At 68.5% G+C, this 203,542-nt stretch carries 163 protein-coding genes, 1 tRNA gene, 6 pseudogenes and 1 riboswitch (1 of these 171 cut by a window edge); of the genes and pseudogenes, 119 read left to right on the top strand and 51 right to left on the bottom strand.

What is annotated here, in order from left to right; genetic code table 11:
* Positions 1 to 308: 308 nt before the first annotated feature.
* Positions 309 to 381, top strand: a tRNA-Thr gene (locus ACFXJL_RS17620).
* An 85-nt stretch (positions 382 to 466) separates the two neighbouring features.
* Here ACFXJL_RS17620 and ACFXJL_RS17615 read toward each other — a convergent pair.
* Entirely contained in the window at positions 467 to 3,121 is a 2,655-nt protein-coding gene (locus ACFXJL_RS17615; RefSeq protein ID WP_358878886.1) for a SpoIIE family protein phosphatase, read from the bottom strand.
* A 269-nt stretch (positions 3,122 to 3,390) separates the two neighbouring features.
* Between ACFXJL_RS17615 and ACFXJL_RS17610 the strand changes: the two genes are divergently transcribed.
* The 10 genes from ACFXJL_RS17610 to ACFXJL_RS17565 all read left to right on the top strand — a co-directional run bounded on the left by ACFXJL_RS17610 (position 3,391) and on the right by ACFXJL_RS17565 (position 18,714).
* Entirely contained in the window at positions 3,391 to 8,883 is a 5,493-nt protein-coding gene (locus ACFXJL_RS17610) for a HAMP domain-containing protein (RefSeq protein ID WP_384693261.1), read from the top strand.
* A gap of 284 nt (positions 8,884 to 9,167) precedes the next feature.
* A complete protein-coding gene (locus tag ACFXJL_RS17605) occupies positions 9,168 to 9,848 on the top strand; it encodes a response regulator (RefSeq protein WP_358878888.1) in 681 nt (226 codons plus the stop codon).
* A gap of 153 nt (positions 9,849 to 10,001) precedes the next feature.
* Positions 10,002 to 12,803 (top strand): DNA translocase FtsK, encoded by a 2,802-nt coding sequence (locus ACFXJL_RS17600; protein ID WP_358878889.1) that lies wholly within the window; start codon positions 10,002 to 10,004, stop codon positions 12,801 to 12,803.
* A 204-nt stretch (positions 12,804 to 13,007) separates the two neighbouring features.
* Entirely contained in the window at positions 13,008 to 13,835 is an 828-nt protein-coding gene (locus ACFXJL_RS17595) for a helix-turn-helix domain-containing protein (RefSeq protein WP_329023904.1), read from the top strand.
* 130 nt (positions 13,836 to 13,965) lie between these two features.
* Positions 13,966 to 15,525 carry a 30S ribosomal protein S12 methylthiotransferase RimO gene (rimO, locus tag ACFXJL_RS17590; protein ID WP_384693257.1) on the top strand — a complete coding sequence of 520 codons (1,560 nt, stop codon included), beginning with the start codon at positions 13,966 to 13,968 and terminating at the stop codon, positions 15,523 to 15,525.
* Positions 15,522 to 16,187, top strand: coding sequence for a CDP-diacylglycerol--glycerol-3-phosphate 3-phosphatidyltransferase (gene pgsA / locus ACFXJL_RS17585; protein ID WP_358878891.1), 666 nt, complete (start codon positions 15,522 to 15,524; stop codon positions 16,185 to 16,187). The genes rimO and pgsA overlap by 4 nt, the downstream gene beginning before the upstream one ends.
* Positions 16,184 to 16,693: a nicotinamide-nucleotide amidohydrolase family protein gene (locus ACFXJL_RS17580; protein WP_358878892.1), complete on the top strand. Its 510-nt coding sequence runs from the start codon at positions 16,184 to 16,186 to the stop codon at positions 16,691 to 16,693. Before pgsA ends, ACFXJL_RS17580 begins: the two co-directional genes overlap by 4 nt.
* 109 nt (positions 16,694 to 16,802) lie before the next feature.
* Positions 16,803 to 17,186 (top strand): helix-turn-helix transcriptional regulator, encoded by a 384-nt coding sequence (locus tag ACFXJL_RS17575; protein WP_329023912.1) that lies wholly within the window; start codon positions 16,803 to 16,805, stop codon positions 17,184 to 17,186.
* 314 nt (positions 17,187 to 17,500) lie between these two features.
* Positions 17,501 to 17,971: a Dps family protein gene (locus ACFXJL_RS17570; protein ID WP_384693252.1), complete on the top strand. Its 471-nt coding sequence runs from the start codon at positions 17,501 to 17,503 to the stop codon at positions 17,969 to 17,971.
* A 452-nt stretch (positions 17,972 to 18,423) separates the two neighbouring features.
* Positions 18,424 to 18,714, top strand: coding sequence for a hypothetical protein (locus tag ACFXJL_RS17565; protein ID WP_329023916.1), 291 nt, complete (start codon positions 18,424 to 18,426; stop codon positions 18,712 to 18,714).
* Positions 18,715 to 18,846: 132 nt separating this feature from the next.
* Here ACFXJL_RS17565 and ACFXJL_RS17560 read toward each other — a convergent pair whose 3' ends face one another.
* Together ACFXJL_RS17560 and ACFXJL_RS17555 are read right to left on the bottom strand one after the other, a co-directional pair.
* Positions 18,847 to 19,662, bottom strand: a complete 816-nt coding sequence (locus ACFXJL_RS17560; RefSeq protein WP_358878894.1) for a DNA-formamidopyrimidine glycosylase family protein — start codon at positions 19,660 to 19,662, stop codon at positions 18,847 to 18,849.
* A 76-nt stretch (positions 19,663 to 19,738) separates the two neighbouring features.
* Positions 19,739 to 24,439, bottom strand: a complete 4,701-nt coding sequence (locus ACFXJL_RS17555; RefSeq protein WP_384693247.1) for a DEAD/DEAH box helicase — start codon at positions 24,437 to 24,439, stop codon at positions 19,739 to 19,741.
* 339 nt (positions 24,440 to 24,778) lie between these two features.
* Between ACFXJL_RS17555 and ACFXJL_RS17550 the strand changes: the two genes are divergently transcribed.
* The 3 genes and pseudogenes from ACFXJL_RS17550 (at position 24,779) to ACFXJL_RS17540 (ending at position 27,058) form a co-directional block, all read left to right on the top strand.
* On the top strand, positions 24,779 to 25,657 hold the full coding sequence (locus tag ACFXJL_RS17550; RefSeq protein WP_358878896.1) for an AraC family transcriptional regulator: 879 nt from the start codon (positions 24,779 to 24,781) through the stop codon (positions 25,655 to 25,657).
* 10 nt (positions 25,658 to 25,667) lie between these two features.
* Positions 25,668 to 26,411 (top strand): annotated as a pseudogene (locus ACFXJL_RS17545) (AzlC family ABC transporter permease); the annotation flags it as partial.
* 338 nt (positions 26,412 to 26,749) lie between these two features.
* Complete coding sequence (locus ACFXJL_RS17540) at positions 26,750 to 27,058, top strand: AzlD domain-containing protein (RefSeq protein WP_358878897.1); 309 nt, start codon at positions 26,750 to 26,752, stop codon at positions 27,056 to 27,058.
* Positions 27,059 to 27,091: 33 nt separating this feature from the next.
* On the opposite strand, the gene ACFXJL_RS17535 is transcribed toward ACFXJL_RS17540, so the two are convergent.
* Complete coding sequence (locus ACFXJL_RS17535) at positions 27,092 to 28,027, bottom strand: hypothetical protein (RefSeq protein ID WP_384693243.1); 936 nt, start codon at positions 28,025 to 28,027, stop codon at positions 27,092 to 27,094.
* Between the two features lie 78 nt (positions 28,028 to 28,105).
* Between ACFXJL_RS17535 and ACFXJL_RS17530 the strand changes: the two genes are divergently transcribed.
* The 4 genes from ACFXJL_RS17530 to recX all read left to right on the top strand — a co-directional run bounded on the left by ACFXJL_RS17530 (position 28,106) and on the right by recX (position 31,989).
* Positions 28,106 to 28,300, top strand: coding sequence for a DUF3046 domain-containing protein (locus ACFXJL_RS17530; RefSeq protein ID WP_329023927.1), 195 nt, complete (start codon positions 28,106 to 28,108; stop codon positions 28,298 to 28,300).
* A gap of 501 nt (positions 28,301 to 28,801) precedes the next feature.
* Positions 28,802 to 29,965 (top strand): AI-2E family transporter, encoded by a 1,164-nt coding sequence (locus tag ACFXJL_RS17525; protein ID WP_358879009.1) that lies wholly within the window; start codon positions 28,802 to 28,804, stop codon positions 29,963 to 29,965.
* Between the two features lie 279 nt (positions 29,966 to 30,244).
* Complete coding sequence (gene recA, locus ACFXJL_RS17520) at positions 30,245 to 31,378, top strand: recombinase RecA (RefSeq protein WP_384693240.1); 1,134 nt, start codon at positions 30,245 to 30,247, stop codon at positions 31,376 to 31,378.
* Positions 31,379 to 31,383: 5 nt separating this feature from the next.
* Positions 31,384 to 31,989, top strand: coding sequence for a recombination regulator RecX (recX, locus tag ACFXJL_RS17515; protein WP_384693237.1), 606 nt, complete (start codon positions 31,384 to 31,386; stop codon positions 31,987 to 31,989).
* A 421-nt stretch (positions 31,990 to 32,410) separates the two neighbouring features.
* Here recX and ACFXJL_RS17510 read toward each other — a convergent pair whose 3' ends face one another.
* The 8 genes from ACFXJL_RS17510 to ACFXJL_RS17475 all read right to left on the bottom strand — a co-directional run bounded on the left by ACFXJL_RS17510 (position 32,411) and on the right by ACFXJL_RS17475 (position 39,010).
* Positions 32,411 to 32,812: a rhodanese-like domain-containing protein gene (locus ACFXJL_RS17510; protein ID WP_384644155.1), complete on the bottom strand. Its 402-nt coding sequence runs from the start codon at positions 32,810 to 32,812 to the stop codon at positions 32,411 to 32,413.
* Positions 32,794 to 33,351: a cysteine dioxygenase gene (locus ACFXJL_RS17505; protein WP_384693234.1), complete on the bottom strand. Its 558-nt coding sequence runs from the start codon at positions 33,349 to 33,351 to the stop codon at positions 32,794 to 32,796. The genes ACFXJL_RS17510 and ACFXJL_RS17505 overlap by 19 nt, the downstream gene beginning before the upstream one ends.
* Positions 33,352 to 33,638: 287 nt before the next feature.
* The gene (locus ACFXJL_RS17500; RefSeq protein ID WP_349797842.1) at positions 33,639 to 33,710 is read right to left on the bottom strand and encodes a putative leader peptide; all 72 of its coding nucleotides are present in this window, start codon (positions 33,708 to 33,710) and stop codon (positions 33,639 to 33,641) included.
* A gap of 47 nt (positions 33,711 to 33,757) precedes the next feature.
* On the bottom strand, positions 33,758 to 35,359 hold the full coding sequence (locus ACFXJL_RS17495; protein ID WP_384693231.1) for an FAD-dependent monooxygenase: 1,602 nt from the start codon (positions 35,357 to 35,359) through the stop codon (positions 33,758 to 33,760).
* A 352-nt stretch (positions 35,360 to 35,711) separates the two neighbouring features.
* Positions 35,712 to 36,596, bottom strand: coding sequence for an amino acid ABC transporter permease (locus ACFXJL_RS17490; protein WP_384693228.1), 885 nt, complete (start codon positions 36,594 to 36,596; stop codon positions 35,712 to 35,714).
* Positions 36,593 to 37,267, bottom strand: a complete 675-nt coding sequence (locus ACFXJL_RS17485) for an amino acid ABC transporter permease (RefSeq protein WP_358878905.1) — start codon at positions 37,265 to 37,267, stop codon at positions 36,593 to 36,595. Before ACFXJL_RS17485 ends, ACFXJL_RS17490 begins: the two co-directional genes overlap by 4 nt.
* A 74-nt stretch (positions 37,268 to 37,341) precedes the next feature.
* Positions 37,342 to 38,166, bottom strand: a complete 825-nt coding sequence (locus ACFXJL_RS17480; RefSeq protein ID WP_384693226.1) for a glutamate ABC transporter substrate-binding protein — start codon at positions 38,164 to 38,166, stop codon at positions 37,342 to 37,344.
* A gap of 58 nt (positions 38,167 to 38,224) precedes the next feature.
* Positions 38,225 to 39,010: an amino acid ABC transporter ATP-binding protein gene (locus ACFXJL_RS17475; RefSeq protein ID WP_384644148.1), complete on the bottom strand. Its 786-nt coding sequence runs from the start codon at positions 39,008 to 39,010 to the stop codon at positions 38,225 to 38,227.
* A gap of 295 nt (positions 39,011 to 39,305) precedes the next feature.
* Between ACFXJL_RS17475 and ACFXJL_RS17470 the strand changes: the two genes are divergently transcribed.
* Both ACFXJL_RS17470 and ACFXJL_RS17465 read left to right on the top strand, forming a co-directional pair.
* Positions 39,306 to 40,010: a response regulator transcription factor gene (locus ACFXJL_RS17470; RefSeq protein ID WP_358878907.1), complete on the top strand. Its 705-nt coding sequence runs from the start codon at positions 39,306 to 39,308 to the stop codon at positions 40,008 to 40,010.
* A gap of 14 nt (positions 40,011 to 40,024) precedes the next feature.
* Positions 40,025 to 41,419, top strand: a complete 1,395-nt coding sequence (locus ACFXJL_RS17465; protein WP_384693221.1) for an ATP-binding protein — start codon at positions 40,025 to 40,027, stop codon at positions 41,417 to 41,419.
* 36 nt (positions 41,420 to 41,455) lie between these two features.
* On the opposite strand, the gene ACFXJL_RS17460 is transcribed toward ACFXJL_RS17465, so the two are convergent.
* Entirely contained in the window at positions 41,456 to 42,451 is a 996-nt protein-coding gene (locus tag ACFXJL_RS17460; protein ID WP_358878909.1) for a TAXI family TRAP transporter solute-binding subunit, read from the bottom strand.
* 621 nt (positions 42,452 to 43,072) lie between these two features.
* Here ACFXJL_RS17460 and miaB point away from each other — a divergent pair.
* Together miaB and ACFXJL_RS17450 are read left to right on the top strand one after the other, a co-directional pair.
* A complete protein-coding gene (gene miaB, locus ACFXJL_RS17455) occupies positions 43,073 to 44,593 on the top strand; it encodes a tRNA (N6-isopentenyl adenosine(37)-C2)-methylthiotransferase MiaB (protein ID WP_384693218.1) in 1,521 nt (506 codons plus the stop codon).
* 170 nt (positions 44,594 to 44,763) lie between these two features.
* Positions 44,764 to 45,471, top strand: coding sequence for a class III extradiol dioxygenase subunit B-like domain-containing protein (locus tag ACFXJL_RS17450; protein ID WP_384693215.1), 708 nt, complete (start codon positions 44,764 to 44,766; stop codon positions 45,469 to 45,471).
* A gap of 230 nt (positions 45,472 to 45,701) precedes the next feature.
* On the opposite strand, the gene ACFXJL_RS17445 is transcribed toward ACFXJL_RS17450, so the two are convergent.
* Complete coding sequence (locus ACFXJL_RS17445) at positions 45,702 to 45,953, bottom strand: antitoxin (protein ID WP_358878912.1); 252 nt, start codon at positions 45,951 to 45,953, stop codon at positions 45,702 to 45,704.
* A gap of 22 nt (positions 45,954 to 45,975) precedes the next feature.
* On the bottom strand, positions 45,976 to 46,266 hold the full coding sequence (locus ACFXJL_RS17440; protein WP_384693212.1) for a hypothetical protein: 291 nt from the start codon (positions 46,264 to 46,266) through the stop codon (positions 45,976 to 45,978).
* A gap of 184 nt (positions 46,267 to 46,450) precedes the next feature.
* Between ACFXJL_RS17440 and miaA the strand changes: the two genes are divergently transcribed.
* The 6 genes from miaA (at position 46,451) to hflX (ending at position 54,675) form a co-directional block, all read left to right on the top strand.
* Positions 46,451 to 47,389, top strand: a complete 939-nt coding sequence (miaA, locus tag ACFXJL_RS17435) for a tRNA (adenosine(37)-N6)-dimethylallyltransferase MiaA (protein ID WP_384693210.1) — start codon at positions 46,451 to 46,453, stop codon at positions 47,387 to 47,389.
* A gap of 106 nt (positions 47,390 to 47,495) precedes the next feature.
* On the top strand, positions 47,496 to 47,936 hold the full coding sequence (locus tag ACFXJL_RS17430; RefSeq protein ID WP_358879011.1) for a hypothetical protein: 441 nt from the start codon (positions 47,496 to 47,498) through the stop codon (positions 47,934 to 47,936).
* Positions 47,937 to 48,062: 126 nt separating this feature from the next.
* Positions 48,063 to 48,977 (top strand): diaminopimelate epimerase, encoded by a 915-nt coding sequence (gene dapF, locus ACFXJL_RS17425; RefSeq protein ID WP_384693208.1) that lies wholly within the window; start codon positions 48,063 to 48,065, stop codon positions 48,975 to 48,977.
* Positions 48,978 to 49,120: 143 nt separating this feature from the next.
* Complete coding sequence (locus tag ACFXJL_RS17420; protein WP_384633324.1) at positions 49,121 to 51,298, top strand: RelA/SpoT family protein; 2,178 nt, start codon at positions 49,121 to 49,123, stop codon at positions 51,296 to 51,298.
* A gap of 66 nt (positions 51,299 to 51,364) precedes the next feature.
* Complete coding sequence (locus ACFXJL_RS17415) at positions 51,365 to 52,867, top strand: M1 family metallopeptidase (protein WP_358878917.1); 1,503 nt, start codon at positions 51,365 to 51,367, stop codon at positions 52,865 to 52,867.
* A gap of 302 nt (positions 52,868 to 53,169) precedes the next feature.
* Complete coding sequence (hflX, locus tag ACFXJL_RS17410; RefSeq protein ID WP_384693203.1) at positions 53,170 to 54,675, top strand: GTPase HflX; 1,506 nt, start codon at positions 53,170 to 53,172, stop codon at positions 54,673 to 54,675.
* 83 nt (positions 54,676 to 54,758) lie between these two features.
* On the opposite strand, the gene ACFXJL_RS17405 is transcribed toward hflX, so the two are convergent.
* Positions 54,759 to 55,934, bottom strand: coding sequence for a trypsin-like serine peptidase (locus tag ACFXJL_RS17405; RefSeq protein WP_384633320.1), 1,176 nt, complete (start codon positions 55,932 to 55,934; stop codon positions 54,759 to 54,761).
* A 758-nt stretch (positions 55,935 to 56,692) separates the two neighbouring features.
* On the opposite strand from ACFXJL_RS17405, the gene ACFXJL_RS17400 reads away from it, so the two are divergent.
* The 3 genes from ACFXJL_RS17400 to ACFXJL_RS17390 all read left to right on the top strand — a co-directional run bounded on the left by ACFXJL_RS17400 (position 56,693) and on the right by ACFXJL_RS17390 (position 61,872).
* Positions 56,693 to 58,696 (top strand): IucA/IucC family protein, encoded by a 2,004-nt coding sequence (locus ACFXJL_RS17400; RefSeq protein ID WP_384693200.1) that lies wholly within the window; start codon positions 56,693 to 56,695, stop codon positions 58,694 to 58,696.
* A 200-nt stretch (positions 58,697 to 58,896) separates the two neighbouring features.
* On the top strand, positions 58,897 to 59,625 hold the full coding sequence (locus tag ACFXJL_RS17395) for a GNAT family N-acetyltransferase (protein ID WP_384693197.1): 729 nt from the start codon (positions 58,897 to 58,899) through the stop codon (positions 59,623 to 59,625).
* Between the two features lie 276 nt (positions 59,626 to 59,901).
* Positions 59,902 to 61,872, top strand: a complete 1,971-nt coding sequence (locus ACFXJL_RS17390; RefSeq protein ID WP_358878922.1) for an ATP-dependent DNA helicase — start codon at positions 59,902 to 59,904, stop codon at positions 61,870 to 61,872.
* A 124-nt stretch (positions 61,873 to 61,996) separates the two neighbouring features.
* Here ACFXJL_RS17390 and lexA read toward each other — a convergent pair whose 3' ends face one another.
* The gene (gene lexA, locus ACFXJL_RS17385; RefSeq protein ID WP_358878923.1) at positions 61,997 to 62,791 is read right to left on the bottom strand and encodes a transcriptional repressor LexA; all 795 of its coding nucleotides are present in this window, start codon (positions 62,789 to 62,791) and stop codon (positions 61,997 to 61,999) included.
* Positions 62,792 to 63,482: 691 nt separating this feature from the next.
* On the opposite strand from lexA, the gene nrdR reads away from it, so the two are divergent.
* Together nrdR and ACFXJL_RS17375 are read left to right on the top strand one after the other, a co-directional pair.
* Positions 63,483 to 63,995, top strand: coding sequence for a transcriptional regulator NrdR (gene nrdR, locus ACFXJL_RS17380; RefSeq protein WP_358878924.1), 513 nt, complete (start codon positions 63,483 to 63,485; stop codon positions 63,993 to 63,995).
* A gap of 169 nt (positions 63,996 to 64,164) precedes the next feature.
* Positions 64,165 to 67,056, top strand: coding sequence for a vitamin B12-dependent ribonucleotide reductase (locus ACFXJL_RS17375; RefSeq protein ID WP_384693193.1), 2,892 nt, complete (start codon positions 64,165 to 64,167; stop codon positions 67,054 to 67,056).
* A gap of 305 nt (positions 67,057 to 67,361) precedes the next feature.
* On the opposite strand, the gene ACFXJL_RS17370 is transcribed toward ACFXJL_RS17375, so the two are convergent.
* Complete coding sequence (locus tag ACFXJL_RS17370) at positions 67,362 to 67,886, bottom strand: TerD family protein (RefSeq protein WP_384693191.1); 525 nt, start codon at positions 67,884 to 67,886, stop codon at positions 67,362 to 67,364.
* Positions 67,887 to 68,101: 215 nt separating this feature from the next.
* Here ACFXJL_RS17370 and ACFXJL_RS17365 point away from each other — a divergent pair, with 215 nt between their 5' ends.
* The 6 genes from ACFXJL_RS17365 to ACFXJL_RS17340 all read left to right on the top strand — a co-directional run bounded on the left by ACFXJL_RS17365 (position 68,102) and on the right by ACFXJL_RS17340 (position 74,331).
* Positions 68,102 to 68,707, top strand: a complete 606-nt coding sequence (locus tag ACFXJL_RS17365) for a YdbC family protein (protein ID WP_329023979.1) — start codon at positions 68,102 to 68,104, stop codon at positions 68,705 to 68,707.
* Positions 68,708 to 68,954: 247 nt separating this feature from the next.
* Positions 68,955 to 69,614 (top strand): histidine phosphatase family protein, encoded by a 660-nt coding sequence (locus ACFXJL_RS17360; protein ID WP_384633302.1) that lies wholly within the window; start codon positions 68,955 to 68,957, stop codon positions 69,612 to 69,614.
* Between the two features lie 12 nt (positions 69,615 to 69,626).
* Positions 69,627 to 70,544 (top strand): ADP-ribosylglycohydrolase family protein, encoded by a 918-nt coding sequence (locus tag ACFXJL_RS17355; protein ID WP_384633299.1) that lies wholly within the window; start codon positions 69,627 to 69,629, stop codon positions 70,542 to 70,544.
* Positions 70,545 to 70,795: 251 nt separating this feature from the next.
* Complete coding sequence (locus ACFXJL_RS17350) at positions 70,796 to 72,433, top strand: DUF4173 domain-containing protein (protein ID WP_384693186.1); 1,638 nt, start codon at positions 70,796 to 70,798, stop codon at positions 72,431 to 72,433.
* Positions 72,434 to 72,920: 487 nt separating this feature from the next.
* Positions 72,921 to 73,631 carry a ribonuclease HII gene (locus tag ACFXJL_RS17345; RefSeq protein WP_358878929.1) on the top strand — a complete coding sequence of 237 codons (711 nt, stop codon included), beginning with the start codon at positions 72,921 to 72,923 and terminating at the stop codon, positions 73,629 to 73,631.
* A gap of 82 nt (positions 73,632 to 73,713) precedes the next feature.
* The gene (locus tag ACFXJL_RS17340; RefSeq protein WP_384693183.1) at positions 73,714 to 74,331 is read left to right on the top strand and encodes a hypothetical protein; all 618 of its coding nucleotides are present in this window, start codon (positions 73,714 to 73,716) and stop codon (positions 74,329 to 74,331) included.
* Between the two features lie 290 nt (positions 74,332 to 74,621).
* Here ACFXJL_RS17340 and ACFXJL_RS17335 read toward each other — a convergent pair whose 3' ends face one another.
* Together ACFXJL_RS17335 and ACFXJL_RS17330 are read right to left on the bottom strand one after the other, a co-directional pair.
* Positions 74,622 to 75,251, bottom strand: a complete 630-nt coding sequence (locus tag ACFXJL_RS17335; protein ID WP_329023986.1) for a hypothetical protein — start codon at positions 75,249 to 75,251, stop codon at positions 74,622 to 74,624.
* 230 nt (positions 75,252 to 75,481) lie between these two features.
* Positions 75,482 to 77,707, bottom strand: coding sequence for a RecQ family ATP-dependent DNA helicase (locus ACFXJL_RS17330; RefSeq protein ID WP_384693180.1), 2,226 nt, complete (start codon positions 77,705 to 77,707; stop codon positions 75,482 to 75,484).
* A 111-nt stretch (positions 77,708 to 77,818) separates the two neighbouring features.
* Between ACFXJL_RS17330 and ACFXJL_RS17325 the strand changes: the two genes are divergently transcribed.
* The 6 genes from ACFXJL_RS17325 to ACFXJL_RS17300 all read left to right on the top strand — a co-directional run bounded on the left by ACFXJL_RS17325 (position 77,819) and on the right by ACFXJL_RS17300 (position 87,412).
* Positions 77,819 to 79,354 carry a DUF4192 domain-containing protein gene (locus ACFXJL_RS17325; protein ID WP_384693177.1) on the top strand — a complete coding sequence of 512 codons (1,536 nt, stop codon included), beginning with the start codon at positions 77,819 to 77,821 and terminating at the stop codon, positions 79,352 to 79,354.
* A gap of 193 nt (positions 79,355 to 79,547) precedes the next feature.
* A complete protein-coding gene (locus ACFXJL_RS17320) occupies positions 79,548 to 80,312 on the top strand; it encodes an NUDIX domain-containing protein (protein WP_329023990.1) in 765 nt (254 codons plus the stop codon).
* A 1,071-nt stretch (positions 80,313 to 81,383) separates the two neighbouring features.
* On the top strand, positions 81,384 to 83,360 hold the full coding sequence (locus ACFXJL_RS17315) for an ATP-binding cassette domain-containing protein (protein ID WP_384693173.1): 1,977 nt from the start codon (positions 81,384 to 81,386) through the stop codon (positions 83,358 to 83,360).
* Between the two features lie 159 nt (positions 83,361 to 83,519).
* The gene (locus tag ACFXJL_RS17310; protein WP_358878934.1) at positions 83,520 to 84,407 is read left to right on the top strand and encodes a FadR/GntR family transcriptional regulator; all 888 of its coding nucleotides are present in this window, start codon (positions 83,520 to 83,522) and stop codon (positions 84,405 to 84,407) included.
* 428 nt (positions 84,408 to 84,835) lie between these two features.
* Positions 84,836 to 86,386: an RNA polymerase sigma factor gene (locus ACFXJL_RS17305; protein ID WP_358878935.1), complete on the top strand. Its 1,551-nt coding sequence runs from the start codon at positions 84,836 to 84,838 to the stop codon at positions 86,384 to 86,386.
* A 213-nt stretch (positions 86,387 to 86,599) separates the two neighbouring features.
* Positions 86,600 to 87,412 (top strand): serine protease, encoded by an 813-nt coding sequence (locus ACFXJL_RS17300; protein ID WP_384693168.1) that lies wholly within the window; start codon positions 86,600 to 86,602, stop codon positions 87,410 to 87,412.
* A 250-nt stretch (positions 87,413 to 87,662) separates the two neighbouring features.
* Here the strand turns inward: ACFXJL_RS17300 and ACFXJL_RS17295 are convergent, their stop codons facing one another.
* Positions 87,663 to 87,893, bottom strand: a complete 231-nt coding sequence (locus tag ACFXJL_RS17295; protein WP_329024000.1) for a hypothetical protein — start codon at positions 87,891 to 87,893, stop codon at positions 87,663 to 87,665.
* Positions 87,894 to 88,349: 456 nt separating this feature from the next.
* On the opposite strand from ACFXJL_RS17295, the gene ACFXJL_RS17290 reads away from it, so the two are divergent.
* From ACFXJL_RS17290 to ACFXJL_RS17270, 5 genes are all read left to right on the top strand, one after another.
* On the top strand, positions 88,350 to 90,467 hold the full coding sequence (locus tag ACFXJL_RS17290; protein ID WP_358878937.1) for a DNA topoisomerase IV subunit B: 2,118 nt from the start codon (positions 88,350 to 88,352) through the stop codon (positions 90,465 to 90,467).
* A 227-nt stretch (positions 90,468 to 90,694) separates the two neighbouring features.
* Positions 90,695 to 91,855, top strand: a complete 1,161-nt coding sequence (locus ACFXJL_RS17285; RefSeq protein WP_384693164.1) for a sensor histidine kinase — start codon at positions 90,695 to 90,697, stop codon at positions 91,853 to 91,855.
* Positions 91,852 to 92,649 carry a response regulator gene (locus ACFXJL_RS17280; RefSeq protein WP_384693161.1) on the top strand — a complete coding sequence of 266 codons (798 nt, stop codon included), beginning with the start codon at positions 91,852 to 91,854 and terminating at the stop codon, positions 92,647 to 92,649. The genes ACFXJL_RS17285 and ACFXJL_RS17280 overlap by 4 nt, the downstream gene beginning before the upstream one ends.
* A 249-nt stretch (positions 92,650 to 92,898) precedes the next feature.
* A complete protein-coding gene (locus ACFXJL_RS17275; RefSeq protein ID WP_384693288.1) occupies positions 92,899 to 93,390 on the top strand; it encodes a DUF485 domain-containing protein in 492 nt (163 codons plus the stop codon).
* Entirely contained in the window at positions 93,387 to 94,979 is a 1,593-nt protein-coding gene (locus tag ACFXJL_RS17270; protein WP_384693158.1) for a cation acetate symporter, read from the top strand. Before ACFXJL_RS17275 ends, ACFXJL_RS17270 begins: the two co-directional genes overlap by 4 nt.
* Before the next feature lie 148 nt (positions 94,980 to 95,127).
* On the opposite strand, the gene ACFXJL_RS17265 is transcribed toward ACFXJL_RS17270, so the two are convergent.
* The 3 genes from ACFXJL_RS17265 to ACFXJL_RS17255 all read right to left on the bottom strand — a co-directional run bounded on the left by ACFXJL_RS17265 (position 95,128) and on the right by ACFXJL_RS17255 (position 98,975).
* Positions 95,128 to 95,877, bottom strand: a complete 750-nt coding sequence (locus ACFXJL_RS17265; RefSeq protein WP_358878941.1) for a response regulator — start codon at positions 95,875 to 95,877, stop codon at positions 95,128 to 95,130.
* Positions 95,874 to 97,541 (bottom strand): sensor histidine kinase, encoded by a 1,668-nt coding sequence (locus ACFXJL_RS17260; protein ID WP_358878942.1) that lies wholly within the window; start codon positions 97,539 to 97,541, stop codon positions 95,874 to 95,876. The genes ACFXJL_RS17265 and ACFXJL_RS17260 overlap by 4 nt, the downstream gene beginning before the upstream one ends.
* Before the next feature lie 201 nt (positions 97,542 to 97,742).
* On the bottom strand, positions 97,743 to 98,975 hold the full coding sequence (locus ACFXJL_RS17255) for a citrate synthase (RefSeq protein ID WP_384633263.1): 1,233 nt from the start codon (positions 98,973 to 98,975) through the stop codon (positions 97,743 to 97,745).
* An 80-nt stretch (positions 98,976 to 99,055) separates the two neighbouring features.
* Here ACFXJL_RS17255 and ACFXJL_RS17250 point away from each other — a divergent pair, with 80 nt between their 5' ends.
* Entirely contained in the window at positions 99,056 to 100,237 is a 1,182-nt protein-coding gene (locus tag ACFXJL_RS17250) for a citrate synthase (RefSeq protein WP_384633260.1), read from the top strand.
* A gap of 10 nt (positions 100,238 to 100,247) precedes the next feature.
* Complete coding sequence (locus tag ACFXJL_RS17245) at positions 100,248 to 101,483, top strand: CobW family GTP-binding protein (protein ID WP_384693153.1); 1,236 nt, start codon at positions 100,248 to 100,250, stop codon at positions 101,481 to 101,483.
* A 99-nt stretch (positions 101,484 to 101,582) separates the two neighbouring features.
* Here the strand turns inward: ACFXJL_RS17245 and ACFXJL_RS17240 are convergent, their stop codons facing one another.
* Complete coding sequence (locus ACFXJL_RS17240) at positions 101,583 to 104,033, bottom strand: DNA topoisomerase IV subunit A (RefSeq protein WP_358878946.1); 2,451 nt, start codon at positions 104,031 to 104,033, stop codon at positions 101,583 to 101,585.
* 176 nt (positions 104,034 to 104,209) lie between these two features.
* Between ACFXJL_RS17240 and ACFXJL_RS17235 the strand changes: the two genes are divergently transcribed.
* The 3 genes from ACFXJL_RS17235 (at position 104,210) to ACFXJL_RS17225 (ending at position 108,285) form a co-directional block, all read left to right on the top strand.
* Positions 104,210 to 105,562, top strand: a complete 1,353-nt coding sequence (locus tag ACFXJL_RS17235; RefSeq protein ID WP_358879012.1) for a pitrilysin family protein — start codon at positions 104,210 to 104,212, stop codon at positions 105,560 to 105,562.
* Positions 105,563 to 105,588: 26 nt separating this feature from the next.
* Entirely contained in the window at positions 105,589 to 106,956 is a 1,368-nt protein-coding gene (locus tag ACFXJL_RS17230; protein ID WP_358879013.1) for a pitrilysin family protein, read from the top strand.
* Between the two features lie 257 nt (positions 106,957 to 107,213).
* Positions 107,214 to 107,376, top strand: a riboswitch (cyclic di-AMP (ydaO/yuaA leader).
* Between the two features lie 12 nt (positions 107,377 to 107,388).
* On the top strand, positions 107,389 to 108,285 hold the full coding sequence (locus ACFXJL_RS17225) for a M23 family metallopeptidase (protein ID WP_358878947.1): 897 nt from the start codon (positions 107,389 to 107,391) through the stop codon (positions 108,283 to 108,285).
* A 338-nt stretch (positions 108,286 to 108,623) separates the two neighbouring features.
* Here the strand turns inward: ACFXJL_RS17225 and ACFXJL_RS17220 are convergent, their stop codons facing one another.
* Positions 108,624 to 108,905 carry an HPr family phosphocarrier protein gene (locus ACFXJL_RS17220; protein WP_329024023.1) on the bottom strand — a complete coding sequence of 94 codons (282 nt, stop codon included), beginning with the start codon at positions 108,903 to 108,905 and terminating at the stop codon, positions 108,624 to 108,626.
* Positions 108,906 to 109,274: 369 nt separating this feature from the next.
* On the opposite strand from ACFXJL_RS17220, the gene ACFXJL_RS17215 reads away from it, so the two are divergent.
* The 4 genes from ACFXJL_RS17215 (at position 109,275) to ACFXJL_RS17200 (ending at position 114,911) form a co-directional block, all read left to right on the top strand.
* A complete protein-coding gene (locus tag ACFXJL_RS17215) occupies positions 109,275 to 112,226 on the top strand; it encodes a GNAT family N-acetyltransferase (RefSeq protein WP_384693149.1) in 2,952 nt (983 codons plus the stop codon).
* A gap of 46 nt (positions 112,227 to 112,272) precedes the next feature.
* Positions 112,273 to 112,887, top strand: a complete 615-nt coding sequence (locus ACFXJL_RS17210; RefSeq protein ID WP_329024026.1) for a DUF5998 family protein — start codon at positions 112,273 to 112,275, stop codon at positions 112,885 to 112,887.
* Positions 112,887 to 114,089 (top strand): alkaline phosphatase family protein, encoded by a 1,203-nt coding sequence (locus tag ACFXJL_RS17205; RefSeq protein ID WP_384693145.1) that lies wholly within the window; start codon positions 112,887 to 112,889, stop codon positions 114,087 to 114,089. Before ACFXJL_RS17210 ends, ACFXJL_RS17205 begins: the two co-directional genes overlap by 1 nt.
* 84 nt (positions 114,090 to 114,173) lie before the next feature.
* Positions 114,174 to 114,911 (top strand): thymidine kinase, encoded by a 738-nt coding sequence (locus ACFXJL_RS17200; protein ID WP_358878950.1) that lies wholly within the window; start codon positions 114,174 to 114,176, stop codon positions 114,909 to 114,911.
* 151 nt (positions 114,912 to 115,062) lie between these two features.
* Here ACFXJL_RS17200 and ACFXJL_RS17195 read toward each other — a convergent pair whose 3' ends face one another.
* Positions 115,063 to 115,863 (bottom strand): VOC family protein, encoded by an 801-nt coding sequence (locus ACFXJL_RS17195; RefSeq protein ID WP_384693141.1) that lies wholly within the window; start codon positions 115,861 to 115,863, stop codon positions 115,063 to 115,065.
* A gap of 225 nt (positions 115,864 to 116,088) precedes the next feature.
* Here ACFXJL_RS17195 and ACFXJL_RS17190 point away from each other — a divergent pair, with 225 nt between their 5' ends.
* Complete coding sequence (locus ACFXJL_RS17190) at positions 116,089 to 116,916, top strand: sulfurtransferase (protein ID WP_384633244.1); 828 nt, start codon at positions 116,089 to 116,091, stop codon at positions 116,914 to 116,916.
* Between the two features lie 223 nt (positions 116,917 to 117,139).
* Complete coding sequence (locus ACFXJL_RS17185) at positions 117,140 to 117,490, top strand: cupin domain-containing protein (RefSeq protein ID WP_358878953.1); 351 nt, start codon at positions 117,140 to 117,142, stop codon at positions 117,488 to 117,490.
* A gap of 22 nt (positions 117,491 to 117,512) precedes the next feature.
* Here the strand turns inward: ACFXJL_RS17185 and ACFXJL_RS17180 are convergent, their stop codons facing one another.
* On the bottom strand, positions 117,513 to 117,791 hold the full coding sequence (locus tag ACFXJL_RS17180; RefSeq protein WP_384693136.1) for a hypothetical protein: 279 nt from the start codon (positions 117,789 to 117,791) through the stop codon (positions 117,513 to 117,515).
* Between the two features lie 231 nt (positions 117,792 to 118,022).
* Here ACFXJL_RS17180 and ACFXJL_RS17175 point away from each other — a divergent pair, with 231 nt between their 5' ends.
* Both ACFXJL_RS17175 and ACFXJL_RS17170 read left to right on the top strand, forming a co-directional pair.
* Positions 118,023 to 119,060, top strand: a complete 1,038-nt coding sequence (locus ACFXJL_RS17175; RefSeq protein WP_384633241.1) for an ABC transporter substrate-binding protein — start codon at positions 118,023 to 118,025, stop codon at positions 119,058 to 119,060.
* A 413-nt stretch (positions 119,061 to 119,473) separates the two neighbouring features.
* Positions 119,474 to 120,355 carry a siderophore-interacting protein gene (locus tag ACFXJL_RS17170; RefSeq protein WP_384693132.1) on the top strand — a complete coding sequence of 294 codons (882 nt, stop codon included), beginning with the start codon at positions 119,474 to 119,476 and terminating at the stop codon, positions 120,353 to 120,355.
* A 78-nt stretch (positions 120,356 to 120,433) separates the two neighbouring features.
* Here the strand turns inward: ACFXJL_RS17170 and ACFXJL_RS17165 are convergent, their stop codons facing one another.
* The 4 genes from ACFXJL_RS17165 to ACFXJL_RS17150 all read right to left on the bottom strand — a co-directional run bounded on the left by ACFXJL_RS17165 (position 120,434) and on the right by ACFXJL_RS17150 (position 124,776).
* Positions 120,434 to 121,255: an IclR family transcriptional regulator gene (locus ACFXJL_RS17165; RefSeq protein ID WP_358878957.1), complete on the bottom strand. Its 822-nt coding sequence runs from the start codon at positions 121,253 to 121,255 to the stop codon at positions 120,434 to 120,436.
* Between the two features lie 131 nt (positions 121,256 to 121,386).
* Positions 121,387 to 122,808, bottom strand: a complete 1,422-nt coding sequence (locus tag ACFXJL_RS17160) for an MmgE/PrpD family protein (protein WP_384633238.1) — start codon at positions 122,806 to 122,808, stop codon at positions 121,387 to 121,389.
* On the bottom strand, positions 122,801 to 123,574 hold the full coding sequence (locus tag ACFXJL_RS17155; protein WP_384633235.1) for a cyclase family protein: 774 nt from the start codon (positions 123,572 to 123,574) through the stop codon (positions 122,801 to 122,803). Before ACFXJL_RS17155 ends, ACFXJL_RS17160 begins: the two co-directional genes overlap by 8 nt.
* Before the next feature lie 2 nt (positions 123,575 to 123,576).
* Positions 123,577 to 124,776, bottom strand: a complete 1,200-nt coding sequence (locus tag ACFXJL_RS17150; RefSeq protein ID WP_358878960.1) for a CoA transferase — start codon at positions 124,774 to 124,776, stop codon at positions 123,577 to 123,579.
* 164 nt (positions 124,777 to 124,940) lie between these two features.
* On the opposite strand from ACFXJL_RS17150, the gene ACFXJL_RS17145 reads away from it, so the two are divergent.
* The 16 genes from ACFXJL_RS17145 to ACFXJL_RS17070 all read left to right on the top strand — a co-directional run bounded on the left by ACFXJL_RS17145 (position 124,941) and on the right by ACFXJL_RS17070 (position 141,063).
* Positions 124,941 to 126,389, top strand: a complete 1,449-nt coding sequence (locus tag ACFXJL_RS17145; RefSeq protein ID WP_358878961.1) for a dihydroorotase family protein — start codon at positions 124,941 to 124,943, stop codon at positions 126,387 to 126,389.
* A 75-nt stretch (positions 126,390 to 126,464) separates the two neighbouring features.
* The gene (locus tag ACFXJL_RS17140) at positions 126,465 to 127,334 is read left to right on the top strand and encodes an HpcH/HpaI aldolase/citrate lyase family protein (protein WP_384693127.1); all 870 of its coding nucleotides are present in this window, start codon (positions 126,465 to 126,467) and stop codon (positions 127,332 to 127,334) included.
* A gap of 465 nt (positions 127,335 to 127,799) precedes the next feature.
* Positions 127,800 to 128,936, top strand: coding sequence for an FAD-dependent oxidoreductase (locus ACFXJL_RS17135; protein ID WP_384693125.1), 1,137 nt, complete (start codon positions 127,800 to 127,802; stop codon positions 128,934 to 128,936).
* Positions 128,933 to 129,730 (top strand): hypothetical protein, encoded by a 798-nt coding sequence (locus ACFXJL_RS17130; RefSeq protein WP_384693122.1) that lies wholly within the window; start codon positions 128,933 to 128,935, stop codon positions 129,728 to 129,730. Before ACFXJL_RS17135 ends, ACFXJL_RS17130 begins: the two co-directional genes overlap by 4 nt.
* A 14-nt stretch (positions 129,731 to 129,744) precedes the next feature.
* Positions 129,745 to 131,148 carry an aldehyde dehydrogenase family protein gene (locus ACFXJL_RS17125; RefSeq protein ID WP_384633217.1) on the top strand — a complete coding sequence of 468 codons (1,404 nt, stop codon included), beginning with the start codon at positions 129,745 to 129,747 and terminating at the stop codon, positions 131,146 to 131,148.
* Positions 131,149 to 131,187: 39 nt separating this feature from the next.
* Positions 131,188 to 132,195: an NAD(P)H-binding protein gene (locus tag ACFXJL_RS17120; RefSeq protein WP_384693118.1), complete on the top strand. Its 1,008-nt coding sequence runs from the start codon at positions 131,188 to 131,190 to the stop codon at positions 132,193 to 132,195.
* Positions 132,196 to 132,285: 90 nt separating this feature from the next.
* A complete protein-coding gene (locus ACFXJL_RS17115) occupies positions 132,286 to 133,233 on the top strand; it encodes an ABC transporter permease (RefSeq protein WP_358878967.1) in 948 nt (315 codons plus the stop codon).
* A 3-nt stretch (positions 133,234 to 133,236) separates the two neighbouring features.
* The gene (locus ACFXJL_RS17110; protein WP_384693115.1) at positions 133,237 to 134,136 is read left to right on the top strand and encodes an ABC transporter permease; all 900 of its coding nucleotides are present in this window, start codon (positions 133,237 to 133,239) and stop codon (positions 134,134 to 134,136) included.
* Between the two features lie 46 nt (positions 134,137 to 134,182).
* Positions 134,183 to 135,169 carry an ABC transporter ATP-binding protein gene (locus tag ACFXJL_RS17105; RefSeq protein ID WP_358878969.1) on the top strand — a complete coding sequence of 329 codons (987 nt, stop codon included), beginning with the start codon at positions 134,183 to 134,185 and terminating at the stop codon, positions 135,167 to 135,169.
* Positions 135,166 to 136,122 carry an ABC transporter ATP-binding protein gene (locus ACFXJL_RS17100; protein WP_384693112.1) on the top strand — a complete coding sequence of 319 codons (957 nt, stop codon included), beginning with the start codon at positions 135,166 to 135,168 and terminating at the stop codon, positions 136,120 to 136,122. The genes ACFXJL_RS17105 and ACFXJL_RS17100 overlap by 4 nt, the downstream gene beginning before the upstream one ends.
* Positions 136,119 to 137,681, top strand: a complete 1,563-nt coding sequence (locus ACFXJL_RS17095) for an ABC transporter substrate-binding protein (protein ID WP_384693109.1) — start codon at positions 136,119 to 136,121, stop codon at positions 137,679 to 137,681. The genes ACFXJL_RS17100 and ACFXJL_RS17095 overlap by 4 nt, the downstream gene beginning before the upstream one ends.
* 20 nt (positions 137,682 to 137,701) lie before the next feature.
* On the top strand, positions 137,702 to 138,802 hold the full coding sequence (locus ACFXJL_RS17090; protein ID WP_384633203.1) for a class I SAM-dependent methyltransferase: 1,101 nt from the start codon (positions 137,702 to 137,704) through the stop codon (positions 138,800 to 138,802).
* Complete coding sequence (locus ACFXJL_RS17085) at positions 138,799 to 139,146, top strand: hypothetical protein (protein ID WP_358878973.1); 348 nt, start codon at positions 138,799 to 138,801, stop codon at positions 139,144 to 139,146. The genes ACFXJL_RS17090 and ACFXJL_RS17085 overlap by 4 nt, the downstream gene beginning before the upstream one ends.
* Positions 139,143 to 139,676, top strand: coding sequence for a VOC family protein (locus ACFXJL_RS17080; protein WP_384693105.1), 534 nt, complete (start codon positions 139,143 to 139,145; stop codon positions 139,674 to 139,676). The genes ACFXJL_RS17085 and ACFXJL_RS17080 overlap by 4 nt, the downstream gene beginning before the upstream one ends.
* On the top strand, positions 139,669 to 140,559 hold the full coding sequence (locus ACFXJL_RS17075; RefSeq protein ID WP_384693101.1) for a class I SAM-dependent methyltransferase: 891 nt from the start codon (positions 139,669 to 139,671) through the stop codon (positions 140,557 to 140,559). Before ACFXJL_RS17080 ends, ACFXJL_RS17075 begins: the two co-directional genes overlap by 8 nt.
* The gene (locus ACFXJL_RS17070) at positions 140,560 to 141,063 is read left to right on the top strand and encodes a MarR family transcriptional regulator (RefSeq protein ID WP_358878976.1); all 504 of its coding nucleotides are present in this window, start codon (positions 140,560 to 140,562) and stop codon (positions 141,061 to 141,063) included. It abuts the gene before it with no gap.
* A 78-nt stretch (positions 141,064 to 141,141) separates the two neighbouring features.
* Here ACFXJL_RS17070 and ACFXJL_RS17065 read toward each other — a convergent pair whose 3' ends face one another.
* Entirely contained in the window at positions 141,142 to 142,080 is a 939-nt protein-coding gene (locus ACFXJL_RS17065; protein ID WP_384693098.1) for an NAD(P)/FAD-dependent oxidoreductase, read from the bottom strand.
* A gap of 108 nt (positions 142,081 to 142,188) precedes the next feature.
* Between ACFXJL_RS17065 and ACFXJL_RS17060 the strand changes: the two genes are divergently transcribed.
* Positions 142,189 to 142,824: a helix-turn-helix domain-containing protein gene (locus ACFXJL_RS17060; protein WP_384693095.1), complete on the top strand. Its 636-nt coding sequence runs from the start codon at positions 142,189 to 142,191 to the stop codon at positions 142,822 to 142,824.
* Positions 142,825 to 143,007: 183 nt separating this feature from the next.
* Here the strand turns inward: ACFXJL_RS17060 and ACFXJL_RS17055 are convergent, their stop codons facing one another.
* Positions 143,008 to 144,579 carry a cellulose binding domain-containing protein gene (locus ACFXJL_RS17055; protein WP_384693092.1) on the bottom strand — a complete coding sequence of 524 codons (1,572 nt, stop codon included), beginning with the start codon at positions 144,577 to 144,579 and terminating at the stop codon, positions 143,008 to 143,010.
* A gap of 283 nt (positions 144,580 to 144,862) precedes the next feature.
* Here ACFXJL_RS17055 and ACFXJL_RS17050 point away from each other — a divergent pair, with 283 nt between their 5' ends.
* The 3 genes from ACFXJL_RS17050 to ACFXJL_RS17040 all read left to right on the top strand — a co-directional run bounded on the left by ACFXJL_RS17050 (position 144,863) and on the right by ACFXJL_RS17040 (position 146,614).
* On the top strand, positions 144,863 to 145,102 hold the full coding sequence (locus ACFXJL_RS17050; RefSeq protein ID WP_384633186.1) for a hypothetical protein: 240 nt from the start codon (positions 144,863 to 144,865) through the stop codon (positions 145,100 to 145,102).
* Between the two features lie 536 nt (positions 145,103 to 145,638).
* Positions 145,639 to 145,854, top strand: coding sequence for a hypothetical protein (locus ACFXJL_RS17045; protein ID WP_384633178.1), 216 nt, complete (start codon positions 145,639 to 145,641; stop codon positions 145,852 to 145,854).
* Positions 145,847 to 146,614 (top strand): DUF2637 domain-containing protein, encoded by a 768-nt coding sequence (locus ACFXJL_RS17040; protein ID WP_358878982.1) that lies wholly within the window; start codon positions 145,847 to 145,849, stop codon positions 146,612 to 146,614. The genes ACFXJL_RS17045 and ACFXJL_RS17040 overlap by 8 nt, the downstream gene beginning before the upstream one ends.
* A gap of 435 nt (positions 146,615 to 147,049) precedes the next feature.
* Here ACFXJL_RS17040 and ACFXJL_RS17035 read toward each other — a convergent pair whose 3' ends face one another.
* The 3 genes from ACFXJL_RS17035 to ACFXJL_RS17025 all read right to left on the bottom strand — a co-directional run bounded on the left by ACFXJL_RS17035 (position 147,050) and on the right by ACFXJL_RS17025 (position 152,079).
* Complete coding sequence (locus ACFXJL_RS17035) at positions 147,050 to 150,685, bottom strand: hypothetical protein (RefSeq protein WP_384693089.1); 3,636 nt, start codon at positions 150,683 to 150,685, stop codon at positions 147,050 to 147,052.
* 133 nt (positions 150,686 to 150,818) lie between these two features.
* On the bottom strand, positions 150,819 to 151,325 hold the full coding sequence (locus ACFXJL_RS17030) for a DinB family protein (RefSeq protein ID WP_384693086.1): 507 nt from the start codon (positions 151,323 to 151,325) through the stop codon (positions 150,819 to 150,821).
* Positions 151,326 to 151,452: 127 nt separating this feature from the next.
* Complete coding sequence (locus ACFXJL_RS17025) at positions 151,453 to 152,079, bottom strand: chloramphenicol phosphotransferase CPT family protein (RefSeq protein ID WP_384693083.1); 627 nt, start codon at positions 152,077 to 152,079, stop codon at positions 151,453 to 151,455.
* A 334-nt stretch (positions 152,080 to 152,413) separates the two neighbouring features.
* Between ACFXJL_RS17025 and ACFXJL_RS17020 the strand changes: the two genes are divergently transcribed.
* The 8 genes from ACFXJL_RS17020 to ACFXJL_RS16985 all read left to right on the top strand — a co-directional run bounded on the left by ACFXJL_RS17020 (position 152,414) and on the right by ACFXJL_RS16985 (position 164,327).
* The gene (locus ACFXJL_RS17020) at positions 152,414 to 153,301 is read left to right on the top strand and encodes a hypothetical protein (protein WP_358878986.1); all 888 of its coding nucleotides are present in this window, start codon (positions 152,414 to 152,416) and stop codon (positions 153,299 to 153,301) included.
* Positions 153,298 to 155,109 carry a sacsin N-terminal ATP-binding-like domain-containing protein gene (locus ACFXJL_RS17015; RefSeq protein WP_384693080.1) on the top strand — a complete coding sequence of 604 codons (1,812 nt, stop codon included), beginning with the start codon at positions 153,298 to 153,300 and terminating at the stop codon, positions 155,107 to 155,109. The genes ACFXJL_RS17020 and ACFXJL_RS17015 overlap by 4 nt, the downstream gene beginning before the upstream one ends.
* Positions 155,110 to 155,305: 196 nt before the next feature.
* Positions 155,306 to 155,503: a hypothetical protein gene (locus ACFXJL_RS17010; protein WP_358878988.1), complete on the top strand. Its 198-nt coding sequence runs from the start codon at positions 155,306 to 155,308 to the stop codon at positions 155,501 to 155,503.
* Between the two features lie 263 nt (positions 155,504 to 155,766).
* Positions 155,767 to 156,834 (top strand): sugar diacid recognition domain-containing protein, encoded by a 1,068-nt coding sequence (locus ACFXJL_RS17005; protein ID WP_358878989.1) that lies wholly within the window; start codon positions 155,767 to 155,769, stop codon positions 156,832 to 156,834.
* A 183-nt stretch (positions 156,835 to 157,017) separates the two neighbouring features.
* A complete protein-coding gene (locus tag ACFXJL_RS17000; RefSeq protein WP_384693076.1) occupies positions 157,018 to 158,145 on the top strand; it encodes a glycerate kinase in 1,128 nt (375 codons plus the stop codon).
* Between the two features lie 151 nt (positions 158,146 to 158,296).
* Positions 158,297 to 159,724, top strand: a complete 1,428-nt coding sequence (locus ACFXJL_RS16995; protein WP_384693074.1) for a GntP family permease — start codon at positions 158,297 to 158,299, stop codon at positions 159,722 to 159,724.
* Positions 159,725 to 160,488: 764 nt separating this feature from the next.
* Positions 160,489 to 162,555 carry a PhoX family protein gene (locus ACFXJL_RS16990; protein WP_384693071.1) on the top strand — a complete coding sequence of 689 codons (2,067 nt, stop codon included), beginning with the start codon at positions 160,489 to 160,491 and terminating at the stop codon, positions 162,553 to 162,555.
* Between the two features lie 464 nt (positions 162,556 to 163,019).
* Entirely contained in the window at positions 163,020 to 164,327 is a 1,308-nt protein-coding gene (locus ACFXJL_RS16985; protein WP_384693068.1) for a serine hydrolase domain-containing protein, read from the top strand.
* 132 nt (positions 164,328 to 164,459) lie between these two features.
* Here the strand turns inward: ACFXJL_RS16985 and ACFXJL_RS16980 are convergent, their stop codons facing one another.
* Positions 164,460 to 164,900: a VOC family protein gene (locus tag ACFXJL_RS16980; RefSeq protein WP_384693065.1), complete on the bottom strand. Its 441-nt coding sequence runs from the start codon at positions 164,898 to 164,900 to the stop codon at positions 164,460 to 164,462.
* Positions 164,901 to 164,963: 63 nt separating this feature from the next.
* On the opposite strand from ACFXJL_RS16980, the gene ACFXJL_RS16975 reads away from it, so the two are divergent.
* Positions 164,964 to 165,959: a YafY family protein gene (locus tag ACFXJL_RS16975; RefSeq protein ID WP_358878994.1), complete on the top strand. Its 996-nt coding sequence runs from the start codon at positions 164,964 to 164,966 to the stop codon at positions 165,957 to 165,959.
* A 79-nt stretch (positions 165,960 to 166,038) separates the two neighbouring features.
* Here the strand turns inward: ACFXJL_RS16975 and ACFXJL_RS16970 are convergent, their stop codons facing one another.
* Entirely contained in the window at positions 166,039 to 168,840 is a 2,802-nt protein-coding gene (locus ACFXJL_RS16970; protein ID WP_384693062.1) for a BTAD domain-containing putative transcriptional regulator, read from the bottom strand.
* 140 nt (positions 168,841 to 168,980) lie between these two features.
* Between ACFXJL_RS16970 and ACFXJL_RS16965 the strand changes: the two genes are divergently transcribed.
* Positions 168,981 to 169,286, top strand: coding sequence for a beta-Ig-H3/fasciclin (locus tag ACFXJL_RS16965; RefSeq protein ID WP_358878996.1), 306 nt, complete (start codon positions 168,981 to 168,983; stop codon positions 169,284 to 169,286).
* A 322-nt stretch (positions 169,287 to 169,608) separates the two neighbouring features.
* Complete coding sequence (locus ACFXJL_RS16960; RefSeq protein ID WP_384693059.1) at positions 169,609 to 170,718, top strand: M20 family metallopeptidase; 1,110 nt, start codon at positions 169,609 to 169,611, stop codon at positions 170,716 to 170,718.
* A 46-nt stretch (positions 170,719 to 170,764) separates the two neighbouring features.
* Here the strand turns inward: ACFXJL_RS16960 and ACFXJL_RS16955 are convergent, their stop codons facing one another.
* Positions 170,765 to 171,208 carry an ATP-binding protein gene (locus ACFXJL_RS16955; protein ID WP_383539701.1) on the bottom strand — a complete coding sequence of 148 codons (444 nt, stop codon included), beginning with the start codon at positions 171,206 to 171,208 and terminating at the stop codon, positions 170,765 to 170,767.
* Positions 171,209 to 171,578: 370 nt separating this feature from the next.
* Here ACFXJL_RS16955 and ACFXJL_RS16950 point away from each other — a divergent pair, with 370 nt between their 5' ends.
* The gene (locus ACFXJL_RS16950; protein WP_384633152.1) at positions 171,579 to 172,427 is read left to right on the top strand and encodes a Scr1 family TA system antitoxin-like transcriptional regulator; all 849 of its coding nucleotides are present in this window, start codon (positions 171,579 to 171,581) and stop codon (positions 172,425 to 172,427) included.
* Positions 172,424 to 172,669, top strand: a complete 246-nt coding sequence (locus ACFXJL_RS16945) for a DUF397 domain-containing protein (RefSeq protein WP_384633150.1) — start codon at positions 172,424 to 172,426, stop codon at positions 172,667 to 172,669. Before ACFXJL_RS16950 ends, ACFXJL_RS16945 begins: the two co-directional genes overlap by 4 nt.
* 162 nt (positions 172,670 to 172,831) lie before the next feature.
* Here the strand turns inward: ACFXJL_RS16945 and ACFXJL_RS16940 are convergent, their stop codons facing one another.
* The 3 genes from ACFXJL_RS16940 to ACFXJL_RS16930 form a co-directional block, all read right to left on the bottom strand.
* A complete protein-coding gene (locus ACFXJL_RS16940) occupies positions 172,832 to 173,074 on the bottom strand; it encodes a hypothetical protein (protein ID WP_383535866.1) in 243 nt (80 codons plus the stop codon).
* A gap of 316 nt (positions 173,075 to 173,390) precedes the next feature.
* Positions 173,391 to 173,798, bottom strand: a complete 408-nt coding sequence (locus ACFXJL_RS16935; protein ID WP_383535865.1) for a DUF2267 domain-containing protein — start codon at positions 173,796 to 173,798, stop codon at positions 173,391 to 173,393.
* Between the two features lie 253 nt (positions 173,799 to 174,051).
* Positions 174,052 to 175,254 (bottom strand): phospholipase D-like domain-containing protein, encoded by a 1,203-nt coding sequence (locus ACFXJL_RS16930; protein ID WP_358879003.1) that lies wholly within the window; start codon positions 175,252 to 175,254, stop codon positions 174,052 to 174,054.
* Positions 175,255 to 175,473: 219 nt separating this feature from the next.
* On the opposite strand from ACFXJL_RS16930, the gene ACFXJL_RS16925 reads away from it, so the two are divergent.
* The 9 genes and pseudogenes from ACFXJL_RS16925 to ACFXJL_RS16885 all read left to right on the top strand — a co-directional run bounded on the left by ACFXJL_RS16925 (position 175,474) and on the right by ACFXJL_RS16885 (position 181,454).
* Entirely contained in the window at positions 175,474 to 175,644 is a 171-nt protein-coding gene (locus ACFXJL_RS16925) for a hydrophobic protein (RefSeq protein ID WP_329024129.1), read from the top strand.
* A gap of 339 nt (positions 175,645 to 175,983) precedes the next feature.
* Positions 175,984 to 176,331: a PRC-barrel domain-containing protein gene (locus ACFXJL_RS16920; RefSeq protein ID WP_329024130.1), complete on the top strand. Its 348-nt coding sequence runs from the start codon at positions 175,984 to 175,986 to the stop codon at positions 176,329 to 176,331.
* A 267-nt stretch (positions 176,332 to 176,598) separates the two neighbouring features.
* Entirely contained in the window at positions 176,599 to 177,150 is a 552-nt protein-coding gene (locus ACFXJL_RS16915; protein WP_358879004.1) for a DUF6328 family protein, read from the top strand.
* A gap of 546 nt (positions 177,151 to 177,696) precedes the next feature.
* Complete coding sequence (uppS, locus tag ACFXJL_RS16910) at positions 177,697 to 178,410, top strand: polyprenyl diphosphate synthase (protein WP_384693051.1); 714 nt, start codon at positions 177,697 to 177,699, stop codon at positions 178,408 to 178,410.
* A gap of 86 nt (positions 178,411 to 178,496) precedes the next feature.
* A complete protein-coding gene (locus ACFXJL_RS16905) occupies positions 178,497 to 179,906 on the top strand; it encodes an oxygenase MpaB family protein (RefSeq protein ID WP_384693283.1) in 1,410 nt (469 codons plus the stop codon).
* 87 nt (positions 179,907 to 179,993) lie between these two features.
* A pseudogene (locus ACFXJL_RS16900) lies at positions 179,994 to 180,362 on the top strand (proprotein convertase P-domain-containing protein); the annotation flags it as partial.
* Between the two features lie 11 nt (positions 180,363 to 180,373).
* Positions 180,374 to 180,535: pseudogene (locus tag ACFXJL_RS16895) on the top strand (DUF4158 domain-containing protein); the annotation flags it as partial.
* A gap of 34 nt (positions 180,536 to 180,569) precedes the next feature.
* Positions 180,570 to 180,731 (top strand): annotated as a pseudogene (locus ACFXJL_RS16890) (DUF4158 domain-containing protein); the annotation flags it as partial.
* Positions 180,711 to 181,454 (top strand): annotated as a pseudogene (locus tag ACFXJL_RS16885) (Tn3 family transposase). The pseudogenes ACFXJL_RS16890 and ACFXJL_RS16885, both read left to right, overlap by 21 nt.
* Positions 181,455 to 181,481: 27 nt before the next feature.
* Here ACFXJL_RS16885 and ACFXJL_RS16880 read toward each other — a convergent pair.
* Positions 181,482 to 182,192 (bottom strand): cation transporter, encoded by a 711-nt coding sequence (locus ACFXJL_RS16880; protein ID WP_384633139.1) that lies wholly within the window; start codon positions 182,190 to 182,192, stop codon positions 181,482 to 181,484.
* A 1-nt stretch (position 182,193) separates the two neighbouring features.
* A complete protein-coding gene (locus tag ACFXJL_RS16875) occupies positions 182,194 to 182,529 on the bottom strand; it encodes an ArsR/SmtB family transcription factor (RefSeq protein ID WP_384633137.1) in 336 nt (111 codons plus the stop codon).
* Between the two features lie 59 nt (positions 182,530 to 182,588).
* On the opposite strand from ACFXJL_RS16875, the gene ACFXJL_RS16870 reads away from it, so the two are divergent.
* Positions 182,589 to 182,960 (top strand): DUF3703 domain-containing protein, encoded by a 372-nt coding sequence (locus tag ACFXJL_RS16870; RefSeq protein WP_384633348.1) that lies wholly within the window; start codon positions 182,589 to 182,591, stop codon positions 182,958 to 182,960.
* 138 nt (positions 182,961 to 183,098) lie between these two features.
* Complete coding sequence (locus ACFXJL_RS16865; RefSeq protein WP_384693046.1) at positions 183,099 to 183,767, top strand: recombinase family protein; 669 nt, start codon at positions 183,099 to 183,101, stop codon at positions 183,765 to 183,767.
* A gap of 49 nt (positions 183,768 to 183,816) precedes the next feature.
* On the opposite strand, the gene ACFXJL_RS16860 is transcribed toward ACFXJL_RS16865, so the two are convergent.
* Entirely contained in the window at positions 183,817 to 184,782 is a 966-nt protein-coding gene (locus ACFXJL_RS16860; RefSeq protein ID WP_384633131.1) for a cation diffusion facilitator family transporter, read from the bottom strand.
* Between the two features lie 194 nt (positions 184,783 to 184,976).
* On the opposite strand from ACFXJL_RS16860, the gene ACFXJL_RS16855 reads away from it, so the two are divergent.
* Positions 184,977 to 186,479 carry an MFS transporter gene (locus tag ACFXJL_RS16855; RefSeq protein WP_384693043.1) on the top strand — a complete coding sequence of 501 codons (1,503 nt, stop codon included), beginning with the start codon at positions 184,977 to 184,979 and terminating at the stop codon, positions 186,477 to 186,479.
* Between the two features lie 70 nt (positions 186,480 to 186,549).
* Here the strand turns inward: ACFXJL_RS16855 and ACFXJL_RS16850 are convergent, their stop codons facing one another.
* The gene (locus ACFXJL_RS16850) at positions 186,550 to 186,723 is read right to left on the bottom strand and encodes a CsbD family protein (RefSeq protein ID WP_358880384.1); all 174 of its coding nucleotides are present in this window, start codon (positions 186,721 to 186,723) and stop codon (positions 186,550 to 186,552) included.
* A gap of 357 nt (positions 186,724 to 187,080) precedes the next feature.
* On the opposite strand from ACFXJL_RS16850, the gene ACFXJL_RS16845 reads away from it, so the two are divergent.
* The 3 genes from ACFXJL_RS16845 (at position 187,081) to ACFXJL_RS16835 (ending at position 189,330) form a co-directional block, all read left to right on the top strand.
* Entirely contained in the window at positions 187,081 to 187,407 is a 327-nt protein-coding gene (locus ACFXJL_RS16845) for a plasmid stabilization protein (RefSeq protein ID WP_384633125.1), read from the top strand.
* Positions 187,408 to 187,646: 239 nt separating this feature from the next.
* Positions 187,647 to 188,537 (top strand): RNA polymerase sigma factor SigF, encoded by an 891-nt coding sequence (locus ACFXJL_RS16840; protein ID WP_384633122.1) that lies wholly within the window; start codon positions 187,647 to 187,649, stop codon positions 188,535 to 188,537.
* A 241-nt stretch (positions 188,538 to 188,778) separates the two neighbouring features.
* Positions 188,779 to 189,330, top strand: a complete 552-nt coding sequence (locus tag ACFXJL_RS16835) for a YciI family protein (RefSeq protein WP_384633119.1) — start codon at positions 188,779 to 188,781, stop codon at positions 189,328 to 189,330.
* Between the two features lie 168 nt (positions 189,331 to 189,498).
* On the opposite strand, the gene ACFXJL_RS16830 is transcribed toward ACFXJL_RS16835, so the two are convergent.
* The 3 genes from ACFXJL_RS16830 to ACFXJL_RS16820 all read right to left on the bottom strand — a co-directional run bounded on the left by ACFXJL_RS16830 (position 189,499) and on the right by ACFXJL_RS16820 (position 191,602).
* The gene (locus ACFXJL_RS16830) at positions 189,499 to 190,038 is read right to left on the bottom strand and encodes a VOC family protein (protein WP_384693280.1); all 540 of its coding nucleotides are present in this window, start codon (positions 190,036 to 190,038) and stop codon (positions 189,499 to 189,501) included.
* 380 nt (positions 190,039 to 190,418) lie between these two features.
* Positions 190,419 to 190,805, bottom strand: a complete 387-nt coding sequence (locus ACFXJL_RS16825) for a hypothetical protein (RefSeq protein WP_384693277.1) — start codon at positions 190,803 to 190,805, stop codon at positions 190,419 to 190,421.
* A 347-nt stretch (positions 190,806 to 191,152) separates the two neighbouring features.
* Positions 191,153 to 191,602: an SRPBCC family protein gene (locus tag ACFXJL_RS16820; protein WP_329024149.1), complete on the bottom strand. Its 450-nt coding sequence runs from the start codon at positions 191,600 to 191,602 to the stop codon at positions 191,153 to 191,155.
* 346 nt (positions 191,603 to 191,948) lie between these two features.
* Here ACFXJL_RS16820 and ACFXJL_RS16815 point away from each other — a divergent pair, with 346 nt between their 5' ends.
* The 7 genes and pseudogenes from ACFXJL_RS16815 to ACFXJL_RS16785 form a co-directional block, all read left to right on the top strand.
* Positions 191,949 to 192,119 (top strand): hypothetical protein, encoded by a 171-nt coding sequence (locus ACFXJL_RS16815; RefSeq protein WP_384633358.1) that lies wholly within the window; start codon positions 191,949 to 191,951, stop codon positions 192,117 to 192,119.
* A 309-nt stretch (positions 192,120 to 192,428) separates the two neighbouring features.
* The gene (locus tag ACFXJL_RS16810) at positions 192,429 to 193,109 is read left to right on the top strand and encodes a HemK2/MTQ2 family protein methyltransferase (protein ID WP_384693037.1); all 681 of its coding nucleotides are present in this window, start codon (positions 192,429 to 192,431) and stop codon (positions 193,107 to 193,109) included.
* Positions 193,110 to 193,134: 25 nt separating this feature from the next.
* Positions 193,135 to 193,383: a CDGSH iron-sulfur domain-containing protein gene (locus tag ACFXJL_RS16805; RefSeq protein WP_384633110.1), complete on the top strand. Its 249-nt coding sequence runs from the start codon at positions 193,135 to 193,137 to the stop codon at positions 193,381 to 193,383.
* Positions 193,380 to 194,393, top strand: a complete 1,014-nt coding sequence (locus ACFXJL_RS16800) for an iron-containing redox enzyme family protein (RefSeq protein WP_384693032.1) — start codon at positions 193,380 to 193,382, stop codon at positions 194,391 to 194,393. Before ACFXJL_RS16805 ends, ACFXJL_RS16800 begins: the two co-directional genes overlap by 4 nt.
* Positions 194,394 to 194,973: 580 nt before the next feature.
* Complete coding sequence (locus tag ACFXJL_RS16795) at positions 194,974 to 196,191, top strand: MFS transporter (protein WP_384693029.1); 1,218 nt, start codon at positions 194,974 to 194,976, stop codon at positions 196,189 to 196,191.
* Between the two features lie 482 nt (positions 196,192 to 196,673).
* Complete coding sequence (locus ACFXJL_RS16790; RefSeq protein ID WP_384693027.1) at positions 196,674 to 198,530, top strand: transglycosylase domain-containing protein; 1,857 nt, start codon at positions 196,674 to 196,676, stop codon at positions 198,528 to 198,530.
* Between the two features lie 144 nt (positions 198,531 to 198,674).
* A pseudogene (locus ACFXJL_RS16785) lies at positions 198,675 to 198,815 on the top strand (CsbD family protein); the annotation flags it as partial.
* A gap of 335 nt (positions 198,816 to 199,150) precedes the next feature.
* Here the strand turns inward: ACFXJL_RS16785 and ACFXJL_RS16780 are convergent.
* Complete coding sequence (locus ACFXJL_RS16780) at positions 199,151 to 201,058, bottom strand: TerD family protein (RefSeq protein WP_384693023.1); 1,908 nt, start codon at positions 201,056 to 201,058, stop codon at positions 199,151 to 199,153.
* A gap of 577 nt (positions 201,059 to 201,635) precedes the next feature.
* On the opposite strand from ACFXJL_RS16780, the gene pglW reads away from it, so the two are divergent.
* Positions 201,636 to 203,542: the start of a BREX system serine/threonine kinase PglW gene (pglW, locus tag ACFXJL_RS16775; protein ID WP_384693020.1), read on the top strand. Its footprint extends 2,755 nt past the window's final position; the window shows 1,907 of its 4,662 coding nt (coding positions 1–1,907); its start codon is at positions 201,636 to 201,638; the stop codon falls past the right edge of the window.

Genomic DNA, 203,542 nt, shown 5'->3' with positions numbered 1-203,542 from the left:
ACTGCAGGGGGGACCCTGTGGGAGAGTAGGACGCCGCCGAACAATTATTGTGATGAGGGCCCTGTACCGGCTAGGTACAGGGCCCTTTTCGCATTCCCCAAGACATTGCCCAGACACCCCTTCTCCGAAGGAGAACCGTCCGGTCGGGAACCCGGCCGGTTGCCTGGGTGGGACTACGGAATCTGAACCAGGCTCAGGAGCCCCTGCCCAGTGCTGGGTTCATCGTGGGGGAGGGTTTCTCCGGCGTAGATGGTTCTGCGCAGTGCCGGTTTCGGGGTATGATCTATTCCGTTGCCGCAGGGCAACAGGCCCCAATAGCTCAGTCGGTAGAGCGTCTCCATGGTAAGGAGAAGGTCTACGGTTCGATTCCGTATTGGGGCTCAAGCAGAAGGCCCCCGCCGTTGGCGGGGGCCTTCTTTGCGTTCGAGGACCTTCGAGGACTTTCGAGTGTCTGGGCCGTGTCCGGCTAGCGAGCGTGCAGCTCGGGGACACGCATGGCGAGGATGGCCATGTCATCGGAGGCGGGCTCTGCCGCGAATCGTTCGACCGCACGCAGTACGCGTGTCGCGACCGCTCCCGCAGTGAGTCCCGTACAGGCCGTGAGGACTTCCATGAGGCCCTCGTCGCCCAACATGCGCGTGCCTTCCCGGCGTTCGGTGACTCCGTCGGTGACGCACAGGAGGACATCGCCCGGATTGAGGGTCACCATCTGCTCGTACAGTTCGAGGTCCTCCATGACGCCCAGCAGCGGCTGGGGGTCCGCAGCCGGCTCCACCGTGCCGTCCTGGCTCAGTCGCAGAGGGAGGGGATGGCCGGCACACACGACCTTGAGGAGCGCGCTGCCGTCCTCCTGGGGCCACAACTCGCCGTAGAGGAGTGTGAGGAAACGGCTTCGGGCGCCCTCGTCGAGGATCGCGGCGTTCAGGCGCTCCAGGACCGCGGGGCCGCCGAAGCCCTCACGGGCCAGGAGACGCAGGGCGTGCCGGGCCAGGCCCGTGACCGCTGCGGCCTCAGGACCCGTACCGCACACATCGCCGATGGCGAATCCGTACGCACCGTCGCGGATGGGGAAGACGTCGTAGAAGTCGCCGCCGACCTCGTTGCCCTCGCCCGCGGCACGGTAGATGACCTCGACCTCCACTCCGGGGATGTCAGGCATCTCCGGAGGCAGCAGACTGCGCTGGAGCGACTGGCTGATGGCGACCCGCTCTGAGTACAGCCGGGCGTTGTCCAGGGCCAGGGCCGCGCGACGGGACAGGTCTTCGGCCAGTTCGAGGATCTCCTGGCGGAAGTGGTCGTCGGACGGCTTGCCGAGCGTCAGCATCCCGATCACACGGTTGCGGGCGACCAACGGCAGCACGACCGTCTCGCCGCCCACGGCTGCGGCGGTGGCGAGCGTGGTCCCGATGCCCGACGACACGGGCGGAGCCGTCCCCAGCCCCAGCTGGTGTCTGGAGGCCAGTAGGGCGGCCTGCTGGGCCGCCTTGCCGGGTGCGGTCCAGATGCGGGCTCCCGGAGTCGGTACGGGGTCCGGCGGGGCGATGGTGGACAAAAGCGCCTTGAGGCCGTCGATGCGTTCCTCGTCCTCGTGGAGGACGTAGCTGAGGTACGGGTCCGACGCCTGGTCGGCGATCGTATAGACGGCACACCAGGTGGCCAGGGTCGGGACCGTCATCTGCGCCATCAGGGCCAGTGTCTGGTCACGATCGAGTGTTCCAGCCAACAGGTCGGATGCCTCGACGAGGAACGAGAGCGAGCCGCGCCGCAACCGCTCCAGTTCGCCGAGCCGGGCGGACTCGACGGCCAGTGCGATGCGGTCCGCGGCGAACTGGAGGCGCAGTGCCTCCTCGTTGGAGTAGCGGCCCGCGGACTCCGCGGCCACCCCGAGGGAACCGGTGAGTCTGCCCTCTACCTTGAGGGGGACGGTGACGACGGAACGCATCCCGGTCGAGTTGAGCAAGGGCACCGCACCGGGCACGGCGACGAGGTCCTCGTGGACCGCGGGCATCCTGGCCGAGCCGTAGCGTCCCGTACCGGCCTCGACGGTCACCCGGGCGAAACGCTGACGGGCCGACGGGAGTCCGGTGGTGGCGCGCACCTCCAACTCGGTCTCGTCGTCGGTTGCCAGCAACAGGAAGGCCGCGTCTCCGTCGAGCATGTCGCGGGCGCGTTCCACGGTGCGTTGGAGCAGGCCGTCGAGGTCGTCGGGTGCCGGGGAGCCGATGAAGACCTCGAACGGGTCCGTCGCGTTGTTCTCGGTGCCGGAGTCGCTGACGGGAGCGCGCTGCGGCGTCTGGAGGACGGCGCGCTCGTCGTCCCTGACGAGGAGGCAGACGGTGGACGGCTCGCCGTTGGTGTCCCGTACCCGCAGGTGCGAGGCGTAGACGGGGACCACTCGGCCCTCGGTGTCACGGATGCCGTAGCTGCCCTCCCAACGGGACAGCAGCAGGGCTTCTGCCAGGCCGGTACCGATGCTCGGGGTGTGCGGCCAGGCGGCGATGTCACCGAGGGGTTTGCCGATGACCTGCTCAGCGGCGTATCCGAAGATGCGCTCGGCGTCCTCGTTCCATGCCGAGATCACCTTGGCCGCGTCGATCTGGAGGACCGCCACGCGCACCCGCTGGTCGGCGACGGGCAGGAGCGAGGTCGGCAGCACCGGACCGGCGGAGCGGGTGCCCACCGGGCGTTGGGGCAGGTCGAGCTGGAACCACACCTGCTTGTGGGTGGGCGTGTACTCGACGCCCCAGCGGGAGGCGAGCGCGGAGCACAGCAGTAGCCCACGGCCGTTCTCGCTGTCGAGGTTGCCGAGGGCGCGCGTCGCGCTCTGGATGGGAACCTCGCGTTCGGGGTAGCGGTCGGCGACTTCGACCCGCACGCTGTCCTCCGTGCGTAGACACAGCACGTCGGCTGCGGTTCCCGCGTGGATGATGGCGTTGGTGACCAGTTCACTGGTGAGGACCACGGCGTCGTCGACGACTTCCGAGTGCCCCCAACCCTGGAGCGTGTCACGTACGAAAGCGCGGGCGGTCGCGACGGACCGCCCGACAGGATCGAAGCTGGCAGCCGCCCGCGCGGTGATCACAGAACTCCTCATACGCGTCTCGACGCCCGGCTTAGCCATGATCGGCTTGCCCCTCCCGGTGCCCGGTGGTAGTTCGCACGCCCACATCGACCCGGCCGGGCAGACCGGGGCGGTTGGACAGCCGGATGCCAGGTTACTTACCTTCGCTGTCCGAGCGGATGCCGGTCGCTGCTGTTTCCGCCCTGCAAGGGCGGAGACGTTATGCGAAGCTGCCGAACTGTTATGGCCTTGTTCGGCGTGGGTGAAACACTGGGCAGGATTCCGGATATAGCCCGGGTAGTACGGCCAACCCCTGCGGGAGGGACACGGTGGAGTCTGGCACGGCATCGCGTGGTGCGAGCACGCGTGCGAAAGGCGGACGATCCCGGAGTAATGGGACGACCGAGGTAGATACGGCTGCCCTGAACCGGCTGCTGGCCGCCCTGGTGTCCATGCGGGACGGCAATCTCCGTAGGCGTCTGACGGTGTCCGGCGACGATGTGATGGCCGAGATCGCGGCCGTCTACAACGAGGTCGCCGACCGGAATCTCCACCTCACCGGTGAGCTCGCGCGGGTGCGCAGGGTCGTCGGACGTGAGGGAAAGCTGACGGAGCGGCTGGAGACGGGGGCGTGCGAGGGCTCCTGGGCCGCCGCGATCGACGCCTCCAACGCCCTGGTCGACGATCTCGCGCGGCCGGTGTCCGAGGTGGGGCGGGTTCTGTCCGCGGTGGCCGAGGGTGACCTCGATCAGCGGATGGAGGTGCGGTCGCAGGGGGCGGACGGCGTCGAGCGACCGCTGCGCGGGGAGTTCCTCAAGGTCTCCCGTACGGTCAACAGCCTGGTGGACCAGTTGTCGGCGTTCACCGACGAGGTCACCCGGGTGGCCCTTGAGGTGGGAACCGAGGGGAAACTGGGCGGTCAGGCCCAGGTGCGGGGGATGTCCGGTTCGTGGAAGGACCTCACGGACTCGGTCAACACGATGGCGCACCGGCTCACCGCTCAGGTGCGGGACATCGCCCTGGTCACCACGGCGGTCGCCAAGGGCGATCTGTCACAGAAGGTCACCGTCCATGTGGACGGAGAGATGCTGGCGCTGAAGAACACCGTCAACACGATGGTCGACCAGCTCCAGTCCCTCGGCTCCGAGGTCACCCGGGTCGCGCGTGAAGTGGGCACCGAGGGCGAGCTCGGGGGACAGGCCGAGGTGCCCGGTGTCGCGGGTGTCTGGAAGGACCTCACCGACTCCGTCAACACGATGGCGGGCAACCTGACCTCCCAGGTCCGCGGTATCGCCGAGGTCACCACCGCGGTCGCCAACGGTGATCTGTCACAGAAGGTCACCGTCAGTGCGCGGGGAGAGGTGGCCCAGCTCGCCGAGACGATCAACCAGATGACGGAGACCCTGCGCACCTTCGCGGACGAGGTCACCCGAGTGGCCAGCGAGGTGGGCGCGGAAGGACTGCTCGGTGGTCAGGCGCAGGTGCCGGGCGCCGCGGGGACCTGGAAGGACCTCACGGACTCGGTGAACACCGTGTTCCGCAATCTGACGACGCAGGTGCGGGACATTGCCCAGGTGACCACCGCGGTGGCGAACGGTGATCTGTCGCAGAAGGTCACCGTGGATGTGGCCGGTGAGATGTTGGAGTTGAAGAACACCGTCAACACGATGGTGGACCAGCTCCAGTCCTTCGGTTCGGAGGTCACGCGGGTCGCCCGTGAGGTCGGTGTGGAAGGGCGGCTCGGCGGTCAGGCCGAGGTGCCGGGAGCGGCGAACACCTGGAAGGACCTCACCGACTCGGTGAACACGGCCTTCAGGAACCTCACCGGCCAGGTGCGGGACATCGCCCAGGTGACGACCGCCGTCGCCAACGGTGATCTGTCGCAGAAGGTCACGGTCGATGTGGCCGGTGAGATGTTGGAGTTGAAGAACACCGTCAACACGATGGTGGCGCAGCTCTCCTCCTTCGCCGACCAGGTCACACGGGTGGCACGGGATGTGGGCACCGAGGGTCAGCTCGGCGGGCAGGCCCGGGTGGACGGGGTGAGCGGCACGTGGAAGGAGCTGACGGACTCCGTCAACTTCATGGCCGGGAACCTGACCTCGCAGGTGCGTCAGATCGCGCAGGTCACCACGGCGGTGGCCCGGGGTGATCTCTCGCAGAAGATCGATGTCGACGCCCGGGGCGAGATCCTGGAGCTCAAGAACACGATCAACACGATGGTGGACCAGTTGTCCGCCTTCGCCGAGCAGGTGACCCGGGTCGCCCGCGAGGTGGGTACGGACGGTCGGCTCGGTGGCCAGGCACAGGTGCCCGGTGTGGCGGGCGTGTGGCGTGATCTGACGGACTCGGTGAACGGCATGGCGGGCAACCTGACCTCTCAGGTCCGCAACATCGCCCAGGTCGCGACCGCTGTGGCGCGGGGTGATCTCTCGCAGAAGATCGATGTCGACGCCCGGGGCGAGATCCTGGAGCTCAAGAACACGCTGAACACCATGGTGGACCAGCTCTCGAACTTCGCCGAGCAGGTCACCCGGGTGGCCCGCGAGGTCGGCACCGAGGGCATCCTCGGGGGTCAGGCCGAGGTACAGGGCGTCTCCGGCACCTGGAAGGACCTCACCCAGTCCGTCAACTTCATGGCGAACAACCTCACCTCCCAGGTGCGCAACATCGCCGAGGTGACCACGGCGGTCGCCAAGGGCGACCTGTCCAAGAAGATCACCGTGGACGCCAAGGGCGAGATCCTCGAACTGGTCACGACGGTCAACACCATGGTCGATCAGCTGCTGGACCTCGCCGACGAGGTGACCAGGGTCGCGCGTGAGGTCGGTACGGAAGGTGTCCTGGGCGGTCAGGCCCGGGTGCGCGGTGTGACCGGCATCTGGAAGGACCTCAGCGACAACGTCAATCTGATGGCCAGCAACCTGACCAACCAGGTGCGGAACATCGCACGGGTCTCGGCGGCCGTCGCCAACGGCGATCTGACGAAGAAGGTGACGGTCGAGGCCCGGGGCGAGGTCGCGGAGCTGGCCGACACGGTCAACACCATGGTGACGACGCTGTCGTCGTTCGCGGACGAGGTGACCCGCGTGGCCCGCGAGGTGGGCACCGATGGTCGCCTCGGTGGTCAGGCCCATGTGCCCGGGGTGTCGGGTACCTGGAAGGACCTGACCGAGTCCGTGAACTCGATGGCGTCCAATCTGACGGGCCAGGTGCGTCAGATCGCCACGGTCACAACCGCCATCGCCAAGGGCGATCTGACCCGCAAGATCGACATCGATGCGCGGGGCGAGATCCTGGAGTTGAAGACCACCATCAACACGATGGTCGATCAGTTGTCGTCGTTCGCCGGTGAGGTGACCCGTGTCGCCCGTGAGGTCGGCACCGACGGTCAGTTGGGCGGCCAGGCCCGCGTCCGGGACGTGGACGGCACCTGGCGGGACCTGACCGAGTCGGTGAACGAGATGGCCGGGAACCTGACCCGGCAGGTGCGCGCGATCGCCGCCGTGGCCACCGCGGTCACCCGTGGCGACCTCAATCTGAAGATCGACGGTGTGGATGCCGCGGGCGAGATCCAGGTGCTCCAGGACAACATCAACACCATGATCGTGAACCTGCGCGACACCACCCTCGCCAATGAGGAGCAGGACTGGTTGAAGGGCAACCTGGCCCGCATCTCCGGTCTGATGCAGGGTCGGCGCGACCTCGACGACGTCGCCTCGCTGATCATGAGCGAACTGACTCCGGTGGTCTCCGCGCAGCACGGGGCGTTCTTCCTCGCGATGACGACCGGCGGCAATGGGACGGACGTGCCCGGGAGCGGTTCGGGCGGCTCCGAGACGTCGTACGAACTGTGCATGCGCGGGAGCTACGGCTACTCGGCGGGGCTCATGCCCACGTCCTTCAGGCCGGGCGAGACGCTGATCGGTACGGCCGCGGAGGAGAAGCGGACCATCCAGGTCAATGTGCCGCCGGGGTATCTGAAGATCTCCTCCGGACTGGGGGAGGCATCGCCCGCGCATGTGATCGTGCTGCCGGTGCTCTTCGAGGGGAAGGTGCTCGGAGTGATCGAGTTGGCGTCGTTCCAGCCGTTCACCCACATCCAGCGCGACTTCCTCAACCAGATCGCCGAGATGATCGCCACGAGCGTCAACACCATCAGCGTCAACACCAAGACCGAGGTGCTGCTGAAGCAGTCCCAGGAGCTCACCGAGCAGCTGCGGGAGCGCTCGGCCGAGTTGGAGAACCGACAGAAAGCGCTCCAGGAGTCGAACGCCGAACTGGAGGAGAAGGCGGAACTGCTGGCGCAGCAGAACCGGGACATCGAGGTCAAGAACACCGAGATTGAAGAGGCCCGGCAGGTGCTGGAGGAGCGGGCCGAGCAGCTCGCGGTGTCGATGCGGTACAAGAGCGAGTTCCTGGCGAACATGTCGCACGAACTGCGCACCCCGCTCAACTCGCTGCTGATCCTGGCCAAGTTGCTCGCGGACAACGCCGAGGGCAATCTCTCGCCCAAGCAGGTGGAGTTCGCGGAGACCATCCACGGCGCCGGATCGGATCTGCTTCAGCTGATCAACGACATCCTCGACCTGTCGAAGGTCGAGGCGGGGAAGATGGACGTCAGCCCCACCCGTATCGCGCTGGTCCAGCTGGTGGACTACGTGGAGGCCACCTTCCGTCCGCTGACCGCGGAGAAGGGGCTCGACTTCTCCGTACGGGTGTCGCCGGAGCTGCCGGCCACCTTGCACACCGATGAGCAGCGGCTGTTGCAGGTGTTGCGCAATCTGCTGTCGAACGCGGTGAAGTTCACCGATTCCGGTGCCGTCGAGTTGGTGATCCGGCCGGCCGCCGCGGATGTGCCCCAGTCGATCCGTGAGCAGTTGTTGGAGGCGGGGTCGCTACGCGAGGCGGACGCGGATCTGATCGCCTTCTCGGTCACGGACACCGGGATCGGGATCGCCGCGGGCAAGATGCGGGTGATCTTCGAGGCGTTCAAGCAGGCGGACGGGACGACGAGCCGAAAGTACGGGGGCACCGGGTTGGGGCTGTCCATCAGTCGGGAGATCGCCCGGCTGCTGGGTGGCGAGATCCATGCCGCGAGCGAGCCGGGCCGGGGTTCGACGTTCACGCTCTATCTGCCGCTGCACCCGACCGAGTTGCCGCCGCAGGGCTATGGCCAGGACGAGTCGGGTGACGGGTCGGTCGGCGATTCGTCCCACGTCGTGACGCAGATCCAGGACGGGCGGATGGGACAGGGCGACGGGCACAACGCCGGGCCTGCCGCGCTCTTCCGTCGTCGTCGCAAGGCGCTGAACGGTTCGGACGCCCGGGCGGCACTGCCGGCTCGCGCGTCGGAGACCACGACAGCGGGGCCGGACCACATGGAGGACGCCCAGTTCGGCATGGAGTCGCAGGGACTGCCGGAGACGCGGCCGACCTTCCACTTCGACAACGAGAAGGTGCTGATCGTCGACGACGACATCCGGAACGTCTTCGCGCTCACCAGCGTGCTGGAGCAGCACGGTCTGTCAGTGCTCTACGCGGAGAACGGTCGCGAAGGCATCGAAGTCCTGGAGCAGCACGATGATGTGACGGTCGTTCTGATGGACATCATGATGCCGGAGATGGACGGGTACGCGACGACCACGGCGATCCGTCGGATGCCCCAGTTCGCCGGCCTGCCGATCATCGCGCTCACCGCCAAGGCGATGAAGGGCGATCGTGAGAAGGCGATTGAATCGGGTGCGTCGGATTATGTGACGAAGCCGGTCGACCCTGACCACTTGCTCTCGGTGATGGAGCAGTGGATGCACGGGGAGTGAATCAAGCAGGCGGAGAACTTGGGTAATTGCTGATCGATCCTGACCGACTCTGGCCGAAGGTGTGTGAGACGGTGGTGTTCGGGGAACCTTCTGGTCTCCCGGTGCGTTTCCGGTCTGTGCACAGTGACATCCCGGTGACAGGGTGTGGCGACGGGCAGGGTGCGGCTACCATGACCGGCACAAGGACGGGCGGCGCAAGGGAGTCGTCCCCTGGGGTGGCGCCCGGTGCGTCTTGCGGTTCACGGAGCCGATGAGACCCCAAGCCGGGGCGAGGAGGACGGGGCATGGTGCAGAAGGCCAAGATCCTCCTGGTCGATGACCGGCCGGAGAATCTGCTGGCGCTGGAGGCCATTCTCTCCGCGCTCGATCAGACGCTGGTGCGGGCATCGTCAGGGGAGGAAGCGCTCAAAGCGCTACTGACGGACGACTTCGCGGTCATCCTGCTGGATGTTCAGATGCCCAGCATGGACGGCTTCGAGACCGCCGCGCACATCAAGCGGCGGGAGCGGACCAGAGACATTCCGATCATCTTTCTCACGGCGATCAACCACGGCCCGCACCACACCTTCCGGGGATATGCGGCGGGCGCGGTCGACTACATCTCCAAGCCGTTCGACCCCTGGGTGCTTCGGGCCAAGGTCTCGGTCTTCGTCGAGCTGTACATGAAGAACTGCAAACTGCGGGAGCAGGCAGCGCTGCTGCGGCTACAGCTCGAAGGTGGTGCGCAGAGCGGCGCTGGCGTCAGCAAGGAGTCCGTGGGGCTGCTTGCGGAGCTGTCCGCACGGCTCGCGGCGGTGGAGGAGCAAGCGGAAGCGCTCTCCAAACAGTTGGACGACGAATCCGCGGACGCCGGCGCGGTGGCCACCGCCGCCCATCTCGAACGCAAACTGACCGGACTGCGCCGAGCTCTGGACGCTCTGGAGCCGGGCACGGGCGGTCCGTCGCCCCTCCCCTCGCAGAACTGATTCACCTCCCGAACCTCCCGCTGAGCCGCAGGACGGACACTGCCCCGAACGACGGCACAGCTGTGTGATGAGCGCATGCGGTCCGGGCGACACGAACGGGTGAAGCGGTACGCACACGTGTCCACCGCCCCTCACACCGGTAACCTCACCCCCATGGCCTCACGTACGTCCGGCAAGGGTTCCCCCGGCACTACAGGCACCGGCGGGAAGCCGCGCGCCGGCCGTGCGAGCGGTGCCGCCGGCCCCGTGAAGAAGGCGGCCCCGGCCAAGAAGGCGCCGGTGAAGAAGGCCGCTCCGGGCAAGAGGCCCCCGGCCAAGAGGGTGCCCGCCAAGAAGACGGCGGCCAAGAGGCCGGCGCCCAAGCCTGCACCGTCTCCCACCGGGGGCGTACTGCGCCTCCTGCGTGCCCTCGTGCTCGGGCTCGGGCGTGCGGTGGGTGCGGTCTTCCGCGGAATAGGACGCGGCGCGAAGGGCCTCGATCCCGCGCACCGCAAGGACGGTCTCGCCCTGCTGCTGCTCGGCCTCGCGCTGATCGTCGCCGCGGGCACCTGGTCGCATCTGCGCGGCCCGGTGGGCGATCTGGTCGAGATGTTGGTGACCGGTGCCTTCGGCAGGCTCGATCTGTTGGTGCCGATACTGCTCGGTGCCGTGGGAATCCGGCTGATCCTCTATCCGGAGCGGCCCGAGGCGAACGGTCGCATCGTGATCGGTCTGTCCGCCCTGGCGGTCGGGATCCTGGGGCAGGTGCACATCGCCTGCGGCTCCCCGGACCGGGGCGAGGGCACCGAGGCCATGCAGGACGCGGGCGGACTGATCGGTTGGGGAGCGTCGAAGCCGCTCATCTTCATGATGGGCGAAGTGCTGGCCGTACCCCTGTTGCTCCTGCTGACCGTCTTCGGCCTGCTCGTGGTCACCGCGACGCCGGTGAACGCCATTCCGCAGCGGCTTCGTCTCCTCGGCACCAGATTGGGACTCGTCCAGCCCGATCCGGGCCTGGTGGACGACGACGAGCTGAGCGACGACGAGCGGCGGTACGAGGAACAGTGGCGCGAGTCGGTACCTGGTCGCACCCGGCGCGCCGGAGCACGCCGTGGGTCCTCCGATGAGTACGCACCCGAGTACGCACCCGAGTCCGCCGAGGAGGACGCGCTCTCGCAGCGCCGGCGGCCCCGCAGGCAGTCGGCACCGCCCACCGGGGACCGGCCGATGGACGCCGTCGATGTCGCCGCTGCGGCTGCCGCCGCGCTCGACGGCGCCGTCTACAACGGCCTGCCGCCGTCACCGCTGGTCGCCGGCCTCACCCGGGACGTGACCGCGGACCGTCGCCAGGCCGCCTCACCCGTACCGCCCGCCCGTGGCGCCGAGCGGGCCGAGGAACCCGCCTCCGCGACCGGTTCGGGCGTACCGGACCTGACCAAGCCGGCGCCTGAGCGCTCGCAGGCCCTGCCGGCGCGTGCCGAGCAGCTTCAGCTCGCGGGGGACATCACCTATTCGCTGCCCTCCCTCGACCTGCTGGAGCGGGGCGGGCCCGGGAAGACGCGCAGCGCGGCCAACGACGCCGTCGTGGCCTCGCTCACCAACGTCTTCATGGAGTTCAAGGTCGATGCCGCCGTCACGGGGTTCACCCGCGGTCCGACGGTGACCCGGTACGAGGTCGAGCTGGGCCCGGCCGTCAAGGTCGAGCGGATCACCGCGCTGACGAAGAACATCGCGTACGCCGTTGCCAGCCCCGACGTACGGATCATCTCGCCGATCCCCGGCAAGTCCGCCGTCGGCATCGAGATCCCCAACACCGACCGGGAGATGGTCAACCTCGGGGACGTGCTGCGGCTCGCGGACGCCGCGGAGGACGACCACCCGATGCTGGTGGCGCTCGGCAAGGACGTCGAGGGCGGCTATGTGATGGCCAACCTCGCCAAGATGCCGCACATCCTCGTCGCGGGGGCCACCGGCTCAGGCAAGTCGTCCTGCATCAACTGCCTCATCACGTCCGTGATGATAAGGGCGACCCCGGAGGATGTACGCATGGTGCTCGTCGACCCCAAGCGGGTCGAACTCACCGCGTACGAGGGCATTCCCCATCTGATCACTCCGATCATCACCAACCCCAAGCGGGCCGCGGAAGCGCTCCAGTGGGTGGTCCGCGAGATGGACCTGCGCTATGACGATCTCGCAGCCTTCGGTTATCGACACATCGACGATTTCAATCAGGCGATTCGCAAGGGAAAGGTGAAGCTGCCCGAGGGCAGCGAACGCGAGCTCCAGCCCTATCCGTATCTGCTGGTGATCGTCGACGAGCTCGCCGACCTGATGATGGTGGCCCCCCGTGACGTGGAGGACGCCATCGTCCGCATCACCCAGTTGGCGCGCGCTGCGGGCATCCATCTGGTACTGGCGACCCAGCGGCCGTCCGTCGACGTCGTCACCGGGCTGATCAAGGCGAACGTGCCCTCCCGGTTGGCCTTCGCCACCTCGTCGCTGGCCGACAGCCGGGTCATCCTGGACCAGCCGGGCGCGGAGAAGCTGATCGGCAAGGGCGACGGGCTGTTCCTGCCGATGGGAGCGAACAAGCCCACCCGTATGCAGGGCGCTTTCGTCACCGAGGACGAGGTCGCCGTTGTCGTCCAGCACTGCAAGGATCAGATGGCCCCCGTCTTCCGCGACGACGTCGTGGTGGGCTCCAAGCAGAAGAAGGAGATCGACGAGGACATCGGCGACGATCTCGACCTGCTCTGCCAGGCGGTCGAACTAGTGGTGTCGACCCAGTTCGGATCCACCTCGATGCTCCAGCGCAAGCTGCGGGTCGGCTTCGCCAAGGCCGGACGCCTGATGGACCTGATGGAGTCCCGCAACATCGTGGGCCCCAGCGAGGGTTCCAAGGCCCGGGACGTCCTGGTGAAGTCCGATGAAATCGATGGCGTGCTGGCCGTCATCCGGGGGGAGTCTCAGAGTTGAGGGATTTTGATGGGCAACCGTTTCCCCCGGTCGAACGTCAAGTTGAGGGAGAGGCGGTGTAACCGTCACGACAGCCCTCACCGTCGCGGACGTCACCAGCCATTCCGATGGCGTACAAAGTCCGTCCGCCCGGTTGCCCCACCCTTTCGTACCACCCATACACTGAACCTCCAGCAGGTGGTTACACGCTCGAAAGGCACCTCCGTGTCCATCGGCAACTCCCCCGAAGACGACCGGCCTTCCCCAGAGGAAGAGCGGCCTTCGATCGGCCGTGTCCTCCAGCAGGCCCGCATCACGTCAGGTCTGACCGTAGACGAGGTCAGTGCCACCACCCGGGTGCGCATCCCGATCGTGCATGCGATCGAGCAGGACGACTTCGCCCGCAGCGGCGGCGATGTCTACGCCCGCGGTCACATCCGCATGATCGCGCAGGCGGTCGGGCTCGACCCCGACCCGCTCGTCGCACAGTACGACTCCGAGCACGGCGGCAGGCCCGCCCCGACTCCTGCCGCGCCCCTGTTCGAGGCGGAGCGCATCCGGCCCGAACCGCGCCGTCCCAACTGGACCGCCGCCATGGTGGCGGCGATCGTCGCCGTGGTGGGCTTCGTCGGGTTCACCTTCTTCAACGGCGAGGACGACGGAGGCAAGAAGCAGCAGGTCGCCGAGGGGCCGGCAGCGGAGGAGAAGCCGCAGCCCACCAAGGCCACGAACACCAAGCCCGCCGACCCCAAGCCCGACCCGTCGGACGGCGCCATCGCCGCCGTACCGAAGGACAAGGTGACCGTCACCCTGTCCGTACTCGAAGACAAGAGCTGGATCTCCGTCAAGTCCCACAACGGCAAGCTGCTGTTCGACGGCACGCTGAACAAGGGCGATTCCCGGACCTTCCAGGACGATGATCGAATCGATCTCATCCTGGGCAATGCCGGCGCGATCGAGCTGTTCGTGAACGGCAAGAAGGTCGAGGACGAGTTCAAGCCGGGACAGGTCGAGCGACTCTCCTACACCAAGGGCGACCCCGAGGCCGGCTGAGTAAGCGCACCTCAGACGCGGCGCGGACAGCCGGTGCCCCAGGGGCCAGAAGCGCCGGAGCGGCCATCGGGACACCCGCCGACGGGCCTGGCGGCAGGGGCGTGGGTCAGGACAAAGTAGTCTTGAGCCCATGCCCGAACGCCGTACCGTCGCCCTTGTCACTCTTGGCTGCGCCCGTAACGAGGTGGACTCGGAGGAGCTCGCAGGCCGCTTGGCAGCGGATGGCTGGGAGCTCGTCCAGGAAGCCTCCGACGCGGACGTCGCCGTCGTCAACACCTGCGGGTTCGTCGAGGCCGCGAAGAAGGACTCCGTCGACGCGCTCCTCGAAGCGAACGACCTGAAGGACCACGGCAGAACCCAGGCCGTGGTCGCCGTCGGTTGCATGGCCGAGCGGTACGGCAAGGAACTCGCCGAAGCGCTGCCCGAAGCCGACGGCGTGCTCGGGTTCGACGACTACGCCGACATCTCCGACCGGCTCCAGACCATTCTCAACGGTGGAATCCACGCCTCCCACACTCCGCGCGACCGACGCAAACTCCTGCCGCTCAGCCCTGCCGAGCGGCAGCAGGCGTCCACGGCCGCGGAAGTGGCGCTCCCCGGCCACGGGGCACCCACCGACCTCCCCGAGGGCGTGGCACCGGTCTCCGGCCCACGTGCGCCACTGCGCCGCAGGCTGGGCACCAGCCCGGTCGCGTCCGTGAAGCTGGCCTCCGGCTGCGACCGTCGCTGCTCCTTCTGCGCCATCCCCTCGTTCCGGGGCTCCTTCATCTCCCGGCGCCCCAGCGATGTCCTCGGTGAGACCCGCTGGCTGGCGGAGCAGGGGGTGAAGGAGGTCATGCTGGTCTCCGAGAACAACACCTCGTACGGCAAGGACCTGGGCGACATCCGGTTGCTGGAGACGCTGCTGCCCGAGCTGGCGGCCGTGGACGGCATCGAGCGGGTGCGGGTCAGCTACCTCCAGCCCGCCGAGATGCGGCCCGGGCTGATCGACGTGCTCACCTCGACGCCGAAGATCGCCCCTTATTTCGACCTCTCCTTCCAGCACTCCGCTCCCAGCGTGCTCCGCTCGATGCGGCGGTTCGGTGACACCGAGCGCTTCTGGGAGCTGCTGGAGACGATCCGGGGCAAGGCGCCGCAGGCCGGTGTCCGGTCCAACTTCATCGTGGGCTTCCCCGGGGAGAGCGAGTCGGACTTCGCCGAGTTGGAGCGCTTCTTGACGGACGCGCGGCTGGATGCCATCGGCGTCTTCGGCTACTCGGACGAGGACGGCACCGAGGCGGCCTCCTACGAGAACAAACTCGACGACGACGTGATCGCCGAACGGCTGGCACATCTGTCCCGGCTCGCCGAGGAGCTGACCGCGCAGCGTGCGGAGGAGCGTCTCGGGGAGAGCCTGGAGGTGCTGGTCGAATCCATCGGCGGTGCGGACGGCGACGAGCGAGCGGTGGGCCGCGCGGCGCACCAGGCACCCGAGACCGACGGGCAGGTCGTCTTCACCGCGAGTGAGGGCTTGGTGCCCGGCCGTATGGTCAGGGCGAAGGTCGTCGCAACGGAAGGCGTCGATCTGGTGGCCGAATACTGCGGTCTGCCCGGCGAGGACTTCGACGGCGACCTCGTCCCAGTCGGGGCGGTTGCTCGGTCGGCGGAGGGCGGGGACCGCCCGATTCCCGTCGAGGGGGCGGACAGATGACCGGAGTGCCGGCTTCCACGGGGGGCGGCACCGGTAAGCCCGTACCCGGCGGCAAGCTGGGTGCCGCGGCGGTCAATCAGGCCAGTCTGTGGAACATCGCCAACATCCTCACCATGGTGCGGTTGGTCCTGGTGCCGGGCTTTGTCTTTCTGATGCTCCAGGACGGGGGATACGACCCGGTCTGGCGTGCCTGGGCGTGGGCCGCGTTCGCGGTGGCCATGATCACCGACATCTTCGACGGACATCTCGCCCGGACCTACAACCTCGTCACCGACTTCGGGAAGATCGCCGACCCGATCGCCGACAAGGCGATCATGGCCTCCGGGCTTATCTGTCTTTCGGCGCTCGGCGACCTGCCGTGGTGGGTGACCGGGGTTGTTCTCTTCCGTGAGCTGGGCATCACCTTGATGCGGTTCTGGGTGATCCGTCATGGCGTCATTCCGGCCAGCCGCGGCGGCAAACTGAAGACGCTCGCCCAAGGCACTGCGGTCGGCATGTACGTCCTCGCGCTGACGGGCCCGTTGGCCACGCTGCGCTTCTGGGTGATGGCGGTCGCCGTGCTGCTGACGGTGATCACCGGACTTGATTACGTGCGACAGGCGATCGTGATGCGCCGCAGAGGGCTGGCGAAGGCCCGCGGTGCGGTCGGCGGAGGACGATGAAGGCGGCTGCCGAGATCTTGGCCGTGCTTGCTGAGCGTGGTCAGACGGTCGCCGTGGCGGAGTCCCTCACGGGCGGATTGGTCGCGGCGGAACTGACGGCCGTTCCTGGGGCGTCGGCGGCCTTTCGCGGCTCGGTGACCGCCTATGCGACCGCCCTGAAGCACACCGTGCTCGATGTCGACGCGGCCCTCCTGGCGGAGCGCGGTGCGGTGGATCCGCAGGTCGCACGGCAGATGGCCAGCGGAGTGCGCACTCTGCTGGGGGCCTCGTGGGGCATCGCCACCACCGGGGTGGCCGGACCCGAACCGCAGGACGGCAAGCCGGTGGGGACGGTCTACGTGGCCGTCGCAGGCCCGACCGGAACAGGGAATGTGGCCACACTGAGGTTGAACGGGAGCCGGGCGGAAATCCGTAGAGAGAGTGTACGGAGCGTGCTCGGACTCCTCGCCGATGAACTCCGCGGGAATGCGCGGGCACAGGATACGGAACAGAACGGGGGGAATTGATGTTTGCAGCCCTGAGTGAACACGACATCGCTCCCCGCACGGCCGCAGCGCAAGGCGGTACGGTGGGGCGTGAAGGATGCGGCTACGCGGTCCGAGGAGGGAGCCACCGATGATTCTGCTCCGTCGCCTGCTGGGTGACGTGCTGCGTCGGCAGCGCCAGCGCCAGGGCCGTACTCTGCGCGAAGTCTCCTCGTCCGCCCGAGTCTCACTCGGCTATCTCTCCGAGGTGGAGCGGGGGCAGAAGGAGGCTTCCTCCGAGCTGCTCTCCGCGATTTGCGACGCGCTTGATGTACGGATGTCCGAGCTCATGCGCGAAGTGAGCGACGAACTGTCGCTCGCCGAATTGGCTCAGTCGGCAGCAGCCACTGAGCCGGTGCCTGCACCAGTGCGCTCGATGTTGAACTCGGTCTCCGTGACGTCGGTGGCAGGTGTGCCGACCGAGCGGGTGACCATCAAGGCTCCGGCGGAAGCTGTCGATGTCGTCGCTGCCTGATCGGTAGCGAGATCGGTGGGACCAGGTCGGATCAGGTCCGGCCGGGTCCGTTCGCTCTCGGCTACGGGTCCGTGCGAGGGACGGTGGCAGAAGCCGACGACTGGCTGATGCACGGTCCACTGGTGTGATGCGGGACAAGCCCCGGTCGCCGCCCCAAGGGTGGTGGTCCGGGGCTTTTGGTTGTCGATTCGTGGGGTAGGCGCGCGAATGACCGTGTCTGGGTGCATGTGGTCTCCCAGGAGACCCCCTCCGAATGTCTGGTTCGGGGGCCTATGTCATGGTGGGAATGACCGACAACCGAGTGGAGGACATGCATGTCTGTCGTGAAGAGCCCCCTGTCCGAGACTGACCTCAAGGCGGTCGGCGACGCCCTTCGGGGTGCGCTCGTGGATCTGGTGGACCTCGGCCTGGTGGCCAAGCAGGTGCACTGGAACGTGGTGGGCCCGCGGTTCCGCTCCGTCCACCTCCAACTCGACGAGGTCGTGGACACGGCCCGGCTGCACTCCGACACCGTGGCGGAACGCTGCTCGGCGATCGGTGTGACCCCGGACGGCCGTGCGGCCACCGTGGCATCTCAGAGCGCCATCGAAACCGTCCCCGAAGGTTGGATCAAGGACGGCGACGCCGTACGGGTCCTCGTCGATGCACTGGGCGCCGTCATCGTGCGCATGCGGGAACGCATCGATGTGACCGGTGACCCCGACCCGGTGAGCCAGGACATCCTGATCGGCCTCACCGCGGACCTGGAGAAGCATGCCTGGATGTTCCAGGCGGAGACCGCCTGAGCGCAGGGCCAGAGCGATGTGATCGGCCGGCGGAGCTGCCCTGCGGACCGCCGGCCCACGACTCGACCGGCGCGGGTTCACGGCTTGACCGGCGCGGGTCCTGCAGTGTGGGACCCGGAAGCCGGTGTTGGTCCGTGGGACGGGCAACGGTCCGACCGTGGGCCGCGCCTGACCCCCGTGGTCCGGTGTTCGTCGAGCGCCCGTCGGACCAGGGGCGGCCACCACCCACCCAGGCAGCCGGCCCGTTCAGGACGTTGACAGAGCCAACAGCCTGCCCCCCACAGCAGTTGATGGGCGGCGGACCCCCTGATTCAAGCGCCCACACGGGTTGTGGAGAAGGCGTCACGACAGAGCGACACCCCCTCCTCCAGAGGTGTGCGCCGGGCTTGCATCCGGTGCGCCCTCCCTGTGGGTGATCGTGCCGGTCTACGGTGGGCGTGAGGGAGGCAGCCATGGCACGACGTGGGGTGGCCCTCGGCCTCCTGGCCGCGCTGTTGGTCGCCGGAGTGTGGTGGTGGGCGGTGTTGCGGCTGGCGCTGATTCCCGAGCGCACCGGGTTCGTCGAAGGTGCTGTTGCTGCGGGTGGCTGGGGACTCAGCCTGCTGCCGGTTCACGTGACGGCAGCCCGTGCCGGGACCGGTTGGGTGGCTCGTGCCTCGGCCACCAGAGCTTCGGTGAGCAGGGCGAACGCGGCGCGAACAGCCGTCACCAGAGCGTCGCAGCGACGTCGTTCGGCTCGCTGAGGCCGCGAGGCAGCCCGTGGGTGATGCGGCGCGCGTCGTACTCCATACAGCCCCTCCATACAGCCCCTCCGTGGCGCATCTCCATGGCGTATCCCCATGGGCGCGCTTCGATCGCGCGATCCGCGCAGCACATCAGCGCACGGGCCCCTTCTGGCAGCCCGGACACCAGTAGGTCACCCGCTCGGCACCCGATCCCTGGCCCTGTGCGGCCCTGCGGACCGTCGCGCCGCATCGTAGGCACGGCATCCCCCTCCGGCCGTAGACGAACAGTCGGGTCGCCGTGCTACCGCCACCCGGTACTCGGGCAGTCGTCTGCCGGTCGAATGTGTTCCGGTTCGCGGTGAGGAGCCGATGGGCGGTGATCACGAGCCGTTCCGGCACCCCGGCCGGCAGGTCCGCCACGGGTGACCAGGGAGTGACACCGGCGAGGAACGCGAGTTCCGACTTGTAGACATTGCCGATGCCCGCGAGATTGCGTTGGTCGAGGAGCGCCTCACCGAGCGGGCGGGACGGCTCGGTGAGCAGATTGGTCACCGCGATGTCCGGATCCCAATCGGGCCCCAGAAGATCGGGCCCCAGCCGGCCGATCGCCTGCTCCTCGTCGGTGGTGCGGATCAGCTCCAGTACGGGAAGCCGATAGCCCACCGCGGTGTGCGAGGGATTCCCCAGGACGGCTCGGATCTCGTACGAGGGGCCGCCGTGCCAGCGCTCGCCCGCGCGGAAGATCCGCCAGGCCCCGTCCATCCTGAGATGGGAGTGGAGGGTCAGCCCGCCTTCGATCCGGGTGAGGAGGTGTTTGCCCCGCGCGAGGGCCTCCAGAACGGACCTACCGGTGAGATCCGCGGTGGCGAAGCGCGGGACCCGCAGGTCGAAGCGGGTAAGCACCTGCCCCGCGAGAGCCGAGTGCAGCAGCTTCGCGGTACGCCACACGGTGTCGCCTTCGGGCATGGAACCCATGATGCGCGATTCCCGAGACACACGGGCAGCGAGCTCCCCAAGCTGTTGGCAGCCGGGGAACAAGGGGTCAGGGGCGCACCCGGAGCCCCCTGGGCGTGGCGTGGAAGCCTGCGGCCTCCAGTACCGACGCCAGGGGCGAGGTCAGCGCCGGCGAGCCGTTCACCCGCTCGACGGTGACCGTGCCCAGCGTCCCCATGCGTGCGGCCTCCGCCAGGGCGCCCGCGGCGGCGATGAGCGCCGGGTCGTCCGGATCGTGCACCCAGGAGAGCAGGGTCTTGCCGCCACGCTCCATGTACAGGGCCAGCTCCCCACCGACCAGTACCACCAGGGAACCCGCTTTGCGTCCGGGTTTGTGGCCGGCGCCCTCCGGGGATTCGGGCCAGCCCAGCGCAGCTCCGTAGGCGTTGGCGGGATCGGCGGCGGCCAGCACCACGGCCTGCTGTGCGGAACTGGTGTCGGCGCGCTCGCGAGCGGTGGACACGGCCCGGAGGCGGTCCACCGCACCGTCCATGGCGAACTGGGCCGCGCCCAGCCCCTCCACCACATAGCCGCGGCGCGCCTGCCCGTTGTCCTCGAAGGCGGCCAGCACCCGGTAGACGGCCGAGAATCCGCCCTGTACGCCCTCGGCGGCGACGGCCCCGCGCGTCACCACGCCGTGTCGGTCCAACAAGGTGCGTGCCAGGGCGTGGGCGCGGTGGGTGCGATCGGTCTCGATGACGGGCAGGACGGACCAGCGACCGCTCACCGTCGGAGGTCCACCGCGGGACGCGGGGCGGCTGGACGCCGTCACCAGCCCCCCGTATCTGCCTCGGGGCACGGGACGTCTCGCCCGATGGGCCGTGGATCCGGCGGTACGGCCCGAACCGAGCAGTGAGCGCAGCGGGGCGAGGGTGTCGTTGGTGAGCCGCCCGGACCAGGTGAGCTCCCAAATGGCGTCGGCCAGTTGCGGATCGGTGGCGTCCGGGTGGGTGGTCGCCCGCACCTGATCGACGATCTGCCGGAAGAACAGTCCGTATCCGGGGGCGAGGGCGGTCAGCACCGACTCATGGAGGGCGGTGAGCTCCAGGGGGAGGGGTGGTGGCAGCAGCAGGGGGGCGGTGTCGGCGAGGTAGAGCGAGAGCCAGCCGTCCTTGCCGGGCAGCGCTCCGGCGCCCGCCCACAGGACTTCGCCGGTCGTGGTCAGTTCGTCGAGCAGGGTGGGCGCGTACCCCTGGACCCGCGAGGGGAGGATCAGTTTCTCCAGTGCGGAGGCGGGCACGCTCGCCCCCTGGATCTGCTCGATCGCCCGGGCCAGCCCGTCGATGCCGCGAAGATCCCGGGCACCGATGTGCTGCCACGGGGGGAGGAACGCGGCCAGTGAGGCGGGGGGAACCGGTTCCAGCTCCTGGCGCAGGGCGGCCAGCGAACGGCGTCGCAAGCGGCGCAGGACCGTGGCGTCACACCATTCCATGCCGGTGGCCGAGCCGGGGGAGTCCGCCGTGGGATGGTCGCCCATCGGCGGGCGGAATTCGCCGTGGACGATGCGCCCGCCTGCTGCGAGTCTCTGGAGCGCCCCATCGGTGACGGCCGTGCCCAGCCCGAAGCGGGCCGCTGCCTGCACCGAGGTGAAGGGGCCGTTGGTCCGCGCGAAGCGGGCCAACAGATCGCCCAACGGGTCCTTGACGGGCTCGGTGAACGCCTCGGGAACCCCCACCGGCAGTGCGGTGCCCAGTGCGTCCCGCAGCCTGCCTGCATCCTCGATGGCCGCCCAGTGGTCCGCTCCCGCGACCCTGACCCGAATCGCCCGACGCGCGCCGGCCAGGTCGCGGGCCCACTGGGGGTCGCCCCCGCGCAGGGCCAACTCGGCATCGGTGAGGGGCCCGAGGATCCGCAGCAGATCGGCGACGCCCTCCTCGTCCTTGATCCTCCTGTCGTCGGTGAGCCACTGCAGCTCCCGTTCGAGTTCGATGAGGACATCGGCGTCGAGCAGTTCCCTCAGCTCGGCCTGTCCCAGCAGTTCGGACAGCAGGCGGGAGTCCAACGAGAGGGCCGCGGCGCGTCGTTCGGCGAGGGGCGAGTCCCCCTCGTACAGGAACTGGGCGACATAGCCGAACAGCAGGGAGCGGGCGAACGGGGAGGGTTCCGTGGTGGTCACCTCGACCATGCGGACCCGACGCGCTTCGATGTCGCCCATCAGCTCGACGAGGCCGGGGACGTCGAAGACGTCCTGAAGGCATTCGCGGACCGCTTCCAGGACGATGGGGAAGGAGCCGAACTCACTCGCCACCTGGAGCAATTGGGCGGCCCGCTGACGCTGCTGCCACAGGGGGGTGCGCTTGCCCGGGCTTCGTCGCGGCAGGAGCAGCGCCCGGGCGGCGCACTCCCGGAACCGGGATGCGAACAACGCCGATCCGCCGACCTGTTCGGTGACGAGTCGGTCGATCTCCCCCTGGTCGAAGACGGCATCGGCAGCGCCGACCGGGGCCTGTGCGCTGTCGTACGTGGTGTCGGTTGTGTTCCGGCCCTGGTCCTGGTCCTGGTCCAGCAGGTCGAGACCCATCAGATCGCTCATCAGATCCGCGTCGGGCAGCCGCAGTACGATGCCGTCGTCGGCATGCATGACCTGGGCGTCCATGCCGTACCGCTCGGTGAGTCGGGCGCCGAGCGCCAGTGCCCACGGGGCGTGGACCTGGGCGCCGAACGGCGAGTGGATCACCACCCGCCAGTCACCCAGTTCATCGCGGAACCGCTCCACCAGGATGGTCCGGTCATCGGGGACGTGACCGCAGGCGCGTCGCTGCTCGTCCAGGTAGGCGATGACGTTCTGCGCGGCCCAGGCGTCGAGTCCAGCGGCCAGCAGCCGCAGCCGGGCATCCTCCTCGGAGAGCGCACCCACTTCGCGCAGGAAGCCGCCGACGGCGCGCCCCAGCTCCAGGGGGCGGCCCAGTTGGTCGCCCTTCCAGAAGGGCAGTCTTCCGGGCACCCCGGGTGCGGGTGTGACCAGTACGCGATCCCGGGTGATGTCCTCGATCCGCCAGGAGGTGGTGCCGAGCGTGAAGACATCCCCCACCCGTGACTCGTACACCATTTCCTCGTCCAGCTCCCCGACCCTGCCGCCACCCTTCTTGGGGTCGGATCCGACGAGGAAGACACCGAAGAGACCTCGGTCCGGGATGGTGCCGCCTGAGGTCACCGCGAGCCGCTGGGCCCCCGGTCTGCCGGTGACCGTGCCCGCGACGCGGTCCCACACCACGCGCGGTCGCAGCTCGGCGAAGGCGTCCGATGGGTAGCGCCCGGCCAGCATGTCCAGGACGGCCGTGAAGGCGGACTCCGGCAGGGAGGCGAAGGGGGCCGCTCGGCGGGCCAGCGCCAAGAGGTCGTCGACCTGCCAGACGTCGAGCGCGACCATGGCGACCAGCTGCTGCGCCAGGACGTCCAGGGGGTTGGACGGGACGCGCAGTGCCTCGATGGAGCCGCTGCGCATCCGCTCGGTGACAACGGCCGCCTGCACCAGGTCACCGCGGTACTTGGGGAACACCACGCCGGTGGAGACCGCGCCCACCTGGTGCCCGGCCCGCCCCACGCGCTGGAGGCCGGACGCGACCGACGGGGGTGACTCGACCTGGATGACGAGGTCGACCGCGCCCATGTCGATGCCCAGCTCCAGACTGGAGGTCGCCACCACCGCGGGGAGCCGCCCCGCCTTGAGGTCCTCTTCGACCAGGGCGCGCTGTTCCTTGGACACCGAGCCGTGGTGGGCTCGGGCGAGCAGGGGCGGAGCGCCGTGGGCGGCCCCGGACTGGGCCATGATCTCGGCCGGTGGCGCGCCCTCGGGGAGGGCTTCGCCCGTGGCCCGCTCGTAGGCGATCTCGTTGAGGCGGTTGCACAGCCGCTCGGCCAGCCGGCGGGAGTTGGCGAAGACGATGGTGGAGCGGTGGGCCTGGACGAGGTCGGCGATCCGCTCCTCGACATGGGGCCAGATCGACGGCCGGTCCCCGCCGTCGGCGCTTCCACCGGAGCTCCCGGCCGCCGCTGGTGAGCCGCCCAGCTCGCCCAGGTCCTCGACGGGGACCACCACCGACAGGTCGAACTCCTTGCCCGACGGCGGCTGGACGATCTCCACCCGCCGTTGTGGTGAGAGATAGCGGGCGACCTCCTCCACCGGCCGTACCGTCGCGGACAGGCCGATGCGCCGGGCGGGACGCGGCAGCAGTTCGTCCAGCCGCTCCAACGACAGGGCGAGATGGGCGCCCCTCTTGGTGCCCGCGACGGCGTGCACCTCATCCAGGATCACCGTCTCCACCCCGGCCAGGGCATCCCTCGTGGACGAGGTGAGCATCAGGAACAGCGACTCGGGCGTAGTGATCAGGATGTCCGGCGGTCTGGTGGCGAGCGATCGGCGCTCGGCCGGCGGTGTGTCGCCGGACCGGATGGCGACCCGCACTTCGGGCTCCGGCAGGCCCAGCCGCACCGACTCCTGACGGATTCCGATCAGGGGGCTGCGGAGGTTGCGCTCCACATCGACGGCGAGGGCCTTGAGGGGAGAGATGTAGAGGACCCGGCAGCGGGCCTTGGGGTCGGCGGGCGGTGGGGTGGCCGTCAGTCGATCGAGGGCTGCCAGGAAGGCCGCCAGGGTCTTCCCGGAGCCGGTCGGGGCCACGACCAGGACGTCCGAGCCCTCGCCGATCGCCTGCCAGGCACCTTCCTGGGCGGCGGTGGGCGCGCTGAACGCTCCCGCGAACCAACTCCGGGTGGCGGGAGAGAACGAGTCGAGTGCAGTCCTGGCCATGGTCCCCATCGTGCACCGCGCCACTGACAATCGGCACCGCGGTGATCACCCCCCGGTGTCGAGAGGCCGCGGACCGGCCTCCGGGCGGCGCCGTGACGACCATGGGTGCGCGGTCATCCCACGGGGGTGAGTCATGGCTCCTGCCGGGTGTGGGCTCGCGGCTCGGGCGGACGCGCGGGCTCCGGTGCCCGTCCCTGGCGTACCTCTGCGGTACCCACCGGGGTACGCCAGGGCCGCACCTCCTGAGAAGTCGGCGTGAAACCCCTCTGACCTGCGTGGACGCAACCCGACCAACAGAGGGACGACCCAGTCCACCGCCCTACGCAGCACAATGGACACATGGGGAATCGGGCAGCGCAAGAATGGGCGAGGCACTGGCAACACGAGGAGTTGCCGGGCCTTGACCTGCTGCATGCCCGCTATGTCCGGCACACCTTCCCCCGCCATAGCCATGACGGGTTCGCCGTTGCCTCCGTCAGCGGTGGGGTGGAAGACCTGATCATGCCGGACGGGGTGATTCCGGTCCGCCCGGGCATGGTGGTGATGATCAACCCAGAGGTGCCGCACGCGGCGCGCGCAGGTGTACCCGAGGGCTGGACCTACACCACCCTCTACCCCTCCGTGGAACTCGTCTCCACCATCGCGCACGAGGTGACCACCCTGCGGGGCACCCCGGGCTTCGCCGAGTCCAATGTCCAGGACCCGCAGACCGCCGAACTGATCCGGAACGTGCACCTGGCCGCCGAGGTGGGCAATGCGCTGGCCGCCGACAGCCTGCTGCGGATCGTCGTCGCCCGTCTCCTCGGCCGGCACGGGAGCCGACTGCCGACCCGAAGCGCCCGGGATTCCGGTGCGCACACCGCGGCCCGGGCCAGGTCGCTCCTGGAGGAGCGGATGGCGGAACCACCCACCCTCGACCGACTCGCACAAGAGGTCGGCACCAGCCCCTTCGCCCTGTTCCGCGCCTTCAAGACGGCGTACGGAATGCCGCCGCACACCTGGCTCACCGACGCCCGGGTCCGTAACGCACGCCGTCTGCTGGAGGCGGGGAGAACCCCCGCCGAGGCGGCCGTCGAGGTCGGCTTCACCGATCAACCCCATCTGAACCGACACTTCACCCGGATCGTGGGCGTGCCCCCGGGCGCCTACCGGCATGAGCGGCTCGGTCGCGCCGGTGTGCGCAAGAACGTACAAGACGCTGGTGGGAGCCTCGCGTAACGTCCGCCACGTGCCAGAACAGACAGCTCACCCGAAGAGTGACCCGCCCCGGAACGATGCCCGGGCAGCCACAGCCGCAGCGCCGACGTCCAAGCCCGATGCGGCGGTCGTCCGTGATGCCCTCGGTGTGGGCATCGCCGTGGGCCTGTCGGGCTTCGCCTTCGGTGTGACCTCGGCCGGCTCCGGGCTCACCCTCCTACAGACCTGTGCCCTCAGCCTGCTGGTCTTCACCGGAGCGTCACAGTTCGCCCTGGTGGGAGCCATCGCAGCAGGTGGCAACCCGCTCACGGCCGCCGCCGGTGCCTTCTTCCTCGGCGTACGCAACGCCTTCTACGGACTCAGGCTGTCCCAGCTGCTCGCCCTGCCCAAGGCGGTACGCCCCTTCGCCGCGCACTGGGTGATCGACGAGACCGCGGCCGTGGCCCTCGCCCAGCCCGACCGCCGATCGATACGCCTCGGCTTCACCGTGACCGGGCTGACGCTCTACGTGCTCTGGAACCTGACCACGTTCCTCGGGGCGCTCGGGGCGGAGGCCATCGGGGACACCGATGCATGGGGGCTGGACGCGGCCGGGCCCGCCGTCTTCCTCGCCCTGCTCGCACCCATGCTGCGTACGGCGACCGAGCGCGCGGTGGCCGCGCTCGCGGTCCTGCTCGGGCTCGGACTACTGCCCGTGCTCCCCGCCGGGATGCCGGTCCTGGTGGCTGCGCTCGCCGCCCCCGCGGTGCTCTGGCTCAAGGGCCGCAGCCTGGGGCCGCAAGGAGTCGGCCCGGTGCTCAAGGCCCCCGCGGCGGTGCCGGACACCGAAGCGTCGGCCACCGGGGCGACTGCTCCCACCGGTACGGAAGCCAACGCTCCGGAGGTACACGCCAACGGTAGCGACGCGTCCGGTACCCCCGAAGCCGAAGCCGAAGCCGAAGCCGAAGCCGAAGCCGAAGCCGAAGCTGAAGCCACAAGCGAATCCACAGCCACAACCGCAACCGCAACCGGTGCTGACCCCGACCCCGGCCTTGATCCCGGGCCCCAGGGCCAGCCCGAACCGAGGACCGATGCGGACCTCCGCCGTACCGACGACGAGAAGGGTGGGAACCGATGAGCATCTGGATAGCGATCGCCGCCACCGCCATCGGCTGCTACCTGGTGAAGCTGGCCGGTCTGCTCGTGCCAGCCGGGGCGCTGGAACGCCCCCTGGTGCAACGGCTCGCCGCCCTCCTCCCCGTCGCCCTGCTCGCCGCCCTCACCGCTCAGCAGACCTTCGGAGCGGGGGACGCGCTCGTTCTCGATGCCCGGGCCGCAGGTGTCGCCGCAGCAGCCCTGGCGCTGGTGCTGCGGGCGCCGTTCCTCGTCGTCGTCGGGGCGGCCGTGGTCGTCACCGCAGGGGTACGGGCGCTCGGCGGCTGACCCCCGTTGACCGGCGTTGCCGAGGACGGCACGTCAGTCGATGCGCCTCCCATGGGCGTGCAGCGTCCGCAGCGCCTCGATGGTCACCCGGGGCCGGGCCTCCAGAGCCGCCGCTGGTGCCCATGACCGCCAGGTGATCGGCCAGCCGCCGTCATCCTCCTGTGAGCCTTCCAGATGGTCCAGCGAACGGGCCATCTCCTCGTCCGTGAACCAGCGCCGCGCCAGCGAGCCGGGGGTGCGTGCGTAGTCGTGCGGGAAGTGGTGCTCACCGGGGGCGTAGCCGTCAGCCACCGGGTAGTCCTCGATCCGCTCCGGGTCGAGGACGGCCCATTGCCGCTCGCGCACCAGCCGCCCGAGCCGGTCGGCCACCGCCTCGGCCCGTGAACGGTCCGGCACTCCGTCGAGGAACGCGACCGCGGCTTCGATCTCGTACGGATGGGACCGCGTCAGCCCCTCGACCGCCGCCCAACAGAAGTCCGTGGCTCGAAACAGCCAGGCGTGCCAGACCCGGTTGCGGTGCAGCAGACCGACGACCGGGCCCGTCGCCAGAAGTTCCCCCGGAGGATCGTCCACGACCGGGATGAAGGGCGCCGCCGGATAGCCGCGCTGCGCGGGGTGGACCGCCGGGAGCGCCCCTTCGGAGGTCGACACCTCGGTGAAGTAGCGGCACATCCGTTCCACCCGCAGCCCGCCGCACCTGCCGATGGAGTCCAGGACGTACAGGGCGTGTGCCGTGTGCAGGGGCTGGCTGATCGGCCCGCGTAGATCCGGCTCCAGGGCATGGCCGTATCCGCCGTCCTCGTTCAGATGGGCGGTGAGCGCCGCCTCGACGCCGTCGGGGCGGCCACGGAGAAAGTGGTACTCGAAGCGTCGCTGTTCCAGGACCCGCGCGGTGAGCCAGATGAAGCGCTCGGCGCGGGCGCGCGAAGACAGCGGGGTGTGCAAGGGGTCCGGTCCGGTTCCAGCCATGCTTCGACCGTAGGACGGAAAGGGCTTTCGGCATCCGGAACGGGCCGGACCGCACCCCGGGAGCGGGATACTGAAGTCATGCGGTTGACGAACTTCTGGGAGCGGATGGCGGACCACTTCGGCCCGTCGTACGCCGAATCCTTTGCCCAGGACCATGTGATGGCCGAACTGGGCGGCCGTACGGTGCACCAGGCGCTCGACGCCGGCTGGGAGGCCAAGGACGTCTGGCGTGCGGTCTGCTCGGCCGTTCAGGTGCCCTCCGACAAGCGATGACCCCACGGGGCTTTGACCAGCGGTGATTCGATGGGCGGCGGCTCGGAGCGAACGCCGGGACGAAGATCGGAGACCGAACACCGAAACGAACGCCGTGCTCCGTGCGGACCGCTCGGGAGCTCTCCCCAGCGGACGGACCGAAGTTTCGTACCTTGCCCTTGGGCTATTGCCCCTTTGCGGTCCGAGCGTCCGTACCGTGGCCACTGCGGGTCGAACCCATTCCCTCCGGGCGATCCATGGGCAGTACGCCACGTAGGCGACACTTGCCCCGTGGCCTCGACGACCGACAAGAACGATCAGGACAGAACCGAGCAGGGCGTACCCCGGCAGGGCGGCACCTCAGGTGCCACCGCGACGCGTACGGAACCCGGCCCGGCCGTGGGCCCTGGGGACGCGGGCGCACCCGAAGCCCCCTCGGCATCCCGCCCCGCCGCGCACGACGCGCCTCCGCCGAGCCTGCCTCCGCCCGCCCCGCCGACCGAGTCGCCGGGCCCGGCGCGGATGCCCCGCTGGCTGCCCCGCGCCATGGTGCTCGCGCTGACGCTCTACGCCTGCCTTCAGCTCGGCAGTTGGGCCTTCCACCAGCTCATCGGCCTGCTGATGAACATTCTGATCGCCTTCTTCCTGGCCCTGGCCATCGAGCCCGCGGTGGGCAGGATGGCGGCCCGTGGAATGCGTCGGGGGCTCGCGACCTTCCTCGTCTTCTTCGGGGTACTGGCCGCGGGGGTCGGTTTCGTCGTCCTGCTCGGCTCGATGCTCGCCGACCAGATCGTCACGATGGTCGAGGACTTCCCCAAGTACCTCGACTCCGTGATCAGTTGGATCAACCAGACCTTCCACACCGAACTGTCCCGAGTCGAGGTCCAGGACAGCCTGCTGCGCTCGGACTGGCTGCGGAAGTACGTCCAGAACAGCGCGAGCGGGGTGCTCGACGTCTCCGCGACGGTCCTCGGAGGGCTGTTCAAGCTGCTGACGATCTTCCTCTTCTCGTTCTACTTCGCGGCGGACGGGCCACGCCTGCGCCGGGGACTGTGCTCCGTACTGCCTCCGGCCAAGCAGACCGAGGTGCTCCGCGCCTGGGAGATCGCCGTCGACAAGACGGGCGGTTACCTCTACTCGCGCGGTCTGATGGCGCTGGTCTCGGGATTCTCGCACTACGTGCTGTTGGAGATCCTCGGCGTCCCCTACGCGCCCGCGCTGGCGGTCTGGGTCGGGCTGGTCTCGCAGTTCATCCCGACGATCGGCACCTATCTGGCCGGGGCGCTGCCCATGCTGATCGCCTTCACGGTGAACCCCTGGTACGCGGTGTGGGTCCTCGGATTCGTCGTGATCTACCAGCAGTTCGAGAACTACGTCCTCCAGCCCAAGCTGACGGCCCGGACGGTGGATATCCACCCGGCCGTGGCCTTCGGGTCGGTCATCGCCGGTACGGCGCTGCTGGGCGCCGTCGGCGCGCTGATCGCCATCCCGGCAGTGGCCACGCTCCAGGCGTTCCTCGGCGCCTATGTGAGGAGGTACGACGTGACCGACGACCCGCGGGTGCAAGGGCACCACAAGCGGGGAGCCGGTGGGGTCCTCCAGCGGATTCGCGCACGGGTGGTGAGGGCGGCCCCCGATGAGGCCGCGGCCGTGGCTGAGCCCTCGGCGGCTCCGGGTCAGAACTGACCATCCCGCCTGATGCCTGATGCCTGATGCCTGATGCGGGCGTCGGGCATCAGGCGTTTCCGGAGCCCGGCGCGGGGGTGAGGGGGAGGGGCATCGGACGTCCGACGCGCCGGGCGGTGCGCTTGACACTGAAATCGAACATCCTTTCTTATAGGGTTTCCGGCCCCTGATTCACGTGGAGTTATCCACAGGCCGGCGGGACGTCGGGCCCCATTGTCAGTGGCAGGGGTTAGCGTCATTGACGTGAAGCGATCGACACAAGCAAATCGGGTGGAACCCATGGCAGGAACCGACCGCGAGAAGGCTCTTGAAGCCGCGCTCGCACAGATTGAACGACAGTTCGGTAAGGGTGCGGTGATGCGCCTGGGCGAGCGCCCCAATGAACCCATCGAGGTCATCCCCACCGGGTCGACGGCACTCGATGTGGCGCTCGGCGTGGGCGGACTGCCGCGCGGCCGTGTCATCGAGGTGTACGGCCCGGAGTCCTCCGGCAAGACGACCTTGACCCTGCACGCCGTGGCCAATGCACAGAAGGCGGGCGGTGCGGTGGCCTTCGTGGACGCCGAGCACGCTCTTGACCCTGAGTACGCGAAGAAGCTGGGCGTCGACATCGACAACCTCATCCTGTCTCAGCCGGACAACGGCGAGCAGGCTCTGGAGATCGTCGACATGCTCGTGCGCTCGGGCGCACTCGACCTGATCGTGATCGACTCCGTGGCGGCCCTGGTGCCGCGGGCGGAGATCGAGGGCGAGATGGGCGACTCGCACGTCGGCCTCCAGGCCCGTCTGATGAGCCAGGCCCTCCGCAAGATCACCAGTGCGCTGAACCAGTCGAAGACGACAGCGATCTTCATCAACCAGCTGCGCGAGAAGATCGGTGTGATGTTCGGCTCGCCGGAGACCACGACCGGTGGTCGCGCGCTGAAGTTCTACGCTTCGGTCCGGCTCGACATCCGCCGCATCGAGACCCTCAAGGACGGCACGGACGCGGTGGGCAACCGCACCCGCGTCAAGGTCGTCAAGAACAAGGTCGCGCCGCCCTTCAAGCAGGCGGAGTTCGACATCCTTTACGGGCACGGGATCAGCCGTGAGGGCGGGCTGATCGACATGGGCGTGGAGCACGGTTTCGTCCGCAAGGCCGGCGCTTGGTACACGTACGAGGGCGACCAGCTCGGTCAGGGCAAGGAGAACGCCCGGAACTTCCTGAAGGACAATCCCGATCTCGCCGATGAGATCGAGAAGAAGATCAAGGACAAGCTGGGGGTCGGCGTTCGTCCCGCGGCAGCTGAGGCGGCCCAGCCCGGCCCGGATGCAGCAGGGGCGGAGGCCCCGGCCGATGAGGCCGCGAAGTCCGTGCCCGCGCCTGCCACCAAGGCCAAGACGGCCAAGACGGCGGCAGCAGCCAAGAGCTAGCCGCCATGCCTTTCCCATCGAAGAGGCGGACCAAAGGGCAGGGTGGCGGCTCGGACTCGTCGAGGGCCGAGTCGGGGCTGCCACCCCAGGATCCGGCCGAGCGGGCGCGGGCGATCTGTCTGCGCCTGCTCACCGGGACCCCACGCACTCGCAAGCAACTCGCGGACGCATTGGAGAAGCGGGAGATCCCCCCGGAAGTGGCCGATGAGGTGTTGTCCCGGTTCGAGGACGTGGGGCTGATCAATGACGCGGCCTTCGCGGACGCATGGGTGGAGTCCCGGCACCACGGCCGGGGCCTCGCCCGGCGCGCGCTGGCCCGGGAGTTGCGGACCAAAGGAGTGGAGCCCGCACTGATCGACGAGGCCGTGGGCCAACTCGATCCCGAGAGGGAAGAGGAGACCGCACGCGAGCTGGTGGCCCGCCGACTGCGCTCGACCCGAGGACTCGATCGCGACCGGCGGATCCGTCGGCTGGCGGGAATGCTGGCCCGCAAGGGGTACGGGGAGGGGGTGGCGCTTCGCGTGGTGAGACAGGCGCTGGAGGAAGAGGGGGAATCCATGGAAGAAATGGATGTACCCGAGGACCTGGAGGAGTTCCGGGAGGACGGCTGAACGCCGGTGCTCAGCGTGCCGGGGTGGGCAGGGAGATCGCTGTGCATCGATCGAACGGCTCGTGGGGGAGGGCCGGCCCCTGGGAGTTCGCCGCACCGGCCCGGCCCTGGCGGCCTCATCGAAATCGAAGCCATGACCCGACTCGTCGGCCGTCGGTACGTCCGTGGCCACCTCAGCGGCAGATCCGCAGGGTCCTCAAGAATCCCATGGTCCTCAAGAGTCTCAGGGTTCTCAGAGTTCCTAGCGGTCTCAGGCTTCTCAGGCTCTCAGGTTTCTTGGGGGGCAATCCACCCCGACCGACCATGGGGAGAAGATGCACCCACCAAGGGCGGCAAGGGCCCGCCCTAGCATCTCGGTGCGTAGCTTTCGTGGACAGGACCCAGGGCGTGTCCGAACACGCTCCTGGGCTCGACCGCGCTTCCTACCTCTCCACCGGCAATCCCGCTGACCGCCACGCCTGGAATCCGCCGATCAGATCCGTCGCCCGGTGGAGACCCAACTGACGCAGAGACATCGCGGCCAGGGAGGAGGCGTACCCCTCATTGCAGATCACCACGATGCGAAGGTCGTGACTGACCGCTTCCGGCGCCCGGTGGCTGCCCTGGGGATCCAATCGCCACTCCAGTTCATTGCGCTCCACGACCAGTGCACCGGGGATCAGGCCGTCCCGCTCACGCAGGGCGGCGTAGCGGATGTCGACCAGCAGGGCGCCCTCGCCCGCCTCGACGAAGGCGCGCTGCGGCTCCACCCGGTCCAGTTCCGTGCGGATCCGTTCCAGGAGTTCATCGATTCCCACGGGTTCGGTCACTGCCACTCCTGTGATCGCTCCACCTGCTCCAACCGCAGGACGGCGCCGGATCTGCTGAAGCGCCGGATCAGGGGAAGCGGCGGATAGTAGGCGTGCACGGAGATGGCATGGTCCGTGCTCGACACATTGAGGACCTCGTGCACATGGTGCTGTCCAAAGGCGCGGCCCTGCCCCACTCCCAGTTGCCGCTGACGATCCACCCCTTCGCGCAGCTCCAGGGTCTTCCAACCGCTGGCAGGCAGTCGTACGGCCAGTGCGTTCTCCGTCAACTTGCCCGCTGCGGTGGCGAAGGCGCCGATCGACTCGGCGTGGTCGTGCCATCCGGTGCCGGTTCCGGGCGGCCAGCCGATCAGCCATGCCTCGCTGCCGCGCGGTCCGTCCAGCCGCACCCAGGTACGGCCCTCGGGGTCCAGTGGCAGGGAGGCGATCGCCTCGGGGTCCGCAGCGGTCTGCCGGACGAAGTCCAGTAGCTCGGCGGTCGTCGGGGAGGTGCCCCCTTCCCTGGCCCAGCCCGCAGCCGCGGCCTCAGCACCATCCGACACGCCGTCAGACATCCCTGCCGCTGGAGGTGCAGGAGCCTCCAACAGTGCAGTGGTCGGTAGGGGAGCACCGGGCGGATGGGATGGGACCGACGGAGGGAGCGCGGAGGGCGCAGGAGACGAGGAAGCGCCGGAAGCCGTTGCCTCGGAGACGTCCGCTGCCGTGGACGTACGGGGGGTTACCCCTGCCGGAAGGGACGCGGACAGGGGTCGAGCAGACTGGGACACGGAAAACCGTCCTGGATGTTCGCTGGAGGGCGCCCGGTGTCACGGGAACCGGGCGCGCAGAAGAAAAGGCGAAATCAGCAGGACGGTCGACACACGCAGCCCGCGTAACGGAGCAGGTCCATATGGACCCTCCGCCACAGGTGCACATCGGTGTCGGTCACGCTCCGGAGTACACCATGTCGACTCCTGAGGGTCAATTGATGTCCGCGGTGCGGTCGCTGTGTGCCGCCTGCGGCTCCCGCGTGCCTCCACGGGCTGCGTCCGCCGCCGCGTACAGCTCCGCTGGGCGTACCCCTGCGAAGGTGGCGACCAGATGTCCGTCCGGGCGTACCAACAGCACCGTGTGTGCCGAGGCTCCCGGATAGCATTCCGTGACCAGTAGCTCAGCCCGTACGGGCAGCGCGCTCACCGCTGCTGCCAACCGTGGCATCACTCCCGCGCTCTGCCAGTGGCGCCGGTCCCACACCCCGGTTCCGGGGGCGACGAGCACCACCAGGAGCATTCCTCGGCCCAGCCGGTCCCTGAGGCGTGCGCCCGTCCCGTCCGGCGCGGTCACCCGTACGTCGGAGACGGGGGCACCCGCCTCCGTACCCACCGGGACCTGCTGGGGCACATGGCCGGCGCCGAGCGGTGAGTGCCGATACACGGGGGCCGCTCCGAGGGGCCCCTGTCCGAGGTGGCCGTCGGTGAGCAGGACGTCATGACCGCGTGCGGTGCCCGGCAGATAGGCGCGCAGCGCACCTCCGCCGCGCAGTATCGGCAGCACCTGGTCGGCTGCGCGCAGTCGGCCGGCGACCGAGGTCCGACGTTCCGCCTGGTAGCTGTCGAGGAGCAGTTCGCCGGACCCGTGGTGCCAGGCGTGCGCCAGCTTCCAGGCCAGGTTGTCGGCGTCTCGCAGCCCCTCGTCGAGACTTCCGGTGCCCAGTGCGCCCAGCAGATGGGCCGCGTCGCCGGCGAGGAACGCCCGGTCCACCCGCCAGCGCCAGGCCAACCGGTGATGGATCGTGTGCACGCCGGTGTCGATCAGTTCGTACGGCGGGGTCTGGCCGCACCAGCCCGCGAGGGTGTCACGAATCCGGGTCACCAGGGCGTCGGGGGTGACCAGTTCGCTCTGTGACGGCAGGAGCCAATCGAGCCGCCAGACGTCGTCCGGCAGGGGGCGTGCCGTGATCTCATCGCCGCCGGTGCGCCACGGCGGTGAGCGGTGCAGCAACGCCTCGTCGGGCCAGGGCAGTTCGGCGCGCAGTGTGGCGACTGCATGGCGTTCCACCGCCGTGCGCCCGGGGAAGCGGATGCCGAGCAGTTTGCGGACCGTGGAGCGCGCGCCGTCGCAGCCCACCACATGGCTGCCGCGCCACCAGGTCGCCTCCGGTCCCCTGGTGTGGACGATGACGCCAGTGGCGTCCTGTTCGAGCGAGTCCACGCGACTCTCGGTGACGAGCGTGATCTCGTCACGTGCGGCGATGGCGTTCCTCAGACCGCGGGCGAGGGCGTGTTGGGGAATGTGGAGGGGTGCGGGACAGGATTCGTCGCCCAGCGACACATGGCGTACTTCCTGCTTGCGGCGGAGTGAACGCCAGCCGACCCAACGCGTCCCTTCGTCACGGACCGTTGCGCAGTCCAGTCGTTCGATCATGGCAGCGGTGTCGGGGCGCAGCACTGCCGTACGGGCAGGGCGGGGCTCCTCCTTGCCGTTGCTCTCGTCGAGCACGATGGAGGGGACGTTCTGGTGTGCGAGAGCGAGCGAGAGCGCCAGACCGACCGGGCCGGCGCCGACGACGATCACCGGGTCCACGAAGTGGCTCCCGTGGCTCGTAGGGACGGCAGGCCGGAAAGCGTGGTGGGAGCCCGGTGCGTGATCACAGAACGTATGCAACCCATTGGGGGTGCCTGCGTCAAGTGACCCATGAGCGACATGGCGGACACCGCACCACCCGGCGGCGGAAGACTGGTCCCGGGGGGCTCACCCTCCCCGAGGGCATCGGGGTTCGACCGGGTCCGACGGCCGCGCCCGATTCGGTGGTGCCAGGAGCCGGGGGTCCCTGGAACAGGGACATCCAAGAGCGAAGTCCCCGGATCCATCCCGGACAGCCGAAAGGGACGGTGGCACCGCCGTGCCACCGCCCCTGCTCTTGTGCGACGTGCCCTCAGGCTCCGCCGCCCCCGCCGATTCCGGCGTCGACCTTCTCCATGTCGACGACGGCCCCGGTGCTCTTCGGTGCTCGCCGGGCATGGCGCTCCAGCGCCCCGGCGATGCTGGTGAGGATGAAGTTGAGGACGATGTAGATCAGGGAGATCACTACGAGGGTCGCGATGGTGTTGGCGCCGTAGTTCGCCATGATCGGACGTGCTTGGAACAGCAGCTCGCCGAGCCCCAGCAGCACCCCGCCCAACGCGGTGTCCTTGACGATGACGACCAGTTGGCTGACGAGCGCCGGCAGCATCGCGGTGACGGCCTGCGGCAGCAGGACGAACGTCATCGTCTGGCTCTTGGTCATGCCGATCGCCTTGGCCGCGTCGGTCTGACCGCTGGGCAGGGAGAGGATGCCTGCCCGGACGACCTCGGCGATCACCGAGGCGTTGTAGAGGACCAGTCCGGTGACCACGGCGTACAGCGGCCGGATCTCCGATTCGATGTCCGTGAACTGGGCGAGGGCGGAGAACGAGAACAACATCAGCATCAGGACCGGGATGGCCCTGAAGAACTCGACCACGGCGCCGACGGGTACCCGTACCCAGACGTGGTCGGAGAGTCGGCCGATGCCGAGCACCGCGCCGAGCGGGAGCGCGATCACCACCGCGAGGCCGGCTGCCTTCACCGTTTCCCACAGACCGGGGAGCAGGAAGGTGGTCCATACGTTGGAGTCCTCGACGAAGGGACTCCACTTCTCCGCCGCCAGTTGGTTCTTGTCGGCCATGGTGGTCAGCACCCACCATGACACCGCCCCGAGGACGACGAAGAAGCCGATCGTGTAGAGCACGTTGCGACGCTTGGCCCGGGGGCCGGGGGCGTCGTACAGGACTGATGTCATCGTTTCACCGCCACACGCTTGGCCACCCAGCCGAGCAGCAGGCCCGTGGGCAGGGTCAGAACGATGAAGCCGAAGGCGAAGACCGAGAAGACGGCGAAGATCGCGTCGGATTCGTTCTCGATCATCTCCTTCATCAGCAGCGAGGCTTCCGCCACGCCGATCGCCGCAGCCACCGTGGTGTTCTTGGTGAGGGCGATGAGGACGTTGGCCAGTGGCGCGACCACCGAGCGGAACGCCTGGGGGAGCACGATCAGGGTCAGCACCTGGGAGAAGCTGAGCCCCAGTGCCCGGGCAGCTTCCGCCTGGCCGACGGGAACCGTGTTGATGCCGGAGCGCAGCGCTTCACAGACGAAGGTGCCGGTGTAGGCGACGAGGCCGAGCACGGCCAGCCGGAAACCGATGTCCTTGAAGTCCTCCGCGCCCAGAGACACCCCCAACGTCTGGTTGAGGGCGAGGGAGCAGGCGACGATGACCACGGTCAGCGGAGTGTTGCGGACCACGTTGACGTAGCCGGTCCCGAAGGCCCGCATCATCGGTACGGGGCCCACCCGCATGGCGGCCAGCAGGGTTCCCCATATGAGGGAACCGATGGCTGAGTAGACGGTGAGCTGCACCGTCACCCAGAACGCTTCGAGCAGGTCGTACTGCCCGGAATCAAGGAAGTCGAACACGTTGACCCGCGATCTCTCCTGGTTGGATCGTGGCGCGTGCCACCGGCACCGGCCGGTGGCACGTCAGCGCTGGCTCAGCCCTTCTCGGTGATGTCCGGAGCCGGCTCGTACTTGTAGTTCGCGGGGCCGAAGTTGGCCTTGACGAACTTCTCCCACGAACCGTCCGACTTCATCTTCTCCAGGGCCTTGTTGATGTCTCCCTGGAGCTTGGTGTCACCCTTCTTCAGGCCGATGCCGTACCGCTCGTCGCTCAGCCTCAGACCCACCAGCTTGAACTTGCCCTGGTGCTCCTTCTGGGCCGCGAAGCCGGCGAGGATGGAGTCATCCGTGGTCAGCGCGTCAACGGCCTTGTTCTCCAGGCCCGTCAGACACTCGGAGTAGCCGCCCTGCTCCTGGAGGTTCGCCTTGGGAGCCAGCTTGTCCTTGACGTTCTGCGCCGAGGTCGAACCGGTCACCGAGCAGAGCTTCTTGCTGTTGAGGCTGCTCGGTTCGGTGATGGAGGTCTCGTCCGCGCGGACCAACAGGTCCTGGTGGGCCAGGAAGTACGGGCCGGCGAAGGAGACCTTCTCCTTGCGCTTGTCATTGATCGAGTAGCTCGCGGCGATGAACTTGACGTCCCCGTTGGCGATCATGGTCTCGCGCTGGGCGCTCGGCGTCTGCTTCCAGACGATGTCCTTGGCGTCGTAGCCGAGTTCCTTGGCGACGTAGGTGGCGACGTCCACGTCGAAGCCGACGTACTTGCCATCGGGAGTCTTCAGCCCCACACCGGGCTGGTCGAACTTGATGCCGATGCTGATCTTGCCGCCGCCCTTGTCGTCGCTGTCACCGCCGCACGCGCTGAGCGTGAGCGAAAGGACGAGACCCGTGGCAATGGCCGCAGAAGTTTTGCGGAGCTTCATGATGAACATCCCTTTACGTCATGATTTCGTCGGTCGTCGGGGGTGTGGTGCTACGACGTCAGTGGTGCAGGATCTTCGACAGGAAGTCCTTGGCCCGGTCGCTCCGCGGATTGCTGAAGAACGCTTCGGGGGCGGCTTCCTCAACGATCTTGCCGTCGGCCATGAAGACCACACGGTTGGCCGCGGAGCGGGCGAATCCCATCTCGTGGGTGACGACGACCATCGTCATTCCGTCCCGAGCGAGTTGCTGCATCACTTCCAGCACCTCGTTGATCATCTCGGGGTCGAGTGCCGAAGTCGGCTCATCGAACAGGATGACCTTGGGGTCCATCGCCAGCGCTCGCGCGATCGCCACTCGCTGTTGCTGACCGCCCGACAGTTGCGCCGGGTACTTGTCGGCCTGGGAACCCACGCCGACCCGGTCGAGAAGGGCACGCGCCTTCTTCTCGGCCGCCTTCTTCTCCGTACGTCGAACCTTGACCTGACCCAGCGTCACGTTCTCCAACACCGTCTTGTGCGCGAAGAGGTTGAACGACTGGAACACCATGCCCACATCGGCTCGCAGCCGGGCCAGCTCCCTGCCCTCCTGGGGCAGCGGCTTGCCGTCGATGGCGATCGACCCCGAGTCGATGGTCTCCAGGCGATTGATGGTGCGGCACAACGTGGACTTGCCGGACCCCGAAGGGCCGATGACGACCACGACCTCGCCCCTGGTGATCGTCAGATCGATGTCCTGGAGCACATGCAGCGCGCCGAAGTGCTTGTTGACTTGACTCAGCACGACCAGGTCACCCGCTGCCGGGACGGCGTCCTCGGCCCCCTTGGTGACTGATACTCCGCTCACGGCCTTGCTCCGTCCTCCTCGGTTGGGAGGACAGTAGTGAGGTGGTGCGACCAGCGTCATTACATCTGAGCGGAAATTGAGGATAACGATCCGGCTTCAGGTGGACACTATCGGTGAACGCACCGGCGCCCGGCGTACCGGGTGCATAACGGAAATCGACGGTCACGGGGAAGCCCCTTGACTGTCCCCCGGGCATCGGTCTTGATGCCCTGGTACACCCGTCGTCCCATGAGGAACCAGCGACCCACCGGCTCGTGATCGACCGGACCAATGACCGTACGACCGAAGGGCGGCCATGAGGCTGTTGCTCGTCGAGGACGACAACCACGTCGCCGCCGCGCTGTCAGCAGTGCTCGCCCGCCATGGATTCGACGTGGTCCACGCACGCAACGGCGAAGAGGCCCTGCGCGCCGTCCTTCCGGACACCCATCCGGGCAAGCCCACCTTCGATGTGGTCCTCCTCGACCTCGGGCTGCCCGACCAGGACGGCTACCAGGTGTGCGGAAAGCTCCGCAAGCTCACTTCCACACCGGTGATCATGGTCACCGCGCGCTCCGACGTGCGCTCCCGCATCCACGGCCTCAACCTCGGCGCCGACGACTACGTCGTCAAGCCGTACGACACCGGGGAACTGCTCGCACGCATCCACGCCGTCAGCCGCCGTTCCACAGGTGCCGACGAGACCGGGGCCTCCGCCAGCGACGACGCGCTGCGCATCGGCACCGTCACCATCGAGTTGTCCACCCGACGGGTCAGCGTCGAAGGCACGGAAGTGCCCCTGACCCGCAAGGAGTTCGACCTGTTGGCACTGCTCGCCCAGCGCCCTGGCATCGTTTTTCGGCGCGAGCAGATCATCAGTGAGGTCTGGCGGACCAGTTGGGAGGGGACCGGGCGGACCCTGGAGGTGCACGTGGCGTCCCTGCGGTCCAAACTGCGGATGCCCGCCCTGATCGAGACGGTCCGGGGCGTCGGCTACCGACTCGTTCCGCCCGCCGCATGACACCCTGACGTCCCGTGCGCACCCGACTCCTTCCGCTCCTCATCGTCCTGATGGCCGGCGTGCTCCTCGCGCTCGGCTTTCCGCTCGCCGTGAGCCTCGCCGCGGCACAGCAGCAACGGGTGGTGGTCGACCGGATCGACGACACCGTGCGGTTCGCAGCCCTCGCCCAGTTCGTCACCGACTCCTCCGACTCGGACGAGCGGCTCACCACCCTGCGCGACCAGCTCAACCGGTACTACAGCACCTACAACATCGACGTCGGTGTCTTCTTCCGCAGCGGAAAGTCGATGGCGCATGCACCCGAGGGCATGGCCATCCCCCTGGAAGGAGAGGGGCAGCGGGCGTTCCGAGAGGCCCTCTCGGGCCGTCGCAGCCAGGACCCGCCACAAGTCTGGCCCTGGCAGGAGAACGGTCGGCTCCTGGTCGCCTCCCCCGTCGTCCGCGACGGTGACGTGGTCGCCGTCGTCTACACCGATTCACCGACCGGGCAACTGCGGTCCCGCGTGCTCACGGGGTGGCTGCTGATAGCCGCGGGGGAGAGCGCCGCGATGCTCCTCGCCGTCGGCGCGGCCTTTCGTCTCACGGGGTGGGTGCTGCGTCCCGTCCGCGTGTTGGACGCGGCCACTCACGACATCGCCACGGGACAGCTCAACTCCCGGGTGGCGGCGGCCAGCGGGCCGCCCGAACTGCGACGCCTGGCACGCTCCTTCAACGAGATGGCGGACAACGTCGAGGAGGTGTTGGAGCAACAGCGCGCATTCGTCGCCGACGCCTCACACCAACTGCGCAACCCACTCGCCGCACTGCTGTTGAGGATCGAGCTCCTCGCGCTGGAACTCCCGGACGGAAATGCGGAGATCGCCTCGGTCCGCACCGAGGGGAAGCGCCTCACGCAGGTGCTCGATGACCTGCTGGACCTGGCGCTGGCCGAGCACACCTCGGCCGCACTGGAACTCATCGACATCGGCGAACTCGCCGACGAAAGGGTCGAGTCCTGGCGGCCACTGGCCGAAGACAAGGGGGTCCGACTCGTCGGGCACCTGCTCCCGGTCACCGCCTGGGCGGACCCGGTCGCACTCTCCAGTGCCCTCGACGCCGTGATCGACAACGCCCTGAAGTTCACCCCCCGTGGAGAAGAGGTCTCCGTTTCGGTCTCCTCCCGTGGGGAGCTCTCCACGATCACCGTCGTCGATCACGGCCCGGGGCTGACCGATGACGAACTGTCCCGCATCGGCGACCGGTTCTGGCGCAGTGGCCGCCATCAGAACATCAAGGGCTCGGGGCTTGGGCTCTCCATCTCGCGCGCCCTGCTCTCGGCGGGCGGTGCCACGATCGCCTACGCCCACCACCGGCCCCATGGCCTCCAGGTCACGGTGAGTCTGCCGCGTACCCCTCCGACCCCGTCCTAAGGCCCTCGCGGAGGGGCACTCGGGCCGGGGCGCGTGTCATGGTTTGACGGAGCCGTAGTAGCGGGTGGCGCCCTCGTGCAGGGGGAGCGGATCCGTGTAGATCGCCGTGCGAAGGTCCACCAGCTGTGCGGGGTGCACCGTGTTGCCGATGCGGTCCCGGCTCTTGATCACCGTACGGGTGAACCCCTTGACCAGCTCGGGATCGATGCGCGCGGTGGTGACCAGCAGATTGGGTACGGCCATCGTGGAGACCTGGAGTCCGGCCTGCGCCTCCAGATAGGCGTCCGGTGGCATGACGGCCAGCCGGTAGTAGCTGGCGGCATCGCTCACCGAGTGGACCTTGTCCACCAGACGCGCGTCCAGCGGCAGCAACCTGATCGGGTACTCCTCGGACAGGCTCTGCACCGCCCGGGTGGGCAGTCCGCCCGACCAGAAGAAGGCGTCCAGTTTGCCCTGCTTCAGCAACTTGGGGACGACGTCTATCCCCGAGGGCACCGGCGTGATGTCCTCGGACGGATCGAGCCCGGCGGCGGCCAGGAGTCGATCGGCGATCAGCCGCACCCCCGAACCCTCGGGGCCGATCCCCACCCTCTTGCCGCGCAGGTCCTCGATCCTGTTGATCTCGGAGAACTTGGGCACGACCAGTTGTACGTAGTCGTCGTACAGCCGTGCGCAGCCGCGGAGCCGTTCATGGCCCGGCTTGCCGTCGCGGATGTACTTGGCGACGGCATCGGCCGTGGCGACGGTGAAATCGGCCTCACCCGATGCCACCCGGGCCAGGTTCTGCTGGGACCCCTCGCTGAGCCGCAGATCTATGTCCACCTCGGGGAGGTCACGAGCGAGCGCCTCCTTCAAGAGCACCCCGTACCGTTGGTACACGCCGTTCTGGAGGCCGGTACTGAAGGTGATCGAACCCTGCGGACTCGCCTCGCCGATCGGAAGCAGCCACCAGAGCAGCAGTCCGAGCAGCACCAGGACCGCCGTCGTCGCTTGGAACGCACGTCGGCTGATGTGGGACATGGCCTGGAACATGGTTGCGATCCTGTCAGGTCGTCTCCCGCGCTGAACAGGCTCGTGCGGTTCCGCTCCCGGGACGGTCTGCGGTGGGCGAACGAACCGGGCGGCCCCGCTGGTGCGCGGACCCGGGAAGGCGTACGGCATCGTTCGGCGACCCCGTGCGGGGCCGTTCACACCCATCGCCCGCGGCCCCCGGAGACCGGATCATGGGGGCTTCCCGATGTACGGGCCGGCGAGCGCTCCCTACAGAGCGCACCCCGTCCGCTGTGGAGAGCGCGGGCTGCGCGCGGGCGTACATCCTCTACGGAACTGATGGAGCAGGCCCTCTGCGGTCCTGCGTAGGCGTGATGCGCCGATGCGCGCCATGGGCCGACCGCCTGCTGCGTAGCCGAATCGCTTCGGACTGTCCGCACCTCGTTCGCACGGCGGTGAGGCGGGCGCTCCCGTCGCAACTCACCGGGCGCAGCCGCACGCGGACCCGGCCGCGGACCCCGCGCACGCCCGGGCACCGACGGTACGCGATCCGCCCCGGCCGACAGCGTTCCGAGCCGTCCGAACCCTTGCCCGGCCCGGTCAACGGAGTCCGTGACGGGCTCCCCGGCCAGAACTGTCCGAGCCACCGCCTACCCTTGTCACATGACCAGCAGCAACCGGAGCCAGGCCGTGGGCGTTCAGCGCAGTTATGAGATCCGCACCTATGGGTGTCAGATGAACGTTCATGACTCCGAACGGCTGTCCGGACTGCTGGAGGACGCGGGCTACGTCCGTGCTCCCGCAGGGGCCGACGGCGATGCCGACGTCGTCGTCTTCAACACCTGCGCCGTCCGGGAGAACGCGGACAACAAGCTCTACGGCAACCTCGGCCGGCTCGCCCCGATGAAGACCAAGCGTCCCGGCATGCAGATCGCCGTCGGTGGCTGCCTGGCCCAGAAGGACCGGGACACCATCGTCACCAAGGCGCCCTGGGTCGACGTCGTCTTCGGCACGCACAACATCGGCAAGCTGCCGGTCCTCCTCGAACGCGCCCGGGTCCAGGAAGAGGCGCAGGTCGAGATCGCGGAATCCCTGGAGGCGTTCCCCTCCACGCTGCCCACCCGCCGTGAGTCCGCCTATGCCGCGTGGGTCTCGATCTCGGTCGGCTGCAACAACACCTGCACCTTCTGCATCGTGCCCGCACTCCGCGGCAAGGAGAAGGACCGCAGGCCGGGCGACATCCTCGCCGAGATCGAGGCACTCGTCTCGGAGGGCGTCAGCGAGATCACCCTGCTCGGCCAGAACGTCAACGCCTACGGATCCGACATCGGCGACCGCGAGGCGTTCAGCAAGCTCCTGCGTGCCTGCGGGCGGATCGAGGGCTTGGAGCGGGTCCGCTTCACCTCTCCGCACCCGCGCGACTTCACCGACGACGTGATCGCGGCGATGGCCGAGACCCCGAACGTGATGCCGCAGCTCCATATGCCGCTCCAGTCCGGCTCGGACCCGATCCTCAAGGCCATGCGCCGCTCCTACCGGCAGGAGCGTTTCCTCGGGATCATCGAGAAGGTACGCGCGGCCATCCCGCACGCCGCCATCTCCACGGACATCATCGTGGGCTTCCCCGGTGAGACGGAGGAGGACTTCGAGCAGACCATGCACGCGGTCCGTGAGGCGCGCTTCGCGAACGCCTTCACCTTCCAGTACTCCAAGCGCCCCGGCACCCCGGCCGCGACGATGGACGGACAGATCTCCAAGCAGGTCGTCCAGGCACGGTACGAGCGGCTGGTCGCCCTCCAGGAGGAGATCTCCTGGAACGAGAACAAGAAGCAGGTCGGCCGGACACTCGACGTCATGGTCGCCGAAGGAGAAGGCCGCAAGGACGGCGCGACCCACCGACTGTCCGGGCGCGCTCCTGACAACCGGCTGGTCCACTTCACCAAGCCCGACGCCGAGGTGCGCCCGGGCGACGTGGTGACCGTCGACATCACCTACGCCGCGCCGCACCATCTGTTGGCCGAGGGTCCGGTGGTGTCCGTCCGTAGGACGCGCGCCGGGGACGCCTGGCAGAAGCGCCAGGACGCACGGGCGGCGAAGCCCGTCGGGGTGATGCTGGGCCTGCCGCAGATCGGTGCGCCCGCGCCCCTGCCGGCAGTCGCCGCGCCCGGGTGCGGCCTGGGCTGAGAGGCCAAACCGCCCGCAGCCCGAGCGGCGCTGTGGGCTACCGCCGCGCCGGTCGTTTCCGGTACCCGCCCGTCGGTCGTGCTGTGCCGATCGGCTGAACGGTCCGACGACGAAAGCTCCACCAGGACGTCACTCCCCAAGACGGCGACCCCCGCACTAGGCTGGCGATCATGCTTGTCGCCGCCGCCGTCTGTCCCGCCCCACCGCTGCTCATCCCCGATGTCGCCGTGGGCGCCGCCCCGGAACTGGACGCGGCGCGGACCGCCTGCGCCGACGCCATCGGCGTACTCGCCGCTGCCCGCCCGGACCGGCTGGTCGTCGTCGGCCCCGCGGCCGAGGGCGACCGCGGCCCGCACCACGCAGGTGCGGTCGGCTCCCTCAGCGGATTCGGGGTGCGGACCACCGTCAGCCTGGGCACCGGTGAACCGCAGTCCCGCCGGCTTCCGGTGTCCCTCACGGTAGGTGCCTGGTTGCTGGAGCACGCTCGGTGGGCGGCCTGTCCCGTCGAGGGCCTGGGCGTGGACGACGCGTTGGAGACCGCGAGGTGTCTGGCGGCAGGGCGTGAGATCGCCGCCCGGGCGCCGCGGATCGCCCTCCTGGTCATGGGCGACGGCAGCGCGTGTCGTTCCGTCAAGGCCCCCGGCTATCTGGATGAGCGGGCCGCCGGCTTCGACGCCGTCACCGCTCGTGCGCTCGCCACGGCCGACCTCGGGACGTTGGCCGAGTTGGACGCCGTTCTCGCGCGGGAACTCCAGGTGGCCGGGCGAGCCTCCTGGCAGTTGCTCGCAGGGGCTGCGGAGGGCGCCGGACTGGATGGCCGACTGCTGTACGAGGACGCCCCCTACGGGGTCGGCTACTTCGTCGCCGCCTGGTCTTAAGCCCCGAAGCCCCGAAGCCCCGAAGCCCCGAAGCCCCGAAGCCCCGAAGGCGCGAAGGCGCGAAGGCGCGAGGGGTGCCCGGCCGTACGGCTGTCCCGTGCGAAAGATGTGGGGCGGCGGCGTGGAGCCGCGCGGGGTCGCGTGCCGTGCCCTTGGCTCGACGATCGAACGGCCGACGGCCGACGGCCGCGGAGCGGGATGCTCCGCGGCCGTCGGACGGTCGGTCCTGCTCAGGTGGCCGGCGGCGGCGTGGTCGGAGGGGTTCCGCCGTCGTCCTTGTGTGCGATCCGGTCCAGGGCCTCCTTGGCCTTTCCGGTGCCGGACTCGATCTGACCGCTGTACTTGCCCTTGGTCTTGGAATCAACCGCCTTGGCGGCCTTGTCCAGACCCTGCTCGATCTTGCCCCCGTGCTGCTGAGCGAGGTCGGAGACCTTGTCCTTGGCCGGGGCGAGCTTGGCCTTCAGTGTGTCCATGAAGCCCATGGGGCACCTTTCCTCGGGGGACCTACTTGCGGGCGCCCTCGCCGGCCTCGCTGTCCGCGGCCTCCCCGGCGGACTGCTGCCGGGGAATCTCCACGCCCTCGGCGGCCGGAGCCTCGGCTTCCGATGCCTCGTCGGCAACGGAGTCAGCGGCCTCCGGCTTCTCCGCCGATCCGTCCGTAGACGTTTCGGCGCCAGAATCGCTGCCGGCCTCGGGTTCCTTTGTCAGGCTACCCGCGGCCGACTCATCGACACCGTCACCCTCGGTGGGAGCAACATCCTTGGACTTACGAAGGAACCGTGCAAAAACGCCCATATTGACTCCATAGCGTACTCGTGTGAGTGAAGTTCCGCGCCATCCGGAGAGCCCTGTTGCCTCGACCCCGGGGGCACCGGTCGGGAAACCGGCGTCCGTCACCTCGCAACAGGAAACGAAGCCCAGGCCGTGCCGTTACCTCGCTCGTTCGGGGACACCTCCCGGTGTTTGCGAGACTGGGGCCGTGAGAAGCGCAGCTCCCGTACCGAGGGTCATCGCGGTCGTCGGCCCCACCGCAGCCGGAAAGTCCGATCTGGGGGTCTTCCTGGCCCACCATTTCGGCGGTGAAGTCGTCAATGCCGACTCCATGCAGCTCTACCGTGGGATGGACATCGGAACGGCAAAGCTGACGCCGGACGAGCGCGGCGGCATCCCCCACCACCTCCTCGACATCTGGGACGTCACCCAGACGGCGAACGTCGCCGACTACCAGAAGCTGGCCAGGGCGGAGATCGATCGGCTGCTCGCCGCGGGACGCACCCCCGTCCTCGTCGGAGGCTCCGGGCTCTATGTCCGTGGCGCGATCGACACCCTCGACTTCCCGGGCACCGATGCCGCGATCCGAGCCCGGCTGGAGGCGGAACTTGCGCTGGGGGGCCCGGGACCGCTGCACGCTCGGCTCACTGCCCAGGACCCCGCGGCGGGGCGAGCGATCCTTCCCAGCAACGGCCGTCGTATCGTTCGGGCGCTCGAAGTGATCGAAATCACCGGCAAGCCCTTCACCGCCAATCTTCCCCGCCACGAGAGCGTCTACGACACGATCCAGATCGGCGTCGACGTCGCCCGCCCCGAGCTCGACGAGCGCATCGCGAGCCGCGTGGACCGGATGTGGGACGACGGTTTCATGGCGGAGGTGCGCGCACTGGAAGCAGAGGGGTTGCGCGAGGGGCTCACGGCGTCGCGCGCCTTGGGCTACCAGCAGATCCTTTCCGCGCTCGCCGGTGAGTGCAGCGAAGCCGAGGCGCGTGAGCAGACCATCCGTGCCACCAAACGCTTCGCGCGCCGTCAGGATTCATGGTTTCGACGCGATCCCCGGGTGCACTGGCTCAGTGGGGCGGCCGAGCATCGCGGGGAACTTCCGCGGGAGGCCCTGGCGTTGGTCGAACGAGCGGTTACAGCCTGATCACGTGATGGCATCGGGACGCACTGCCCGTCAATGCGGTGCCCCGGGCCGTGCCATCATCGAGCATCGATCGACTGTGGAGTCCGAGTGGGGAGGGCGCGTGGCGATGGAGGCCGGCCCTCACGACACGGACCAGCAACAGCGGGATGCGGCGGACATCGCGCCCCGGCTGAGCCCGGACGGCCCCGATGACGAGGGTCAGCTCGCGGCCGAGGTCGAAGTGGAGCTCCGTCCCGCCCGCCGGCTCAGGATCTGGCAACTCGCTCCCATCGTCGTCCTCGCGGCCGTGGGCTCGCTGATGTTCGCCTTCCCCCTCGCCTTCGGTACGGGTGAGGGCGGCGCGGTTGTCGCCATGCTCGGTCTCCTCATCAGCTGCTGTGCCGCGGGCTGGGGAGTCATGGCCGCTCGCCGGGTCGGACACACCTGGCCCGGGCTGCCTGCCCGCGGTTCCGGGGAGCGCCCCGACTGGCGGGTTCTGGCGCTGTACGTGGGTGTGGGAGCGGTCCTTGTCGCCCTGGCGATCTGGCGAGTGGCCCGCCTCCGCTGATCTGCTTTCCCGCCGCCTCAACGAGATGCCCGACGCCTGGCCACGAGATGGCGCCCGCTCCAGCCGGTCCGGATCGTCTCGTACCCGGAATCCCTCGGTGATCACCGGCACCCGCCACCTCGTACGATGGACGGCGTGAGCACCACACAGCCCGCACCGATCGCCTTTCTCAAGGGGCACGGAACCGAGAACGACTTCGTGATCGTTCCGGACCCGGACAACGCCCTCGACATCCCTGCTGCCCTGGTGGCCAGGCTCTGTGACCGCAGGGCCGGCATCGGCGGCGACGGACTGCTTCACATCGTCCGGTCCGCTGCCCATCCCGAGGCGCGCTCCATGGCCGACGAGGCCGAGTGGTTCATGGACTACCGCAACGCCGACGGTTCGATCGCCGAGATGTGCGGCAACGGCGTACGGGTCTTCGCCCGCTACCTCCAGCGCGCAGGCCATGCCGCCGTCGGCGATCTCGCCGTCGCGACCCGGGGCGGGGTGAAGCAGGTCCACATCGCCAAGGGGACCGACGCGACGAACGGTGAGATCACCGTGCGCATGGGCCGTGCCGTACTGCCCGAGGAGACGGTCACCGTCACCGTGGGGGAGCGGGCCTGGCCCACTCGTAACGTCAACATGGGCAACCCCCACGCCATCGCCTTCGTCGAGGACCTCGACCATGCGGGGGACTTGCACGCCGAGCCCTCCCATGTGCCCGCGGCCGTCTACCCGGACGGGGTGAACATCGAGTTCGTCGTCGATCGGGGCGAGCGCCATGTCGCCATGCGGGTCCACGAACGGGGCTCGGGCGAGACCCGGTCCTGCGGGACGGGCGCCTGTGCGGTGGCGGTGGCTGCCGCCCGCCGCGATGGACTCGATCCGGCGATCACGCGTACCCCCGTCGCGTACATCGTGGATCTGCCCGGCGGGCGATTGGTGATCACGGAGCACCCGGACGGGGAGATCGATATGACGGGCCCGGCCGTGATCGTCGCTGAGGGTCACATCGAACCGCTCCTACTCGCACACTCCGAAACCAGCGCAGGATAGAGCTTCGCTCGAATGGGTGATCCGGTTCACGCTGGGCGAGAGCCGGACTGCTCCACGTGGTGGGCTCGGTAGCATCAAGCACCGGCCCGGAGGGCACTCCTGCTCTAGCCATCGCCGGTCGATTCCCGCCCGGAGGTGCCCCCATGAGTGCAGAGGCCGCCAACCCTGGTGCCCACAGCCGCAGGCGCGGCCGGCCCAGGATCGACCTCCGCAGGTTGGGACGTGCCGCGCTCCTCGGGCCGACCACCCGCGATCGGTTGTCCGACGCGATCGGGCACGTCGCCGACGCTCACCGCGCCCATCACCCGGACGCCGACCTCGCCATCCTCCATCGGGCGTACGTCCTAGCGGAGTCGTCGCACCGAGGTCAGTTCCGCAAGAGCGGCGAGGCTTACATCACCCATCCCCTCGCGGTCACCCTGATCCTCGCCGAACTCGGCGCGGAGACCACCACCTTGACCGCCTCGCTCCTCCACGACACCGTGGAGGACACCGATGTGACGCTCCACCAGGTGAAGTCCGAGTTCGGTGCCGAAGTGGCCTATCTCGTCGACGGGGTCACCAAACTGGAGAAGGTCGACTACGGGGCGGCGGCCGAACCCGAGACCTTCCGCAAGATGCTCGTCGCCACCGGCAACGACGTCCGGGTGATGTCGATCAAGCTGGCCGACCGGCTGCACAACATGCGCACCCTCGGCGTGATGCGTCCCGAGAAGCAGGAACGGATCGCCAAGGTCACCCGCGACTTCCTGATCCCGCTGGCCGAACGCCTCGGGGTGCAGGCGCTCAAGACAGAACTGGAAGACCTCGTCTTCGCGATCCTCCACCCCGAGGAGTACGAGCGGACCCGCCTGCTCATCGCGGAGAACCCCACCGCAGGGGTGGCGCTGGACGCGATGGCCGAGAACTTCCGCGCCGTGCTGCGTGAGGCGGGCATCGCGGCCGAAGTCGTCATCAGACCGCGGCACTTCGTCTCCGTACACCGGGTGAGCCTCAAGCGCGGTGAACTACGCGGAACGGACTTCGGACGGCTGCTCGTTCTCGTCGGCGAGGACGCCGACTGCTATGCGGTCCTCGGGGAGCTGCACACCTGCTTCACTCCGGTGATCTCCGAGTTCAAGGACTTCATTGCCGCGCCCAAGTTCAACCTCTACCAGTCCCTCCACACCGCCGTCGCCGGCACGGACGGCTCGGTCGCCGAAGTCCTCATCCGCACCCACCAGATGCACAGGGTCGCCGAGGCCGGAGTGATCGCCCTCGGCAATCCCTACACGTCCACCGAGTCCCCGGACGGGCCCGACCGAACCCTCGGCGCGCTCGACCAGGACGACGAGGAGCGCAGGGACCCCACCAGGCCCGGATGGCTCTCCCGACTCCTCGAATGGCAGGAGTCCACCCCCGATTCGGACGCCTTCTGGTCATCCTTGCGCGCAGATCTCGCCCAGGACCGCGAGATCACCGTCTTCCGCGCCGACGGCCAGATGCTGGGTCTCCCCGTCGGCGCGAGCTGTGTCGACGCCGCCTATGCGCAGTACGGCGAGCGTGCCCACGCCTGTATCGGGGCACACGTCAACGGCCGCCTGGCGACGCTGAGTACGGTGCTCAGGGACGGTGACACCGTCCATCTGCTGTTCGCCCACGACACCCGTACGGCACCGGTCCCCTCGCCGACCGGGGTGATCCAGGGCGGCCCAGGTGCGCAGGACGCAGCCTCCGGGCCCTCCCCGCAGTGGCTGGACCACGCTCGTACCCCCGCCGCACGGATCGCCATCACCTCCTGGCTCAAAGCCCATCCGGAAGGCGCCGCGCCCCAGGCGGCTCCGCCGCGCAGATCGGTACCGGTCACGCCGGACACCAGCCCCTCCACCGCCGTGAACGCCGTCGTCGACCTCCCCGACACGACCGTGCGCCTCGCCGGCTGTTGTACCCCCGTGCCCCCCGACGCGGTCACCGGATTCGCCGTACGCGGCGGGGTGGTGACCGTTCACCGTGAGCAGTGCGCCGCGGTCACCCGGATGAAGTCATTGGAGCGGCGACCGATCCCGGTGCGCTGGGGCGAGGCGGCTGCCTGCCGGGTGACCCTCGTCGCCGAGTCGTTCGGACGGCCCCACCTCCTCGCCGACCTCACCGAGGCGATCGCCATCGAGGGCGCGGCCATCGTCTCCGCGACCGTCGAACCACCCAGCCAGCAGCGCGTGCGGCACACGTACACCCTGCAACTCCCGGACGCCGCCGGGTTGCCCGCCCTGATGCGGGCCATGCGGGCGGTACCCGGCGTGTACGACGTCGCCCGCCGTCAGCGCCCGGCACCCACCGGCTGACTCCGTTTGAGTGGCACGGAGCGCGCCGCGGCCCCCGGGGACGCCGTGCACTGGTAGCGGTTGTCCATGCTGCCCACTTCCCGACCCACCGGCACCCGGCGCGCACTGCGCGCCGCGCTGCTGGCTGCGGCTGCGGCCTGCCTCGTCGCCGCCGTCCTCCCCCCTCCCTCGCCGGCACCCCTGGGCATCGGCGACCCGCTCTTTCCCCACCTGGGCAATCCGGGTTACGACGTCGTCGAGTACGACATCGCCTTCACCTACCACGGCGGCAATGACACGCCCCTGGACACGATCACCAAGATCGACGCATGGGCCACCGAACGGCTGGAGCGCGTCAACCTCGACTTCACCCACGGCACGGTGGGCGCGGTCGAGGTCAACGGCCTCCCGGCCGAATTCGCCACCGCAGGGGAGGACCTCGTCGTCGAGCCCGCCCTTCCCCTGGAAGCCGGCTCACGGCTGCGGATCACGGTGAAGCACACGAGCGATCCGCGGGGCAAAGCGGGCGCCGGCGGCTGGGTGCGCACCGGCGACGGGCTGGCGATGGCCAACCAGGCGGACGCGGCCCACCGGGTCTTCCCATCCAATGACCACCCCGCGGACAAGGCGCACTTCACCTTTCGGATCACGGCGCCCAGCAAGCTGACCGCCGTGGCCAACGGGGTGCGGCAGTCCAAGCAGGAGCACGGTTCCACCACGACGTGGGCCTATCGCACCCGCCACCCCATGGCCACCGAACTCGCCCAGGTCTCGATCGGCACCTCCGCCGTTCCCACCCGGAAGGGTCCCGGCGGCCTGCCCGTGCGCGATGTGGTGCCCGCCAAGGACCTCGCCACCCTGGAACGCTGGCTCAAGAAGACGCCGGACCAACTGACGTGGATGGAGGGGAAGGTCGGTCGCTACCCCTTCGAGACGTACGGCGTCCTCATCGCCGACGCGGAGACGGGCTACGAACTGGAGACGCAGACCCTGTCGCTCTTCGAGCGCCGCCTCTTCGTCAACGGCCAGTTCCCCGAGTGGTACGTGGACTCGATCATGGTCCATGAACTGGCCCACCAGTGGTTCGGCGACAGCGTCTCCCCCCACACCTGGTCCGACCTGTGGCTGAACGAGGGCCATGCCACCTGGTACGAAGCGCTGTACGCGAAGGAGAAGGCCGGGCACTCCCTGGAGGCCAGGATGCGTGAGGCGTACCGTCGCTCGGACCAGTGGCGCGCCGAAGGTGGACCGCCCGCGGCGCCCAAGCCCCCCGCACCCGGGCAGAAGATCAGCCTCTTCCGTCCGGTGGTCTACGACGGCAGCGCACTGGTGCTGTACGCCCTCCACCAGACGATCGGCAGCGAGGCGTTCGACCGTCTGGAACGTGCCTGGGTCAGCGACCACCGCGACGGAACGGCCACCACGAAGGACTTCACCGATCTCGCCGGAAGGATCGCGCAGCGTGACCTCACGTCGTTCTTCCAGGGCTGGCTGTACGAGGAGCGGACACCGCCGATGCCGGGTCACCCCGACTGGCGGACCAGCATGCCCGCGAAGGCCGCGGGCCCGGTGAAACCTCCGGCCCGGTGAGCAGGGGTTGAGCAGGGCCCCTGCCCCGCGTCCAGATCGCCTGTCGCGGCGGCGGGGCGGGGCGCGCCGCGGTCAGGGAAATCGCGTGACGCCCTGTATCGGGTCGTGCGACCATCGACCCGATACAGGGCGTCGGCTTCCGGCCGTGGCAGGGCACGGGCCGCAGCCCACGACGGGAATCTTCCGGGACCCGTCACACGTTGACCCCTATGCAGGAGTACCGGCGTATCGTCGTCCGGCACCGCTTGGGCCTCGCTACGAGCGCGCAGGCATTCCTTCCACCTCTTCGACGTAAGGATCCAATGACCTCCTCTTCTTCCACTTCCCAGGACGAGCAGAGCTTCGACTCACAGAGCTTGGCCGATGCGCGCACCGACAGCCTTCGGGCCGATGCCCTGATGGAAGAGGACGTCGCCTGGAGCCGTGAGATCGACGGGGAGCGGGACGGCGAACAGCTGGAACGCTCCGAGCGTGCCGCGCTGCGGCGGGTGGCCGGCCTCTCCACCGAGTTGGAGGACGTCACCGAGGTCGAGTACCGACAGCTGCGCCTGGAGCGTGTGGTGCTGGTCGGCGTCTGGACCTCGGGGACCATGCAGGACGCGGAGAACTCCCTCGCGGAGCTCGCGGCCCTGGCCGAGACCGCTGGCGCCGTGGTGCTCGACGGTGTGTTCCAACGCCGGGACAAGCCGGACTCCGCCACCTACATCGGCTCCGGCAAGGCCCAGGAGCTGAGGGACATCGTGCTGGAGACCGGCGCGGACACGGTGGTCTGCGACGGTGAGCTCAGCCCGGGCCAGTTGATCCACCTCGAAGACGTCGTCAAGGTCAAGGTGGTCGACCGCACCGCCCTCATCCTGGACATCTTTGCGCAGCACGCCAAATCCCGTGAGGGCAAGGCCCAGGTCGCCCTGGCGCAGATGCAGTACATGCTGCCCAGGCTCCGCGGCTGGGGCCAGTCGCTCTCGCGGCAGATGGGTGGCGGTGGCGGCGGGGGTATGGCAACCCGTGGACCTGGTGAGACCAAGATCGAGACGGACCGGCGTCGGATTCGCGAGAAGATGGCGAAGATGCGCCGTGAGATCGCGGAGATGAAGACCGGCCGGGAGATCAAGCGGCAGGAGCGTCGGCGCAACAAGGTGCCGTCGGTCGCCATCGCGGGTTACACCAACGCCGGGAAGTCCTCCCTGCTCAACCGTCTGACCGGCGCCGGAGTCCTGGTGGAGAACGCACTGTTCGCCACGTTGGACCCCACCGTGCGTCGGGCGGAGACCCCGAGCGGCCGGGGCTACACGCTGGCCGACACCGTCGGATTCGTACGTCATCTGCCCCACCACCTGGTCGAGGCGTTCCGCTCCACCATGGAGGAGGTCGGCGACGCCGACCTGATCCTCCATGTGGTGGACGGCGCGCACCCGGCTCCGGAGGAGCAGTTGGCTGCGGTGCGTGAGGTGATCCGTGACGTCGGTGCGGTGGATGTGCCGGAGGTCGTGGTGATCAACAAGGCGGATGCCGCCGATCCCGTGGTCCTCCAGCGACTGTTGCGGATCGAGCGACATGCGATCGCGGTGTCGGCGCGCACCGGTGAAGGCATCGATGAGCTCTTGGCCCTCATCGACGCGGAGTTGCCGCGGCCCGAGGTCGAGATCGAGGCCCTCGTCCCCTATACCGAGGGCGGATTGGTCTCTCGGGTGCACGCCGACGGAGAAGTGCTCTCCGAGGAGCACACTCCCGAAGGGACACTGCTCAAGGCCCGAGTCCACGAGGAACTGGCTGCCGCACTGGCCCCGTACGTTCCTGTCACTCACTGACCACACACAACGGTTGAGGGCCCACCCCCTGTGTGGGGGTGGGCCCTCAACCGTTCTGCAGTGCCGAACTCTCGACGGGCTGGCTACTGACCGGCGAACTTCTCGCTCACCGCGTCATAGACGGCCTTGGCCTCAGGTCCGAGCCTCGGGCCGGCGAGCCAGCCTGCCGAGACCGGGCCGATCGATGTGTTGGAGACCAGGGCCGGCTTGCCGTCCTTGCCGTTCGCCACCCAGCCTCCGCCGGACGAGCCACCGGTCATCGTGCATCCGATGCGGTACATCGTGGGCTCGTTCGTCTTCACGGAGAGCCGCCCCGGCTCGTCCGGGCACTGGAACATCTTCTCGCCGTCGAAGGGCGGCGCGGCCGGATAGCCGGTCGCCGTCATCTTCGTGATCTGACCCACCGCAGGGGCATTGAAGTCCACCGGCAGGGCAGAACCGACCGTCTCCTCCAGCGACTTCCCCGTCCCGCCCTTCTCCGGGGTCACATGGATCACCGCGAAGTCGAACGGCGCACCCTGACCACCGGTCTTCGCCCCCTGGCCGATCCACTGGTCGGACGTCTGGGCCCAGTCGCCCCACCACACTCCATGGGGAGCGATCTCTTCCTTGGTGGCGCTCTCCAACTGTGCGGACGGCTTGGCGCCATCGTTGTACGACGGCACGAAGGCGATGTTCCGGTACCAGCCGCCCTTCTTGCCGGCGTGGACACAGTGGCCCGCGGTCCACACCATGTTGGACTTGCCCGGGTTGGCCGGATCCTTCACCACTGTCGCGGAGCACACCATGGAGCCCTCGGGCCCGTCGAAGAACACCTTGCCGGCCTCGGGGGCGCTCGTCCGGTACGGGGCGGCCACCGCAGCGGCGCTCACCCGTGCCGGTGTCGGGTCGGTAACCCCCTCATCACCGGAGATGTCCTCGTCGATCGGCTGCTCCGGGGGCTTCTCGGCGTCCCTCATCCGATCCGGGTCCCAGAGGCCCTCGATGATCGGGTTGACGAAGTCCTGGGCCTCACGCAGCCACTTGTCCTTGTCCCAGTTCTTCCACTCGCCATTGCGCCACTTGTCGAGGTCTATCCCGTGTGCCTTGAGCCGGTCCTTCAGCTCGTCCGGGATCGTGATCTTGCCATCGGTGGGTGCGGCGGCGGGAGCGCTCGGCTTGTCGCCCGCGTTGTCCTCGCCGGGACCACAGGCGGTGGCAGTCAGGGCGAGGACAGCGGCCAAGGAGGCCGCCGCCAGCGTCGGACGAATGGGTCGCATTTCGTGATCCCCCTGGGACTTCGATGTTCCTGTGCGTGTGAACCGTGGAGCTGTGCGTCTCAAACCGCGAAACTGCCGAACCGGGCGAAATCCGTCCCATCGGTAGGCCGATGAAATGCCCGGAACCGCCGCGAACCTTACAAGGCTCCGCCCTTCGCGGCACATGGCCCCACTGAGCCGGTGCCGATGGGGACGGTGAAGGAGACGCCCGCGGTTCCGAGCGCACAAGGATCTTGGCCCCGACCGTGATTACCGACCACCGCCGTCGTTTGTCCCCGAGGGGAGATACGAGGGCGCCGGCCGCCGTTCACCGGGGGCAGGCCCCCGGTGGGGCTACCCACCGCCATCAGACGGGCAGCGGACCCGTCGTGGGATCGTCGGAGGACCAGCGGACGTGGCTACTGACCCAACCCCCGCCCCCGCGGAGGGGTGTCGTCGACACCGCCTGATGCGGACGGGGTTCGAGCGCGCCATCGGCCCGTGCACCGACTGTGCCATCGTCACTCCTGCCCGATCGTGCGGCCTGCTCACGCGCAGCTGGAGGCGGGTGACAGCACGGAGTTCGGCACCGGGCCCGTTCGCGCAGCCGCCAGATCATCGCCTCACCGCCAGGTGCGCTGCGCTCGCCCTCCCTCCCTCAGGGCGGTACTCCTTCCGCTGCCCCGCCACTACGGAGAACGCCCCGACAGCGGTACGGAGTACAACCGCCGGCGTGGACCCGTTCGTCCCTCGACCCGAACCGACTCCGAGGAAGCACCATGACCGCCATCACCCCATCGGACACCTGCCATCCACCCGTTGCCGTCGCAGGTGCACCTGACCCGGCGAGAGGAACACCCGACGAGCGTGGCGCAGAGGAGGCGCCCACCGTCCCGCACCAGCGGCCCCGCGGACGCCGTGGCGACCACGCCACCTCGACGCCTTCAGTCGTCACCGCCAGGGAGGTCAGCGGCTCCGCCCACCCGCCGTCCGCAGTCCCCACGGGCGGCCAGCCATCCGAACCCCACGTCGAAGCGCGATCTGCCGACCCCCTCGACCACCCGGACGCCCGCCATGCCGCAGAGGCAGCCGCCATGGAGAACCTCCTGCGCTGCTGGGTGCGTGAGCACTCCCTCAACCGACCCGACGGACCGAGGCTGCGCATCGCCCTGCCGGCCAGCGGTACGGCACTGCTCGTACCGGTCCGCTACTGGTCGCCCACCGGCTGGCACCGCTTCGACCCTCCGAGCTGGGAGGGCACTCCCGACCACGCGCCCCGAGTCGACGCCGTCACACTGGCCTGTCTGTTGGGCCGCGAAGCACACGAGGACGCCGAGACCGACGGCGCCGAACTGGTGGCCCAGGTCCATGACTCCGTCCGCCACACCACGACCTTCATCGCCGCCCGTCGCCGCCACCCCGAACCGGCCCCCCCAGCAGATCTCTTCCTGACCGCCGAACAATCCCTGCTGCTGGGGCATCCCCTCCATCCGACACCCAAGAGCCGCGAGGGATTCACCGCGAGTGAACTACCCCGCTACTCGCCCGAGGCGTACGGCTCCTTCCCCCTGCACTGGCTCGCCGTCGACCGATCCGTCCTGGCCAGCGAATCCGCATGGACGGAACAGGGCCGAGCCCTGCCCGCCGACCAACTCATCACCCGACTCTGCGGGGACCTCCGCTCCCCCCAGCACACCGTCCCCCTCCCTCTCCATCCCTGGCAGGCGCTCGAACTGCGCCACCGCCCCGTCGTCGCAGCCCTGTTCGACTCCGGACTGCTCCACGACCTGGGACCCCACGGCGGCCCCTGGCACCCGACGTCCTCGCTCCGCACCGTGCACAGACCTGGCTCACCAGCCATGCTCAAACTGTCCCTGGGTGTGCGCATCACCAACTCCCGACGCGAGAACCTCCGCAAGGAACTCCACCGAGGCGTCGAGGTCCATCGGCTGCTGCGCACGGGCCTCGCCGGCCAATGGCAAGCCGCCCACCCCGGCTTTGACATCGTGCGCGACCCTGCCTGGTTGGCAGTCGACACCCGCGATGCCCACGGCCAACAGGAACCCGTGCCCGGGCTTGACGTCGTGCTGCGCCACAACCCCTTCCGCCCCCACGACGACGTGGTCTGTGTCGCCGCGCTGACGGCTCCACGCCCCTGGCCGGGCCGCACGGGCATGCACTCCCGCCTCAGCGATGTCGTCGAACGGCTGACGGCGAAGACGGGCCGCCCGTCGAGCGCCGTCGCCGCCGAGTGGTTCCTGCGCTACCTCGACCACGTGGTGCGCCCGGTGCTCTGGCTGGACGCGGTGGCCGGTGTTGCGCTGGAGGCGCACCAGCAGAACACCTTGGTGATCCTCGACCGCGATGGTTGGCCCATCGGCGGTCGATACCGCGACAACCAGGGCTACTACTTCCGGGAGTCGCGCCGCGAGGAGTTGCATCGGCGACTGCCCGGTATCGGACGGGCCAGCGACACCTTTGTCTCGGACGACGTCGCAGACGAGAGATTCGCCTACTACCTGGCGGTCAACAACATCTTCGGTCTCGTCGGAGCGTTCGGATCACAAGATCTGGTCGACGAACACGTACTGCTCGCAGCCTTCCGGCAGTTCCTCCTCTCCACTCGCACACTCGGTTCCCCCCTGCCGGCTCTGTTGCTGGAGGCACCGGCCCTTCGTGCCAAGGCCAATCTGCTCACGCGGCTCCATGGTCTGGATGAACTCGTCGGACCCGTCGACACCCAGTCCCTGTACGTCACCATCACCAACCCTCTCCATCGCTGAGGCCACCCGACCGTGTTACCGCACCCCGTCCATGTATCGATCGTCGAAGCACACCGGGACCCGATTGCTCCGCGGGATCCAACCGATCTGAAAGCACAGACCGGTCCGCCCACCACGGAGAGACATCGAAGAGGGCCGTCTCCCTCGGCGAGGGCAGCCCGCCGTCAGGCCGTGGGGGCGCCGCTCCCCGTGGGCACCGCATGAGCGGCCCCAGAGCGTGGTTCTCCGACACCGGCGTCATCCGTTCGGGTCCCGGCACCCCGTCAGCCGACACGACGCCTGGTAGCTCCGCCCGGTCACCCTCGATCCCGCACCCATCCGCGCCGCGTGACGTCTCGCCCGGTGCCGCCACCCCGGCACACCCACTGGACGACCCCGCCCACTGGGCCGCCGCCATGACTCCGGCCGGCCGATTCCATCTGGAGCCCGTGTCCATCGAACGGGATCTGCGCCGCATCACCCGCTGGATGAACGACCCCGCAGTGTCCGCGTACTGGGAGCTGGCCGGACCTCCGTCGATCACGCTCGCGCACGTGCGCCGACAACTCGACGGCGATGGACGGAGCGTCCCCTGCCTCGGACTCCTCGACGGCAGGGCAATGAGCTACTTCGAGATCTACCGAGCCGATCTCGACCCCCTCGGTCGGCACTACTCCGCGCGCACCGACGACACCGGTATCCATGTCCTGATCGGCAGCGACTCCGACCGGGGACGCGGTCTGGGCTCCTTACTCATCCGGGCCGTCGCAGATCTCGTGCTCGACCACCGCCCGGGCTGCGGACGGGTCCTTGCAGAACCGGACCTGCGCAACACTCCCTCGCTCGCCGCCTTCCTCGCGGCAGGCTTCCGCTACTCCTCGGAGATCGATCTCCCGGACAAGCGAGCCGCCCTGCTGGTGCGCGATCGGGGATATCGGAACCAGCTGTGAAGCACTCGCTGCCTTTGATGCACCGCTCAGGCCATATCGGTTCCCTGGCAGCCGAGCGTCGTCTTCCCGCCACGATCCTGACGGCGGACTTCCGGGATCTGCCGCTGCCCCGGGCCCGGGTCTCACCCTCCAGCGGTCCGCTCCGACGGACGAGCCGCCCCGAGGCACTTCCTCCCACCGTGACGCCGGTCCCGGAGGGCGGGTGCCCCCCCGGGGCGGTGCAACCTGGCGGGATCGGATCTGAATGTCAGTCCTGAGCCTTAGGGTGGTCGGCCTATGACGAAGCCATCCCTCCCTGAACTACTCCATGCCGCCGTGACCGCCGTCGGCGGTGTGGAGCGGCCCGGCCAGGTCAGCATGGCCGAGGCCGTGGCCCAAGCCGTCGACGACGGTTCTCACCTCCTGGTGCAGGCGGGCACCGGCACCGGTAAGTCGCTGGGCTATCTCGTGCCCGCCGTGGCCCACGGGGAGCGCGTCGTCATCGCGACGGCCACGCTGGCCCTCCAACGCCAGCTCGTCGAGCGCGACCTGCCCCGCACGGTGGACGCCTTGCACCCCCTGCTGCGGCGGCGACCGGAGTTCGCCATGCTCAAGGGCCGTTCCAACTACCTCTGCCTCCATCGGCTCCACGAGGGTGTGCCGCAGGAAGAGGAGGAGGGACTCTTTGACCCCTTCGAGGCGGCGACCCCGACCAGCAAGCTCGGACAGGACCTTCTGCGGCTGAGGGACTGGGCGGACGAGACGGAGACAGGGGACCGCGATGCCCTGACACCTGGAATCTCCGACCGAGCATGGTCCCAGGTCTCTGTTTCGTCCCGGGAGTGCCTGGGGGCGACCAAGTGCGCCTACGGGGCGGAGTGCTTTGCTGAGATGGCGCGGGAGCGGGCCAAACTCGCCGATGTGGTGGTGACGAACCACGCGCTGTTGGCGATCGATGCCATCGAGGGCGCGCCCGTCCTCCCGCCGCACGAGGTCCTGGTGATCGACGAGGCCCACGAGCTGGTTTCCCGGGTCACCGGAGCCGCGACGGGCGAATTGACCCCCGGCCAGGTGAACCGTGCTGTGCGGCGGGCGGCGAAGTTGGTCAATGAGAAGGCCGCGGACTCCCTCCAGACGGCGGCCGAGACCTTTGAGCGACTGATGGAGCTGGCATTGCCGGGGCGCTTGGAGGAGATCCCCGAAGATCTCAGCTATGCCCTTCTTGCGCTGCGGGATGCTGCGCGTACCGTCATTTCCGGGCTTGGCGCCACCCGGGACAAGTCGGTGCAGGACGAGGACGCCGTCCGCAAGCAGGCGCTCGCCTCCGTGGAAAGCATCCACGATGTCGCGGAGCGCATCACACAGGGCTCCGAATACGACGTGGTCTGGTACGAACGCCATGATCGATTCGGAGCGTCGTTGCGGGTGGCCCCGATGAATGTGTCGGGTCTGCTGCGCGAGAAGCTGTTCACTGAGCGCTCGGTGGTCCTGACCTCAGCGACCTTGAAACTCGGCGGTGATTTCAACGGAGTCGGCGCGTCGCTGGGACTCTCTCCCGAAGGGACCGAAGGAGAGGATGTTCCTCCGTGGAAGGGTCTCGACGTCGGTTCGCCGTTCGACTATCCGAAGCAGGGCATTCTTTATGTCGCACGCCATTTGACGGCACCGGGCCGTGAGGGCTCTCGTACGGACATGATGGATGAGCTGGCGGAGCTGGTTGAAGCCGCTGGTGGGCGCACACTGGGGCTGTTCTCGTCCATGCGAGCCGCGCAGGCCGCCGCCGAGGAGCTCCGTGGCAGGCTCGACCATCCGATCCTGCTCCAGGGCGAGGAAACGCTGGGTGAGCTGATCAAGTCCTTCGCGGCGGATTCCCGCACCTGCCTCTTCGGCACCCTGTCCCTCTGGCAGGGCGTGGATGTTCCAGGGCCCAGCTGTCAATTGGTGATCATGGACCGGATTCCCTTTCCCCGTCCTGACGATCCGCTGATGAGTGCTCGACAGAAGGCAGTGGAGGAAGCGGGCGGCAATGGGTTCATGGCCGTCGCGGCCACGCACGCCGCGCTACTGATGGCGCAGGGCGCCGGTCGTCTTGTGCGTGCCACGGGGGACCGGGGTGTCGTGGCGGTGCTGGACCCGAGGCTGGCCAACGCCCGGTACGGGAGCTTCCTCCGGGCTTCCCTCCCGGACTTCTGGTACACCACGGACCGTAACCAGGTGCGACGCTCCCTGGCGGCGATCGATTCGGTGGCGAAAGCGGACGGCGCATAAAGACCAGCGGGACCCATGGCTTCCCATGGGTCCCGCTGGTTCCTGAAGGAGACCTGCCCGTATGCGGCAGGCCCCGAGACCAGGCGCAGTGGGTCCCGGGGCCCGGTCAGGGGCGGCGGATGCCTCACACCCGCCGCAGCACCGCCACGACCTTGCCGAGGATCGTGGCGTCGTCGCCGGGGATCGGCTGGTACGCCGCATTGTGGGGGAGGAGCCACACGTGCCCGTTCTCCCGCTTGAAGCGCTTGACCGTGGCCTCTCCGTCAAGCATGGCCGCCACGATGTCACCGTTTTCGGCGACGGGCTGGCGGCGCACGGTCACCCAGTCGCCGTCACAGATGGCGGCCTCGATCATGGAGTCCCCGACGACCTTCAACACGAAGAGCTCGCCGTCACCGACCAGCTGCCGGGGAAGGGGAAAGACGTCCTCGACCGATTCCTCCGCGAGGATCGGACCGCCGGCCGCAATGCGCCCGACGAGCGGAACGTACGAGGCTGCCGGCTTGCCCGTGGTGTCGGTCGCTTGGGTGCTGGGCTGGTCGGAACCCCTCACCTCATAGGCTCGTGGCCGATGCGGGTCACGACGAAGGAATCCCTTCCGCTCCAGCGCCATCAATTGATGGGCTACGGAAGAAGTGCTCGACAGCCCCACGGCCTGCCCGATTTCACGCATCGACGGCGGGTAGCCGCGTCGTTGCACGGAGTCGCGGATCACCTCGATGACACGCCTTTGTCGATCCGTGAGTCCGGAACTGTCCGCCCTGATCCCTGGAGGTCGGCCGGGCAGCGAACGTGTGGGCCGAGAAGGCTCCGCCCCATCAGGGGTCGTGGCTGCGTCATTCATGGTGTGTACCGGCTCGAATCGATTCTGGGAGCGGTCTTGGGCAGTAATGGTGGCTGCGTCTGCGGTGGTGGTCACGTCGGCCCCTCTCGAATGGTCTCCCTAGCTGGACAACGGTAGTTGCTTTCGAAAGGTTGCGCCAAACACACGTTCGAGTGAAAAATCGTAGATTCGCTTACGTGGACATGGGGTTGGGTGTATGTGCGAACGGTTCACCCCGAAGGGCGGGAAGCCGACTTCCGCCGCCGCCCTATTGTCGGCGAATCGGCTCGGTCGGCCGTGGCTGCGTCGAGTCGGGATTACGGGGTGAATCCCGGTCCGCCGTGAATTGCCTTGGCTCCACGTTAGCCTCCTTGCGTCGCACTCAGGGGCGTCGGGTGACAGTTTGGCATCGGCGGCACCGGATTTCGGGGAGCCGGACCCGAAGTCCTGACGACCAGGCGTGTCCCGTACGCTCGACGTCGGTCCTCGCGCGGGCAAGTTCTCGGCCGGGTGTTTGAAGGGCCGCAGGGTGTTGTCCGTCCCGCAGTGCGCGGCGCACTGTCACCGCTCGAACGCCGACTGCGATCTGACGGAACTCCGCGACACGCGCTGGGCCGAGAAGTACGGCCAAACCCCAGATCTAGTGGTTGGATTGTGTACGCAGCCCAGAAGTTGTGGTCCCTGGTCTTTCAAGACGGCGGCCATCGCCTATGCTTGGGCTTGCTTCGGAGGTCCTCACGGGCCTGTTGAGGCTCGTCAGTCGTGCCATGAAGGAGGGTTGGGAACCATGCACTGCCCCTTCTGCAGGCACCCCGACAGCCGTGTCGTCGACAGCCGTACCACCGACGACGGGACGTCGATCCGGCGCCGCCGGCAGTGCCCGGACTGCGCTCGCCGATTCACCACGGTGGAGACGGCCTCGTTGATGGTGATCAAGCGCAGCGGGGTCACCGAGCCCTTCAGCCGCACCAAGGTCATCTCCGGAGTGCGCAAGGCATGCCAGGGTCGACCGGTCACCGAGGACGCACTCGCCCAGCTCGGCCAACGGGTCGAGGAAGCAGTGCGCGCCACCGGTAGTGCCGAGCTGACCACGCACGACGTGGGGCTGGCCATACTCGGCCCCTTGCAGGAGCTCGACCTCGTGGCCTACCTGCGCTTCGCGTCCGTCTATCGGGCGTTCAACTCACTCGAAGACTTCGAGGCGGCCATCGCGGAACTCCGCGTGAACAGGCCGCCCGCAGATGTGGACGGGCCCGGCGAGACCCTAGAGGTCCCGGTGCCCGCAGCCGCCACCGACTAGGCGACGTCGAGCGACACCGCTCGACCCCGCCGGCCGAAGATCCCGGCCGGAAGCGGGGCGGCAACAAGATCTGTCCCGGGCGCTGTGCTGCGCCCGAGACATCAGACACAGATGCCCACGGGAAGATCTGGGCACTTCAGGGCGTTTTTGCCCGTATATGGGAGGCGGCATGACAGAGACGACGAGCGGTCCGGCACGAGGGTCCCGCACCAAGGGAGCCAAGGCGACCAAGGGCCTTCGTATCGAGCGCATCCACACCACCCCCGGCGTGCACCCGTACGACGAGGTGGCCTGGGAGCGGCGTGACGTCGTCATGACCAACTGGCGCGACGGCTCGGTCAACTTTGAGCAGCGTGGCGTCGAGTTCCCCGACTTCTGGTCGGTGAACGCGGTCAACATCGTCACCAGCAAGTACTTCCGCGGTGCAGTCGGTACCCCGCAGCGTGAAACTAGCCTGAGGCAACTGATCGACCGGATCGTGAAGACGTACCGCAAGGGCGGCGAGGACCACAAGTACTTCGCCTCTCCCGCGGATGCCGAGATCTTCGAGCACGAGCTGGCGTACGCCCTCCTGCACCAGGTCTTCAGCTTCAACTCGCCGGTCTGGTTCAACGTCGGCACGCCGCAGCCCCAGCAGGTCTCGGCCTGTTTCATCCTCTCGGTCGACGACTCCATGGAGTCCATCCTCGACTGGTACAAGGAAGAGGGCATGATCTTCAAGGGCGGTTCGGGCGCCGGCCTGAACCTGTCCCGCATCCGTTCCTCCAAGGAACTGCTCTCCTCCGGCGGCAACGCCTCCGGTCCCGTCTCCTTCATGCGCGGCGCCGACGCCTCCGCAGGAACGATCAAGTCCGGTGGGGCGACCCGCCGCGCCGCCAAGATGGTGATCCTCGACGTCGACCACCCCGACATCGAGGGCTTCATCGAGACCAAGGTCAAGGAAGAGGAGAAGATCCGCGCCCTGCGGGACGCGGGCTTCGACATGGACCTGGGCGGCGACGACATCACGTCCGTCCAGTACCAGAACGCCAATAACTCGGTCCGTGTGAACGACGAGTTCATGAAGGCCGTCGAGTCCGGTGGCAAGTTCGGTCTCCGCGCCCGGATGACCGGTGATGTCATCGAGGAGGTCGACGCCAAGGGCCTCTTCCGCAAGATGGCCGAGGCCGCCTGGGCCTGCGCCGATCCCGGCATCCAGTACGACGACACGATCAACCACTGGCACACCTGCCCCGAGTCCGGTCGTATCAACGGCTCGAACCCGTGCAGTGAGTACATGCACCTGGACAACACGTCCTGCAACCTCGCCTCGCTGAACCTGATGAAGTTCCTCAAGGACGACGGCGAGGGCCACCAGTCCTTCGAGATCGAGCGCTTCGCGCAGGTCGTCGAGCTGGTCATCACCGCGATGGACATCTCGATCTGCTTCGCGGACTTCCCGACCCAGAAGATCGGCGAGAACACCCGCGCCTTCCGTCAGCTGGGCATCGGGTACGCCAACCTCGGCGCGCTCCTGATGGCCACGGGCCACGCCTACGACAGTGACGGTGGCCGCGCCCTCGCCGGTGCCATCACCTCCCTGATGACGAGCACCTCCTACCGGCGCTCCGCGGAGCTCGCTGCCGTGGTGGGCCCGTACGACGGTTACGCCAGGAATGCGGCACCCCACAACCGGGTCATGCGGCAGCACGCCGACGCCAACACCAAGGCGATCCGCGTGGACGATCTGGACTCCCCGATCTGGGCCGCTGCCACCGAGGCATGGCAGGACGTGGTCCGCCTCGGGGAGAGGAACGGCTTCCGCAACGCGCAGGCGTCCGTCATCGCGCCCACCGGCACCATCGGTCTCGCGATGTCGTGTGACACCACCGGTCTGGAGCCCGACCTCGCCCTGGTGAAGTTCAAGAAGCTCGTCGGCGGCGGCTCGATGCAGATCGTCAACGGCACGGTTCCGCAGGCCCTGCGCCGCCTGGGCTACCAGCCCGAGCAGATCGAAGCGATCGTCGCCCACATCGCAGAGAACGGCAACGTGGTCGACGCCCCGGCGCTCAAGACCGAGCACTACGACGTCTTCGACTGCGCCATGGGCGAGCGTTCCATCTCCGCGATGGGTCACGTCCGCATGATGGCCGCGATCCAGCCGTGGATCTCGGGCGCGCTGTCCAAGACGGTGAACATGCCCGAGTCGGCCACCGTCGAAGAGGTCGAGGAGATCTACTTCGAGGCGTGGAAGATGGGCGTCAAGGCGCTCGCGATCTACCGCGACAACTGCAAGGTCGGCCAGCCCCTCTCCGCGAAGACCAAGGAGAAGGAGAAGGCCGAGGTCACCGACATCACCAAGAAGACCGACGACACCATTCGGTCCGCGGTGGAGAAGGTCGTCGAGTACCGTCCGGTCCGCAAGCGTCTGCCCAAGGGCCGTCCCGGCATCACCACCTCCTTCACGGTCGGTGGAGCCGAGGGCTATATGACGGCGAACTCCTACCCGGACGACGGTCTGGGCGAGGTGTTCCTGAAGATGTCCAAGCAGGGCTCGACCCTCGCGGGCATGATGGACGCCTTCTCCATCGCCGTCTCCGTCGGCCTCCAGTACGGGGTTCCGCTCGAAACGTACGTCTCGAAGTTCACCAACATGCGCTTCGAACCGGCGGGAATGACGGACGACCCGGACCTGCGGATGGCGCAGTCGATCGTCGACTACATCTTCCGCCGGCTGGCACTGGACTTCCTCCCCTTCGAGACGAGGTCCGCGCTCGGGATCCACTCGGTCGAGGAGCGCCAGCGCCACCTGGAGACCGGTTCCTATGAGCCCACCGACGAAGAGCTCGACGTCGAGGGCTTGTCCCAGTCGGCACCGCTTCAGCAGGACCTGACGGTGGCGGCCCCGGCGCAGTCCGCCGCTCCTGCACCGCAGCAGGTGCACACCTCCGCCGAACTGGTCGAAATGCAGTTGGGCATCAGCGCGGACGCCCCGCTGTGCTTCTCCTGCGGTACGAAGATGCAGCGCGCGGGTTCCTGCTACATCTGCGAGGGCTGCGGCTCGACCAGCGGTTGCAGCTAGGACGGTTCGCCAGGCCAAGAGCCAGGACAAGAGCTAGGACAAAACGCCCGCCGGGCGTAGTGATCACAGCTCAGAGCGGCCCGGTCGAGAATTCGACCGGGCCGCTCTCTGTGGGTCACTTCGTTGCCGTCGGGTGGCAGGGAGCCGACCGCCGGCCTGGCGCAAGGCCCCGCGCCCGATGAGAAGACGCCCTGTTCAGCCAGCTTGCAGCTTGCGCACGTCGAGGGCCGGGCAGTTGGCCGAGTGCTCGTACGGACTCACCCCATCGGTTTCGGCCACGCCGGGTACGGGTGCCAGATGAAGGCTCAGTTCCGGCCCATCAGGCCGATGAACGCCTCGGGATCGGTGTCGAGGCCACGAACCGTCTCATGGAACAGCCAGGTGCCCGATTCGCCCCGCACGAACTCCGCGACCACTGCCGCCGTGGAGTGGGGCACCTCGGACAGCGTGCTCTTCCACAGCTCCGTCGGGCCCTCCGCGATGCGTACCACCGTGTTGTTCACATCGCTGAACGCGCGCCGACGGTCGCGCTGCTGAATGACCACCCCCACGACGACCCGCCCGTAGGTCGCCGCGAGTCGCTCGAACTCCAGGGTCAGCACCTCGTCGGCGCCGAAGCCCTGTCCCGTCTGGCTGTCCCTGGTCAGGGTGATCGTCCCGTCGGGCGACCGGCTGTCGAAGTGGACCGCGTAGGCCGGGTCGCCGTGCGGTTCGTCCACGGTGTAGGTCGCAGCGACGAGATCGAGGTCGTGGGCGGGTTCACCCAGCGGACTCGGATCCCATCGAAGACTCACCTCGACCTTGCCGACGCCCTTGCTCAGGCTGCTCAACAGATGTCCCTTCCCCGTAACTTCCAGCAGTTCTGGTTCTGTTGACCGTATCCGCTCGGTACCGGTCAGGGCGAGGAAATGTCTGGTCTACGCCCGTTCCGGGGGCGCGGGAGCCGGTGGGGGCGCGGGTTCCTTTTCGGTCGGTGCACCACAAGCACGGAGTACGCCCGGTAGCAGAGGGACCCCGGCCGCCCCCGGGGCCTTACGATGGCGCGGTGCTGGTCAAGTGGATTCGTTGCACCGTGGTGGACCGTCGTGGGTTCGAGCGGGGGCAGCGGAAGTGGGCGGGGCTGCTGGGTGAGCCGGGGTTTCGGGGGCAGAGCGGTGGGTGGAGCAGAGTACGACCCCACACCGCTCATATATTCGCGTTCTGGGAATCCCGAGCGTTCTACGACTCGTTCATGGCGCGTTCCCACGATCGCTTGGCCTCCGGGCAGTCGGGGACGTTCAAGGACATGCAGGTCAAGTTGTTCGACTACCGATTCGATGTGAAGACGGGCTTCGAGCCGCGATTCACCGACGTCGACGTGGTCCGGGTCGCGCACTGCACGGTCCGTGCGGAGCGGGTCGAGCACTATGCGTTGATGCAGGAGAAGGTCTGGAACCCGGCGATGGCCGGCTCGCCCGGGATGGTGCGGGGATTCTTCGGGGAAGCGCCGGGCCACGAGTTCTTGGTGATGTCGATGTGGAAGTCGGCCGCCGAGCACGGCAAGTACCGCCGGGAACGCGTGGAGCGACTGCTCCTGCGGGCTCAGGCGGAAGCCGACATCGAGGCGCTCGCCGGTGATGTCGTCGCGCTCGAACCGTCCTGGACGGTCTGAGTTCTGGCGCGCCGCTCGGGCGGGGGCAGCCCCGTAGTGTCTGCTGACGCCGCAGGGCCTGCTGATGGTCTCGTGTCAGCGGGGCAGGCATGGGCGGCGGCTGCTGATGCGCTGTACCTATTTCTGCTGATTTATCGCCTCTTCCTGTTGATTTATCGCTTCCGATGTGCCGCACCTCACCCGAGATCCGGGCCGGATCGAGCCGCTCGACCGCCCGCTTCGGCCGGGCCCGATCTAGGGTCGATGTATGGCAAGACCGCGACGCATCGTCCTCGTCCGACATGGTGAGTCGGAGGGCAACGCCGACGACACCGTGTACGAGCGCGAGCCTGATCACGCCCTGCGGCTGACGACTGCCGGAGTGGCACAGGCCGAAGAGGCCGGCGTTCGAATCCGTGAATTGTTCGGGGGCGAGCAGGTCAGCGTGTACGTCTCGCCCTACCGGCGCACCCATGAGACCTTCCGGGCGTTCGACCTCGATCCGTCCCTGGTCCGGGTGCGTGAAGAGCCCCGACTGCGCGAGCAGGACTGGGGAAACTGGCAGGACAAGGACGACGTCCAACTGCAGAAGACCTATCGGGACACGTACGGGCACTTCTTCTACCGCTTCGCCCAGGGCGAGTCGGGCGCCGATGTGTACGACCGAGTGGGTGCCTTCCTGGAAAGCCTCCATCGCAGTTTCGAATCCCCTGACCATCCGCCCAATGTGCTGCTGGTGACGCACGGTCTGACCATGCGGCTGTTCTGCATGCGTTGGTTCCATTGGACGGTCGCGGAATTCGAATCCCTCTCCAATCCCCGTAATGGAGAGATGCGGGTGCTTCAGTTGGGGGATGACGGGCGCTACACCCTTGACCTGCCCTTTGACCGCTGGCGCACCCCCGAACCGTATGGGACGGGCGGATAGGGTGACAGGAAGATGATCACTGACTTCTCTCCCGCCCTGCGGCTCGCCCGGGCCCTGGACAGTCTGCGCGGCCTGGCCGTGGGGGATGCCCTGGGTGCCCGGTTCTTCGTGCCGTCGAACCATCCGCTGCTGAAGCGACGCGAAGTGCCGCCCGGTGACTGGCCGTGGACCGACGACACCGAGATGGCCTGTTCGGTCGTGGCCGTACTCGCCGAACACGGCAGGATCGACCAGGACGCCCTCGCCAGCTCGTTCGCCCGCCACCACGACGCCGACCGCGGCTACAGCCCCACGGTCAACCGGATGCTGCGGCTCATCGGGGAGGGCGGCGATTGGCGGGAACTCGCGGTGGGCCTGTTCCAGGGGCAGGGTTCCTGGGGCAACGGTTCAGCCATGCGGACCGCCCCGCTCGGGGCCTGGTACGCCGATGACCCCGAGCAGGCCACGCACCAGGCTGAGATCTCCTCCTACACCACGCACCAGCACCGCGAGGCCGTGGTGGGCGCCATGGCCGTGGCCGGCGCCGCCGCCCTTGCTGCGGCTCCGACGGGTCCACCGTCGGCGGAGGAGCTGTTGGATGGCGTGATCGCGCTGCTGCCGCGCAGTGCTGTGGGGGCGGGGCTGCGCAGGGCCCGCGACATGCTCGACTACGACGACGCGGCGACCGTCGCCGCCGTCCTCGGCAGCGGACGACGGGCCAGCGCCCATGACACGGTTCCCTTCGCGCTCTGGTCGGCGGCACGATCGCTGGGAGACTTCGAGAACGCGTTCTGGACCACGGTCGAGGTCGGTGGGGACATGGACACGACCTGTGCGATCGCGTGTGGAGTGGTCGCCGCCGGCAGTGGTGGACAGCCACCCGAGGCGTGGCTCGGGCGGACCGAGGAACTCCCCGACTGGCTCCTGCGAATCCCTGACCGAGGCGAGTGATCACCGCCCGTACCGGGTTCCTCCTGCTGCGAAGGTGCCCGGAGTGCGGGAAGTGCGCCCGGTACGGGAAGTGTCACGGTCCTGATCCAGGAGGCCCACGGCCGACGCACTGCCTGCTGGCCTGAGCCTAACCTTCCGTCACGTGCGCCTCCGGATCACCGCCACTGATCCTCGTACGGCGTACGCAGACGAGTCCTCCGGGTCGTCGGGCTCCCTGGTCGAGCCGCCCGACCCGAGGGGGAGGGGGATACATGCCTGACGTACGTGCCGCAGGAGACACAGCCGACGAACCAGGGCCATCGCCGAAGAGCGCCAATGCGCCCGCGCCGTCCGATGAGTCGAACGACCCATGGGCAACACCCGGCCCGAAGAAGAACCGGAGCGAATCCACCTCCTGGGCCGTGACCGTACGCTCTCGACCCCCGGCCCCGGCCACGGCCGCCACCTTGTGGTCAGTGCTGGCCACCGGTGTGCTCTGCGCCTTGCTCCTGGGCGAAGGGCTCGGGGTGAATCTGCTGCTCGTGGCCATGACTACCACGCTCGCAGCCTCCTTCGCCGCCCGTCGGGCTGGCCGCAGACCGCGGCCCTGGACATGGGCGTGGGCCCTCGGCGGACTCGCCCTCCTGGCGGTGCCCGCCCTCCGGGACGCCGGGTGGCCCACCTTCCTCGCCGTGGTCGCCGCGCTCGCTGCCGCCTCCCTCGCTCTGCACGGAAGCCGCACCTGGCTCGGGGTCCTCCTCGGCTCGGTGGGACTGTTGAACTCGCTCGTCCTCGGCATCGAGTGGGCGCGGCGCGGGCTCCGTGACCGTCTCAGCGGCTCCCATGGACGCTGGGGGCCTGCGGTGCGCACCCTGGCGGTCGCCGTCGTACTGCTGGTCGTGTTCGGAGCGCTCTTCGCGGGAGCGGACGCGGCCTTCGCGGATCTGCTGGGTGCGCTGGTCCCGGACGTGTCCGTGGCCGACGGTCCCTGGCGGGTCCTCCTGTTCCTCTGCGGTATCGCCGGAGCGCTGGCCGCCGCACACACGGCGGCGGCGCCCCTGCGCTGGGACCGCCTCGCCCTGCGCTCCGGGCGGGCCCGCCCGAGGTGGGAGTGGGCCCTGCCACTGATCGTGCTCGACCTGCTCTTCGCGGTGTTCATCGCCGTGCAACTCGCGGTTCTCTTCGGCGGCTACGACAGAGTCCTGAACGAGACCGGCCTCAGCTACGCCGAGTACGCCCGCCAGGGCTTCTGGCAACTCCTGTGCGCGACCCTGTTGACGCTGCTCGTGATCGCACTCGCCCTGCGCTGGGCACCCAGAGCCGACCCGCGCGATCGCACCCTCGTGCGAGCCGTTCTGGGGGCCCTGTGCCTGCTCACCCTTGTCGTCGTGCTGGCCGCCCTACGACGCATGAACCTGTACGTCGACGCCTACGGGCTCACTCGACTGCGGATCTCGGTCACCGCCATGGAGATCTGGTTGGGGCTGGTGATCGTACTGATCATGGTCGCCGGTCTGGTCGGGGCCGCCTGGCTGCCTCGCGCGGTCGCTGCGAGCGCCGGAGCGGCCGTTCTCACCTTCGGACTGATGTCACCGGACGCCATCGTGGCCGAGCGGAACGTACAGCGCTTCGAACGCACCGGCAAGATCGACGTCACATACTTCCAGCAACTCTCAGCGGACGCCGTGCCCGCTCTCGACCAACTGCCCGAGCCGTGGCGCTCCTGCGCCCTGAAGGGGATCGCCGCGGACCTCAAGGGCGACGAAAGGGCTTGGTACGCGACCAGTTGGGGGCAGGTCCGCGCTCGGGAGATCCTGGCACAACGAGGGATCGAAGCCCATCCGGTCTGTGCCGATGGCAACGGATACCGTGCCGTGCACCGTGATGGCGCGGTGTCGGGCGCTGGCTGAAGTCCTGTTCGGCGCCGCGGAGTGGATTCCGAGAGGGGCCGCCCTGTGCCGCAGCCCCGGTTGTCCGATCACGACCGGGTGCCGCGCGCTTGTATCTCTTTGCGTTCCCAAAGGTCGAGAAGGTTCCCGAAAGCGATAACGATGAGCGCCTCCGAGGATCTGCTCACCACCCAATTCGCCCGCCTGAACAGGGGTGATGGTGCCCATCGGGGGAGCCGGCACCTCCTCCGGTGAACAAATCGATCCAACGAGTCAATGTGCGTGAGTGAACAGTTACCTAGGGCTCCTTTCGATGGAAGGGGTGAGGGCTCTCGACAGTGTGACTCCCGGCGGCGACAGCGGACCCCACACCTCCGTGCAGGCGGTGAATCGGCAGCGGGTTGCACCGAAGGACACGGCCGGGCCGCCCCGATTTCGCTCGTGACGACAGCAAGAGGGGAATCCGGTTGCCGTGGTCCGGGTGGGGCGGCGTAACCTTGCTGGCGCCATGCCGTACGAACCACCCACACACACAGTCGAGCGCTCGATCCGAGCGACCACAGGCGCCAAGGTCATTGCTGGTGTCGACGAGGTCGGACGGGGGGCGTGGGCCGGTCCCGTCACGGTGTGCGCAGCCATCACCGGACTGCGCCAGCCTCCCGCCGGACTCACCGACTCCAAGCTACTGAGCCCCAAGCGACGCAATGAGATCGCGGCCGAACTGGAAACCTGGGTCACCGCTCATGCGCTCGGGCACTCCTCGCCCGAAGAGATCGACCAACTGGGGATGACCGCAGCCCTACGGCTCGCAGCGTGCCGCGCCCTCGATGCACTACCGGTGCGCCCGGACGCGGTCATCCTCGACGGGAAGCACGACTACCTCGGCTCTCCCTGGCAGGTCCGCACGGTCATCAAAGGCGACCGCTCGTGCATCGCGGTGGCGGCGGCGTCCGTCATCGCCAAGGTACGTCGCGACGCGATGATGGCCGAGCTGCCCGGCGAGTTCGCGGACTTCGCCTTCGCCGCCAACGCGGGATACCCCTCGCCCGTGCACAGGGCTGCGCTGGAAGAACTGGGGCCAACGCCCTACCACCGACTTTCCTGGGCCTATCTGGACGCGCTGCCCCGATGGCAGCACCTCAAGAAGGTCCGGGTTCCCGTCGTTCCCGTCACTGCGGCGGAAGGCGAGAGCGAGGGACAGCTCGGCTTCGACTTCTGAACCGGTCCGTCGAGCGGACCGATCGCACTTTCGTGCCCACCCGCCTATGCCATTCGAACCGGCATTTGATAGACATCCACCCATGCCTCTCATCCCCGAGGAGCCTCACATTCACGAGAGCGCCCAGGGTCCCCGCGTCACTCCGGCCACCGGCCGTACCGCGCCGACCCCTCGTCCCGTACCCGGTCCGCGTTCCACGGCGACCCCCCGTCCCAGCGTCCCGGGGGCCACGGCGGTCAAGCCCGCACCGCCACAACGCACGCCGTCCTCCGGCGGCCAGCCCCTCGCTGCCGTTGCCGAGACCAGCCCTCAGCCTCAGATCCAACTGATCCCCGCGCCCGCGGAAGGCGCACTCGACGCCGCCGACGAGACGGTGGACCTACTGCTCGACACAGGGCGCGCTCCCGGTGACGTGCTGGTGCTGACCACGGGGCAACCGCACCCGTGGGCCGCGCACGAGAGGTCCTTCGGTGAAGCGGCCTACTGGGCCCAGCACGATGCCGGTGACGATGTCTTCTACGCGGACGTCACCGCGGTCGAGCGCGCCCGGTCCAGGCCGGTGGTGATCGTGGCCGTCAACGGCGGCGGCGACGATGACGCCGCCCGCACTTTGCCGGCTGCGCTGGCCAAAGCGGGTGCACTGTTGATCGTGTGTGGAGATCCGCAGCGCATCAACAGCGCTTTGGGCGTTGCGGTCTGAGGCTGTGCGCGTGCACTGCCTGGACATGTGTCACGCCGGCGCTCGTGCTTTGGCGCGGAACGTCGGTGGGTACGGTGCGGCTCGCCGTTCTGCTGTGTCAGCAGTCGGCGGCGAGCCGGCGAACGATGCCCTGAGCGCGGCGGAGTGAGTTCGTCGGCCGCCGTGTGGCGTCGACGGCTGGTCGCCCCGAGGCGCAGAAGTCCTGTCGAGCGGGCAGGGTCGTGCGGCGGCTCGTACGGGTCTTGATCAGAGCAGATGTCAGAGGTCCCCGGGCATGGTGCCCGGGGACATCAGCGTGCTGCCGTGCGACGCAGCATCTCGGATGCGCCACTGGCGGTGCGTAGTTTCATCGGCTCGGCCGCTGCCGACACTTCGGCCAGGTCACCGGGGGTCGAGGTGGAGTTGGGGCGTCGCCCGCCCCGCCCCTCTCCCAGTACCTGCCAGCCGCCTCGGGTCAGGGTGATGTAGGCACCGCACCGCAACCCGTGCAGGGTGCACGCATCGCGGAGCCCCCACATCCAGGCACCGTCCTCCTCGGTCCACCGCTCGTCACCCTCACGGCAGTAGAGGAGCACGGCCGTTCGCACCGGGGTGCGGCGGCGTAGGTCGTGCGGAATCACCCGACGGAGATTGGCCAGCAGTGCGTTTCGGAACTCCCAGCCGTCCGCCAAGGCGGTACGACGGGTGAACGATGCACTGGCGGTGAGCCGTTCCTCGGGATCGAGCACAGCGACGACGGCTGTCGTCAACGTCGGCTGGTGGCGGGCATGCAGCCCGCTGACCACCTCTCTGGGGTTACGCAGGAGCGGGATACCGGCTTCCGCCCATTCCCCAGGTTGAAGCATCCTGGCGAGGCGGCTGGCGGAGTTGGCCCTGGCGGTGATTGAGGTGGCTGCGGACGAAGCGAATCCGAAGGTCACAGTCCTCCCTTCGCATACGCGCCCACAGTGCGGGCAGGGTCGGGTGAGGGCGCACCGCGACACAGCCCTGTGAGACCGCGAACGGGCTGTGCGGGGAGCAGTTCAATTCTTCCTGGCCCGTCCGGATGCGGCAACGAGCAATTTGGCATCAGCGGCGGGAATCTGCGGGTATGCCTCTCATATCCCTTCCCACAAAAGCTGCCTGTGACCCCTCCTGTGTCCTCCTGGTGTCACGCTTGAACCGCTAGGACCAGCGGAAACACCCCCGTCGCCCCAGCTTTCAGCAGGAGTCGGGCCGCCACAGCCAAGGTCCAACCAGATTCAGAAATATCATCGACCAGAAGAACGGGGCCGCCCCCGCTGAGGGCCTCCGCCAGACCTGGCGGTACGACGAAGGCGTCGTACAAGGTTCGCACGCGCTGAGCGCTGTTCGTACGCGAGGGTCGGGACTCCATGCCCTCCGGGGTGTAGGCCACCGAGCCCAGCAGCGGCAAGCGACCCACCTCGGCGATGCGCGCACCCAGAGAACCGACCAACTCAGGGCGGCTACGCGAAGCCACGGTCACCACGCCGATCGGACGGGCCGGGGCGTCAGCCGTCCCGGACGCCCAGCCCCCCGGACCCTTCGCCCAGTCGGCGAGCACTGTCACGACAGCCTGGGCCACATCATCCGGGATAGGGCCGTCGGACGCCTGCGGAGCCAGCAGCGGCCGTAGCCGGTTGCCCCAGCCGATGTCGGAGAGCCGGCCCAGCGCCCGCCCGGCGGAAGCCTGCTCGGAGACAGGGATCCGGCCCTTGAGCCCGACGCCCACGGACGCGAGCCCCGTCGGCCACATCTTCCGGGGCTCCACCTCGACACCTGGCCGGCTGAGTTCACCGCGGGCGGTTTCGAGGGCCGCATCCGAGACCTTGTCGCTGAACCGACCGCCCGCACAGTTGTCGCAGCGCCCACAGGGCGTTGCCGCCTCGTCGTCCAACTGCCTTCGGAGGAACTCCATCCGGCACGCAGAGGATCGCGCATACTCCCGCATCGCCTGCTGTTCGACCTCCCGCTGCTTGGCCACCCGGGCGAAGCGGTCGGCGTCGTAGGTCCAAGGCTGGCCGGTGGCCGTCCACCCCCCCTTGACCCGTCGCACCGCCCCATCCACGTCCAGCACCTTCAGCATGGTCTCCAGCCTGGTGCGCCGCAGGTCCACCAGCGGTTCGAGCGCGGGCAGGGAGAGCGGACGATCCGAACGCGCCAACACATCGAGGGTGCGCCGGACCAACTCCTCAGTAGGAAAGGCGACCGAGGCGAAGTACTTCCAGATCGCTTCGTCCTCCTTGCCCGGCAACAGGAGCACCTCGGCGTGCTCCACACCACGGCCTGCGCGCCCCACCTGCTGGTAGTAGGCGATCGGCGAGGAAGGTGAGCCCAGGTGGACGACGAAGCCGAGGTCGGGCTTGTCGAAGCCCATGCCGAGCGCGGAGGTCGCCACGAGGGCCTTGACCCGGTTGGCGAGAAGGTCCTCCTCGGCCTGCTGGCGGTCGGCGTTCTCCGTGCGACCGGTGTACGAGGCGACCACATGCCCGCTGCGGCGAAGGCTGGTGGTGACCTCCTCGGCCGCGGCGACCGTGAGTGTGTAGATGATTCCGGATCCTGGCAGCTCCCCGAGATGGTCGGCGAGCCAGGCCAGCCGGGTGGCCGCATCGGGCAGTTGGAGTACGCCCAGACTGAGACTCTCGCGATCCAACGGGCCCCGGAGCACCAGGGCGTCGGACTCTCCACCTGCGCCACCACCCGTGCCCAGCTGTTCGGCGACGTCAGCCGTGACGCGGGCGTTGGCCGTCGCAGTCGTCGCCAGCACCGGAACGTCAGAGGGCAGTTCGGCCAGCATGGTGCGAAGCCGACGGTAGTCGGGGCGGAAGTCGTGACCCCAGTCGGAGATGCAGTGGGCCTCGTCCACCACGAGCAGCCCGGTGGCGGCGGCGAGTTGGGGCAGCACCTCGTCCCGGAAGTCGGGGTTGTTCAGACGCTCCGGACTGACGAGGAGAACATCGACGCTGCCTGCGGTGATCTCCTGCTGGATCTGGGCCCACTCCTCGCTGTTCGACGAGTTGATCGTCCGGGCGTTGATCCTCGCCTTGGCTGCTGCTTCCACCTGGTTGCGCATGAGGGCGAGCAGTGGGGACACGATGACGGTCGGGCCGCTGCCCCGTCGACGCAGCAACGAGGTCGCCACGAAGTAGACCGCGGACTTGCCCCACCCCGTCCGTTGAACGACCAGCGCCCGACGTTTCTGGGCGACGAGCGCTTCGATCGCACGCCACTGGTCGTCACGCAGCCGAGCTCGGCCCGTGTCGTCCGAGACGAGACGGGCCAGGACGGCGTCGGCCTCCGCCCGCAGACCCGCGAGGTCAGTGATGTCGACCGGGTCGGTGGAACGCCTGTCTTCCGTTTGGTCTGCGTTGGTCATGGCTCCATGCAACAGGACGACACCGACAATGCGCGAACGGTGCCTCCACCCTGTGGATAACGTTATCCACAGGGGTCGCGGGGCTGGAGGCGGCACGGGATCGTCTTGGACATGAACAGCCACCATGAATCCATGGGCACCGATGAACAGCAGGTCACCCTGCGTAGTGCCGCCGAACTTGCCGATGCCCTGCCCTATGTCCTGGGGTACCACCCGAGCGACTCCATCGTCGTCGTGGCACTGCACGGCAGCCGGGGCCGCTTCGGCGCCCGCGTGCAGCTGGGCATTCCGCCCTCACCGTTGGAATGGCCGTCCGTCTCGCAGCAGCTCGCGGAATGCCTGATCGAAGGCAGCGAGCGTCACGGCCGCCGCCCCGACGGCATCGTCGTCTTCCTCTGCCAGGACCCCACCGACAACGAGAGCGCCCGAGCGGCGATGGAGCGACTGCGACCGCTCTCCCACTCGCTGAGGACCGCGTGCGGTGCTCTCGACGTCCCGGTCTACGAGGCGCTGTGCATCTCCGCAGGACGGTTCTGGTCGTACTGCTGCCCCGATGACCGTTGCTGCCCATCGGAGGGAAACGAGCTGGCGATTCCGGGTACGTCCGTCATGGCCGCTGCAGCGGCCTACGCAGGAGTCCGGGTGCGTGGATCGCAACGGGAACTGGAGGCGCGACTACGACCTCCCTCGGTGGGATCCACGACGGACCAGCGCAGGGCGCTGGACAGGGCGGGCACCGCGATGGTGACCCGACTGCTCGAAGGAGGTGCACGGACGGCGATCTCCGACGAGACCCTGGCACTGGCAGGTGTGGTGATGGCGCGGATCGCCGGAACGCGCCCATCGGCGGCTGACTACGAGGCTGACGTCGAGGACGACTCCCTCCTCACGGTGGACGAGGCCGCCATCCTGATCCATGGACTCCAGGACCGGGAAACCCGGGACAAAGCGGCCCGATGGTCCGAAGGCTCCGCCGCCGAGTCTGCCCTGCGGCTCTGGCGGGCCCTGTCACGACGGTGCGTCAGCCCCTACGCGGAGTATGCCGCTCCATCCCTGACCCTCGCGGGCTGGACGACGTGGTCCCTCGGGGACAAACCCGCTGCCAGGGTCGCCTTCGGGCTCGCCCTCAGCAGGGATCCTCAGTACATCCTTGCGCGACTCTTCCAACAGGCGTGCAACCAGGATCTCGACGTGGAGACCGTCCGCCAGTGCCTTCGCATGGGTCACGGCCAGACCACCGCCGCCAGCACAGTGGCTGCACGAACAGCATCGGATGTACGGGGAGATCAGTCGTCAACGGCGCTCCCGCTGGTGCCCGAGGTGAACGCACGGCCGAGGACGACCGCCGAAACCGTTGAGAGCACCGGCACGGGCGAACCCTCCGAGGCACAGATGACCATCGCCATCTCGGCGGAGGAGTCCGCACCGATCATCGCGCAGCACGACTCCACGGATTCCCGCCGGCGCCCGAGGCAGGCTCCGAAGAAGCACCCGGAACCTTTGCGAACGGGGCGCAGTCGGCCGCCTTCGCCCGCGAAGCCGCGCCAGGCCGACCGGGCCCGGCCTGGTAGCACTCGCGTCGACCGGTCACGGCGACACGATCCGGACCGCCGGGAAGCGGAGCGGGAAACGGAGAAGGAAGGGTGAAGATCGTTACCGTGTGCCAGTCGGCCGCGCCCAGACCTGATCGCACCCCATTCGTGTCAAAGGCACCGCAGACTCGGAGGGACGAAGCAGGCTCGCCCAGGAGCCTCTTCGGTCCGGGCGAAGCGGAAGTAAAGAAGAGCTCCCAGGCAGGGAAAACCGTGTTTATCGTCAGGCAGACGACTATGATCACGGCATGCCTCCCTACGACCCGTCGGCCTATCCCCCCTTCGCAGTCACCGTCGACCTGGTCGTGCTCACCGTGCGACGTCATGCGCTCTGTGCACTGGTCGTACGCCGCGGAGAGTCGCCCTTCCAGGGACGCTGGGCCCTTCCCGGCGGCTTCGTGCGGGGAGAGGAGGACCTGGCGGCTGCCGCAGCCCGAGAACTCGCCGAGGAGACCGGGCTCTATGCCCACGATCCCCACTCCCCGGCCTCCGGCAACGGTGCGCACCTGGAGCAACTCGCAACCTACGGTGATCCCATGCGCGACCCCCGTATGAGAGTGGTGAGCGTCGCGCACCTGGTGCTGGCTCCGGATCTGCCCGCACCACGACCGGGTGGCGATGCGAACAGCGCGCGGTGGGCCTTCGTTGAGGATCTGCTCAGTCAGGACAGCGGATCGGGGCGTGAGGGCGAGTCGCCCGCACCACTGGCGTTCGATCATGCGCGCATCCTGGCGGACGGAGTGGAGCGCGCCCGGTCAAAGATCGAGTACTCCTCCCTGGCCACCGCTTTCTGCCCACCGGAGTTTACGGTGGGGGAGTTGCGCAGGGTCTACGAGGCGGTGTGGGGGGTCGCGCTCGACCCCAGGAACTTCCACCGCAAGGTGACCGGCACGCCAGGGTTCCTGGTGCCATCCGGTGGCACCACCACGCGGCAGGGAGGACGTCCCGCACAACTCTTTCGGGCCGGTGGTGCCACCGTGCTCAACCCGCCGATGCTCCGGCCGGAGGTCTGACGGGGGCTCTGAAATAGGGCGGCTGACGGATGTTCAGCTCTGCTGCCCGTGTCGACGGCGGCAAGGTCCAGGGGGCGACGTGGGGGAAGGGTGGACGGACCTCATGGGTCCGGGGCGGGATCCTCGGCGGCAGCTGGACGGTACAGCCGCGGGGGTGAGCCACACATTTATGAATCGTCGCCGAACAACCGTGACGACTGACCTGTAGGGGGAGTTCCCTCGCCGGGAGCCGGGAGCCGGGAGCCGGGAGCCGGGAGCCGGGAGCCGGGAGCCGGGAGCCGGGAGCCGGGAGCCGGGAGCCGGGAGCCGGGAGCCGGGAGCGTTTGGGGCGCGGGTGCGTTTCGGCGGTGGCGCATGGAGCTCCAACTCCGTGATGGAGGGCTCTCGACGCCCAGAGCGCATCTCCTGGAGGCAGGTCCAGGCATTCGGCCCGAAGTGTTGGACCGGTTGCTCCCGGCCGGGGCGTACAGGTCTGTGCGTGCGACCGGGGTGAAGCTGCAGGCGGTGGTGGTTCCTCGGTGCCTCCATGCCGCCCATGGCGCGCCGAGGGGCTGTGCGGTCCACTGCGCCGCCCAGGGCTCACATCGGCACCCAGGGCGCACCGAAGCGCCCGCGGTGCGGTAGAGGGCCTTCTGGGCGCCTTGGCGGGGGTCGGTAGGGAGAGGGGGCGCGTGCTTGGAGGGCTGGACGCGCAAGGGTGTCCGGACTTGTCGTCCTGCTTGAGGGCGAGGGAGGCCGGGGGCAGGCCAGGCGCAAGGGGGGCCGGGGTGGGGGAGGGAGGGGAGGGGAGGGGAGGGGAGGGGAGGGGGCCCCAAGAGCAAGACGGAACCCGCTGCACGCGAATGCTCACCCTGAACGATCATCACCCCTCACCCCTCACCCCTCTCCCTCCCTCACCCTCATCGTTCAGGCCGTGGGGAGCTTTGCCGCGGGCCCTGCGGGTGAAGCGGGTGCTGAAGCGAAATCCCTCAGGAGAGCTCTTGCGTAGAAAGTCGTGAATGTCGCGTTATCTTGCTCCGGTGCCCGTGCCGCCGCTCCGCGGTCTTGCTTCCGCCTTCCGGGAGGGGAGAGATGCTTCAGGCCATCGGACTCACCAGCCGGCCCGGGCGATCGGGCCCACCCGCCGTTCGGGACCTCAGCTTCGAGGCCGGGCCGGGTCAGGTCACGGCCCTGTTCGGGCCCGCCGGCGCGGGCAAGTCCACGGCGCTCCGTCTTATGTTGGAGCTTGAGCCTGGTCGTGGCATCACCTACTTCCGCGGGAATCCCCTCCATCGGATCGCCCATCCGGCCCGGGAGGTGGGGGCGCTCCTGGGGGACGTACCCGGGCATCCGGCCCGCACGGCGCGTGGGCAACTCCGGATGCTCTGTGCCGCGGCGGGGGTTGCGTTGGCCCGTGCCGATGAGTTGCTCCGGGACATCGGCCTCACAGCTCTGGGCGACCAGCGCCTCGACGCCCTGCCGCTGGCCGCTGACCGCAGACTCGGCATCGCCGCTGCTCTGCTCGGCGCTCCCCAGACCCTCCTGTTGGACGAGCCGGGGAGGGGGCTCACCGCGCGGGAACAGGCTTGGCAGTACGGATTGATGCGTGCTCACGCAGACCGAGGCGGAACGGTTCTGTGGACGACCGATGACCCGAAGGAGGCCGCCCGGATCGGGGACCGCGTGGTCACCGTGGACGGGGGAAGGTTGATCGCGGATCAGGAGGTCGTTGACTTCGCGCGAACCAGGCTGCGCCCGCGCGTCGTGGTCTGCACCCCCTATGCCGCACGCCTGGCCTCACTGCTGCACCGTGAGGCACGGGTTGCACGGCGCTCCGTCGAAGTGGTCGTCGACGCAGGCAGCGAACTCTCCGTCTACGGCAGCAACTGCGCCGAGGTGGGGGAGATCGCGTACCGCCATCGTGTCCTCGTACACCGGCTCACGGAGGAGGCGGGCGGCTCGGTCGTCGCTGGTCACGCCGGCGGCGGCACGCAGGAGCGGAGCCAGCGCCAGGACCGGATTGCCATCGCTCCGCTTCCGCCGCAGCTCCAGCAGGTTCCCGACCGCATGCATCCATCCCTCTCGGCCAAGAGGGACGGCGAGCATCCAGAAGGTGAGGCCAAGAGTGAGTGCCGGGTGCCCGCTGTTGCGCTGGCCGCGGCTCCCGGACAAGGCGTCGAACGATCCGGGCACCTGTCGGAGCCCTCGGCCGGACCGAGCCGAGGTTCCGTCTCTGCGGTTGAGCGGATTCCGAGCCCGCCACCGAGTCAGCTGCCAGGTCAAGCGCCGCGTCGTCCCCTCCGCAGCCCGTTGCGCCCCGTCCGCTACGAACTGTTGCGACTGCTCGGCGTTCGAACCGCTGCGTTGGTCTTCGGCGCCGCGCTCCTGGCCTCCCCGGTCCTGTCCCTGTTGCTCGCCCGCTCTCGTGAAGTCCCGGTGCCGGTCGCTATCGCTGCCTGGCCGGACTTCCTCCCCCTGCCTCCAGCGGCCCTCTGCGCCGGTCTGATCGGGGCGCTCTCCTTCGGTGAGGAGTTTCGCTATCCGGTGCTGGCCGCTCGCGGCACAGTCCCTCGCAGGGTTGCCCTGCTGCTCGCCAAGATGCTGGTCACGGGAGCCGCTGCGGTGCTCATCGCGCTGCTGGTTGCGGGCATCGACACACAGGTGCTGGCCGTCGTCTACGGCCGGGAGGCGATCGTCGTCCAAGGGAACCTGTCGGCGCTGCTGATGCATTGGTGCGCCCTGGCCGTTGGATGTGCGTGGGCCGGACTGCTGGCTGCCGGCGTCTTCCGCGTCACCGCGGCGGGTGTGGCCGCAGTCCTGCTCGTACCGGTCGTCATCGCGCCTCTTGTGCGGCAGGCATCCGTCGTTCCGTCAGCGCGTTCGACGGCCGGACTCCCCGACAGGGTGCGCGAGCTGGCCTGGTTCTGGTTGCCGCAACAGGCCGACGACCTCCTGCTGGCAGGGGTGCGCATGCTGGCCCAACCCGTCGGAACAGCCCTGGTGTTGTCGTTGGCTGTCCTGGTCTGCATGTTTGTGTTCGTCGGGCTTCGCCGGAGAACGCATTGCTGATCGCCCGCGATCGAGGTGGGGCAATCTGCCGGTAACTCCCTTGAGTACGCCCGTTTATCTCCGATAAGTCGTCAATTATGGGGGAAGCACCGATCACCCTTTCGTGTGCTTTTCACCAAAGACCTCAAGGGCTGCTGAAGTGGGGCCGACAAAGGATGCGTGAGTACCCTTGCGCACACCATGATGACCGCCGCCCGCCCCGCTGACACCGGCCTCGCAGGTTCGGGCGAACTCGACCGATACCCCTACGGGGAGCAGCCTGCCGCTGAACGCGTGGCTCCGCCCTCCTGGGACGGGCCAGACGCAGAGTTGGGACGCGTTGGCCGCCGTGCTGCCGGTAACCGGGGACGCGGCCTGCACGGCCAACTCGTTCAGCAGCTCGGCCAGATGATCGTCTCTGGGGACCTGGGCGCCGATCGTCCATTGGTTCCCGAGGAGATCGGACAGCGTTTCGAAGTCTCGCGCACCGTCGTGCGGGAGTCGCTCCGCGTTCTTGAGGCCAAGGGCCTGGTCAGCGCTCGCCCCAATGTCGGTACCAGGGTCCGTCCCGTTGCCGACTGGAACCTCCTCGACGCCGACATCATCGAATGGCGCGCTTTCGGCCCCCAGCGCGAGGACCAGCGTCGCGAGCTCTGCGAACTGCGCTGGACCATCGAGCCCCTCGCCGCCCGTCTGGCGGCCGGTCATGGCCGTGAGGACGTTCAGCAGCGCCTGGGTGACATGGTCGAGATCATGGGCCACGCCCTTGCGCAGGGTGATGGGATCACCTTCTCCCGCGCCGATGCCGAGTTCCACTCCCTGCTCATCCAGCTCGCCGGCAACCGCATGCTGGAGCACCTCTCCGGCATCGTCTCGTCCGCCCTGCATGTCTCGGGCGGCCCGGTCACCGGCTGTGACCGACCCAATGAGGCGTCCCTGGGACACCACGCCCGCATCGCCGACGCCCTCGCCGCCGGCGACTCCCAGGCAGCCGAATCCGCGATGCGGCAGCTGCTGACGGTCCACCCGGAAGGGGAGCGCGTCGTGCCCGCACCCCGCGAGCACTGAAGTCCGGCCGCGCGGTCGCGTGCGGAGGCAGGCGTACATCGGCCGGTTCGGGGCAGGTGTACAGCTGCTGGCCCCGCAGCGGCGTGCGGTGGGTCGGGCGTGCGGAGTCGTATCTGCGGAGTGCCACCGGATTCCACGGGGGTCCGGCGGCGCGAATGTACGCTCTGCACCCTCTATGAGTAATTTGCCGCAAATGGGGTGTGACTCGGGCCACGCGAATTGGGCGTAACACTCCTCGGAACAGGGCGATGACCTAAGAGGTGATAGCCGAGGAAGGAATACAGCCGTCGTTCATGACGCTGTGTAGTTCCGCGCAGTTCTGAGGTTCAGCCGCCCGCGCCACCGGCCATCCGCAGCCTGTGGTCGTCGGCTCAAGCCCGATCATGGGCGGGGCCGGAAGCCGTTTCCATCGTTCCGAGAGGTTGTTCGTGTCGGCCAGCACATCCCGTACGCTCCCGCCGGAGATCGCCGAGTCCGAGTCTGTGATGGCGCTCATCGAGCGGGGAAAGGCTGATGGGCAGATCGCCGGCGATGACGTGCGTCGCGCCTTCGAGGCCGACCAGATTCCGCAAACCCAGTGGAAGAATGTTCTGCGCAGCCTCAACCAGATCCTTGAGGAAGAGGGTGTGACGCTGATGGTGAATGCCGCAGAGTCGCCCAGGCGCGCCCGTAAGAGCGTCGCTGCGAAGAGCCCGGCAAAGCGCACCGCCACCAAGACCGTCGCGGCCAAGACGACCACGGCGAAGACCGTCGCGGCCACGTCGGCAGCCGAATCCGTCGACGCCCAGGCCGGCGACGAGGTCCCGGGGACCGCGCCCGCCAAGAAGGCCGCCGCCAAGAAGACGACGGCCAAGAAGGCGACGGTGAAGAAGACCGCCGCCAAGAAGACGACGGCCAAGAAGACCGCCGCCAAGAAGGACTCCGACGAGCCCGGCGACGGCGAAGAGCTGCTCGACGAGGTACAGCCGGGCAAGGGCGACGAGGAAGAGGCCGAAGGCGAGAGCAAGGGCTTCGTCCTGTCCGACGAGGACGAGGACGACGCTCCTGCGCAGCAGGTCGCCGTCGCCGGAGCCACCGCCGACCCGGTCAAGGACTACCTCAAGCAGATCGGCAAGGTTCCCCTCCTCAACGCCGAGCAGGAAGTCGAGCTCGCCAAGCGCATCGAGGCGGGACTGTTCGCCGAGGACAAGTTGGCGAACTCCGACAAGCTGGCGCCCAAGCTCAAGCGCGAGCTGGAGATCATCGCCGAGGACGGTCGCCGCGCCAAGAACCACCTGCTGGAGGCCAACCTCCGACTGGTCGTCTCGCTGGCCAAGCGCTACACCGGCCGCGGCATGCTCTTCCTGGACCTGATCCAGGAGGGCAACCTCGGTCTGATCCGTGCGGTCGAGAAGTTCGACTACACCAAGGGCTACAAGTTCTCCACGTACGCGACATGGTGGATCCGTCAGGCCATCACCCGCGCGATGGCCGACCAGGCCCGCACCATCCGTATCCCGGTGCACATGGTCGAGGTCATCAACAAGCTTGCGCGCGTCCAGCGCCAGATGCTCCAGGACCTGGGCCGTGAGCCCACCCCGGAGGAGTTGGCCAAGGAGCTCGACATGACCCCGGAAAAGGTCATCGAGGTCCAGAAGTACGGTCGTGAGCCGATCTCCCTGCACACCCCCCTGGGTGAGGACGGCGACAGCGAGTTCGGTGACCTCATCGAGGACTCCGAGGCCGTGGTGCCCGCCGACGCGGTGAGCTTCACGCTTCTCCAGGAGCAGCTGCACTCGGTTCTCGACACGCTTTCCGAGCGGGAGGCCGGTGTCGTTTCCATGCGGTTCGGTCTCACGGACGGCCAGCCGAAGACCCTCGACGAGATCGGCAAGGTCTATGGCGTGACGCGTGAGCGCATCCGCCAGATCGAGTCGAAGACCATGTCGAAGCTGCGCCATCCGTCGCGTTCGCAGGTCCTGCGCGACTACCTCGACTAAGGGCTCGTACGTCCTGAGCAACCCTGCTCACCGAAGGGTCCGGCTTCCCCGTGAAGCCGGACCCTTCGTCGTGCCGTGCCGTGCCGTGCCGTTGATCGCGATCAACGGAAGTGGTGGCTCCGGAGCGGCGTGGGTCCGGGCGCCGCAGGTGCGTACACCAGCGTGTTGAATGACTCTGGGTGGACTCCCATTCACGCAAAGTCAGGAGACCCGATGTGTCGTTCCCTCGCACGAGCCCTGATCGGGGCGCTGGCTCTGATCGCCGCGGTGGCAGTGGCCCCGTTGGCGGCGCCCGTACCGGCCCTCGCCGACAGCGTGGTGGTGGGAGGGTTTCCCGTGCGGGCGGCCGACAGCCCCTGGGTGGTGGCGCTGGCCAGTCGTGACCGGTTCGGGGGAACGCGCTCGGGGCAGTTCTGCGGCGGAGTGGTGGTCGCTCCGACCAAGGTGATGACCGCGGCCCACTGTCTGAGTCGGACGGTGCTCGGAGAGGAAGAGATCCCCGACCTCCGTGTGATCGTCGGCCGTACGGAGCTGACCGGTGAGGCCGGACAGGAGATTCCCGTAACGGAGCGTTGGGTCTCACCTGACTACGATCCGTTCACCAGTAGCTCCGATCTTGCCGTGGTGACCCTTGCGGAAGCTCTGCCGTCGACCCATGTGATCGCGGTTGCTGGTGCCGGAGATCCTGCCTATCGGCCCGGGGTGGCCGCGGCCGTCTACGGCTGGGGGGACACTGAGGGTAATGGTAGCTACGCCACGTCCCTACGCGCCGCCCAGGTGACCGTGCTTTCTGATGAGACCTGCGAGCGGGCCTATCCGGGGGGTCTGAGCGGGCGCTACGCCGCCGAGACGATGGTCTGCGCCGGAGACCCCGCGGGCGGCCGTGACGCCTGCCAGGGGGACAGCGGTGGGCCACTGGTGGCAGAGGGACGGCTGATTGGCCTGGTGTCCTGGGGGAGTGGATGCGGCCGGGCGGACAGCCCCGGGGTGTACGCCCGGGTCTCGGCACTGCCGGTGCCCCAGTAGGGGGTGTGGCCCGCGGGTGGTCTCCGGCAGGGGACCGCGAGGTCTGTTGCGCGCCGAACATCCGTACAAGGTCCACTCCGCGGCCTCTACGGCTCCTGGCTTTCGACCGGGAGGTGGACCGACGGATTGTGGCGACAGTACGGGGCCTTTTTGTGACGGTACGAGAGCGGGCGGTTGCTCCTGATGGGATCAGGAGCAACCGCCCGTCAGCCGATCTCAGATCGACCTAGCTCGTCGTGGATGTGAGGTGTCAGTGATCCTCTTCGCCGGCACCGGCGGGAACGGCCGTCAGGCGGTCGCTCTCATCCTGTATTTCCGCGGCGATCTTCTTGAGTTCCGGCTCGAACTTGCGTCCGTGGTGGGCGCAGAAGAGCAGTTCACCGCCGCTGGTCAGGACGACACGCAGATATGCCTGGGCGCCGCACCTGTCGCAGCGGTCAGCGGCCGTCAGCGGGCTCGCGGGGGTCAGAACAGTAGTCACGTCGCCTCTTCTCTAGCTCGACGAGCTGTCGTACCAGGGTCAACATCCAACCAGCCCGAAAACGTTCCCGCTCGGGGCTTTTCCTCGAAACTTCTTCTCAAGGCGGCTGTCTGCTGCCGGGTGGCGGCGAATGAGCCGTATTGCTGTGCGCTACGGGTTTCGCGTTGCTTGTGGGTTGCTTGGTCTTGCTCGTACCGGGGACTGCCCTCCCGGCTGGGTTGCCGGTTGTTCATGAGGACGTGCCCGGAGCCTAAATGGTTCATGCCTCGAAGGGAACGTGATGTTCACGTCACCCCTTCGAGGGATCGAACAAGTATGCGAGGTTGGACTAGCATCGAAAATCTCGTGGGTGGCGTTACACCGGCTCTACCAGGCATCGGTACGCTCTGAGCCGGCAACCGACGCCGGGCCTTACCCCACGAGGCCACATTTGAAATTCAGCGAGGAGCGAACCGCGTGACCGCCGAAACGTCCGTGCCGTCCACAGCATTGCTGACCGCGGAGCGTGACGGCTCCAACTACACAGCGCGGCACCTGCTCGTACTCGAAGGCTTGGAAGCGGTCCGCAAGCGTCCCGGCATGTACATCGGGTCCACCGACAGCCGCGGCCTGATGCACTGCATCTGGGAGATCATCGACAACTCGGTCGACGAGGCCCTCGGGGGCTACTGCGACCACATCGAGGTCATCCTGCATGAGGACGGCTCGGTCGAGGTCCAGGACAACGGGCGGGGCATCCCGGTCGACGTCGAGCCCAAGACGGGTCTCTCGGGTGTCGAGGTCGTCCTGACCAAACTGCACGCCGGAGGGAAGTTCGGTGGTGGCTCCTACGCCGCGTCCGGCGGTCTCCACGGCGTCGGAGCCTCCGTGGTGAACGCGCTGTCGGCCCGGCTCGACGTCGAGGTCGACCGCAACGGCACCATCAACTCGATCAGCTTCCGACGTGGTGTGCCCGGCATCTTCACCGAGCAGGGACCCGATTCCCCCTTCGACCCGGGCAACGGGCTGCGGAAGACCAAGCGGATCCCCAAGACGCGCACCGGTACCCGCGTCCGGTACTGGGCGGACCGCCAGATCTTCCTCAAGGACGCCAAGCTCTCGCTGGAGACGCTGCACCAGCGCGCCCGGCAGACGGCGTTCCTGGTGCCCGGGCTGACGATCGTGGTGCGGGACGAGCGCGATCTCGCCGGCGAGGGCAAGAGTCAGGAGATCTTCCGCTTCGACGGCGGTATCAGCGAGTTCTGTGAGTACCTCGCGCAGGACAAGGCCGTCTGTGATGTGTTGCGGCTCACCGGGCAGGGGATCTTCAAGGAGACCGTTCCCGTACTCGATGACCGGGGACACATGACACCCACCGAGGTCACACGGGAACTCGGTGTCGATATCGCCCTGCGATGGGGCACCGGCTACGACACCAACGTCAAGTCCTTCGTGAACATCATCGCCACCCCCAAGGGCGGCACCCATGTCTCAGGTTTCGAGCGCTCCATCACCAAGACGGTGAACGAGGCGCTCCGATCGGCCAAGATGCTGCGCGTCGCCGAGGACGACATCGTCAAGGACGACGCTCTGGAGGGTCTGACCGCCGTGGTCACCGTCCGTCTGGCCGAGCCGCAGTTCGAGGGGCAGACCAAGGAGGTCCTGGGCACGTCCGCCGCCAACCGGATCGTCGCCACCGTCGTGGCAAAGGAGCTCAAGGCGTTCCTGACCTCCACCAAGCGCGACGCCAAGGCGCAGGCCCGTGCCGTGCTGGAGAAGGCCGTCGCCGCGGCGCGTACCAGGATCGCCGCGCGTCAGCACAAGGAAGCGCAGCGTCGCAAGACCGCGCTGGAGACGTCCTCGCTGCCGGCGAAGCTGGCCGACTGCCGCAGCGACGACGTCGAGCGCAGTGAGCTGTTCATCGTGGAGGGGGACTCCGCGCTCGGCACCGCCAAGCTCGCCCGCAACAGTGAGTTCCAGGCGCTGCTGCCGATCCGCGGAAAGATCCTCAACGTTCAGAAGTCATCCGTTTCGGACATGCTGAAGAACAACGAGTGCGGTGCGATCATCCAGGTCATAGGGGCCGGATCCGGACGCACGTTCGACATCGACGCTGCTCGCTACGGCAAGATCGTCCTGCTTGTCGACGCCGATGTGGACGGCGCGCACATCCGATGTCTCCTGCTCACGCTCTTCCAGCGGTACATGCGGCCCATGGTGCAAGCGGGCCGGGTCTTCGCCGCAGTGCCGCCGCTGCACCGGATCGAGCTCGTCCAGCCCAAGAAGGGCCAGGACAAGTACGTCTACACCTACTCCGACAACGAGCTGCGCCAGACGCTGCTGGAGTACCAGCGCAAGAACATCCGCTACAAGGACTCGATCCAGCGGTACAAGGGCCTCGGCGAGATGGACGCCGATCAACTCGCGGAGACCACGATGGACCCGCGCCATCGGACGCTGCGCCGGATCAACATCGGTGACCTCGACTCCGCCGAGCAGGTCTTCGATCTCCTGATGGGGAATGAGGTCGCACCCCGCAAGGAGTTCATCACCAGTTCCGCGGCGACCCTGGACCGCTCCCGCATCGACGCCTGACCCGCGGCCGGCATCACACGGAACCTTTCCTTCCCTGTGGCCGGAAAGCAGCGCTGGGGACGCTGTACGGCGCCCTGGAGGCACCTGAACACCACCCGTGGGTGGAGCCAAAGGCTCCACCCACGGGCTGTTCTGCGGGTTGCTCCCGCTCCGTAGCATCGGCGATGACCGAGGGTCCGGGAGCGAGTACCCGGCGCCTTCCGAGCCGACAGAGGGGGAGGACACGCGTGCGGAGCGACAAGTGGACCGCCTGGCCCGTACAGGAGTCGCTGACCCATCTCGGCATGCCCCGTGGGCGTACCGGCCTCGACCTGGTACTGATGGCCGCCCTGTCGGCGTGGGCCCTGTTCGGTGCCTATGTGTCCGGGGACTTCTCCGGCGCGGCGGGTGTGATTCCACCACTGGCGCTCCTGTGCTGCGTCGCCGCGCTCTTCGCCTACCACCACACCACCCTCGACAATCGGCTGCTGCCCTCCCTCGCGCTGCTGGCGGGGATCGCCGCCATGGGCTGGGGTGCCTCGGTGGCCGGTGGTCTGGTCCCCTCGACCGTGCTGTGGATCACCACCGCCCTCAGCGCCATGGAGCGGCTGCCGCTGGCTTCCGGCCTCGGCGCCGGGCTGCTCGCCCTGGCCTTCGTCGTGATCGGGTTCGACTACGCGCCGGGTTCCTGGCTCACGGTGGGCGCGGTGCTCCTCGGTGGCTTCTCCCTCCGGCTCGACGCCCAGGCGCGCGGTGCAGGGTTCCGTCTGCTGGCCCAGGAACGAACGGCGCGTGAGGCCGAGGCCAGGTCGGCCGCCCTCGCCGAGAGGGCACGCATCGCCCGTGAGATCCACGACGTCCTCGCACACAGCCTCTCCGCGCAACTCGTCCATCTGGAGGCGGCGCGACTTCAGATCGAACGGGGCCCCGAAGGCCCCTTCCGGGACCAGATCCTCGAACGCGTCGTCTCCGCCCGTGGGATGGCCCGCGAGGGCCTCGCCGAGACCCGCCAGGCACTCTCCGCGCTCCGCGGCGAGATCGCTCCCGTCGAGGACTACCTACGCGAGCTGGCCGGGGCCGATGGGACGGAATCCGAGGTCAGGGGCGAGCGCCAGCAGTTGACCGCCGAGATCTCGCAGACGGTGCGGCGCGTGGCACAGGAGGCGCTGACGAATGCCCGCAAGCACGCGCCGGGCGCCAAGGTGCGGATGCTGTTGGCGTACGAGCCGTCCGGGGTGACCCTGGAGGTCCGCGACGCCGGTACTCAACGGGACAGCGGGGAGCTGGGTTCATCCGGATCCGGGTACGGTCTGTTGGGGATGCGCGAGCGGGCGGAACTGCTCGGCGGCACCCTGGAGGCGGGACCTGAGGGGGACGGCTTCGTGGTGCGACTGAGAGTGCCGGTATGACCGAGGAATCGATCGGGGGGACGCCGATGGGCCCCTGGCCCGGCATGGGGGCCGACCGCGCCGGCGGTGCGACCGCACCGGACGGCTCACTCCGCAGCCGGCCGGACGGCATCGAGCCCACCACATCCGCACCCGCCCGTGTGGTCGTCGCCGACGATCAGACCGTGGTGCGCGAGGGCATCGTGATGCTACTCGGACTGCTGCCCGGGATCGAGGTCGTCGGTACGGCGAAGGACGGTGCCGAGGCGGTCGCCCTGGTCGCCGAACTCGCTCCCGACGTGGTGCTGATGGATCTGCGGATGCCGCGGTGCGACGGGGTGGAGGCCACTCGCCGCATCCGTGAGGCACACCCCGGGACCCAGGTGGTGGTCCTCACGACGTACGCGGACGACGCCTCTCTCTTCCCCGCCTTGCGCGCCGGAGCCCGCGGCTATCTGACCAAGGACGCGGACGGCGACGAAATCGCCCGCGCGGTCCGTGATGTCATCGAAGGGCGGGCCTGGCTAACGCCCGTGGTGCAGCGAAGGCTTCTGGAGCAGTTCACGGCCGGCCAGGCACCGGCCGCTCCCCGGCTCCCCGACGGGCTGACCAGCCGTGAGGGGGAGGTGCTGGCACTGATCGCCGACGGTCTCACCAACGGTGAGATCGCCCGTCGGCTGCACATCTCCAACGCCACGGTGAAGACCCACATCAACAATCTCTTCGCGAAGGCCGACCTCCACGATCGGGCGCAGGCCGTTCGCTATGCCTATCGGGAGGGCCTCGCGCAGCCACCTGGCTCCAGAGTCACCTGATGGTGTGAAGCACTTCTGCACATGAGTCCGGGATCTTCCCGTTCTGTCCATCCTGAGGCACGCGGCCGAAAAGGTTCGCTGACCAAGGGGTGTTGAGCGGTGGAGAAGCAGGCAGGGCAGTGGGCAGCGTCGGTGTGGCCCGAGGGGGCGTGGGACAGCACAGCGACCTCCGGCCGGGGTAATCGCCTGGCCAGGCGCGATTCACGGGCCGATGAGGACCCGGTACCGAGCAACGAAACGAGGCCCGGCATCTGGTTCCGGGGCCAGGGGGAACCATCGTATCCAGGGGGTCTCTTCGGCTGGAACCAGCCAGCCGTCCGGGCTTCCGTACCGCCCGAAGCGGCGCGGCGAGTCGACTTCCCGAGCACCGTGGACATCTACCGGGAGGTGCAGGGCGGGGCCGCCTTCCAACAGATGCGCCGCCGCTACCGCCGGTTCGTCGGACCGGCCGCCGTCGCCTTTCTCCTCTGGTACTTCGGCTACGTGGTGGCCGTCGTCACCGCACCGGGGCTGATGGCCCGGCCGGTGATCGGCGCGCTGAACGTGGCCCTGCTCGCCGGCCTGGCGCAGTTCCTCACCACCTTCCTGCTCACCTGGGCCTACGCCGGTCATGCACGGCGCTACCGGGACCGTGCGGCACTGGAGTTGCGGTGGACGGTGTACGAGCGGGCCGGCGCACACCGGTCGGCAGCCGCCGTGCACGACGCATCGCACCGGACGGGATCGGGGGCCGGCCGATGAGCGGCGATCACCAGGTCCTCGCGCTGTTGTTGTTCGGTGCGTTCATCGCGGCCACCTTGTGCATCACCAGCCGGGTCGGGCGCGGCAAACAGGGGTCACCGGAGGAGTTCTACGTGGGCGGGCGGCAGTTCTCCGCGATGGAGAATGGTTTCGCCATCGCGGGGGACTATCTGTCGGCCGCCTCCTTCCTGGGGATCTCCGGAGCGATCGCACTCTTCGGCTACGACGGGATGCTGTACTCGATCGGCTTTCTCGTCGGCTGGCTCGTGGTGCTGTTCTTCACCGCCGAACTCGTCCGCAACTGCGGCCGTTTCACCCTGGCCGATGTGATCGCGGCCCGGTTGCGGGAGCGCCCGGTGCGCCGCGCAGTGGGTACTTCGTCCCTCGTCGTCTCGCTCCTGTACCTGGTGGCGCAGATGGTGGGTGCGGGGAGTCTGGTGGCGTTGCTCCTCGGCGGTACGAGCGGTCAAACGCGCTGCTGGGCGATGGTCGCGGTCGGTGCGCTGATGGTGATCCACGTGTCATTCGGCGGGATGCGGGCCACCACCTGGATCCAGATCGTGAAGGCCGCCCTGCTGCTGGTGGGGACGCTCGCCCTGACCGCCCTCGTACTCATCCGGTTTCACGGGGACATAAATTCCCTGCTCAACTCGGCCGCGGAGCGCAGCGGCCACGGCCGTGCCTTCCTTGCGCCAGGACTCCAATACGGCGGGAGCTGGACCGCGCGGCTGGACTTCATCAGCCTCGCACTGGCGTTGGTCCTGGGCACGGCGGGTCTGCCGCACATCCTGTCCCGATTCTCCACCGTGCCGACGGCGCGGGCGGCGCGGCGCTCGACCGTGTGGGCCATCGGACTCGTCGGCAGCTTCTATGTGATGACGATCGTGCTCGGGTTCGGTGCCGCCGCGGTGGTCGGCAGCGACCGGGTACGTGCGGCGCACACGGCGGGCAACACGGCCGTTCCCCTGCTGGCGCTCGACCTCGGCGGCGGCGCCGGCTCCACCTCGGGAACCGTGCTGTTCGCGCTGGTGGTCGCGATCGCCTTTGCGACCGTTCTGGCCGTGGTCGCGGGGATCACCCTGGCCTGTTCGGCGTCGATCGCGCACGATCTCCACCGCTCCGTGCAGCGTCCGGGATCCCGGCCGCGCAGCGAGGTCGCCGTCGCACGCGTCGCCGCGGTCGGTGTCGGGGCGGTCGCCATCGCGCTCGGACTGCTCGCCCGCGATCTGAACGTGGCGTTCCTGGTCGGGTTGGCGTTCGCGGTTGCGGCGTCCGCCAATCTCCCGGCCCTCGTCTACTCCCTGTTCTGGCGGGACTTCACCACACGTGGTGCCGTTTGGGCGGTGTACGGGGGCTTGGGGTCGGCGGTCTTGCTCGTGGTGCTCTCCCCGGTGGTGTCGGGGGGTGCGGAGTCGCTCGTGCCCGGGTGGGACTTTCACCTCTTCCCGCTCCAGAACCCCGCACTGGTCTCCGTGCCGTTCGGATTCTTGAGCGGTTGGATCGGTACCCGACTGTCCGTTGAGCCGGGTGATCCGGATGCCTACGCCGAGACGGAGGTGCGGGCCCTGACGGGGGCGGGTTCCGTATGAGGACCTTGCCTCCGGCGTCCCCGGTGGCCCAACAGCCCGTCTCGGCGAGGGTGTATGCGTATGCGTATGCGGGTGCGGGTGCGTTCCGTTCCGGCAGTTCGGCGCAGGGGCTGTTCAGGCGCGCAGGTTGTCCCGGTGCAAGGTTTCTTCAGGTGCTCGGGGCCCAGCGGTAGAGGTGCTCGGGCCGTCCTGTGTCGCCGTACCGCAGGCTCAGCCGGACCCGATTGGTGCGTTCCAGCAGCTTCAGATAGCGCTGGGCGGTCTGCCTGCTCAGTCCCGTGCGGTCGGCGATCTCCTGGGCGGACAAGGGATCCTCGGCTGCCAGGAGGACCTGGCGAACGGTGGCAGCCGTCGTCGGCGAGTGGCCCTTGGGGAGGTCGGGGGTGAGGGAACTGGCCGACAGGGCCCCGAAGATGCGGTCGACTTCGGCTTGTTCTGCCTCCCCGCCGCGGCTCAGGGTTCGTCGTAGGCCCGCGTACGCCTCCAGCTTGGTCCGCAGCCCGGCGAAGTTGAACGGCTTCACCAGGTACTGGAGTGCGCCGTGCCGCATGGCCGCCTGCACGGTGGCCACATCGCGGGCCGCAGTCACCATGATCACATCGGTCTGATGGCCGAGGCGGCGCAGTTCGCGCACGACGGCGAGGCCATTGCCGTCCGGGAGGTAGTGGTCCATGAGGATGAGGTCCACCGATGAATCGTTCATCCTGGCCAGCGCATCCGCGGCGGAATGCGCCTTGGCGGAGACGTGGAAGCCGGGCACCTTGGCGGCGTAGGCGGCATTGATCTCCGCCACCCGTACATCGTCGTCCACGACCAGGACATCAATGGGGCGATGGGGGCCGCCGTCTTCAGGGCCCGTGCATCCGCGCCCCGCTCCCGTCGTGTATCCGTCCCTCATCGTGCCTCCCCGGAGGCGACGGGCTCGGGCTCGACCATCTCGGGCCCGGAGAGTTCGCTCAGGGCCTCCGGGAGGACGACGGTGAACTCCGCTCCGCCGCCCGGCGCTTCGTGCACCTGTGCGCTACCGCCCTGACGCTCCGCTGCCCTGCGCACCAGCGCCAACCCGAGGCCGCGCTTGCCGTGGGCGGGGAGCTTCTTGGTGGTCCAGCCCTCCGTGAAGATCAACTCGCGCTGTGCCTGGGGGACACCGGGACCGGTGTCCGTCACCCTGAGGACCACGGTGCGGCCCTCGACATGCAGTTCCACTTCGATGTGGGCGTCCTCGCAGCCGGCCGCCGCGTCCATGGCGTTGTCCACGAGGTTGCCGACCACCGTGACCAGTCCACGGGGGTCGACCAGCCGGTCAGGCAACAGCGATTCCGGCGATACGCGCAGGGAGACACCGCGCTCGGCGGCCACCGTCGCCTTGCCGACCAGCAGCGAGGCGAGGAGCGGATCGTGGATCTTCTCCGTGACCTGCTCGGCGGTGGCCCGGTGAACGCCCACCACCTCGGTGATGAACTCGACCGCCTCGTGGTGCATCTCCAGTTCCAGCAGGCCGAGCACGGTGTGCATGCGGTTGGCGTGCTCATGGTCCTGGGCCCGGAGGGCGTCGATCAGACCACGGGTCGAGTCCAGCTCTCGTCCGAGCTGTTCCAGTTCGGTGCGATCGCGCAGGGTGGCCACCGCACCTCCGTCATCGGTGGGCATCCGGTTGGCTATGAGGACCCGGTGGCCGCGCACGGTCACCAGATCGACGCCGGTGACCCGTCCGGCCAGGACATCGGTGGTGCGGCCTTCGCCAAGCACCTGGTCGAGGGGGAGCCCCTTGGCGTCGGGGCCGATGCCCAGCAGCCGCTGTGCCTCGTCGTTCATCAGCCGTATCCGGCCATGGGCGTCGAGTGCGACCACCCCTTCGCGTATTCCGTGCAGCATGGCTTCCCGCTCGGCCAGCAGTGCCGAGATATCAGAGAAGGCCAGGTCATGGGTTTGTCGCTGGAGTCTGCGGGAGATCAGGTATGCGGCGAGGGAGCCCGCGGCAAGTGCGCCACCCGCGTAGAGCAGCAGCCCAGGAATGGCGGAGAACAGTCGGTCCCGGACGCTGTCGTACTCGATGCCGACCGAGACCGCGCCGACGATCCGGCCGTTCCCGTCCCGAAGCGGAACCTTTCCTCTGGCCGAGCGGCCGAGGGTGCCGCTGTCGATCTCCATGATCTCCTCGCCGGCCAGGGGCACGCTCGGGTCGGTGGAGACGACCCGGCCGATCTCCTTGAGCGAGGTGTGCGACCAACGGACCCCACCCGTGTCCATGATCACGATGTACTCGGCGTCCGTGGCCTGCCTGATGCGTTCGGCGTCCGCTTGGACCGGCCCCTGTGGCGTGGGGCGGCTGTTCATCAGCTTGTCGGCGATCTCCGGCGACGCGGTGGTCTGCGCGATCGCCAGGGCGCGGCGCATCGCCTGATCGTCCAGTTGGGCACTGAGCGGGGCCAGGAAGAAGCCGGTGGCCAGTACGGTGACCCCGGCGGCGATGGCCAGCTGCATCAGTAGGACTTGGGAGAAGACCCGCTGCGGCCAGCCGAACCGCCGTCGTCTGGCCGGGGCGGTCGGTTCGGGGCTCATGGATAGGAACGGTAAGGGGCAAGCGGCCCTTTCCGAAATCATGCATCTCACAGTCGACGCTCTGCGAGGTCATGAATACAGGGGCGACATGATGCGGATCTTGGCTCTCCGGATGATGCGGATCTTGGCTCTCCGTTTGGCGGTGGCGGAGTGGTCCCCACGGCGGCTCGGCCCGAGGCGGACGCCCGCCGCCAGGACCGCCTAGGGCACGGCTCTGGGCGGTTGCGGTCCGTCGTACTGGCCGCTGGTGCGCCACCGCAGCCCCGGCTCCCCGTACTCCTCCAGTGCATGGGCGATCCAGCCGGCGGTCCGGGCCACGGCGAACACGGTCTCGCCCGCTTCAGGTCGCATCCGGGAGGCCAACGACAGGGCGGCCAGCGCCAGGTCCACATTGCCGCACAGCTGGGTCTGGCGGGCGGTCGCCGCCTCCACCGCACGGGCTGCCCCCAGGGCCGCCCCCGCCGTCGGCATCCGCTCCAGGGCGGCGAAGAGGGCCTCTGCGCGGGGGTCGGGACCCGAGTAGAGACGGTGTCCCAATCCCGGTACCGGTCGGCCCGCCCGCAGATGGTCCGCCACGACCGCCGCCGCGCTGCCCCGCTCCAGCACTTCGGCCAGCATCCGGTGGGCGAGCCCGCTGGCCGCCCCGTGCAGCGGCCCGTCCAGGGTCCCGAGCCCGGCTGACACCACGGCGTACGGATGGGCCCGCGCGGACGCCGCGACCCGTACGGCGAGGGTGGAGGCGGCCAGATCGTGGTCGATGAGCAGCGAGAGCGCCAGATCCAGGGCCCGCAGGGATGCGGTGTCCGGGCGGTTCGCGGTCAGCCGGCTCCAGAGCCGCTCGGCGATCGGGGCATCGGCGTGAGGCGGCTCACCGCACGGCGGCAGGGCGTCGACCAGGGTGGGGATCAGCATCCGGGCGACGCCCAGCACCGCGTCCCGCCCCAGATCGAAGCGCAGGGGGTCGGTGACACCCGCGGCGATGGCCGCGACGCGCAGCCGGTCCGCCGAACCACTGCTCTCGGGCAGCGCCTCGATCGAGCGTCGAGCCGCCGCCAGGGCTTCGGGGGGTGCGGTGAAGCGGACCTCGGTGTGCAGGGTCCCGGTCCACAGCCACTCCGCGATCTGCTCGTAGTGGTGGCGCCCGGCCAGTTCGGCGGCATCCACCCCGCGGAAGTAGTAGCGGTCCCCGTCGATCAGCGTGATGCGGGTACGGATGCGGGGGGTGTCGCCACCCGCGGCCGGTTCCCGTCGGCCCTTGCGGGCGAGCGCCTCGACCTCGCGGGCGTCGAAGGTGCTGCCGCGTCCTTCCGGATCGCGGCGGCTGGTCAGCTGCCCCCGGCTCACATAGGCGTACACCGTCGCGGGTTTCACCCCGAGCCGGTCGGCGGTCTCGCGGGTGGTCAGCCGGGGCGCGTCGGCCGAGTGGTCGGTCATAGGGACACCGTACCCACTCCATAGGCATATTGATTTAATCAATATTGACAATGATTGTGTCAAGCATGGACAGTCGAATCATGTCTGAGGAGGAGACCATGCACACCACCGCCGAAGCGATCTCAGCCCCCGCCGTACCGCGTGGACTCGCGGGCGTCATCGTCACCGACACGGGGATCGGGGACGTCCGCGGCCAGGAGGGCTTCTACCACTACCGCCAGTACGACGCCGTGGAACTGGCCGCCAACCGCAGCTTCGAGGACGTCTGGCACCTGATGGTGCACGGACGGCTGCCCGATGCCGCCGAACAGGCCGACTTCCTCGCCCGCACCGCCGCGTTGCGAGCCCTCCCCGCGGAGATGCGCTCCGTACTGCCCGCCATCTCCCGGGCCACCTCCCCCTCCGGGCCCCTCGCCGGACTGCGCACCGCCCTGTCGATGTTCGGCGCGCTCGCCGGGCTGAGCCCGGTGTACGACCTGGACGCCGAGGGACGCCGTAGTGATGCACTAGCTGCCTGCGCCGTCGTACCCACCCTGCTCACGGCCCTGTACAGGCTGGGTCAGGGGCTCGCCCCCGTCGAACCGCGCACCGATCTGCCGTACGCCGCCAACTACCTCTACATGCTCACCGGCACCGAGCCGGACCCCGGCCGGGCACGGGCGATCGAGCAGTACCTCATCTCCACCATCGACCACGGCTTCAACGCCTCCACCTTCACCGGTCGGGTCATCGCCTCCACCGGTGCGGACGTCGTCGCCTGTCTGACCGGCGCGATCGGTGCGCTCTCCGGGCCGCTGCACGGCGGCGCCCCCAGCCGTGCGCTGGACGCTCTGGACGCCATCGGTACCCCCGACCGCATCCGCCCCTGGGTGCGGGAACGGGTCATCGCGGGTGATCGCATCATGGGCTTCGGTCACCCCGTCTACCGCACTCAAGACCCTCGCTCGCGGATGCTGCGCACCATCGCGGAGGGCTTCGGCGGACCGCTGGTCGACTTCGCCGTACAGATGGAGGCGGAGGTGGAGCAGCTCCTGGCCGAGCTCAAACCGGGACGCGAACTGCACACGAACGTCGAGTTCTACGCGGGCGTCGTGATGGAGCTGTGCGGTCTGCCGCGGTCGATGTTCACCCCGACGTTCTGTGCGGCCCGAGTGATCGGCTGGAGTGCCAATATCCTGGAGCAGGCGGCCGACTCCAAGATCATCCGCCCGGCGGCCCGCTATGCGGGTCCGCCCCCGCCCCAGCCCGTGCCCGTCCTGTGAGAGGCCCCCGGTGAGTTCGCTTCCCGATCCGAGCCGACAGATCCCCGTCATCGTCCTCGCGGGCTTCCTCGGATCGGGGAAGACCACCTTGCTCAACCATCTGCTGCGGGCGAGCCGAGGCACCCGCATCGGAGCGATCGTCAACGACTTCGGGTCGATCGAGATCGACGCGATGACGGTCGCCGGTCAACTCGGCGACTCCACGGTCTCGCTCGGCAACGGCTGTCTGTGCTGCGCCGTGGACGCCAGCGAACTCGATGTCTTCCTCGACAAGCTCACCCGGCCCGCTGCCCGCCTCGATGTGATCGTCATCGAGGCCAGCGGGCTCGCCGAACCCTCCGAACTGGTCCGGATGCTGCTCGCCAGCGAGAACGAACGCATGGTCTACGGCGGGCTCGTGGAAGTGGTCGACGCCGCGGAGTACGAGACCACCCGCCAACGTCACCCCGAGATCGACCGGCACCTCGCCCTCGCCGACCTGGTGGTACTCAACAAGACCGACCGGGTCGACCGGGACGCGCTCGACCGGCTGCGGAAGGACCTCAAGGCCCCGGCGGCCGTGGTCGAATCCCGCTACGGACGGGTCGACCCGGAGCTGTTCTTCGATCGCAGGCCCAGCACGGAACGGGTCGGCCAACTCGCTTTCGACGACCTTCTGGCCGACGACTTTCTGATCGATGACTTCCTGAGCGACGACGTCTGCGATGGCCGGTCCGGCTGTGGCCATGAGCACCACCTCCACACCTCGTACGAGAGCGTCGCCTTCACCTCCAGCGCGCCCCTGCATCCGCGTCGACTGCTGGACTTCCTCGACACCCGGCCCGAGGGGCTCTACCGGATCAAGGGGTTCATCGACTTCGGGGCAGCCGACCCCCGCAACCGCTACGCCGTGCACGCGGTCGGGCGGTTTCTGCGGTTCTATCCCGAACCCTGGCCGCGGGACGCGGAGCGACAGAGCCAATTGGTTCTCATCGGTTCTGCCGTCGACGGTCCGGCGCTGTTGGGGGATCTGGAGTCCACGCGCGTCCACGACCTGGACGCGGCGCCGGACGAGCGCAGCCTGTGGGGCGTGCTGCGCTTCGTACAGACTCCCGCTGAAGACAGCCAAGACGGCGACGACGGTCACCAAGCAGACGACGGTCACCAAGCAGACGACACCGACCACGGATCGGCGGCGAGCGCTACGACCCGGTACGGCGAGACGGCCGAGCCGTACGCCTGGACCGGCCCCACCGAGGAGACTTAGGCGCCTCGCGCCGTCCCTCGGCGGCTCCTACCGGGCGTGCGGTCAGGTCTCGCCGGCCCGCCCCCGAGGCGGGCCGACGAGACCTACGTGGGACGTGCCTCAGCTCGGTGGACCGGCCAGCACCGCCACCGCCACGTCGAACGGGGTCCCCGAGCCATCGCGGCGCGGATCGGGCTCGGGAAGGTCGGTCGGCGTGCCGGTCTTCAGCGCAGCGCGGACCGGAGTCGCCCCAGCCCACGCCAGGAGCAGCACGTCCTCGCCCTTGAGGAACCGCTGGCAGCGCACACCGCCCGTCGCCCGACCCTTGCGCGGGTACTGGTCGAACGGTGTCAGCTTCGCCGTGGTGAACGAGTCGTCCAACGCCCCGGTGGAGCCGGCAGCCGTGAACACCACCGCGTCCACCGCCGGATCGACCGCGGTGAACGAGATCACCCGCGCGTCCGCCGTCAACTTGATGCCGGCCATGCCGCCCGCTGCCCGTCCCTGGGGCCTCACCTGTGCGGCGGGGAAGCGCAGGAGTTGGGCGTCGGAGCTGATGAAGACCAGATCCTCCTCGCCCGTCCGCAACTCGACACCTCCGACGATGCGGTCACCATCCCTGAGGGAGATGACCTCCAGTTCGTCCTTGTTCGTCGGATAGTCCGGGACGACACGCTTGACCACGCCCTGAAGGGTGCCGAGCGCGAGCCCGGGCGACGACTCCTCCAGGGTGGTCAGACAGATCACCGTCTCGTCCGCCTCCAGCGACAGGAACTCCGCCAGCGGAGCACCACCGGAGAGGTTCGGCGCGCTCGCGGTCTGCGGCAGCTGCGGTAGGTCGATCACCGACAGGCGCAGCAGCCGGCCACTGGAGGTGACCGCGCCCACATCGCTGCGGGCGGTCGATAGAACCGCGGAAACGATCACGTCGTGCTTGGCGCGCCTGGTGCCGCCGTCCGGCAAGGGTTCGCCCGTCGCCGTCCGTGCGAGCAGTCCCGTGGACGAGAGGAGCACTCGGCAGGGGTCGTCCGCGACCTCCAGCGCTGCTGCGGCGACCGGCGTGGACGCCGACTCCAGCAGGACCGTCCGTCGATCGGTGCCGAACTTCTTCGCCACGGACGCCAGTTCTCCGGAGACCAGCTTGCGCAGTTCGGCGTCCGAATCCAGGATGCGGGTCAACGCCTCGATCTCCGAGGTCAGCCGGTCCCGCTCGCTCTCCAGCTCGATCCGGTCGAACCGGGTGAGCCGACGCAGCGGGGTGTCCAGGATGTACTGCGTCTGGATCTCGGACAGGGAGAAGTGCGAGATCAGCCGCTCCTTGGCCTGGGCCGAGTTGTCGCTGGAGCGGATCAGCCGGATGACCTCGTCGATGTCGAGCAGGGCCACCAACAGGCCCTCGACCAGGTGCAGCCGGTCGCGACGCTTGGTGCGCCGGAACTCGCTGCGCCTGCGCACCACGGTGAACCGGTGGTCGAGATAGACCTCCAGCAGCTCCTTCAGCCCCAGCGTCAGCGGCTGGCCGTCGACCAGCGCCACGTTGTTGATGCCGAAGGACTCCTCCATCGGCGTCAACTTGTAGAGCTGCTCCAACACGGCCTCTGGGATGAAGCCGTTCTTGATCTCGATGACCAGACGCAGTCCGTGGGCGCGGTCGGTGAGGTCCTTGACGTCCGCGATGCCCTGGAGCTTCTTCGCCCCCACCAGGTCCTTGATCTTGGAGATCACCTTCTCGGGACCGACGGTGAAGGGCAGCTCGGTGATCACCAGGCCCTTGCGGCGCGGTGTGACGTCCTCGACGGTGGCCGTGGCGCGGATCTTGAAGGTGCCCCGACCGGTCGCGTACGCGTCCTTGATGCCGGACAGCCCCACCACCCGGCCGCCCGTGGGCAGGTCCGGGCCGGGGACGAAGCGCATCAACGTGGCCAGGTCGGCACCCGGATAGCGGATGAGATGACGGGCGGCGGCGATCACCTCGCCCAGATTGTGCGGCGGCATGTTCGTCGCCATGCCCACCGCGATCCCGGACGCGCCGTTGACCAGGAGGTTGGGGTACGCGGCGGGGAGCGCGACGGGTTCGCGCTCCTGCCCGTCGTAGTTCGGGGAGAAGTCGACGGTGTCCTCGTCGATGGACTCCGTCATCAACGAGGTGGCGTCGGCCATGCGGCATTCGGTGTACCGCATGGCGGCGGGCGGATCGTCATTGCCCAGCGAGCCGAAGTTCCCGTGGCCGTCGACCAGGGGGACCCGCATCGAGAACGGCTGTGCCATCCGCACCAGGGCGTCATAGATCGACGCGTCCCCGTGCGGATGCAGCTTGCCCATCACCTCGCCCACGACCCGGGCGCACTTCACATAGCCGCGCTCGGGGCGCAGCCCCATCTCGTTCATCTGGTAGACGATCCGACGCTGGACCGGCTTCATACCGTCACGGGCATCGGGCAGGGCACGGGAGTAGATCACCGAATAGGCGTACTCAAGGAAGGAGCCCTGCATCTCGTCGACGACGTCGATGTCGAGGATCTTCTCCTCGAAATCGTCGGGCGGCGGGGTTTTCGTGCTGCGGCGGGCCATCGCGGCTGCTGCTCCTTCACGTACCGGATCGGGAACTGATGCCGACCATTGTGGACCGTCCCACTGACAACGCCGACCGCGACCCGGGAACTTCGCCAGGTGTCAGCCTGCTTGCATACAGTGGCAGTGCTGCGAAGACAACCAACAGCATCGCGATCGAAGGGACGTACATGCCCATGGGTCATACGGCCACAGCGCAGGCCGGTTCCGGCGGCCTGACAGCGACGGAGCACCGATTGGCCAACGGCCTGCGGGTGGTGCTCTCCGAGGACCACCTGACCCCGGTCGCCGCGGTCTGCCTCTGGTACGACGTCGGCTCGCGCCACGAGGTCAAGGGTCGCACGGGCCTCGCCCACCTCTTCGAGCACCTGATGTTCCAGGGGTCGAAGCAGGTCCACGGCAACGGTCACTTCGAACTGGTGCAGGGTGCCGGCGGTTCACTGAACGGCACCACGAGCTTCGAGCGCACCAACTACTTCGAGACCATGCCCACCCATCAGCTTGAGCTCGCGCTCTGGCTGGAGGCCGACCGCATGGGTTCGCTGCTGGCCGCGCTCGACGACGAATCGATGGAGAACCAGCGGGACGTCGTGAAGAACGAGCGCCGCCAGCGCTACGACAACGTCCCCTACGGCACGGCCTTCGAACGGCTGACCGCCCTCGCGTACCCCGAGGGCCACCCGTACCACCACACCCCCATCGGCTCCATGGCCGATCTGGACGCGGCGACCCTGGAGGATGCCCGCGCCTTCTTCCGCACGTACTACGCGCCGAACAACGCGGTCCTGTCGGTCGTCGGGGACATCGACCCCGAGCAGACCCTCGCCTGGATCGAGAAGTACTTCGGTTCCATCGCCTCCCACGACGGCAAGCAGCCTCCGCGCGACGGTTCCCTGCCGGAGAACATCGGCCGGCAGCTGCGCGAGGTCATCGAGGAGGAAGTGCCCGCCCGCGCGCTGATGGCCGCCTACCGGCTGCCCCACGACGGCACCCGTGAGTGCGACGCCGTGGACATCGCGCTCACCATCCTCGGCGGCGGAGAGTCCTCCAGGCTCCACAACCGTCTGGTGCGCCGTGACCAGACGGCGGTGGCCGCAGGCTTCGGGCTGCTGCGCCTGGCCGGAGCCCCGTCCCTGGGCTGGTTGGACGTCAAGACCTCCGGCGGAGTGGAGGTCCCGCAGATCGAGTCCGCCGTCGACGAGGAGCTCGCCCGCTTCGGCGAGGAGGGCCCCACCCCCGAGGAGATGGAGCGCGCTCAGGCCCAGCTGGAGCGCGAATGGTTGGACCGTCTCTCCACCGTCGCCGGCCGTGCCGACGAACTGTGCCGGTACGCGGTGCTCTTCGGCGACCCCCAGTTGGCGCTGACAGCCGTGGACCGCGTCCTGAGCGTCACCGCTGACGAGGTGCAGGCGATCGCCAAGGCCCGACTGCGCCCGGACAACAGGGCGGTGCTGGTGTACGAACCGGTGTCCGCGGAGCAGGACGCCGCGGACGAGCAGAACGACGCAGAAGAGGGGGCGGACCAGTGACCGATGCAGCGCAGGCGCTGACCACCATGGAGTTCCACCCGCAGCCCCAGCCGGGCGAGGCCAGGCCCTGGGCCTTCCCCGCTCCCGACCGGGGAACCCTGCCCAACGGTCTGACCGTGCTTCGCTGCCACCGCCCCGGGCAGCAGGTCGTGGCCGTGGAGATCTCCCTCGTCGCACCGCTGGACGCCGAGCCCGAGGGCCTGGACGGCGTGGCCACCATCATGGCGCGCGCCCTGTCGGAGGGCACCGACAAGCGTTCGGCCGAGGAGTTCGCGGCCGAGTTGGAGCGTTGCGGCGCCACGCTGGACGCCCATGCGGACCACGCCGGGGTCCGGGTTTCCCTGGAAGTGCCCGTGTCCAGGCTGCTAAAGGCGCTGGGGCTGCTCGCGGAGGCCCTGCGCGCGCCCGCGTTCGCGGACAGCGAGATCGAGCGGCTGGTGCGCAACCGCCTGGACGAGATCCCGCACGAGACGGCCAACCCTGGCCGACGGGCGGCCAAGGAGCTGTACAAGCAGCTCTTTCCGGCCACGCTGCGGATCTCGCGTCCTCGGCTCGGCACCGAGGAGACGGTCTCCCGGATCGACTCCGCGGCCGTGCGCGCCTTCTTCGATGCGCACGTGCGACCCGCCACCGCCACCGCGGTGATCGTCGGTGACCTCACCGACGTCGATGTCGACGCCGTGCTCGCCGAAACCCTCGGCGACTGGTCGGGCGACAGCGGCGCGCCCCGTCCCGTCCCCGCGATCACCGGCGACGACCGCGGTCGGGTCGTCATCGTGGACCGGCCCGGTGCCGTGCAGACGCAACTGCTGATCGGCCGGGTCGGCGCGGACCGGCACGACCGGGTGTGGCCGGCGCAGGTCCTCGGTACGTACTGCCTGGGCGGCACGCTCACCTCGCGCCTGGACCGGGTGCTGCGGGAGGAGAAGGGCTACACGTACGGCGTCAGGGCCTTCGGGCAGGTCCTGCGGTCGACGGCCGACGGGACGGGCGCGTCCCTGCTGGGCATCAGCGGCTCGGTGGACACGCCCAACACCGGGCCGGCGCTCGACGATCTGTGGAAGGTGCTGCGCACCCTCGCGGCCGAGGGCCTGACGGACGCCGAGCGCGATGTCGCCGTCCAGAACCTGGTCGGGGTGGCTCCGCTGAAGTACGAGACCGCGGCTTCCGTGGCGAGCACGCTCGCCGACCAGGTGGAGCAGCACCTCGCGGACGACTACCAGGCCCAGTTGTATCTGCGGCTCGCCCAGACGGGCACCGTGGAGGCGACCGCCGCCGTGGTCAACGCCTTCCCCCAGGACCGGCTGGTGACGGTCCTCGTGGGCGATGCCGCGCAGATCGAGGAGCCGGTACGGGCTCTCGGCATCGGAGAAGTGACCGTGGTGGCGGGCTGATTGCCCGCTTCCGGTCGGACGGCCGTCCGTCTGTGCACGTCTGTGCAGGGCCCCGGTAGCCAGCTGGCGCCGGGGCCCTGCCGTGTTCCGGGAGTGCGAGCGACCCGAACAGGAAGGAAACCTGTCCGTTTTACGGGGAAGGCCACCGTCTCGACTGTGGCGTGGGCAACAAAAATGCCGGTCTGTTTGGCGCCTGGCGGTCCGTCCGCTTAGCGTCAGTGCGGCTGTTCGCGGGCAGTACGCCGCATCCGCGGCACGGACAGTCATCGCCGAGTCCCCGTCAGACGCGAGTCTGGGGAGCCGGGGACCCAGGTCCCTTGGGGTGAATCGGGTGCCTTCGCCACCGTGCGGAGGGATTCGTAGGAGACCTTCCTGCTCCGAACCCGTCAGCTAACCCGGTAGGCGAGAAGGAAGGAAAGGACCAGCCTCTACATGGCGCTCGCCCGTTCCACCGGGAGACACCGTGCCCCGGGCCGCAAGACGCGTACGAGTGCGGGATTCGCCTCCGCCGCGGCCCTCGCCACCACCGGAGTCGTCGGGACCCTCGCAGGTCCTGCCCTGGCCACCGACGACGGTTCCTTCGCCGCCGATGCCGGCTCGGTCGCCACCCCCGACAGTGGTACTGACAGCACTGATGGCGTCGACGGCACTACCGCGGGTGCCACCCCGGTGACGATGGACGCGGCCGTGACCGGCTCGACCATCGTTCAGACGGCTCGTACCCAGCACACCCTGACGGCCCAGATGCTGTCCGCGCACTCCTTGTCGGACGAGGTCGCCGACCAGGCCGTCATCCAAAAGCGCGAGGCACTGGCCCGGATGGAGGCGGCTGCGGAGGCCCGGCGCAAGGCCGAGGCCCGCGCCAACGAGATACGCGAGGCCAAGGAGCGCGCGGCCCGTGAGGCCGAGCGCCAGCGCCTGAACGCCTACCGTCTGCCGATCGCCGGATCCCACGTCACCACGGACTACCGCGCGGGTGGCTCGCAGTGGTCCTCCGGCAGCCACTCCGGCATCGACTTCCACGCCTCCACGGGGACCCCGGTGGTGGCGGTGGGCGCGGGCACGGTCGTCGAAGCGGGCTGGGGCGGGGCGTACGGCTACAACGTCGTCCTCAAGATGAACGACGGTTCGTACACGCAGTACGGGCACTTGTCGTCGCTGAGTGTCTCCGTCGGTCGGAGCGTCATGCCGGGCGACCAACTCGGCCGCGCCGGCTCCACCGGCAACTCCACGGGGGCGCATCTGCACTTCGAGGCCCGGACGAGCGCGGACTACGGGTCGGACGTCAACCCGCTCGCGTATCTGCGCGCCCACGGTGTGAAGATCTGAACCGTGCCGCGCTGATGGCCGGCGAGCGGTCGTCAGCGCGGGCGAGGTGCGGCGCCGGCGCCTACCGGCGGAATCCCACAGCGCCCTGGGCCCTCAGCTGTATCTGCTGTATCTGATGTCTCCAAGCATCTCCGAGCACGCCTCCGAGCGTCTCCAAGCATCCACAGCACAGAAAGCCGCGGCATTCCCGATACGGGGATGCCGCGGCTTTGTCGCGTCCGGCCGCTGAGGGCCGTATCGCCGAGGGGTCGGTACCGCTGAGAGTCGTACCGCTCAGTGCGTCGGTCCGGTGGGGTGCCTGAGTTCCCTGAGCGCAGGGGGTTCGGACGAGTGCCGGGTCAGACCGTCTCGGGAAGCTCGTCCAGGCCCTCGGCCACCAGCTTCGCCAGTCGGTCGAGCGCTTCGTCGGCGCCGGGTGCGTCGGAAGCGAGGACGATCTCCTCGCCGCCCTGCGCGCCCAGTCCGAGGACGGCGAGCATGGAGGCGGCATTGACCGGGGTGTCATCGACCTTGGCGATCGTCACGGGGACGCCGGAGGCCGTGGCGGCACGGACGAAGATGGAGGCGGGACGGGCGTGAAGGCCCTCGGCCCAGCCGACGTTGACGCGGCGCTCAGCCATGGTGTTGCCCTTCGAATTCAACGGTTGTCTAGACCAGTCTCTCACGCTGGCCCCTCCGAGAGCCGGCATCCCGACCTGTGGCGCGTGCCCCCAGGTCAGGGGCGCAGGGCGGGATATATCCCGTTCATTCGCACTGCTCAGCGCCTCCTGAATGTTGATCTTCCACAACTGCGGGGGAGTCTTCCTTCGCAGGGCGAATCCACGACCGGGGCACCGATGCGCTCGCCGCCCCCGCCCTCCGGCTCTTCGCAGGTGGGGCATCGCCCGCCCCGGGCCGGATGACTTCCGCTCGCGCACCCCTGGAGGTCCGCCCTCGCGGACTGTGCCGGGTAGCCCTCGCGATCGGTCGGCGCGCCTTAGGCTTTCGGCATGCAGACCACGCCCGAGCACGCGTACCCCGATCACTGGGAAGCGGATGTGGTGCTGCGTGATGGCGCCACAGCGCGCATCAGACCCATCACCACCGAGGACGCGGACCGGCTGGTCAGCTTCTACGAACAGGTCTCGGACGAGTCCAAGTACTACCGCTTCTTCGCGCCCTATCCCCGGCTCTCCGCCAAGGACGTCCACCGGTTCACCCACCACGACTACGTGGACCGGGTGGGGCTCGCCGTCACCGTCGGCGGTGAGTTCATCGCCACCGTCCGCTACGACCGCATCGACTCCCGGGGCCGGCCCGCCAGCGCTCCCGCGGATGAGGCGGAGGTCGCGTTCCTCGTCCAGGACGCCCACCAGGGCCGAGGTGTGGCCTCCGCCCTGCTGGAGCACATCGCGGCGGTGGCCCGGGAGCGGGGGGTAAGCCGTTTCGCGGCGGAGGTGCTTCCCGCCAACACCAAGATGATCAAGGTGTTCCGGGATGCGGGCTACACCCAGAAGCGCAGTTTCGAGGACGGGTCCGTCCATCTGACCCTCGACCTCGAACCCACCGCCGAGTCCCTCGCCGTGCAGCGGGCGCGTGAACAACGGGCTGAGGCACGCTCCGTGCAGCGGCTGCTCGCACCCGGTTCGGTCGTCGTGATCGGCACCGGACGGTCGATCGGCGGGGTGGGCCGGGCGGTCCTGCGCAATCTCATCGGCTCCGGATACACCGGCCGTACCTATGCGGTGAACCGTTCGTTCCCTCCCGACCAGCGCGACGTCGACGGTGTCCCGGCCTTCCGGTCCGTCGCCGAGATCGCCGCCGAGACCGACGAGGGCGTCGACCTGGCCGTCGTCGTGGTGCCCGCCGAACACGTACCGGACGTGGTCGCCGACTGCGGCGAGAACGGGGTGCGCGGGCTGATCGTGGTCTCCGCGGGATATGCCGAGAGCGGGCCGGAGGGGCGGGACCGTCAGCGCGACCTCGTACGACAGGCCCGCTCCTACGGCATGCGGATCATCGGCCCCAACTCCTTCGGCATCATCAGCACCGCAGAAGCCGTCCGTCTCAACGCCTCGCTCGCGCCCCACTCCCCGGCACCGGGTCGCATCGGCCTGTTCACCCAGTCCGGCGCGATCGGCATGGCCCTGTTGTCGGGGCTCCACCGCCGCGGCGCCGGCCTCTCCACCTTCATCTCCTCCGGCAACCGTGCGGACGTGTCCGGGAACGACTTCCTCCAGTACTGGTACGAGGACCCCGAGACCGATGTCGTCCTGCTGTACCTCGAATCGATCGGCAACCCGCGCAAGTTCACCCGGCTCGCCCGGCGCACCGCGGCGGTCAAACCCGTCGTGGTCGTCAAGGGGGCACGCCACAGCGGCAGCGAGCCACCCGGTCACGCCGTCCCCGTCACCCGCATTCCCGACGCGGCCGTCGGAGCGCTACTGCGCCAGGCGGGCGTGCTCCGCGTGGACACCGTCACCGAACTCGTCGACGCCGGCCTTCTCCTGGCCGGCCAACCGCTGCCCGCAGGTCCCAGGATCGCGATCCTGGGCAACTCGGAATCCCTCGGACTGCTGACCTACGACGCCTGCCTGACCGAGGGACTGCGGCCCCTGCCACCGCTCGACCTGACCACCGATGCCACCCCGGCCGACTTCGGCGCTGCGCTCACCCGTGCCCTCGCGGACGACGGCTGCGACGCGGTCGTGGTGACGGCGATCCCCTGGGTGGGGGACGACGGCGATCTTCGGGCCGGCGACGCCGAGGTCCTGGCCGCGGCCCTGAGCGAGGCGGCGGCTTCGGCCCCGGCGAAGCCGGTGACCGTGGTCCATGTGGAACTCGGCGGTCTCTCCTCGGCGCTGGCCGCGCTCCAGCCGCGCGCCACCGGCCGTCGGAGCGGGCCCGGCGGGACTGTCGGGGCTCCGGAAGCCGTCCACCGGCCCGCGAGCGATAACGAGCGCTCCACGCCACCCATCTCGGGCGCGACCGCAGCCACGGCCGCCCCGGGTCGGCAGGTCCCTGCCGCGGGTGCCCTGGCCCCCACGACGCACGAGAGCGTGATCGACGGCTCGGGCCCGACCACCCCCGAGCGCCGCATTCCCACCTATCCGGCCGCCGAGCGTGCCGTCCGGGCCCTGTCCCAAGCCGTTTCCTACGCCCGCTGGCGACGGGACGCGGCCGAGCCGGGAAAGGTCCCGGCGTACGACGACATCGACGAGAGCGGTGCCGCCGCCCAGATCCATGACCTGCTCGGGGATGCGGAGGACGCCCCGGCGGCCACCCTGCCGGCCGCCGAGGCGCACCGCCTGCTCGCGCGCTACGGGATCGAGGTGCGGGGCGCGCTGGCCGCACCCGGACCCGACGAAGCAGTCGCCGCGGCGGAGGAGCTGGGGTATCCGGTGGCGCTGAAGACCACCGCCCCCCATCTGCGACATCGCCCCGATCTCGGTGGTGTGCGTCTCGACCTCGCGAACGAGACCCAGCTGCGGCAGGCGTACGGGGAGCTCACCGCCCTGCTCGGAAAGCCCGTCGAGCTGCAACCCGTCGTCCAGGCGATGGCCCCCCGCGGGGTGGACACGGTCGTTCGTGCGGTCATTGATCCCGCCGTGGGCGCCGTGCTCTCGTTCGGGCTCGCCGGCGCTGCCTCCGAGCTGCTCGGCGACACCTCGCACCGGTTGGTCCCCGTCACCGACCGCGATGCAGCCGAGCTGATCAGGGCAATCCGGACTGCTCCGCTCCTCTTCGGTTGGCGCGGATCCGCTCCGGTGGACACCGCGGCCCTGGAACAGCTGCTGTTGCGCGTATCACGTTTGGTCGACGATCACCCGGAAGTAGTCGGAATCAGTCTTGAACCCGTCGTTGTGGCTCAGCATGGCCTCTCCGTGCTCGGTGCATCCGTGCGACTCGCACCGCCCGCCGCCTTCACTGACCTGGGCCCACGTCGACTCCCGAGCTACTGAGCGGACTGAACGCTTGACCCCCCACTGGCCCCGTAGGATGGACCGCATGGCGAAGACCGGTACGACGACCCAGGGGCTGCGCGCGGCGATCGAGCGCAGCGGCTACTACCCGGCTCTCGTGGCCGAGGCGGTGGAAGCCGCCGTCGGCGGCGAGCAGATCGGTTCGTACCTGGTGCACCAGGAGACCACCTTCGACGCCAACGAAGTACGGCGTCATGTCACCGTCCTCGTCCTGACGAGCCATCGCTTCATCGTGAGCCACACCGATGAGCAGACGGCCGACTCCAGTTCCCCCACGCCCTACGCCACGACCTCGACCGAGTCCGTGAAACTCGATCGGATCTCCTCGGTCGTGGTCAGCCGGGTGGTGGCCAACCCCGAGTCCTACACTCCAGGCACCCTGCCCCGCGAGGTCGTCCTGACCATCGGCTGGGGCGCGGTCGCCCGGCTCGACCTGGAGCCCGCCGCCTGCGGCGACCCCAACTGCGAAGCCGACCACGGCTACACCGGCAACTCCACCGCCGATGATCTGAGCCTGCGCGTCAGTGAAGCGGGCGACGGCCCCGACACCGTCCGACAGACCCTGGTCTTCGCCCAGGCGCTGTCCGAGGCGACCGCGGCCACGGCGTCCGCACCCTCCGGCCGGGCGACCGGTCGCTGATGGTGCAGCACACGCCCCAAGCGCTCTGGCCCGACGATCCGGCGCCGCTCGCCATCGACACGGCACCCGTACCCGCGTACGGCCGTGGATCGCTCGCCGATCTCCTCCCCACTCTCGTCGCAGGTCAAGGCGTCCCCGGGTACTCCCGGCTCATGGGAGAGCTCGTCCCGGCCGACCGTAACTGCGTCTTCTTGATCGACGGTCTCGGTTGGCAGCAGATCAAGGACCACCCGGACGAAGCGCCCTATCTCACCTCGCTACTCGCCAGCTCGCGAGGTGCCACCGGGCAGCCCATCACCGTCGGCTTCCCGGCGACCACGGCGACGTCCCTCGCCTCGATCGGCACCGGTCTCGCGCCCGGCCAGCACGGTCTGCCCGGCTATATGGTCAGGGACCCCGAGAGCGGCCGGCTGATGAACCAGTTGCGCTGGAAGCCGTACACCGATCCACGCAGCTGGCAGCCGTACCCCACCGTCTTCCAGCGCGCGCACGAGGCCGGGGTGCACACCGCGCAGGTCTCGTCCCCCATATTCGAGCACACCCCGCTCACCGAGATCGCCCTCAGCGGCGGCACGTTCCACGGCCGGCTCAGCGGCGAGGAACGCATGGATCTGGCAGCCGAGCAGTTGGGCGCCGCCGATCGCTCGCTGGTCTACACGTACTACAGCGAAGTCGATGGCAAGGGGCATCGCTTCGGCATCGAATCCGATGCCTGGCGCGGCCAACTGATGTACGTCGACCGGCTGGTCCAGCGTCTGGCCGAGCAACTGCCCCCGCGGTCGGCGCTCTACGTCACCGCCGACCACGGCATGATCGACATTCCCTTCGACGAGGAGTCCCGGATCGACTTCGATGAGGACTGGGAGCTGCGCGCAGGTGTCGCCCTCCTGGGCGGCGAGGGACGAGCCCGTCATGTGTACGCGGTTCCCGGAGCCCAGTCCGACGTCCTGGCCGTCTGGCGTGAGGTACTCGGCGACCGCTTCTGGGTCGCGAGTCGTGAAGAGGCCGTGACGGCAGGCTGGTTCGGGCCTTCGGTCGACGAGCGGGTGATCGGGCGCATCGGTGATGTGGTGGCCGCGGCCTGCACCGATGTGGCGATCACCGCATCCGTCAACGAGCCGAACGAGTCGGCGATGGTGGGGATGCACGGTTCGATGACCGCCACCGAACAACTGGTGCCCCTCCTCGAAGTCCGCACCTGACCCCGTACCCGATCCCGTACGTTCCCATCGCACCACCCATGACGCGTCCATCACCCCACAGACCTGAAAGGTCCTCACTCCGCCATGCCCGAGCTGGTGTTCTTCTCCGGAACCATGGACTGCGGAAAGTCCACCCTGGCTCTGCAGATCGAGCACAACCGTTCGGCGCGCGGCCTCCAGGGCGTGATCTTCACCCGGGACGACCGTGCCGGTGAGGGAAAGCTCTCCTCCCGGCTCGGACTGGTCACCGACGCGGTGGAGGCCGCCGAGGGGTTCGACCTCTACGGCCACCTCGTCGACCGACTCTCCCAGGGCGGACGCTGCGACTACGTCATCGCCGACGAGGCACAGTTCTTCGCCCCGGAGCAGATCGACCAACTGGCCCGGGTGGTGGACGACCTGGAGTTGGACGTCTTCGCCTTCGGCATCACGACCGACTTCCGCTCCAAGCTCTTCCCCGGCTCCCAACGCCTGGTGGAACTCGCCGACCGCATCGAGGTCCTCCAGGTGGAAGCCCTGTGTTGGTGCGGAGCCAGGGCCACGCACAACGCCCGTACGGTCGGCGGGCTGATGGTGGTCGAAGGCGCGCTGGTGGTGATCGGAGATGTCAACGCCGACGGGATGGCCGGGGAGGTCGGCTACGAGGTGCTGTGCCGACGCCACCACCGACGTCGGATGACGGCAGCCAGCGCCCGGGCTGCGGCGCTCTCCCCGGACGTCCTGCCCGTGGACACCGCTCCGACGTCCACGCACTCCTTCGTGGCGCCCGCCGAACCGGTCACCGGGGGCGAACAGCGGGACGCCACCGCCGGACACCGCTGATCACTGCTGGGGCGAGCGCTTCGTGCCGCGCACTCCGGGTCGGTTCCGAAGGCGTTTCACACCGTCCCCGGAACCGACCCTTGAGCTTCACCCACCCGCAGCCCCGGCCGCACCGCGTGCCGCGCCCACGGGCCGTCTCCCTAGTGCGGCGTCAGGGCAGCAACCGTACGAGGGTGAACACGGCACCCTCGGGGTCGGACACGGTGGCCGTGCGACCGTGCGGGCCGTCCCAGGGCGGAGTGATCACCTGCCCGCCCAGTTCGATCACCTGGGAGGCACTGCGATCGGTGTCCTCGACCTGGAAGTACGTCATCCAGGCGGTACCGCGCCGCCGCGACAGGGTGCGGCCCACTCCGTGCAGCGCCGCAACCGCTCGACCGTCCAGCAGCAGCGTCACATGATCGTATTCCTCGTCCGATGGGCTCCCCTCTTCCGGTGCGACGGATGTGTCCGCCCGGGTCTCGTAGCCGAAGACCGATTCGTAGAACTTGCTCACCGACGTCGTCGTCGAGGTCAACAACTCGTGCCAGACCGGGGTGCCGTGGGTGCCGTGCAGCGAGATTCCGTGGTGACTCGCCGGTTGCCAGAGACCGAACACCGCACCCGCGGGATCGGTCACGATCGCCATCCGGCCGGCATCGGCCGCGTCCAACGGGCCCACGCCCACGGTGCCACCGCTGCATCTGACCAACTCCGCGCTCGCGTCGGCGTCATCGGTCCACAGATAGGGCGTCCAGGCGATCGGCAGTTGACGGTCCGCGGGTAGCCGTCCGATACCCGCGACCTCCTTGCCGTCGAGGAGCCCGCGCACATAGGGGCCGAGTTGGCCCGGCCCGGGGGCGAACTCCCATCCGAACAGCTCGCCGTAGAACATCTGGATCTCATCAAGGCCATGCACCATCAAGCTCACCCAGCAGGGTGTGCCAGGTGTGCGCCGAGTTGCCTCGGTCATCGTCACTCTCTCCTCGGACCATCGTGGTGGCCGTACGGGGGGACGGGGTGCGCGCCGTCGTGTGGAAAGGGCGTGCGCCCCGAGCGAATGGTTCCATCCCCCGGCGCTCAGTGCGCCCTGGCCGCGCCGCTTTTGGCGGGTTGCCTCCCCAGCATGCCGGATTTGTCATTGCAGATCTGTTTCGGAGGCATTCTGCGGCGTCGGCGGTGAGCGAGGATGGCCGGCATGAATCCCATCATCTCCGCCGCCGATCTCGCTGCTGAACTGGCCGGCGAGCAGCCGCCCGTCCTCCTCGACGTCCGCTACCAGTTGGGAGGCCCCCACGGTCGGGACGCCTACGACGCCGGGCACATTCCCGGTGCCGTCTTCATCGATCTGGACGCGGAACTGGCCTCCCCGCCCGGGGTCGACGGCCGTCATCCCTTGCCCGACGTCGAAGCTTTCGGTGCGGCGATGCGGCGTGCCGGGGTCTCGGCCGGGGCTCCGGTGGTCACCTATGACGCCGCGCAAGGATGGGGTGCGGCGCGGGCGTGGTGGCTGTTGCGGTGGGCAGGCCACCAGTCGGTGCGGGTGCTGGACGGCGGGCTCGCCGCCTGGGAAGGCCCGTTGGAGAGCGAGACGCCCAAGCCGACCGAGGGTGACTTCGCGCCCGAGCCGGGCGCGCTACCACTGTTGACGGCGGATTCGGCCGCGGCACTGGCCCGCTCAGGGGTGCTCCTCGATGCCCGTGCCGCCGAGCGCTATCGAGGCGAAGTGGAGCCGATCGACCCGGTGGCGGGTCATATCCCCGGGGCGGTGTCCGCACCCACGTCCGAGAACGTGGACGAGCAGGGCCGCTTTCTGCCCGCTGCCCGGCTGGCCTCCCGTTTCGAGGCGCTCGGCGCCGAGGCCGGCGCGGAAGTCGGGGTCTACTGCGGCTCCGGGGTTTCCGGCGCACACCAGGCCGTCGCCCTGGAGCTCGCCGGATTCACTCCTGCGCTGTACGCGGGGTCCTGGTCGCACTGGACCCAGGACCCCGCGCGGCCGGTGGCGACCGGGCCGGATCGAGGCTGAGGCGGCAAGCCCGGGCGGATCGGTGGCGCCACCGGCCGGGCGGATCGGTTGCCACCGGCCGCGCGGGTTGGTCGGTTGCCACCGGCCGTGCGGGTCGACGGGGGAGGGGTGCATCTCGGACCTATCACATGGTTATGAGATGGTCAGCCCAGTAATGCAGCAACACTCCCGAGTGCGCCGAAATCCGGCACGACCGTACGCAAGGAAAGGCACCGCCCCGGCCATGGACCAGAGCTTCTCCGTGCACATCCCCGACGCTTCGCTCGACCCCGACCCGCTCGATCCCGGGCAGATCGTCTCCGGCACTCCCGAGGTCAGCGGCAAGCTCCTGTGGGAGTCGACCGACGGCCGGCAGTTGCGTGGTATCTGGCAGATCACCCCCGGTGTGGTCACCGATGTCGAGGAGGAGGAACTCTTCGTCGTCGTCAGCGGCCGTGCCACGATCGACATCGAGGGCGGCCCCACCCTTGAGGTCGGGCCGGGTGACCTGGGGGTGCTGAGCCGGGGCGACCGGACGACCTGGACCGTCCACGAGACGCTCCGCAAGGCGTACGCGATCACCCTGCCCGCCTAGGGACTGAGTGCCCAACGGGGGATCACGGGACAGTCCTGGGGCTGCCCACCTCCTCGCCTGGGGCTGCCCACCCCCTCGCCGTCCCCGTGCTCCTGCCCGCTCCCCGGTACGGCTCACCGTGCCGGGGAGCGGCGCGTTCACCGGTCGTCCAGGCATCGGCGCGGGCCGAGCGACGCAGTGCCGATGCGGTCATCAGCGCCACGGCGGGGTGGGGCGGCGCCGAGCCGAAGCGGCCGGTCGGTGTCCCGCGCGGACGCTCGGGACACATGGGTTCCTCGTCTGTGCCGCGTGCCTTCTCCATGCCCGTACGACAGCGCCACGACGGGTTGCGACAGGTGTCCAAGCGGGTGCAGCCGCCGGTGAAAGGGTCGGGCCCGAGCTGCGGGAACAACACAAGGCGACCGGTCAACGGAGTTGACGGTGTGTCAACAGCCCTGACATTGCTGCCACTTGAGTCGAGAGTTAGGTTAGCCTCGCCAAAATGTTCTTAGTGAAGCACTCCACGGGTTGGACATCGAGAAGCACGGACCACGTGCAGCCACTCTCCCGCACCCCTCACACTCCCAACCGGGGCGACCGGAGCCGCCGCAGGTTCTCGGCGCTCATCGCGGCGACGCTCGCCCTCGCTCTCGCCTTGACCGCCTGCGGCGACGCCGACGGCGACGATCCGACGGATTCCCGCAAGGCCGGGGCGGCCGGGTCCTATCCGGTCTCCATCACCCATGCCAAGGGCAAGACCGTCGTTCCGTCCAAGCCCAAGCGGGTCGTGGCCCTCGGCTATGTCGATGTCGCGTTGGCCCGGGCGCTGGGTGCTCCGATCGTCGGCGCGCTGAAGTTCTCGGGCGGAGCGGACGGGCGGAACTTCCCCGCCGTCACCCCGCCCCTCGACGAAGAGGTCGCCGTCCTCGACGAGACCAAGCCCAATGTGGAGAAGATCGCCGCGCTGCGTCCCGATCTCATCCTGATGACCTCCGGCCAGCCGACGTACCAGGACGCCTACTCCAAGTTGAGTGCGATCGCGCCCACTCTCGGCTACCGCACCAAACTCGCCCAGGACGACCCCACGGAGACCACCCGCCTCATGGGTGAACTCCTCGGTGAGCAGAAGGCGGCAACCGAGTTGATCGCGTCATCGGAGCGCGCGATCGCCGACTTCGTGGCCAAGCACCCAGCGGCCAAGGGGAAGAAGGCGCTGTTCGGGCAGGCCCTGCCCGACAACGCCTATCTGCTGGTCACTCCGGATGCACAGGTGAACCGCTTCTTCGCACGACTCGGTCTCGTGGTGCCGGCCGAGTTCGCGGCCCTCGCGGGTGATGTCGGCCCCACCGGGAGTGCGGCGCTCAGCCTGGAGGAACTCGACCGCCTCGATGCGGCCGACATCGCGTTCCTGCTCTTCAGGGACCCGAAGATCAAGGACCATGCCCTGGTGAGAGCGCTCGACCTCACCAAGAAGGGACGGTTGGCCAGCCTCGACATGGGCACGGCGTACGTGGTGCTCCTGCCGAACCCGGCGAACACGGCGTATCTGCTCGGCAAGATAGAACCGACGGTCGCCAAGCTCGCGGAGTAGCGGCCCGGGTCGTGCGCCGTCGAGCACCTTGCCGGTCCGGGCCGCGGTTCGATCACCGGCGGCAGTCGGGTTGACGGTTGCGGTGTTGGGTTGACGGTTGCGGCGTTGGGTGGGCCCGTGCACCTCACGGGCCCACCCAACACCGTCTGTTGTGCGCGCTTCGGTCGTCGCCCAATGCCAGGTGACCCGTACGAACTCGTTCGATGTGGATGTCGATGCATCGGCACATCTGATGATCGGCCGCGAGGCGCCGTCTGACCTGCGGTATCGCTCGATGGTCCGCCCCCCCGTTCATCGTCTCCCGCACCGCACGGGCAGTGTGATGCCCCGCATGGACGGGGGCCGGGAGTCCCGATGATCAGCGAATGAGGTTAGCCTAGCCTTATTGTTTACTGAACTCTGGGGGTGGACCCGTGGCCGGGACACTGAGGTACTCCGCGTTGCACGTCAGCCGCACTGAACGCATCACCCCGCTCATGCAGCGGGTGACCTTCGGCGGTGAGGATCTGGCCGACTTCAGCCATGTCAGCCCCGATCAGCACTCCAAGCTGTTCTTCTCCCGACAGGAGGGGCGAGCCCCGGTCGTCCCACCGATGCCCGCCGACGGCGACGTGGGCCGCTGGTACCGGGACTACCTGGCCATGCCCGAGGCCGAGCGGCCGTGGATGCGCAGCTACACCATCCGCAGCCATGACCCGGTGCGCCAGGAGATCGACATCGACTTCGTCCTCCATGGCGAAGGCGACCACAGCGGCCCGGCCTCCCGTTGGGCCGCCCAGGCCGAACCCGGTGATGTCGTGGGCATGTACGGGCCCGCGGTCAGCCACTACCGCACCCCCGGAGTGCGGGACTGGACACTGCTCGCCGGTGACGAGACCGCACTACCGGCGATCGGTGCCCTGATCGAGGCATTGGAGCCGGGGGAGCGCGCGATCGCCTACATCGAGGTCGACGGCCCGGCCGAACAGCAGGAGTTCACCACCGTCGGCGAGGCCGAGGTCCACTGGCTCCACCGCGGTGGCACGCCGGCCGGCCACTCGACGATCCTCGCGGATGCGGTACGGGCCGCGGACTTCCCCTTGGGCGAGGTGTTCGCCTGGGTCGCCGGGGAGTCCTTGGCTGTCCGCACGCTACGGCGGCACCTGGTCAACGACCGGGGCATCGACAAGCGGGCCGTGGCCTTCACCGGTTACTGGCGCCTCAAGCTCACCCAGGACGACGCACCGACGACGGACGATCTCGCCGACCAGGCCGAGGCGATGGACGAAGTGCAGGTGGCCAGCGCCCAGGGCTGACCGCCCCCGTCCCTCGCCACTGCTCGCCGACGCTGTCACAGATGCTCGATCGAACCGCTCGCGAGGGAGCGTGAGGGGCTACCGCGGAGCCGTTGGCGTGGTGGCCCCCATCTGGGCGGAGAGCCGTTGGGTCGCTTCCAGCAGCACCTGCGCACAGCGTTTCGCTTCGCTCCGGAACCGCTCACGGGGCCCGCAGATGCTGATCACCCCGACCGGACTGCCGTGGTGGTCGAAGAGGGGGGCCGCAACGGAAGCCGATCCCGACTGGCGTTCGGCGATGGACTGCGCGAAGCCCCGTCGGCGGATCGTGGCGATGTCCTTGCGCAGCGCGGCCTCGTCGGTCACCGTCGATTCGGTGAGTCGGGCGAGTTCCTCGCCCAAGTAGGCGTCGATCTCATCGTCGGAGAGGAATGCCAGGAACGCCTTCGACGAGGCACCCGCGTGCAGCGGGTAGGGGATGCCCAGCCGAACCGACATGATCACCTCTCGGTTGGGGGTCACCTGGTCCACGTACACCCGGCTCCCGGAGGTCAGGATCGAGAGCGTCGCCGTTTCGTCGGTCACGCGTGAGAGGCGTACCAGCTCCGGCGCCGCGAGGGCGCGGACATCGATCCGGTCCAGGTAGGCCAGCCCCAGCCGCATGGTGCTCAGCCCCAGCGAGTAGCGCCGGGTCTCCTCGTCGACCTCGACCAGCCCCCGTACGCGCAGGGCGGCGAGGATGCGGTGCACGGTGGGTTTGGACAGCCCCAACCGCTCGGCGATCTCGGTCACCCCGAGGGTGATGGTGCCGGGTTCGGCGAAGAGCAGCAGGACGTCCGCGGATCGTTCGACGGTGGCGGCGGTCTGGCTGCCGGTCTCCGTCTTCCGGACCCTTGCCGCTCCGGGGGCGTCAGTCGGCATCGGCTTCCTTATCGGTGGGGGATCGTGGTGTGGGACTGATACCACCACGGACGGTCGAGGGGTGCCGCCGACTTCACCGCTTTCACGCCGGCGGTGTTGTGCGCGGCCTGGTGCGGTCGGCGACCACCCGATCATAGGAACAGCGCGCGTACGTCCGGTGCCTGGGCCAGTCGCCCGGTCACCTCAAGGAGCCGTGCCACGCCCGACTCGGGCAGGCTTCGGGCGGCGTTCAGCCGGAACTTGGTCAGCAACTGCTCCCGGCTCAGGGGCTGGCCAGGCCCGCCGAGAGAGGAGTCCACCCGCTGCTCCAGAACCGATCCGCCCTTGGTGCGCACCCGTACCACCGCGGCGAACGCATGGGGGAAAATCTCGCTGGCCCGCTCGTCCACCGTGCAGACGACCTTGGCGGCGAGCGCCAGCCGTTGTGGATCGCTGAGCGTCTCCTCGGTGAAGTCATCGAGGTAGACCCCGAGCCCACCGCCGCCGAGCAGCGCGGTGGCGACGGTGAAGGGGCCGGAGAACTTGGCGTGGTACGCGGTCTGCGGCCGGATCTTCTGCTCCCTGGGTTCGGCCACCGTCCGCAGGGTGGGTGCGGGCATCCCCAGTTCGATCGACGCCACATCGGCCGGGTCGAGACCTTCGCGGCGCAGGGCCAGCGCACAGTCGATCGCCGGGTGGGTGAAGTGGTTGGACGGGTAGGGCTTGTAGACGGTCCGCAGTGTCTCCCAGCGCTGACCGAGTCCGCCGAGCATGGCCTGGGTGTCGCAGGTGCCGTCCAGCCAGGCTTGGAAGAAGCCGAACCGGCCCTCCAGCACGGTCGGCGGTCCGGTGATGCCGGCCCGGGCCAGCGCTGCTGCGGCCACTCCGGCGTGTGCGGCCCAACCGCAGTGGATGCGTTTGACCGTGCCCCCGGTGCGATTGGCCTCCAGCAGACCCGAGCCCATGCTCGCCGCCACTCCCATGGCGTCGGCGACACCGCCCTCGTCGAGGCCGTAGAGCAGTGCGGCAGCCGCCGCCGCGCCCAGGGTGCCGCAGATCGAGGTGGCGTGCTGGCCCTTCTCGAAGAAGACGGAGTTGCGGATGTCCGGGCGGTACGAGGCCATGCCGAGGCGGTTGCAGATCTCGATGCCCGCCGCCACCGCCGCGGCCAACTGTTCACCGCTCGCGCTGACCTCCTCGGCGACGGCGAGGGCGGCGGGGACCACGGAGGCGCTGGGGTGCAGTACGGAGGGCAAGTGGGTGTCGTCGAAGTCCAGGGTGTGGGCAAGAGTGCCGTTGACCAGGGCGGCTTGTGGGGAGGGCAGCCGGTCCGGGGCGCCGAAGAGGCTTGACTGCGGTGTGCCGCCCCAGCCGCGGACGGTCTCCAGGACGGCTTCGGCGGGGCCGCCTTCGGCGCGGCCGGCCAGGCAGTTGCCCACCACGTCGAGCACCCGGCCGGTCACGTCCTCGGCGACCGGTTCCGGAAGTCCTTTGTCCCGGCACTCCACGGCGAAGTGCGCGAACTGCTGGACGGCGGTCAGCGAACTCCGGTCGGTCGTGATCACTTCACTCATCGCCGATCACCGCCAGGGGCCGCACGGGGGCACCGGTCGCGCCGACGACGTTCAGCGGGTTCAGGACCAGGGTGAAGTCCCGTACTCCGCTGTCCAGCAGTTCGTCCAGCTTCATCGTCTCCACGATGTTGATGCCGGACTCCACCAGCAGGACGCGGTGGACGGGCAGGGTCGCATGGCCCTCGCCGGGTGCGAGGTGCTCGAAGGCGATGGTCTCGCCGCCGACGGCGCGGGGGCGGCGTTCGGCGAGCCAGCGGCCGGCGGCTTCTCCGGGGCCCGGAACTCCGTCGGCGTGGCCGATGAAGGACGCTCCTTCGTCCCACAGCCGGGACCAGCCGGTTCCGATCAGCAGGACGTCCCCGGGCTGCGGGGTGAGTCCTACTGCCGCCTTGTCGAGGTCGTCCGGGGTGATCTGGTAGCCCGCGGGCAGGGTGGGGACACCATGGACGGCAGCCACATCGAGCAGTACGCAACGGCCGACGTACGGCGTGAAGTCGTCGATGCCGAGTTCGCTGAAGCCGTTGTGGCTGGTGATCCCGTCCGGCTTGAGCCCTCCGTGGACCAGTCCGTCCTGGGAGACATGGGCGATGGCATCCACATGGGTGCCCACATGGCCACCGGTGATGATGATCTCGTTGGCAGCCGAGCCGCCGTCGGTGCGGACCATGTCACCGTGTCGGCGTTCCAGGAGCATGCGGAAAGGTGGATGGTTGGGCGACTGGGGCATCCCCCGTCGCAGGGGCTGGGCGAGGTCTATCAGTCGCATGGTCAGATGACGCCCTTCACACGGAGTCGATCGATCTCTTCGGGAGCCAGGTGGAGTCGGCTGCCGTAGACCTCTTGGTTGTGTGCGCCTTTCGCGGCGCCGGTCGTACGGATGGAACCGGGCGTCCGGTCCAGCCGGAACAGCACGTTCTGCATCCGCAGTGGCCCGAGGTCGGGGTCCTCGACGGTGGTGATGGTGTCGAGGGCCTGGTACTGGGGGTCGGCGAAGACATCACGGATGTCGTAGACGAGCGCGATCGCGGCTTGGGCCTTCTCGAAGGCGCTGATCACCTCGTCGGCGTCGCGCTCCGCGATCCAGCCGCCGACGTAGCCGTCGAGGAGGTCCGCATGTTGTGCCCGACCGGACCCGCCGGCGAACCAGGGTTCGTCGATGACTTCGGGATGGCCGACCAGGGTGAGCACCCGTTCGGCGATGTTCTGCGAGCTGGTGGACACGGCGACCCAACGGCCGTCGCGGGTGCGGTAGGTGTTGCGCGGGGCGTTGTTGACCGAGCGGTTGCCGGTGCGTTCCTGAACGATCCCCAACTGGTCCCAGATCATGGGCTGTGGGCCGAGCAGGGTGACCAGGGGTTCGATGATGGCGAGGTCGACCACCTGACCGTCGCCGCCGTTGGCATGTCGGTGGTGCAGGGCCATCATGATGGCGTTGACGCAGGTGAGAGCCGCTATCCCATCGGCCAGACCGAAGGGCGGCAGGGTTGGCGGGCCGTCTGGTTCTCCGGTGGCGGCGGCGAATCCGCTCATGGATTCGGCCAGTGTGCCGAAGCCGGGGCGCTTCGAGTACGGCCCGAACTGGCCGAAGCCCGTGACACGTGCGATCACCAGCCGGGGGTTGATCTCCCGTAGGACGTCCGGGGCGAGACCCCAACGCTCCAGGGTCCCGGGTCGGAAGTTCTCGATGAGTACGTCCGCTCCGGCGGCCAGCCCCCGCAGCAACTCGGCTCCCTCATCGGAGCCGAGGTCGCAGGTGATGGCCTTCTTGTTGCGACCGAGCATCTTCCACCACAGCCCGTGGCCGTCCTTGGCGGGGCCGTGGGTGCGCGATGGGTCCCCCTTCAGCGGATGCTCGACCTTGATGACCTCGGCGCCGAAGTCGCCCAGGATCGTCGCCGCGAGCGGTCCTGCGAAGAGGGTGGCGAGATCGAGTACGACGATCCCGTCCAGTGGTCCCGGCTCAGACATCTGTCCTCCCACCTGTTCCACTTATCGGAATGCTGTTACGAATCTGCCGGTCAGACTCTAGCCCTGAATGTAGAACGGCGTTACGATTTTTGGAACAGCCCGGGAGGCTCCAACATCGCGAAGGAGGTGACGGTCGATCAGAATCCTTGGTCGACCCGGCCCGTATGACTCGATACGACCTGCTTGTCAAAGGTGGAGTCCTCGTACTCCCGTACCACGGCGAAGTCCGTGCGGACCTCGCCGTCGCCGACGGCCGCATCGTCGCCATCGGTGACGATCTGCCCACCGCCGACGCCGCGGAGGTCCTCGACGCGGACGGCAAGGCAGTGCTGCCGGGTGCGGTGGACTCCCACTTCCACATCGGCATCTACCGGGACCTGGCGCTCGACGCCTACGAGGAGACCCGGTCCTCACTGGTCGGCGGAGTGACCTCCGTGCTGTCCTACTTCCGCACCGGGCAGCACTACCTCGACCGCACCGGCTCCTACCAGGAGATCTTCCCCGAGGTGCTGGACGCGGTCGCCGGAAAGTCGTTCACCGACTACGGCTTCCACCTAGCGCCCATGACCGTGGACCAGATCGGGGAGATACCCTCCCTCGTCGCCGACCACGGCATCACGTCCTTCAAGTACTACATGTTCTACAAGGGCTTCGACCTCGCCGCGAACAGCAGGGACGCCCGATCCTTCACCATGGGTGACGAGTATGACCTCGGGCATCTCTATCTGATCCTCGAACAACTGGCGAAGACCCAACAGGACCATCCTGACCTGCGACTCTCCCTCTCCCTCCACTGCGAGCAGGCGGAGTTGATGCGGGTCTTCATCGAGCGCACCCAAAACAGCGGTCAGCCACAGAACCTCAAGGCGTACTCCGACGGCCGTCCCACCCTCACCGAACAGGTGGCGATCTCCGAAGCCACCACACTGGCCGGACACACCGGTACCAACGTCAACCTGCTCCACCTCTCCAGCGCCGACGCACTCCGCTCGGCGATCACCGGCCGGCAGTTGCACGGCAATGACGCCCGGTTCGAGGTCACCCTCCACCACCTGTGCCTTGACCACGAGACCCTGGACGCCCGCGGTGGGCTCGGCGGCAAGGTCAACCCACCGATCCGCACCCCGCAGGACAGTGAGTTCCTGTGGCAGGGCATCAAGGACGGCCAGGTCAGTTGGGTGGCGTCCGACCACGCCTGCTGCATGGAGGAGCACAAGGGCGACGAGCTGTGGCCCGCACGCCCCGGCTTCGGCGGTACCGCGCTGCTCTACCCCGTACTGATCAGCGAAGGCCACCACCGCCGCAACATCCCGCTGACCCGAATCGCCGAACTCGCCTCGGCCAACCCCGCCAAGGCGTACAACCTCTGGGGCCGCAAGGGCAGTCTCGGTGTGGGCTTCGACGCCGACTTCACCGTGGTCGATCTGGACCTGGAGCGCGAGGTCAGCACCGATTTGCTGCTCTCCGGTCAGGACCACTGCCCGTTCGACGGGGTCGCCGTGCGCGGCTGGCCGGTGGCCACCGTCGTCGGCGGGCGGATCGCCTACCGGCTCGGCAAGGACGGCCCGGAGATCGTCGGTGAACCCTCGGGCGCCTATCTGCGCCGCGACTGAGACGTGCCGGTGGCCTGACGACCCGGCCGTCACCGGCTGCCCCCATCGGTGCGTGACCCAGGAGAAGGGAGCTCCATGAGATCGGCCCTCTATGTGCCGGGCAACGCCCCGGACAAGCTCGCGAAGGCGCTCGATCGGGGCGCCGACGAACTCATCGTCGATCTGGAGGACGCGGTACCACCGGGAGGGAAGGACGATGCGCGGCGCACGGTGGCCGAGTGGTTGGGCTCGCTCGGCCCCCGTGCGGCGCCCCGCCTCTGGGTCCGCATCAATCCCGGCGAAGAGGGACTCGTCGACATCGCGGCCGTTGCGTCGTCAGCGGTGGCCGGGTTCTGTGCTGCGAAGACGGAGAGCGTGGGCCGGCTGGTCCAACTGGACGGCGCACTCCGGCGCAAAGAGCAGGAGATCGGTCTCCAGGGGGGCACCTTCGGGCTCGTACCGCTGGTGGAGTCGGCCGCGGCGGTGCACGCGGCTCCGCTGCTGGCGCGCGGACCGCGCGTCGTACGCCTCCAACTGGGTGAGGCCGACCTCTGCGCCGACACCGGCATCGAACCGGGACCCGACGAACGTGAGCTGCTGTACGCACGCTCCCGGGTCGTGCTGGCGTCAGCCGCGGCCGGCATCGGTCCGCCCATGGCGCCGGTGAGCACCGACTTCCGCGATCTCGATCGGCTGCGCGCGTCCACCCGGGCGTTGAGGCGACTTGGCTTCCGTGGACGGGCCTGCATCCATCCGGCCCAACTCGACGTCGTGCACGAGGTGTTCACCCCGTCCCCGGCTGAGCTGGACCGGGCGCGGGATCTCGTCGGACGGTATGAGCGGGCGAGGGCCGCGGGGGAGGGGGTCTGTCTGGACGATGCTGGGAGGTTGGTCGACGAGGCCGTCGTGCGCTCCGCCCGTCGGGTTCTGGCGCAGACGGGAGCGCCACCACCGGGCACTTTCTGATACCCGCCCCGCCCCTTCGGGGACGCCGCGCCGCGTTGTGCCGACGCGTTGTGTGTTCGGCCCTGCACGCCCTCGGGGCTGAAGGCGATCTGTTCCGGGCGGAGTTTGCCGCGCCCTGCGTGCGCGGGGGCCGGCGGCACCTCGGGGGAGGTGGACGAACGCATCCGTTGTGACACTTCCGCAACGCTCCCCGACCGTGCCGTAGCGCCGTCCCTCGGGGGTTTTCACACCGGGGGAACCCCTTCGATCACTGGTCTGTCGTTGCATCGAGATCTGGCCACCGGCCCGTTCATCACATCGCCGGCCCGTCGTTCTGGTGCACCTCTGTACTCGCAGTGCAGCTCAAAGCCACCTTCGGGTGCTCAAACGCCCGTGTAGGGAATTTTCCTAGCCAATCAACTGGCCCAAAGGTATTGACGCCTTGTCGGCAAAGTTGTTTTATCCCCTAACAACCGGGAGGCAGCCGTGCCACATGTCCTTGTTGCCGGAGCGGGCCCCGTGGGCCTGACCACCGCCGTCCTGCTCGCCGAAGCAGGACACACCGTGGAAGTGTTCGAAGCCGGGAAAGAGATCAGCACCCAGCCCAAAGCCTCCACGTTCCACCCGCCCACCCTCGATCTGCTGCACCGCATCGGCATCACCGAACCACTGATCGAACAGGGCCTCAAGGCCCCCGTCTACCAGCACCGGGACCGCGAACGCGGACTGGTGGCCAACTTCGACCACAAGCACCTCGCCGACGACACCGGCTTCCCCTTCCGGCTCCAGGCCGAGCAGCGCAAGCTGTGCGAGCTGCTGTTGGAGCGGCTGGGCGAGAAGGTCCGCTTCCAACACACCGTGCGCGCGGTCAAACAGGACGCCGAGCACGTCATGGTCACCGTCGAGGGTCCCCACGGGACCGTGGACATCCAGGGCGACTACCTCATTGACGCGGGTGGCGCCCCCGGAGCGGTCCGGCAGTCACTCGACATCGCCTTCGAAGGATTCACCTACGAGGACCGGTATCTGGTCCTCCTGACTCCCTTCCCCTTCGAAGACCACCTGGACGGGTTGGAGAAGGTCAACTACATCTCCGATCCCGATGAGTACGTCGTGCTCCTGCGGGCGCCCGACGCCTGGCGGGTCCTCTTCCCCGTCAAGGAGGAGATCCGGGACCCCGAGGTGTGGGAGCGGATGCTCCAGGGGGTCGTCCCGAACCCCGTCCCCTACGAAGTCATCCACCACCAGCTCTACTTCATCCACCAGCGGGTCGCCGAACGGTTCAAGGAGGGGCGAGTGTTGTTGATCGGAGACGCGGCACATGTGAACAGCCCCATCGGCGGCATGGGGATGAACAACGGCATCCATGATGCGTTCTCGCTGGTCGCAGCCCTACCGCACGGTCTGGACACCTGGGCGGAGCAGCGCCGCAGGATCGCCCTGGACTACGTCAAGATCATCACTGATCGCAACGCCAGGGCGTTGGGTGAGAAGGACCCCGCCCAGCGACTCGCGGCACAACAGGAGATGGCCGCGACCGCGGCCGACCCGGTACGTGCCCGGCAGTGGCTGCTCGACTCCTCCATGCTCAACGCGGTCCGCAGACAGGGACTGCTCCAGTGATCGGCGTCGACGGGCAGGACTCGTCCACCCGGCCCCGCGCCGGGGTCCTTCCGCTGCGGATCGGCGAGCAGCGCTCCCGCCTCGCGGTGCTCGTCCCCTCGACGAACACGGTGGTGGAGGCCGAGTACATGGCGATGGCGCCCCGGGGCGTCACCGTCCACTCCGGTCGGATGATGGTCCCCGCACCCTCGGTGGCCAGTGACGACGACACCAGCCGACTGCTCGCCGACGTACGCGAGGGAGTGCCCGGCGCACTGCGTTCGGTGATGACGTGCCGGCCCGACCAGGTACTCCTGGGCATGTCCGCCCCGACGTTCTACGGCGGGGTGGCGGGAGCCGAGGCGTACGAGGCCGACATCGCCCAACGGGCCGGTGTGCCCGCCATCGCGGGCTCCACGGCCTGCACGCTTGCACTCCGGGCGCTCGGCGCCCGCCGGATCTGTGTCCTCAGCCCCTATCGACCCGTCAACGACCGCGAGGTCCGCGCCTACTTCACCGATGCGGGCTTCGAGATCGCCGACTATCACACCCTGCTGTGCACCTCGGCGCACCAGATCGCTGAGGTGGGCGAGGAGGCGATAGCCCCCGCGGTCGCCCGGTTGGCCCGGGCCCGTCCGGACGCCATCGTCCAGGTGGGCACCAACCTCTGGTTCGCCGCCCTCGCGGTGGAGCTGGAACGCCGGCTGGACATTCCGGTCGTCGCGATCAACACCGCAACCCTGTGGGCTGGCCTACGGGCCACCGGGATCACCGATCGAGTCGAGGGCGCCGGCCGTCTGCTGGCGGAACACTGAAGGGAACGCCCTGCATGCCCACCACCGTAGTGAGTCCCATCGACGGACAGCCGCTCGGCCATGTCGAGCAGTTGGACGCCGCCGCCGTCGACCTCGCGTACAGCACCGCACGCAAGGCGTTGGAGGAGTGGCGCAAGGTACCGTCCGAGCGCCGTGGCCGCATTCTGCTGAAGGTCGCGGACCTGTTGGAGGCGCGCGCCGAGGACTTCGCACAGACGGAGACCCTCAACACCGGAAAGCTGCTGAAGGACACCCGCCGGGAGGCCGGCCGGGCCGCGGCCTGCTTCGCCTACTACGGCGGACTGGCGGACAAGGTCACCGGTGACACCCTCGATGTGGCAGGCCCGTTCCACACGTACACCAAGCGTGAGCCCTACGGCGTGGCCGTCGGGGTCATCCCGTGGAACGTGCCGTACGTCTTCGCCGCCAAGAAGATCGCCCCGGCCCTCGCGTTCGGCAATGTGAGCCTCTTGAAACCGGCGGAGGAGACCCCGCTCACCGCGCTGATGCTGGCCGAGGTGCTGGCCGACGCCGGACTGCCCGAAGGCATGGCCCAGGTCCTCACGGGCGGCGCCGAGACCGGGAAGGCGCTGGTGTCCGACCCGCGCGCCGATCTGATCGTCTTCACCGGCGCCGACTCCACCGGTCGAGTGATCGCCAAGGCCGCCGCGGAGAACTTGACGCCCATCGCGATGGAACTCGGTGGCAAGTCGCCGCAGATCGTCTTCGCCGACGCCGACCTCGACGCCGCGCTCGCCTCCGTACTCCTCGGTGCCTTCAGCGCCACCGGCCAGATGTGCATCGCCGGTTCACGGCTCCTGGTGCAGAGCGAGGTCTACGACACCTTCGTCGCCAAACTGCGCACGGCCGTGGCCGGACTGCGCGTCGGCGACCCACGGGAGCACAGCACCCAGGTCGGGCCGCAGGTCACCCCGGGGCAGCGGGACAAGACCCTGGACATGATCCGGCTCGGACAGGACGAGGGCGCCACCCTGGCAGCCGAAGCCCCCTACCCGGGCGCCGAATCAGGTGGCTTCTATGTGCCACCGACCCTGTTCACCGAGGTCAACCCCGAGATGCGCATCATGCGGGAGGAGGTCTTCGGCCCGGTCCTCGCGGTGATGCCGTTCGCCACCGAGGAGGAGGCCGTGGAGCTGGCCCACGCCACCGACTTCGGTCTGGCCGCCGGCGTCTGGACCAAGGACCTCGGCCGCGCCCACCGCATGGCGAGCCGGCTGCGCGCCGGCACGATCTGGCTCAACACGTATCGGATGCTCTCCGACAGCGTTCCGTTCGGGGGCGTTGACCACTCGGGGTACGGCCGCGAGGGCGGCCCCGACGCGGTCCGCCTCTACACCTGGACCAAGAGCGTCTGGACATCCACCGAACCCGGCATTCCGCCCGGCTACGACTTCTGAATCCGACGACTCCCCATCCCTTCTCCAAGGAGACCCTCCATGCTGATCGTCGTTGCGGGTGCGACCGGCCGTACCGGCCGCCGTCTCATACCGCTCCTGACCGCCGCCGGACACGGCACCAGGGCGCTGACCCGCTCGGCCGACCCCGTACCGGGTGCCGAGTCCTACCCCCTCGACCTGGTCGCCGCATCCGCCGAGGACCTGGACGCGGCCGTAGCGGGCGCCGGTGCCGTGGTGTGGCTGGCCGGCCCGGGCGGAGGCTCGGTGGAGTCCGCCGAAGCCCTCGACAACACCGCCGCGACCGCACTCATGGACGCCTGCGTACGCCAGGGAGTGAAACGATTCGTCCTGGTCACCTCCAAGGGCACCAACAATCCGGAGCGTTCCCCGGACTTCCTCCGCCCCTATCTGGAGATCAAGGCCAAGGCCGAGGCGCACCTCGCGGGCAGCGGCCTCGACTGGACCGTGCTGCGCCCGGGCGGGCTCACCGACGACGAGCCCACCGGCAAGGTGGAACTCGGCGCGGCGTTGGGCCGGGGCAAGGTCGCCCGCGCCGACGTCGCCGCCGTGGTGGCAGAACTCCTCGGCCGGCACGATCAGACGGGCCGGGCGATCGAGGTCCTGGGCGGTGAGCTCGCACCGGCCGATGCGCTGAACGAGTTGACCCCCAAGGTGAACATCGTCGACTTCCTCTTCGATCTGAAGCGGCTCGGCCGGGTGCACCTGGCGGTCTTCGGCGGCTCCACCGGCGAGGCCATGGCCGAGGCCAAGGAGCACTTCACCAACTGGCAGGTCTCCGAGAACTACGTCAACTACTTCGACGGGCCGGAACTGCACTTCTCGCGCAAGACGCGTTGGCGCCTGGAGTTCGGGGAGGGCCCCGGCCGGCACTCGGGCAAGACCGAGTACTGGGTGATGGTCCACAACGAGCGCGGCGAGGGCGTCTTCCGCTTCGGTCTGCTCCGGCCCGAGGGCTCCGAGGAGCACGATCCCGAACTGGTCGCCGCGTACCGCGTGTTCAGAGACCACTACTCCAACAAGTCGTAACGACTGCGGGGGCCGGGCGGCCTCGGTCGCCCCGGCCCCACCCAATCAGTTAGGTAACCTAACGGAAGTGAGGTTCCGTTGGTAGCCCACATGCTCCGCCGGGCAGCCGCCATGGCGGTGGTCCTTCTCATCGTCCTGACTCTCGTCTTCTTCCTGATGCGCATGGCGCCCGGGAGTCCGGCCTATCTGATCGTGGGCGCGGACGCCTCCCCGGCCGAGATCGCGAGCGTCGAGCGCGAACTCGGACTCGACAAGCCACTGATGGTGCAGTACGCGACCGAACTCGGGCGCATACTCACCGGAGACCTCGGCGAATCGATCTTCACCGGAGACACCGTCTCCCACGAGCTGATGCTCAGACTGCCCATCACGCTCGAACTCACCATGGTCTCGCTGCTGTTCTGGATCCCCCTCGCCCTGATTGCAGGACGAGTGGCCGCAGCCCGCCGGGACACCCCGGTCGACGCGACCGTCCGGATCATCGGCAACCTCTCCATCGCCGTCCCCAGCTTCTGGCTCGGCGCACTGCTCGTCCTGCTCTTCGGCCTCTACCTACCGGGAGTGCTGCCCTCCAGCGGCTGGGTCGGTCTCGCCGAAGACCCCATGGGGCATCTGCGCTCCCTGGTCCTGCCCGCCTTCGTCCTCGGACTCGGCACCTTCGGCGTCACCGCCAACACCCTGCGGGTCTCGATGATCGAGTCCGTGCGTACCGACTATGTGCGATTCGGTCACGCCATGGGCCTGCCGGAGCGGCGCATCAACCGCTCCCTGGCCTTCCGCAACTCCCTGCTCCCCACCACCGCGGTGGTGGGCCAGCTGGTCGGGGTGATGCTCAGCGGATCGGTCCTCATCGAGAACCTCTTCAACCTGCCGGGCATGGGACGGCTCCTGGTCGACAGCATCCGTCGCCAGGACTATCCGCTGGCCGTCGGGGCGACGCTCTCGCTCGCCGTCTTCTTCCTGCTCGCGAATCTGATCGTCGACATCCTCTACGCGGCCCTGAACCCTCGCGTCCGGCAGAAATTCGCAGGTACCTGAGCCATGACCACGATCTCTCCCGCCCGCGTACGAGTCGGCCGACGCCGCATCGTCGTCAAAGGCCGCCATGTCAAAGGGATGACGGTCATCGGAGTCGTCCTCGTCGCCAGCTATCTGCTCCTCGCGGTCTTCGGTCCGATGCTCACCGTCGACCCGCTGGAGCGCACCGGCGATCCCCTGGCCGGACCCTCGGCCGCGCACTGGTTCGGCACCGACCACCTCGGACGCGATCTGCTCTCCCGGGTGGCGGCCGGAGCCCGGGTGTCCGTCCTGGTGGCCGTCATCAGCGTCGGCATCGGACTGGTCTTCGCCCTACCGCTGGGCGTGTGCGCCGGCTACTTCGCCGGCCGCTGGCCCGATGAACTGATCATGCGCGTCTTCGAGGCCATCCAGACCGTTCCGCTGTTCGTCTTCGCCATGGTCGTCCTCGGCATCACCGGTGTCAGCTCCTTCCATCTGGGACCCATCGAGGTCAGCGCGGCCGGCAAGATCATTCTGCTGATCGCCATCGCCGCCACCCCCTACTTCGCGAGGGTCGCCCGTGCAGCCACCCTCGCCGAGATCCAGGAGGACTACATCTCCGCACTGCGGCTCCTGGGGGTGTCCCGGCGCCGCGTGATCATGGACGAGCTGATGGTCAACGTGCTCCCGCCGGTCATCGTGCAGAGCTGTCTGTGGATGGCGGTCGCCGTGTTCGCCGAAGGAGCACTCGGCTTCCTGGGCGTGGGAGTGCAACCACCCACCCCCACGCTCGGCGGAGTCATCGCCGACGCCACCCGCTACATGATGGCCGGCGCCTGGTGGTACTGCGTCATGCCCGGTCTCGTCCTGCTGGTCGCCACCGTGGGCTTCGGCCTCCTCGGCGACGGCGCCAACGACCTGCTGGACCGAGGAGAGCGCTGATGAGGACCGTACCGCCGACCGTCGCCCACGTGCCTCGGGAGCCACGATGACGACCGAACCCCTCCTCGCCGTCCGTGACCTCGACGTCGTCTTCGACACCGCACGCGGCCAAGTCCCTGCCGTACGAGGGGTGACGTTCGAGCTGGCGGCGGGCGAAGTCTTCGGCCTGGTCGGAGAGTCGGGCAGCGGCAAGAGCACCGTCTTGTCGGCCATCATGCGGCTCCTGCCCGGCGTCGCCGTGACCAACGCCTCGCAGATGAGCTTCCAGGGCTCCGACCTCATGTCCATGAACACCGCACAACTGCGCGGCATCCGGGGCACCGGCATCGGACTCGTCCCGCAGCGGCCGATGACCTCGCTCAGCCCGGTCACCCCCCTGCGCAAGCAACTGCGCTGGTTCCTCGGCGACATGCCCCAGTCCGAGATCGTGGAACTCCTCGACCAGGTGGGGCTGCGCGCGGTCGCCGAACGACTCGACGGCTACCCCTTCGAGTTCTCCGGTGGACAGCTCCAACGCCTCCTGATCATGCTGGCGGCACTGGCTCGAAGGCCGTCCCTCCTGCTCGCCGACGAACCCACCACCACCCTGGACGCCACCGTGCAGGCCCAGGTGCTGCGACTGATCCTCGATCTGCGCGACCGGCTCGGGCTCGGAGTCGTCTTCGTCAGCCATGACCTCGGAGTGATCGCCCAGGTCTGCGACCGGGTCGGGGTGATGTACGCGGGACGCCTCGTCGAAGCCGCCCCCATCGGGGAACTCTTCGACAACCCCCGCCACCCCTACACCCAGGCGCTGCTCCGGGCGCTGCCCAGCCGCTACAAGCGCGGCGAACGCATCAAGGTGATCGAGGGGACCGCTGCCGGCGCCAACCGGCTGCCGGGGTGCGCCTTCGCCCCGCGCTGTCCACGGGCCGAATCCCGGTGCCGGGAGCAGGAGCCGGAGAACCGGACGGTCGGCGGGGCCCTGGTGCGCTGCCACTTCGCCGAGGACGCGGCCGGCGTCGGTACGCCGAGGGGGGAGGCCGCGGCATGACGATCGCCATCGAGGCCGAGGGCCTGACCAAACACTTCTCGCTCAAGCAGGGGAAGGGATCCGTTCCCTGGTTCAAGGCCCGCGGCATGCGGACCGTGCACGCGGTCGACGACGTCGGATTCCGGGTCGCCGCCGGCGAGACCCTGGCCATCATCGGAGAGTCCGGCTGTGGCAAGTCCACCGTCGCCAAACTGCTCCTCGGACTCACCGAACCCACTGCCGGCTCGATCACCATCGCGGGGGAGCGCCGCATCCAACTCGTCGCGCAGAACCCCTGGTCGGCTCTGAACCGCCGCAAGACCATCGGCCACGCGCTCAACCAGCCCCTGCTGATCCACCGGCCCGACCTGGACAAGGAAGGCCGTGCCGCACGCGTCCAGGAGTTGCTGGACCTCACCGGACTGCCGTCGGACTTCCTGCTGCGCTACCCGGGCGACGTCAGCGGCGGCGAACTGCAACGCGTCACCATCGCCCGTGCGCTCGCCGCCCAACCCCGGGTGCTCGTCCTGGACGAGCCGACGGCGAGCCTCGACGTCAGTGTCAAGGCGAGCCTGGTCAACCTCCTCTGCGACCTGCGCGACGACCTCGGCCTGACCTACCTCCTGATCACCCATGAGATCGATGTCGCACGCCTGCTCGCCGACCAGGTGCTGGTGATGTACCTGGGCCACGTCGTGGAGTCAGGCGATGCCGACGAGGTCTTCGACAACCCCGTCCACCCCTACACCCGTTCGCTCCTCGACTCGGTACCGGTTCCCGATCCCCGCCGCCGCAAGGAACTCCTCCCACTCGCAGGGGAGGTTCCCTCCGCTGTGGACCCACCGAGCGGTTGCCGGTTCCGCACCCGTTGTCCGCACGTCCTGCCGAAGTGCGCGGAGACCCGCCCCGCCGCACGGGAATCCGGCGAAGGTCATCTCGCCGCCTGCCACCTCACCGCATGGAGCCCGTCATGAACGCTCTGCCAGGCCACTCAAGACGCGATGTGCTGCGCATCTCCTCAGCCGCCATCGCCGCCGCTGCCCTCTCCGGTTGTGCGGGCGCTGACGACACCGGTGGTTCGTCGTCGTCCGGCTCCTCCGGCACCCTCTCCGTCGGACTCTTCGAAGTACCGGTGGGATTCGCGCCGCTCTACTCCAACTCCCAGAACGTCCGCTGGGTGACCGAGCCCGCCACCGACACCCTGCTCACCCACGACGCGTCCGGCAAGCTCGTCCCACACCTGGCCGCCGCCCTGCCGGTGGCGGGCCCCGGTGGGGTCTCGTACACGATCCGACTGCGCAAGGGCGTGCGGTTCCACAACGGGGACGACCTCACGGCCGAGCACGTCGCGGCCAGCTTCAACTTCATCCCCGGCAGTCGGGGCAAGAGCCAGTTCCTGTCGCTGCTGGCACCCTGGTTCAACAAGGCGGTGGTGGTCGACCCGCTGACCGTACGGCTGGAACTGCGGATGCCGTACGGCATCCTGCCGGACCAGTTGGCCCGCATCCCGATCAGCCACAAGGACTTCATCGCCGAGAAGGCCAAGCTGGTGGCGACCGGCCCGTTCCAGGTGGACAAGGTCGTCACCGGCCAGTCCATGCGGCTGAAGCGGTTCGACGGTTACTGGGGACCCAAGCCCACACTGTCGGCGATCGTGATGACGTCGGTCCCCGATCCTTCCACCCGGCTGGTCAACCTCCGGGAAGGCAAGATCCATATCGCGACCGGGGTGCAGCCCGTCGACATCGCCGGCATCCAGCGTGACCGGTCCCTCAAGCTCCATGAGATCCAGGGCACGGGGGGCATCCGGGCCATGCTCAACATGACCCGCAAGCCGTTCAACAACCCCGACTTCCGCCGGGCACTGGCCTTCGCCATGGACCGCGAGGGCGTGCGTGAGGCCGTCTTCCACGGTGAGGCGGAGATCGCTCAGGGCCCGCTGGGGCCCAACGTCATCGGATACGACGCCGGCTACCGGCCCTATCCGGCCAAGGCCGACCTCAACCAGGCGCGCGAACTGCTGAAGGCGTCGGGAGTCTCCAAGGACACCACCTTCAAGATCATGGTGTCCACCAGTGGCGCGGCCCGGGACATCGCCCAGGTCTTCGCCGAGAACTGGGGCCGGCTCGGCATCAAGGTCACCTTGGATGTCGCCGACCCGGCCAACTGGAACCGCCGCTGGCTGATCCGCGACTACGACATGTCCCTCACCGTCCAGGAGTACGGACTGGTCGGCGGCTCCATGCCGCTCTCGCAGTTCACCGTGTACCGGGCGGCGTCCAGACAGAACCCCGGCTACCGCAACGGCGCCTTCGACCGCGACTTCGGCCGTCTCTTCGCCACGTCCGACGAGGCCGAGCGCGCCCAACTGGCGGGCAAGTTGAATCGGATCCTCGCCGAGGAGGCCATCGAGCTGCCTCCCGTCTACCCCAAGCTCCTCGTCGCGCAGCGCGCGGAGGTCAGCGGCCTGGATGAGAGGGCACTGCTCCTCGGCCGGTTGAACCTGCGGGGCGTCAGCATCTCAAGCCGTTAAGGAGAACAGGAGAATCGATCATGCTGGGACTCAACGATCAACCCGTCACGGGCACGGACCGTGCCTATCTCGACTTCTATCTCGGACTGCGGATCGGCTGGGCCAAGCTCCACCACCCCCTCCTCGACGCGTTTGACGAGCGGGCCAAGGACTGGGCGGCGGAACACGGTCATGCCCCCGAGGAGACCACCGAGATAGGGGAGGTCATCGAGGAATCCGCCCTCTTCCGGTACTTCATGTACCTCCAGCGGCACACCCAACTGCTCATGAAGTACGGCCCCCGCGGCACCCACGCCTACATCGAGGGACACCGGGCCGAACTGGAGGAGCGGATAGCCGGCATCGAGGGCCTTGAACTCGATCCCGAGCTGGAGATGCCCGCCTACTACGCCGACACCGACTACCACCTGGAGAAGGGCGGCTACTGGCAGGACGATCTGGACGGTCCGGTCTATGACTTCGGCACCCGCATCCACTTCGCGGGCCTGGAGAACGTCGGTTCGATCCACCGGGCGAAGACGGAAGCCCTTCCCAAGGGCCCCTACCGTCGGATCATCGACCTCGGCTGCGGCACCGGCGACGGCACCTTCGGTCTGGCGGAGACCTTCCCCGATGCGGAGGTCATCGGCGTCGATCTGGCGGCGCCCTTCCTGAAGTGGGCGCACCTCAAGGCCGCGGACCGCAATCTGCCGATCACCTTCGTCCAGAAGGACGCCGCGGAGACCGGGTACGAGTCGGGCTCGTTCCAGCTCGCCACCTCGACGATGATCTTCCACGAGATGCCCGCGGAGAACGTGGCCGCGATCGTCCGGGAGAGCTTCCGGCTGCTGGCACCCGGTGGACAGTTCGCCATCTACACCGCCGGTGAACTGCCCACCACCTACGGCCTGTTCATGATGGACTGGCACGCTCACATCAACAATGAGCCCTTTATGTCCGACTTCTTTAGGGCGGACCTGGAGAAGCCCCTCATCGACGCGGGCTATGTCGACGTCGTCACGACCGTCGTGGACGCGTTCAAGCACGGAGACAAGAAGGCGTACGGCTCCGCCGCTCCCCCCGACCCGCGTCGGGCACGTGCGGGCGGCTGGCGTCTGGTCACGGGAAGGAAGCCGGCATGAAGCAGGAACCCAAGATCATCGACGGGCAGATGGTCTTCTTCGAAGACCCCGCCATCGACAAGCTCCTCGGCATGGTTCTGGCCCTTGCGGGCGAGACCTACGTACTGCGCGACCGGGTCCGCGTACTGGAGCAGCTCCTGACCGACGGCGGCACCCTGCCCGCGGGCGCGGCCGAGGACTATGTGATCCCCGCGGAGGCCGAGCCGGCCTGGCGCACCGACCGGGACGGCTTCTTCGACCGTCTCCTCGGCCCGCTGGCGGCTGACCTGATGGGCCCGGAGGCCACCCGCAAGGCCGACGCCGTCGTCAAGGCGACCGCGGCCGGCAAGGCGGCGGCCTCGTGAGCGCACCCGCCTGGCTGGAGCGCGAGCCGTCACAGACCGACGGGTCCATCCTCTGGCGCACCAGCATGATCACCATCCGTTCCACCGACCAGCCGCGGGCGGTGCGCTGGTACCGCAACGTCCTGGGCTTCAAGTTGGAGTTCGACATCCCCATCCGGGTGCCCAACCGGCCGTTCCGGATGGCCGTCCTGGTCGGCCCGGACAACCGGCGGATCGAGATCACCGGCCGCGGGGTGCCCAGCAAGGAACCCGTCGACGTGTGGGACACCCCCGTCTCGGTCACCTACCAGGTGGAGGACCTGGCCGCGACCAGGGCCCATCTGGAGGCCATGGGCGTCCCGTACTTCACCCCGGAGTTCAAGGGGCAGTACGGAATGCTCCTGACGATCCTCGACCCCGACAACAACATCATCAAGATCCAGGCCCCCAACGACCGGTGCGTCGAGGAGCAGAACCTCGAAGACCCGAACACCCCGCGGTACCTGGACGAGCCCAAGTACGTACCCGACCCGGAGGTGAGCCATGGCTGAGCAGACGACGACCCGTCCGCGCCCCCCACTGCCCGAAGGCTGGAAGCCGACCCTGCTGTCCCTGCGGCTCGCGAAGAAGCACCCGAAGCTCTCGCGCGCCATCATCAAGTGGGAGATGAACCGGGCGCCGAAGGCCACCGGTCCCGGTGATCTGTCGGATCTGCTGGCGCCCGGACAGGACCGCCCCGCCGACTTCCCCTCCTACTACGTCTCCAACCCGGTCCACCACATGAACGGGCTGCACTGGATGCACCCGTCCATGGGCTACCGGCTGGAGCGCATGGCCGAGGACTTCCCCCTCGGCAAGCGCGAACAGATCGAGTGGTGGGTGGAGAGCCAGGTCCTCGACCGCGGGGTGCGTCCCCAGCGCATCCTGGAGGTCGGCGCCGGCACGGGAGCGACCGCCTTCGTCTACGCCCAGGTCTTCCCCGACGCCGAAGTGATCGGAATCGACCTCTCCCCGGCGGTGTTGCGCTGGGCGCGCAAACGGGCGAAGGAGTTGCGCATCGACAACGTCAGCTTCTACCACATGGATTCAGGCGACCTCTCGCACTTCGACGACGGCAGCTTCGACGTGGTCCACGAGTCGCACCTGCTGCACGAGATGCCGACGTACCAGATCGAACGGACCGTCCATGAGATGGTGCGGGTCTGCAAACCGGGCGGGTTCCTCGGCTTCTTCGACTGGGCCATCCCCGAGAACGACCGGGACTGGCGACAGCGCGAGGGCATGGTCCGCAACAATGTCGAGCCCTTCATGCTCGACTACTCCCGGGCCAACCACCCGGCGATCCTGGCCGAGTTGGGCTGTGAGGAGATCGTGATGGTCGAGCGGCACAGCCAGTCCGCCAGCTGGCGAGCAGTCAAGGGTAACCTCGGTTAGGTGGCGGACAACGGTGAGGGCGCGTTCCTCGGGTCGGAGAACCACCTCAGCGGTCTTCTGACGCTGACCTCACGGCTCATACAGGACCGTCTATCTGTCGCGCTGCGGCCCCTGGGCGTCACCTATGCCCAGGCCGCGGCGCTGGTCCGACTGTGGCGTTCGCCCGACGGGCGCATGTTGCAGAACGACTTCGTCACCTCCCTCGCGCTCGCCCGACCGTCGGGGACCCTTCTCCTCGCCGATCTGGAACGGGCCGGATTGGTGGCCCGTTCGCCCGATCCCACCGACGGTCGCCGCCAGGTGATCACCCTGACCCCCCTGGGGCGGGAGCTGGAGACATCGGTCTTCGCGGTGATCTCGGGGCTCCAACGGGAGATAGAGGAGATCGCGGGCGGCGAGGACCTCGCCACCACCATGCGGGTGCTGACCAGGGTGTTGTCCTGGTTGGAGCCCGCGGTACTGGCGGCCCTGCCGGCCCGGGATCGCGACGTCTACACGCGCTGAACAAGGAGTCGCGGTCTTTCCCCCGGTCGTCGGTCGACCGGGGGAAACCGCCCCCACCCGCCCATGAACGGCCCCGTGTCACCCTCCGGGGCGGGCGCCGGCCGTCCGCAGGGACCCGACCGCCCGTGCCGTGTCCTCGGCGACGAGGTCCTGGTGGACGGCGATCGCGGCGGCAGAGCCCATTCCGGCCGCCGTCACCACCTGAGCCCTCCGATCAGCCACATTGCCCACCGCCCAGACGCCGTCGACACTGGTCCGCCCGGTCCCGTCGGTGATCACCAGGCCATCGCCGTCCACGGCGCACCCCAGAGCGGTGAGCAGCGTGTCCCGCGGCACCATCCGCGGTTGTACGAAGATGGCGTCCCGTGCCACCACTTGCCCATCGGCGAGCTCGACGCCCACCAACTGGTCACCCTCCAGGCCCAGTTGCTTGACGGCACCTTCGATGATGCGCACTCCCCGCGCGGTCAACCGCATCCGCTCGTCCTCGCCCGGGTCCAGCCCATGGGCGAACAGGACGACATCGTGCGACCACTCGGGCAGCAACAGCGCTTGATGCACGGCACCCGGGCCGGTGGCGATCACCCCGAGCGGCCGATCGCGCACCTCGTAGCCGTGGCAGTACGGGCAGTGCAGCACATCGCGACCCCAGCGCGCGGCGACGCCGGGCAGATCGGGCAGCTCATCGCGGAGCCCGGTCGCCACCAGGACGCGGCGTGCCGCCAGTGCGGCGCCGCCCTCCAGCCGTACCGAGAACCCGGTCTCGATGTGTTCCACCCGGGCGTCGATGAGATCCACTCCATAGCCGGCGATCTCGGCGCGCCCCACGTCCAACAGGGCCGCGGGCGACATCCCGTCCCTGGAGAGGAACCCCTGCATATGTGCGGCCGGCGCATTGCGTGGCTCGCCCGCATCGATCACCGCGACACTGCGTCGGGCCCGGCCCAGCACCAGTGCCGCATTGAGTCCGGCGGCCCCGCCACCGACCACCACCACGTCGTACGTCGATCCGTCCACCACCGTGCCTCCTTCAGGCCGTCCATCGCCACCACCTCTGCCGTCAGCATGCGGATCCCCATGCCGAGACGACAACGTTTGTTGCTGTTTTCGGGAAGAGGGTGTGCAATGGGACGCGTGGAGCACTCATCTGCCATCGCCAGGGCACTGACCGAGGTGGGCCCGCGGCTCAAGAAGTTGCGTACGGAGCGCGGGGTCACCCTGGCCGCGCTTTCGGAGGCCACGGGCATCTCCAAGAGCACCCTGTCCCGGCTGGAATCCGGCCAGCGGCGCCCGAGCCTGGAACTGCTGCTGCCCATCGCCCAGGCCCATCAGGTGCCCCTCGACGAGTTGGTCGGCGCACCCGAGGTCGGCGATCCGCGCGTGCGGATCACACCGCAGCGGATCAACGGCGCGGTCGTCTTGCCGCTGACCCGTCACCCCGGCCCGCTCCAGGCGTTCAAGATGGTCATTCCGACGTCCCGCAGCACACCGGAGCTCTTCACCCATGAGGGGTACGAGTGGCTGTATGTACTCTCCGGGCAGTTGCGTCTGGTCCTCGCCGAGCACGATCTGCTGCTGGGTGCGGGGGAGGCGGCCGAGTTCGACACGCGCGTCCCCCACTGGTTCGGGAGCACGGGCGAGCATCCGGTGGAGGTGCTGAGCCTGTTCGGGCGCCAGGGCGAGCGGGTCCATGTCCGTGCCCGCCCGGCCAGCGGCGGACGCAAGGCTCCGGAGTCCGCGACGGCGGGACAACAGGAGTAGGACGTACGGTCAGGCCCGCCGCGCTCCTGGCGTCCTAGCGGGCGGACGAGTCTTGCTGCCCCGCTCGTAGCACCAGCCTTCGACATGGGGCACCGCCCCCGCTCCTCCTCGGAACGGGGACGGCGCCTTCCATGCCCGCTGCCCCCTGTCCGCATGACGGAGGGAGCGACGGCCGTGGGCCCGTCAGCCGTTGTAGGCGCCGACGATCCGGGAGAACTCATACGGCGACTGCGGGACGTTGGTGCACAGGGACAGATTTCCGGTGCAGGCGTTGCGGTCGCGTGTGACATCCCAGAACGAGATCATGCCGAGCTTCTTGCTCCGTGCGAACGCCACCAACTGCCGGGCGTCGGCCTGGTCGTAGATCTGGTGGTCGTCGTTCTCGCCGATCATCGGTGTGACCCCGAGCATCCCCCAGAGCTGGGCTTCGGTGCGGCCCGGGTAGAGCGCCTTCAACTGGGTGACCGTGGCCTCCGCGGCCTGGACCGCCGCATCGCCGTAGTCGATGACCATGAAGTAGTCCATCGTCATCACATTGACCACGTCCAACGCGACACCCGCATCGCGGGCCGAGGTCACCACGGAGAGCCCCGTCTGTGTCAGCCCCGACGGAGTGACGGGCAGGGTGAGCGAGATACGCAGACCCGGGTGGGCCTGTTGCAGTCGGGCGAGGGCCGCCGAGCGGCGCGCGATGGAGATCGGATCGTTGACGGCCGCGCCTTCGATGTCGAAGTCGACATAGCGCAGGTCGTACTGTCTGACCACCGCGTCGTACTCGGTGAACAGGGCGTCCACCGATTCACAGTTCTGGGCGAGTTCCCTGCCGCCCGCACCGCCGAAGGTGACCTTGACTTCTCCGCCCGCGGCCCGCAAGGCGTTGATGTTTTCCTTGCCCCACCCGGCGCGCGGGTCGTAGTAGTTGAACCACATCGCCTTGCAGCTCGGTGAGGTGATGGCGCCCAAGCTGAAGTTCTTCAGTCCGCTCTCCGATGCCAGCGTGCTCAGACTCGGAGTGGGCCAGGCACCCATGTCGACGTAGGGCGCGGTGGGTTTGGTGCGGTTCGGGCTGAGGTCCCCGGTGGTGCCCGTGACCGGGTTGCTCGACGCGGACTGGTTGCCGGCCTGGTCCTTCGCGATGAGCTGGAAGGTGTACGGCGTAGCGGGCTGGAGGCCGGTCATACGGTAGGAGGTGACGCCGACCAGCGTCGCGTACCGCACTCCATTGACGAAGAGGTCGTAGTTCACCACCGGGCTTTGGTCGTCGACCGATGCCGTCCAGTTGAGGGTGAGTGCCCCGTCCTCGATCCCGGTGATGTGGACACCGGTGGGAACCGTCGGCGGTGTGATGTCCCCGCCCCCTTCGCAGGGCCCGCCCTTGTTGACCGTGCACTGCGCGGGCACACCGCTGCCTTGGGCCACCCATCCGAACGTGGTGGAGGCCCCGGGTGCGAGCGACCCGTTGTAGCCCACGTTGCGGAAGCTGTAGCGGTTGCCCTGGCGGGTGACTTGGGCGTCCCAGTGGGCGCCGACGGTGGTGCTCGCGGGCAGATCGAACTCAACGGTCCAAGCGCTCAGCGCCGTACGGCTGTGATTCTTGATCGTGTACGTGCCCTGGTAACCGTTCTCCCAGGAGGAGGTCTTTTGGAACTCTGCCGTCACCAGGACCAACGGGCTGGTGGCGGAGGCGGGTGGGGCGCATAACAGGGTGAGGACCCCGAGGACGGTGGCGATTATGGACGCCAATGGTCTTCGCATTGCTGCCTCCCAAACGGGGAACGAGCGCGAGCCGTACCGGTCGATGCGGGCTTTGGTCTATACCAAAGCCGCCCGCATTGACTATCGGTCGCGGGCTGCCGCGTCAAGACAAAGGACCGTCTGGCTGGGACCCCCGCTGGTCGCTCCCGTGATTGCCTCGGACAGTTGCCTGCGGCGCACTGCCCGCGGGGTCACCGCGGCCCGGAGCCGCCTGCCCCGCTGCGGTGGTCGACTGTGATCGCTCAGTGGCGTAACGCCCTCAACCGTTGCTCGTTCACCGACCATGAAGAAGATCATCACTCTGGCGGTTGTCGCACTGGCCGGTGCCTCACTGGCGACCCCTGCCCACGCGGACAACGACAGCAACTTCGGCGGCGGTGTCAACGCCGCCAACAACTGGAACTTCACGGCTGCGGCCGTCTGCCTTCAGGAGGTGGCGGTCGTCCCCGTGCTCGGGGACTACGTGGCTGATCACGCCAACAACTGCACCAATGGCAATGTGATCAACCACGCCCTCGGCTGACCGCCGCACCGATGCACTTCACGCGGCACTGATCCAACACTCTGCATGAACGGAGATGTCGCGTCGAGGGCCGAGTGCACGATGAGTGGCCTCCGTATCCAGCGCCGATACGGAGGTCGACTCTCTGGCGGCAGCGGACCACAACGGATGAAATGTCCCCGCTCGGAGCCTCCCTGAGGAGCGTCGAGGCGACGGAAGCGCCCCGGAGGGCAGGAGGCAAAGGCGCCCATGGTGGTGGGGCCAGCGGCTCTTGGTGGTTCGTGTGCCGTAGCGGATCCATCTGGCAAACGGACCGTAGGACGCGCCGGGCGGGCGAGTGACGCCGATATCAGATCGGCTTTTTTGTCTCATATCACGTAGAGATACAGGTCAAGCGGGCGCTGAAGAGATCACCCCGTTCCGGGCCGAGTCACCCAATCGACCCATTTCGGCGGGGTCGTCGGGATCGTTGGCTCGGCGTGACACCACTGAAATGCGATGCCCCACCCGTCCGTGAACTCGCCGCCCTCGCTCCCGTGCCGGGAAGGGTGGTGCCGATGCGCAGTCGTCAGGTCGGTCCGGACGTGAGCGATCCGAACATCGTCCGGTTGCAGCCCCCGCCCTTCTGCGCCGACATCCTGGCCGACTTCCTGGCCAGGTTGGAGAACATCAGGGAGGACTTCCGCACCCGCTTCGAGGGATGTCCCCCGACGCCGCACCCCGCGGCGCTCCGGGCGGATGAGGAAAAACGCGAGCCGGTGCGGCATGTATGACCCGCCGGACCCCTTTGACCACGGGTATCCCCAGGTGGGGCCCGATGACTGGTACCGGGACAGCGTGCGCAGGGTCGAGGACGAGCTGACGCAACCTCAGGAGATGTACCAGCCCTATCTCCTCGATCATGACATCGGGCAGTCGACGATGGATTGGGACGATGAGCTGACGCTGCTGTTGCGGGCCACTCCAGCGGCGCCGCCCCCGCCCGCTCCCGCAGTGCCCCGCCCGCGCTCGCACAGTCGGCGCAAGGTGCGTGAGCCGCGCAAGCCCATGGTCTGGCCGAGTGGAACACGGCTGCTCAGCGCGATCATCGCGATGATGACCGCCTTCTTGATGACCGCCGTCGGAATGCTCAGTGCGTTGGTCTCCTACGACCCCCTGCGCTATCTGGCACTGGTCGGGGTTCCGGACGAGTTGGCGCGGGGATGGCCGTTCCTTGTCTTCGGGCCCTGGTTGGTGGCCTGTCTGTCCATCCTTCGCGCCGCGATGCATCGACGGCAGGCCCTGCACGCCTGGCTGATCGTCGTGTGCTTCACCGGTGTGGCGATGGTGTTGTGCATCGCGCATGCCACGAAGACGGTGCCCGGTGTGTCGGTCGCGGCCATTCCACCGGTGGCGGCGTTGGCCTGCTTCCACCAGTTCATCCGGCAGGTCACCCTTACTCATCCCCGGCATGCCCGTGTCCGCTCCGACGCCGCGCACCGGGCCAGAACTGCCGTTGACGGGCTGCGGAAGGGTCGGCGCACCGACGCCTGACCGCTTGGAGCCGGCCGATGGGAGAGGGGTCATCGAGGTTCGACAGGGCGCAGTTGTGGGTGTGGGTGACCCGAGTGGTGGTGGGCCGCCGTGCGGAATCCTCCCGCGGCGGCCAACAGGCCGCTCCCGGCCGGTGATCCAGACTTGTCGATCATGATGTGTTGAACGAGGGAGGTCCCCTCAGGTCACACCCGTGATCAAACTCGGCCGAGTCCTGTGCGCCCGGTGTGGGGCTCGCCGGTGCGCGATGCGACCGTCCAGGTGTTGGATATCGCATGGCTTCGGTCGTTTTCTCCATGTTAGATGCGGGAGTATGGGCGCAGTTGTTGCGCCACGCCGCTTTTCGATGCCCCGACGTGGCGGGAACGGCATTCTGCTTCGGTCGGCGTCGCCGGCGGACGCGCCTGGTGGCGAACGTCCGCCGGCTCGGGCTGTTCAGTCGGGGCAGATGGACCGATGCGGAACTTCGGGGAGATAGGTCTTCCACTCGGCCTTGGGAAAGGACTGCCCCGGTCGGGAACACAGTGCCTCGGCCGTGTGGCTGGCGTCGAGTGACCAGGTGTGCGATGCCGTGTGCGGGGTGGTCACCCGTACCTGCCGGGTGTCGGGGGTGAAGGCGAGCGCCAGCACCGGCCCGTGGGACTGGGGGAGTGGCTTGCCCGGCGAGCGGGGTGAGGCGGTGTCCCACACCCGTACCCCTCCGCTGGCCTCGCCGACCGCGAGTTTGCGGCTGTCGGGGGAGAAGGCCAGCGCCGGAGGCGTCGCGTTGACCGTCTTGTCCAGTGGGTCTCCCGCACTCAGCACACTGATCCTTCGCCTCCCTTCGCCGTCCCACAGGGTGACCCGCCCGTCCACGTCGCCCACGGCCATCAGTTCACGGTCATTGCTGACCGCCACCGCTGTGAGGGGCCCCTCCCCATGGGCGATGAAGTGGTCGGCGGTCATCCCGTTGACGCCCTGGGTGATGCGCTGTCGCGCAGAGGTCACGAGGGAGTCGTACGAGCCCGTTGCGAGGATCACACCCGGGCGGTCCTCGACCAGATTCGACCACACCACCCCCTTCTCTCCGGGAGGTAGCGAGAGTGCGTCCAGGAACTGAAGGTGCCCATAGGTACGGGACACCACGACCTTGCCCAGTGAGTCGATGAGGGCCAGTGCCGTGACACCGGGGGGAACCGGGGGCGTCCGGGTGCGTTTGACGTCCTTCAGGTTCCACACCACGATCCGGCCCGACGCCGGGAGGTATGCGAATGTCTCGGAGTGACGGTCGAATGCCAGGAAGCGGGCGCAGTCCAAGTCGCAGGCCGCCGGGGCGGGCTCAAGCTCCCCCAGCCGTCCGGTCCCGTCGCCGTTGCGGAGTTCGTACCGTCCGGCGCTGACGGTGGCCAGCGCCGTGCCGTCCGGGCTGTACTTCGCTGCCGTGAGCGGTGTTTCCTGCTGCACGTCACGCGTGGGCGTGCTCACATGGATCGTGCGCACGGTGAAGGCGTGCTTCTGGCCCATCGCATAGCGCAACACACCTCGGAACATGTCCAGGCGCAGCGCGAAGATGTTCCTGCCGTGTACGGGGAAGCGGAGCATGGGCTGGGTGGGGGAGGCCACGCGCCAGACCAGGATCTCCCTGTCGCCCAGCGTGGCCAGGTGCGCCCCGTTCGTACTGAACGCCAGTTCGGACTGGCGTGTAGTCCCGAAGCGGGTCAACTCCCGTCCCGACGAGAGTTCCCAGCGACGGACGCCCGTGGAGGTGGCGACCGCCAGCGTCCCTCCGTCCGGGGTGAACCGGAATGAGTTCCGAGCACAGCTGCCGAGTCGGTCGAGCCAGGGCGTGGCGAGCCGGCGCCGCTCCTGGACGTTCCAGATCTGGAGCGGCCCGCTGTCGGCGCAGAAGGCCAGCAGTCGATCGTCGGATGTGACTTCGACCTGGTGGATCGAGTCCCATCTGCCGCCCGTATCGAGCACCTTCGCCCCGGACCGGATGTTCCACAGGCCCACCGAACGACCCTGTTCATGCAGGGCGAGGAGTTGGCCGCGCGTCGTGAACCAGGATTGGGAGAATCCGTGGCGAGAGCTCATGACGGGGCCCGTCGGTGCGCTCGACGAGAGGTCCCACAGTTGGACTCCGCGTGACACCCGGACGATGGCGCTCCGTAGGTCGGGGGCGATCTCCATCAGCCGTGTCCCCCTGTGGTTCAGGATCCTCAGTTGGGGAAGTCGAGTGCCGGTCGATACATCCCAGCGGTCGAGGTGGTTCGCACCGACGCTCATCACGGTCTGACCGTCCGCGCTGAGGCGGTGTTGACCGTTGATGAACCCGGGCGCGGAGGTCCATGGTGGGGTGAACGACGCGATGTCGGACTGGGCTGCCGCTGCGAAGAGCGCACGTCGCGTCTCCGGGAGGTCTGCCAGTCGCCATGCGGCCAGACTGAGGCGAATGGCGGTGGCCGGATCGGTCTCCCGCATGGTGTCGGCCATCTGCGCCACTCGGCGGGCCTCCGCGTCGACGGCGCGTCGCTGGCTCACCTCACTCTGCCACCAGGCCATCCCCCCGGCGACGGTGGCCAGACAGACCAGCAGGGAGAGGCACACGATGAGGCACCGCAGTCGACGGGTGGCCCGGGCATCCGCCCGCCGGGCCTTGTCATGAGCCTGCGTGGAGGCCAGCAGGAAGGCACGCTCCTCGGGGGTGAGTGCGTCCGATTGCGAGAATGCCTCCCGGGCCAACTCCAGTTGTGCTCCCCAGTACAGTGCCCCCTCGTCCCGTCCCAGCTCCTCCCAGACGCCGGCCGTCTCCGTCAGTCTCCGGTGCATGCGGAGTGTTTCGCGGTCGTTCTCGATCCACCTCCGCAATCGGGGCCAGCCGGTGATCAGGGCTTCGTGGGCCAGATTGACGGCCTGGTCGTCGATGGTGAGCAGCCGGGCCCGCACCAGTCGTTCCAGCACGAGGGCCGACTCCGGTGACAGCTCCAACTCGGCCCGCTGGGCGGGACGACGGGTGTCCGCGCTCGCCTCGCCCGGGGCGATCAACCGCAGCAGGAGTACGCGTGCGGCGTGCGCCTCCGGTTCGGTGAAGTCGGCGAAGACTCCTTCGGCGGTGTGGGCGATCGCTCCGTGGAGGCCGCCGATCGACTCGTACGCTGCCTCGGTGAGCGTCCGGCCGCGCCGGCGCCGCCAGATTTCCAACAGGGCGTGCGACACCAGCGGCAACCCGCCTGGCTCGGCGCCCGCGTCGGCGACGATACGGGCGGTCAGCGCCCGCTCCACCGTGAGTTGCTCCGCGGTGGCCGGCCCCACCACGGCCTCGCGCAACTGCTCGGCCGTCATCGGCCCCACCAACAGCACGGCTTCCTTCAAGGCGGCGGCGAGTGCCGGGTGTTCCGCGCACCGGCCGTAGAAGTCGGCGCGGACGGCGATGACGATCCTGGCCGGGGAGTCGAGCAGCGCTTGGATGAAGGCGTTGCGTTCCACCGGGTTGCGGCAGACGGTGAAGAGTTCTTCGAACTGGTCCACGAGGACCAGCGCGCCTTCGCTGAGCAGCCCGTCGCGGATGTGCGGGGGGCTCGGGGTGAGGATGCGGATCACCTCCGGGCCGTCCGTTGACGCCCGGACTGCGGGGATCAGCCCGGCCCGCAGCAGCGATGACTTCCCGCTGCCGGACGCCCCCACCAGCGCGACGAAGGGGCGCCGACCGATGAGCTCCAGCAGTTCGGTCACGAGTGCGTCCCGGCCGAAGAAGTGGTCGCTGTCCTCGGGCTCGTAGCGGGCCAGCCCGGGGTACGGGGCTTCGGCACTGTCGTCGCGCGTGTTGCCGGCCTCGTCGGCGGCCATGTGCCAACGCTTCTCCCACAGCTCCGGGTCCCCGCCGCAGGCCACTACATAGGCGAGCGTTACCGGGAGGGAGGGCAGGCGCTCACCTGCCGCCGCGACCGAGAGCGTGGGCGCGGAGTACGGACAACTCCTCGCCATCGCCCGGTAGGTCGGACCCCCCGCCGTACGGCGTAATTCCCTCAGTTCGAATGCGAAGCGCTGTACCGGCCCCGCCTCCGGCTCCAACGGTTTCTCCCGACGTCCCATGATCAGGCTCCCTCCCCCATGACTGCGAGCGTAGGGGAACCGATGGGTGCGAGGGATCGGAGGGGCACGCTCCACCACCGGCCCGGTGAGCGGGCCGATGGTGGGTCCCCGTCGATCAGCCGGTGGGTTGGGCTCAGGCGCCGGTGACCCCGTCGATCCGTTCCCGTAGGAGATCGGCATGACAGTTGTGACGTGCGTACTCCTCGATGAGGTGGATCAGGATCCAACGCAACGAGAACTCCTGCCCCTCGGTACGGGCACATGCGTCGAGGGGGATGTCCCTGACCAACTCCTGGCCGCGTGCGATCTGGGTGCGCCAGTCGGTCAGGACCTGCTCCCACCCCCGGTCGGGTCGGAGTGCGAAGCCGTCGCCCTCCCATGTTCCGTACACCGGAGCGATGTCCGTACCGGCGAACACCCTCTGGAACCAGTTGCGTTCGACTTCCGCCATGTGCTGCACCAGGCCCAGGAGGGTCATGCTGGACGGTGCTGCGGACGGGGTGCGCAGTTGCTGGTCGTCGAGGTCCGCGCACTTCAGTACGAGGGTCTCGCGGTGGAATTCCAACCAGGCTTCCAGCATGGCGCGTTCATCGGCCTGAGGGGGTGGTACGGGGCGTCCGTCCGGCAGTGTCGTCTCCATGCGGTCCTTCCTGCCCGTCCCTACCGACGCCACACCGGGTGCGACCCGGGGCTCACGGCGGCCTCGCCCGACGCAGATCCGCATGGGTGATGAACGGCCTTGCCGGCAGATGCGGGAAGGGCCTTGCTCAGGAGGGGTCCGGGCTGAGCGCGGCCAGGCGTTCGAAGGCGGTGGGGGTCGGCCGCTCCGGTAGGAAGTCCTTGATCCGTCGTGCGCACTCGGCCGGTGTGGTGCTGCCGGTGTCGACTTCCAGGTCGTACAGGCCGTGTGCATGGACCCGGGTGAACTGGTGGGCGGCCAGCCCCGCCGGGCGGTCGCCCCGGGCCTGTTCCCTGCGTTCCAACTCAGGCAGGGGACAGTGCACACCGACGAGGACGACATCCTGCGGGCGAAAGAGCCCAACACAGTCCCACAGGCGCCACGGCTCGCTGAGTACATGGTCGACGATGACGGTGTTGCCGGCCGCCGCCATACCGGCCACCGCACGGTGGTACCCCATCCAGGTGCGCTTGAGGACGGCCGGTAGTCGATCGGGTGCGATTGCGGGGCTCGACCGCATGGCGTGGAAGGCGTCCACCGGTAGATGGAAGCAGGGATCGTCGAGTTGCGCGGCCAACTCGCGGGCGATGCTCGACTTGCCGGAACTCGACGTGCCGTTGAGGAAGATGACAAGACCGCCGACGGTCTCCGAACCCCCCGACACCTGCGGCCGGTCGGCCGGCCTGTCCGCAGCAACGGCTGGCGTGGTCGTCATTGTCGCTCGCTCACGGGTGTGCGGGGATGCATCGTCGGGCCTCACCCGGACCAACCTACCGTCGGTGCACATCCTCCCCGTCGCCCAACGCCCACCGCCCAACGCCCACCGCTCGTCGCCAGGCACCACAGCACGCCCGGCAGGGTCCGAAAGCAGGGCCCGGCTTCGACGCCACGCATCCCTGTGACTACCGGGTCCACCTCGGGCCGTCGGATCGGGAACCCGCTCCTTTCCCCCACCGACCTGAACGACCCTTACAGGCGGTATCGTCCGTTTGCCAGATCGGATCCTGGCGTGCGCAGTGTGCACCACCGCGGGGAGGGCGAGCAGGACAATGAGTGACAAATCGGTTCAGGCGCTGAGCATTGAGGTCGACGACCTCTCTCTGTCCCTCGTGGGATGGCAGATCGACGAGGTCGAAGCGCGACTGGTCACCAAGAGCTACGGGAAGAAGGACCACTTCCAGGAGATAGCGGTCTCCGGCACGGTCCGGTTCCTCCCCGAGGACTGGACGGACCGCTTCGGCGGCGGTGACTACGCGCCACCCCTGCTGATCGCCCTGAGCCGTCGGGAGGATTCCTCCGCGGCCCCCCGGTACGAGCGCGTCGTCCTGGAGACCGTCAAGAAGGTGAGCAAGCGCCCCCAGCGAATCTCCCTCACGAGCCAGTCATGGGAGTGCAAGAAGCCCCTTGAGGCCGACGACATCGTCCTGCGCCTCACCGCCTTCGACGTGGAGGAGATCGACTCGGGGCTGAGCCTGCCGCCGACGAACATCACCGCCCTGCCGATCGAGGTGCTGGACGAGACCACCTACGAGTCCGTACGACTGCGGCTCAACACCAGCAGCGCCCACATCCTCCGTGACTCCTACGACAAGGTGCTGCGGGTCCACCTCGAAGGCTCCGCCGAGTTCGGAACGGCGCAGCAACTGCTCGCCGACTACCTCACGGCCGAGGACTGGCGCGATCAGGACGCGACCCTCGATGACGAGTGCCCCTTCGAGGTGGCTCTGCCCGGTCTGGTGGTGGAAGTGCTCGACGAAGCCGGGTTCCTCCTTCAAAAGCGCGAAGTCAGCCTGTACGGCCACATCGCCGTCCAGGACGGGGGGAAGCTCCCCGGGCGCCAGCCTCGCTGGATCGCGGACGTCGGCGATGACCTCGACGAGTACGCGGGGCAGCCGGTGCGTGTCGTGGTCCGGCTCGTCGATGCGGAAGACCTGTGAGCGAACTCGTCCCGCGCCTCACCGCACTCCAGGACGCGCTGGTCCGCGAACACCACCAGGCGCCCGGTCTCTTCGGGGAGATCGCCCGCATGGAGGGGCTGCTCGCCGAGACCTACCGCAATCGCGTCCCGTACGAACTGCTCCAGAACTCCGACGACGCGGGCTCGGGCACCGTACGCATCGAAGCCCTCGGCGGCGGGCGCTTTCGCTGGACCAACGACGGACGACTCCTCGACGCCGCGGACGTCGAGGCGCTGTGCCGCAGCGCGAGTTCCACCAAGACGCGCGGTGGGGATTCGATCGGCTACCGGGGCATCGGCTTCAAGTCGCTGGCCGCGGTCGCCACCCGCATCGATGTGCGCTCCGGTGACGTGGGCTTCTCCTTCGACCGTGCCGCCTCGGCCGCGCTGCTCGGGGAGACGAGCCCGAACGCCACCCCGTTGATCCGGATACCCTCCGAGATCCACCGCGGGGACCCGGTGCACGGCGCCGTCTTCACCGTGACCTGCCGACCCGAAGCCGAAGCCGGGTTCGACGCACTCGACCCGATCAGCGCCCTCTTCCTACGGAATGTGCAGCGCATCGAGATCAGCTCCGACGCCGGCAAGCGCGACATCCACATCGAGCGCGACGCCTCGGGCATCGTCCTTCGGCTGGAGGAGGGCGAAGCCCGGTTCGGGGTCCTGGTGCACGGCCGGGCGACCGTCGCCGTTCCGCTGAACGCCCGCGCCATGACGCTCACCGGAGTGCGCGGCCGACTGGCGTGCTTCCTCCCCCTCGACGACGAGGTCGGTCTGCCCGTCGTCGTCTCGGGAGACCTCCTCACCGATCCTTCGCGCACCCATGCCGTGGTCGCCGACGAATCCACCCGACAGGTCCTCGTGGATGCTGCGCGGGCCATCGCGGACAGCCTGCGCACCCCGGGCGATCCTGTTTTCGATCGGCTGTGGCAACTGGTGCTGGAGGGCGAGGACATCCGCAACCTGCTGGTGTCCCCGGGCACATCGGCCAGCAAGCTCCTGGTCACCGCGCTGCGGCAGCAGATGACGGCCCGTCGCCCGCCCTTCGCGTACTCCGGCGTCCTGCTGGAGCCCGACGACGTGGCGACGGTGTTTCCCGCGGGGGCGCCCGCGGCGCTCTACGCCCACCGCAACCAGCCGGCCGCGCGGGCCGTCAAGGCGGTCCTCGGTCTGGAGACGCTCGATCTGTCGGCGGTGTTGAGCGCACAGGGGAGCGATGCACTCTCCGAACCGCTCCAGAGCCGATTGGGCGGGCACTTCCAGGAACTCGCCCGTACGCACGGCCGCAAGCTCACCCCGGTCGAACGGGAACTCGTCGAAGCGGCGGCGCCCGCCGTGCCACCGCCGGCGCCTCCCGCCCCGGTGGTGTCCGCAGCCAAGGCCGCCCCCGCGCCGGACGGTTCCCTGCCGGCGGTCCTGGCGCGCTGGCGCACCGCCGAGATCGCCACCATGGAGTTCCTCAACGGCCGGGGCTGGAGCCTGCAAGACGTCAGCGGGCAGAACGTCGGCTACGACCTGGACGGCATCGACGCACAGGGGCGACCCGTACGCATCGAGGTCAAGAAGGTCGACCGTCCCGACGCGCGGTTCGCCATGACGAACAACGAGATGTCCCTGATGCTGACGACCCAGGGCGGCTATCTGCTGGCGGTGATCGTCGGAGACGGTCGGCATGTCGCGCTGATGCTCCTCGACCCCTCGCAGGAGGATCTGCCGCGCGAGCGGGTGTGTCGTCGGTGGGACTGGGAGTTCACCGACTGGGCGCGCTTCGCCCGAACGGTCGAGTAGCCCTTCGACGTGTCCATTACCTTGGGGACGAGGCCCTGCCGCAGCCCGTGGCCGGACCTCGCTCCCCGTGGGATGGGTCCGATCGGGTGCCGTGGTCGGCGCAGCGCGATGTGGACACCGTCACGATCACGTCGCGTCGGTAGTGTCCGCTCGACGTTCACATTCGATGGCTCATCCACGACCAAGGGACAGATCCATGCGTATGCGTACCCTGCTGGCCGCCCTCGCGCTCACCGTCGCCGGCATCGCCGGCGCTTCCACCGCCTCGGCCCACGACTTCGGCGACATCATCATCACCATCGAGCAGGACCCGCGCATCGTCGTGGGGTGCAGCCCGGGCTTCGTGGTGGACTCCGAGTCCGCGCAGTGCGGGATCTACGACATCCTCGGCTGAGATCGTGCGAGGGATCACATCGGGTCGATGCGGGCCGACACCACCCACTGACCCGATCTGATCCCCACCGCCCACCGCTCGTGAGATCTCGTACGAGTGGCTGTACGAGACGTCGTACGGGGACTCGTACGGGGACTCGTGCGGTGCGGGCACGGCCGGGGGAGAGGCCGGCAGCGTCACCGTCTTAACGCGACACCCACAACGGCCACGAACCGTTGTGCACCAACCCTGGCGTACTCCGTCTACGCGGGTATCTTGGCCCGATGATTGCCGGCACGACCGCTCAGGCCATTGTCGACGACATCGTCGGCCGCCTCGGGGTCAACGTGAACATCATGGATGAGCGAGGTGTGATCACCGCCAGTGGCGATCGATCGCGCGTGGGAAGCCTCCATGAGGGTGCCCGACGGGTACTGGAAACGGGGCTGCCCTTCTCCGTCACCGGGGAAGAGGCCCGTACCCTCCACGGCACCCGGGCCGGTGTGAACCTGCCCCTGCGGTTGGACAACGAGATCGTCGGCGTCGTCGGTGTCAGCGGTGAGCCGCGGGATGTCGGCGAGATCGCCCGGGCGATCGCGCACCTGGCCGAGGTGATGGTCATGCAACAGGCGTTCCTCGGTGAGGCCGGCTGGCGCCACCGGGTGCGACAGCAGATCGTCGAGGACCTCGTCGCCGAACGGCTCACCGTGCAGAGTTGGCGTCAGCGTCAGCAACTCGCGGGCTGCCGGGTGGAGGCCCCGTACACCCTCTTCGTCCTGCACTGCGGACAGCAGGACACGGCTGCCGACCCCCGCGAGCTGTACCGCTGGCTCGAAGTGGACGAGGCGGCCGTGCTGGTCGCCGCCGACGCCGAGGGCGCGGTGTGGGCCGTGGCCGGTGGCACCGCTGCCGTGGCCCTGCGCCGCCGCCTTGTGTCCCTGTGCGAGAGCCGCAAGGACATCGGCGTCCTCGACGCCGGTCGGTCGGAGGACTTCGCCGCCCTGGTGGAACGCACCGGGCAGGCCAGGTTCGCGATGCGCAGAAAGCTCGTGGGCGAGGTGCGCCTGTCGGACCTGGAACTCCCGGCACTGCTCGCCCGGATCGCGACCGACACCCGCAACGCCACCGCCGAACGCATCCTCGGCCCGCTCTCCGCAGAGCTCCGACACACGCTGTGGGTCTACTTCGCCCAGGACCGCAGCATCACCGATGCCGCCCTGGCGCTCAATGTGCACCGCAACACCCTCGCCTATCGGCTGGGCCGGATCGAGGACCTCACCTCGCGCGATCCCCGCTCCTTCCAGGACGCGGTCGTCCTCCAGGTCGCCCTGCATCTCACCGAGCTCGACTGAATCGTCGGGATCGGCCCACTGCGCCGGATCCGAGGTTGTGCACCGTGCACAACCTCGGGTGTGCGCAGGGGGGAAAAGTTCGTCATCCGGGCCAATACTGACCGGGCACCCCAGTACCTAGAGTTCCGACACAGCTCATCGGACTCCCCGGATGTGCTCATTCCTCCCGAAGGGCCTGGTTCTGTGCGTGTTGTTATCGCTCCTGACTCCTTCAAGGGCAGCCTGTCGGCCTCCCTGGTCTGCGCGGCGATCGAGACGGGTGTACGTCGTGCCCTGCCGGCCGCGGAAGTGGTCCGGGTCCCCATGGCCGACGGTGGCGAAGGCACCCTCGACTGCATCCTCGGTGCCACCGGGGGCCAGGAAGTCACCCTGAGTGCCACCGGCCCCCTCGGTCGTCCCGTCCCCGCCCGTTATGTTCTCTCCGGTGACGGCGGGTCCGCGGTGGTGGAACTCGCCGCCGCATCGGGACTGCCCCTGCTCGCCGAGGGCGAGCGGGACGCGCTGCACGCCGACACCACCGGCACCGGCGAACTGATCGCCAACGCCATCGAACGCGGAGCGCGGGACCTGCTCGTCTGCATCGGCGGCAGCGCCAGCACCGACGGCGGTACCGGTCTGATGCGTGCGCTCGGCGTACGGTTCGAGGATGCCGAAGGCGTCGAACTGCCTCCCGGCGGCGCGGCGCTCGCACAACTGGCGCGCATCGACGTCAGCGGGGTGAAGGACTCCGTCCGTCAGACGCGCTTCCGCATTGCGTGCGACGTCACCAACCCCCTGGTCGGCCCCGAAGGTGCAGCCGCGGTCTTCGGTCCGCAAAAGGGCGCCACCCCCGAACAGGTACGGCAACTGGACAGCGCCCTCGCCCGCTTCGGTGATGTGCTCGCCGAACAGTTCGGGGTACGGGTGCACGATCTGCCCGGCGCCGGAGCGGCCGGCGGCACCTGCGGCGGCATGGTCGCCGTCCTGGGCGCCGAGCCGGTCCGTGGTTGTGAACTGGTCGCCGACACCGTCGGGCTCCCGGCGGCGCTCACCGGCGCCGACCTGGTGATCACCGGAGAAGGCAGGCTCGACCGACAGAGCGCGGCGGGCAAGGTCGTCTCCATCGTCGCGCGGCTCGCCCGGGAGCGTGGTGTCCCCGCCGTCGCACTCGCCGGTGAGATCGTCCATCCGATCGACGAACTGCACGAGATCGGTCTGACCGCCGCGCTCAGCATCGCTGACGGTCCCCGGACGCTGTCCTTCATGACCGAGTCGGCGGATCAGCTGCTGGCTGCCGCCGCCGAACAAGCCGTGCGCCTGCGGTCCCGCTGACCCTCCCCCTGCCCCACTGCGCGCACTGCCCCACCGAGCCGCCCGTACGCACCGCATCCCCTGATCTACCCGAGGGCTCCCGTCCTGCCCAGGACCGGCTCCCTTCCGTCCCCGTACCCGCAACGCCGTTCCTGTCCCCGCAAGGAGTCCCATGAGCACCGCTGGACCCGCCCTGCTCGCCGCGTTGGCGGCAAGCATCGGCCTGATCATTCTTCTGTGCGGCCGTTTCAAGATGCACCCGTTCCTGGCCATCGTCCTCGCCACCTACGCCTTCGGCCTGGTCGCGATGGGCATCGGAGCCGCGACCGACTCGGACCAGGCGTACGTCGACAAGCTCGGCACCACCATCGCCGAGGGCTTCGGCGCCATCCTGGCCAGCATCGGTCTGGTGATCCTCTTCGGCACGATCATCGGCAAGGTGCTGGAGCGCACGGGTGCAGCCGTCACTCTCGCCGAAGCCGTGTTGAAGGTCGTGGGCAAACGCCACCCCGCGATAGCCATGTCCCTGATCGGCTGGGTCGTCTCCATCCCGGTCTTCTGTGACTCCGGCTATGTGGTGCTCTCGCCGCTCCAGCGTTCGATCGCCCGCAAGACCGGCAAGAACCCCGTGGTCCTGGGCACAGCGCTCGCCACCGGCCTGTACGCGTCCCACACCTTCGTGCCGCCGACCCCCGGCCCGATCGCAGCGGCTGGCAACGTTGGCATCGGCTCTGACGGACTGATCTGGGTCATTCTCTTCTCCATCCCGGTCTCCCTCGTCGCCGCCCTCGCCGGACTGGCCTGGGCACTGCGCCGCACCGGGAACCTGGAGAGCAAGCTCCCTGACGCCAAGCAGACGTTCGAGGAGTACAAGGAGCAGTTCGACCACCTCCCCAGCCTGTCCCGCGCCCTCACCCCGATCCTCCTGCCGATCGTGCTGATGGCCGTGGGTTCGGTCGCCGCCTTCCCCTCGGGTGACGGCACCGTGATCGACGGCGCCTTCGGCAGTCTGCTCAAGGACCTCGGCGCCCCGGTCAACGCCCTCCTCATCGGTGTGCTGCTGGCACTTCTGCTGCTCCCGAAGAAGCTCGACGCCAAGGCGCTCACCACCTGGGTCGCCGAAGGACTGGTGGACGCGGCTCCGATCCTGGTCATCACCGGTGCGGGCGGCGCGTTCGGTGCGGTGATCAAGGGCACCCCGATGGCCGACTACATCGGCACCCTCATCGGTGACGGTTCGGCGGTCAGCGGACTCACTGCGCTGCTCGTCCTGTTCGCCCTCGCGGCACTGCTCAAGACCGCGCAGGGCAGCACCACCGCGGCCCTGATCATCACCTCCACCCTGGCGCAGCCGCTCCTGCCCGCACTGGGTCTGGACGGGACGATGGGCGCGATCCCGATCGGCCAGGTCATGGCGGTCCTCGCGATCGGTGCGGGTTCGATGGTGGTCAGCCATGTCAACGACTCCTACTTCTGGGTCGTCTCGCAGTTCTCCGGCATGAACGTCAAGACGGCATACCGGGCCCACACGGCGGCGACCCTCGTCCAGGGCGTCACGGCGCTCGCCGCGGTCATGCTCATCGGAGTGTTCGTCCTGTAGCCCTGTAGCTCTGTAGCCCTGTCGTTCCCTGAAGTCGGTGATGGCAACGGGCTCCTGCCGGCCGCTGCCACCACCGGTCCCCACAGTCGGGGCGGAGCCCCGGGTCGACCGCCGATTCCGACCCCGGGTTCCGCCCTCGTCCCCTTTCCGGGTCCCGCCCTGACTTTCGGAAAGGCCCGCCCGTCGGGGTGGTGGGGAGTCCGTGCCACGGACTCCCCACCATGGACATCCACCACCGGTGCACCCGCCTTCTGGTCATTCCCTCCTGGGGTTCCGTTCTGGAGGGGCCGTTCCGAAGGGGCCGTTCTGGAGAGGAAAGCCGCCTATTTCCTGGAAACCGGTGAGCGCCGGGAAAGGCATCACCGGTGGCCTAGCCCGTAGCGGACCTGACATTGGTTATTCGAAATTGTGCGCAACGAAAGGTGGTGGCTCAGGATTTCTCATCGGCTAGGAATATGTAGGGGGTCTCGGCTTCGGTTCGCTATGGACTGACCTTGTTTCGCCATGGACCGCCCTTGTGGCGATGTCGGCTGGCTATCACTGTGACCGGATATTGCAGAGAGATAGATGTTCACTCTCTCTCTGATCAGGCATGTTCGCAGGCATGTCCATGGCCAGGCGTCTGTGCGTGTAATGGCCATGATTATTGATTCGACTTCTTGGAACTCCAGATCCATTGTCTTGTGACCTGGTTCATATCCCCTTAGTGTCTGGCCGGGAAAACTCCCAAAGCTGTCGGCGCCATCGCGCCGGAGGAGGACACAGTGCGCAATATGCTGCCGCTTCTGAGCTCCAAGCCGCACCAGGGCGGACGTTCCGCGCTCACCTGCCGATACCGATGCGGTGACGCCTGTTTCCAGGAAGTCCCCAACACCAGTGACAACGAGTACGCCGCCGACATCATCGCCGGAGCGCTCTCCCGTCGGTCCGTGGTGCGCGCCGCAGCCGTGGTGACCGTCGCCACTGCCGTCGGCGCCGCGAGCGTCGCCGGCCCCGGCGGGGGCGGACGGGCGCACGCTGCCGCAGCGGTCTCCAGGGGGGCGGGGCACGGGCGCGCCGATGGCGCCCGTGGCCTGCGCTTCGCACCCGTCGCACCCAATGTGGCCGACACCGTCACCATCCCCTCCGGTTATCGGCAGGACATCGTGATCCGCTGGGGCGATCCGATCCTGCGCGGTGCGCCCGCCTTCGACGCCGAGAGGCAGACGGCCAAGGCGCAGGCCGGCCAGTTCGGCTACAACAACGACTTCCTCTCGCTGCTGCCGCTCCCCGGTGAGCGCGGTCGACAGCTCATGGTCGCCAACCACGAGTACACCAGCGAGTGGTTGATGTTCCGCAACTACGACCCCCAGAACCCGACCCGCGAACAGGTGGAGATCGGCTGGGCCGGGCACGGTCTGTCGGTCGTGGTGGTCCAGGAGGAGCGGGGTACGGGCCGGTTGACCGCCGTCCCGCGCCACCGCCTGAACCGGAGGATCACCGCCACCACGGAGTTCCGTGTCACCGGGCCCGCGGCCGGTAGTCCCCTGCTGAAGACATCGGTCGACCCGTCGGGCACCCGAGTCCTCGGTACGTTCAACAACTGCGCGGGGGGCGAGACACCCTGGGGGACGACGCTGCACGGCGAGGAGAACATCAACAACTACTTCGCCCACTCCAGCCGTCCCACCGACCGGCGCTACGGGCTCGCCACGGGGGCGACCGAGCGCAAGTGGGAGCGGTTCGACAAGCGCTTCGACGTCCGACAGGAACCCAACGAAACACATCGCTTCGGCTGGGTGGTCGAGCTCGACCCGTACGACCCCGACTCCACTCCTCGCAAGCGCACCGCGCTGGGCCGCTTCAAGCACGAGGGTGCGCAGCCCCGGCTGACCGACGACGGCCGTCCGGTCGTCTACATGGGTGACGACGAGCGCTTCGAGTACTTCTACAAGTTCGTCTCGTCGAAGCGGATGAAGAAGGGCAACTCCCGTGCGGCGCGCGAACACAACCTCACCCTGCTGGACGAGGGCACACTGTATGTCGCCAAACTGACCGGCGACAGCCCGGAGTACACCAACGGCAGCGGTACGGGCGCTCATCCGGCCGACGGTGAGTTCGACGGCTCCGGTGTGTGGATTCCCCTGGCGACGGACAAGGTCTCCCACGTGCCGGGGATGACGGCGGATGAGGTGTACGTCTTCACCCGGCTCGCGGCCGACAAGGTGGGGGCCACCAAGATGGACCGGCCCGAGGACGTGGAACCGTCCCCGCGCACGGGCCGGGTGTACGTGGCGCTGACCAACAACACCGAGCGTGGCAACCCCGGCAAGCCGGGCGCGGACGAGGCCAATCCGCGGAACTTCAACAAGCACGGTCAGATCCTGGAGTTGGCGGAGAACTGGGACGATCCGTCGAGCGACGGCTTTGCCTGGCGGCTGTTCCTGGTCGCAGGTGACCCGAACGACCCGCAGACCTACTTCGCCGGCTTCCCCAAGGACCGGGTGAGCCCGATCTCCTGCCCGGACAATGTGACGTTCGACCCGCACGGCAATATGTGGATTTCCACCGACGGCAACAAACTCGGTTCCAACGACGGGCTGTTCGGTGTGGCCACCCAGGGCGAGCGACGTGGTGAGCTGAAGCAGTTCCTCACCGTGCCGATCGGGGCGGAGACTTGCGGCCCGGTGATCCAGGACCGAAGAGTCCTCGTCGCCGTCCAACATCCGGGCGAGACCGATTTCGCCACGGTCGAGAAGCCCGACAGCACCTGGCCGGACGGCCCGGGCAAGCTCGTCCGGCCGGCCGTGGTGTCGATCTGGCGCAAGGACGGTCGGGACATCGGCGTCTGACGTCCGCGCGTCCAGGTACCCGGCGGTCGAGGCGACGGGAGCGGTTTCCTCGGCGGCCGGGCACACCCCTGTTCGGTCTGCCCGGTCTGCCCGGTACGGATGACCTGCGGCCGTTCCTCGTCTGACGGTCGCCCGGCATCGAGGCCCCGCGCAGTCAACCCCCGATCCCCTGACCGGAGTCCTCATGGGTGCCGAAGTGAACACCGAAGGATGCCGAGGTGAGTGCCGCGGCCCGTGTCCTCCTCGCCGTCCGACGGCCACTGAGCCGTGGCCTTCGACCACTGAGCCGTGACCCAGGAACTCAAGCGGCGATCTAGGAATTTCCTCCGAGAATCAACCATCTCATCCCTCTTTGCGGTCTGTTGCGATGCGGGGCGGTCCCAGCCGAACCAGGGCGCCTCCCCCACATCAGGACCGCGCGGCCCACCCCGGCCCGCGGCGCAGCGAACCGTAGGGAGTCGCACATGTCAGCACGAGGGAGAGCGCGTACGAGTGTGGTGGGCCTGATGGCTGTGGCGCTGGCCGCCTCCGCCTTCACGGCACCGGCGCAGGCCCGCTCGGACGGTACCGACCACCATCCGGACCGCTCCGCACACCGAGGAACACAACAGGCGATGGAGTCCATCGTCCGCGGCGGCATCCCTGGCGTCACGGCGCAGGCCCTGACCGAGGACGGCGTGTGGAAGGCCACGGCGGGCGTCGGCAATCTGAAGACCGGTGCTCCGCGCCAGGCCGACGACCGGTTCCGTGTCGCCAGCATCACCAAGACGTTCGTCGCCACCGTCATGCTCCAACTGGAGTCGGAGGGGCGACTTGACCTGGATGACACGGTCGACACCTGGCTGCCGGGAATGGTGCGCGGTCAGGGGCACGACGGACGGAAGATCACCGTACGACAGCTGCTCAATCACACGAGCGGGGTCTTCGACTTCATCAACGATTCCGCCTATGCGGCCAAGTACCTCGAACCAGGCTTCTACCAGAACCGCTTCAAGACCAGAACGCCTCAGGTGGCGGTCGACGCCGCGATGTCGAACCCACCGACGTCGGCGCCCGGCACCGAGTACGCGTACTCGAACACCAACTATGTGCTGGCCGCGCTGATCATGGAGAAGGCCACGGGGAGTACCTATGAGCGCGAGGTCCGCGACCGCATCATCAAGCCGCTGAAGCTGCGGGCCACCGTCATGCCGGGGAACAGCTCCCTCATGCCGCGACCGAGCAGCCGGGCGTACTCGAAACTGACGCGCGATCCCGCCGCCACCAAGATCTACGACATCACCCTGCAGAACGCGTCGCAGACCTGGGCCGAGGGCGACATCATCTCCAGCGCGGGCGACCTCAACCGCTTCTTCAGTGCACTGATGAAGGGGAAACTGCTCTCTCCGCGCCAGCTGAAGGCCATGAAGACCGTAACGCCCGGTTCGGACTACGGGCTCGGTCTCGAACGGCTCACCGCGAGTTGCGGCAAGACGCTGTGGGGACACGGCGGAAGCTGGGTCGGCTCGCTCTCGTACGCGGTGGCCACCGAGGACGGCCGCCATGCGTTCGCCTTCAACCTCAATGGTGACTGGAGTTCGGCGGGAATGCTGGAAACGATGGAGGCCGAGTTCTGCGGCACTCCGCGAGCGGACGGGCAGGCCACCGAGCAGAGGAGTGCCGACGGCTCGGGTGCGGGAAGCGCAACCGACACACCGTCTCCCCACAACACCACCTCGGACGGGATCTCGGGGACCTCCCAACGCATCCACCCCGTGACCGTCACGCGCTGAGCCGGTGGGCAGCGCGCGGCGGTCACACTTCCAACACGACCGCGCTGCCCACACGACCGCGCACCCACAACACCGGCCCACGGGCCTCGGAAGCCGCAGGTGCGCGGTCGTGGATATGGGCCGCCCGTGCCGTCAGCTCCCCGTGGAGATGCAGAACGGGTGGCCTGCGGGGTCCAGCAGGACCCTCCGCTCATCGGCGTGTGGCTGAACCGGAGGCTCCACGGCGCCCAGGGCCAGCATCCGGGCGTGGGCGGCCTCCAGGTCGTCGACGCCCAGTTCCATGTGCGCCTGCTTTCCCTGGGCCGGGTCCGGCCAGGTCGGCGGCCGGTAGTCCGCCACCCGGATGAACCCGAGACCGGGTGCGCCCTCCCGACCGAGCAGGACGAAGTCATCGCTGGAGTAGATGACGGGCAGGCCGAGAGCGTCGCCGTAGAAGCGGGACAGCACGATCGGGTCCGGGCAGTCGAAGTCGATGGACAGCATGCGGATCGCGGGCCCGGACGCGGTGTCGGTGCCCGACGCGGCTTCGGTGTGCGACGCGCTGTCGGTGCTCACAGTGGTTTCGGTACTCATGGGGAGGACGCTAGGACGGGATCAGGACAGGTTCGGTCCTGGTCATGGGGAACACTTCGGGATGTGATCAGTACCTCCACCCGTCTGCTGCGACTGGTCTCACTGCTGTCTACCCGATCGACGTGGACCTGCCGTGAGCTGGCCGAGCGCATGGCGGTCACCGACCGCACGGTCCGACGGGACATCGCCCGACTACGGGAACTCGGCTATGGCGTCGAGTCCGACCCGGGGCCGTGGGGCGGCTACCGCCTCGGCGGCGGCACCCGGGTGCCGCCGCTGGTCCTCGATGACGAGGAGGCGTTCGCCGTGGCTGTCGCCCTGCGCGAGGCCGCACTCAGCGGCGTCCTGGGCAGCGATCAGGCCGCACTGTCGGCGCTGCTGAAACTGCGGCAGGTCCTACCGCCCCGGATCGCGGGCCGACTGGGCGAGATGGACGCCACCTTCGTCCACACTCCCCGGCCCGAGGGACGCCAGATCCCGCCCGATGTGCTGCGGGAACTGGCCGCCGCTTGCCGCAGTGAGGAGCGCACCCGTCTGTCGTACCGCGATCACGCGGGCAAGGCGACGGTCCGGGAAGTCGACCCCTACCGCCTGGTGCACACGGGCCGCCGCTGGTACTTCGTCGCCAGGGATGTGGCCCGGGACCAGTGGCGGACCTTCCGGGCCGACCGGGTCGTGGGCGTCCAGTCCACCGGACGGGCGGTCGAGTTCGTGGACCCTCCCGACCCGGCCCTCCTCGTCTCCCGAGGCATCGCGAGCGTCGTGTACCCGCTCTATGTGACAGTCCGGCTACCGCACCCCATGGACCGCGCACTCCAGGTCGTCCCGCCGACGATCGGCACCCACCGCGCCGATGGCCCGGACGCCACCATCGTCGACATCGGCGGCAATGACACCGAGCAGCTCGTCGTGTACCTCCTGGGCCTGGGCACCCCACTACGGGTACTGTCCCCGGACCACGTACGAGAGGCACTGGTACGCCGCACCCGGGACCTGCTCGCGGACAACACAGCCGATCGGCCCCCGGACCCGGCGCGTTGTCCCAACCCAGAAGCCTGACTCAGGAAGCTGACTCTGAAGCCTGACTCAGGAAGCTGACTCTGAAGCCTGACTCAGCGAGCTGACTCAGTGAACCGTCTCAGGGAACCAGGGGGTCGCTTCCCTCGGCCATGCCGCGAAGCCCGGCCAAGCGCTCCCGAACCGCGTCGGCCTCTGGGTCCCACAGGGCGTCGAACATCGCGGCGGCCCGCTCCCAGATCTCCTCCGCCTCCGCAGGACGGCCGGTCGCCAACTTGGTGTCGCCCAGCCTGACCAGGGTCTCGGCCTCGTGGTAGCGGTCGGCCGAGGACCGGAACAGCTCGATGGCCTCCTCATAGCTGGTCACCGCCCGGTCGTAGCTGGCCAGGTGGTGGTAGGCGAACCCCAGGCTGTCCAGGGTGGCGGCCTGTCCGTTGCGGTCGCCCGCCTGCCGTTGTCGCTCCAGCGCACGCGTGCAGTGGTCGATGGCGGCCGGGTAGTCGCCCTGCGCGGCGTGGAGCCAGCCCATCGCGTTGAGGGTGCGTGCCTCGCCGTCCCGGTTGCCGGAGAGCCCGTACAGGCGCAGTGCCTCCCGCCCGTGTTCCAGCGCCTGGGCCAGCCGACCGCTCATGTAGCAGAGCTCGACGTAGTTGTGCAGGGTCTGGGCCTGCCCGTTCCACTCGCCCAACCGCTCGTACAGCCCAAGGGCCCGGCGCAGTAGCTGCTCGGCGGTGTCGAGGGCGCCGAGTCGGGAGTCGGCCCGGGCGAGCAGCCGACAGGCCATGGCCTCGCCGACCTCGTCACCGGACCGTTCGGCGGCAGCCAACGCGGTCTCCTGGACCGTGCGCTGGTCCTGCCACTGACCGAGGGGCGCCAGATAGGCGGTGAGTGCCCAGGCGAGCTGCCAGCTGTACGTTTCGAAGCCGTACGCCGCGGCCTGCGCCACTGCCCGCAACAGCACCTGGCGCTCGCCGGCGAACCACTCAAGGGCGGCCTCTGCGTCCCGGGCGCACTCGCCGCTGTTGGACGGCAGCCGTGGCACGGGCACGACGGCCGGCCACTGCGGCTGTACGAGCACGGCGGCGGCGTGCGCGCGGTGCAGACAGTGGTCGTAGAACCGCTCCCGGGCCTGGAGCACACCGGAGGCCGGCTCGGTGGTCCTGACCAGTGAGGTCGCGTACGTCCGCAGCAGATCGTGGAACCGATGGCGGCCGGGACGGTGTTCGGTCAGCAGGTGCAGCCGGGTCAGCTCCCGCAGGAGGGGTCTGACGGAGTGCACCGGGGCACCGGCCAGCGCAGCCGCGGCGTCCAGGGTCAGATCAGGCCCCGGGTGCAGCCCGAGCAGCCGGAACAGCCGGGCCGCCTCCTCGGACAGGGCCAGATAGGACCAGGACAGGATCCGCTGGGCGTCGCCGTCCTCCAGTACGTCCAACAGGGCGCCGGTGGGTCGGAGTTCGGCCGCGAAGGAGTGCAGGGGGAACGTCGGGTGGTTCGCCACCCGGGCGGCGACGACGGCGAGGGCGAGGGGCAGCCGCCCGGTCAGGGCCACGATGTCGGCGGCGGCGTCCGGTTCGGCTGCCACCCGCGGGCCCAGCCGACGGGCCAGCATCCGGGCCGACTCCTGGGCGCTCAGTACATCGAGGGTCAGCGTCCGTGCGCCTTCGGACGTCACCAGCCCCTGGAGCCGATCGCGGCTGGTGACGATCACCACGCTGGTCCCGGCGCCGGGGAGCAGCGGCCGGACATGGGCGGAGTCCCGGGCGTTGTCCAGCACCATCAGCATCCGGCGGGAGGCCAGGAGGCTACGGAACAGGCCCGCCCGCGCCTGCGTACCGGACGGTATCCGGGCCTGCGGTACGCCCAGTGCCTGAACGAACCCCTGGAGCGCGTCGGACGCGGACACCACCCCGCTCTCGTCGTACCCCCGCAGGTCGACATGGAGTTGCCCATCGGGGAACCGGTCGGCGACCCGGTGTGCCCAGTGCAGCGCGAGTGTCGTCTTGCCGACGCCGGCCATTCCGGAGACGGCTGTGATCACGACGCCCGACATCTGGTCGTCCGTGCGGTGGAGACTGGAGTCGAGCGCGGCGATGGCCTCCTCCCGACCGACGAAATCGGGCGTGATCAGGGGAAGTTGCTGGGGGCGCGGCGGCGGTGGCGGTGAGTCACTTCCGACCGTGGTCGATCGCTGTTTGAGGATGTCCTGGTGCAGTTGCGCCAGTTCGGGCCCGGGTTCCAGACCGGTTTCCCGGACCAGCGCATCGCGCACTGTGCGGTACGCCTCCAGGGCTCCCCCCACATCGCCCACCCGGTACAGGCCGAGCATCAGATGGCCCCAGGCCCGCTGGCGCAGGGGATGGGACGCCACCAGTCTCCGCATCCGCCGCACCGCCTGCGAGAGGTCGCCCTCCGCGAGCAGCGCCTGTGCGTAGTCCTCCTCGGCGTGGCACCGGCGTTCCTCCAGACCGGTCGCCCACGGCACGAGCACGTCCGGCAGCGCGAGTCCTTCGAGGACCCGGCCGCGCCACTCGGCCAGCGCTCGGGACAACTCCTCGCAGGCCAGGCCGGGATCATCGGCCGCCAGGGCGCGGCGGCCCCGGAAGGCGGCCTCGTCGAAGCGTTCCACGTCCGTGGCGAGCGGTGGGACGCGGAGCAGATAGCCACCGCGGGTGTACGGCATGCCGTCCCAGGAGCCGTCGCCGCCCAGGGCGCCGCGCAGCCCCCGGGCGTACGTCCGCAGATTGGCGGCGACGGACGCCGGCGGGTCTTCGCCCCACAGGGCGGCCACCAGCACCCCGGTCGGCACGGTCTCCGAGGGGCGGCTGAGCAGGGTGGCCAGCAGCAGGCGCTGCTTGATCGAGCCCAGGGGGATGCGTTGCCCGTCGAGTGTGACCTCCAGGGGGCCCAGGAGAGCGAAGCGCACCGTCACCAACCATGTCGCGAGAGCGGCGCCCACAACGTGGGCTGTCCGAAACCGAGTTGTGCATATGTCGTGCGCACATTGTGCGCGCGCCAGCCTAACCTTCGGGCTGTTGTGAACAACCCCTACGCAAGGAGTGCATGATGCGAAAGTCCCGGAAGGCTGCACAGGCCGCGGTGACCGCGGTGGCTCTCGTCGGTTCCCTGGCGCTCTCGGCGTCGCCCGCGGCGGCTGCGACGACGGCTCCGTCCTGCATCGGCCGCATGGTCACGGCGACCACCGACGGCTTCGACGTCCTGCTCACCAACAACTGTTCCGGCACCCGGTCGGTGCGGGTCGTGGTGTCCCTGGCTCCGGACAGCCAGTGTTACCGGTTGGCGCGCGGCGCCAGCACGCTGTACATCTACAGCGGAATCCTCGGGAACTACGACCGTACGGTGAACTGCTGACGGAACCCCGCTAGCTCACCACCCCGACACCTCGAACGCGTCGGCCGCGGGGGTGCCTGACGACTCGAACGGGCCGCACTGTGCTCCTGTCATCGTCACGCCGGGTGACAGCGGTGGATCCCGGGGCGGGATGTGGACGCGCCACATCCCGCCCCGGGAACCCCGGAACAGCCCCGCCCGACCGCCGTGAGCGGCACAGCAGGTGACCGGGACGGCAACCGGTTCCCGCTGGGTGCAGGGCTGCGACTCAGATGGTGCGGGGATTCATTCCGTCCCATGCTGCGTCCCCTGGCGCGTGGGACGCTGCCCGTATCTTGGTGGCATGACGATGCACAAGAGCGCTGCTGTGAGTGTTGACGCGATGATCGAGGATCTACGGAAGCTCGTCGAGGTCGAGTCCCCGTCGCGTGATCTCGCTGCCCTGGACGCATCGGCCCGCGCGGTGGCCGCGGTCATCGAGAACCGACTGGGTGGACAGGCCGTCCTGGTGGAGAGCGCGGCCGGGCCGCACCTGCGCTGGTCGGGCGGTGGCGAGCCCCGAGTGCTGATCCTCGGCCACCATGACACGGTCTTCCCGCTGGGAACGCTGGAGCGCCGCCCGTTCCAGGTGGCGGACGGGCATGCGACGGGCCCGGGAGTCTTCGACATGCTGGGTGGCCTGGTGCAGGCGATCCACGGTCTGGCGGCGCTGGACGATCTTTCGGGTGTGGAGATCCTGGTGACCGCCGATGAGGAGGTCGGATCGCGCTCCTCACGGGCCCTGATCGAGGAGCTGGCCCACACCTGCGGCGCTGTACTGGTCTTCGAGGGTGCCGCCGATGACGGCGGCTTGAAGACGGGACGCAAGGGCTGCGGCACCTTCGAGGTGTCCATCAAGGGACGCGCGGCGCATGCCGGGCTGGAGCCCGAAGCCGGAGTGAACGCCCTGATCGAGGCGGCGCACCAGGTGCTGGACATCTCCGCGCTGAGCCGGCCGGAGATCGGGACGACGGTGACGCCGACGGTGGCATCGGCGGGAACCACGGACAACGTGATTCCCGCGGAAGCGACGGTCCTGGTCGACGTCCGCGTCGAATCAGCCGAGGAGAAAGAACGGGTCGAGACGTGGATGGCGACACTCGCCCCCCATCTCGACGAGGCCCAGATCACCGTTTCGGGGGCCGTGGGCCGGCCGCCGATGCCGGAGTCGGCGTCGGCGGAGCTGTTCGCGATGGCGCAGCGGATCCAGCCGGGCATCCTGGGCAAGGCGGTCGGTGGCGGTAGCGACGGCAACTTCACGGGCGCGCTCGGAGTGCCCACGCTCGACGGTCTGGGAGCCGTCGGCGGCGGTGCCCACGCCGATCATGAGTATCTGGTGGTCGACGCGATGGAGGAGCGGGCGCGACTCGTGACCGGACTGGTGAACGCGATCCGCGACTCCCGGAGCGAGTGAGCGCGTACGGACCGTGAGCGGCGGTCGCCGGGTCACCCGCCGACCGTCAGCGCTGCCGGTCCACTTCGGCGCGCACGGTCTTCCCCCGGGGCGCCCGATCGACCACTTCCCACCGGTCGGCGAGTGCCTCCACCAGCATCAGCCCCCGTCCGCCGTCCTGTTCGAGTCCCGCTTCGACCAGGGCGCCTGGCTCCGGGGGCCGTCGCCCATGGCTGTCAGAGACATCGATCCGCAGCAGTTCCGGTGAGAGCGAGAGCTCCAGTTCGAAGTCCGCGCCGGGCACCCTGCCATGGGTGGCCGCGTTCGCGGCCAGTTCCGCGATGAGGAGGGCGGCGATGTCACCGACGGCGGAACCGGCCGGGACGCCCCAGTCCTGGAGGCGGTAGCTCGCGAGATGGCGAGCCAAACGAGCGCCCAGCGGTGAAGAGGTGAACCGCTGCCGAAAGACGTGCACGGTCGCGTCGGTGTCGTGGAGGGGAGTAGCTGGCATGGCGCCAATGTGCCCGCTGGCCTGCGGTGTTCACCAGATCGACGACCCCTACGCCGTCCATGCGTACGGGTTCCCGCCCCAGCCGTAGGACCGACTGCCCGTAACCTCCGCACGGTCGTTGATCGACACCTCCACTCCTGCACCCGGGTGAGGGCGTGAACATACGTACGGTAGTCGCGCCTTTGTGGTCGGGGCATGTCAGAGAGTGCTTTGTATACGGCGCTGACCTGCTGCTACGGGCATCTGGCGACTGGTACGCGGGAGCAGCGTACGGGTTCGGGGCCTGGACGGTAGGGGTAACCGCCCGTGAGCATGGCCGAGTTGAGGAGTTGGATACGGGGAAGAAGCGGTCGCGCGGGAGGTGTCTGGAATGACGGACGGTACGGGTGCGGGCGGCCTCGCCGCCGGTGGTGAACCGGAGACATCGGACAGCCTCAGGGCGTTCGGCGAGGTCGTCAAAGCGTTCCGCAAACGGGCGCGCCTGACCCAGGAGGAGTTCGCCCCGAGGGTCCGCTACTCGGTCCCCACCATCGCCTCCATCGAACAGGGCCGCCGCTTCCCGCCCCCGGACTTCGTGGAACGCGCGGAAGAGGTCCTGGACGCCTTCGGCGCCCTGCGCGGCGCCGCCCGACACCTTTCCCGCCAACCGGGTCTGGCTAGTTGGTTCCGACAGTGGGCCAAGCTGGAGGCGGAGGCGGTGAGTCTGAACACCTACGAGTGCCGGGTGGTGCCGGGGTTGTTGCAGACGGAGGGGTACGCGCGAATGCTGTTCGTGAACCAGCTACCGCCTTTGGGTGACGACCAGATCGAGGCGCAGTGGGTGGCGCGAGCGGAACGACAGAGGTTGCTGATGGAGCGCCCGAACACTGCGTTCAGCTTCATTCTCGAAGAGCACCTCTTGCTGCGAGACGCGGGTGGCCCGGAGGTGACGCGCGGACTTGTCGATCATCTGTTGTTGATTGCCAAGTTGAGGAACGTGGAGGTTCAGGTGATGCCGCTGGTCAGGACGGCTCACGCTGGATTGGCAGGACCGATGCAACTGCTAGAGACTTTCCAGAACCGTTGGTTCGGCTACTGCGAGGGCCAGCGTGCCGGCCAGTTTGTTTCCGACTCGAAAGAGGTCAGCCTCCTCCAGATGCGATATGCCAGGATGCGTTCACAGGCTCTCTCCTTGGACGACTCCCTTGGCCTGTTGCAGCGGATGCGAGGAGCAGCATGAGCGTCGCAAGTCTGATCTGGTTCAAGAGCAGCTACAGCAGCAGTGGCGATGGTGACTGTGTGGAAGTGGCGATGTCCTGGCGCAAGTCCAGCTACAGCGGCTCGCAGGGTGACGACTGCGTCGAGGTCGCCGCCTGCCCCACCACGATCCATGTCCGGGACTCCAAGCTGCGGCAGAGCCCGCAACTGGCCGTAGCCCCGGAAGCCTGGAACACCTTCCTCACGTACGCGTCCCACCACTGACCCACCGCGCGACAGAACGCCCCGCTCCGGACCTCCGGCAGCGGGGCGTTTCTCCTGTCCTGCTCCGCCAGAGCACCGGACCGACCCCCTTTGCTGAACGTCAACGTCAGGGCCCAACCGTGTCGCCGCCAAGCCGAGGCTGGCGGCGACACGTCGTGGGAATCAGAGCACGCGAACCCAGAGGGTGTACACGTTGGCGACGAACTGGTGGGGCCTGCAGTCGGAGAGCGGTCCGTACAGATGCGCCACAGCGGCGCCTGCGGCCTTGCATTCGGCGTACGACGAGTGGTCGCTGATCGCGCGGTAGCCGATCGAGGCCGATGCGGAACCGGCGCCCGCGAACAGGACGGTGCCGATGGTGAGGAACCCGGCGAGCACGCCGGCAGCACTTCGTTTCAAGGTCATCACAACTCCTGAAGGTGCGGTGCGGTGGTCCAATGACGGGGTTCGCGACATGCTCCGCCGACGGCACGGTTGCTCCCGGCTGGGGCGGCCGGGTGAAAACTATCCGCATCGCACGAGGGTCGACAAGTGGTCTGCACCAATGGATAGTTGGCGCCGCCAGGTAATTTCGCTCACCCGGGTTCGCCCTGGTCCACCCGCTGCCGCACAGGACGGGGAAGTACCGCCGTAGCGGGGTGACCCCTGCCCACTCACCGCGACACACGCTTGCACCTGACCCGGCCCTGCACCTGACCCGGCCCTGCGCCGGGCCGCGGGCTCAGGCCGCGGCAGCAGTCGGGGTGAATCCGCTCTGCCCGAACAGGACGGCGTGTCCGGGCGGAAGCTTGGCGAGGAGGCGACGGGTGAGGGGACGGCCGGCGTGCTGGGCGACGAGGGCGAGGACGGTGCTGGTGGCCCAGCGGGCCTGGGGCGAGGTGGTGGGGGCGAGCCGGAAGGCGACTGCACCGACGAACGCGGGCGCGCTCAGCGGCTCGGCGAGCGACGGTTGGGCGACGAGCAGTTGTCCCGCCTCGCGGGGGAGGAGCCGGGCGAGCTCCGCACTCTCCTCGTCACTGAGTTGTCCGCCCAGGACGGTGAGTACCGCGCGCAGGGCCCGTTCACCCTCCTCTGGGGTGGCGTATCGGCCGGCGTACCTGACCTGCTCAAGGAGGAGTTGCCACGGCAAGATGGGGTGTCCTTTCTCAAAGCTGTCCGGATCCACCGGACGGCACGGAAGCGGTTCGGCATGCGGACCGCGCGGATCGTCGGCGTCCCACAACGGGCCGCCACCAGCGAAAGGTTGGAGCGCGACCCGTCGGGCACAAGGGTTCCCGTTCCCGGGGCGCTCATGCGTCGATGCTGCGGCTCGCGGTTGACTGGTTCCAGCGCTCGCAAGGGGTGGGCGGCCAGACGTGGATCGACCCCACGCCGTACCCCGGTCAGAGAAACCGTCGGATGGGGGCGACAGCGGCCTCCCGCAGGCGCTGAGTGTTGGATCGCCGTTTCCAGCGTCCCTTCTCGATGCGCTCACTGAGCTGGAGGTCCTCGTCGAAGTGGCCGTCCAGGGTGGCGGTGAACGATACGTCCAAGACCGCGAGCATGACCTCTTCGTCATGGTCGAGGGAGCGGCGGTTGAAGTTGGTGGAGCCGATCAGCGAGGCGACCTGATCCACCGTGATCACTTTGGCGTGCATCATCGTCGGCTGGTACTGGAAGATCTTCACACCGCATTCGAGGAGTTCCTCGTAGTGGTGCTGGCCCGCGAGTTGGCAGACCCGTTTGTCGGTGTGAGGGCCGGGGAGGAGGATCTCCACCTCGACCCCGCGTCTGGCCGCCTCGCAGATCAGATCGATGAAGTAGGCGTCCGGGGCGAAGTAGGCGGTGGCCAGTCGGAAGCGTTCCTGGGCGGATTCGAGCATGACGCGGATCAGGGTCTGCATGTCCTGCCAGCCGAAACTGGCCGAGCCGCGCACGACCTGCACCACGGCGTCCCCTTGCGAAGAGTGGGTGGTGAAGCGGTCGTGGTCGTCGAAGAGGGAGTCGTGGCACTCGGCCCAGTTCTGTGCGAACGCGGCGGCGATGCCGTCCACGGCGGGACCGCTCACCCGGACATGGGTGTCACGCCATTCGTTCTCACTGCCGGCGTCACCGCACCACTCCTCGGCGATGCCCACCCCGCCGGTGTACGCCACCGACTCGTCCACGACGAGCACCTTGCGGTGGCAGCGGTGATTCTGCTTCAGCGGGGAGAGGTACAGGGGTTTGCGGAACCAAGCCACCTGTGCACCGGCCCGGTCCATCAGGTCGAGCAGGTCCTTCTCGATGAGGCGGCTGCCGAAACCGTCCAGCAGCAGACGTACCCGGACTCCGTTGCGAGCCCGGTCGGCCAGCGCTTCGGCGAACTGGCGCGCGATGTCGCCGCGCCAGTACACGAAGGTCATCATGTCCACCGTGTGTTCCGCGTTGCGGATGCTCTCCAACATCGCGGGGAAGATCTCGTCCCCGTTGCGCAGCGGCAGCAGGGCGTTCCCTTCCGTGGCGGCGATGCCGATCAGACGCTCCAGTCGGCGTCTCATCCGCTGCTTCCGCTCGTCCAGCGACAGCGAAGGCGCTGGGGCGGTTTCTGGCGGCAGTCGTGTCATCTCGTCACCTGGCCGTTCGGGAAATGCCGCCCCGAGGATCGGCAGGCACGGTGTACTGACTGTACAGCGCATTGGTAAGAGTGAGGCACTTGCGGCATCCCGGGATCGAAGGATTTGGGCGAACCCCTCTTCTGCCCGGACTCGATCGGATCAAAACAGCAGAATTTCAGGAGTGAATGTTTCTTGTCGGGGCACCTGATTTTCCGGAGGTTAATAATCATGGTTCCCTTGGTACTTGTTCTGCTTCTCGTCCTTCTGCTTTTCGGTGCTGGATTCGCTCTGGAAGCGTTGTGGTGGCTCGCGGTCATCCTGCTCGTCGTATGGGTGTTGGGCTTCGTCGTCCGGCCGGGTGGCGGCGGTGGTCGCCGCGGTCGCTGGTACCGCTGGTAGCACGTCTTCCCGCATTCGGTGGGCCGGGACAGAGATCGCCTTCTGTCCCGGCCCACCTGCGTGTGTGGGCCTCCCGGTTGCGCCCTCGCGGCCGAGACGCCGGGGTGAAATTCGCCATCGGAAATTGCCGACGTGATCCATGCGAAAGGTATGAGAACCGTCCTGCGGACCAATCGGCGAAACCGCGGCCATGGGCGTTCGATCTCGGTTTTATCCGTCTCTTCCCTTCTTTCGGGAGTGTTCCGGATCGATTCGGGAACCCGCTTCTATGAATCACCCTGCCGGGTCGCCGAGTTCACTGTCCGACCCGCGCAGTCACTTTGATCGAGAGGATTCAACATGACGAACATTTGGGGATACCACGCAGCGTCCGGCCACCAGACCGGTTCGGACCTGACCGGCTTCAAGGTGGAGGCGACCGACGGCCAGATCGGCAAGGTCGACAAGTACTCGGAGGAGGTCGGCGCAGCCTTCCTCGTCGTGGACACCGGCATGTGGATCTTCGGCAAGCACGTACTGCTGCCGGCCGGCACCATCTCCCGTATCGACCCGGCCGAGCAGAAGGTCTACGTCGACCGCACCAAGGACGAGATCAAGGGCTCGCCGGAGTTCGACAAGGACAAGCACGTCGGAGACACCGGCTACCACCACCAGGTCGGCACCTACTACGGGACGCCCCGCGCCTAGCGAGTCCCGCACCGGTGCATGACCCCTCACCGGTGACGGGCACGAGGAGTGACGGGTGCGGCTGACCTCCCCAGGGGCCGCACCCGCCTCGTCCGTCTGCCCCCGCCGGGCCCGGCCCATCCAGTCCGTTGCCGGGTTGTGATCCTCGTACCGGGTCGTGACGGCGGGCCGTGAGCTCTCCGTGGGGGAGCGCGTACGAGCAAGGTCGCACGGCGTGTTCCCGTACAAGAGGGGTACACGCCCGGTCAGAAAAGGGAGGGTGCGCCGATGAGCGTGACGGATGGAAGCGAAAGACCCGGTGCCGAGCACGTGTGCCGGTGCCCGGGCGGTCGGAACGACACATCGGATGATGTCGAGGAGTCGCCGCGCGAGCGTGAGAACCGACGTTGGAACGAGATCCTCCAGGAGACCCGGGTTGCCCAGACCGGTGTCCAGATCCTGTTCGGGTTCCTGCTGAGCCTGGCGTTCACCCCGACCTTCCGCGAACTGGACACACCCGGCCGCGCCCTCTACGTCGCGACCGTGGCACTCGGGGCCTTGGCCACCGCCTCCCTCATAGCCCCCGTGTCGATCCACCGTTTCCTCTCGGGCCAGCGCATGAAGGACGAAGTCGTCCGCACGGCAGGACGACTGATGGTCCTCGGCATGGTCCTGCTCGCCTGCACCATCGGCTGCACCCTGCTCCTCATCCTCCACGTGGTGCTACCGGGCCCCCTCGCCACCACCATCAGCGCCGTGGTGATGCTCTGGTTCGCCCTCTGCTGGTACGTCCTCCCCTTCCGCCTGCGCCAACAGGCGAACCGCACCCCCACCCTTTGAAGAGGCTGAAGGGGCTGAAGGGGCTGACGGGGTCCGGCTGACGCGGTCCGGAACCGATTCCTGTTGCTGCTCGCGATGCAGCCCTTCGGAGCGAGACGTACGCCCTCACGGCTACGCCGCCGCGCATGCCGCCCCTACGCTCAGGTCCCCGTACGAGTGAATGGGCGACAAGTCCCGTGCATCCGATGGAGTGTCCCGGCATCCTCCTGCTTGTTGACCGGGGTGGTCCGCGGGGGAGAGGGACGGTCGCGCAGTTGTCCGTACTGAGGGTCGGTTTGTCGGGGGCTTCACGTTGACCGACGGCTCGGCGATTCTTCGTCGCCGAGCGGCGCCGGTGTGCCTCGGTACGGCACGTGCCGACCCGTAGGTGAGCCTTTCGAGCCGCGGCCCGCCCTGCCGAGTCAGCAGGATCGCCTGCGGTGAGCTGCTCTTGCCGCAACAACGGGAGGGGCGCATGTGCAGGTCGACGGGGACGTCGGTGGTTCAACCCGGTTACCGACTCAGGCCCAGAAGCGGCCTTCGGAGAGCGGAAACCGGCGCGGGAGCGTGCCGCGTCACGTCGCGTGCGTGATGGACGGCAACGGTCGATGGGCTGCGCAGCGGTCCCTGCCGCGCACTTCGGGCCACCGTGCGGCGGAGACCACGGTGATCGACGTCATCGAGGCCGCCCGCTCGGCCGGGGTGGAGTGGCTGAGCCTGTACGCCTTCTCCACGGAGAACTGGCGCCGCCCGAGCAGCGAGGTCGACTTCCTCATGCATCTGGTGCGCCGTGTGGTGCGCAAGCACGCACCGCTGCTGCATGCGCGCGGAATTCGCTGTCGGTTCCTCGGGGTGTCCGACTCGAAGGTCCCGGCGTCCCTGGCCCGGGACTTCGAGGATCTGATGACCTTGACCGAGGCCAACCGCGGTATGACGTTGACCGTGGCGTTCGACCACGGCGGGCGTGGCGACATCGTCGAGGCGGCACGGTCCCTCATCCGCGGTGGCGTGCCGGCCGATGCGGTCACCGAGCAGAGCTTCGCCGCCCACCTCCCCTTTCCCGACACACCCGATGTGGACCTCGTCATCCGGACCTCGGGAGAGCAGCGCATCTCCAACTTCATGTTGTGGCAGGTCGCCTATGCCGAGTGGGTCTTCCCGCCCGTCCTCTGGCCTGACTTCCGTGCGGCGCACTTCGTGGAGTGCGTGCACACCTACCAACAGCGCGACCGTCGTTTCGGCGGTGTCACTTCTGCCGTGAATGGAGCCCACCGACCGTGACCACCACCACCCCTCAGCCCGGCAGCGGCGAATCGACGGCCGCCAGCGACGAGGGGCCGACGCAGCAGTCCGCGGATGACAGCCCGCTGTTCGGCCCCGGCTCGCAGTTCGACCAGTTCTTCAACGATCCGCGCTGGGCGCTGGCGATGGTCCGGGCGACCGTGCTGGAGGCCGCCCACCCGCAGATCGGTGCGGCCCTGATCGACAACTCCACCTTCACCACCCATCCGTGGCGGCGGCTCCAGAACACCTTCCTGAGCATGCGGCGCATGTTCGGCGCCGATGAGCAGGTGCGGCAGCGCGAGGCCGCACGGTTGAACCGGCTGCACGCACGACTGAATGGCACCGACGCCCGCAATCAGCCGTACGACGCGATGGACCCCGAGGTGCGCGCCTGGGTGGTGGCGACGCTCTTCGAGAGCGCCGTCACCATGTGCCGGCTCAGCGGCCAGCCCCTCGAACAGATCACGATGGAGCGCCTGTACGCCGAGTTCCGGGCATATCTCGCGGCCTTGGGGGACCAGGCCGGCCATCTGCCGCCCACGCTGAACGAGTTCTGGCAGTACTACGACCGCATGGTCGAGGAGGAGTTGGAGAACACCGAAGCGCTCCAGATCATCCTCTACAAGCTGTTCGACCACCTTCCCGCACCGGCTCTGCTGGAGGGCATTCCCACCATCTGGGCGGCGGGCCGGGCGCTCGCCGGGCCGGTCATCGGCACGATCACCGTGGCGTCCTTGCCGGAGCCGTTCCGCCGTCGTGCGGGACTCCCGGAGATCCCCGGCGCCCAGACGCTGACCCAGAGCGCCTATCTGGCCGTCGGGCTTGCGCGCTTCCTGCCCGACGGCTGGATCCACGCCGAGGGGGTCGCCAGTCTGCTGTCCCTGTCCCCGGACAGCGACGACCCTCGTGCCAAGACGATCACGGCGGTACGCGACGGGATCAAGCGCGCCGGGGCCCTGCTCAGATTGATCACGCCGCTCCCCGACGAGCCCGAGCCCGGGGACGCCAGCGGCTCCCAGCGCAGTGCCGAGGAGTTCTTCCGCACCGTGCTGGACCAGACCGGAGACGGCTCCCTGGACTGGCCGGACCTCGCGGCCATGGCACGTGAACTCTCCGGCCGGCTCGACTTGGAAGAACCCGCGGAGACCAGGCTGTACAACGCCTACGCGGACTGGTGGAAGGAACTACAGCAGGCCCTCGACAGCGACGGTGACGGTCGCATCAGCGCCCAGGAGTACGCCGCGGCCGTACCTCATCTCGCCGGGCCGGCGCTGATCAAGCTCGCCGATGTCCTCTTCGACGCCACCGACGCCGATGGGAATGAGTCCATCGACGCGGACGAGTACCGGGCGTTGTTCCGCACCGGGTTCCACCGCGATATGTCCGAGACCGGTGGGACGTACTCGCGCAGTGCGTTCGTGAAGGAGTTCCTGTCCTTCATGTCGGGTCGCCAACGCTCCGCGGCGTACGACCCGTTGCTCGCGCAGGCGTGAAGCGGGTGTAGCCGGCTGCCTTGACCGGGGCGGCCGGCGATCGGCGGCGTCATCAGGGGCGGTACGCCCCGCCCCAGTGGGCTCTTCATGGCACGGTGCCACGAAGAGCCCTCTTCTCTGTGTCGGGGGGTCGCCGCCCGCCGTGTGCGTCCCGGGCGGTCCGGTTCGGGCGGCGGCGAGCCCAACCCGCCGGGCACGGTCTTCGAGAACGCGATCGACATCCCCATCGAGGACCTCGGCCCCGCGGTCACCTCGCCGGTCACCGTCACCGGAATCCCCGGCAACGCCCCGGCAGCACTGCGCGTGGGCGTGGACATCACCCACACCTTCCGCGGCGACCTGGTGGTGAATCTCCTCGCCCCCGACGGCACGGTGTATCCGCTGAAGGCGTCGAGTCCCTACGACACCGCGCCCAACCTCAAGAAGACCTACACGGTCGACGCTTCGACGGAGACGGCGAACGGGGTGTGCAGGTCTGTACGGTTCGCTACGTCGGCCGGTTCCTGGCCGATGATGCCGATGATCCGCTGGCGGTGTCGTGGGAGGTCGTGGAGTACCTGGCCGGGCAGCTCGGTATCGGGGACGCGTCGTGCGTGAAGCGGTACCCGGAGCGGCGTAGGACTCCGTACGAGCACGCGGAGGAGATCCGGGAGCGGTTCGGGTATCAGGATTTCAGCGACCGGCGGTGGGGCGGGAGTTCCGCGGTTCCTGTACAGGCGGGCGTGGACGCGCACGGAGGGGCCGGTGGCGCTGTTCAACCACGCGGTGACGTGGCTGCGGCGGAACCGGGTGCTGCTGCCGGGGGTGTCGGTGCTGGCCCGGCAGGTGTCGGAGGCCCGTACGGTGGCCGAGCGGTGTCTGTACGAGGCGGTGGCCCGCGCGGTGGACCGGGCCGATCCGGGGCTTGCGTCGGCGCTGCCGGCCGCCGGGTACGGTCCGCTGGAGGCTGTGGCCTGCGACCGGGTCAACCTGAAGAAGATCGCCGCACACTGGCCGGACATGCTCCGCGTGGCCGGGTCGCTCATCACCAACCAGGTGAGGGCGTACGACCTGCTGCGGATGTTCGGACGCGAGGGCCACCCCTCCCCGCTGGGGTCGGCGTTCGCCGAGTACGGGCGGATCGACAAGACCATGCACCTGCTCGCCCTGGTCGACCCGGTCGACGACACCTACCGGCGCCTGATGAACGGCAGCTCACCGTGCAGGAGTCCCGCCACCGCCTCGCCCGCGCGATCTGCCACGGCGGCCGGGGCTAGAGCCGCCAGGCGCACCGCGACGGCCAGGAAGACCAGCTGGCCAGTCTGGGCCTGGTCCTCAACGCCGTCGTCCTGTGGAACACCCGCTACCTCGACGCCGCCCGTCACCCGGCTCCGCGCCGAGGGTCACGACATCAAGGACGAGGACGCCGCCCGTCTCTCCCCGCTCAGGGACCGGCACATCGACTTCCTGGGCCGCTACCTGTTCAACATCACCGCCAGCGGTCCCGGCCAGGGGCTGCGCCCCTTCCGGGACCCCGACGCCGACGACGGCGAGCACCAGGACGGTTGAAGGCCCCGGGGCCCGGGGGCGGTGCGGTCAGTTGCAGCAGTCGCAGCCGGGCTTGCAGCCGCACGCGTCCGGCTCGGCGCCGGCGGCCGGCACGTTCGTGGTGGCGGGTGCGCAGCAGCCTTTGCCCTGCCAGGCGTCGCGGCCTTCCTTGACGGCGATGGCGGCGATGACGAGGGCGGCGATGGGGTCGGCCCAGGACCAGCCGAGGGTGGCGTTGAGGACCAGGCCGACCAGGAGGACGGCGGACAGGTACGTGCACAGCAGAGTCTGTTTGGAGTCGGCGACCGCGGAGGCGGAGCCGAGTTCGCGGCCGGTCCTGCGCTGGGCGGCGGACAGGAACGGCATGATCGCCAGTGACAGGGCGGCGATGACGATGCCGGGGATCGACGGCTCCGCTTCGACGGTGCCGGTGAGCGCGCGGACGGCGTCGAAGGTGACGTAGGCGGCGAGCGCGAAGAAGGAAACGGCGATGATCCGCAGGGTCCGCTGCTCGCGCGCTTCGCGTACGGCGTGGTCGCGGGCGGAGAACTGCCAGGCGACCGCGGTGGCTGAGGAGACCTCGATGACCGAGTCCAGGCCGAAGCCGATCAGGGCGGTGGAGGAGGCGAGGGTGCCGGCGGTGATGGCGACGGCCGCCTCGATGACGTTGTAGGTGATGGTCGCGGCGACCAGCAGGCGTATGCGGCGGGCGAGGACGTCGCGGCGGGCCGGGCCGGGCCCGAGGGATATCGCGGTCATCTCAGCAGCAGCTCTTCGTCTCCGCATCGGGGCAGGTCTTGTCCGCCTCGACGGCGACCACGGCGTTGCGCAGGTCGTCCAGGGCGTGGCCGAGCCGGGGGTCGGCCAGCTCGTAGCGGGTACGGCGGCCGTCGGGAACGGTGACGACCAGGCCGCAGTCCCGCAGACACGCCAGGTGGTTCGACAGCCGGGTCCGGGAGATCTCCAGGGCGTCGGCGAGGTCGGCAGGGTAGGCCGGGGCCTCCCGCAGCGCGAGGAGGATGCGGCAGCGGATCGGGTCGGCCAGCGCCCGGCCGAAGCGGGTCAGGGCGTCGAGATCGGTGGCGAGGGTCAGCATGGACAAGACGATACACCGATGCTTGAATTCAGAGGATCCTGAATCCTTGGAGGTTGTCCGTGCCCCGCCGCTCGCCCATGCCGCCCGCCCTCCTTGAGGTGTTCACCGCCGAGATGACCGCAGCCCGCGCCCCGGGCCCGACCGCGGGACGGTGGCGCGCGGCCGAGCGGGCCCACATCCTGTCCCAGCCCTGGCCCGGCCCCCACACCCGCACGCACGCGGTCATGCTCCGCCTCGCCCTCCGCGACCGCGATGCCCGCGAAGTCCTCGGCCAGCTGGTGCGTCTGGCGGTGGCTGGCCCCGGCTCAGCCGCCGGGAAGTACCCGGACGGCAACACCGGCCGTACCCGGGCTGGACTCACCACTCCGATGCCCATCCCCGCCGACCTCGCCGCCCTGCTCCGCGGCGCCGGTGTTGCGCTGCGCCGGTAGGCCCGGCCTTCAAAAACCTTCGTTTTCTGTAGATCGCCCGACAGGGGCGCACGGACCCCGTAGAGGCTTCAGAAACCCCTTCAAAAACCCAGGCCGTTCAACACTTCGGACCACCGTTTTCTGACATGATCCGGGCCCATGACCGCCCCCGAACCGGCCGACGGGCCGGACCTCCTCGTCGCCGAACCGCTCGTCCGCACCGAGATCAAGATCGGATACGCCCTGGTCTCCACCGGCGGGCAGAAGCTCGAACGGCAGCTCGACGCGCTCACCGCCGCCGGGTGCCGGAAGATCTTCGCGGACAAGGAGTCCGGCAAGAACGCCCTCCGCCCGGAGCTGAAGGCGTGCCACGCCTTCCTCGACCCCGGCGACACCCTCGTGGTGCCCTCTCTCGACCGCTACGGCCGCAGCCTCCAGGACCTCATCAACATGGTCGCCGAACTCCGCACGCGTGGGATCGGGTTCACCTCGCTCCACGAGAACCTGGACACCACCACCCACGGCGGCCGACTCGTCTTCCACGTCTTCGTCGCCCTCGCCGAGTTCATCCGCGAACTCATCGTCATCGGCACCAACGAGGGCCTGGCCGCCGCCCGCGCCCGCGGCCGGGTCGGCGGACGCCCCACCGTCGCCACCGAGGAAGTCATCCGCGCCGCCCGCAACCTCCTGCCCGACCCCGGCCGCTCCATCACCTCGATCGCCAAGCTCCTCAACATCTCCCCGGGCACCCTCTACAACCACATCCCCGACCTCAGAGAACTCCGGACAGGCGCCGTTCCCCGCCAGCTCGAAGCCCCCGGGAAGTAGCCCAGCACCCCCAGATCAATCTCAGCGGCACTTTCTGTACCTCAACTACTCAAGCCCGGGGTCCGGCGCCAGGTCCAGTGCCGACAGAGTCTGATTCCCCGCCGCGGCCGGGCGCCTCGGTGATGTCGATGAACACCTGGTCGGCCTGCGGCCATTCGGCGGTGATCTCCCGCTTGATGCGCACACAGACGAGTTCGACGTCCTCGCTGTCGATCCCCGGCATCAGATCGACCCGTGCGGCCACGAGCACCGAGTCCAGCCCGAGCCGCATGGTCAGCAGCCCGGCCACCGTGTCGATCTCCTCCTGCGCATCGATGAGGGCTCTGATCCGGGTGGTGAGCTGAGGGTCGATCGCCTCCCCGATCAGTCGGTCCCTGGCCTCCCTGGCCAATCGGAAGGCCACGTACACCAGGAGCAGGCCGATCCCCACCGAGGCTCCGGCCTCCCACACCACATCGCCGGTCGCCAGGTGCAACGCGATCCCGGACGCCGCGAGCAGGACCCCCACCACGGCGGTGGTGTCCTCCGCGATCACCGTTCGCAGCGCCGGGTCCGCCGCGCCCACCCGTCGGGCCTGGTGGAGGGCGCGAACCAGAGAGGTGCCTTCGGCGAGCAGGGCGACCGCAAGGACCACCAGCCCGGTGACGTACCCGCGCATCGACTCCTGAGGGTCCGTACGCAACGCCTGGATGCCCTGGTAGACGGAGAAGCAGCCGCCCATCACAAAGATGCCCACCGCGGCGAGGAGGGCCCAGAAGTAGCGTTCCTTGCCGTAGCCGAACGGGTGGTGTTCATCCGGAGGACGCTTGCTGCGCCGTACGGCGATGAGCAGGAAGACCTCATTGAGGCTGTCCGCGAGCGAGTGCGCCGCCTCGGACAGGAGCGCGGGCGAACCGGCCATGAGCCCGGCAGCCGTCTTCGCCGCCGCGATCACCACATTGGCGCCGAGGGCGACCAGGACCGTCAAACGAGTCCCCGCGTCCTGCGCCCCGCCACGGCTGCGCTGCCTCTCCATGTCCGCCACCGTCCACCCCCTCATCCCGGTCCGCCAGCGGATACCCGCTATCGGCGGGCCAAACCGGGGCCGATGCGCTGCCCCCTTCTCCGCGGACGGGCGCGGTTTACCCCCGGTCGCCGCGTGGTACGGGTGGGCGCCTCAGGGCTCGATCATCCGGCCGGGTCCTCGACACGGGCGGAAGGCGCCAGTACATGAGCGGGAACGGACCGGGGCAGGTGTCCACCATCACGACGAAGGTGCCTGCCCGGCTCGATCGCCTGCCCTGGTCGCGTTGGCACTGGATGATCGTCATCGGCCTGGGGACCGTGTGGATCCTCGACGGTCTGGAAGTCACCGTGGTGGGTGCCATCGCCGGGCGGATCGCAGAGGACGGCAGCGGACTCGACATCTCCGATGCGCAGATCACCGGGGTCGCCGCGGCGCTCTATGTCGCCGGCGCCTGCTCCGGGGCCCTGTTCTTCGGCCGACTCACCGACCGCTACGGCCGCAAGAAGCTGTTCCTCATCACCCTGTCGGTCTACCTCGCGGCCACCGCCCTGACCGCGGTCTCCTTCACCGCCTGGTGGTTCTTCCTCTTCCGATTCCTCACCGGCTTCGGTATCGGTGGGGAGTACGCGGCGATCAACTCCGCGATCGACGAGTTGATCCCCAGCAAGTACCGGGGCCGGGTCGACCTGATCATCAACGGCAGCTACTGGCTCGGAGCCATGGGCGGCGCACTGCTGTCCGTCCTCGCGCTCAACACTGATCTGTTCCCGAAGGACATCGGCTGGCGGCTCACCTTCGCCCTGGGTGTCGTACTCGGCCTGGTGATCCTGCTGGTCCGACGGCACGTACCGGAGAGCCCGCGCTGGATGCTGATCCACGGCCGGGCCAAGGACGCCGAACGGCTCGTCGACGAGGTGGAACACCAGGTCGAACAGGACATCGGACGACCCCTGCCCGACCCTGCGGGGGAGATGACCGTCCATCAGCGTGGCACGATCGGCTTCGGGGAGATCGCCCGGACGGTCTTCCGCGTCTACCCGCGACGCGCCACCCTCGGCTTCGCACTCTTCATCGGGCAGGCGTTCCTGTACAACGCCATCACCTTCGGCTTCGGCTCGATCCTGGTCACGTTCTTCGACGTCCCCACCGGATCGACCGGCTACTACTTCGCCGTCATCGCCGCGGGCAACTTCCTCGGCCCGCTGCTGCTCGGGCGTCTCTTCGACACCTGGGGACGGCGGCCCATGATCGCCGGTACCTACATCCTGTCCGGACTGCTCCTGTTCGCCACCGCCGCACTCTTCGGTGCCGGAGTGCTCACCGCAACGACGATGACCCTGTGCTGGTGCGTCGTCCTCTTCTTCGCATCAGCCGGAGCAAGCTCCGCCTATCTGACCGTCAGCGAGATCTTCCCCATGGAGACACGGGCGATGTCCATCGCCTTCTTCTACGCCATCGGCACCGCAGCAGGCGGCATCTCCGGCCCCCTCGTCTTCGCCGGACTGACCGAGAGCGGAGTCCTCACCGAGGCCGCCCTCGCATTCTGCATCGGGGCTGCACTGATGGTCGCCGCCGGGCTGGTCGCCTTCTTCTTCGCCGTCGCCGCGGAAGGCCGCTCACTGGAGGACATCGCCACCCCCCTCTCCGCACAACCGTCCAACGCCGGGAGCGGATCCGGACGGGGGCCGACCACGCCGGCGATCTGACAGCTGTCGTTCCCGCCGGCGCGGTCCGCCAACGTCAGGTCCGTCAAGGACGGGACCGACGTACGGCTGGCTACGGCTTGAAGGTGTCCTTGGCCTTCTCCTTGGCCGCGCGGGCGTGTCCTTCGGACTCCTTCGCCCGCCCCTTGGCCGCCAAACGTTCGTTGCCCACCGCGCGGCCGGCTTCCTTCTCGACCTTGCCCTTGACCTGCTGCGCCTTTGCACGTGCCTTCTCGTCCTTGGCCATGACATTCCTTCCGTCTTGGTATGGGCTAGTTTTCTAGCTATCCACCATTACACGTTGAATAGTGGAGACTGTCTTGCTGGGCTCCTGCCCACAGATCAGCTCCGTACGACTGCGCTCGCGATCATTTTTCGCAGCGCTGGGACGGTGCTCTCTGCCTTACCGGCCGGATGCCCCCGTACCCCGTCCCTTCACCCGGCTAGCCCGTCCCTTCACACGGCCCGCCTTGGTCGGCCGACGTCCGATCGGCCCCCGCCGGGATTGGACGGCCGGTAGGCGGGTTACCCGTACGAGGGAATCCCGCCTGGAAGGGCTCATTCCAGGCCCGGGCGGGATGCGCCACGACGAGGAGAACGCGCCATGCCGCGAGGATCGAGCCCCAAAAGGGAACGTCAGTACGAACACATCAAGGAGTCCGCGGAGAAGCGCGGGGAGTCACCGAAACAGGCGAAGGAGATCGCGGCGCGCACGGTCAATAAGGAACGTGCCCGCGCCGGCGAGTCCGAGACCGCGAGTCGCACCTCGCTGCGCGACCCCAAGTCCGCCTCGGAGCGCGGGGGCCAACGGTCGCACTCCGGCGCCGAAGGCCCGACGAAGGACCAGCTCTACGAAGAGGCGAAGAAGCGCAACATCGAAGGACGTTCGACGATGAACAAACAGCAACTCAAGCGGGCCCTGGGGCGATAGCAGCCTCCGCCACCCGGTCCCAGAATGGGGCCGTCTCCCGGAGTCCTCACCCGCGCTTGGTCACCCTTGACGCGACCTCTCCGACTCCCGTAGCGAGGCGCGCCCGCCCGGCTTTCCGAGTTCGTCGAGAACCCGCCAGTGCCCTCCCGGCGCGTCTGACGGGGAATCCGATACGTGTGCACGCCAGTGCTTCGGGCAGGTGCAGTTCCACACCTATGTTCGAAGGAGGCCCGACCGCGATGACGAAAGTCGCATCCGCACCGCACCGTGAGAGCACCGCGAACGAGGAGACGACGTGCCGTGCGGGGGAGAGCGACCTCCCGCAGGTCGCCGATCCCGCCCAGATCGCGCCCAAGGATGCGAAGGGCTTGTCGAAGGTCTTCTTCGACCGCCTCCGGACTCTGGAGGAGGGAACGGCGGAGTACCAGTACGCCCGCAACACCCTGATCGAGATGAACCTCTCCCTGGTGCGCTTCGCCGCCGGCCGGTTCCGCAACCGCGGCAGTGGGGAGATGGAGGACATCGTCCAGGTCGGCACCATCGGTCTGATCAAGGCCATCGACCGGTTCGACCTGAGCCGTGAGGTCCAGTTCACCTCGTTCGCGATCCCCTACATCGTCGGAGAGATCAAGCGCTACTTCCGTGACTCGTCCTGGGCGGTCCACGTACCGCGCCGCCTCCAGGAGTTGCGTACGGAGCTGGCCAAGGCCCGCGACGAACTCGGTGCCGTACTGGACCGCGACCCCACCGTCAGGGAACTGGCGGAGTTCCTCGATCTGAGCGACGAGGAGATCACCGAGGGCTTGGTGGCGTCCAACGGATACACCGCGGGCTCCCTCGACCTCCCGATCGGGGACTCCGAGGACGGTGCGGCCCAAGGAGGGGCCTCCTACGGGGACGTCCTGGGCGACGTCGACCCGGCGATGGAGCTCGTGGAGGACTTCCATGCGCTCGCACCGCTGCTGGAGGAACTGGACGACCGTGAACGGCGCATCCTGGAGATGCGCTTCGGCCGGGAGATGACCCAGGCCGCCATCGGCGATGAGCTGAACCTCTCCCAAATGCATGTGTCCCGTCTGCTGACCCGCACGCTCGGGCGGCTGCGCGAGGGAATGCTCACCGACCGCTGACGAACGAACTCCGGATCGACTGCCGCAGCCATCTCCTGAGCTCGAACAGCTCGTCCCCGCGCGGTCAGGCAGTCGAACAGGTCGTCCCGGAAGCGTGACGCCTTCGCGAACACTTCCCCGGAACCGGTATCAGACAGCAGACTCACCTTCACGGTCTTCGACGACTCGCGCGAGTCGGCCGTGCGGTCATCGCAGTGAAACCCCCTCGCCATCGGCGCCTGTTCAAGGGAACACTGCGGCCATGGAGTTCCTCTGCTACCACCGCGATCGCACTGGCTCACTGTCGCTGCGCTACGAACTGAACGATGCGCACTTGTCCTACATGGACGGATTCGCGAAGCAGATGATCGCCCGAGGGCCGACCTTCGCTGACGACGGCGAGACCCTCACCGGCAGCGTGCACATCCTCGACCTGCCCGATCCCGCTGCCGCCCGCGCGTTCGCCTTCGACGAGCCGAACTACCAGGCCGGCGCCTACCGGGACGTACTCGTGCGACGGTGGCACAACGCCCTGGGGCGCACCATGTGGGACTTCCCCGGCGGCCGGACCGGAGGCAACCGATACCTGGTGCTCGGCCTCGGCGCGGGAGAGGCCGCAGACCTTGCGCTGCCGCCCGAGCTGAAGGAGCTGATTGCCTACGGACCGCTGCTGTCCGACGACGGGGCTCTCTGGCTGGGCACGGCGGCGTTGCTCCGGGCTCCGGACCCGGCCACCGCACGCGCCATCCTCACACACGACCGGTACGCCGACATCGAGGTGCACAACTGGGAGTCCGGCGGGCGGCCGTCATGAACGAGGCGCCCACCGGTGCCATCGCGGGCGCATCACGCTCTGTAGAGGAAGTGGCCGCCAACGGGGAATTGAAGTGGCCACAACCGGGAGCTGAAGTGGCCACGGGCGGGGAGAACCAACTGGCCGCTGTCAGAAGAACAAGCGGAGACGGGTGGGAGAGTGCGGAAGTCAGCGAGCGTCTTTCACCGGGGTGCTGCTGCGTCCACGGCGCCGGCCGCTGAGCTCGGCGTCCAGTGTCTGTTGGGCGGCGCGCATGGCCTGGGCGTACACGGGATCCTGCAACCGTTCCCACATCTCACTTTCCGAGAGGTTCTCCACGTGGCTGGTGATCCACCAGATGTTGCCGAAGGGGTCCTTGACGCGTCCGCCTCGCTGCCCGAACGCGTCATCTGCCGGGGAAGTGACGAGCCGGCCTCCGGCTTCGAGGGCCTGCGCGAGCGTCCTGTCCACGTCGGCCACGAACACGTTCAGCAGAGTGGGCATGGCGGGCCAGTCGGCGTGTCGGTCGAAGGCCATCAGCACGGTGTCGCCGACCCGGATCTCGGCGTGCCCGATCAAGCCGTCCTCGGTCGCCACCCGCGACAGTTCCTCCCCGTCGAACACCTGGGTGACGAAGTCGAGGAATCCTCCTGTGTCATCAGTGACCACCCAGGGCGCGATGGTCGTGTAGCCCTGCGGGGCGGCGTTGGTGGTGGTCGGCTCAGGCATCTCGGTCCCTTCGAAGGTGTCTGCTGTCAGCAACCTAGAGGCCATCTAGGCCAATGTTTGGCCTAGAACCGAACCCCTCTCAGCCAGGTCGGCTTGGGACCACACAGACCGACTCGCACCCCTCGGGGCAGGGTGCGCTGCGGCCAGAGGTTTTCGAGCCCAGAGGTGAATAGAACAAGCTGAGGGCCTGTTCGCCCAGCTGAAGGGGTCCCCAGGGTGGTTGCGCACTCATGCCGCGGTCGCAACTCACGCCCGGCTGCCCGGCAGGGTTGACGCATCGTTTTGTGTGCGCTGCCGAAAAATCCCCTACGCCCTGCTTGCGTACGTGGCTGTGCGTCCGCGTTTGTACGTCGTACGAGGGGACGCTGTCTGATGCATCGTCAGGGATGCGGAGTGTGGTCAGGGTGCCCATGGGTGCGGCGGGCCTCCTTCATCTCCGCCTCGTACACGTGCTGCCGTCCGTCGAGCAGTTCACCGCGGATGCGGCTCTCGATCTCGGTGAAGGGCTGGTAGTAGTGGGCGTTGTACTCCTCGACGATCTGGAAGGTCCAGCGGCCGGGGATGACGTTCCGGCCCATGATCTCGCGTTCCAGCAGGTCGGCCTGGGCATCGTGACCGCCCCTGCGCAACTGCTCCAGAGCCTCGTCCAGCTTGAGATCCGCGCCTCCGGTCAGTTGGTGGAAGGCGTAGAGGCTGCCCCGCGCCCGTTCCACGGTCTCCAGGGCCTCCGAGAGGGTTCCGAGTGCTTCGACGGTCGCGTCACTCACTCCATCAGGGCGACGGTGTGAAGGATCGGCCCGCTCATCGCCGGCCCGCGCACTGCCGGCCCGCTCATCGCTGGCCCGTTCACCGCCGGCCTGTTCATCACCGGTGCGGTCGTCGTTCACGGTCCTCCTGAGTGCGCTTTCCGAGCGGAGTCGGCCCGCTCGGCGGCACCGGCCCGCTTGACTTCCCCGTCCACTGAGCCCACGTTCCCCTCCCTTCCACCCGGGCAAACATGGGCAGAAGGGATGGAAGGGAGGGGCTGGCTCTGGCTCCTTGCGGAGGGGCGCCCGTACAGCTGTGTCCTGTTCCGGCGCGGAAAGCGCGCGGACCCCCGCGGTACGAGGGCGGCTCAGGCGGTGCCGCGCCAGGCGCCGGTCTCCCTGCCGCGTGCCTCGATGAACTCCTTGAAGTTCTTCAGATCGCCCTTGGCCTGACGGCTGACGAAGCCGAGTTTGTCGCCGATGGTGTCAGCGAGGCCCCGAGGGTCGTGATCGAGTTGGAGCATGACCTTGGTGTGCGTGTCATCGAGCCGGTGGAAGGTGACCACCCCGGCTTGACGGACCTCGCCCGCCACGGTGGTCCAGGCGACCCGCTCGTCGGGGATCTGCTCCGTGATCTCCGCATCGAACTCGCGGCCCACTCCGTCGACCTTGGTCACCCAGTGCGTCAGGGTCGCCGTCCGTTGCTCGATGCGCTCGACCCCGTCCATGAAGTGCGGAAAGTCCTCGAACTGGGTCCACTGGTTGTAGGCGGTGCGGACCGGCACGGCGACCTCTACGGACTCTTCGATCTTCGACATGTCCACTCCTTGTTGTTGTCGTTGTTGTCGTTGCTGTCGTTGTTGTCGAACGGGTGAGATCCGCGGGTACCCACGGATCTCCGTCTGACACCGCGTGGCTCGGCAGCGACCCATCCAGGGGGCCCGTCCGGGGCGACCGTGGCCGGCGGCGACCTGGGCCGCCGCGCACCCGGTGTCGGATCTCAGAACGCAACGACGACGACCGGGGAGTGCCCGGCGTCCATGCGCGGTGACCACCTGTAGTGAAGGTCGACTCAGTAGACAGGTGCTGGTGCCGGGCAACACGCGATGTCTCCTGTTGTGCTGCACGGGGATCAGGAGAACCCTGGGGGCAGGGGGTCGCTCCATGACCGGAGACACCATGACCATTCTTGGATTGATACTCCTGATCATCGGCCTGGTGGCCGGCGTCGGCGTTCTGTGGACCATCGGGATCATCCTCCTCGCGATCGGCGTTGTGCTGTGGGGGCTGGGAGCCCTGGGGCATGCAGTGGGAGGCCGAAAGCACTACTGGTGAACGTGCCGCTGGTCCTGTGCCGCACTGCTCCACTGACCGGACCGCACCTGTCGGTGTGAGCGACGGGCTGGCCCAGGCAACACCGACACCCAGCGGACCTGCGGTTCCCAGCCGTGCGTGGGACGATCGTCAAAGCGCTGCCCAGTCGTGTGCGGGCCCGTTCGCAGGGCAGGCGGAAGGGTGACGCATTGGTCGGGTGGGCCGGATGAGGCCGCCCGCGGAGCGCCCCCGCTGCACCGTCCCGCCCGTTGGGTGCGTCAGGTGAGAGCCCCGGGGTGCAGGCTGCGAGGTGTAGGTGTGCTCGGTGTGATGACCCAGAGCGACAACAGAGGCGGCGCCCGGGTGCTGACCCCCTGGACGGTGTACGTCCCGCAGGAGGACACCCTCCTGCTGGCCCAGGCCCTGGATCGGGAGCACCTGGCTGCGGGCGCCACCCTCCTCGACGTGGGAACCGGCTCCGGGGCCCTCGCCCTGGCCGCGGCCCGCCGAGGTGCCCGGGTCACCGCCGTCGACACGACCTATCGGGCCGTCCTCACCGCCCGACTCAACGCCAAGCTCGCCCGCCTGCCCCTCGAAGTCCTCCACGGCGACCTCTTCGCGCCGGTCACCGGCCGTCGGTTCGACCTCATCGTGAGCAATCCGCCCTACGTCCCCACACACAGGGCCGCTCCGCCCCGCCACAGCGCAGCCGTGGCCTGGGACGCCGGCGCCGATGGACGGTTGCTGCTGAATCGCATCTGCCGCAGCGCACATATGTCACTGCGGCCCGGTGGCGTACTGCTGATGGTGCACTCCGCGCTGTGCGGCATCCCCTCGACGCTGGCAGCGCTTGAGCGTTCGGGTCTTCGGGCCGGTGTGACGGACCGGCGGCATGTGCCGTTCGGGCCCGTACTCCGTTCCCGTCTGGCATGGCTACGGCACAGGGGACTCATCGACGCCGGCGACGAGAAGGAAGAGTTGGTGATCATCCGTGCCGAACGGACCCGCTGAACAACCGGCTCCGCACCGGCCCGTTGTGGAACCGGCCCCCCATGGGTCCGTCGGGCGACCGGTTCCGCACGGCTCCAGCGGGCGACCGCGCCGCGTCACGCTCACCAAGGACGGGCCGATCCTGGTCGAGGGACCGGTGGAGGTCGTCCTCGACGACGGCAGCACCGTGGTGTCGGACCGTTTCACCGTCGCGCTCTGCGTCTGTCGACGCAGCCGGTCCTTCCCCTGGTGCGACACCAGCCACCGCAGCCGGGAGAAGAGGCACAGCGCATGACCGCCCCCGCCACGGCCACCGGCCACACCATCGCCCCCGTACTGCCCCGAAGCAGGGGAGAGCTGTCGCACACCGTGCTGGAGGCATTGACCAGCCCGGTGGGGACAGCCCTGCCGGGACGACCGGGCGCGGCGGACACGGACCCGTACGGGGACGATCTGCAACTGGCCCTCTACCTCTGCTACGAACTGCACTACCGCGGCTTCGCGGGCGTCGACGCTGCATGGGAGTGGGAGCCTGGTCTACTGCGGCTACGGGCGGAGCTGGAACATCGCTTCCTCACCGCACTGCGCGCCGACGTCGGTCCTCCACGGAGTTCGGGGGAGGCCCTCGCGGAACTCCTCATCGAACCCGTCGATGGCACCGGGCCCTCTCATTTCCTCAAGGAAAAGGGGGAGTTGTGGCACTTCCGTGAGTACGCTGCCCAACGCTCCCTCTACCACCTGAAGGAGGCCGACCCGCATGTCTGGGTCATCCCGCGGCTGACGGGCCGGGCGAAGGCCGCGATGGTGGCGGTGGAGTACGACGAGTTCGGCGCCGGTCGTGCCGAACGCATCCACGCCCGTCTCTTCGCCGACCTGATGGCGGACCTCGGCCTGAGCACCGACTACGGGAGGTACGTCGACGCAGCCGCCGCCGAGATGTTGACCGTCGTCAACCTCATGTCCCTGCTCGGACTCCACCGAGCCCTGCGCGGAGCGCTGGTGGGGCACTTCGCCGCGGTGGAGATCACCTCGTCACCGGGCTCACGCCGGCTCGCCCAGGGCCTCTCGCGCATCGGCGCGGGCCCCGCGGCAGTCCACTTCTACGCCGAGCACGTCGAAGCCGACGCGGTCCATGAGCAGATCGTCCGCCGGGACGTCATCGACGGCCTGCTGGAATCCGAACCCGCGCTGGACGAGGACATCGCCTTCGGTATCGACGCCACCGAATGGACCGAAGCCCGACTCGGCGACCGTCTGCTCACCGCCTGGCGGGACGGCCGCTCTGCACTGCGCACCTCCCTGTGAAGCGGCCATCGGCAGCCCTGTGGCTGACACCCTTGCGCCACGAGGGATGGGCTTTCGCCGTCCGCCCTTGAGGAGTGCCCAACTGATCGCCCCACCCCACGGCCGGGGTCGGGGCGACATTGGGTGCGGTCTGCCCTTGGGGAGCCCGGACGGCGAATTGAGGCGCTTCGGTCGACCCGTTCGTCCACGATGGTTGACCACTCGGAGCGCCTACGGGACCGCTGAGCTTGCTCACGACACCAACCACCTCATCTGAACCCCAACAAGCCTCGCCACAGACCCCGTTGATGCTCATCTCGATGTGGCGAGCGTCCATGGGGCGTGGGTCGCGAGCACTGCCCCAGGGGCCTGTAGGGGATCGCTCGGACCCGCTGGAGCGCCGCCGTTATGCACTAACTGCCCTACTTAAAAACGATGTTCATGGGCTCCACGCCTCCGTATCGTCTGAACCGCGAGCCGGAGAGTGAAGGGCCCTGTTGACGACGGACTCGTGAGATTCGTACACGCCGAACCGAGGGCGGAACCAACGGTGTCCGGGAGCGATTCCCCAGCGCCCGGAGATGGGAGATCGTGCCTGGTGGTGCACACCATCGAAACGAACCGGTTACCCGAGAAGCTCTGGTCGCGAGACTTCACACTCCTCTTCGCGGCCCGGACCATTTCCGTACTCGGCGATCAGATGCTCATTCCGACCGCGATCACCGTAGCGGTGCTCCAGGCCGGGTACGGCGTGAGCGGTGTGGGGTACGCACTGGCCGCGCACACCGCGCCACTGGCACTTTTCGTGATCTTCGGCGGTGTGCTCGTGGACCGGTTCACACCGATACGGGTCATGATCGCCGCGGACACGGCCCGACTCATCCTCCACGGCACCCTCGCTGCCTCCTTCGCCATGGGCAAGCCCAGCCTCCTGCTGATCGTCACGCTCCTCGCACTGGGCGGAATCGGCACGGCTGCCTTCCAACCCGGATACGTGAGCGTCATTCCGCGGACCGCCCGCGACGTCCAGAAGGCCAACGCGGCGATCCGTGTCGCCGAGTCGCTCATGACGGTCGCCGGGCCCGCCCTCGCCGGGCTGCTCCTTGCCTTCTCGTCCGTTTCGGTCGTCCTGATCGTCGACGCCTCGACGTTCGGGATCAGCGCACTGTGTCTGCTCGCCCTCCGTCTGAAGATTCCTCGATCGACGCAGCGGACCTCCATCCGCCGGGACCTCGTCCAGGGCTGGCTGGAGTTCTCTTCGCGGACCTGGCTCTGGGGCGTCATCGTGATCTTCATGCTGTACCAGGTCACCGTGAACGGGCCGTTCGTCGTTCTCGGGCAGAGCCTCATCACCATCGAACACGGCGAAAGCGCCCTCGGTTTCATCATGTCGATGTTCGGCCTCGGCAGTGTCCTGGGTGGACTCCTGGCCGTACGTCTGAAGCCGCCGCATCCCCTCAGAGCGGGCGCCATCGCCATGGCCAGCACCGTCTTCGGTCTGCTCGCGGTCGCCCTGCAACTGTCCTCGCCGATGATCGCGGTCGGCTATGCCCTGTGGGGCGTGGGTGCGGCGTTCTGGCTGGTGATGTTCCACTCCAGCGTGCAGACGAAGATTCCCCCCGATGTACTCGGCCGGGTGCACGCCTACGACGTCGCCGGATCGCTCGTCATGCGACCGGTGGGACAGATCGCGGCCGGACCTGCGGCCCTCTGGGTCGGTGCCATTCCGGTGCTCTTCTTCTCCTCCGCCATGCTCATCGTCACCGTCGTGCTGCTGCTCGCCTTTCCGGCGATCCGGAACCTTCGACGCAGCGATTGAGTCGCACCCTCGTAGCCCGGTACGGCCTGGGTCATCGAGGATCTGCCGGGTGTTCAGGACGACATGGACCGACCGTGCGCGGCCGAAGAAGACCCGGGCACCGAAATGAAGTTGATCCAGTCCCCAAGACCCACCGGTCGACGCGCGTCGACTCCCTCTCGGAATGCGAGCACAGAAGCGGAATGAGTCCCGCGTCACATATGGAGATTCTGTGAACGACTCAACCGCCGCTCCGGTCTGGCCATCATTCCGGCCGAGCCGTCACGGTGCCGACGTGACGGCTCGTGATCGAGGAGGTCGCATACCGCATGAGGCTGCCCCGCAATCGTCACGCGAGCCGTACCGGAAGCCCGGAGCGGACGAAAGGCTCCAAGCACAGACGCCGTCGATCGGGCGGAGCCAAGAGCCCCAGGAGAGCCGCCCGGGCCGGCCGCCGCCTCATCGACTTCCCCAGGAGTGGCCGGTCGGGCTGGCGACGCTGGATGCCCTCCTGGAAACTGACCTCCGGTCTGTTATCCCTCTTCTTCGGCGCTCTCGCCGGCCTCTTCGCCCTTGTCTACATCCAAGTGGAGATCCCGAGCGCGCATGACTCCGCACGCCGGCAGGCCACCGTCTACTACTGGGCCGACGGAAGCCGGATGGTGAGCGTGGGTGATGTGAACCGGCAGGACGTCAAGCTCCACCAGGTGCCCAAATCCGTCCAGCGCGCCGTCATCGCGGCGGAGAACGCAGACTTCTACAGCGACTCGGGCATCTCGGTGTCAGGCATCGTCCGAGCAGCCGCCAACATCGTCAAAGGCGAGGAGACCCAGGGCGGTTCGACGATCACCCAGCAGTATGTGAAGAACACGTACCTGAGCCAGGACCAGACCGTCCAGCGCAAGGTCAAGGAAGTCTTCCTCTCCCTGAAGGTCAGCAACCAACGGCCCAAGACCGAGGTCCTTGAGGGGTACCTCAACACCTCGTGGTTCGGCCGTGACGCCTACGGCATCCAAGCCGCCTCGTACGCCTACTACGGCATCCCCGCCGCGGACCTGAACCCCAGTCAGGGCGCCTTGCTCGCCGCCGTCCTCAAAGGCGCGGAGAGCCTGGACCCGTCACTCAGCCCCGCCAATCGCCAACGAGCCGAGGACCGCTGGAGTTGGATCCTGGACCGGCAGGTCGAGACGGGCACGATGAGCGCAGAGGAACGAACGAAGTACACGCGGTTCCCCGAGCCGAAGCCCCCGGTCAAACCGACCAGCCAGGCCGGTCAGATCGGATATCTCGTCGACGTCGCCAACAAGTACATCAGGAGCCGTAGTTCGCTCACCGACAAGGACCTCGCCGGTGGCGGCTACCGCGTCTACACCACCTTCGAGAAGCCCAGGGTGCTCGCGCTGGCCCAAGCCGTCGAAAAGGTGCGCGCGGAACACCTGAATCCGAAGGCGCGCCCGGACGACCACCATGTGCAAGTCGGCGCAGCCTCGGTGCGCCCCAGAGACGGAGCGATCGTCGCGGTCTACGGAGGCCCCGACGCGATCAAGCACTTCAGCAACAACGCGGACACCTCGGGCGTCCCTGCCGCCTCGACCTTCAAACCGTTCGTGTACGCAGCCGCCCTGGAGCAGGGGCTCGCCGGCGGGGAACGCGCCGTCGACGGCCTCGGCCCGCACCCCCTGCGCCCCGAGCCGACGGCGGCGCCGATCCAGCCCATGAGCCTCTTCGCGTCCCTGGTGGCCTCCGACCACACGCCTTTCGTGGAGATCGGCAAGAAGATCGGGCTCAAGAAGGTCAAGGACCTCGCGGTCGCATCGGGACTGCGAGAGGAGAGCATGGCCGAACTGGAACCGACCTTCTCGATCGGTACCTCCACCCCCAGCGCCATCCGGCTGGCCAGCGCCTATACGACCTTCATCAACAAGGGGCGGGCCACCGACCCCTACTCGGTGACCAAGATCGAGCAGAACGGCATCGCCGTGGGCGGCTTCGACCTGGCCGAGAGTCGGCGGGCGATGAGTTCCGAGGTCGCCTCGATCGTCGGCGCGGCGCTTCGCCAGGTAGGCCGGATCACCGTCGGACAGTCGAAGGCGCAGAAGCCTGCCTTTCCGGCATGGGCCGGCAAAACGGGCCCCAGGGACCGTATGAAATCGGCTTGGTTCATCGGTGCCACGGATGAAGTGAGCACTTCGGTGGCGATGTTCCGCACCAAGCCCGACGTACCGAATCTGCTGCCCATGCAGGGTGTGGGCGGCCCCGATTCCGAGCGGGGCAGTGCCTTTCCGCCGCTGATCTGGGAGGCGTACCAGCAGATGACGGCCTCCTCGCCGTCCCCGGCAGACGTCTCCGAGGGCCCGTGAGGTCGCTGTCCCGGGCCGTGATCGAGCTTTGGTCGTTTGCAGGAGGCAGATCGGAGCGCGAGGTTGGAGGTGCGCTGAAAAGGAGACTCGTCATGGCAACCGGCAACCGGCAACCGGCAACCGGCAACCGGGAAGGGCAAGGCGAAGCAGGTGAAGGGCAAGCTCCAGGAGACCGTAGGAAAGGTCACCGGCGACAAGGGCACGCAGGCCAAGGGGCGTGGCGAGCAGGTCGCGGGCAAAGCGGAGGAAATGACGGAGGATGCCCGTCGACACGGTAAGCGCTAGGGACTCAACCGGCGATACACGCCCCTCAGAGCGGAGCCAGGGGCCGCCGCCGGCCGGTGTCGACGTGGTGGGACGCCCCTGAATCCCGCTCGCGCCCGATCGATTCCGTGAGCGTACGTCGCCCCTCGGCGTGCGCGCTTCATCCGCGGTTCTGCCGGATCGAGCACGGCAACGGCGCTCGGCTGCGGAGTACCCACGTCAGTGTGGCGGTCAGGATCACGTGATCCCCCGTCGCGACAACAATCGCGGCAAAACGGCAGCGGCAAACACCCCCATGCCCCAAGCCGCCTGCACGACATAGGTCCGAGGGGCACAACACCTACCCGCCCGGTCGTTCAGTCGGCGATGTCGACGCCGTATCCGCGTGCGAGGGCGTCGAGGCCGTGGTCGTAGCCCTGGCCGACGGCGCGTAGGCGCCAGATCGGACCCCTGCGGTAGATCTCCGCGAGGATCATGGTGCGTTCGGTGGTAGCGGCGTCCAGGGTGGCTCGGGCGAGAGGTGCGCCGCTACTGCCAGAGGCCGCACTGATCTGGATCGCACCGACCGTCCCGAAGGTCGCGACGCCGTCGATGGCTGCGGCGATGACCACCTTGCGCGTGGCGGGCGGCAGAGAGGCCAGGTCCAGGCCGATGGTCTGTTCGGCAGGACCTCCAGTCAGCAGTCGCACACTCCCTGTCGGACTCTCCGGAGCTCCGTAGAAGACGAAGTCCTCATCGAAGGCCACTTGTTCGTCCTCATCGAGGAGGAAGGCTACGATGTCGATCTCGTATTCGGTCTGTGGTGCCCAGCCTGCGGTCACGTACCACTTTGGTGTGCGTCTGCCGTTGGGCCGGGGCAGATCTACTACTCCGCCTCTCGGTACCACGAGGGGTTCCTGAGCCCGGAATGCCGACCTGGCGGGGGAAGCGGCGGTCGGAGCGGTCAGCCAGTGGAGGTCGTGCACGGGGAGTTCTCGGGCGGCGATGCGTTTGATACGTCGATCACCTTCCCCTCCTTCCAACAGCACGACATCGGTGACGCTGGCGGACAGATTGACGGCCGCGGAACCACCGAGCTCGACGACACGCGTCCGAGCGGCTGCAGCAACGGCATGCACACCCCCGAGCACCAGCACCCGGCGTCCGGCCAGGGGCCTATCCAGGGTTCCGGTGACGGGTCTCGACCGGCGCGGAGCAGGGACCGGCGCGCTGGGGGAGGCCGCAGGGAGGGGCACTGATTCCGCGGCGGGTACAACAGCGGGTGTGGTCGACCCCGGCTCAACGGGTGCGATAACTGCTTCCGCTCCCGGCTGATCCATCGGGGTGACAAGGGCGGCCGGCGCTTCGTGCACTATCCCCTGCCGTACGTCGGTCAACAGCCGCAGGAAGGTGTGCTCGTCGATGACCGGAACGCCTTCGGCGAGTGCGCGTCGGGCCTTCGTCGACTCGGACGCCGGTTCATTGGTGACCACCACACTGGTGTGCCGACTCACGGAGGTCATCATGTTCAGCCCGGCGGCAACAGCGCGTCCGATCAATTCCGCCCGGGCGTGTGCGGTCTCACCCGTGATCGCGACCTTCATCCCTTGCCGGAGCGGTCCGCCTGGTGTCAGTCGCCCCGGATTGCGGTAGGCACAGGGGGTCTTCGGCGGCTTGGGCGAGAACTGTGATTCTGCCCGGGGTGGGCACGTGACCAGGGGCAAGGGCAGATCGAGCTGTGCTGCCTCGTGCAGTGATGCCCGCAAGATGCCGGCGAGCACCCGGGTGTCGTCTAGCGCGTCATGAGCACGTTGTTGGGGTACGCCGTAGTGGGCGGCTAAGGTGCCGAGCTTCATGTCGTCCGTGGGCGGATCCACCTGACGGTTCAATGCCAGAGTGCACAGTCGTTGGGAGACCGGCAGCCACATGCGGGCACGGGCGAACTCGTGCGCCAGGAAGTCATAGTCGAACTGCGCGTTGTGCGCGACCAGGACTCGGTCCTGAAGCATCGCCCTGATCCGTCCCGCGACCTGGTCGAAGGTCGGCGCACCCTGTAAGCGCTCGACGGTCAGTCCGTGCACCTCAACCGGTCCCGGATCGCACCCGGGATTGAGCAACGTCGAGAACTCCCCGGTCTGTTTGCCGTCCGGGGCAATCGTGATGACTGCTACGGACAGCACCCGGTCCCGCCGGGCCATGAGACCTGAGGTTTCCACATCGACCAAGGCCCAGTCGTGGGCGTAGTCGCCGAATGAGGACAAGTCGGAGGAGGAGACGAGACTCATGTCGCAAAGGATGAGCCGAAATACCCTCTCCTTCAACCTGTATGACGATTTACTCTCGTTCGGAAGACGCGTAGTCGGGTGACCGTATTGGCTGCTGTCAACCTCAGAGTGGCGCCTGTACGCATCACCCCTCGACCCGTGCACAGATCACCTGATGACCACGGTGTTGGACAGCCACCAATCCCTGCGGACGATCCGAACTCCTGAAACCGTTTCAGTTCGTTCTGCGGCGACCGCGCCCGAGGAGCAGGGCGCCCACGGCGAACACGGTGGCGCACTCCCCGCACACCACAACACGGCGCCTGCCAGCGGTGAGCCGGCGGGCTGCGCTCGCGTTGATCTTCGCGTCGGTCGGGCCTTGGTCGCGGATGCGGTGGTCGTGTCCAAGACGACAACACCACGCGTCCCAAGGGGCGATCCCGCGTGCGCTGCGGTGGTCCAGGGTGCGAATCACCCCCGTATGTACGGGGACCACCGGATGTCAGATCCCGCCGTTAGGATCTCCCGAGGGCTTCTGGCCGTCCGGTGACCGAGCCGGCGGCACTTCACCACAGAAGCTGGAAGTGGGGGCGGGCAGATGCGGGAAGGCCGGTGGACCACGGTCACCGAGTCCGAGTTCGATCATGAGCGTCGGGGTCTGGAGGCCATCCGGGAGCAACTGCCGGATGCCGACCCGTGGCGGGCCTGGTCGAACTTCACCTTCACCGCGAACACCGGGCACGTCCGGGAGGTCGATCTCCTCGTCATCGCCCCCGGCGGTGTGTTCATGATCGAGCTGAAGAACTGGCACGGCACCCTGACCAGTGAGAACGGCACCTGGATTCAGACCGCTCCGCATGGTGGCCGTCGCCCGCACGGCAATCCGCTGCACCTGGTCAACAAGAAGGCGAAGGAGCTGGCGGGCCTTCTGGGGCAGAACGGCAAGCGCGTATGGGTCGGTGAGGCCGTCTGTTTCACCGAGGAATCGCTTCGGGTCCGCCTCCCCGCCCACGACGAGAACGGCGTCCACACCGTCGCCGAACTGATCGAGATGCTCAAGCAGCCGCCGCGCGACGAGCGCCGACGCATCACAGCCGTCAGCTCGCGCGAGATCAAGTCCGTCCTGGAGCGGGTCGGCATCCGCCGTAGCGACGCCGAATACAAGGTCGGCCCCTACCAGTTGGAGCGGAAGTCCCTCGACTCCGGGGAGACCTGGGCGGACTACGAGGGCCGTCACACCGACCTGCACAAGGAGGTCAGGGTCCGCATCTATCTGCGGGAGCGCGGCTCGGACGCCTCGATACGACGGTCCGTGGACGACGCCGCCCGCAGGGAAGCCGCGGTACTGAGCCGGTTCCGTCACCCCGGCGTCGTACAGCTCACGCAGTACGACCCGTCCGGGCATTCGGCGGGTCCGGCGCTGATCTTCGACTACCACCCCAAGACCCTGCGCCTGGACGAATACCTCCTCCAGTACGGGGAGAAGCTCGACATCCTCGGCCGGATGGCGCTCGTCCGACAACTGGCCGAGACCATGCGCTCCGCGCACTCCAGCCGTATCCACCACCGGGCGCTCGCCGCCCGATCCGTCCATGTGATCCCCCGCGCCCGCGGTGCTCGGGGCGCGAACGCGCAGCCCTCCGGCGAGGACGCGGCCTGGCTCACCCCACACCTCCAGATCTCCGACTGGCAGATCGCCACCCAGCGCACCGCGAACAGCAGCACCGGGCAGGGCATGACCCGTTTCGCCCCGACCGCGCTCTCCGCCATCCACCTCTCCGAGGGCTCCGACGCCTATCTCGCCCCCGAACTGACCGCCCGCAACGCCGATCCCGTCTATCTGGACGTCTACGGCCTCGGTGTCCTCACCTATCTCCTGGTCACAGGCAAGGCGCCGGCCGCGAGCCAGGCCGAGTTGCTGACCCGGCTGGAGGCCGGGGAGGGACTGCGCCCCAGCGCGCTGGTGGACGGTCTCTCCGAGGACATCGACGATCTGGTGCAGGCCGCCACCGCCTACCGGCCCGGGCAGCGGCTCTCCACGGTGGACGAGTTTCTGGAGATGCTGGAACTCGTCGAGGACTCCCTCACCGCTCCGGTCGCCGCCCCCACCTCCCCCGAGGCGCCCGAGAAGGACCCGCTGGAGGCCGTCGCGGGCGATGTGTTGGGAGGCCGCTGGGAGGTCCGCCGTCGACTGGGCACCGGCTCGACCAGCCGGGCCTTCCTCGTCCGCGATCTGGAGGCCGAGGCGCGCAGGACACGCCCGCTGGCCGTCCTCAAGGTCGCACTGTCCGACAGCCGGGGCGAGATCCTCGTCCACGAGGCCGGGGTGATGGGACGGCTGCGCCCGGACTCCCGCGTTATCCGGCTCGTCGAGCCGGAGCCCCTGCGCATCGGCGGCCGTACGCTCCTCGCCCTGGAGTACGTGGGCGACGAACGGGAGGAAGCCGCACCCGGAGCCGGCGCGGAGGGCAACGGAGCGGCGACCACCACCCGCACCCGCGGCCG

Origin of the sequence: Streptomyces sp. NPDC059256 (assembly GCF_042753785.1) — a bacterium.
Classification (GTDB): domain Bacteria; phylum Actinomycetota; class Actinomycetes; order Streptomycetales; family Streptomycetaceae; genus Streptomyces.
The sequence above is the reverse complement of the archived record's forward strand: the minus strand, read 5'-3'. Positions and strand labels throughout refer to the sequence as shown.

What these genes read in the sequence shown, in the direction of transcription:
- ACFXJL_RS17110 (WP_384693115.1), top strand. Translation starts at nt 133,237, where the DNA reads ATGACCACGATCTCTCCCGCCCGCGTACGAGTCGGCCGACGCCGCATC.
- ACFXJL_RS17010 (WP_358878988.1), top strand. Translation starts at nt 155,306, where the DNA reads ATGCGTATGCGTACCCTGCTGGCCGCCCTCGCGCTCACCGTCGCCGGC.
- ACFXJL_RS17255 (WP_384633263.1), bottom strand. Translation starts at nt 98,975, where the DNA reads ATGACCGACCACTCGGCCGACGCGCCCCGGCTGACCACCCGCGAGACC.
- ACFXJL_RS17320 (WP_329023990.1), top strand. Translation starts at nt 79,548, where the DNA reads ATGCCTCCCTACGACCCGTCGGCCTATCCCCCCTTCGCAGTCACCGTC.
- ACFXJL_RS16950 (WP_384633152.1), top strand. Translation starts at nt 171,579, where the DNA reads ATGACGGACGGTACGGGTGCGGGCGGCCTCGCCGCCGGTGGTGAACCG.
- ACFXJL_RS17375 (WP_384693193.1), top strand. Translation starts at nt 64,165, where the DNA reads ATGACAGAGACGACGAGCGGTCCGGCACGAGGGTCCCGCACCAAGGGA.
- ACFXJL_RS17040 (WP_358878982.1), top strand. Translation starts at nt 145,847, where the DNA reads ATGTATGACCCGCCGGACCCCTTTGACCACGGGTATCCCCAGGTGGGG.
- ACFXJL_RS17340 (WP_384693183.1), top strand. Translation starts at nt 73,714, where the DNA reads ATGCCTCTCATCCCCGAGGAGCCTCACATTCACGAGAGCGCCCAGGGT.
- ACFXJL_RS16920 (WP_329024130.1), top strand. Translation starts at nt 175,984, where the DNA reads ATGACGAACATTTGGGGATACCACGCAGCGTCCGGCCACCAGACCGGT.
- ACFXJL_RS17535 (WP_384693243.1), bottom strand. Translation starts at nt 28,027, where the DNA reads ATGGCTGGAACCGGACCGGACCCCTTGCACACCCCGCTGTCTTCGCGC.
- ACFXJL_RS17045 (WP_384633178.1), top strand. Translation starts at nt 145,639, where the DNA reads ATGCGCAGTCGTCAGGTCGGTCCGGACGTGAGCGATCCGAACATCGTC.
- ACFXJL_RS17555 (WP_384693247.1), bottom strand. Translation starts at nt 24,439, where the DNA reads ATGGCCAGGACTGCACTCGACTCGTTCTCTCCCGCCACCCGGAGTTGG.
- ACFXJL_RS17205 (WP_384693145.1), top strand. Translation starts at nt 112,887, where the DNA reads ATGGTGCAGCACACGCCCCAAGCGCTCTGGCCCGACGATCCGGCGCCG.
- ACFXJL_RS17230 (WP_358879013.1), top strand. Translation starts at nt 105,589, where the DNA reads ATGGAGTTCCACCCGCAGCCCCAGCCGGGCGAGGCCAGGCCCTGGGCC.
- ACFXJL_RS17195 (WP_384693141.1), bottom strand. Translation starts at nt 115,863, where the DNA reads ATGACCGAGGCAACTCGGCGCACACCTGGCACACCCTGCTGGGTGAGC.
- ACFXJL_RS17390 (WP_358878922.1), top strand. Translation starts at nt 59,902, where the DNA reads ATGACGAAGCCATCCCTCCCTGAACTACTCCATGCCGCCGTGACCGCC.
- ACFXJL_RS16790 (WP_384693027.1), top strand. Translation starts at nt 196,674, where the DNA reads ATGCCCTCCTGGAAACTGACCTCCGGTCTGTTATCCCTCTTCTTCGGC.
- ACFXJL_RS17325 (WP_384693177.1), top strand. Translation starts at nt 77,819, where the DNA reads ATGAACAGCCACCATGAATCCATGGGCACCGATGAACAGCAGGTCACC.
- ACFXJL_RS17470 (WP_358878907.1), top strand. Translation starts at nt 39,306, where the DNA reads ATGAGGCTGTTGCTCGTCGAGGACGACAACCACGTCGCCGCCGCGCTG.
- ACFXJL_RS17575 (WP_329023912.1), top strand. Translation starts at nt 16,803, where the DNA reads ATGATTCTGCTCCGTCGCCTGCTGGGTGACGTGCTGCGTCGGCAGCGC.
- dapF (WP_384693208.1), top strand. Translation starts at nt 48,063, where the DNA reads ATGGACGGCGTGAGCACCACACAGCCCGCACCGATCGCCTTTCTCAAG.
- ACFXJL_RS17200 (WP_358878950.1), top strand. Translation starts at nt 114,174, where the DNA reads ATGCCCGAGCTGGTGTTCTTCTCCGGAACCATGGACTGCGGAAAGTCC.
- ACFXJL_RS16995 (WP_384693074.1), top strand. Translation starts at nt 158,297, where the DNA reads ATGAGCACCGCTGGACCCGCCCTGCTCGCCGCGTTGGCGGCAAGCATC.
- ACFXJL_RS17355 (WP_384633299.1), top strand. Translation starts at nt 69,627, where the DNA reads ATGATCACTGACTTCTCTCCCGCCCTGCGGCTCGCCCGGGCCCTGGAC.
- ACFXJL_RS17450 (WP_384693215.1), top strand. Translation starts at nt 44,764, where the DNA reads ATGCTTGTCGCCGCCGCCGTCTGTCCCGCCCCACCGCTGCTCATCCCC.
- ACFXJL_RS17315 (WP_384693173.1), top strand. Translation starts at nt 81,384, where the DNA reads ATGCTTCAGGCCATCGGACTCACCAGCCGGCCCGGGCGATCGGGCCCA.
- ACFXJL_RS17035 (WP_384693089.1), bottom strand. Translation starts at nt 150,685, where the DNA reads ATGGGACGTCGGGAGAAACCGTTGGAGCCGGAGGCGGGGCCGGTACAG.
- ACFXJL_RS17090 (WP_384633203.1), top strand. Translation starts at nt 137,702, where the DNA reads ATGCTGGGACTCAACGATCAACCCGTCACGGGCACGGACCGTGCCTAT.
- rimO (WP_384693257.1), top strand. Translation starts at nt 13,966, where the DNA reads ATGCCCGAACGCCGTACCGTCGCCCTTGTCACTCTTGGCTGCGCCCGT.
- ACFXJL_RS17615 (WP_358878886.1), bottom strand. Translation starts at nt 3,121, where the DNA reads ATGGCTAAGCCGGGCGTCGAGACGCGTATGAGGAGTTCTGTGATCACC.
- ACFXJL_RS17105 (WP_358878969.1), top strand. Translation starts at nt 134,183, where the DNA reads ATGACGACCGAACCCCTCCTCGCCGTCCGTGACCTCGACGTCGTCTTC.
- ACFXJL_RS16865 (WP_384693046.1), top strand. Translation starts at nt 183,099, where the DNA reads ATGACCGCCCCCGAACCGGCCGACGGGCCGGACCTCCTCGTCGCCGAA.
- ACFXJL_RS17020 (WP_358878986.1), top strand. Translation starts at nt 152,414, where the DNA reads ATGAGTGACAAATCGGTTCAGGCGCTGAGCATTGAGGTCGACGACCTC.
- ACFXJL_RS17600 (WP_358878889.1), top strand. Translation starts at nt 10,002, where the DNA reads ATGGCCTCACGTACGTCCGGCAAGGGTTCCCCCGGCACTACAGGCACC.
- ACFXJL_RS17190 (WP_384633244.1), top strand. Translation starts at nt 116,089, where the DNA reads ATGAATCCCATCATCTCCGCCGCCGATCTCGCTGCTGAACTGGCCGGC.
- ACFXJL_RS17250 (WP_384633260.1), top strand. Translation starts at nt 99,056, where the DNA reads ATGTCTGAGGAGGAGACCATGCACACCACCGCCGAAGCGATCTCAGCC.
- ACFXJL_RS16955 (WP_383539701.1), bottom strand. Translation starts at nt 171,208, where the DNA reads ATGCCAGCTACTCCCCTCCACGACACCGACGCGACCGTGCACGTCTTT.
- miaB (WP_384693218.1), top strand. Translation starts at nt 43,073, where the DNA reads ATGACCAGCAGCAACCGGAGCCAGGCCGTGGGCGTTCAGCGCAGTTAT.
- ACFXJL_RS16815 (WP_384633358.1), top strand. Translation starts at nt 191,949, where the DNA reads ATGACCGGAGACACCATGACCATTCTTGGATTGATACTCCTGATCATC.
- ACFXJL_RS16820 (WP_329024149.1), bottom strand. Translation starts at nt 191,602, where the DNA reads ATGTCGAAGATCGAAGAGTCCGTAGAGGTCGCCGTGCCGGTCCGCACC.
- ACFXJL_RS16880 (WP_384633139.1), bottom strand. Translation starts at nt 182,192, where the DNA reads ATGACCGCGATATCCCTCGGGCCCGGCCCGGCCCGCCGCGACGTCCTC.
- ACFXJL_RS17185 (WP_358878953.1), top strand. Translation starts at nt 117,140, where the DNA reads ATGGACCAGAGCTTCTCCGTGCACATCCCCGACGCTTCGCTCGACCCC.
- ACFXJL_RS17125 (WP_384633217.1), top strand. Translation starts at nt 129,745, where the DNA reads ATGCCCACCACCGTAGTGAGTCCCATCGACGGACAGCCGCTCGGCCAT.
- ACFXJL_RS17395 (WP_384693197.1), top strand. Translation starts at nt 58,897, where the DNA reads ATGAGCGGCCCCAGAGCGTGGTTCTCCGACACCGGCGTCATCCGTTCG.
- ACFXJL_RS16830 (WP_384693280.1), bottom strand. Translation starts at nt 190,038, where the DNA reads ATGCCTGAGCCGACCACCACCAACGCCGCCCCGCAGGGCTACACGACC.
- nrdR (WP_358878924.1), top strand. Translation starts at nt 63,483, where the DNA reads ATGCACTGCCCCTTCTGCAGGCACCCCGACAGCCGTGTCGTCGACAGC.
- ACFXJL_RS16940 (WP_383535866.1), bottom strand. Translation starts at nt 173,074, where the DNA reads ATGACCTTGAAACGAAGTGCTGCCGGCGTGCTCGCCGGGTTCCTCACC.
- recX (WP_384693237.1), top strand. Translation starts at nt 31,384, where the DNA reads ATGCCTTTCCCATCGAAGAGGCGGACCAAAGGGCAGGGTGGCGGCTCG.
- ACFXJL_RS16960 (WP_384693059.1), top strand. Translation starts at nt 169,609, where the DNA reads ATGACGATGCACAAGAGCGCTGCTGTGAGTGTTGACGCGATGATCGAG.
- ACFXJL_RS17415 (WP_358878917.1), top strand. Translation starts at nt 51,365, where the DNA reads ATGCTGCCCACTTCCCGACCCACCGGCACCCGGCGCGCACTGCGCGCC.
- ACFXJL_RS17055 (WP_384693092.1), bottom strand. Translation starts at nt 144,579, where the DNA reads ATGCGAAGACCATTGGCGTCCATAATCGCCACCGTCCTCGGGGTCCTC.
- ACFXJL_RS17270 (WP_384693158.1), top strand. Translation starts at nt 93,387, where the DNA reads ATGAGCGGCGATCACCAGGTCCTCGCGCTGTTGTTGTTCGGTGCGTTC.
- ACFXJL_RS17265 (WP_358878941.1), bottom strand. Translation starts at nt 95,877, where the DNA reads ATGAGGGACGGATACACGACGGGAGCGGGGCGCGGATGCACGGGCCCT.
- ACFXJL_RS17420 (WP_384633324.1), top strand. Translation starts at nt 49,121, where the DNA reads ATGAGTGCAGAGGCCGCCAACCCTGGTGCCCACAGCCGCAGGCGCGGC.
- ACFXJL_RS17145 (WP_358878961.1), top strand. Translation starts at nt 124,941, where the DNA reads ATGACTCGATACGACCTGCTTGTCAAAGGTGGAGTCCTCGTACTCCCG.
- recA (WP_384693240.1), top strand. Translation starts at nt 30,245, where the DNA reads ATGGCAGGAACCGACCGCGAGAAGGCTCTTGAAGCCGCGCTCGCACAG.
- ACFXJL_RS16855 (WP_384693043.1), top strand. Translation starts at nt 184,977, where the DNA reads ATGAGCGGGAACGGACCGGGGCAGGTGTCCACCATCACGACGAAGGTG.
- ACFXJL_RS17480 (WP_384693226.1), bottom strand. Translation starts at nt 38,166, where the DNA reads ATGAAGCTCCGCAAAACTTCTGCGGCCATTGCCACGGGTCTCGTCCTT.
- ACFXJL_RS17120 (WP_384693118.1), top strand. Translation starts at nt 131,188, where the DNA reads ATGCTGATCGTCGTTGCGGGTGCGACCGGCCGTACCGGCCGCCGTCTC.
- ACFXJL_RS17525 (WP_358879009.1), top strand. Translation starts at nt 28,802, where the DNA reads ATGCCCCGCTGGCTGCCCCGCGCCATGGTGCTCGCGCTGACGCTCTAC.
- ACFXJL_RS17155 (WP_384633235.1), bottom strand. Translation starts at nt 123,574, where the DNA reads ATGCGACTGATAGACCTCGCCCAGCCCCTGCGACGGGGGATGCCCCAG.
- ACFXJL_RS17215 (WP_384693149.1), top strand. Translation starts at nt 109,275, where the DNA reads ATGCAGACCACGCCCGAGCACGCGTACCCCGATCACTGGGAAGCGGAT.
- ACFXJL_RS17505 (WP_384693234.1), bottom strand. Translation starts at nt 33,351, where the DNA reads ATGTCTGACGGCGTGTCGGATGGTGCTGAGGCCGCGGCTGCGGGCTGG.
- ACFXJL_RS17030 (WP_384693086.1), bottom strand. Translation starts at nt 151,325, where the DNA reads ATGGAGACGACACTGCCGGACGGACGCCCCGTACCACCCCCTCAGGCC.
- ACFXJL_RS17260 (WP_358878942.1), bottom strand. Translation starts at nt 97,541, where the DNA reads ATGAGCCCCGAACCGACCGCCCCGGCCAGACGACGGCGGTTCGGCTGG.
- ACFXJL_RS17440 (WP_384693212.1), bottom strand. Translation starts at nt 46,266, where the DNA reads ATGGGCGTTTTTGCACGGTTCCTTCGTAAGTCCAAGGATGTTGCTCCC.
- ACFXJL_RS17220 (WP_329024023.1), bottom strand. Translation starts at nt 108,905, where the DNA reads ATGGCTGAGCGCCGCGTCAACGTCGGCTGGGCCGAGGGCCTTCACGCC.
- ACFXJL_RS16845 (WP_384633125.1), top strand. Translation starts at nt 187,081, where the DNA reads ATGCCGCGAGGATCGAGCCCCAAAAGGGAACGTCAGTACGAACACATC.
- ACFXJL_RS17165 (WP_358878957.1), bottom strand. Translation starts at nt 121,255, where the DNA reads ATGCCGACTGACGCCCCCGGAGCGGCAAGGGTCCGGAAGACGGAGACC.
- ACFXJL_RS16980 (WP_384693065.1), bottom strand. Translation starts at nt 164,900, where the DNA reads ATGAGTACCGAAACCACTGTGAGCACCGACAGCGCGTCGCACACCGAA.
- ACFXJL_RS17210 (WP_329024026.1), top strand. Translation starts at nt 112,273, where the DNA reads ATGGCGAAGACCGGTACGACGACCCAGGGGCTGCGCGCGGCGATCGAG.
- ACFXJL_RS16835 (WP_384633119.1), top strand. Translation starts at nt 188,779, where the DNA reads ATGGAGTTCCTCTGCTACCACCGCGATCGCACTGGCTCACTGTCGCTG.
- ACFXJL_RS17490 (WP_384693228.1), bottom strand. Translation starts at nt 36,596, where the DNA reads ATGACATCAGTCCTGTACGACGCCCCCGGCCCCCGGGCCAAGCGTCGC.
- ACFXJL_RS17605 (WP_358878888.1), top strand. Translation starts at nt 9,168, where the DNA reads ATGGTGCAGAAGGCCAAGATCCTCCTGGTCGATGACCGGCCGGAGAAT.
- ACFXJL_RS17005 (WP_358878989.1), top strand. Translation starts at nt 155,767, where the DNA reads ATGATTGCCGGCACGACCGCTCAGGCCATTGTCGACGACATCGTCGGC.
- ACFXJL_RS17530 (WP_329023927.1), top strand. Translation starts at nt 28,106, where the DNA reads ATGCGGTTGACGAACTTCTGGGAGCGGATGGCGGACCACTTCGGCCCG.
- ACFXJL_RS16860 (WP_384633131.1), bottom strand. Translation starts at nt 184,782, where the DNA reads ATGGAGAGGCAGCGCAGCCGTGGCGGGGCGCAGGACGCGGGGACTCGT.
- ACFXJL_RS17405 (WP_384633320.1), bottom strand. Translation starts at nt 55,934, where the DNA reads ATGCGACCCATTCGTCCGACGCTGGCGGCGGCCTCCTTGGCCGCTGTC.
- ACFXJL_RS17565 (WP_329023916.1), top strand. Translation starts at nt 18,424, where the DNA reads ATGGCACGACGTGGGGTGGCCCTCGGCCTCCTGGCCGCGCTGTTGGTC.
- ACFXJL_RS17280 (WP_384693161.1), top strand. Translation starts at nt 91,852, where the DNA reads ATGACCGAGGAATCGATCGGGGGGACGCCGATGGGCCCCTGGCCCGGC.
- ACFXJL_RS17345 (WP_358878929.1), top strand. Translation starts at nt 72,921, where the DNA reads ATGCCGTACGAACCACCCACACACACAGTCGAGCGCTCGATCCGAGCG.
- ACFXJL_RS17115 (WP_358878967.1), top strand. Translation starts at nt 132,286, where the DNA reads ATGCTCCGCCGGGCAGCCGCCATGGCGGTGGTCCTTCTCATCGTCCTG.
- hflX (WP_384693203.1), top strand. Translation starts at nt 53,170, where the DNA reads ATGACCTCCTCTTCTTCCACTTCCCAGGACGAGCAGAGCTTCGACTCA.
- ACFXJL_RS17350 (WP_384693186.1), top strand. Translation starts at nt 70,796, where the DNA reads ATGCCTGACGTACGTGCCGCAGGAGACACAGCCGACGAACCAGGGCCA.
- ACFXJL_RS17075 (WP_384693101.1), top strand. Translation starts at nt 139,669, where the DNA reads ATGGCTGAGCAGACGACGACCCGTCCGCGCCCCCCACTGCCCGAAGGC.
- ACFXJL_RS17025 (WP_384693083.1), bottom strand. Translation starts at nt 152,079, where the DNA reads ATGACGACCACGCCAGCCGTTGCTGCGGACAGGCCGGCCGACCGGCCG.
- ACFXJL_RS16840 (WP_384633122.1), top strand. Translation starts at nt 187,647, where the DNA reads ATGACGAAAGTCGCATCCGCACCGCACCGTGAGAGCACCGCGAACGAG.
- ACFXJL_RS17300 (WP_384693168.1), top strand. Translation starts at nt 86,600, where the DNA reads ATGTGTCGTTCCCTCGCACGAGCCCTGATCGGGGCGCTGGCTCTGATC.
- ACFXJL_RS16930 (WP_358879003.1), bottom strand. Translation starts at nt 175,254, where the DNA reads ATGACACGACTGCCGCCAGAAACCGCCCCAGCGCCTTCGCTGTCGCTG.
- ACFXJL_RS17580 (WP_358878892.1), top strand. Translation starts at nt 16,184, where the DNA reads ATGAAGGCGGCTGCCGAGATCTTGGCCGTGCTTGCTGAGCGTGGTCAG.
- ACFXJL_RS16965 (WP_358878996.1), top strand. Translation starts at nt 168,981, where the DNA reads ATGCGAAAGTCCCGGAAGGCTGCACAGGCCGCGGTGACCGCGGTGGCT.
- ACFXJL_RS17235 (WP_358879012.1), top strand. Translation starts at nt 104,210, where the DNA reads ATGGGTCATACGGCCACAGCGCAGGCCGGTTCCGGCGGCCTGACAGCG.
- ACFXJL_RS17550 (WP_358878896.1), top strand. Translation starts at nt 24,779, where the DNA reads ATGGGGAATCGGGCAGCGCAAGAATGGGCGAGGCACTGGCAACACGAG.
- ACFXJL_RS17085 (WP_358878973.1), top strand. Translation starts at nt 138,799, where the DNA reads ATGAAGCAGGAACCCAAGATCATCGACGGGCAGATGGTCTTCTTCGAA.
- ACFXJL_RS16780 (WP_384693023.1), bottom strand. Translation starts at nt 201,058, where the DNA reads ATGAGTCTCGTCTCCTCCTCCGACTTGTCCTCATTCGGCGACTACGCC.
- ACFXJL_RS17540 (WP_358878897.1), top strand. Translation starts at nt 26,750, where the DNA reads ATGAGCATCTGGATAGCGATCGCCGCCACCGCCATCGGCTGCTACCTG.
- ACFXJL_RS16915 (WP_358879004.1), top strand. Translation starts at nt 176,599, where the DNA reads ATGAGCGTGACGGATGGAAGCGAAAGACCCGGTGCCGAGCACGTGTGC.
- ACFXJL_RS16850 (WP_358880384.1), bottom strand. Translation starts at nt 186,723, where the DNA reads ATGGCCAAGGACGAGAAGGCACGTGCAAAGGCGCAGCAGGTCAAGGGC.
- ACFXJL_RS16985 (WP_384693068.1), top strand. Translation starts at nt 163,020, where the DNA reads ATGTCAGCACGAGGGAGAGCGCGTACGAGTGTGGTGGGCCTGATGGCT.
- ACFXJL_RS17050 (WP_384633186.1), top strand. Translation starts at nt 144,863, where the DNA reads ATGAAGAAGATCATCACTCTGGCGGTTGTCGCACTGGCCGGTGCCTCA.
- ACFXJL_RS17095 (WP_384693109.1), top strand. Translation starts at nt 136,119, where the DNA reads ATGAACGCTCTGCCAGGCCACTCAAGACGCGATGTGCTGCGCATCTCC.
- ACFXJL_RS17150 (WP_358878960.1), bottom strand. Translation starts at nt 124,776, where the DNA reads ATGTCTGAGCCGGGACCACTGGACGGGATCGTCGTACTCGATCTCGCC.
- ACFXJL_RS17400 (WP_384693200.1), top strand. Translation starts at nt 56,693, where the DNA reads ATGACCGCCATCACCCCATCGGACACCTGCCATCCACCCGTTGCCGTC.
- ACFXJL_RS17225 (WP_358878947.1), top strand. Translation starts at nt 107,389, where the DNA reads ATGGCGCTCGCCCGTTCCACCGGGAGACACCGTGCCCCGGGCCGCAAG.
- ACFXJL_RS17360 (WP_384633302.1), top strand. Translation starts at nt 68,955, where the DNA reads ATGGCAAGACCGCGACGCATCGTCCTCGTCCGACATGGTGAGTCGGAG.
- ACFXJL_RS16800 (WP_384693032.1), top strand. Translation starts at nt 193,380, where the DNA reads ATGACCGCCCCCGCCACGGCCACCGGCCACACCATCGCCCCCGTACTG.
- ACFXJL_RS17240 (WP_358878946.1), bottom strand. Translation starts at nt 104,033, where the DNA reads ATGGCCCGCCGCAGCACGAAAACCCCGCCGCCCGACGATTTCGAGGAG.
- ACFXJL_RS16875 (WP_384633137.1), bottom strand. Translation starts at nt 182,529, where the DNA reads ATGCTGACCCTCGCCACCGATCTCGACGCCCTGACCCGCTTCGGCCGG.
- ACFXJL_RS16945 (WP_384633150.1), top strand. Translation starts at nt 172,424, where the DNA reads ATGAGCGTCGCAAGTCTGATCTGGTTCAAGAGCAGCTACAGCAGCAGT.
- ACFXJL_RS17570 (WP_384693252.1), top strand. Translation starts at nt 17,501, where the DNA reads ATGTCTGTCGTGAAGAGCCCCCTGTCCGAGACTGACCTCAAGGCGGTC.
- ACFXJL_RS17060 (WP_384693095.1), top strand. Translation starts at nt 142,189, where the DNA reads ATGGGACGCGTGGAGCACTCATCTGCCATCGCCAGGGCACTGACCGAG.
- ACFXJL_RS17460 (WP_358878909.1), bottom strand. Translation starts at nt 42,451, where the DNA reads ATGTTCCAGGCCATGTCCCACATCAGCCGACGTGCGTTCCAAGCGACG.
- ACFXJL_RS17330 (WP_384693180.1), bottom strand. Translation starts at nt 77,707, where the DNA reads ATGACCAACGCAGACCAAACGGAAGACAGGCGTTCCACCGACCCGGTC.
- ACFXJL_RS17180 (WP_384693136.1), bottom strand. Translation starts at nt 117,791, where the DNA reads ATGGAGAAGGCACGCGGCACAGACGAGGAACCCATGTGTCCCGAGCGT.
- ACFXJL_RS17100 (WP_384693112.1), top strand. Translation starts at nt 135,166, where the DNA reads ATGACGATCGCCATCGAGGCCGAGGGCCTGACCAAACACTTCTCGCTC.
- ACFXJL_RS17430 (WP_358879011.1), top strand. Translation starts at nt 47,496, where the DNA reads ATGGAGGCCGGCCCTCACGACACGGACCAGCAACAGCGGGATGCGGCG.
- ACFXJL_RS16810 (WP_384693037.1), top strand. Translation starts at nt 192,429, where the DNA reads ATGACCCAGAGCGACAACAGAGGCGGCGCCCGGGTGCTGACCCCCTGG.
- pgsA (WP_358878891.1), top strand. Translation starts at nt 15,522, where the DNA reads ATGACCGGAGTGCCGGCTTCCACGGGGGGCGGCACCGGTAAGCCCGTA.
- ACFXJL_RS17445 (WP_358878912.1), bottom strand. Translation starts at nt 45,953, where the DNA reads ATGGGCTTCATGGACACACTGAAGGCCAAGCTCGCCCCGGCCAAGGAC.
- ACFXJL_RS17160 (WP_384633238.1), bottom strand. Translation starts at nt 122,808, where the DNA reads ATGAGTGAAGTGATCACGACCGACCGGAGTTCGCTGACCGCCGTCCAG.
- ACFXJL_RS17140 (WP_384693127.1), top strand. Translation starts at nt 126,465, where the DNA reads ATGAGATCGGCCCTCTATGTGCCGGGCAACGCCCCGGACAAGCTCGCG.
- ACFXJL_RS17560 (WP_358878894.1), bottom strand. Translation starts at nt 19,662, where the DNA reads ATGCCCGAAGGCGACACCGTGTGGCGTACCGCGAAGCTGCTGCACTCG.
- ACFXJL_RS16925 (WP_329024129.1), top strand. Translation starts at nt 175,474, where the DNA reads ATGGTTCCCTTGGTACTTGTTCTGCTTCTCGTCCTTCTGCTTTTCGGT.